Below are 230,686 nucleotides of genomic sequence, written 5' to 3'. Positions count from 1 at the left end.
GATGTGATACAGTGTGTAGAGTATGCTGCCTATGCCTCCGGTCCGTCTTGCCTGTAGCTCTTCCTCGCTCACCGTATCGCACCAGTCAAACCAATCTTTGCGAACTTGCCAGTTATATTCGAATAGTTTCAACATGTCGCCGCCTCCTGATATAAAGACTTTATTACTCCTAACCATAGTTCGCGATCTAATCGAAATATCCTCCGTCTATGAAGACTTGCTTAGATGCATCCACGCTTTAGGAAACTTACTTCAACTATAGGCTTGAAACATTGACAGCATAATGTCAGTGTTTCAAATGTTCAATGCATTACGTTAACATCAACTATTCGTATTAGAGTCGATTGCGAATAATCCCGGATCCTTTTCGAATTGCAATCCAAGATTTTGATACGCATAATATCGAGCTGATTCTTTCGCGCATAACGGGATGCAAAAAAAGGTCAACCCTCAAGGGCTGACCTTTTTTTTTACTTTTGATCTTGAATTTATTTACGGATAGGCTGACCAGAAAAAGCTTGAACATCTAACGGAGCTGCCAGATATTTCGGTGCTTGGGCAACGAACGCCTGAAAGTGGCTGCTTGCATTGTGAGCCCCCACTGCTTCTTGATCTTTCCACTGTTCAACCATCACGTAGGTGTCATCCTCTTCTGTATCCTTCAAGAGCTTATAGGACACATTCCCTGCTTCCGCGCGGGATGACTTTATAAGATCTTGTACGGACTCCAGAAATTCTGCTTCCAGTTCACGGTTTACTTTCATTTTTGCATGAATAATAATCATGTCCATAACCTTACTTCCACTCCGCAACGCGGTCAATTGGAAGACGAGTTGTTCGACGTGCCTCTTTAGCGGCTTTACCTACAGAAATCAGCATAACCGGCACATAACGTTCTTTCTCCATACCAAATGCTTCCGCAATTCTGGATTTGTCATAGCCGCCAATCGGGTTCGTATCATAGCCACGCGCACGAGCAGAAAGCATCAGCTGCATGGATACCAAGCCGCAATCAATAAGAATCATTTCGCGGAATGCTTGTGCTGGTATACGTGCAAAAAGATCCGTATAGTTTGCCATCATTTGATCTTTGATCTCTTGCGGCATATACCCTTTTTCCACAGCGGTCCCCATAATTTCGTCGGCATTGTCAAATGCGTTCATATCCCCGAAAACGGCAATGACGGCAGAGGAAGTTGTAACTTGCGTTTTGTTGCCTGGCGCAAGCTCTTCAAGCGTAGCTTTACCTTCCGGGCTATCGACAACCAGAAATCTCCAAGGCTGAAGATTGACGGATGACGGCGCCAAAGTCGCTTCTTCCAAAATTTCAGTCATTTCCTCGCGGCTGATTTTGACCGCTGGATCGTACACACGCACGGAGCGACGGGAAGTAATAATTTCTTTATAATCATTGTTTAGGGTAGTTACAGTCATGATATTCTCTCCTTTTATCTCTATTATGAGTTAGTCTTGCTTATTTCTTTCATTTGTTGAATCTTGCAGTTCAGCTTCTGTAGAGCTTGAATCATGCCAAGTCGTTCCGATTCCGTAAGATCTGCCTGCAGCTCCTCCATAAATCGGTCTTTCTCCGCTTTAAACATCGCTACCTTTCTCTTACCTTCTTCGGTTAGCTGAACCAGCGTAATCCGATTATCGCTCTCACATCTTGTTCGCAGAAGTATTCCTTCCGCTTCCAGCTGCTGAACATGACGGGTCACCGCAGCCGGATCAATAGACACTGCCTTCTGCAGATCCGATTGGCTAATCTGGCCGCCCGTCAGTTTGCACAGGAGTTCGAGCCGATTGGGACTTACTCCGGCACATCGTTCAAACCGGGTTGCAATATGCTTGTTTAAATGCATTAACAAGTACAGCAGGTCCTCTGTATGACATGTAGAGATGATAAATACCTCCTTCAATTCATTGACTCCTCAATGATTGATGGGTCAATCATAAATCTTGATTTATAAAAAATCAAGTCCTTTGGAGAAAAAAATATCGACAACGGTTCTATTCAGGGGCCAGCTTACGGAACTATTCTGCTCCTGATCGTATCAAATTACGTTCCAAAGCGAACCAGCAACAACAGTTTTATAAGTTTGCGCCCGCCGTAAGATTTGTTCATCATGTTTGTTGCGTAGCTTATCCAGAAGCGCCCGAATCGTCTGCGGCGGGCGAGTGACCTGAATGTGCCTCACGCCGCTCCAGGCGCAGGCTCACTGCGAACAAGACGAGTGACATCGCCGTCATAGCGCCAGCGAAATAGCCGATTTCCCCGGCGGTGGCGAAACGCACGACGACTCCACCAGCCGACGCACCCAAAGCGCTTCCGGAAGACTGCAGCGACAGGACGATGCCTGACGAAGGTCCTGACAGCCCGATCAGCCGATGCTGCTGCGCAGGATTGAACATGTAGCCGCTGAACCCGTACAGTGCCATTGCACTCACCGCCAGTACGAGAATGCCGGGACGGCCGGCAAAGCCGTTCAACGCAGACAGAAGGAATAGCGAGGCCGTGAGCAGGATCAGCGCCAGCAGGACCGTCCGATTCGGGCCGATCCGGTCCGCGGCGATGCCCCCCGTCCGCACCCCGATGAAGCTGGCGATACCGGTCAGGCACAGCACGACGCTGATCATCCGGCCACCGGCACCGTAGCCGGCGAAAAGTTCTGAAACGTACGTAAAGAGCGAAAAAATTCCGGTAGCCCAAGCGAGCGTTGTCAGCAAGGCGGATAGCAGCTCCGGCTGCTTCAAATACGACAGTCTCTCACGCATGCCGACCGCCCCAGCCGGTGCCACCCGAGGGAACTGCAGCTGGATAGCTAGTGCAGCGAGCAGCGTTACCCCGCCGACGATCCAGAACGTCATGCGCCAGTCGAACGTCAGGGCGACCCACGTCCCGAATGGGACGCCCAGGATCAGGGAGACGGTCTGCCCAGCTACGACGATCGACACCGCACGCCCTCGCTTTTCAGGAGCGGCCAGCGTAGAGGCGGCGGCGACTGCACCCGGCGAGAAAAGGCCCGCTCCCAGCGCAGCGACGATCCGCCCTGTCAGCATCCAGCCGTACGAGGAAGCGAACCCGCACACCACGTTTCCGACGGCGAGCAGCAGCAGCGAGCCGAACAACAGTGTCCGGCGCTCCATCCTCCCTGTTAGTGTCGTCAGCAGCGGCGACGTCACGGCATAAACGAGCGAGAACGCCGTCACCAGCTGTCCGGCAAGCGCCGTCGACACGTGCAGCGCCGCCGCCAGTGTCGGCAGCAGACCGCCGATCATGAACCCTTCCGTGCCGATCGCGAACGATCCGAGCGCTAACCAAAAAATTCGTTTGTCCATGAAATCCCTCTCCTTAATCTAAAATCGACTCTTCAATGGAACTGAATAAGTTACAATGTGCAATATAAACACGCTTGGTTTGCGGCGACAGCCTGAACTATTCATGCCATCAACACAACTGAACCAGTTACATTGAATGCCTAGATGCGCCGCTTCCGTTCTAAACTGAACTTGAAATCTTCCTCCCCCTTCTCATTGCAACTGAAATAGTTACATTGATTAGCGTAGAAAAAGACGCGGATCGGTCTTAATCAAACGGCAAGCCGGATTCCTTGCCGGGGTTCTCGGACCGGCCGGAATCCAAGCCAGCAGTTGTGTCTGATCGGTCCACCATTTCTGACAGCCCACCAGCGAGCGACTCTTCACAGATGTTTGCGGTTGCAGCGGCATCACAGTTTCCCGTGCTCAAGCGCTGAAGCGACCAGATCGCCGATTGACTCCTGTGCCAGCCGGAGCTTCAACGCTTCCTCACTGTCCTCATAAACCCGCTGCAGGGCAGGCTGAATGCCGTGGCCGATAATACAGCTGGGGTTCGGCTGGCTGTGATGCATCTCGAACAGAGGTGTCTGCACAACAGCCTCATACACGTCCAGCAGGCTGATATCTTCCGGACGGCGAGCCAGCTTCCAGCCTGCCCCTGTCCCGCCATGCTGCACGAGTACCAGGCCCGCCTTCGCGAGCTGTCCGAGAATCCGCCTCAGAAAAACCGGGCTCGTTCCCACGCTGTTCGCGATCCGGTCGGAAGGGAAGAATTCGTCCTTTTCCGCCCAATAGGCCAGCCAAGTCAAAATATGAAGCGCGATTGTATAACGGCTAACGATGGCCATGTTCGGCATCCCCTTTCAATAAAACCATTATAGTTTCATTGAATCCCACCAGTCAACGATTTCCTATCCGCATAGGAAATGCACGCGTCATATTGATGAGTATCGAGTATCGATAAATTTTCATAATCATTAGTTACGGTTAGCCGAGATTCTCCATCCAGTATCTTTTCAAGTTCTTTGGCTACAGGCCCAAGCGGATGCCAGGCACCTGCATTATCATCGCCAATCCGCAAAATGTTCTTTTTATCCATTTCAACCAACTCCTCCATAATGTTGTACTACGGTAGGAAGACGGCGGAAATAGCAAATGGACGCAAAATTTCTAAAATAAAAATTCATTTGAAGTGTGGGGTGAAATTGTGTTGGATATTACCGTAATTTCGCGCAAGAAGTTATTGGGGGTTACACGGAAGAAGATGATGTCTCTCTAACAGCTATAAATTTCCTGCCAATCAAAGCATTGGACTAAGGAGCATAGCAGCTTTCTCCGTCCTCCGACGGAGACGAAAACCATTCTACCGCCCGTCACTCCATGGAAGCACATTACGATATCTTTAGAGTAACGTCTGCTGATTTACCGTTAAGCACGCTATTAGAATCATCTCATCAAACGATTAAGCAACCAACGAATTCAAACTCTCATGAGGTTCAGACACGCAGCAGCAAAACCATACGAACAGAAAGGGGCAAGAATCTTGAAGCTGATTTATCAATTGGAGCATGTGAATAAAACGTACAAAAAAGGAAAGGTTGTCGCCAATCAAGACATAAGCTTCGACGTTCAACAAGGAGAGATTCTCGGCTTGCTCGGTCCGAATGGCGCAGGCAAATCCACGCTAATCAAGCAGATGGTAGGTCACCTGGCTCCCACCTCAGGTACGGTTCGTTACAAAGGAACCAGCGTACAGACCCAAACCAAACGAGTTGCCCAGGAGGTGGCATACTATTCGCAAGAGCCTCACGCCCTGACCAGTTTAAAAACCTGGGAAGCTTTGTATTTTACGGGAAGATTGCGGGGGCTGACGAAGGAGTCCGCCGTAGAGCAAACAGAGGAATTGTTGGAACGCTTTGGTATGCAGGATCTCCGACATAAGCTGCTGAAAAACGTTTCCGGCGGACAGAAGCGGTTAATCGGGATTGGAACTTGCTTGATCGGCTTTTCCCCCGTCATGATTCTGGATGAGCCGACCAATGAACTGGACCCGAAAAAGAGAAGGCTCGTATGGGATCTGATACAAGAACGTAATTGCCAAGGTGTCACCGTCATCTTGGTAACACACAACGTGCTCGAGGCCGAGCAGGTCGTGGACAGAGTAGCTGTTGTAAATCATGGCAAGCTGCTCGCCATCGATCATGTCAGTGTGTTGAAACAAAGGGTCGATCAGCGGATGAAGCTGGAAATCACGACCTCCTTAGGCGAAAGCGATTATGTTTGCCAAAGCTTAAGTGCACTGGGTCACTGGACCAAAATGGGAGAAAACCGAATCCGGACACTGATTGAGAAGCAAGACGCCAGCCGCGCGATTGACGCCCTGACTGAGAAGCAATTACCGATTGAAGAATACTCGTTGGTTCCGCCGAATCTTGAAGACGTCTATTTTCATATCGATGACGAACAAGCTAAGCCTGCCGATGCGGAGGTGGTCTAAACATGGAAAAAATTCAACCATCCATGCAAAGCCGAGACTTTCAACTGCAAGAAGCGGTCTTTCTCCAAGGGCAAGAGCATCAGGGCTCCGTTCGCCGCCGCATCATGGAATGGCTGATCCTGGCACGCATTCAGTTCACGATCATTCGCGAGGCGTGGGTTTGGATCTTCATTATGGCATGCATGTTTCCATTAACGACGCTGCTGTTTCTCAAATTCTTTACGCTCGACCCAACCCCGGCTGTCATGACCCGCATCATTACGGGGAATATGCTATTCGGCTTAATCGTCATGGGACTCAATTCCATGGCTCAGGAGATATCTTGGCAGAAGCATCAAGGCCACTTCACGTATTATTCGTCACTGCCGATTGCCAAGGTAAACTTCATCTTCGCCAATCTGCTGCGCGGCTTGATCATGAGCGTACCGTCTTTTATCATCCTGGCGATGATTGGCCAACTTGCTTACGGCATACAATTCCACTACAGCTGGGGACTACTCCCTGTTTTGCTGCTCACTGTCTTTAGCGTGGTTGGCGCCGGTGTTCTGATCGGCTTCTGGTCGCCTAGCCATCAATTGACGAATATGCTGGTTCAGGCGTTGATGATGTTCATTTCATTTCTGACGCCAGTCATGGTGGATATGGATCAATTGCCTTCGATCCTGCAGTGGCTCTCTTATATCTTCCCAACCACTTACGCCGCTGAGGCCATGCGGGAGGTGCTGATTTCGGGCTGGTCCGGGTCTGTCGCCTGGAATACGCTTGTACTCTTGCTGTTCTCGCTGATTTCCATCGCATTGATCTTGAAAAAGGTAGATTGGCGTGTTGAGAAGTAGGAAGAGGTAAAGCCCATTGCTATGATATGTCAACGAAATCGCCCTTTCCCTCCTTGTCTGCTTAAGGCATCGTTCCATACTTCCGAAAGCATTTACAAGCAGCTAAGACGCTGCAAGAGGCAGCTGATCGTTTGATCAGCTGCCTCTATACATGGTTTATCATTGCATCTGAACTCCCTCATGACTCTTCTTAAAAAAAGCTTAGTTTATCAACAAAGTCAAAAACGATGGCCGCAACAAAAATCGCAGTAACGATAGTGGTGATCCACGAGAAAATCAGTGTGCCCCGTCGCAAAGCAGAGAGTGAAACGCCTCTTGTTTGCACATAATAGGCTGCTGATAAGCTTGACAATATCCCCATGATGAAAAACCATGGTTGGTATACAAACAGATCCCACAGCGCATCGACACGCATATCCACGTCTCCGCTAAATGCCGGCGGCATTTTCAAACTTATGAGGCCTGTCAAAAAGAGGACTCTTGTAATGATTCCTGCAGCTCCATGGGCGATTAAAAAGACAGAGCAAATCAGCGTTGGGAATAACAATAATCCTCGGTAAACACTCACTCCACCGATCCATGGAATCCATGAAGGGACAACCCTCCCCCATGGTTTTACGAGTCCCAACAGAATAAACCCGCACAGCATAATAATTACACCAACTACGTAACTTGCTTTATAAATGCCTCCAGTGGGATCAATAATTGGAGCTGAAAGGCCAATGGTTCCTCCTGCGGCCTGATAGAATCGGACGAAAACCGCATACAGGAGAGCCCAGAAGCAGCCAACATAAGCCGCCCATTCTGACGTTTTTGTAAAGCGTGCATACTTTTTCCAACCAATAGCGAAAGATGAATCAACATTACGTTCCATTAGTCAGCACCCCCTCATTGGTAACAATTGAAAGTCGATTCGCGTAAGCGAAAAGCCCGTCATTGATAACTCCTACTACACCTCGTACTACCTACACATCTTTTATAGATGCCTGAATATTGAAAGCCTTCTGTACTTCCCTGTAAAGTTTCACTAGATCTTGCTCCTTAACAGGGGGCAGGAGCTGTTGACTTCCTACATGGAGACTGTAAAATATTAGCGCCATAGTACGAGCACGTTCACGATCTCTGTAGAGAAGGAACATCATCTCCTCAAGGTAATCGATTCGCCTTTGATCAATTCGTTGCTGGTAAGAATGCACAAAGGGTTCCATTAACGCCCAAGCACGCACAGCCACCTCCAGGTTTTGATTCCGGCGTATCGATTTCTCCATGACATATTCGAACTTATCAAGGGGTGAAAGTTGTTGTTCCGCGAACTCAATGGTATTCAGTGTTCGTTCTGTTTCATATAGAGAAAGCAGACTTTCTTTATAGTCCTGCCAACTCTTGAAATGATGGTAGAATGCCCCCTTTGTTACCTTTAAACGTCCTATGAGCGTTTCAATGGTCAGGGAGGCAGCCCCTTCTTCGGATAAAATCAGAAATCCTTCCTCTAACCACTGTCGTTTTTTTTCTGTGACCATTCAAAATTACCCTCCATCCAAAAATTTCCTCAACAAAACCATACCATACGGTATGGTATGTTTCAATGTTTTGTTCCAGCATGATTGGTGCTGCAAACAGCAAAGCGCTGTAAAAGCTACAAAGGAGGCTAGTTCTTGAGTTTTACCGTGGCATCGGCTTGAGCAGGATAGGATTTTTTAAAATCTGACATGATTTCAAGGCTTAGGATATATTTCGTTAAAATGCTGGCGAACCCCTTAAAGCAAAAAAAGTCGCTAAATCAGCGACTTTCAATAGGACTAAATCTCGTCTGCTTGTTGTCTTCAAAGCCCGGAGTCAGGCAAGAGGTGTTTATCATTTCATAAATAGCCGCTTATTTCATGTCCTTCCAGCTTTTGAAATCGTGAATGGCGAAGCCTGCATAGCTTGCATAGTGCGCCAATTGATTATGGGCGGACTGTAACTCTCTTTCCATCACTTCACTGCTCATAGAATGGAATGAAACCCGCGGCCCCTCCGTGCTTTCGAGCGTCTCTACAGCTACCACAACCTTCTTCTTTAGCGTTGAGGCTTCTCTCAGTATGGCCTGCGCATTGTCCACAATTCCATTGCTGCCTAACGCATGATTTCGATAATTCATGATGACCAGGGAATCGAACTTCTCCAGCAACCATGCGCTCATACTGTAATCCGTCCCCGGTACATTTATCGTATTCAGCCAAAACGGAACGTCGACTGCGATGTTCAAGCCGCTCCCTTTGGTTTCTTTCTCGATCAGTCTCATATTGTCCATCCAGCTTTCAAGGATGATCTTATTGTCCTTTGACCATTCACTTAGCGCATACGGTTCAATATCAAGATGCAATCCCGAAAACCTTGCTTCCGGGCCAACCGAGGAGTTATAGGCTTTCACCCACGTTATAAATTTTTGAATATCCTCCTGCTTAGATGTATAGGCCCATTCGGGACGACCCTCAAGTGCCTCCACTTGAATTCCTTCGCTCTTCGCTTTTCGAATAAAGCTCTCATATACTGCCGGATCAATATCTCTGTCGATCTGAAGATAAATAGACGTTAACCCTTTTGTTCTTGCGAAGATAATAATTTTGTCTTGATCCTGTTTCAGGATGGAACTGTCCCATATCCACGTGCCTTTCGGAACTCGGGCCACTGAAGTCATGATGCTTACCCGATTGCTTGAGGGCTGCCAATCCACAATTGCATGCAAGGCCTCGCTAATGAAGCGAAGCGGGACCATCGTGCGACCGTTTTTAAGGACCGCAGCCCCTTTAAAATCCACTCTTTTTCCATTCACCTGTGCATGATGATCGCCAATCACCAAAATTATGTTGTCACGTTTAAGTGAGATCGTGATTTGTTTTAATTTTCCGTTCCATTTCGCAGTAGCTCCGAGCTTGTCGGAGACAAAAGCAAGGGGAACCATCGTAAGGTTCGTTTTTGGATCGACGTATGGGTGCTCATCTGGGAATTGTGCTTCACGGCCATCCACGGATACTCGGACTTCAGATGCGTAGATAACGGTGTGAAACGCAGCTAAACTTAGCATGATCGCTACAGTGCACACAAGCAATTTTCTCATGGGTGACTTCCTCATCTATTTAAATTTTGTTCTTACTACAAACGCAAGGTCCATAACGAAATGATAAGGTATGTAATAATTGGCACTTCTTATGTATTTTACCGAACCAAAGGCGATGATCCCATAGGTCGCTGCTCCCAACTCTTGAGTCGTTTGAGGCCTCTCAGGCAAGGTTTGCCCTGCAGCGAAGAGCAGCCTTAGCTTCATAGGCGGACTTACGAGTTTAAATACTCGGCAATGGCAGTTATCAGTCGTGACAGAAACTACTTATAGGTATAGGCCATCCCGCTCAGGATGGCCACAATGTATTGTTTACAACACGAATGAAGTAGGGATACGGCTCCAATTGAAACTCCCCTTCGTTAGGATCGAGAATCGTCATTCGAATTGGGTGAACCTCCGGAATCTTCATCGAAGGATACCACCCGATGGCCAAATCCCCCAAGATGAACATACCATGCTCGTCACCGAGCATTTGAAACATCTTTCCGTCCCCGATATAACGCGTGACGTCGAACCGAGAATCAAGGCGCTGGATGGCATCCGATATGCTGCCGTGAAGGGGAAATCCGATCTCGCTGACATTCAGAATGGATTCGTGACCGAACGGTTCAGTCGAGGCATTGTCCATCCGATGCCGAGCGATGAACTCCACCAGATTCCCCGAAGGATCCTCGAAATAGAAGGCATGTGCATCCGTTCCTTCAAAATATGCAATGTCTTCGTTTGCCTGGATTCCTGCGAACGGAAGGGGCGCAGCGGAAAGCACCTCACAACCTTTGGCTTGAAGCCAGCTTTTCGCTTCGCGGATTTGGTTCTCGGGGATATTCATTGCCAGATGGTAGGACGGCAGCACCCCTTCCTCCTCCTCTTGAATGAAAGTCAACCGCGTTTCCCCGACAACGATCGTGATTGAATGCTTCGTTATATCTGCTAAAGCGAATCCAAGTCTTTCTGTGTAGAATTCCTTCATTTCGGCTAACCGGGCGGTTCTCAGTTCCAATTCGATGATTTTCATCTTACTACCTCCTCTAGATAATTGAGTTAGACAGGATTTGCAGCCACACGCTGTCATTAAACAAGACTGGAAGGAGGCGGAAAATGTGACAAAGTAAAAATGCAATTAAGTAAAAGAGACCCACATTGAGCTAGGACAAGAAAGTCTTTTACTCCAAAGAAAAAAGCCGCATATTATGCGACCTGCGAAGCGATTACATCTCGATTAAAAATTTCCCCATCGTGGTTTCCTACGAACGTTTTGCGATTTGTTGCCCAAATTGGGTTTGGGATTCAGGTGACAGCATCTCTCGAGGCTCTGTCAGCTTCTCTGCTGGCCGCCCGCGAGGGGCAGCATGAGATGATCGTCTCATGCTGTTAAGGAGAGATGATGAGACGTCCAATCTGGTTGCACTCTTCAGCGAACCAAATGTCACCCTTTGTGCCAATCGCTATACCGTGGGGCTCGGCGTGATTAGTCGGGATTGGATACTCTGTAATCTTTCCTTGAACCGTAATTCGACCGATTTGGTTTCCACCCCATTCCGTGAACCAAAGATCCCCATTTTCCCCGGATATGATAGCATGGGGCTTGGCATTCGATGTCGGAATCATATATTCCGTAACCTCGCCAGATGTTGTCATTCTTCCGATTTTATTGCTCATGATTTGCACAAACCATAATGCCCCGTCAGGACCGCTCGTAATGCCTACAGGTCCGGAATTTGGTGTTGGAATCGGAAATTCGGTTACATCACCTTCAGTAGTTATTCTACCGATTGAATTCCCTTGATTCTGCGTAAACCATAATGCCCCGTCTGAGCCGGGAACAATAAATGAAGGGAATGTGTCTGAGTTAGGCAACTCAAACTCGGTCATCTCCCCCGACGCAGTTAACCTTCCGATTCTGCCGCTATTCATTTCTGTAAACCAGATGGCACCCTCACGATCTTCGGTTATGCCGAAAGGGGCTGAATTCACGACAGGAAGTTCATATTCTGTAAAATAGCCATCGAGCGACATTCTACCAATCTTATTGGCTTGATACTCGGTAAACCACAAGTCCCCGGTCCGATCCGATATAATCGACATCACTCCGGCACTCTCTGTCGGCAGGGGGAACGAAGTGATCTCGCCTGCGTCATTAATTCGTCCAATCCGATTGCCCCGTTGTTCCGTAAACCACATGGCTCCATCTTTTCCCCTCGTTATTCCGTATGGCCCGGAATCCTGCGTTTTGACTATATATTCATGTATCATGACCTTCACACAAATTACCTCCCCAAAAAGCGATTTATTCTTATTCCATAATCCGTCGAATCCCTTTTGCGATTTGTTCTCTCTCATGTTCGCGCAGCGAATAGAGCACAGGTGCCCTTGGAATATCGAACTTCAGATGAGAATGAGGGATTTCGGTTAACAGAGTTCCAATGGGCTGTTGACCATCCTTACGGCGTATAACGTTCCAGAATATTCTAGATCGTTTATCTTCGGTCCCCCATTTTTCAAGCGAATTACGAAATATCAGACATTTCCCGATTACGAAATCATGTTCCTTGAGGGGCTCCGCTGCAATGAACCCCGCGTCTTCAAGGCTGTCAAATAGTGCGGGCATCAGCTGGTCCAAATACCGTCCATAGGCAGCATCCTCGATTTCGCGAAAAGCGGTCGTTAACTCATCCAACATCGCATCGTATAATGTTTTCCATTCGGATTCGATGTACTGATTACCTGCCACGCAAATTTCCTCAATGGTCATATCAGAACGCAGTACTGGTTTTACGGTCATATAAACTCCTCCTTGAATTGAATTAACTTCATCATACAACATGTAAGCCAACTGGAAGGTTCAAGGAAATTACATGAAGGAAATGAACAAAATATCCAGAATAACATTGCAAAGGTTTTAATGTTTGCGCATTTTTGCCAAAGGTGGGGATCACATGGGCTTTCGCCCCAAAAAGCTTGCAGAAAAATACGGGCTAAGCAGCAACACGCTGCGAAACTATGAAGCAAAGGGGCTGATGCCTCCTGCAGATCGATCTTCCAACGGATATCGTATGTATACAGAACGGCATGAAGCTTTTCTGGCATGTATTCAAGCCATGACAGCCGCATTTGGGATGGAAGTAACCAGCCAGGTCATGCATTGTCTTAGGCGAAATGAGCTGGATGACGCGTTGTGGATCGTCAGGGATCGAGAGGTCATGCTTCATCGGGAAAAAGCAAATTTAGATCAACTAATAAGGGAGCTGAAATCGTATTCTGAAGGTAGTCGAGCTCACGACATTAATCATCATTTCAGCATCCACGAGGTTTCCAGACGGACGGGGGCTTCGAAATCGGCAATCCGTTACTGGGAGCAATGCGGCCTGTTCACTACGGAGCGAGACCCTGATAACGATTACCGGTTTTATCACGAAGCGCATCTCTTTAAAATTCGATTGATTCAGGTGCTGCAGAGCGCTGTTTATTCCGAGGAAACCGTGAACTTGAAGCAATCCGTTGCACGTTTAGATCTAGAGAACATCGAGGATTCGATGAAGGTTTCTGATCGTATCCAAGTTCACTTGAACAAAACGATCAAACTTCAGATGCGCGCTCTCTATTTTCTATATCGCTTGATTGAAACAATAGACAACTCGGAAACAACCGCGGCTGATCATTAATCGGTTCTCCAGTACTGCCGTCTTTATGATTTTATGAATTAACATCATTAAATTTCTACACTTGTACCAATACCGTAAATAGTATAGAAGCCGCAGCTATCATTTCTGATAACTGCGGCTTCCTGGTTAATCAACGATCTTTGACGACCATCGATTTGCTTAACTTGGGTTTGATCTGGGCTTGTTTTTTTCTATTGCCCCATCGTCTAACAGGTATTTCTCTACGCCAAAGGATTTTCGCTTCTTAAGCTTGAAGCAAGATCTCGATTCGCGTTCCGCGAAGTAGCTCGCTGTCCACATGGATTTCGCCACCATGAGCCTTCACGATATCGTTTGCGATGGCCATCCCGAGACCGGATCCCTTATGCAGCTCTCCTGTATGGGTTCCGCGGTAATACCTCTCAAATATCCGTTCCAGCTCCTCTTTCGGGATCCCTTTGCCTTGATCCTCGACAACGATTCGAGCTCTATCGCCTTTCTTTTCGACGCTGACAAGTATGGAAACATCCTCATCGTTATGAACCACCGCGTTGTAGATCAAATTGGTGACCGCACGGCGTATGAGAATGTCATCAGCCTCCAAGAGGATGACTTCCTCGCTGTACTGGAAATCGATATTCCGGTTACCGTAACGGGCATCGTTCAACGTATCGATGACAGCGCTTCGGACGAGGCTGACGATGTTTACTTTTTTCAGATTCAGCTTCAGCCCCTTGTTTCTCAGACGGGTGGACAGGTTCAGGTCCTCGATCACGTCTTTCAAATAGTGCGACTTCCGTTCAATAATTTCCGCGTAATCCCGCATTTCCTCGACCGTAAACTCATAATCCCTGTCCCGCATCATTTCGGCGTACCCCTGAATCGAAGCAAGCGGGGTTTTGATATCATGCGAAATGTTCGCGATCCACTCCTCTTTCATCCGGTCCAGCCTTTTCCGTTCCAATTCGCTTGCACGCAGCTCCTCGGTCAGCATGTTGACGTTGTAAAACACGTCCTTATAGATGCCCTTCGTTTCGTGATGTAACTGGTAGTTTTTATGTGCCAGCTGTTTAATCCCGTCGATGAGCGCGGAAAGCGGCCGGGTTAACCTCTTGCTGAACAGATAAGCGATGCAGAGTGCAATGAAACCGTCGACGCAAATCACGGTCACGATTCCGATTTGAAGAAAACGTCCGACCTTCCGAATATCATAGGTGAAGATATTCCGCTCCAGATAAGGGTCCTGAAAGCCGATCAAATAGCTGTAGCGCTCCCCGTTCCCCTGCTTCTCCCCGATAAATACGGTCGACATCAGTTCTTTTTCCATGTACTTGTAAGTCTGAACGATATCCATCGGCGTATATTTGGTTTTGGCTTCCCGCGGCACTCGAAAGCCATAGACTTGATTACCGTTTTCGTCCAGGACTTGAATCCAGGCCTGATTGCGCTCAAGCGTCTCCTTTCCCTGTCCGGTGATGTCCATTCCCGATTCGGAAAGGACGATCTCTTGCCCGAACGAGCGGGTGATGGCCTCGGCTGAATGGTCTCCGTGACGAAGCGGATACTTTGGCGATTCACTCTGATATACATAAAGCCCGATGATTACGAAAAGGTTAATGAAAATGACGATAACGACAATGAGAACGACGGATGCCAAATATCTCCCGGTCAGCCGCCATTTCATCGCACGGTTTCCTCCACGGCCAGCTTATATCCGAGCCCCTTTACAGTCACCAAAAATTGCGGGCTTGAGGGATCCTCCTCGATCTTTTCCCTCAGCCGCCGAATATGGACCATGACCGTGTTGTCATAACCGAAGGAATCCTCCCCCCACACCTGATCGTACAGGCTTTCCTTGCTTATAATCCGGTTCGGGTGCTTCAGCAAATAGCTAATCAGGCCAAGCTCTTTCGGTTTGAGCTCAATAATTTCGCCGTTTTTCTTCAGTTCCAATGTATGTTCGTCAAGCTCGAACGGGCCGGCCTTCAGCGTATGTTCTTTCTTTATCTCATCCTGCGCAGTCTCCGTTCTTCTGAAGCGGGCTTTGATCCGGTAAGCGACTTCCTTCGGACTGAACGGTTTGGTGATGTAATCATCACCACCGATGGCAAATCCGAGGATTTTATCGATTTCCTCGTTCTTGGCCGACAAGAAGAATATCGGCACGTTCGAAACGCTCCGGATTTTTTTGCATACATCATACCCTTCGCCATCCGGGAGCATGATATCTAAAATGACGAGGTCGGGCTGCTTGTCCTGAAACCGAATCCATCCTTCTTCGGCGGAAGAGGCGGCATACACATGCTCGAAGCCTTCCTTATGGAGTACGGTTTGCAGAAGCTTGACGATATCCTCCTCATCGTCGACGATGAGGATTGTTTGACTTAGCGGCAATCGGTTCGATCTCCTTTCTGGAAGCAGGGAAAAAGACCGGCAGCTAAAACCTGCCAAGTCTTCATCAATCATTTTCCCCGCCCTTCCAATACTATAACCATATATCGTAATGGGCAATATTGGCCAGAGACTCTGCTATTATTCTTCGTCGAAAAATTTCGCCATCGGGTTAGCGATCTTTTTATCTGTTGCGACCTGGCCTGTTTTGTTCAAAACGTAATACTGATAAAAGTTGCCGCTAAAACCTAGCGATTGCAGGATCTTCTCCGCAAATGGTTCGACCGCGTTGTCGCTCAAGGCGTCACCGTTCCAGAAAAAATGCAGTAGTAGACGGTTATGATTGTAAGGATGCTTAATGACGTATGCACCCGAAGCTGCCTTTTGGTTCATCCTGCTTTTCCAGTCGAAGCCGATGGCCTGCGATTTCTGGATGATTCCGGGCTTAAGCGCCTGGATGAGTCCGTTCGTTTTCGCGCTGCCGATGGCAATGATATTGCTGGTTCCCAGCTCCTTTTTCAGCTTTTTCTTAAGTGTTTGCCGATCGGAAACGACCTCGTATGGAATGCCCATGATTCCAAGGGTCCCTTCAAGCTGTGCCAAGATCGTCTGCTGCTGCTTTTTCGCTTTGCTGCCAGCCTGATCACTCACCACGATTGCCAACGGTTCGCCTTGCAGCGCCTTATCCACGATGCGGCTCATCGTTTCCGCCGGAAGATTCGCAATTTGGGCCAGAGAAGAATGGTACGCGGCTTTAAACTGTTCACGCCAATACGAAGCCTCTTCCGCCTCAGACAATCGGTATTCGGGCTTTAGGGCAAACTGCGGATCATGCAGCGCCTCGTCCATTTCCTTTCGTGCTTCATTTCCGAGCGTATCCTGAATCGTCTGCAAAAGCCCTTGGATCGTCGCGTTTTTGTAATGGTACCGCTTGAAATATTCCTGCATGAACGCATCGAAATTGTCCTCGCCCACCTTGCGGTACAGCTGGTAGATGGCCAGGCGTCCTTTTTTATAAAAGACCGGGTTGGCCTCGCCCCCCGCTTCCGTATTGTTTGAGGCGATCGGCTTGTCTATAAAAGACACATCATCGACTTGGATCGAATTGAAACCGTTCAGCTTATCGCCCTGTTTTTCTGCAAAATACACCATCGAAAAATCGGCAAACCCTTCGTCCAAAAACGACTCTTTCTCCGAATCGTTGCCGATCAAGGAATGGAACCATTGATGGGCGATCTCGTGCACGAATGTGGTATCATGCGCCGGATCGCTATTGGGCCGGATTTGCCCCATTTGGATAACCCGGGCAAACTCGACCGCCACACCCTCTACGTACGACTCCGCGATCCTGAACTCAGGGTAAGGATATTTCCCGTATTTTTCACTAAAAAATTGAATAGCTTTAAAAGCGGTGTCGATGTATTCATCGACGAGTTTTTTCTTCTCCGGCAAATTGTCGAAGTAATAATATTCAATGGTCAGGCCGTCACGCGTTACGCGCTCAACCTTATAATTCGGACTGGCAAAAAAGACATGCTCCCGGGTGTTATTGGCAACGGCGGTAACGACTTTCCGGCCGGGCTCTTTCGGGTCCGCCTGAGTGGTGATCGTCCCCGGCATCAGCACTTGATAGGCTTCCGGCACGTTAATATGAACTTCGAAATCAGATGAATCGTAATAATCGGTTTCGAAGGTTTTGCTGTACGGCTTTTTGTCCCATGCATGCTGGTTCTCGTTATAGACCGACATGACCGGGAACCAATGTGCGCCGTTGATGATGTCTTTGTAGTAGGACAGGCGCTGCATGCCGAACGGAATTTTCACCTCAAAACCGATTTCAACCGTCACCGCTTCCCCCGGCTTTAGCTCCTGCTGTAGTTTAACGGACAAGGCCTGATTGCTGTTCGAAAAGGGCACGGGTTTTCCTTCAGCTGCCACGCTTCGGATATCGATGCCGCCAAGAAAATCTTCCGGCTTCTTCTGCGGATTTTCCTTCCGGATCTCCTCGTTGTTTTGCTCAAACATCGAGGTTTGGGTCGCCTTGGATCGGTTGGCGTCGGCAAACGTGTGGAAGACGATTTCCGATAGCGTATCTTTGGACATGTTCCGGTAGGTAACGGTTTCGCTCCCTTTGATGCGCATGTTTTTCTCGTCAAGCCGGGCGTCGATCCTGTATTGGACCTGAGCATGCTGTGCCTGATCTGCCAGAACGGACCGGGCGGATGAAACAGCCGGCGCGGCCCAGGCTTGGGATACTTGAATCAAGGGACTAACTGCAAGCGCGACAATCAACGAGCCAGTCAGCGCTTTTTGAGATACAGATTTGAAGTTTGTTTGAATCATAAGTTTCTCTCCTCATAGGTATGTTTAGTAAACATCATTCGAGTTCCCCGGATGAAGAATCTATTGCCCGGCATTGGCCAGCTTTTGCTTCGCTAGTTCAGGCAGTTCACTGGCCTTTACTTCCTGGTAGGAACTGACTCCATCCCCCTTCACATAAATCCGCAAATATGCGTCCTTGCGCAGCTCCTTGCCTGCCGTAAAGGTGAGGCTTTTTTCCTTTCCGTTAGAATCAAAGCCTTGCAGTGTGTATTCGTACGATACATACTTCTGTCCACTGTCAGACTTATCTTCCATTTCCTTTCCGTCTTGAGTAATCTGCACGTAATATTGCTGCGCGCCGATGCGGTTCAAATTCACGTTTTGGATGAATACGACGAATCCGACCAGTACGATCAATACGACAGCTGTAGCGATAAACCCCTTTTTCATTCCTGTTCACTCCTATTTTCTATTGGTAACGATTTTGCAGTACGCATGCACAGTCAAGAAATAATAGATCAAGTAGATGCCGACATAGACACCCATGCAGGTCACGACCGGAACGACCAGATTGGTCATCATCATTTTCGATAAGGCCGATAGGGCGACGGCGCAGTGGGCAATTCCGAAAGCGAGCGGCAGAGCAAATATGAACATCACTTGCTTGGCGACGGATTTGCGGATTTCCCGTTTCTTGACGCCGATTTTATGCAAAATCATATAACGGGCTTTGTCGCTTCCGGCTTCCGTCAGCTGCTTGAAGTAAATGATGCTGCCCGTCGCTGCCAAGAACACGAGTCCGAGGAATCCGCCCATAAACATTAAGAGGCAGGAGGATTCCATTCCCCGCGAGTAATCTCCGTAAAAGCTTGAAAGCTCCGCTTTCTCCGGTAAAATCCCATCGAGCAGCTCGGTCAGCTCTTTCGCCTTGTCCTGATGCGTGATGCTATAGGCTTCGACAGCCATGGCCTTGGCATTCGGCTTAAGCTCCGCAAACATGTCATCGCTGACGACAATGGTGGAGTAGACCGTTCCAAGATTTAACACGCTGTATTTTTTTAATGTTTTGAATTGGATGGTTTTATGGAATCCTTCTCCCTTCAGCTTGATCGACGAACCGACATACTCCGGCGAAATGCCTTCCAAATAGACTGGTTCAAGCGCTGCGGCTTCGCTGCCTGTAAGGCTTATGGCATCGTCCCGCCCCTGGAGCTTGGCCAGCCGGTTAAAATCTCGGCTTGATATGACCGTAAACGACTGATCCTCCTCCCCTAAAGCGTTATTCAGGCTGGAGGTGTCGGCATCCACCTCGAGGAGAGGAATGGACTCATGGTAAAGCACTTTATGCCCCGCAGCCTGCTTGATCGCCTTATCGGCTTTTGCTGCGGCCGCACTGTCAACCCCGATAAACATATAGCTGTTTGGATTCGCAAGCTCGGCGTTCGTCCGGGTGTTGTAATACGTGCTGTACGCCGTTCCGACCGCCGTCAGCGTCGTTGCGCTTAGCACGGCAATGATCGTGAGCGTCCGCGCGTTGCCCTTCATCCGGTACAGCAGCTGGGAAGTCCCGATCAGGTTCAGTCCACGCCAGTAGCTTGTTTTATGTTTGCGGGCCAGCTTCAGCAGCGTAACCGTCAACGTGTTAAACAGCAGGTATGTGCCCAGGATGACGGATATCAAAATAACGAGCGGAGTGAGCATGAAGCCCATCGCCGCCCATGCCTTGGACGTAAGCAAATTTTGCAGCGCAAGCCAGTAGCCGAACCCGATGAGCGCTACGGATAGTAACGCAATGACCGCGGATGACTTCGGCTCCTTCTCACCCTCCTGATCCGCCCGGAACAGCTCGATCAGCTTAAATCGATAAATTAAGCGATAGCCTTGGACCGATGTGATCAGCGAGATAATCATGAACACCACGAAAGTATTAAAGATTGCAGCCGGGGAAATGGAGAAATCCGCCATGACGGCGTAACCCATCACCTTCATTAAAATCATGACAAAAAACCGGCTAAGCACCGCTCCAAGCGCGATTCCGACAATCAGGGCCAGAATGCCCATCAGGAAGTTTTCATAAAACAGCATCCGTCCGATCTGTTTTTTACGGACGCCCAGCAGCGAGTACAATCCGACCTCTTTTTTGCGCTTGCGCGTGAAAAACGAGTTGGAATACCAGATGAAGACCGCCACGAATACGATCAGCACGACCGCCGCTCCGCTGAAAGCCGAGCTGATCTTCTGCGATCCGTCAGATGCCGTTTGAATGGTGCTGTCGTATTTCAAGGATACGAATGTAAAATAAATGACGATACTGAAAATCATCGATGCGAAGTAAAGAAAGTAATTCGCGAAGTTTTTACGGATGTTTTTCCCGGCAATCTTAAACAGCGTCATGATGTCCACCTCCGAGCATCGCCAACACCTCAAGAATCTGCCCGAAAAATGCTTTTCTGGTCATGCCGTCTTTATGAAGCTCTTTGAACAGCTGGCCGTCGTTAATGAAAATCACTCGGTTGCAGAAGCTCGCCGCATAAGCGTCGTGCGTCACCATCAGGATGGTCGCTTGGTTGTGCTGGTTCAGCCTGCTCAAGCTTTCCAGCAAGCCGGTTGCCGATTTCGAATCCAGCGCGCCGGTAGGCTCGTCCGCCAAGATCAGGCTCGGATTCGTGACGATTGCCCTCGATGCGGCCGCACGCTGCTTTTGTCCTCCTGAAATGTGGTACGGATATTTATCGAGAATCTCGCGAATGCTGAACATATCCGCGATTTCTTCCACCCGCTTTTCGATTTCGGCTGCCGGGACTTTGGAAAGAGCCAGTGGCAGCAGGATATTCTCCTTGACCGTCAGCGTATCGAGCAGATTATAGTCCTGAAAAATAAAGCCGAGTTTATGACGGCGGAAATCGGACAGCTTTTCCTCGTTCATGGAAACGATGTTTTGCCCGTCGATCGTGATTTCGCCGGAACTCGGCGTATCGATGGTCGAGAAGATATTCAGCAGGGTCGACTTTCCCGCTCCGGATGGGCCCATGATGCCGACATATTCTCCTTCACTAATGCTCAGGTTGATATTTTTCAGCGCCGTATATAGGTTTCCTTTCGTGCCGAAGGTTTTGTTTACGTTGTTTGCTTGCAGTATGGTTTTCATGGGATCTCTCCTTAGGCGTCTCGTGAATGTATATCCAATCTTAAAGCTCGTATCTTACACCGTGTTAATCCCAACCTTACAGCAACCTTAAAAATAAACTAAAACCCCTAGGATACGCTTGTAAGAGCGCCTGGGGGTTTTGAATCCGAAACTATTTAAATATAATGAAGCCTAATGTGTTGAAAGCTAATTTCAACTCTCAACGCCGATTCAAAGCAGAGTTGGCGTTAGTGTGCCATCATTTCATGGGCTATGCTGTGTCCATCCATGTCGGACGGGTAATAAGTAGGCCAATTCGTAACTTCTTCAAGTAAAGCCTTGCGATCGTCTCCCCAATATAAATGGAAATGATCCGACTTGCTGGGGTTGATCCGGTGGTCGCTAAACTGAATGTAACGAGGCAGTCCCTCGACTTCTTCCACCGACTTAAATATGTAACGAACCCCGCGGTTACCGGCCTCGTAGGTCAGTATTTCGTATCCATCGGATTGGTACTTCCCTGAACGTTGCTGGCCCTTCGTGAAGAACGTGACAGTGTCTCCTTCAATCACAATGCGTTCCGTATCGGTCTTGTAGCCGACGTCATAATATTCCTTATACTCCTCCGCCGTCATTTTCCCGGAATCCTCCGCTTTATGCGCAAATACCTCATCCAATGTACCATCCAGCAAATATGGATAAACCGATTGCCAGTCTCCTTCCCAATCTGACAGCGTACGGTTCTGTACTTGGCTGTCCTCAAAGAATCCCTTGTAGATCGCCTCTGCTTCCTCATCATGATCATGATGTTCGTGGTTGTGATCATGGTTATGTTCATGGTTATGTTCATGGTTATGTTCATGGTTATGTTCATGGTTATGTTCATGGTTATGTTCATCCTCCTCGTCATGAACATGATTCGTGTTGCTTTCATTAGTACTGCTGCTTTCTTCAGTACCGCTGCTCTCCTGAGTGCTACTGCTTCCATTCGTACCGCTGACTGCCTCGGTTTGATTCAAAGCGCCACTGTCGTTAGAGCCAGCGCTTTGACACCCGGCAAGCCACAACCCCAATACTGCTAAAATGACTCCAATCCCAAGTTTTAGTTTCATATTCTCCTCCATTTAATTGTAATGTTTACGATTAAAGATTATACGGAGGCTGGATTTCTTTGTCAATGAAAATCGTAATGTTTTTTAATTACATTTCAAAGAATATGCCTACCACGAGGTCATCGACCAGAAAAACCGCACCACGCCGGAGCCCCGATCTTGAGATTGACGAATAACAGTCAATGCGGGGAATGGCCATGGTGCGGTTTAACATCGTTTAAGATTTATTTTTTCCTTGGTACTATATTCGCCACATCGTCAAAGTAAAGGGTTCGTTTCCCTTTCTTGAAGAGGACGACGGTGACATGGATAAATAATATGGCCCACATTATAAACACAAATGCTAATGCAGCCACACTGATCCAAACATGATAAGGATAAAGAATTGAATTCATGTCTAACTTAATGCCATTAAATAGACGCGTAATCCATGTTGCCGCTAAAGGCAAGTAAAGCGCAAAGGATCTTTTTAACAAGGACGGCCACGAAGGTGTTCCCTCACCCACTGTAGTTAGCTTGAATCGCAGTAAATGGGTTCCGATGGTTTTTCCATTCCAAATAAAAGGAACTACAGAGAAAAGAATAATAAACAAAATCGTTGTAAACAGAAATTCTGCAAATTCGCTGGTGATAAAGAAACCAACGGTAAGGCTCCAACTAATCTTGATCAACAGATAATCGACAAGCACAGCCAGTAATTGCGGCAGCGGAGGTACGAGCGGACTTTCCTGCATTTTTTCTGCCTTCGCTATAAGGTTATTTCGAGACGGAAATAGCGCAAGTATGACAGGAGCAATGATGAATCCAAACAAAGCACCCGTGCTGTTTAGTATAAGATCATCGACATCGAAGATACGATATGGACAATTGTAGATTCCGTAGATCCCTGTAATTTGGGTTGTTTCATAGAAAAGGGATAACGCGAACCCCAAACCAAGCGCTTTCTTCCAATTTCGTTTATGCTGAAAAAAATACCTTAGATAAACGCCAAGCGGCAATAATAATAAGAAATTGAATGCCGCCTGCAAAAATACACTGTCCGTAAGTACCCGCGCATAGGTCGATGGCTGTGACCATACGACTGAACGACTATGTATAATTTCCCAAATAAAATGAAATGGGACGAGCGAATAATGAACCGCATCGGGTGATTGCATAGCGCAGGTATTTCGAGTATCCGGAAGAGGCAGGAGAACTAAAAATAATGCCGATAACATATAAAAAACAAAGGAATAAGCCACGATGGATGCCCAAAGACTTAAATGTCCATATTTTCTATAACTATAAACCATCCAAGGAACAATAAGGAAAAAACTCAATATGCAAAAAATAATAAATGCTGTTTTTATGGGAATTAAATATACAGACATACAGGCACCTCTTGAATTGGAAAGATGAATAGATAACCTTATTCTTACGAATTTCTTTCAAAATCCCTTTGCAACTTTGCTTTTCTTGATTAATCTACCCCAAGGGATTATTTTAATTCGGATTCGAAAATAGACTGTAAAAAAGGACTGTACCTCTGCTCTACGTCTGCATTCAAACATAATGAAGGAGACACCCCAGATCGGGGTGCCTTCTTGTTAGAATGCGAATCCTTCAATTATTTATTGAAAGTGACCTTCTCCGAACCGCTCTCAAGAACGATCGACGTGTCCCGCGGCTTCGTTTCCGCGATTTTGCGGCCGCCTCTGAACGAATAAAGCACTGCTGCCTGCTTGCGGATAGCCTCGTATTCGTTCTCCGCTTCAAGAACGATGAAGTTGGCAGGCTTGCCTTCTTCAATACCGTACACATCCTCGATATGCAGTGTTCTTGCACTATTTTTCGTAATAAGATCGATCGAGTTTACGATTTGATCGTAACCAAGCAGCTGCGAAGCATGGATGCCCATATGGAGCACTTGGAGCATATTGCCCGTGCCTAGCGGATACCATGGATCAAAGATGTCATCGTGACCGAAGCACACATTTAGTCCGGCTTCCTGCAGCTCTTTGACGCGGGTCAGCCCTCTTCTCTTCGGATACGTATCGAAGCGTCCCTGCAGGTGGATATTAACCAAAGGATTGGAGACAAAATTCAGGTCAGCCAGCTTCAGCAATCTAAACAATTTGTACGTATAGGCATCATTATATGACCCCATCGCCGTTGTGTGGCTTGCCGTCGTACGAGAGCCCAGTCCGCGTTCGTAGGCTTCTTTGGCGACAACTTCCACGAAACGCGATTGCTCATCATCGATTTCGTCGCAATGGATGTCGATGAGCCGGTCATATTTTTCCGCGAGATCAAAAGCAACCTTCATCGAATCAACGCCATACTCCCTTGTGAATTCAAAGTGGGGAATGCCGCCAACCACGTCAACGCCCATTCTCAGCGACTCTTCCAACAGTTCCGCGCCATTCGGGTAGGAGTGGATGCCTTCCTGCGGAAAAGCGACAAGTTGGATGTCAATATAAGGTGCCATTTCTTCTTTCACTTCAAGCATCGCTTTAACTGCGGTTAAGCTAGGATCGGTCACGTCCACATGCGTCCTTACGTGCTGGATGCCTTGAGCAATCTGCCACTTCAGAGCTGTTGTGGAGCGCGTTTTGACGTCTTCATGCGTCAGGAACGCCTTGCGTTCTGACCAGCGCTGGATGCCTTCGAACAGCGTTCCGCTCAAATTCCATTCCGGCTCACCGGCAGTGAGCGTTGTGTCCAAATGAATGTGAGGTTCAATGAACGGCGGCAGCACAAGCGAGCCGCCCACGTCAATGACTTCCTCGTCCGCTGTTGTTTCCAGCGACTGCGTAATCCGTTCAAACTTCCCGTTCTTCACGACGATATTCCATATGCCCTCTTTACCCCGCAATTTTGCGTTCTGTATAATCATTTGTTTTCCCCTTTTCTGTGGATTCTTTGGCAGGAACGATCAGCATCAATACAATGTAGACCACTGCCGTTCCGATCAGTGCGTTCAATGGCGTTATTCCGGGAGCCAATTGGGCGAAGGCAACGCCGATAGCCCAAGCTGCCATCGCTATCCAGTTTACCTTCTTAAAAGTCATCTCGGCAAACGGTTTATAATTTCTGCGCTTTACAAAGAAGTAGTCCGCGATGATGATGGCACCGATCGACGGAATCGCCGCGCCCAGCACATTTAGGAAACCGACGAAGTTGTTGTACATCCACATGGCCAAGACGGTACCCACGATGCCATTGACAATGACGAAGAACTTTTTCGAAATTTTCGTGATGTTCGCAAAGCCTAGCCCCGAAGCATACAGGGCATTATCGTTGGTCGTCCAGATATTCAGCCCCAGAACGACGATCGCGGGAATGATCAAACCTTGCAGGAACATGACTTCCGAGATATCGGCCTGGTTATAAGCCATTGCGCCGACGGCACCGAACAAGAACATGAGCGAGTTCCCCAGGAAGAACGCGATGACCGTTGCGGTAACCGCCTGCCGGGACGTCTGGGAAAACCGGGCGAAATCGGGCGTCAGCGTTCCTCCGCTGATGAAAGACCCGATACAAATGGTCAATGCCGCTGCCGTGGTGAGCGTCTGGGTCGGCGAGTAATCGAGCAGCCCTTGCAGCCCCCCCAGGGATCCTGCCCCTTCAAACATGGAGTAGCCGCCAAGGATGGTAATGGCCGGAACTGCGATGTAGCCCAAAATGACGAGCGACTTCATGCCGAAGATGGCGGATGCCGTCATGGCGAAACCAAACAAGAAGATCAGCAGGTACACGTTCCAATCCATCGCTTTGGCAACCGGAATCGCGAACATGGCCACGCCGACGCCAAACCATCCGACCTGCGTGAATCCGAGCAGGAACGATGGCAGGTACGACCCTTTTTCACCGAACGCATATTTTGCCAGCAAGTGCGTGGAAAGGCCCGTTTTGGCAGCGATATGTGCCAGTGCTCCCGTATAGATGCCCAGTGCCAAATTACCCGCAAGCACGATGCCTATGAACTCCATGAACGTCAAGCCGACTCCTAACGTCCCCCCTGCCAGCATGCTTGCCGAAAAGAACGTGAACCCTAACATGACGGATAGCGTCTTCCAAAAATGGTTTCTCTGCGTTTTCGGTACCGCTTGCCACGAAAACTCTTGATCTTGTTTGCTCATCAGAATACCTCCAGGTTAAAGTGTCCTGATACCAAAAAAGCAGAAAAAAGAGGCTACTCGTCAAGTCTCAAACTGACAAGTAGCCTCTTCTTTGCATCATAACCCGCGCGAAGACGCAGAGCATCCCCTGATGGGGTATGCACTGAATCACGCGTGATTATAAACATCCGCTGCCCTTGCCAGCCTCTCTGGACTGATTTAAAGGTACCAGTATTCAATTACATTCTATTATTTTGGAAAAACCTACGATTGTCAATGTTATTATTATCCAATGGTCAGGATTCTCTTAAAGGTCATGTTCTTTTTCAGTTGGCAATCTAGAAACGAATAACAAACGTAGCTACCTCCTGATTATCATCGTAAGTGTGAACTTAATTATAGGAATGGACTGCTTAAAAGTAAGCGGAATTCATGATTACAATCGAAGTATCTACGATAACATCCATCACTTCGACCCCCTCTTGGTGCAAAATTTTAATGGCTAACAGCCAGTGAGTCTCTTACATCTAAACGATAGCAGATCGAAAATTCATGATCTATATACAAAACGATGCTGTAATATTTTATATTTGCAAACTTAGAACTAATGCTGCTTAACATGTTAGCGGGTATTGAAAAGTGCAGATTTCTTCTTTTCATTATAAAAATCCCTTCAAGAGTAACACCGCTCGACTAAAGCGCTCTTGAAGGGAAAAGTAGGCATCTATTTCTGATATATTATTTTTCTGATAGCATAGGTTGATAAAAAGAATGATTCTGAGAGTTCCTCGACTGAAGCGCCAGCTAAATATGCTTTCAAAATATCATCATTTCTTTTGTTAATCTCTTTTCGTGCGCCAGACAACTCTCCCCAGACTTTATGTTCATTTTTTCTAGCGGGTATATAGAGGTATTCGCCTTGTATATATTCTTGCAATTTTTCAACCAGTTCCTCCGGCAAGACGACAGCGGCATTAATATATCTCAATTCGACTCACTCCTTGAAATTATAGTTTCAAGCAGCAAAGCCAGTTTCAATTTGGTTGACTACTCCATGCAAATGCTCAAAACCGGCTCTGCATGGAGAATCACATGTGTTATCGTTGTATTTTTAAGGGACATTGGATTCCCCCCCTGATCAGTTGGTCGACTTATTCAATTTTACCGTTTGATCCATGCAGTTGGCCGCATGCTGCGTTAATGTCTGATCCGAATTGGGTCCGCACGGTGACATGGATTCCCTTTGACTTCAAGACTTTAAGGAACATGTTGATACTGTTCTGATCCGACTCTGCAAAACTTTGCGATGTAGCGTCAGTGGAATTGTAAGGAATTAGATTGACATGATATAAATGTTCCCATGACCCTCTGCTACGCAACAAATCAGCAACTGCTTCAGCATGTTTCGTTGAATCGTTAATACCCCTTAGCAGGATATAAGCAATGTAGACCTTTCGTTTCGTTTGTTGGATATGCTCATCCAACACGGTCAGAACTTCCTCCAATGGAAAATGATTGTTAATTGGCATTAACTCGCTTCGCTGATCATTAAACGGTGAATGTAGGGAAAAGGTTAAATTAATCTGCGGAAATTCCTTCGTCAACTTTTTTATTCCCGGTATTAAACCTATGGTAGAAACCGTAATTCTTCGATGTCCTAAACCGAAAAGCTTAGGAACCGTCAGTACATGCAATGCATCAAATACATATGGGTTTGCAAGCGCCTCTCCCATTCCCATAAAGGACACACTGTCTAAGGGATACTTATTCAGAGTAAAGTAAAGGAGTTGATCCGTTATTTCATCCGTTGTAAGATTCCTCTTCAAACCGAGTGTTCCCGTAGCACAAAAGGTACAACCAAATCCGCAACCGCACTGCGAAGAGATGCAATAGGATTCCCATCCCGTCTTATAACTTAACCTTACGGACTCAATGTATTCATTTCCAGAGATGGCAAACAGTATTTTGCTAACTTGATTGGATTTCTGCTCCATTTTTGGTGTGATGCTTAACACATTGTTTCCAAGCTCTTTGATTAATTCATTTCTTAATGGTTTAGGCAAGTTGTTCATTGCTTCAAAAGTTCGAATCTTGTTTTTGAAGATTGCCTCAGTTATTTGCGAATATCTATAATTCGGTTGCTTTAGAGCCGATAAGATCTTACGTATTTTTTCATACTTAGATAGATGCTTCATTTCAATCTCCCTTTAAACGGAGAAAACGCAAAAAAGCACCAGCTTACCGGTGCTTTTTTGCGTACATTAACCTAACTATACCTATACAAAAATAAGAGACTTCCTATAAAATAAGTCACGAATTGTATATATGCATAGAAGGATAAAGTTCCGGTATCTGATTTGTTATTTTGTGAACCTGATCAAACATCGCCTTAAATGACAGGTTCACATATACATCTACAATTTCAGAAACAGTCATTACTTTATCCCTCCCATTCCATTCATTTTTGCAATCACATGAAAAACTTAACACAATATATATCTTACGGTCAAGAAGCTTCATTTACGTTATTTTTGCCTCCTTTGGTTCCGCAACATTACTTCCCAGAAATCGAGTAAAGGGATGGTAAGCCATTCATGGCTGTTTACTCCAACTCCGTGAGATGCTGCCTCCGTCCAGCAATATCGTTAAGTTCCAAAAGCAGTTCTACGTCTATCCGACGGCAGGTTCAGAGCGCTTTTTATGGAATTTTGTATTTAATGAAATGTATTCCTCTATTAACAAGCAGACATTTTATATAGCTGACTTCCGAGCCTATATGATCTTGTTCAGAACTCACCATCCCTGCCTCCTAATCATCGATATTCGCTTGTTTTCTAATTGACTGAACCGTGTGTGTGAATGCTTCTGCAGCTTTATATGCATCTAATGCATGTTGAAGACGTTTTACTTGTTGATTCAGCTCATTGCTGTTATCTCTTGCCTTTATTGTTGCACGCGCAACCTCAATAAGCTCTTCTTTTGCTGCTTTTATCGCACGATGATGAGCTTTTTCAATGAGTTGCACTGCCATATGAGTATAAATCGTTGCAAACTCTTTATCGCCAATCTGCTGCTCACGGGCAGCCAAATCGCTCTCACTGATTACCCAATCTCCGGAGTCATTTTTCGAAGCGGATAAACGCCCGTCATTAATCATGTTAAGAATGGTTTTGTAATGAACCCCAAGTAAAGACGCTGCTTCTTTAGCATTCATTATTACTCAGCTCCTTATCCATAGTTATCCATATATTAAGGGATAATATGATGTAAGTAAACAGAAATAATAAGGTCCTGGTTTCTTTTCACAGATCGGCATAATGAAGAAAGCCGCTCAAGTGAGCGACTTTCTTTGAAGTGCATGTTAATCAGGCTTTAATCAACGTTTTCGCTAGCTCGCTCATATCGCGGCCCTGCAGCGCACCTGCCACCAGCTCTGGCAGCATGCCTGGCGTGCAAGCGAAGCATGGCGTGCCGTCCCGGGATAGCTGTCTCGCCAGCCGTTCGTCATAGAACGGCCGTCCGCTATCCGAGAGCGATAGCAGGCATAGTGTCCGCACACCCGATTCACGCATCTCCCGCATGCGGCGCACCAAGGCTGCTTGATTGCCGCCTTCGTAAAGGTCGGTTACCAAAATAAACAGCGTTTTTTTCGGCTCCTCGATAAACGACTCGCAGTACGCGACCGACTTGTTGATGTCCGTTCCCCCGCCAAGCTGGACGCCGAACAACATATCGACGGGATCATCAGCGCACTGCTCCGTCAGGTCGACTACTTCCGTATCGAACACAACGACGCGGGTATCCAGCGCCGGCATGCTGGCGAAGATTGCGCCCGTTACCGACGCCCAGATGACCGACTCCGCCATGGAGCCGCTCTGGTCAATATCGAGAATGACGGTCCATTCCTTATTGCGCCGGGCCCGGTCGAAATAATAAAATTTTTCGGGAATCAGGATGTTCCGCTCCCGGTCGTAATGCTTCAGGTTGCGCCGAATCGTCCGCTTCCAATCCAGTCCACTGAGCGAAGGCAGCGGCGTATGCTGCCGTTTGTTCAACGCTCCGGTCACGGCCCGCCTCATGTCTTCCTGTAAGCGGGCCATCAGGTCATCAACGACGGCCTTGACGAGGAGGCGCGCGGTCTCCTTTGTCCGCTCAGGAATTTTGCCCTTGAGCGCCATCAACGTTCCAACCATCTGAATGTCCGGCTTTACCGATGCCAGTAGCTCCGGCTCGAACAACAGCTGCTTCCATCCCCTGCGCTCGATCGCGTCGTTCTGGATGATGGAGACGACATCCTCGGCAAACAGGCTGCGTACGTCACCGAGCCAGCGGGACAGGTTAACCGAGCCTCTTCCTCCACCCGCTCCGCGGCCAGAGCTGCTACCCGAGCCCCGTCCCGAACCGCCGCTGGAGTAGCTGGCGTCCGTGTCGTCGTAAATCGCTGCCAGCGCGGCATCCATGATTGCTTCTTCTTCCGTCAACTGCAAGGCCTCGCTTCCCGTCAGCTCTTCCAGCTTACCCTGAGCGGCCTCACCAAGGATCAAGCGCCAGCGGGATACGGAGGGTTCCAGTCTTTCTTTCGTTTGATCGGTCATGTTAAAAGTCCCCAAAATCGAATTCATTCAATTCATCCAGCATCTTGTCTTCTTCCTCCTTCAGATCCCCCGTCAATATTTCAGCCGCCTGCTCTGCATGTACGCCCCATAGTTCCCCCAGCGTCTCGGCGATCATCGTTTTTTCGTGCGGCGAGAAGGAGCTGAACGCCCGGCGCAGGAATACGAGCGCCCGCTTGAATTGCTCATCGTCCAGCGAAAGAATGTAATCGTTCAGCTGCTCCCACAGGCTCATTCGAGACAGCAAGGCGTAACGGTTACGCATGGACAGCCCTTCGAACCAGCCTGCCCCGAGGTCGGACGGAATGCCCGGCGACAGCCGCCGCGACACTTCCGCAGCGCACTGATCCGCATCCATCTCCCCTCGTTCCAGCAGCAAGGCGCAGGCGAAGCCGGAGAGCTTCGGATTACGGTCGTCCCGCTCGGACAGCGCGTTTAGTCCAGCCAACCAGAGCGGCACGTCGACAATTTCATCATGCTCCTGCGCGATCCGGTTCAAGTCACCCATGGCGGCGACCATGTCGTACGCCGCCTCGTCGCTGCAATTAGCCGAATCGGACAGGTACAGACAGGCTCGATAGAACAGCTGTTCCAGCAGCGGCACGAGAGGCGCAGTGTCCGCACGGCGAATATCGCCGTAGGCGATGATTCGCGACAGTTCAGCCGCAGCGGCCGCGATCTGCGCCACGTCGCGGCTGTCTGCAGCCAGCGACTGCAGCACACGGCGGCCGTCCTCCATTTGGGCGGTCATGCCGCATCGTACGGAGACGCCGATCAGCTCGGATGCCTCCGCGATGGAGGTGCAGCCTTCCAGCTTCTCCCTCAGACGATGGGCACAGGCGATTTCGATCGTTTCGCCAAGCAGAGTGGACTCGATTACCCGGATCTCAGCCTCCGGGGTCCATTGAATAATCCAATCCTCGGCCCAGACAGCACGGCCCCCGGCAGCCGGACGGGATTGGACGAACGGAATTTCCAGCAGTTCCAGACGGCGAAACAGAAAAGATCGGTGCAGGTCGAGGAAAGCAGCCTCCTGCGACGAAACCCGGCGATTCTCGCGCAGGTCAAGCGACAAGTCGGTCGCGACGGCGGTCTTGTATTGCGTCAGCTTGAGCCGCTTCAGCTCGCGGTTCAAGTCATCCTGCAGCGGCGTCTGGCTGACGCCTTCGGCTAGGGAGCCAATCTCCGTTCCAACGTCAACGCGGGCCAGCGCCTCGGCCACCACCGACAGCTCGCCGCGTCCGAGCAGCGTTTGCGCCGCGTCACGCAGCTCCATCAGCGTCGGGGCGCTTCCGCCGTGCAGCGAAGCCAGCCCTTCGGCCAACCGCACCGCTTCGATGACCTCGGCGGTGGAGCGGTGCGTGCCGGATGCCCGCAGAAGACGGGCAACACTCGAGAGGTATAGTATCGACGTTTCCTCCTGCCGCCCGTTCTCCATCGCCTCCCACATCATCTGGTAGTAATGCGGAGCGGCGTTGCCAGCCCCGTAGCCTGACAGGCTGGACAGCCGATAATACGAATACGGCATCAGCGTCAGCTTGGTCCGGCGCGAAGGTATCGCTGCCAGCTCTTCGTCGCTCATCGAGCCCGACGAAGGATATTCCAATGCAGCCGCATGGTACGCGCCACAGACGACCACGATCTTCGCTGGATCATGCCCCGATTCGATCGTTTTCATAATCTGCCGCCGCATATAAGCTTCCCGCACTTGGTTGTATGCGAACTCTTCCGGCTGCTCGGCCCGCTCTCGCTCTTCACCGAGACTTCGTATCTCTGCGGAAAAGGTCAGGATGGATTCCCGGTACGCATCCGAATTGGCGTTGTGCTCATAATGCCGTTCCCAATATGATTCGTAATCGTGCTCGCCGGCCAACTCGGCGATTCGTTCGTAAACGGAGCGTTCCGATAACGAGTTCTCGGGTCCGGCTGTCGACGTGCCTGTAGTAGGCACCATTTCCTGCGGTAGCGCTCCCTGGGCCAATGACGACTCGCTGCCCATCCCTTCCGGCACGAGGCTCTTCCGGCGGGCGCGTTCTTCCTCATTGCGCCGCCGCAGATCCTCCAGAGCAATTGCCGCGTCCGACGGCAGATCGATCAACTCGCAGTGTGCTCCGTTCTTGGCAGCCCACCGCATCGCCTGCAGCTCCGGTGAATAGACGGCGAACGGCCACAGCGCCGTCCGGACAGGCATTTCATCCGTAAAGGCCAGCACCGCCACAGGCGGCACGGTCAACGGATGAATCAGGTCGCCAATCCGATCCGTCGCGTCCGATGGTCCTTCGATCAACACCGCCGTTGGGCGGACGCGATCGAGGTACTCCAGGAGATGGCGGGCACCTCCGGGGGAGAGGTGCCGGACGCCGAAGACGGAGACCCGGACGTCTTCCGCAGCGGTCTTCACTCGTTCAACTCCCTGCACGCCTGATACAGTCCGCGCCACTCCGATCCCCGTTTCTTCATGACGTTGTCAAGGTACTCCTTCCAGACCAATTTGTCCTTGTCGTCGTCTTTGACGATCGCGCCCTGCAGACCGGCGGCCAGATCTTCGTCCGTCAGTTCACCGCTACCGAAGCTTGCAGCCAGCGCCATGCTGTTGGTGAGCAGCGAAATGGCTTCGGCGGTAGAGATCACGCCCCCCGGAGATTTCAGTTTCTCCTTGCGGTCAAGCGTCATGCCACTGCGCAGCTCGCGAAAGATGGTGACGACCTTCAGCAGCGCTTCGTCTGCCGGAGGAGCCGCCTGCAGCTGATACGAAGCGGCGATCTCGCCGACGCGCTTTTTGACGATTGAAAGTTCGGTCTCAAGATCGGAAGGCGACGGCAGCACAATGATGTTAAATCGGCGCTTGAGGGCGGCGGACATTTCGTTGACGCCGCGGTCGCGCGTATTCGCCGTGGCGATGATCGAGAAGCCTTTGCGGGCACTTGTCTCGCTGCCGAGCTCGGGAACCGAGACGGTCTTCTCGGACAAAATGGAGATCAGCGCGTCTTGAACCTCCGAGGCGCAGCGCGAAATTTCCTCAAAACGGGCGATGCTGCCATTTTCCATCGCGCGCATGATCGGGCTGCGCACCAGCGCCTCAGGCGTTGGGCCGTTCGCAAGCAGCATCGCATAGTTCCACGAATAACGGACCTGTTCTTCAGTCGTCCCGGCTGTTCCTTGCACAACAAGCCCTGAATTGCCGCACACCGCGGCCGACAGGTTCTCGGACAGCCAGGATTTGGCCGTGCCCGGTTCGCCGATCAGCAGCAGAGCCCGGTCGGTGACGAGCGTCGCGATTGCCATTTCAACCAGCCGCCGATTGCCAATGTACTTGGGTGTGATGTCCAATTTGCCGGCTTTGCCACCGGTAATATACTTCAACACGGCGCGGGGCGACATCTGCCACCCCGGAGGAACCGCTCCCTTATCTTCTTTAATAAGCGCTTCGATTTCATCTCGGTACAGCTGTTCCGCCGGAAGGCGCATGGCATCCTGCGCTTGCTTATTCGCTAACGTCATATCACGTTCTCCTCTCGCTAATGAATCTATTGGTTAAAGGACTTGCACTCCAATGCTGCCTTTTTCAATTCGGCAACGACCTTACGGGCCAGTCCGTAGCAGATCGGTCATGTCTTACATACGCCGGTTATACCGAAGCAGCCCTGCGGCGGAGCGCATGAATAATCTCTTCAAGCTTTTCCTTCAAGCTGTCGTACCGGACGTCCTTAATCAGAGCCTCTAAACGGTCCGCACTCTCCGAAGCGAGATGATCGGGGACGCGAAGCAGCCGCTCGCTCTCCTCCTCATACATGCTGTACGTGCGTTTCCAGTCTTTACGCTCCATCCATTTCATAAGGAGCTCATATTTCGTGTCCTCGTCCGCGTCGCATGCATCAAGCGAAGTGAAAATATAATGAGCGTCATGATGGTTTGCTTTCTCCATTGTACGCTCAATATACGGCAGCAGCCTCGAATTACCGGGAGCGGCCAGCGCGGATACCAGCTGCAGATCGTCGCGCTCGATGAGCCAATCGAGCCAGCGCGGATCCCATTCCGCCTCGATCTGATCCTGCGGCAGCCGGATGCGGACATACCCTTGGTAAGCATATAATTCATCTCTAAGCGTATCCAGCAGCGCTTTTTGGGCCCGCTGGGATTTTTTCGATACCACGGTCTTAAGTCGTCCCCAACCGGAACCAACGTACTGATCATACAGTTCAGCTGGCGTTAGCCTCCGCTTTGACGCATGGAAGGCGTAGGGCAAATAAATCGGGTCCTGTTCCTCCAGACGCTTAAGCACGTCAAGCGCCTCATCTGTATCCGTACTTTCAAGGTAGGTTGCAGCGTGCCTCAGGATGCGAATGCAGTCCCCACCATGGAGCCTTCCCAGCGCAGGGTAAGCCGACTGGTTCCCCGCCAGATCCAGGTACAGACGCTCAAGCTCGGGATGGCGCGCATATTCGAACGCGGTCAGGAACGGCTCCAGCGCGCTCCACTGCTTTTCTTTCGCCTTCTTATCCACCTCGCCTGCGTCTTCCTTCCGAAGCAGCTCCTCGAACAGCGGCAGCAGCATATCGATCATTTCGGCGGAGGGTGCATAGCCGATCGCTTCGGCTGCAAGCAAAGCATCCTTCCCTTTGAACGTATCGTACAGCCGCTCCCTAGCTGCTTCCGAGTTACGGACCGCCAGCGCCCTGTATGCGCCTTCCCGGACTGCCTTTTTCTTGTCATGTGACCACTCCAGCAGCCGAGCTTCATAAGCCGGATGCGGGCCCAGGCAGGCGATGGCCGCAGAACGAACTTTATCAGCCCCTTCTTCGGCCGCATGGACAAGTCGTTCCAGTGACCGGGCATCTTCCGGATCAACGCCAAGCTCCCTTACAACCTGCAAGCGCCGTTCTTCCTCACGCCCGCCCTGAATATCCATCTCAGACAGCAAGTATGGCACGATGGAGCGGCCGTAGCTCGGCAGAATGTTGCGTGCGGCGAAGTCCGCGATTTCCGAATACGAGTCGCTGAGTGCCTTCATGGCAAAAGGGAACAGCCGCAAATCACGAAACAGCCCCTGCTCGTACGCCGACGTCACAATTTCATAGCGGCCTCCCCCTGATTCAGACAATGCGTTTTGTACCTCCGCTAACTGACGGTACGAATGCATTGTCGTCAGCTCAGGCAGCTCGTTATCCTTCTCCCGTTCTGTTACAACCTGTGCTTCTGCTGCCGTGGCTCCCTGCGTCGATAGCACTGAATTCAGCAACAGCGATACGTCTTGAAGGCGGACCGCTCTCGCTTCCGGGTCTGAAGGGCCCGTCAGTGCTGCCACGCCTTCGGCCAGCTTTTTGAATACAGGAGCCCGTTCTCCTAGCTGGGCCAGCTTCGGCTCCAGCCGTTTAAGGCGGAAATCCTCAGCCGCCAGGTCACTGCCTGCTATATATAGGCGGCGCAGCTCGCCTTGAAGTTCCTGCAATAAAGTCGTGCTCATTGGTTTCTCCTCCCGCTTTCCCCGATTTCCTATTGTTTCGAGATTCTGATCGCAGACGATTAGTACAGCAGCCGGGCAACCCGGTCCCCTTGCAGTATCGTCAGCGGCTGGGCGATAAGCCGGCCTGTGTCCATCCGGTGCTCAAACATCGCAAGCACACAGCAATCGACCAGCAGCGACGAATCGACCAGCGACAGAAGCTGCGTCGAGGCCTGAGGCAGCCGGTACACGTCGCCGAGCTGGAGCGTATTACCCGCGGAGTCCACCAGCGTGAATCCGCCGTCTTCCGTAGACGCTATCTGAGATACCTTCATCAGTACGACCGGCGATCGGTCGGCCAGCGGATCCTTGAGTTGGTTTTTAACGGCCTTGACCGCTTCGGGAATCGATGTCCAGGCCGCGGCGCATGCAGCTTCCAGGTCGGCGTTTTCCATCGTGCGAGGCAGAATCCCCTCAAAACGCACCCTTGCGTTCATGCCGCCGGGATAACGATAAAGCTCGGCGATTTTCGCAACGTCGAAGAAGCTGTCTTCCTCCTTCATGAACTTTACCGCTTTGAACGGCCGATACTGCACCGTACGGTGAATGCGATCGCTGCCGAGCTCCAGCCAGAAACCGGTGTCCACGAATTCTCGCCGCGCTTCATCCTTGTAGCTGTAGAAAGCGAGCTGAAGCAGCTCGACGTTTTCGCTCACCCTTCCGGCTTCCTTCAATTCGGCCAACTGCCAGGCGTGTCCCAGCCATTCCTCGATGGTTGACTCCGTATCCGGCTTCAGGTCCGGGTCCTCTTGTTTGGCCAGCAGGTATGCCCTGCCCTTCTTGATAAAAGCGTGCAGCAGCGTTAACTGCTCCGCCGCATATGTATAACTGATTTCGCGGTCGTTCTCTTCCAGCAGCAGGGCGAGCCGGCGCAGCTCATTCTCCGCTCCGGTCAAGTAGCTGCTGCCAAGCCGTTTGGCGTGCTCATTCAGGCTCTTGACCGTCCGGGCGTCCGTAGTTCCTAGACCTCCGCGCACCAGCGAGAGCACAAGCTTCTCCAATTCGCCCAACGCCTCAAGCTGCTTGGCGATCTTCTTCTTTAGCGCACTTTTGTTGACTTTCTTCGGCTTGTCGGTCAGTTCCCCGCTTTCTCGTTTAGCCTTGTTTTCCTCCCGCTTCTCCGCTTTTTCCCGCTTGGACGCAATGTCCTCCGGTACTGCTCCCTTCTCAAAGCTTATACCGTCTGCATAAGCGTACATTAAGCCAAGGGCATGCTTGCACGGAAATTGCCGGCTCGGGCAGCTGCATCGCGCGACTGGATTGTCCGGCGTGATAAAATCAACGGAGCATACGTAATTGGATTTCCCGCTGCCCAAGCACTCCCCGAATAGCAGGTCTTCATCCTCGGATACGTTGAGCTTTATAAACTTGCTCTTTTGTACAAGTCCCCGTCCGTTTTTGGCTGCGGCCGCATTCGGAGCGAGTGAATCGATATAAGATGTTGTCAATTGAAGCAAATGAAACGTCTCCTTCCCTCTGATTCCTCTTCAAAGAATATTGAGCTTTGCATAATTGTATGAACGCAAGAAATTCTCGTTAGCAATTAAAAAAGCTATCCGATTCTCCAATTTCATAGACAACGAAATAATGCAAATTCTGCTCCTGAACACGATTGCGTTATATAAACCAGCACTATGAAAAGAAGCTGTTTTCGCGAATATATGTAGTGCGCCCGTGCATCTTATGTACTTCCGTAGATATTCCTCTATTGAAGCAGTTGCGAGAATATAATCGTCCGCAAATAGCGGAATGGATTGATTAGCTTAAGAAAAATCTTGATCTCATTCATGCAGAACTAGCGCCGAGTTCCCAACCATACTAACGGTCAAATCTACAAAAAAACATGAGTTCGCGCTGGCTCTATCTATGCACATCTGTTTGTTCCGCATTCGATGGCTTGGTTTCTTATTTCAGTAACCCAAAATCCAAACGCTCAAATAAATCAATCATTCATTAATTTGCGGGATAGCCGCATCACGCAGCCAACCTGCTGCAATCACATCCCTTCTGCTTCATTGCCAGTATTAATCCATATTCATCCATTATATCAAATATTGATCTACTGCAGGTAACCGATCATTGAGGATGCCGAGCACTCCCAGATACTCTCTGCCGAACCCGGAATTAACCTCTTCCCTTCCCATCTAAAAGGCAGCTTCTCACGCACATATTTAAGGGAGCATCATAGCTTTTAACCTGACTAGGTGGTGCCCACAAAACACAAAAATGCTTCCGAGAGGAAGCATTTTGTGTAATAACTGAGCTTGGTGTTGTTATTGAAAAATTCCCACTGCCAATATCGAGCTTTCAGATCGCTTCGCAGAAGGGTGGATCGGCGACGATGGCCTTCCTTACCGGGTGCCTCTACCGGCGCGCCGTGTTATGATTACTGCTGCACGATGCTCAGCGTCGACGCTCGCAGGACCAAGCTTACCGTTTAAGGATCAATGGCAAAAAGCTGGTCCCGTATTCGGGAGCTCCGATCCCGACATATTCCGCCATCGTGGCTGCAATATCCGCCATCGTACTCCGTTCACCGATGAATACCGGCTTAATTTGCTGGCCGACGATCAGAATCGGCGTCTGCTCCCGCGTATGGTTGGAGTGACCGATCGTCGGATCATTGCCGTGATCGGCCGTAATGATGAGCATATCATCCTCTCCCATCTCAGGTATGAAGGTATCCAGGAACCGGTCCGATGCTTCCAGCACTTCCTTATACCATTGGCAATCCTCTTTGTGACCGGCAAGATCGGTCTCCTGAACATTAACGAGGAAGATGGCATTTTCCTCGGCCTCCACATACTTCCGGCGATAGGTTGCCAGGACGTCTTTCGTCTCCACAACCGGATCGTTGAAACCGTTGGCCGAAATGACGTCCGCCGTTTTTCCGATGCGATAAACAGGCAGCCCGCTTCTCTCGGCCATATAAGCGAATTGTTTTTCAAACTCTACCCCATAGCCGAGATGCACCACTTGGTAACCTTCGCCGTAAACATTGGCCTTGGGCGCGTCCACCCCCCATTGGCCCGGGTGTTTTTCCCTCACGGCCGATAAAATCGTGTCGATATCTGTCTTTATATTACCAAATACGATCACCCGGCTTGTGTCCACATGGGCACGAACGACTTTTCCGATCTTCACGACCTCATCAAACGGCAGCTTATTCAAATCTCCAACAACATTGATAATGTTGCCGAGCTGGGATTCCAGGTTATCGCCCACAACGACCGCGCCTTCCACGAGCAGAACCGTTGCACCCGCAACGGGGAGCTCCACTCGATACCCGGCTGCCTCAAGAGCAGACCTGATTCTTGGTCCGATCTCTGACATTAGACGTTTGGCCGGCATTCCGGGCTTGCTGCCCATCAGCTCCTGATGCCCCATGAAGGTATCGGCCCCATAATGAGCCAGATTGCTCCGTCCATAGGCCCCGAGCGGCTCGCCGGTATCGTCAACCAGCTTGCCAAGCCCTAAACGGTACAGAACCGGAATCGCAAGCGGCACCGTTTCCCGAATATGGTTGTACGTATGGGCATCCACATCCTCCGGCTTAAGCGTCCGGCAATCCTTCATTGCGCCAATACCGAATCCATCGAGTACGAGTAAGGATATTTTTCCCATGTTACATCCCTCTTTTCTGGAAATGAACCAATTCCGGCTTAAGGCTGTTCACTCCTCTTACAAAAGCGACATGAGCTCTGGTTACGAAAATTTGCGTACGGAACGCATAGATCACGGTATCGCCGACCATCATCGGCTGCTCCCGCTCCAAGCATCCGTAGTAATCGATATTTTCCGCAGAGTACTGACTGACCTTCGCCTTCTGGGAAGTCACGTCGCGCGAGGTCGAACCGTAAAGCGCCTGATGCATATGCGACCGCGGATAAAATCCGCCGGCAATCGTATAGGCGTACTCATCGTCCATATGAGAAATCTCCGATACATATACAATGCTCGGTATTTCGACAAGCCGATCGTTGTATGCATGCAGCGGGGTCGTGCCTGTCAGTGCATGGCCGGGCTCGCCATGCGTGACGCCATGGCGTTTCAACAGCGGGATGGTGTGACAGCTGGTCGCACTTGGAGCATTCACTTGCTGAATCTCTATGCCGTGCATCCGAAGGGTCTCCACAGCGGTCAGCAGCGTCTCCAGATTCGGCGTAATGTCAAAATCCGTGTTCTCGGCGTTGATCTGAAGCACGGGAAAGCTGGTCGCCCCCACGATTCGGATTCCCCGCAGCTTCCTCAGCTCCGGCAGGAGCCGCTCAAGCTCATGGAGCAAAAATCCGCCGAACTGACCGGGGAATATTGCATCGCCGGGACGGATGACTCTCAGAATAACATCTTGTACATGTCCAAGTGCCACAGCGGCTTCCGACAATTGGACCGCCCGTTCCAGAGAAAACAAGGTTACCACTTCGGGCTTGATCTCACGCAGCACATCCGCCCATTGGCTTTTGCTCGGCTGTACGATATGCCCGATATTGCCAATGCAGCACCCGGCTTCGGCCAGGGCATAAGCCTCATCGATGTCCACCGCCACCGCTTGCCTGATTCCGCATTGCTCGATCAGCTTACCGGCATAACCGCTGCGGCCAATTTGTTTGGTCATGTAATAGAGCTTCATGTCATACTGTTCCGCCATTTCAGACAGAGCGCGGGCGTTATGCATGAGTCCATCCGCATCGATCACATACGTATTGGCCGGTATCTCCCCCCTCTGGTGAAGGATCGCCGCCGCACGGATCAACCCCTCATTCCGTTGTAAAGTCATATCTACAAACATGCAGTTACCCCCTAAATTCCTGCAGAACATTTTCTAAGATGCGGATAACCGTATCTGCCGATGCTTTCATCGGGTTGATGCGAAGACCGTATTCTTTGAGCTTGGGCTCACTCTCCAGAAAGCTTCCCGATACCCGGTATATCATCGGCACCAGCTCAAAGCGCGATTCCGCCCCTACCGGATAAGTGGCCGCTCCATAATAGGATGCGCGTTCGATAACCGCCGACGCAATCGGCTGCTCCAGTTCAACAATGACATTCTTGGACTGCGAATTCGTGATATACCCTTCCTTGATGCCTGACACTTCTCCTGAAGCCAAACGTCGGCACAGTTTCTCCACCTGCTCGTTTTGAATTGCCAGCATGACGGGGGCAAACACCATGCTGCGCAGCAGCTCATGCGCTTCGTAACCTTGTACTTGGCCTCCGCCGGAGTAGTTGCGCTCGTGCAGCTTCTCGATCCCTTCCCGCTTGCCGATGATCACGCCGATCCCTTGGGGACCCATCAGCTTAAATCCGGAGAATGTAGAATAGTCAGCCCCATATTCCGAACCGATTCCAAGCATTTTCATCGCGCAGTAGTTATCATCGACCACGATCGGCAAATCGGGACGCTTCCGTTTAACTAGCGCGATCAGGTCTTGGAGAAGATACGTATCCGCAGGCTGCTGCCGCGCATGCTGTACATAAAACACCTTGGAAGTCCGATCGTTCTCGAGCAGCTTCGCCACGGCATCCATGTCATTAAAGTCGGCTTGGGACTGCCGCAGTCCCATTAAACGAAAGGTTTCCTTGGTCGTGGTATACATCGGTGCGGTGTGTACGATAACCGAATCTCCTGGTTCGACCAGCACGCTTAAAATTCCCCGGATCGCTCCGGTACCGCTGCCCCGCACCAGCGCGCAATGCTCGCCTCCAAACGTACGGGCAAGCACCCTCTCGACGCGGGCCGTAACAAGCGGCCTGTGGAACTCCGGATGCAGCCCCACATCGCCGACTTGGAAAAATTCGTTGTTCGCAAACTCTCTCGTAATTTCATCGATCAATGTAAACTGCAGCTGCTGAGCTTGCTCCATCGTGCGGTTTTTCAATACCGATTGTTCATATTTCATGCTGACATGTCACCCGCCTTTCGAATACTGAAAGCCCGCTGCGGATTGCCCACCAGCAATTTGTTGATCACTTCATCCGTGATTCCCCGCCCGCGCAAGGCAGGCACGAAAGACCTTAACACCACGTCATAGCCCTGTCCGCCGAACGCGCGCAGATGCGATTTACGCGTCAGATCCGTGGACAATAGGAGCTGGTCCTCATATCCGTGCTCGATAAACTTCAATAAGGATTCCAAGCGGGCGTTGTCACTCCGGTAGTTTTCCTTGCCGATCGTATCCATTGCAACGTAAACGCCTGCCTTCAGCACCTCGAGCACCACTTCATCCTGCTCGTTCAGATCCTGATGGCCAATAATTACTTGATCCAGCGGCATTTCTTCCGCAGAAAACAGCTCGATCTGCTCCAAAGCACAGGTCCCCAGCGTTGTATGCGTAGATAACGGAAGCCCTGTTTCCTTTGCCGCAGCGACCGCTCCGTGGAACAGCTCCGTCTCGATCGGTTTGAATTCGTTTAGGCTGCTGCCGATCTCGCCGATCACCCCTGGCTTAATTCCCGTATCCGCGATGCCGGATCGAATCTCTCGAATCATCCACTCGGCGAATTGATCCCGGTTCCAGCGCAGCTTATCATCAGGAATGAAAGGGTCTTTATAACAGCCCGTGCTCGCAACAATATGAATATTGGAGGCTTTACTGATCTCGGCAAGCTTTCGCGGATTTCGTCCCATTCCGTCATTGGTAACCTCGATGATGGCCCGGCCGCCATAGGCATAAAAGCTCTTCAGATCATCCAAGACAAGCCCCGTATCTTGCAGGCAGGTATCTTCATTCTTCTTAATACGGCTCAGATCCACGTATAGATGCTCGTGACAGGCGCATACGCCAAGCTTCTCCGGTTGTATGGGCCCAAGTACGGTCTGGATGTACATTTCTCTCTCTCCTTACTGTGGTGGTGTATACAATCCAAGCAGAACCAGTATGTTCCCTAGGATACCGACAGCGATAGCTCCCACAGGACCTACGGCCATCCGAACGATCGGACGTCCCGCCGCCTCATTCAACAGATAGAAGCCGGCAATCCCAAAGTAACCGAGCCCCGGCACGATGGCATTGGCTGCATTCGCTCCCCCGATCAGAAGCGCGACCTCAAGAACGCGGGTCATCGAAGTCCGGATGCTTTCACCCGAGGCGCGGATGCCCGGGTACCGATCCAGAAATTTGGCCATTTTGGACAATAACTGAATTTCCAGGAAGATGACAAGGGCGCCGAGCAGCGCTGCAACGAGCGGATTCGGAGAAAATATCCCCACTCCGAATACGAACGTAAACCCGACTGGGCCGAATACGCCGGTAGCGATCGCCGTACTGGCGATCAGCGGGACAAATCCAATGGCTTTGGCCAGGGAGGCAATGCCGCCTTCCGAGATTTTTCCGTCAGCCAGCAGGCTCAGCGAGATCGGATCGCCGGCAATTAACAGAAGATTGGTGGCTGCCGCGGCTAAACCGCCGCTGATCATGACGATCCACGAAAACTTTTTAATGCGCGTCACGCGATCCGTAAACATGGAGGCAAGTGTTGAAAGGCTCTGATCCTCGGATTTTTCCTTCATCGCAAACGTGATAAGAAACGCCATGCCCACGATCAACGCGATGCCTTCCGGACTCAAAACAACCGGCGTGCCTTCAATTTGAATAAGTCCTTTTGTGTTGCTGAAAACAACGAGCTGTCTGGCCAATGCAGCCACCAGAAAAGCAATGACGCCTTTTTTGATCGAAAATTGAAGCGCGATGGCCAGGGCGGGAAATACCATAAAGGATACAACGACGGGCTCGCCAATTTTGTTGAATCCGTCAATAAAATTAAGCGGAAGCATTTCAAACGCTTTCACAACTGCCTGAAGCCCGAAGTAGATACCCGCGCCATATACGCCCCCTAGCGCTCCGGCAGCAGCTGTGCTCAATTTGCCTCGTTTAAAAGACAACCCGATGATATCGGTCCCGAGTAGAATGCTATGGATAAGCAAAATGCTTCCTGATATCGAAATGGGGATCCCGTAACCGATCACAAGCCCGAAGCTCATGGCAAAAGCGGTGACGCCCAGCTCCTTCCGGCTCATCCGCCCTTCCAGATTCTCAGGGACGATCGGTCTAAGACCGTCATTAAATACGGCGATCCCCAAGTTGGCCATAATTGCAGTCACGATCCCTAGCCCGATTAACAACAAAGCTTCCAGCATAAGATGTCCCCCTAATCATTTGACGTAACGCTTACTTGGTAAGTGCTTTCATAAGAAATTCTACTGCCTTCTCTTTGTGGTCTCCGGTAAAGCCGAATGCCTTAGCGCCTTGCGCGACGGCCTGATCGACTTTCTCTTGTGTCGGCGGCTGTCCCGGCATGGAAATCGTAGCACAATTCGACTTGCCTACCATCGCGATGGCCATGGCCAATGCTCCGCCCCCTCCGGTATAGCAAGCGCCCACGTAGTAATCGGCTTGTCCCATCTTCAGAGCCATTGCAGCTTCCAGATCCGATTTAACGGTTACTTCCACATCGGCTCTGCCATGCTGTTTGACCAAAGCTTCAATTTCTTTCTTTTCCACTTGCCCGCCAATCACGATTTTCATGACAATTCTCCTCTTTTCGTTTGTTTTTAGATTTCTGAAGCGTTAACGAAATGCATGATCAGGTACTGTCTTTCCTCATCCGGAAGCTTGCCGTCCATTTGGGACTCGATCCACTTTACGTTTTCTGCAGCTTGGGCAAAATGAGGAGAGCGTCTGATTTCCTGCATGATCTCCTCAGGCGGAGCGTTTAGCTCCTCGCTGCGCTCGATCCGGGTAACGGCCATCCCCAGATGAGTCACCAGCTTTTTGTATTTCTTCTCATTGTCCGGCTGTACGAATCTTTCAATCGTTGCCTCGCACAGCTTCATGGCGCCAGGTGTAATCGTGTTGGTAGAAAATAAAATATCCAGTCGTTCTCTCAAAGCACTCACGCTTCTCCACACTCCCTGTCAGTATTTAGGAATGAGCACGCCACGCTCCACCTGCTTCTGGATTTGCATGACATGATCGGTTGATATCTGATCGAACATAAACTCCATTTTCTTATTGTTTTTGTTTACGACGCATACAGCCTGACTCATTTCCTTGTCCATTTCCAACGCTTCCTTGGAGGACAGCTCGGACAAATAGAATGAACCGTTGTCGATTTCATCCACATTCCATACCATTGCGTCGATCGACTTGGCTTTTAAATGCTCCAGCAAATGCATATAGTTCAGGTTGATCAGCTCGACATCCTTGCCCTTAACTTCAAGATTCGTTAATACTTGTTGGTCAATAGAGTAACTGTCGATTCCGATTTTCATCCCGTCTTGGATCCCGCTTGTTTCCTCCGCAAAAACTACCGCATGACGCGAAACGTATGAACCGCTTCCGAATTCCTTTACAATCACGAGTTCTTCGGATTTGCGGATCGCCGTCATTGCGGCATATTTGGAAACAAGTGCGAAATCATATCGACCATCAATGACATTGTCCAGACGAACGGTCGCACCGCGCATAAAGGCACAGTGCAGAGGGATGCCGATTTTTTCGAAGCTTGCGTGCATTGCCGTTGCCAATCCCTCGTATTTACGGGAGTAAGGAAGCGGCATAACGCCGATGATACTGCTCACCCCGCAGCATTGAAGCAGCAGGTCCATGTTCTTATTTCGGAGAAAGGTGCCTAGATGCCCTCTGGACTCGAGCGAAATACATTGGCTTTCCTCCATTTTTTTCAAAACATTTTGAATCGTGCCGCGGCCAACGCCGTATTTACCCGACAGCTCCTCAATTCGGGGAATACGGGAATCCAGTTCAATAAAGAGAAGCTCTTCCGCTAGGTTTTTTAAAACCACGCTGCTTTTGGAGTTCAATCCTTGAATCACGTTACCCGGTTCACCTCCTCAATATACAATATTCTGTATTTTGTATTTGATGACATCATATCATCGTGCTACAGGGACTTCAATACTTTTTTCTGAATTTAAGTCAACTTATTTCACATCGTTATCGGTAAGTGTTGGATCAACATCGAATGTAATGCGTTTTCATGCGGGTTTTTGAACGTTCATCCGGGGAACAGGGGCTGTATCGACTCTTTTTTTTGTAATTATTTATGTTTTATTTTCAGAAAGTTTCACTTGTTGTCATTATATATAACATCATCAGATGTAGCTGACATCGCTGACAGTAGACAAACTGGATTCAACAAAAACCGGACAATGTAGATAAAAAAAAGCCGCATATTATGCGACTTTCAAATAAAAACCCCGACCCCTTTCTTCACCACGTAATGGATACCTCAGAACGATCTGCCAGGCAGTTGGATGCCCTGCCATTCGCCTACATCGCATTGGCCATTACTATTTCCACCCGCAGCAACCACCGAGCCGTCCGATTTAAGACCGAGCGTATGAGTGCAGCCCGCCGCAACGGCCACAATATCCCGCCAGCCGCTTACATTGCATTGGCCGTGCTCATTCATACCCACAGCCGTTACCGAGCCGTCCGATTTAAGGCCGAGCGTATGATAGCTTCCCGCCGCGATCGCCACAATACCGCGCCAATCGCTTACATTGCATTGGCCATGCCTATTCAAGCCCACGGCTACAACCGTGCCGTCCGATTTTAGGCCGACGGTATGAAGGTAACCCGCTGTTACCGCGACAATGTCGTGCCATTCATTTACATTACATTGGCCATAACGACTATTACCTACAGCCGTCACCGTGCCGTCCGATTGAAGACCGATGGTATGCCAGTCCCCCGCCGCTACTGCCACAATATCACGCCAGCTGCCAACATCGCATTGCCCCTCATCATTCCGACCCGCTGCCACCACCTTGCCATCCGATTGAAGCCCGACGGTACGACGCCAACCTGCTGCAACCGTCACAATATCACGCCAGCCGCTTACATTACATTGGTCATGCTTATTCCAACCCACTGCTACCACGGTGCCGTCCGATTTAAGCCCCACGGTATGAGCTCTGCCCGTGTTCGTCGCCATATGAACATTACCAACCGCAACCGCCACAATATCGCGCCAGCCGCTTACTTCACATTGACCATCATTATTGTCCCCCACAGCCGTCACCGTGCCGTCCGATTGAAGACCAACGGTATGACGACGCCCAGCGGCTATGGGATGTTTAGGCCACCATTTCACCTTTAGCACCGCTTCTTTCGGTGAAGTGTACTCCATGTTTTGCCTCCTTGAACACAAGAATTATTCTACTGTAATACGTCTCTTTACAGGCAAATGTCGCAATCGGGCTTCAGAGCTGCACATCTTATTTCTTTACGGCATGGATAAAATGAATGGTCTCGAAAGCAGATAAATAATCCGTCCGATCACGGAAGAAAAGCTCTTGGATCTTTGTTGGCGATAGATGTTCATAAATCAATAAACCGGATCTTTCCAGTAATTTTTCAATTTTTTGATAAGAAAAGCTTGATTTCATCGGCTCTCCACTTGCATAAGCCATTTTCACCATATTTTCAACTCTATTAAACTTTCCTTTTTCTATAAAGAAATTCTCATCCGCATAATCAAAAACAATAGAACTTCCAGATGGGACATTGGCAAATAATTGAAGAATCAAGGATGCATTTTCCTCTTCCGTTAGATAATAAGAGACACCCAAAAGGCTAAAGAACGTTTTTTGGTTTTTAAATCCATTGTCTAATAAGGATTCATAGGGAAACTTAGTAGTAAAGTCTATTGAAACAAAATGAAGATTACTCGGAATATGGAGTTCTGCGGCCTCCAGCTTCTTCCTTTTCATTTCCTGTGTAGCTGGGTGATCGATTTCAAATACACTTAAGCTGTGCTCCAGCTCCGGATATCGCAAACAAAATGTGTCTAGGCCAGCTCCAAGTATGACATACTGCTTTACACCAAGCATAATTTCGTTAAGTAATACTTTTTCACAATAGGCGGAGCGTGCTAAGGAAACTGGGGAAAGCTGGATCTGTGTGATCCATTTCAATATTTCCGCTGGACTATCTTTAAATTGTTGCCCAATCTCACTATTGAAAAACTGGATTCCATTAATCATGTTGTTACTGATTGCCGAGAATTCTTCTTCGGATATCAAACGGTTCGCGATAAAATCATCAAAAATTATCGGTGTGTCATATTTGCTATGATATGACCGGCCAAAAGCCGATATCAAGGACGTTATACTGGATTCATTTTGTTTCATGCTTTGTTCTCCCATAAAAAAATAAGATTCCCCTGGCCAGGAGAATCTTATTGTAAATCATATTATTAAGAATGTAAATTATAGCATAAATAAATTATTTTGTCAAGTATTTTACTCACGCCCCCGCTCCACGCCGGGTCTCAACACCCTAAGCTAAATGTATTAGTTCTCCTCCTCTACCGCAATAACCTCCCTTGCTGCCTCGATGAAGGATAATATGATCGGTGAAAGCCACTTGTCTTTATGCCATAGCATCTGTGTATACACGTGCAAGTCCGGAATTTGCCATGGAAGAGCAACAAGCTCACCCCGTTCAACCTCGGCTTCTACGACGATTTCAGGAAGAAAGGCAATGCCGATTCCCGTAATTGCGCATTGTTTAATAGCTTCAGCACTTTGAAACTCTAAATACGTAATACTATCAATGCCCTCTTTCTCAAATGATCGGTCAAACATGGTTCGATAGGGGCAGCCCTTTTCATTCGTCAGGAACACTTCTCCGTGAAAATCCTCCAGCTGCAGCACCGTACGTTGTGCGAGCGGATGGTCCGGAGCGGCGAATAAGCGGAACGTTTCTTCCAGCAACGGCTCCACCGCAAGTCCGCTTGAGCGAATGGGTTCGTCCAGCATAAAGACGACATCCGCGGTTCCCTCAAAGAGCGATTGCTTGAGTTCCTGATTGGGAACGGAGCGGAAGATGAGGCGCACGCCCGGATGGCGCGAACGAAAAAGCTGAAAGACAACCGGAAGGCGATAGGCGCAAAGCACCTCGTTGGCGCTAATCGTTAGGGTGCCGCTTAAGTTTTCATTGTCATGAACAACACTGCGAGCCTCGTCCAATTGGTTTAGCACGCCTTCGACATGAGTCAAAAAGCGTTTACCCGCAGTTGTAAGAACGAGCTGCTTGCCCAAGCGGTCAAAGAGACGAACCCCCAGCTCCTCCTCCAATGCTTTCATTTGCATCGTTACGTTGGAGGGGACGTAGTTCAACACTTCCGCTGCCCGGCTGAAATTTAAGGTGGATGCCACCGTACGGAACGTGTTCAGTTGGCGCAATTCCATCATACGATCCCCCTTTTACCTTCAATATGATTGAATATAGCTTTGAAATTCATTCACTTTTATTGAGAGTATCACGGAACTATACTAACAACAAGAATTACATTCTTAATAAATGGTTTCATTTTGAAGGGAGCAAACAATACGATGGATTATGAAATATTTGATTTGGGTGACGTTACCTTGCAGTCCGGCGTGACGTTACCGAACGCTTTTCTTGCTTATAAGACTTACGGACGATTGAATGGAAAAAAGGATAATGTCATCGTCTATCCAACGGCATTTGGCGACCATCATGTTCAGAATGAATGGTTGATTGGAAACGGCATGGCACTAGATCCGCGAGAATATTTCATTATCGTACCCAATTTGCTCGGCAACGGGTTATCCTCGTCTCCCAGCAACACGCCACCCCCATTCGACCGGGCTAATTTTCCGCAGGTAACCATCTATGATAACGTTCAATTCCAGCATCGGCTGGTGACCGAAAAATTCGGCATTCAAAAAATCGCGCTCGTCGTTGGATGGTCGATGGGAGGCATTCAAGCTTTCCAATGGGGAGCAAGTTATCCCGACATGGTGGAGCGAATTGCTCCCTTCGCCGGTGTTGCAAAGACTTGGCCTCAAACGTATGTCGTCTTGGAAGGAATGAAGGCTGCACTTATGGCCGCAGTTCGCTTCGATTTAAGTAAACTTAACCAGTTGACTGCTGCAGACATGCGTGCCGTTGGCCGTGTATATGCGGGATGGGGCTTATCGCAGGCGTTTTACAGAGAGGAACTTTATCGTGAGCTGGGATTTGATACATTAGCCGATTTTGTGGCTGGCTTTTGGGAAGAGAGCTTTATGCAGATGGATCCGCACAATGTTCTGGCCATGTTATGGACAGGTCAGAATGCAGATATTAGTGCAAATCCATCCTATAACGGAGATTTCGATCAGGCGCTCAGAAGCATTCAAGCACTCGCCTGCGTCATGCCAGGGAGCACGGATCTCTTCTGCACGGCGGACGATAACGAATACGAGGCTAAGCGTATGCCTAATGCAGTTTTTAATCCGATCGAGTCGATCTGGGGACACTTTGCCGGTCGCGGCATCAACCGTGCCGATAATGAATGGATTGATGACAATCTTAAGCGCTTGTTGGCGCTGCGGACGAACGGGTCGTTCGACAATTGATACTACTCTTCAGTCGTTTCCTTTAAGAGATAATGATCTTGCCCGAAGATCATAGGATGAGGTCACCAGATTTTCTGGTCGACCTCTTTTTTTGTATTTCGTACTAGTTGGACAGTTTTGCCGGTTAGCTGAATATGTCGCCAATTTCCATCCGGACATAAACTTGATTCGCCCTTCACATCACTTTCGTAATAATAACCATGCCTGAGGCAAGCCAAGCCAAAAACCCGAAGCCGGCATTACGATGGCGCCGAACAAACAGATAACCAGCAGGATCCAACCGAAAATTGCGGGAGGAGCGATTCCATTCTTTTTAATTAGCCAATCTACCATATAGCCAAGCAACATTAGCAGAAAGCCGAACATCATGTACCAGAACGCGGTTCCACGATCCCACTGATCATCAGCCACCGTACTCCACAAGCCTTCGGTAACGATGGGCTGTAATTGACCTGTGTAAGCAAATAGTCCAAAAATAACATGGAGCAACCCCGTCAACATAAGCATTATTCCAACATGGCGCTTTATCCCACTTATCATAGTGCCCCCTCCTTTCTTCATAACCCACTCGCCTCCCTATTTCGCTCCAAGCAATCCTCAAACATGATTTTATCCTCAAACAGATTTCAAAGCATCAATGGGTGCGATAAGGATTTAAGGTCTTAGGATCCCAAAAAAACAATAGGCTTACAATCGTGATTACCAAAAAAGCTGACGTTATGACCGGGTCATAATGTGAACCATTATCGGGGAATACCGTTATACTGACGTTTACGAAAGCATGGAACAAGATTATCGCAAAAATGCTTTTTCCGGTGTTGTTATAGAGCCATACCATGAGGATTCGAAGCAGGATTGCCGTGAAGCACTGCCATACGATCCACGTTACACTATGGTTTGTTTGAATATATGGAACCAAGTGCCATATCCCCCACAACGTCCCCATGATCATGCTGGTGGTAAGTGCGTTCCAACGGTTTAGCATGGGCTCTACGGCATATCCCATCCAGCCCATTTCCTCGCAGGCAGCTGCAATGAAATACATTAGCACAAGGATCGGTATCGATAGAAAAGGTATGTTCGGTTCGGGGAGCGATCGCCCGATCAAGCTCATGAACCAATATGACAGTAACATGATCATTGGCATCAAAAATAGTATGGGTAAATACCAGCTCTTCTGCTTGATTCGCTTATAATCGAATATTCGTTTCAATAACCTCCGTACGCCACTTTCTCCCTCTTCTCGGTAAGTGAGTATCAATGCGGCTGCCATTGGACAGAAGAACATAAGTGCACTGACAGGAAGATTCATTGGAAGCCATTTAACCGGCATAGAACCAAATAGCCAAAATGGTATCGAAAGGGCGAAAACCAATACATAAAATGTTCGTGGCGACCTATTCAATGAACGTTCTACATTCATGACATGCAACCTCTTTTAATACGAATTCGTAGTATTTACAAATAATGATTAGCCCGCTGGGGGCAGTTACTCCTTAACTCTGATCTTCACCGGATGATTTGACGCGTTGCCGGTCATTGAACGATTTGGCGACTCTATCCTGATTGGCGGCCTTTTTATTACGATTTCGTAGTAAGCCCTGCACACAATTTAATACGTTTTCGTAGCATTGTCAAGATGCAATTAGCGCTGCTATGTTGTATGCAGAAGTTATTTTGTAAATATGCCCTCTTCGCCCGCTTCATTCGTTACCTTGAATAACCCGCTTCACCCCCCCCTTCACATTAATATCAAAGCTCCAGTTTTTGTTCCAGTTCGGCCTTCTGGCGTAAGTGATGGCGGAAATGCATACCGACCAAATCGAACCACTCCCGTGCGTTAAGCCACCCAAACCCTTCATGCCTCACTTTATAATTGGGGTTTATTGCATTTGCCTTCTCCTCCCATTCATACATTCCCTTAAGCACCGTATCGAGTCTTGAATTAGTTCATCCACGGTTTCGGAATTACTTGGGGTATTTTCAGGTCCATCCGGTAATCTGATTTTTATCGGAGGAAATGAACCGGCGCAAAACAATTGTGCGCCAGCCTCTGTCTTTCCTTGGGGTTGCACTTCACTCGAGGATGCGCATTTTTGGACTTGGACAAGGTAATCGAGAGCTGTGAGGATCATATGATCATACATTTGACCGAGAGACCATACTCCTGGTTCAGATATATGTCTTAATTGGTCGATGGAATACTGCTGCAGATTGATTTTGTATAAATCGATTAGTTCCGAATAATTTATTGATTAACCTTTCATCATTGGATAGTATTTGTGTAAGTATGGACTTCGGAATTTTTAACATAGCTTTTTTTATATTCGCAGCACGACGAATCATGAATCACGAACGAACATCCTTGAAAGGCGGTGTCGATATGTCCATTCAACAAAAGCGATGGCCGATCACTTGGGGAATCGTCTGGTCTTTACTGTTCGCCTTGATGAGCTTTTATTGGGCGAGTGGCGGCAAACTTGGGGTCCATACGCTCGGGCCGGAAATTTCGCGTCAAGCCGATTTGCGCGATGGCGGCTTCATTCTCATTGTATGGTTAACGGGGGTGGCCAAGGTTGCAGGGGCTGTTCTATTACTCGCATTAAAAATCAAATGGAACAGCGTTCTTCTCCAAGCAGCCTTCCGAATCGCAGCCATGGTAGGCGGAGTACTTCTTGTCCTCTATGGGCTATTTAACTTCGTAGCAGTGCTGCTCGTGCTGGCCCAAGTTCTGGATTTGCCAGCAATTGACTCTTATTCGGCGTGGTGGCGACTCTTCTTCTGGGAGCCGTTCTGGATGCTGGGCGGGCTGTTATATTTTTTTGCCGGCCGGACGGCGGGAGCTGGTAACACTGCCAGCCGGAATGGGGCAAGTACGTTTCGCAAATGAATTAACGAATACTCCCTTTTTCAAGAGTATAGTCTTCATTGGAATTCCTTATCTCCATCACTGAATTTTTCTCAACAGGCGCTTGAGCCATCCACCGATTTTCCGGATAGCCCGGCGATCGCCGCGACCCAAGTCAGGGCCAGCGCAAACCACAAGAGTATACCGGCTTCGTACGCCAAGTCAGAATCCCCGCAGACGAACAATAATCCCATACATCTGGAAAGTCTTCAATTGAACCTTTCAGACAGGATGTTCATACCCTAATGATAAATGTCTTGAGAGGAGTTTATTTCGTTGAGCGTATTAGAATCCGGTTCAAGAAAAAGCATTCTTCCCTACGGAAAGCTGCCACTTTTATTCACGCAAAACGTCGGTCAATTCGATCCAAACACGCTTTATTTCACGCAGGATTCGGGATTGCGCGGTTCATTCGAGGCGGATCGGATCTTGCTGACGCTCTACAAGTCCGAATCCACGGATGCGGAGCGAACGATGAGCGGCGTCGTATTGGCGTGGCGTTTCGAATCCCCTGGGAAGACATCCTGGCTTGAACCGATGTCAAGGGATGAAGGCAAGTTTCATTATTTTCGGGGCAATGATCCAAAGCGTCATATAACGCATGTCGATACGTATCGGGGAGTGGCATACCGGGAGCTATGGCCAGGTATCGACGCCGTGATCCAAGGAAGTGGCGGTAAGCTCAAATTTGACTGGCTGCTAAGTCCGGGTGCGCGGGTGGAGGATATTCAGCTGGTATGCAGCGGCTCGGACGAGGTTCAACTTGACGAGGAAGGCAATCTGCTCCTGATCACGCCTTATGGTACGCTTATTGATCAGAAACCCATCGCCTACCAGGAAGTAGACGGCGTACGTAAGGAATTGGGGTGCCGATATGTCGTGGAATCCATACAGGAAGGCAGGAGTCGGATCGGGTTCGAAATGACCGAAGCGTATGATCGTGAACTTCCCTTGGTCATTGATCCGGTCATCTTGTATTCGACTTATCTTGGCGGATCGGACATTGACGATGGCATGGACATTGTGGTCGATGAATTCGAGCAGGCTTATGTGACTGGCACCACAGCCTCGGCCGATTTCCCCGTGACACCAGGTGCTTTCCAAGTGTCGTTTCAAGGCACGGAAGACGTCTTTGTCAGCAAGATCGATGCTTCGGGAACATTTTTAATCTATTCTACCTTCATCGGGAGGAAGTGCTTCGGATACGGGCAGAAGCATTGCTATTGACTTCGCCGGGAATGCGTACATTACCGGTACCACTTTTTCCAGCGATTATCCGACAACCCCCGGTGCTTTTCAAACCACGGCCGTATTCACTAGCAGTAATGCGTTTGTAACGAAAATAAGTCCTGATGGCGGTTCGCTCGTATATTCCACCTATTTGGGAGGCTCCGCAGAAGATACAGGATTCGGCATTGCCATCGATACGTCTGACAACGCGTATGTGACTGGTCACACGATGTCAAGCGACTTCCCGGTGACCCCGGGTGCTCTTAGGACAATCAAACCCATTTCACCAACTTCGTTCGTAACGAAATTGAATGCCGATGGAACGGGGTTGATATACTCGACCTACCTGGGAGGAGACCTGGGAACGACTGACACCTTCGGTATTGCCGTGGATGACTTCGGCAATGCTTACCTCGCCGGTCAGACGGTAGCCTCGGATTTCCCGACAACGCCTGGGGCGTTTCAAACAACCACTCAGGGCGATGTCGACGGATTTGTCGTGAAGCTCAACCCAACGGGAACCGCGCTCGTATATGGAACTTTCCTGGGCGGCAGTTTGAGCGATGTTGCGCATGATATTACGATCGATACGGCGGGTAATGCTTATGTTACCGGATTATCGGCCTCTCCCGATTTTCCGACGACGTCCGGATCGTTTGTCACGCCTCTAGGGACTGCCTGGGCTTTCGTTACAAAACTGAACCCCACGGGAACCGGTCTCATCTATTCCGCGCTGATCGGGGGGAACGGCTCCAATACGGGCCTTGCCATCACCATTAATTCGGCGCGCAGTGCTATGATTACAGGACAAACAACGTCTACGGATTATCCATTGACCGGTGACGCGATTCAATTCTCCCTCTTCGGCACCACCGACGCTTTCGTCACGGTTCTCGATCCTACCGGCTCGTTTCTTGAATTTTCCACCTATTTGGGTGGCAGCTCGACCGACATCGGCAACGGAATAGCCGTGGACTTGAATAATCAGATTTATATTACCGGCCAAACGTTCTCCTTCGACTATCCGGTGTCTTCCTTCACCTTACAACCTTTCCTCAACGGGGTGAGTGATGCGTTTATTACAAAGCTCGGGGAGCAAGCTACTATATTTGTTAATAAATTCGCCACCCGATTCGAAGTTCGCCCGGGAGAAGTAGTCGAATTTATTATAGAGGTCATAAATGAAAGCAGCATTCCGCTTACCAATGTATTCATTGAAGATCCGTTCCTTGGTTTTTTTCATATACTTCCTGTTCTCAATCCGTTTGAAGTGTTCGTCATTCCTCTCCCCTTCTTTGTTCCAGATCAGTTTCCTCCGGGCTTTATCATTAACGAAGTGTTCGTTAGAGCAGATCAAGTACGGGACCCGGTCATTGCAAAAGCTGAAATCTTCGTTACGGAAAATCCCATACTCGAAGCAACGAAAACAGTGAATCCATCTTCGGCCGCTCCCGGTGAAACCGTCGTGTGCACCGCGGCTCAGTCTGGTGAAATCCGCGGACCGTATATCGGTATTACCTGGTGAAACGATTCAATTCTCGTTTGAAGTTACCAATACGGGAAATACCGACTTGACGAATATCATCATTACCGATGATACGATCGTTAGCGAGATCCAGGTGCCAAGTCTCGCCATTGGTGAGACCCAAGTGCTTACAGTACCGTTTCTCGTGCCGCTAGAGACACCTTCACAGACCTACACCAATACGGCGATGGCCACCAGTGATCAGGCACCAAGCGTCACATCGAGCTTTGACGTACTGGTCGTTGAAGCGCCGCAGCTCGGCGTACGAAAGATCCCTTCCGTGACTTCCGTCATGCCGGGCCAGACGTTCCAATACTCGATTGTCATCGATAATATCGGCAATGTCCCTCTAACCAGTATTGTCCTTGAGGACCCATCGCTCGGCTTTGCCGAGACGATCGAAAGTTTCGCCATCGGCGAACGACGCGAGTTTATTATTCCTTTTACGGTCCCGCTGGATGCTGAGCCGGGATCAAATATCATGAACGAGCTCACCGTTCAATCCACGCAAACCGGATCGCAGCAAGTCTTGGCAACCGTTACGGTAACGGCAATTGGGCTTGCGCTCACCAAGACGGCAGATCTTGCCGTTGCGGCACCTGGCGATACGGTTGTGTTTACCCTTACGGTGACAAATACGCTTACCGAGCCACAGACCAATGTCGTCCTGAGCGATCCGCTGCTTGGCCTAAGCGAGACGATACCCCTCATTCCTGCTGGCGGAACGATTACCCGGACGGGTTCCTTTACGATACCCGCTGATGCTGCGAACGGAAGCGTAATTACGAACAGCTTTACGGCCGTTTCAGACCAGACACCGCTGCAAACCGCTGAAGCCGAGGTTGTCGTTGTATCCATACCCGGCGCCACGACGACACTGACGGTAACCAAGCTGCCGGACCGCAGTGTAGCCGCAACGGGTGAAACGGTAACCTATACGGTTGAAGTAACGAACACCGGCAGCAATCCTGCAACCAGCGTTACCGTCGTCGATTCCTTGACCGGAACCGTGGTCGTGATCCCAGTCATTGCGCCGGGAGCAACAGAAGTCGTGATGTTTACTTTCCAAATACCGACAAACGCACTCCAGGGGACCGTATTTGCGAACCGCGTCACCGTGAGCTGGCCGGAAAATCCGGTGTCCTCTCCGATATTTAGCGAAACGCGCGTTGTAGTAGCTCTGCCTTCCACGCTAGTTGACATTAACGTCGTAGCCGATCCGCCTACAGCCAGTCCGGGATCAGTAGTTAATAAAACGATCAGAGTTACAAACGTATCGAATGTAACGTTGACGGATGTTCCAAACCGAACGTTGACGGATGTGCGTGTTATTGATTTTCTCCTGGGTTTCAATGTCGTTATCCCATCCTTGGGACCGGGTGAAACGCGGGTCTTTACGCTTCCGTTTACGATTCCTGCGACCTCTGTGGGAGGCGAGATCTTCCAGAACAACGTTGTTCTTTTCTCGAACCAATCTCCGCTGCAGACGGCATCGGTCGATATCGTAACCGAGCTGCTGCCGAATGTCATATTAACCGAAACGGTGGACCGTCCGATAGGAAGACCGGGTGAACTCGTCCATTTCTTCATCTTCTTTCAAAATACGGGAAATGTGGTCCTTCGAAATGTCGTAGTGACCGCACCGCTCTTCAACCTTCAGGTACGACTCGAGCAACTGGACATCGGTGCAGATGAAAATATTCGTATTCCGTTTATTTTGCCGGATGTTGAAGAAGATACTATTATAACAAGCCCGGTAACTTTGACTTCGGACAATGGACCGACAAGGAATGCATCGGCGCTCGTCCGGGTTATTGCTGAGGAAGAGGAATAAGCTCGCCCAAAGCGTCCAAATTCAAGAGACTCAGGAAATGTTAGAGTTCTGTGCCAAGCATAACATTTCTCCTAAGATCGAAGTGATCTCAGCGGACCAAATTGATGAAGCCTACGAACGTGTATTAGCTTCAGACGTAAAGTATCGATTCGTCATTGACATTAGCACGATGTGAGAAATGGATGTGTTAACTTAACTCTCTCATATCCTTATTATTAAAAATGCCCCCAAGCTTCTTGGGGGCATTTTGTTTGAAGACAGGAGGTATTTAGAGACTTCAATGTTGCAACGTTCTTGGTACGCAGCATTTTTCGTACCTTCCATGTTTAAAAACGGCCGGCCCCATTTGGTGACCAGCCATTCATATTCAATATTTCAATAAGCCTATTGCTTCTGAGACATTTACAACAGTTTCAGTCATTTCATTCATATCTTTTAATCGCAGATTACCAGCCAAAGCTTCATTCTCGCCAATTAAAATCACATAAGGAATACCTTTGGATGAGGCACTTGCAAGTGATTTTTTCAATTTTCGTTTGCTTGTGTCTATCCGTGCCCGTATGCCACTTTTTCTTAGTTCAGCTGATACTTTTAGAGTCTCAGCGATGGTATCCCCAATGGGTATGACAACGACAGAAGGAGGCTGTATTTGACTGGTTCGGGTACTCATCATCTCAATGATCGACTCCATCCCGAATGAAAGTCCTACAGTGGGATATTGAATGTCCTGTTTGCCAACTAACTGACCGATGATGGAATCATATCTGCCGCCCCCACCTAAGCTTGAAGTAAATGAATCAGATGCATCAAAAATCTCATAAACCGTGCCTGTATAAAATGATAATCCACGTGAAAGAAATGGATCAAATTTGCATATTTGCTCTAAATCGAGTTTCACAATAAGCTCCTGGAGAGCCATCACCTCTAAGGCGCCTGGATATTTCTGTATACCATATTTGCATGATATTTGTTCAAACGTCGGGTTTTCTGTATCAATTAACCCCAATATTTCATCGATTATTCGGATATCCAAGCCTTTGCTTTCGAGCTCCGTGACAATATCCTCCTTCCCGACTTTCTTTATTTTATCGAGAGTCAACATAACGGTAAGTTTTTTTTCTGAAGGAATGCCAATGGATTCAAGAACTTCGCCCAAATACCTTCTGTTGTTCCATCGGAGAACTATGGGGATTTCCAATCTATTAAACGCCTCAGCGGCTAATTGCATTAATTCTGCTTCTGCCTCGGGGCCCTCTACACCCACAACATCGACATCACACTGTATAAATTCGCGTAAGCGTCCACGTTTGACGGGTCCATCCCTAAAAACTTTTCCGATTTCGTATCTTTTGTACGGAAGCTCAATGCCTGGGTTAAGCGCAATCACTTTAGCAAAGGGAATCGTGAGGTCATAACGGAGCCCGAGGCTGCGCTTTCCTTGGTCAGTTAATTGGTACATTTCTTTTAATATTTCATCTCCACCCGCATATTTCGATCTCAAAAGATCGAGCTCATTCAATACCGAAGTGTCCATTCCTTCAAAATCATACAACTCGAATATTTCCTGGAGCGAAGCTTGAACTTTCTTTCGGATCGCTTGCTCCACTCCAAAGTAATCATAGGTACCTTTTACATTTTGCATAACTTCATTCCCCTTTCTTTTTTTGGAAAACAAAAAACGCGCCGGACCTCATGGTCCTGCGCGCTTGATATGCCGCAGGGAGGCCAACGCGAGAAGCGTTAGCCCACCCTGTTATTTTACAGGTGTGCTAACGCTGTTTGTGATGATGAAGTTGATTCATCATGATGGGATACATGGTCGATCTCCTTCCGATATCCTTGATAATGGAAACTATAACAGACTCTTACGCCTCATGCAAGGACATTCAACGCGCCGATTAACCTTTCCAATCATCTTATCGGCTAACGAATCAAACTCCTCCTGCTTATACCCCAATTACCGCCAAAAAGAAGCACTGTCCATCGCCCTGCTTTCTCAGCATTTATCATTTATAATAAAATCGCATTTGAGGTACAGTTTAATCCAAATCCGATAGGATTTTATACTGAATCAAGATCGTTATACAATTCAATCGGGACGCGGATCAAATTCTTTACACACGGCTCTAACTATTATTGCATCATTCCTGCGAGGAGGACGATTATGGACATTCCCAAGGGTACTTACGGCTTTCGGTTCGCCGAAGATAAGGAGCTCCAGTTGTGCGTATTATTTGCTGCCGGCTATGATTCGATCACAACTTCTTCTTATCGCTGGGACGGACTGGAGCGGGCCGATGGCCCTCTCCTGCTGTTCCAATATACCCTCTCTGGCGAAGGCGTATATGAATCCGGGAACCGGACGCACCGCGTCACCGCCGGACAGGCTTTTCTCGCCGAAATTCCGGGCCCCCATCGATACTACTACCCCGCGGAGTCGAACGAGCCTTGGGAATTCATCTTCTTGCTGTTCCGGCCCAATCTCATTCTCCCCCATTGGCGCAGATTCCTGCGCGAGGCCGGGGAAGTACCTTATCTGCCTGTAGATAGTGCGCCAGTCCGCTTATCTCGCATCATTGTGGCCGATGCGGGAGCAGGCCGAATCTCCGATCCCCTGATCGCGTCGTCTTGCGTCTATCAGTTTATGACAGAACTGACCAGAATGCACGTCACAACGCTGCGGAACCGGGAGAACTGGCCGGAGAACGTAAGGCGCGCAGCTGAATTCATCGAGCTCAACTATTCACGGATGATCAGCATCGACCAGCTTTCTGAGCATGTATCCCTATCCAAATACCATTTGATCCGCCGGTTTTCCGCAAGCACGGGCATGACGCCCGGCGCTTATTTAACTCGTATCCGCACCGAAAAAGCCATGGAGCTGCTTCGGGGAACCGGCCTTAGCCTGGAGACCATCGCCGAGCGGATTGGTTATTCCAGCGGTAGTTATTTCATTAAAGCGTTTCGCAACTTGACGGGGCTCACGCCGGGAGAATTTCGAAGCGGAGTCGACAGCCTTGCTTATCGTAAGCTGTTCTTCGATTAACCGCAATATTCTGCTATCGAGTCTTCAAAATTACTATAGATGTGGCTAGGCTCCTTTATTATGATGAACATGGAAAGAGCAATAATGAATCAGTAAAGGAGCTTGGACATGGATCATAAGCTTGCAGCACCTACACCGCCGCTTGGCTGGAACAGTTGGGACTGCTACGGCGCGGCCGTAACGGAAGACGAGATTCGAGGCAATGCGGAATACATGGCGAAGCATCTAAAGGCATTCGGCTGGAGCTACATCACCGTTGATATCCAGTGGTACGAGCCCTATGCGAATTCTTCGCAGTACCGTCCGTTTGTTCCGCTCGTAATGGATGGATATTCCCGGCTCATGCCTGCCGAGAATCGGTTCCCCTCCGCTGCTGGCGGTCAAGGCTTCAAACCGTTAGCCGATTATGTACACAGTCTTGGACTGCAATTCGGCATTCACATCATGCGCGGCATTCCCCGGCAGGCTGTTCACGCGGCCGCTCCGATTCTGGGGACGACGGCAACGGCACGTGATATTGCGCATACGAATTCGATCTGCCCATGGAATACGGATATGTACGGCGTGGATGCCTCCAAGGAAGGAGCACAGGCCTACTACGATTCGCTCTTTGAATTGTATGCAGAATGGGGCGTAGACCTGGTGAAGGTTGACGATATCGCAGCTTCCAAACTGTACGATACCCATCAGCCGGAGATCGCCATGATCTCTAAAGCGATCGAGCGATGCGGCCGGCCTATGGTGCTTAGTCTATCCCCTGGCCCTGCTCCAGTGGAATATTCGCCGTTCTTCGCAGAGCATGCCAACATGTGGCGAATCACGGACGACTTCTGGGACCGGTGGCCGCTCTTGCTTGATATGTTTGACCGCTGCCGGGCATGGCAAGGCGTTCCTCAAGGTGGCTGCTGGCCGGACTGCGACATGCTACCGCTCGGTCACATCGGCATTCGCTCGGTGGATGGCGGGGGATCAGACCGCTGGACCCGCTTCACGCGCGACGAACAGTTGACCATGATGTCGCTATGGAGCATTTTCCGCTCGCCACTTATATTCGGCGGCGAGTTGCGGGATTGCGACGACTGGACGTTGTCGCTGCTTACTAACCGAGAGGTTCTGCGCATGCACCGGGAGAGCCGCGGCGCGAAGGAAGCATTACGTGAGGGCGATCTCATAGTCTGGACATCCGAAGAGCCGGAGGGCTCCCGCTATGCGGCCGTATTCAACATTGGAGAGAATCCGCTGCCATTGAATCTGATCCTTGAACGGATCGGCCTGACGGGCGCCGCCTCAGGCACCGAGCTGTGGAGCGGAGCGCCAGCCGAGCTTGCGTCAGATGTGCTGCAGGCCACGGTGCCGCCACATGGGGTACGCCTTTATCGGTTCTTTTATTCATAGCATCACGACGTATTCTTCAATGAGCCAGACCGCGTTCACCGATAGCTTCATTGCGGTATCAGGCTGCTGATGTTCCGAAGTTATCCTTTCAATTTTTTAACCAAGAGATCCGTCCGCGATGAGACGGATCTCTTTTTATCCTCTAAGTCTCAACGATATTCAAAGCATAACTCCCGTCCTGTTGCTGATTTTATGGTCATCGTTAAGGTATGCACGAATCACGATGTCTTGATCGTGATTGCCGAATCCGGCTCCGTAGAGCGTCAATCCCCCTACATTAACCGCATGCTCATCCACCGCGAAGCGAAGTGTCCAGAACGGTTCCCACAGCTTGAGATCCCCCAGGGTCACCTCCGACATCCGTTCTTGATCCATGTACGTACCCGATGCATCAATCCGGATCGTCTTCAATAACCCGTATTGATTCACGTTTCGATGCCACCATTCAGGTGTAAATCTCCCCCGGGCCGCTCTTCCGAAATCAGCCGGACTCGTCCATGTGCCAAGGGAGATCCCGTTGAAGGTGAATTCAATATCCGATGGCCAATAATCTCTTAAGCCTGGAGCTTCCGAAGCAATCTCCATGGAGATTTCAATCGCTTCCGCGGTTTGATCAGCCAGCAAAAAGTTAGGCATTTTGTATTCTACAAAGCCCCAGCCAAACCACAGAATGGCGGCGTGTACCCGTTCGGGATCTAGAAAGTAGCGCGGATCGTCCCAAACTCCGATTTCTTTCTCGCGTGTACCTAGCCCGCAAGTCGGATGGACCTCAAAAGCGGTGTAATGACCGACTGAGATCCGCTGCTCTCTGATTCTCGCGGGCTCGCTGGCAAAAGGCAGCTCAATCTCGATGGTTTTTTGTTTGAGAAAACACATTTTGTGCGTCCCCCCGCCCTGCCGGACCCTCCGACTTCCGATGAGTCCGGCTTGTTCGAGTTTTCGGATATGCATGGTGACGATAGATGGACTGAGTTCCAATCGATTGGCAATATCCTTCACATTCATCTCGTGATCGGCAATGAGGCTCATGATGCTCCATCTGACCTCGCTGGCTAAAGCTTCATACAACGGCATAAATTTCGGTTCCCCGTTTGCTTTGATGATCATCATAATCTCCTCACCGCTTCTATTGGATTCACATATATATTAATTTAATGGATTTAACATGCATCTTCAAACCGAATCCATTGCAAGACTTTAATCCATGGTGTTTAATTTCATTAGCTGCTCATCCTGTTAGATTTATATACATGTGAATTTATGAAAGAGGTGCACCAATGAAATACAATAACCCGCTCATCAAAGGCTTCTATCCTGACCCCAGTGTATGCAAAGTTGAAGATACATATTATCTAGTATGCAGTTCCTTTCAATACTTCCCCGGTGTTCCGATTTTCGAGAGCAAGGACCTGATCAACTGGAAGCAAATCGGTCATTGCCTAACCAGAGAGAGTCAAGTTCAGCTCGGCAAGGTAAGCAGTTCCGGCGGCGTCTTCGCCCCTACGATCCGGCATCACAACGGAAGATTCTATATGACCACTACCAACGACACTACACGTCAAAACTTCTATGTATGGACGGACGATATTTACGGTGAATGGTCCGAACCGATTCATGTAGATCAAGGGGGGATCGATCCCGATTTGTATTTTGAAGACGGAAAAGTGTTCTTTATGAGCAACGGGAAGGACGATAACGGGATTGGCGGAATCGTACAGTGTGAAATTGACATTGAAACAGGCGACAAGCTGTCGCAGAGTCGTTCCATATGGCAAGGGACAGGCGGACGCTATTTGGAAAGCCCTCATATGTATAAAATAAACGGCCGGTATTACCTCATGGCGGCTGAAGGCGGCACAGAATACGGACATATGGTGACTTATGCACGGGCGGATTCGATCTCTGGCCCGTTCGAAGCCTATCCGAACAATCCCGTATTGACCAATCGCAATCTGGGTGGTTATGAGCTGCAGGGAGTTGGCCATGGCGATCTGATTCAAGATAACGACGGAAATTGGTGGATGCTCCACCTGGGTTTCCGTCAAATCGGCCAATGGCTTACCTATCATCATCTAGGCCGCGAAGTTTTCCTTACGCCGGTAACGTTTGGCGAGGATGGCTGGTTTACGGCAGGACATAACGGCACCGTCCTTACGAGTTTTGAAACCGATCGGATCCCCAGTCATGTCATCCAGCGGGAGAAAAAAACCTTTACGTTCGAGAACACGGATTGGAATCTGGACTGGTGCTTCCTGCGCCATCCCGCTCTTGAGAACTATCGGTTAGAAATCGATAAAGCACAGCTAAAAGGGACCGCAGTGAGTTTGGATGTGCCGGAGTCCCCGACGTTTATCGGCATTCGTCAAAGAGACTTCAACGCCGAAATCTCATGCGATGTGCAGCTTACAAGCGGAGAAGCCGGCATCACGCTCTATATGGATGAACATCATCATTACGATTTAGCCTTAAGTAAAGAGGATAACGGTTATAAAGTGATCGAGCGGCTGAATATCGGTGATATTAAATCCATTGAAGCTCAAGTAGAGCTGGGTAATGTCAACCATGCAACTTTGAAAATACGGGCAAGTCATGAGCGCTACAGCTTCTTCATTCACGCTAACGGCAAGGAGATACAATTAGGAACGGCGCAAACCAGATACCTTTCCTCTGAGGTTGCGGGAGGATTTACAGGCGTACTCATCGGTTTATATGCCTTTGGAGAAGGCTCCATGGCCGAGTTTTCACGGTTTACTTGCGATTATTTTTAAAAGTTCCACTTGATCGGTTTGTCTAGACAAATAGAGAGCCGGTTACTCAGGATTAACCTGGGTACCGGCTTTCATTGTGACTATGTTCTGTACCGTTTATGAAAGTCGCTATCTGAGAGGATGATGTAAAAGCCGGAGATACCTCTCAGTGCTTTTCATCATCATGCATCAGTACCCTAGTCGCTTTCTTGACAAGGGTCAAGAGGCAAAACCTTTGTTCTTCACCCGTCGCACCAAAAGCCATCCGATCCCGTTGACCAATATGAGCCCGAAAATCGTATTTCCCAAAGGCGCCCAACCGTCCTTCCCGGTCAACGTAACGCTCAGGACGACTTTTCCGATTAACGCTAGATTCAGAATGACCAAACCCATTTTCAAAGAATGCTTCCAAAATGCAGTACCAATCGCAACGACGAATGCCATCATTAACGTTAAAGTGATCACGGCCGTAACTGGATCGCTTAACAGCATCTTTTCATATTCCAAGACGGTTTGCATTTGCGGATTGATCGTATCCGGAGCCGGGAACCAAACCATGCTGCTCATCATCAGAATAAAAGTAATCAGGATCCCTTTCCAACTGCGTTTGTAAGCGTAAAAAGCCAGAATTACAAGGAAAATAGGGCGGATATACCAGCTTAGAGGGTTTAAGTGGCGCTGAAACGCCCAATCTAGCCATTCCTGGATCATCATGTTCTTATTCACCTTTCCACTTTTGTGTGTTTTGAATTAAAACCATTCAATACATTCAATTTATCCACAAAATTACATGACGTCAATATATTTTGAATGATTTTACTTGTTTTCATTCAAAACATTGCGTATGCTAAGCATGGAGGTGCACTAAGAATGAACGGATATCAAGCCCGTACAGAGATGAAAAAGGAACGTATTCGTAAAGCGGCGCTGGAGTTATTTAATAAATGGGGGGTCGAGAAGGTAAGTCTTGCCCAAATTGCCAAGCATGCGGAAGTGTCCCCTGTAACTATTTATAATTATTTCGGAACCAAGCCTCAGCTTGTGCGGCATGTAATCATAACGATGCTTGAAGAAGCGTGGCAGCAGCGCATCGTCTTGTTGCAAAGCAACCTGCCGTTTCATGAAAAAATTGAAAAGATGTTCTTCTCCACCACGGAGATGGCGGAAAACGTGGCACCTGAATTGCTGGAACCGTTACTTTCGAACGATCCAGAAATTGTAACTGCAGTGGAAAACATCTACCGGAAATATGAACCGGAGCTCATTAGCTTCATCGAATCCGGCCGGGATGAAGGTTACGTAAACCCGGGGGTCTCATCGGAAACGATCCTGTTGTACTTCACGATCCTGAAGGAGGTCAGCGCCAAAATCAAACGTTTCGACGGAAGCGAAGAAGCTGCACGACAGACGCGTGAATTGATGGAGATCGTATTTTATGGTTTCCTGGTCAAGCCCTCCTGCTGATATCCCGCCTGGAAATGGCCGGTCTTTTCATCTCGTCCTAAACGAAAAAATGACCGGCGGCTCGACCGGTCATTTCCCTTTAAACTCCGATGACAACATAAATCTCTGCATTCGTGCAAGAACCCGATTCTCGCCCATGACTTTCATCATTTCAAACAAATCAGGTGTATGGGTTCTATTGGTTAAAACGACCCTAATGACCATCGCGACATCACCAACATGCCCCTTGTACCGGTTAGGATCGCCTCTATATTGCTTCATGTCCTTTGCATATCCGAGTTCAGCAGCAAGCTCTTTCAAGGTTTCGAACCCATCCTTGTCATGATTAAACCTATGCGATTTGCTGAAACCTCGTACAATTTCTTTCGCAGCATCTATACTTATACTGGCAGGTAACTTATAGCCGCTCAAGACATCCTTTTCAAACCATTCGTCATAAAAGAAAGCAATTTTTATCTTTACATCTGACCACTTGGCATAATCTTTTCTTGGCTTCTCGATGGTTCGACCCATGTTTAGAATTTGAACGGTGTATTCCTGGTTCTTCTCGATTAATGTGTATAGCTCGGGATCAAATTCCTTAGACCAAGTGGACAAATGGTCAAACATTTGTTTACCCGTAAGCTTTGAGATCACATCCTTGCTGATATCGCTAAGTTTATTCATGTCTAACAAGGCACCGCTGGCATTCATTTTGTCCGTATCGATTGAAAAGTCTCTAAATGAGGGATGCGGGTTCCCCTTCCTCCATTCTTCAAAGTCAGAATTAATGAGAGTCATAAAGTATTCGCTTATTGCAAATCCGGGGTATCCTTGTTCTTGGTAATACGCAGCGGTACCATCAAGATCCTTACGTTTACTGAACTTCCGTTTAGAAGCTCCGACTTGCTTCATGATTGGAGCAATATGTCCATATTCCGGTGCTCTAAATCCCAGGGTTTCAAACAGCTGAATGTGGACAGGGACTGAGGAAAGCCATTCATCGCCCCGAATGACATGGGTTGTACCCATCAGATAATCATCGATGGCATGAGCAAAGTGATAGGTTGGTAAACCATCCGTTTTCATGATCACAATATCTTGCTCATTTTCGGGTAACTCTATCGGGCCTTTCACCAAATCATTGTACATGATCCTCCTGTCTAGTGAACCTGAAGATCGAAGCCGGAGCACAAACGATTTGCCCTTTACAATCTCCTCTTTGGCTTGCTCACAGGTGAGATCCCGATGTTTAGCCCAGCTGCCATAATATCCTGTTGTTACTTTTAACTTTTGCTGGGTTATTCTTATCTTTTGTAAATCACCCGGATCACAGAAGCAAGGATAAGCCAATCCATGCCGCACCAAGTGCTTCATAAAAACCTTATAAATTTGGATACGCTCGCTCTGTTTATAAGGTCCGTATGCCCCTTGATCGACACCTGAAAGATCAGGTCCCTCATCAAAATGAATCCCGAAGGATAACAATGAATGGATCATGTCTTCCACGCTGCCCTGTACTTCTCGTTTCTTATCGGTGTCTTCGATCCGCAGGATAAAAACTCCATTGCTTTGGTGAGCTAATCGTTCCGATATGAGAGCTGCGTAAAGCCCGCCAATATTCAATGAACCCGTTGGGCTCGGTGCAAAACGCGTCACCATAGCCGATGCAGGCAGATTTCTCGGCGGATATAGGGAGTCCATATCTGTTGGTAACTGCTTGACATCCGGAAACAACAGTTCTGCCATATTCTCATTTGACATCTTTTATCCCCCTCATGGTTCAATAAAAAAAAAGCCCCTCATCCTGTTAAAGGACGAAAGGCTTTGCTTCCGCGTTACCACCTAAATTGGTTATACACCCGCTCATTATGCAGCAATCCATGATGTTGCCGCATATTTCGTTAACGGGAAATCCCCGATAGACCTACTCCCGTTATTTTCGGTCTACTGCTCCAAGGCTTCCTTCATTAAGCTCGAATACCCATTCTCACCGGCATGGGCTCTCTAAGATTCGAGGGATTAACTACTCTTCCTCTTCCCTGCATTTTACAATATGTGGATGTCATTGCTAATACAATAATTTATGATGACCACGTTGTCAAGAATCGATTCGAATCTGTGACCGTTAACTATGCACCTGCGAAAGAACTGAAGTATTTATTCGCTGACGGCCGATACATAAAGATTAATGCAGCAATTACAGAGGCCAAATGAACGATTCGACTTATTCCAAACAAAGTGGAGGATACCGTCATCCCCGTTAAGGCCGTATCCAGCGAATTTCCTTCCATTAACCATTGGATTGGGTCCATTAATAAGCTAACCGTTCCAATCCCCCCTAGAAGAATGGTTAAGACGATCCGGGCCCACTGTTTTCCTCGTTGCATTTTAACAATAACATATACGAGTGCGGCAAAAATAAGGCTTCTGATTCCCACTTGAATCATAATGCCCATCCCGGCTTCTGATCCGCTTGATAGCATTTGAGTGACAGCTATAGCCATCTCGAATACCCCCGCTCCAACTGCAACAAGCCACAACAAATAAGACTTTTTAATATCAGATGGAATCCTCTTATTCATCAATACACATTCCTTCCATTTGGTTGTTATCGTTATGTTACTTGAATGAGGGTTTACTGCAAAACCGCCTCAAGACGGATTGAGAGCTCAATCTACAGCATCATATTACGATCATGAATGAAATTAGCGGAGGAAAGGAAGTCGAATGTGTATCGTTTCCCATAAAAACGAACGCCTGACTCTATTAAAGATGTATAATAGAACATCATATGGTAAAAGGATGTCTACTTCTATGCTACAGGTTCTGAATCAACACTTGAATCGGATTATGCCCCTGATTACACCCTCGAGCATTCTGCTTGGCGTGCTCTGCGGTAGCTGGCTCTCTCCTTATACCTTTCTGTCCCCGTGGCTGTTTGCTTTTATGACGTTTTCAGGCAGTATCAGCCTCAGCTTCCGGGATTTAGTCGGAGTTCTTCGCAAGCCGCTTCCTCTCTTTGTATGTCTGTTCATCTTGCATCTTGCCATGCCTCTTGTTGCTCTGGGACTCGGCCATATCGTTTATCCGACAGATGCATATACCATTACAGGAATGGTGCTGGCTGCCGCGATCCCCACGGGGATATCGAGCTTCGTCTGGGTGTCGATCTATCGCGGCAACATCGCGCTTACGCTGAGCATCATTCTGATTGATACACTGCTTGCGCCCTTTATCGTTCCGGGAATCATGTCACTTCTGCTCGGTACGAGCATTCATCTGGATTCGGCAGCCATGATGGGCAGCTTGTTCTGGATGATCGTGGTTCCCTCCCTCCTCGGCATGCTATTGAATGAATGGACCAAAGGTGCCATCGCACCGGTTTGGGGACCCAGGCTGAATCCCTTCTCAAAGCTGTTCATGGCTATTGTGGTAGCCATAAACGGCTCCGTTGTTGCCCCTTATTTAAAGAATATTGACTGGCCGCTTGTCTTAATGGCCCTAGTCATTATTCTGCTAGCCGCCACAGGGTATCTGTTATGTTATCTGAGCTCCCGCTTGCTGAGATGGAATAAAGCTGATCAGGTAGCTCTCATGTTCAACGGAGGGATGCGAAATATAAGCGCAGGAGCCGTACTGGCTGTTACCTATTTCCCTCCCCCAGTTGCAGTTCCGGTCATCCTTGGGATGATTTTTCAGCAAATGATGGCTTCGATGATTGGCTATCTGATTGGTCGCCGCTTGGAGCCGCGGCAAGGTTCCAATAAAGCGAATGCAGCTTAGGCGAACGGGTCGGACTCAGACCTAAGACATGAATCAAACCCTGTTCACATAAAATGACTCGAATTCAGCAACCGAGTCGAACTGATTCAAAGCCACACCTTCTATTCTAAGGTGATTCTCTAATTGTTCGATCATCTGCAGGACAGCTATTCGCAATGGTTCGAAATCTTTGGGATCCAGAAGCGCTGTGAGATCCGGATAGCCGAAGCGATGGTAAATTTCCCGATATTCGCCCAAATCGAACATACCCGGCCAGCGTCCCGTTTCGGCTGCGTACAACATGCGTGCCAAGCTATCCTGTATACCTGCAGCAACGAAAAATGCGGTTTCATAGTGGCCTTTTTCGCAAGCGGTGAGGAGTTTGTTAAGCATTCCTTTCTCCTCTTCGTAGTATCCCTTCATCCAAGCTTGGTATGAACGCAATCCTGCCAGCTTATTTTTTCGTTCTGAAATGAGATAAAGCGTGTCTAAAGTCAGTTTCTCGCAAGCAGACTTGATTTCCTCTATAGATTGGCTGAACATCATTGTATCAAGGCAGAGATCCAGTTCGTCTGGCTTAATTAGGAGGTCTCTGAATTGCTCGCGATAATGGCCCCACATGCGTGTATAGTAAGTTTGGTTTAACAATGCAAGAGCTCTAAAAATGTTAGCGGCAATTTCATGTGCCAATATCCGACTAAAGGATAAATCCATGGCTTCTCCGGCAAACTGGAACTTCACAAGGCCAGTAAAACAATCACGCACGACTCCCTCAGCTCTGTTGATCATTGTTAACGTGTTGGACGGCTCCCGTATAGAGGATATCGTCTCTCGGAGTTTCATGAACCTCGCCAGGTCTTCTTCTGAACGCACATACAATAGTTCACAATCCGCGATAATGGTCGTGCTCCAGTCTTCAGAGGTTGACATTCTTTCAGCACGATCCCATCCGATCGGCCAGAAATCAAAACTAATCCCGTCGATAATAAACTGTAATTCCACTTGTTTTCCTCTAGGCGTGGCCGGAATGAAGAAAAAGTCTAAATCCGACCGCTCTGTCGCCCTTCCCTGCAAATAGGATCCGTAATATCCGACAATCGCCACATCCTGCGTGTAATGGGTCTTAATATGCTTGACGATGATATCGGCTACGGCAAAAACATCAACCATCCTGTAACCTCCTTGTGGATCGTGTTCCTCCATTCCAATCATGAAGCCTACTGTCTCATTTTTCTGAGCACTTCCATATCACCGCTTACAATCGCGCCTATATATTCATTGATGACTTCGATGTCGCAATCCCACCATTTGATTTCCAATAATTCTTGAATGACTTCGTTGGAATAGCGCTTGCGGATTTCCCGTGCAGGATTTCCTCCAACAATCGTATAGGGCTCCACATCCTTTACAACGACAGCTTCTGCAGCAATGATTGCCCCGTCGCCGATCCGTACACCCGGCATGATTGTTGCCCGCCTTCCGATCCATACGTCATTTCCAATGACCGTATCTCCCTTGATCGGCAATTGATCTAAGGATGGAGTGAATATCTCCCAACCGTTTCCAAAGATATTAAATGGAAAGGTCGAACCGTCCATCCGATGGTTCCCACCATCCATCATAAAACGAGCTTCAGAAGCGATTGAGCAAAACTTGCCGATCAATAATTTCGTTCCAATGAACTCATAATGGTACAAAACTTGATCCTCGAAGGATTCTCCGTTTAACGCATAGTAATAGGAATAATCCCCTGCGATAATATTAGGTTTGGTAATCGTGTTCTTAATAAACTGGAGATTCTTATCCCCGGGTATTGGATATCTCTCATTTGGATTCGGTCCTGTCATGGTTACATCATCCTTTCTCTTCGCAAATTGATCCGGCTGGAACGCTAATATCTTTCACACCATAATCGGCCGCACAACAAAAAGCCCCCTTTCCGGTCATCGGATAGGAGGCACATATACAAACAAAAGACGTACTGCAAGCCAAAACAAGCAGTCGCTCTTTATGATTATATAAAAAAAGCCCGCACGAATCCTATCCCGAAAACCTGAAAACATAGATTTCCTTTGGTGGATAGGATTAGTAAATCATCGGCTTGTGGTCACCCTTTCTTTACTGAATAAGATAAATTTACCATACCCCTAAAGGTGGAATCAACTCCTTTTTACCAATTGCGTTCCCCAGTCGTTAAACAATCGAGAAACTCTGGTACCTTCGACTTACCTTACACAAGTTCGCTGTACCGTTTATCGGGCAAACACGTTCAGCACATTGCCGCTCTCATCTTCGATCATACGGATATTGTGATCATCAATGAGTTGAATGGTACCGTCCGGCTTTAAGGTTTCATGCCTCTCCATTAATCCATGGGCAATGGATTTACGAATCAATCCTTGATTTTTAAATATTAGCGTATACAGATCATATTCTTTGGTCTCTCGATTCGTGTATTCAATCGTTACAATAAGCAGACCCTTAGGAGTCCAATTGAAGTTTTGGGTAAGATTATGCGTATTCGCATTAATGTCTTTCATGCCTAGCGGAATTGTAGTTTTTTGATTCGTGTACGCATTCGTAATTTCCAGATCTCCTTTTGCTGCCCGAATCGTATAGCTGTATCCCATCTTGCCGCCGCCATAGAAGATATCCGTGTAATTATTGAGGCCCGTCACGGTTACTTTTCCCGTCTTGGCGTCCCGATTGGTCACTTCCCCATCCAAAGCTGCCGCGAGGAACCGAATCGGTACATAAAGGTGACTCATATACCGTACAGGTTCTCTGCCCATATCCACTTTACGACCATCGACTTCAGCAATGCTGCTTCCCATACGTATAGCAATGCGTTTCTGATCCGACTTGAGCACCACCGTATTGTCTTGTTCCATCCCCGAATGCAGACGTGCCATGTTACCCAACGAGTAAAAGCTTCCGTAAGTCACTCCGTCCTTCTTAAGCGTCTTTATACGCGAGGTACGACCATCTTCCCATTGCAGCTCCAGCACAACGTACTTGGAGGCTGCATGAGATTCTTGAGCTCCCATAGGCAAAAGCACGGAGATAAGAAATATAGCGGCAGCTGCAAGTTTCCAGTGCTTCATCTTCACAGTGATCTCTCCCACTAATTGTATTTTTTATGGCTATAATAGAAACGCTTTTAGGTTCATAAAAGTTACTTGCATATCAAAAGCCATCATACAGAAGAATGACTTTTGGACGAAAATATAACGGGACAAAAAACACCATCGAAGCCATTGGGTTGTTGTTCGGGTTATGCGCTTGCGTTTTCGCTTATGTAAGTCCGGGAACCTCAGATGCCTATTTGGCCTTTCGATCCTCAGGTCTGAAATACCAGGAGACACCGGTTAGGATGAAAAGCAATAACGACTGATAGATCTCGCCAAATGAATCGCCTAATCCAATATGTGAAATGATGGCTCCTGACATTGTAAAGAAAAAACCGGCGTAAGCCCATTCTTTAAGCAGAGGAAATTTAGGGATTAAAATTGCAATCACGCCCAAAATTTTAGAAACGCCAAGGATAATGAGAAAATAGGAAGGGTAGCCTAAATGCTTCATCATCTCCACTTCGGCATCCATTTTCATGAGTTGAACAATCCCCGCTGAAAGCATTCCTAGTGCAAGCCAAGCGGTAGCAATCCAATAGATCATTTTATTTCTTTTGGTCATGCTCCTTGCGTTTGTTTTCTTACCAATCACCGTGTTCATCTGTTTCCTCCTCCATATCATGTGGTTCAACTTAACATACTCAAGAATCCAGTCAGCTCAAATGGATTGCTCTTATTAAGACACCATTTGGTGTCTGTTTGATTATAGGTCACCTTTTGGTGTCGTGTCAACGCCCTTTTTAAGCACCGAATGGGACGGGAAGGTCGGTCCGGGAGATAAGGCTAGTCAAGTCCTTGTAGGTAACCCAAAAAAGAATGAGCGCAGGATTTTATCCTGCGCTCAACGTGGTACTAGGGCTATATGTACTAGTCAAATGAAGCTACGGTTGCAGTTGCTAAACTGGCCATCGGCTCCTCAATGCATTGCCATCCTAATGCTCATTCTAATGCGCTTAAAACTTCAATTATCAAATGTATCATCGATAACCTTACCTCTAGGAATAGGAAAGCTGCGAGACATATCTTATATCAGGCATATTCAGCCCTCTGCAGCTGCTCCTACGGCAATCTCATTCTCCTCATAACTAATCCAGTCGCTCCAACTGCCTGCATACAATTTTACCTTATGGTATCCGGCTTCCTGCAAAGCCAGGACATTGGGACAAGCCGAAAGTCCCGAGCCGCAATACACGATCACTTCATGCTCGGGAGGTATCGCGGCAAAACGCTCCTTTTGCAGCTCTGCCCCCTTCATGGTCCCATCCTCGTCGACCCCGTCCTTCCAGAAAGCGTGCACCGCCCCCGGGATATGGCCGGCCACCGGGTCCAGCGGCGCCGTTTCTCCCGTGTACTGTTTCCAGTCCCTTGAATCGAGCAGGGTTATACCGCCTGCACCAATCTTTGCTCTCACCTCGTCCACGTCAGCCAGCCAATCCTTCCGTACATTTGCGCGGAAAACACGCGGGGCTGAATGGCTAATCGCCGGTGTAAGCGGATATCCGGCCGACTTCCAGCCTGCGAACCCTCCATCCAAAATATATGCCGATTCGTGGCCCAGGTATTTCAAAACCCACCATAGCCTCGCAGCTTCAGGCCGAAGGTCATCGTCATAGACAACGATAGGCGTATCCGCATCGATCCCAAGCTTCCCGAGTCGCCGGGCCAGTTCCTCCGGGGGCGGAAGCGGACTCCGGCCGCCGTGCTCCCTTGGAGGATCCATTAAATCCTTTTTCAAATCAACGAATACGGCACCGGGCAGATGCTCGCGCTGATAGGCTTCGAAACCGTAACCCGCAGCATCCGGACGAAAGCGGACATCCGCAACGATCACTCCACGCGGATCGGATCGCAGCTGCTCGAGCACCCATTCTTTACTCACGACATTTGACACAAGCTCCTCATCCCTTCTAAATTCAAGCTAATGTTGCCGTTTAAATCGTAAATTCCAAATCTGCTTCCGTCTTCACGTCATAAATCGCGGAATAGATGTCGTTCTGAATCTTTAGAAGGCGGGCATCCTCCCGCTTCCGCGGACGCTCTTGGGAAACGTCAAAAATATGATGAATGCGACCTGGACGCGGGGACAACAAGACAACCCTGTCCGCAAGAAAGACGGCTTCGGATACGTCATGCGTAACAAATACAACCGTCTTCCTCTCCTCTTGCCATATGCGGAGCAGGTCATTCTGAAGCTGTAGGCGGGTAAGATGATCCACTGCCCCGAAAGGCTCGTCCATCAAGAGGATGTTCGGACTGCTCACGAGCGCCCTTGCGATCCCTGCACGCTGCCGCATGCCTCCGGATAGATGATGAGGGTATTTCGAACCAAATCCCTGCAGGCCGACCATGCTCAGGTATTTGTCTACAAGCGCCTGCCGCTCCGCCTTTCTCATGCCGCCCAGCTCCAGGCCGAGACCCACGTTCTGCGATATCGTCCGCCATGGGTACAGGGATGCATCCTGGAATACAACGCCTGAGCTCCGCGAGGGGCCCTGTACCTTCGCGCCATCCAGTCGAATTTCGCCTTCCGTCGGAAGCTGCAAACCCGCCAGCAGCTCCAGCAGCGTGCTCTTCCCGCAGCCGCTCGGACCAAGGATGCACAGGAATTCGCCGTCCCTAACCTCCAGGTTGATATGTTGTAGCGATACCGTAGGAAGATCGCCGTCATACACCTTCGAGACATTCTCCACCGTAAAGCCGGCCATATGTAAGCCTCCTGCCATAACTTTATTTTTTCGGAATAAACCTCAAATCAAGAATGTCCTCCAGCTCGTAAATCTCGTCCTGGAAGCCCAAATCCTTCTGAATTTGCTGGGTGTCGTTCAGCGCGTTGATGTCAACGTCCGGATTGTTCTCCCACAGCACCTCTTCACGCGTTAGCGCCAGATCCAGCACCTCGGGATCGATCTCGATATTTTTCAGATAGTAAGCCTTATACTCGTCCGGATGGCTTTTAGCATATTCCTGCGATTTGAAGTAGGCCCGCAGCAGTTTCTCAACCAACTCCGGCTTTTCTTCCAAAATGCCGTCGCGTGCTGCCAGCACCCCGGTGTGAAAGGTCGGCAGATAGTCCCAGCCTGTTGCGATGATATGACCTTTTCCCTGCTTCTCCGCCAGGGACGCGAACGGCTCATGGATGATGGTTGCGTCGACCTGTCCGGTCTCCAAACTCGCGTAAGCGGCCTGATGCGTGCTGTTGGCAATGAAGGTCACATCGTTTGGCGTCAATCCGTGTTCCTTCAGGATAAACTGCGTATACACCTCCAGCCCGCTGCCAAACACGGCAATCCCCACCTTCTTGCCCTTCAGGTCTTCCACGTTCTGGATCTCCGGCGAGGCGATTAGGTAGAACGGTCCTTTGGTCCGAAACATGGAGGAGACGATTTTGACAGGTGCGCCTTTGCCTGCAGCTACAATCGCCGTCGTTGTAGCAACGTCCACCACGTCAATGTCCTTGCTGGTCAAGCCTGCAATCGGATCCTTGGTAGAGATAAACTCGACATCGAGTCCTTCCTCTTCAAAGAAACCCTTTTCGGCCCCGAAGGACACCGCTAATCCGCTGACGCCGCTAAGCGGTGCGTATCGGATCTTCTCGAGCTTGCTGCCTGCCGCGCTTTCTCCATCCCCACCGGACGCAGCCGCTCCATTTCCGCTGTTTGGACCGCTTGCACAGCCTGCCGTCAAGGCGATCAGCCATATCGCCGCAAACGCAATTATGTATGAACGTAATCCTCTTCTGAACATATGGACCTCTCCCCCTGTAAGTAAGGACATTTTTGATGATCTATGACGATTTCCATTTCAAAAACACGCTGCGTTCCAACCAATCGATCAATGCAATGATGAGTACGGACACGACGGTAACGAGCGCTACGATAGCAAAAGCCTGGGCCGTATTGTACAGCGACGTGGCCTTCACAAGTATGTTGCCAAGGCCATCCTTCGAGGCGAGCATCTCCCCAAACAGAGCTCCGACTAATCCGGTTGCCGCCGATAATCGAAGACCGGCAAAAATCGTGGGTGCGGCAGATGGCAAAATCACCTTCATGATCGTTTGGTAACGCGTAGCCTCAAATACTTTGGCGACCTTCAGATGATTATCCGCCGTCTGCTTGATCCCGGTCATCGTATTGACCGTAATCGTAAAGAAACAGAACAGGAACACAATGGAAATTTTATGCGTGATCCCGATCCCGAGCCAAAGCGCAAGCAAAGGCACGATCGTGACCTTCGGAATTGCCATCAATGCCGAGAGATACGGTCGGAAGAATTGCTCTGCCCAAGGGATCAGCACCAGAGCCATGCCGACGGCCAAACCGCCAAATGCGGCTAAGCCGTAGCCTACAGCGAACTCGGCCAATGTAACGTACAGATGCCTCCAGATTTCCCCGTCGCCGAACAGCTTGAACAGCTCTCGAAATACCTGGGAAGGTGCGGGCAAATACAAGCTGCTGATGGTCTCCGTACGAACCAGATGCTCGCAGATCCCCAATATGACCAGCAGCAAGCCGGCTTGTCCCGCCCAGATCATCTTCTTATTCTTGGCTTTCCTTGCTTTCATCAGGCTCACCCCTTGGCAATCCGTTCAAAACGGTTCCGCGGGCGGCTTAATCCCAGGTGCTCTCGGAAGGTGCTGCCTTCATACTCGGTACGGAACAAGCCCCGGCGCTGAAGCTCGGGTACAACCAGCTCCAGGAACAGGTCCAGACCGCCCGGCATATAAGGAGGACATACATTGAACCCGTCGGCGGCTTCATCCCTGAACCATTCCTCGATAATATCCGCAACCTGCTGCGCGCTTCCGACCACGAGCAGATGCCCGCGTACCGTTACGGTGAAGAAATAGAACAGATCCCGGACCGTAATATCCTCTCGCCCGTTAGCCGCTCTGGCCAAGTCAGCCCACTGCAGCGCGGTTTCCGAAGCGGATACATCCGGCAGCGGATCGTCCAGCGAGTATCCCCTGAGGTCGATTCCAATCTTATCGGACAGCGGCCCCAAATCGTAATCCGTAACGACCAGTTCATTCAATTCCGCATATTTAGCACGGGCCTCTTCTTCCGTTCGGCCGACGATCGGAACTAAGCCGGGAAGGACCTTCAAATCCGAATCCTTCCTCCCATACTCCCGCAAACGCCCCTTCACTTCCTTGTAAAATGTCACGGCGACTTCCTTCACATTCGTTCCTGTAAAGACCATGTCGGAATATTTGGCGGCCAGCAATTGACTGCGTAATGAGGTTCCAGCCGTGATCAGCGGCAGCTGTCCCTGTATCGGACGCTGAATGTTCAGCGGCCCCGCAACGGAAAAGTGTTCTCCGACATGGTTCAGCTCGTGCACCTTGCTGCCGTCGGCGAATACGCCGCTAGCCTTGTCCCGCGGGAGTGCATCGTCCTCCCAGGTGTCCCATAGCCCGCTGACGATTTCGATAAACTCCTCGGCATAATCGTAGCGCTTGGCGTTATCCCAATGCTTCTCTCGGCTGAAATTCAGCGCAGCCCGGGTATCGGAGCCTGTCACGACATTCCATGAAGCTCTGCCCCGACTTAAATGATCCAGCGAGGCGGTAAACCGCGCGATGTTATAAGGCTCGGCATAGGTGGTGTTCACCGTGCCGATCAAACCGATTTTATCCGTTGCCGCCGCCAGATATGACAGCATGGTGAATGGCTCGAGCCGGGTCATTTGCGAAGGAAACAAGTACTGCATATCAGCGCTCGTGGCCAGTCTGTCCCCCAGGAAAAAGAAATCGAACTTGGCCTTCTCGAGCTTTTGGGCAACCTCCTTCAGGAATTGGGGATCGTAAGCGCCGTCGGTTTTCCCTTCGGGCAGCCTCCAGCCCGCGGGATGATAGCCTGTCCCGAATAGAAACAATCCAAGATGCAATTGACGTTGATTAGAACTCATAATGATGTCACCTTTCTGATCTGTAATGGTTGATATCCTTTTTGACGTATTCCTTTTTAGCCCCGAAGCTCCTCTGTCAACCGGTCGACCTCCTTTAACTCTTCCTCTGTCAGCCGTTCATCGGAATGCTTCAACGTTTCTGAGATATGCTCGGGTTTCGATGCACCCACAATGGCCGACGTGATGCCCGGGCGGCTGAGCACCCAGTTCAGAGCGAACTGGGGAAGCGACCATCCCCGCTGTTCGGCTAACGGCCGGATCCCTTCCACGATGGCGAGCGAGTGCCGCTGGTTCAGCAGCAATTTCAATCTCTGCTCACCCGCCGCAAGGCGCGAGTCCGTCGGAGGAGCTTGGCCCGTCCGATACTTCCCGGACAATATGCCGCGTCCGAGCGGGCTGTATACGATAACCCCGACTTGCTCGGATTGGGCGTAAGGAATCAGCTCGCGTTCAATCTCCCTCGTAATAAGGCTGTATTCCGGCTGCACGCTCTCGAATCTGCGAAGTCCATGGAGCGCACTGATGCCATGGGCCTTGGCAAGCTGCCAAGCCGCATAATTCGAGCAGCCGATGTAGCGGATTTTGCCTTCTCGAACAAGATCCGTAAGCGCCTCAAGCGTCTCGTCCAGCGGGGTGATCTCATCAAATCGATGGACCTGATACAAGTCGATATAATCTGTTTGAAGCCGGGTAAGGCTGTTCTCCAAGGCGCGAAAAATATGGTAGCGGCTTTGGCCTTGGTCATTGATGCCGGGTCCGACCGGGTTATGCAGCTTGGTAGCAAGGAGAATATCCCGTCTTCGCTCCTTCAGCAGCCTGCCCAAAATTTCTTCCGATTCTCCAAGCTGGTTGACATTCCCGGTATCCATCCCCGTGCCGTACACATCAGCCGTATCAATCAGATTGATGCCAGACTCAAGCGCCTGGTCCAAGACGGCGGCTGAAGCCCGCTCATCGATCCAGCGGCCGAACGCCATGGTCCCGAGGCTCACCTCGGAGACCCGAATCCCCGTTCTGCCGAGTGTTCTGTACTGCATACTTGCTGCCCCCTCATATTGAATCGAATAAAAAAACAACCGGAAGACACACCTCAGATCACACGCATGATCCAAGGATGCATCTCCGGTTGTCCGGTAGAATACGCATCCATCCTATTGATATAAAAATCATCCACCCTTACAGGCTAACCTTTCACTTCCAATGGTTTGGTAGGTGAAACAAGTCTATAATTATAGATATATCCGATAAGTTAAGTAGGATTATAGCACCGTCTAATTTCTTCGTCAATTGATTTCTTATTGGAGCACTTTCTTGAAAACCTAGTCCAACGGAAGTCCGATTTATGCAGGGACCATTTGCCGTGTAACTGGCATACCAAAACTCGCCTACCTCGCTTATCGGTTAGCTTGCCACCGGTTGCACGTTGTCTTGACTAACCAACTCGAGAATCTAATAAAAGCAGTTATGAAACCGGCCTTCCAAAACCGTTCTCCCATAAGAGCAGTTCTCATGGCTGATTATCATGCACCCTCATTATCGGAACAGCAGATACAAACGAACTCTCTAACCTCCACAAAACCATTGCAAACTGCCCCGACTGGTGGTGGTTGGACCGACGATTCACATCTAATCGATACACTAGCGTAATTATCTAACTCCAAGAAGATCACTTCTTGAAAAAAACTAGGAGGGCGCCTTGGAGGCAATTCCCTTTCGATAATCGTCCCATCCTGCAAATTTACAGCCAGTATAGCTTGACAAGGAGCGGTAACCAATTGGCTCGAACTTGCAATGATGAATACTCTCTCTGGTGGAGTAGAAGCACGCTGCTGAATGATCGTACTGCTTGTTCCGCAAGGTATTGAGAAGCCTTGAGATTGATTAAATTGTTGAACTGTGCAATTCGATTGGCTTCGATTGTTCATATTACTAATCACAGTGTTCGTCGAAGTTGTAACTCGATTGCTTAGGCTCGCGTTTAATGAGCTGATTGCATTCACCACATTAGCGTTCAAGTTGCTGTTGTCGTTGCTGATTACACTGCTGAGGTTATTCAGATCATTGTTCATCGTCGTATTAATGCCGATCAGTTGACCATTAATCGTGTTGAGCAAACGAACAACTTGATTGATGTCGTTCTTTCGACGTGCTTTCAAGTTAACCTTCCTGCATTTAGTTAGTGTTCTCACCGCGAATCATCGCTCCCTTCGCTGGTGACTCAGTGCTTCCGCAACCGCAATCCCAGTCTTCTCCTACCACTTTTAACATGAAATAAACCATTCGAAACTGGTGATCTTTGTGGATCCCCTCTTGAATAAATCTGTCCTTCATGATGCTTAATATTTGCTGTGAAAGGAACTGTGTCGTATTTTGCTGCAAGAACCGTTGGTACTCCTCGCTTCTCTCGAGAATGAATGATTCGAATGCATCCAGAATCACGATTGGTTCCGCACCGTTTCTCAGCAGCTCCTCGACATACGGCATCTTCAGTCTCGATAGACGGTCCAACAGAAATTCTCGTTGTATATCGTTCAACGAATATCCTCCTCTCAATTATCGATACTGAATACCACTTTCTTGATCCTTAGCAACAGACACAGAAAAACTCATTTATACCAACAAAACCGTTACAAGCTGCACCGGCGGGAGGAGGTACGCTGGATTCGCAGCGAACCGATATGCTAGAGAAGTTATCAACTCGTATGCTACTAAACGTTTGCGATATGGGTTCTTCAAGCACGCTGCCCTCACTTGTTACGACTACTAACACAGGCTGGCAGGGATTGGTGTTTGGCTGGAAGCTTTGGAAAAAGATAATGACGGTTTCCGGTGCGGACGCCGATAGATTTTCAAAATAGGTTGTACTTGTGCCGCAAGGAACGTCAAAGTTTGTTGAGTTGTTGAATTGTTGAACCGTACATGTAACGTTATCCCCGTTATTCATATTGCTAATTATAGTGTTTGTGTTCGTCTCGATGGTATTGTTCAAACTGGCGTTTAATGTGTTCAAAGAATTAATCAGGCTAGCATTCAAGTTGTTGTCCGTGTTGCTGATTACCGATGTTAGGCTGTTAATATTATTGTTCAAGTTCGAGTTGATGCCGGTGAGCTGCGTATTAATGGTGTTAAGGACGTCGACGACCCTGGTAAGCTGCGCTTTACTTCGTTTCCTTTTTATGCGAATACCTGATCGTTCGCAGCTCTTACTGTCCTCCTTCTTTGTTGTACCCAACCCTGATCACACCTTTCGTTCACTTTTAAGCATGTGGACGTTTGAGATGACCCTCCATCTGTCTAGAACCAGCATACACAGGTGCCACTGCCCTGGTCTGTGCGAATGCAGGATGGCAGTCCGCGGATATTTCGGTACAAGCGCCGCAGAAGTGAGAATCCCTCTTAATTGAAGAATAATGCTGCTTAAACTGTCTAAGGCGCAGGGAAGTAACCCTGCGCCCAAATAATACATGGATGTATTCATTGTATCTTGCATGGCTCCGGGCTGAATCTCCCGGAAACAGTAGATTCAATTAACCTCGCCTGCATCAGCCTACAGATTTTTCGCAGCCTCCATCAACTGCTCTTTCGTCATAGCAGGCGAGTCGCTGCCTAAGCGATAGATGATCGACTCGCCGTCTTGTTCAATCATCCAGCTGATTTCTTGGTAGAAATGACTATCGGTATATACATAGGCATCGTTTTTAAAATAATGAGCCCCGTGTCCATTTAGGTCCAGCTCTTCATATTCAGCTGAAGGCGGGGCTAACGACTGTATTTTCACTTTGGAATCGGGTGCATTTTCCATGATCAAATATAGCGTCTCTTGATCTGCATTGCGATACACGGTGGTGTACGTTAACAACGGAAATGAGGCTGGTACGGAAGTTTTTCTCCATATAAGGTCCTTTCCTGTCTCCTCACTTTCGGCCTTTAACTCTTCCAGTAAAGCTGCACTATCCGTTTCGGAGCCCACATAAGCGCCGAAGGGAGAAAGCTCCATTCCTCCCGCGAACCTGTACGTTCCAAGCAAGGATTCCGGAGGCATCCTATCAAAATGACGGTCCATTAATGCCTTCCGCCAGACATCCAGGTCCTCGTTCACATCCGGTTGCGAGACCGGAATGAACGGCAAGCTCCTGACGTTGCCCAAATCGGTTAAATAGATAACGGCCGATTCTCCCGGGTTCAACTGGGTCTTCACCTCATTTCGGGCCTTGCTGATCCGCTCGAGTTGAGCCTTGCTTAACTTTAACTCCTCCAGCGTTTCGGCAGACATCGTCATATTGCCTTTCGTCTCCTCAAAGAGCAGCGTTCGACCCGCATAAGCAAAGCCGCTGACGACCGCAATCAGTAACATGACCATTACTGCCTTTGGCCATCTCCGTCTTCTTCCCATCGATTGCACTCCAATCTCCTCCCGCATTCGCTCCCCGTATGCGTTCATTACTCGGATATCTATGGAAGGAGGACACACGACGTTTTTATCATTTTGTTGAAAATCATCTTTCAATTGCTGCTCAATAGACATAGCCGTCCCGCTCCTTTCTGTGGTCGCGCTGACCATACATATGGCGCAGGCGCTTCAGGGCATGATGGTGCCTTGATTTTACCGTCCCTATCGGAACCTTCACCAAGTCGGCGATTTCTTCAAGCGTCAAATCCTGATAATACCTGAGGACGACAACCTCTTTAAGCTTCAAAGGCAGCGCTTCGAGCATTGGAATCAGCTCCAACCGATCACTCAGGTGGGATACTCGATCTTCCAACGCCAAAGGAGGCGGTTCGGAAAATACTCCCTTCACCCTTTCCAGCATACGACTCCTTCGCCAACCAACTTTTTCGCTTCCAGTTACGAACTTGCCTGATAATCAAGCCGTTGAACCAAGAACTGAATTTCTGCCCCTGCTCATAATTGTCCAGACTCTTGATCAGCTCGATATATACCTCGCTCATAATGTCCGGAACCTCTTGTTTGTTGGGAGCCAAGTAGTAGATTAATCCGTATGCCTGATCGCGCGTTAAATCATAAACTGCCCGGAACGCTTCTTCATCTCCCTGGCTCATCCGGATGAGCCAAGGTTTAATATCCATTTCATTCATAGGGCCGGCCTCCATTGTAAGACTTACACTTGATATTGGCTCCATCGCCCAATAAGGTTCAAATTTGATGTTACAAAAATTTTTGATAGAGGGCATGCCACCCCTTTTGTTCGAAATTGCAGCATCGGGTAAGCCTGCTCTTACCCTACGAAAAAACGCAGCACTCCTGCTGCGTTTCATCGAAAATATGAAGTTAGGGTCATCATTGGTTTATCGCTATATATCTGACTAGCGTCAAAGCCCCAGTTCCGCTTCGCCCGCAAGAAGTGCCGCCTGCAAGCGATCAATGGGCACATCCGCAGTGCGGCAATCGATACGAGCCGCCAGAGCCGCCGCCGCGCCCGCCGCTTCGCCTATGGCCATGCAGCTAGGGGTCAGACGCGTCGTTGCTTGCGCTTCATGCGTAGTCGAAATACAACGCCCGGCAAGCAGCAGATTATCCACATCTCGTGGAACGATGCTGCGGTAAGGAATGTCATACGCACCGCCTTCACGGATGAAGTTAGCCGTAACGCCCGTCCCTTCCGGGTTGTGGATATCGATCGGATATCCGCTTCTCGCAATGACATCAGGGAACCGCCGCCCATCCAACACATCCATGCCGTTCAGCACATATTCGCCAAGGATTCGTCTTGTCTCCCTGATGCCGATCTGAGTGCCGACTGCGCTGATAACGGCGTTCTCAAACCCCGCGATATGTTCCCGGAAAAACCGTTCGAGCAGGAGCACCTGTTTCCTGCCTTCAATCTCTGCAGAAGTAAGATGTTCCGCATCCGTCGGATCCAATCCCGAGACGCGCGATACGTTAATCAACACTTCATCCGGACCCGGTCCGGTAAAGAATAGCACGCCATCCCTAGGAATCGGCAATCCCGCCTCTTCCCATTCTTTGTAGAATCCCATCACACCTGTCAGCGGGAGCTGATCAAGTTCGGCGATTAATGACTTTTCATAAAATTGTTCCGGATTGCGCTGCATGTATGCCTTCACGGCATCGAGATTAACGCCGCGCATGCGAAATTTCATTGTCATCGGCTGCACTTTCCGGTTCTGATTCCCCTGCTCCCAAGCCGCACCGGCGGCAAAGGCAACATCTCCATCGCCCGTCGCGTCAACGAATACTTTGGCTGCGATTCGCCTGCGACCGCTTTTATTCTGAACGGTTACCTCCGTAATGCGCTGGTCTTGTACTTCAACATCCGTAACAAATGAATGCAGCAGCAAGTGCGCTCCGGCTTCTTGCAGCATGTCAAAGGCCAGTACTTTATACACTTCCGGATGATATGGGGTTAACGAATATACAAAACCGACCGTATCCCGCAAATGTCCCGGAGATGCGCCGAGCAGCATCAATCGGTCCACTATTTCTTGTGCGACGCCCTTAATGACCTGTTCTCCGACAGCCGTGTGAAACGTCATCCAAGGGTAAACCAATGCCACGGTAGACATTCCCCCAAGAAAGCCGTAACGTTCGATAAGAATCGTTCGCGCTCCGTTCCGGGCCGCGCTGATTGCTGCAGCGATGCCGGCCGGTCCTCCTCCGAGAACTGCGACGTCAAAGCGTTCACTCTGTTGCAACCTGATCCCAACCTCTCTTGTACAACTTGTGACGAGCCTGATGGGCTAACGATTCTTTTCTCTTCCTACTGTTAGTCCATCGATGAATTGATCCCTTGATGTTGCTTATTCTTCTTATTCGATACATTGGTCTTCAATCCTATCTGTAACCGGATATTTTAAATAAAAAAAGAAAGAGCGGAACAATCCCGCTCAAAGTATGATGATAAAATAGAAGAGCGCTGCCAAGACGAAACGGTATAGAGCAAACCATTCCAAACGAAGCCGTTTAATCAATTTGATAAATGTCACGACTGCAATCATTGCCACAAGAAAGGATGTCACAAAGCCAATCAACATCAGGACCAAATCGTCTGAGCTTAGCAAATCCCGACTATCGTATAAATCCAGTAAGGTTGCGCCAAACATAACCGGCACGGAAATGAGGAACGTAAAATCTGCGGCGGCTTTCTGGCTGGTGCCAAGCAAAAGACCGCCTGAAATCGTCGAGCCCGATCTCGAGAATCCCGGCCACAATGCCAAACACTGAAACAGGCCGATCCCGAAGGCTTGTTTATAATTTATCCGATCCATCGTATCGGCGGTTTCGGTTCTCCTGCTCCGTGCAGCAATGATCATCAACACGGCTCCGGCCACTAAACCGATCAAGACAGGGGTTGGGCCGAACAAATGGCTTTTTATCGTGTCCTTGAGCAGGAGATATACGATTAGTGCAGGTAACATTGCCAAAATCATATGTATGACATTTAGTCCTCGACTACGAGAAAAATCCATTCGAATCAGATTAGTCCCAATCGCCAAATATCTCTTCCAATATAGGATGAGAACGGCCATGACCGCACCCAGCTGTATAACGATTTTAAAAGTTGTGGCAGCGTCTCCCTCAAAGTTTAGCAAGCTGCCAGCTAAAATCAGATGTCCAGTAGACGATACCGGTAAAAATTCGGTTAAGCCCTCTATAATGCCGAGTATGATTGCTTTAACTACATCACTCATTAATGGATATCCCCCTTCGGAAATCTAACATTTCCAGTATAAGGGGGACATCCAACGTTTCCCATCGATTCATATAACAAAATTCCATTTCGAGTGACAACATTGTCACATAGCTCATTTACGCTTGCTGTCCACCCTGATAGATCGTTTCATCCTGACGCACGTTCCGTCCTGTTGCCTTGGCCAGCTCAAGCAGCTTTGTCGCATCATCCTCAGGTTTGTATCCGATCAGTTCCTCCAGATAATCGATGTTGTAGTAGTTATCACTGTTGGCTGAGGTACCGTACAGATTCAAATATTTCAGCCCGTCATCTGCTTCAATACAACAAACGATCAATTGAAGCATATCACGCTCGGATATCCAGATATGACCCGCACGCTCAGAATGAGGACGATCATCCCCAGGAAAGTTGCCAATACGAATATTGAACGAGGAGATCTTGCCTTGATCCGAGTAAAGCCTGCCCAGCAATTCAATATAACATTTGCTGAGACCATAAAAGCTATCCGGACGGTATGGATCATGGGGACCAACCTTCTCGTCAGTCCTGTAATATCCGGTTGCGTGATTGGAGCTGGCAAATATCATACGACGCACGCCGTTTTGTACCGCCGCCTCGAATAATTTGTAGGCACCGCTCACATTCCCCGCCAGGACCTTGCCGAGAAAATCCCCGTCGTCCTTGATCCAGGCAAAATGAATCACCGTGTCAATCCCCTGCGTTAGCTCTGCCAGCCGGGCTTCGTCACCGATGTCCATTTGTACAATGCCCAGCTTCTCGTCCGCATGTATATCAGCTCCGACAACGTCATACCGATTGTCTTGCTGCAGTCCCTTGAATACGACGCTTCCGATAGTACCTGCCGCACCCGTGATTAACAGTTTGCGTTTCATCTCCTCTAACCCCTCTCTCGCTTCATCCTCACCTGATTGCTGTCCTGTTAGTTATTACCCGCTTGGAAAAGGATGTATACGGAAATTTCGGGAGCTGTTGATTCCGTACCATTTCGCTAGACGAAAAGCCGTCCGGGATGATGAGAGTGGACTAAGCAGAACCATTACCGAACCATCGCTATCACTTTTTCTCGCGGATCTCGTTCAAAATTTGATCCATGAAATCCTCCACTTGCTTAACGCCAAGGTCTCCTTCGCCGCGTTTCCTCACAGCGACGGCTCCGGAGGCAACTTCGTTTTCTCCAAGTACGAGCGTGAAAGGAACCTTCTGCAGCTGTGCTTCCCTGATTTTATAGCCTAATTTTTCGTTGCGCCCATCCACTTCTGCCCGAATCCCCGCATCCCTCAGCGCTTCCTTTACTTGAAGGGCATAATTGAGTTGGTGATCCGATACCGGCAAGAGTTTGACCTGAACCGGGGCGAGCCAGAGCGGAAACGCGCCGCTATAATGCTCTGTCAAAATGCCGACAAACCGGTCGACCGAGCCGTAGATCGCGCGATGAATCACTACCGGCCGATATTTCCGGTTATCTTCCCCGATGTACGAAAGATCAAATTTCTCCGGCATTTGAAAATCAAGCTGGATCGTTCCGCACTGCCAGCTTCGTTTTAAGGCATCAAGAATGTGAAAATCAATTTTGGGCCCGTAAAATGCGCCATCCCCTTCATTCAATCGGTAAACGATCCCCATGCGATCCAAGACGTTTCGAAGCGCCGATTCTGCCTGGTTCCACAATTCCTCGGAGCCCATTGATTGTTCAGGCCGGGTCGACAGCTCGATTGTGTATTCAAAACCAAACACCTGATAAATCCGGTCGATCAACCCGATAACTCGGCCGATTTCATCCTCGATCTGATCGGGTCTGACGAAGATGTGCGCATCATCCTGACAGAATGTGCGAACTCGCATCATCCCGTTCAAGGCACCCGAAAACTCGTGACGGTGTACTTGGCCGAATTCGGATATTCGAATCGGAAGCTCTCGATAGGAATGCAGGCTGTTTTTAAAAATCAGCATATGTCCAGGACAATTCATGGGCTTCAGCGCAAATTTTGTTTCGTCGACCTCGGTAAAGTACATGTTTTCATGGTAATGATCCCAGTGGCCGGATTGCTCCCACAGCTTCTGGTTCATCATGAACGGAGTGCGGACTTCTTCGTAATCCTGCTTCCTCTGTTCTTCACGCGAGAAATGTTCAAGTTCATTACGGATAATCATTCCCTTAGGCAAATAAAAAGGCATGCCGGGCGCTTCTTCGGAAAACATAAACAATCCGAGCTCTTTGCCCAGCTTCCGGTGATCGCGCTTCCTGGCTTCTTCGAGCATTTGCAAATGTTCATCCAGCTGAGCCTTTTTGGGAAACGCCGTTCCGTAAATCCGCTGAAGCATTGGATTGTTTGAATCCCCACGCCAATATGCTCCGGCAACGCTCATTAATTTAAATCCTTTGATTCGTCCTGTAGACGGCAAATGCGGTCCGCGGCAAAGGTCGAAAAACTCGCCCTGATCATAAATCGAAATAACCGCATCCTTGGGCAGACCATGAATCAGCTCCAGCTTTAACGGATCCTCGCTGAAAATCTGTACCGCTTCTTCACGACTGACAACTCGACGAACAATGGGAAGATTCTCTTGCACGATCCGCTCCATTTCCTTCTCGATGGAAGAAAGGTCGTCGGTTGTTAATGCTTTTCCGAGGTCGATGTCGTAGTAAAAGCCATCGTCGATGACAGGTCCTATTCCCAGGTTGACTGCTTGATTTCCGTATATGCGTTTGATGGCCTGCGCCATTACGTGTGCCGTGCTGTGTCTGAGGATTTCGAGTCCATCCTTACTGTCAAGCGTAATGATTTCGACCTGACAGTCCTCCTCCAACGTCCGGTTTAAATCGACCGGTGCGCCATTGATTTTTCCCGCTACCGCATGTTTCATCAAGCTTGCACCAATGGACTTTGCGACTTGTTCAATTGTCGTGCCCCGATCATATTCCCGTATATCCCCATCGGGCAGCATTACTTTCAATTTCATGAGAAATCCTCCACTCCATATCGATATTTTTGAACGCAAAAAGGCGCACTTGTCCGCAAGGGACGAGCGCGCTCGTGGTTCCACCCTAAATTTGACCCGCCGTAATCGCGAATCCTCATTGGATCCTGTAACGGGAATACCCGGCGAAGTATACTCTCAAGGATAAACCTTGATTTCCATATCGCAGCTGCAAGGTGGTAAATCCTTAGGGGTGCCGAAGAGGATTTCAGCCCATGTCCTCTTTCTCTGAACGGCCCTTGGTTAAGGATTCATGTCCTTGGTCATCGCTATTCTTTCTTTCGTTTTCAATCTCACGCAAAAAAGCGCACTGATCCCGCAAAGGGACGAGTGCGCTCGTGGTTCCACCCTAATTCGACCCGCTTATAAAGCGAATCCTCATTGGATTCTGTAACGGGAACACCCGGCGAAGTTTACACTCAAGGATCATCCTTGATTTCAACATCGCAGCTACAAGGTGGTAAATCCTTAGGGGTGCCGAAGAGGATTTCAGCCCATGTCCTCTTTCTCTGAACGGCCCTTGGTTAAGGATTCATGTCCTTGATTACAGCTTTTATGTTTTTACATGGTACTTGAAATATTTGCCGGCGTCAAGCTGGAAGTTACTCCAATCGAACAAGCCCGCCATCCTTCACTTCATACACCTGATCGGCGACGCCTTCGAGCAGGCGAACATCGTGGGATATAAATAGGATGGTGCCTGTGTAATTTCGCATCATCGTCTCAAGCGCTTCCACGGCTGGAACGTCCAGAAAATTGCTTGGTTCATCCATAAGCAGGATGTTATAGCGCCCAAGCAGCAATTTGGCCAGCTGGAGCTTGATGATTTCGCCCCCGCTTAATACTGACAGCTCTTTGCGAACATCCTGCTGCGTGAACCCCATGGACGCGAGTACCGCTCGAATGTCCGAAACCGGGTATTCACAGTTTTCCTGCATGAATGCCATGACGTTCTGATTCCGATCGAACTTGTAACCGGTTTGGACAAAGCAGCCGATTTCCGCCTTGGGCGATAATGCAATACCGCTCTCCCGATTGCGGATCATGTTGAACAACGTCGTTTTTCCTGCTCCATTTGCGCCCGTGATTGCAATTTTTCCTCCAAGCGGGAATTGGAAGGACATATTGTCGAAGATCACCTTATCTCCGAATCGTTTGCAGATATCCTGCCCTGCAATCGGAAATGGATTGTGGAGCTCCAGCGCTTTGCTCTGTCGGAACTGGACATTTCGCATGGCCTCGGGGGCGGTAACTTCGCCAAGCGCTTTGATTCTCCGTTCCGTATTTTTGACTGCGTTATGGAGCTTTTTTTGTTTGCTCCCTTGGGACTTTTGATGGCCGAGGCGTCCGCCGCTTTCCGATCTGATTTTGCTGTTCGTTCCCTTTGAATCAAGCTTCCGAGCCTGATTTTTCTTCTCGATGATAACCTGCTCCAGTCGCTCCCGCTCTGCCACGTATTGTTTATATCGGGTTACTTGGCTTTGTCGTTCCTCTTCCTTCTGAACCAAGTAATCGGTATATCCTCCCCAATATTCGGTGATCTTTCCGTCTCTCAGCTCCCAGACCTTATCGACAACCTGGTCCAGGAAATAACGATCGTGACTGATGATGAGCAGAGCTCCGGAATAATGTTTAAGCTGGTTAACGAGGAAGTCGATGCCGCCGCGATCCAGATGAGATGTCGGCTCGTCGGCAAATATGCCGTGCGCTTCGCCCGACAGTGCCTGTGCAATTTTTAGTCGTGTTTCTTCCCCGCCGCTCATGGTCTCGGCTTGCACTTGGTTGATGCCTAATCTGCCAACGATGGCGTAATCCTGCACATCTTGGACGACTACCTCATCCAATTGGGGGAGATAGGTAAACGTTCCTTCCCTTGCAATCTTGCCGTGCTGTACAGGCATTTTGCCTAGCAACGCTTTGAGCAGTGTACTTTTTCCAGCTCCGTTGGCACCAACCAGACCGATTCGATCAAACTCATATAACTCCAAATGGTCGATATCGAGCACAGTGCGTCCCAGATATTCCACATAAAGATCCGTTGCTTTTATCAACAACATTTAAATACCTCCTTCGAAAATCGCAGTTTCCGTCGTTTCGTTCGCAGGTTGGACCTGCGATTTGCAAAGAGAGGATTATATAAAGAAGAACCAGTGTATCCTATGCATCCTCATGCCTCCTTTTCATATCAATGACTTTGACGTTACATTGCCAGCAGGAGAGCAATAAAAAATGCAGATTCAAGTCCACGTGTGGGCTTGAATCTGCATGGGTTACGTGCCAGAACAGAGCGAAATAAGGCACAGCAAATATGCCGTCCAGGTCGCAATCAATGTCCTCATACGTAAAAATAAGCAGCTCAAAAAAAGCCCACACGAGTGGAAATCCGCTTCTTTATCGCATACTTACCATAAACGCATGGAGTGAACCATTGATCGCAATCCTCCTCTTCTTTAATAGCCGTATCTTAACATCATCGGCTTCAACCGTCAATTGATACGCTTCCTGATATACAGTTAGTTTACATGTCCGCATGATCTAACCCTAACGGTTTAACTGCAAGAACGCATTCTCTTCCCCGCTGGAATCACCTTCAAATCGCCTCCGCCCTAATCAATTCCAGCCAATGTTCAAGCGTTTCTTTAATCTCAAAGCGATTTCTAGACCGCATTTCCTTTAATGTATCCCAGTTATCATTTACGACCACCAACAGATATTCTCCGCTGGCACTCGAATCCGGTGACCAACCTAAGTCGATAATCAATCTCTCCTGCCCGCTTTTGGGCACGATCCATTCACCTTTCTCCAGCCTCATCTGAATGATTTGCAGCAGATCCTCGGTGAAATAGTGCCAGTTCTTGATAAATCCATCTGCATCGGGCTCAGGTTCAACATCATAGAACTTATTGTAGCAAACGGCAAAACCTGCCGGAATTCGAAGCTCCATCATTTCCAATGTTCATGTACTCCTTATCAATGTCCGCCAAGCTTCTCAAACTCTTTTTTATACAATTCATATTTAACCGCCCACGCATCTTTGCGGGATTCCATCGTTCTTTCATCAAGCAGCGCCTCGATGACATCCAGGCATACATCCCATCCGGCAATGTCCTTAGGCGTATGGTCCGTGATGCTCGTGATTCGCTCTGTCAGCACCAACCGGCAGCCGCCTCTTTCCGGATGCAATTCGAAGCGGACCCGGTCCTCACCCCACGTATATTCCAGAACGGACAGCTCTTTGTAATCGGTAATCTCAAATACCTCGAATGTTCCGTCCTGCATATCAAAAGTAATGGTTCCGCCCAAACGCAAGTCTTCCACCTTGAGTTCAGAAAACCACCTTGTCAATTTTTCGTTATCCGTCAGGTAAGACCAAACGTTCTCCACGGAATGCTTCAATGTGCGTTCGAATCGGACCCTTGTTCCAAACTCGTCTTGCTCTACCACAGCCAACATTATATAACCTCCTTCCCGTTATCGACGATCTCAAACTTTTAGAATGACTCCATTGACATTAAGGATAAACTGCGCTTTCCTTAATTTAATAGAATTATAGCTCCATATGCAGCTATTTCATACCTGCCATGGTCCTTCATATAATTTTCGATTAGGAAAGGAGAACACTTCATTGTCCGGAATTACCTTTGTTCGTAACCCCGATTTGCCGTTCCTGGAGCTTAAGCACTGCGATTCCCTAGATCATTTGTCGTACAAAAAACATTTTCATGAGGAGCTCTCCATCGGTTTGGTTGAGGAGGGAACCACACGCGTCTGGTCAGAAGGACAGCAGTTCCAGGCTTCAGCGGGACAGGTCGTCTGTTTTCCCCCGCTGGTCCCTCATGCCTGTCATCCGGAGAATCCCTCCATTTGGAAATATACGATGATATTTATTCATCCCGAATGGTTTGCCGATGTTCCTTGCGATCTTCCGATCCGCCGTCCCCATTTCCCGGTTCTTCTCCAAGGGGCTCGGGGGAGCCAATGCCGCCAATTGATCCTTGCTTGCAGATCGCTGCTTCACGAGGATGCCTCGCCCTTAGAGATTGAGTCGATGCTTCTGGAATTAATGCATTTAACGAAGGTCATATTGCAGCCCTCAACCCCCGTCTCGGACATGGAACGTGCAGCCCCCGCCGTTCTGCAGGTCAAGTCATATCTCGATCTTCATTTCAAAGAGCGCATTACGCTGGATACACTCCAAGAGATCTCGGGTATCAGCAAATTTCATCTGATTCGTCTGTTTAATGCGACATTTCACCTTGCTCCCCATGCCTATCAAAATTTACTGCGCATCAATTATGCCAAGCGGGAGCTGTTAAGCGGCCGGCCGATTGCCGACGTCGCTTTTGATGCCGGATTCTACGATCAAAGCCATTTTACGAGAACTTTTTCAGGCTGTGTCGGCACGACTCCGCTTCAATATATAAGGGCAGCTACAACCTGACCGCAATTTTTTACAAGACCGCCTTGCGCACGAATTGTACAATCGAAAAAAATCGAGGGTGCCTTGACGAGAATGATCAAGGGCAATCAGGGAAGAAAACCCGTCAATACGGGTTTCTTCCCGAGAGTGTCCTCAGCTTTGCATCGGTGCCTGTTTCCATGTAATGCCGTCAATGAGGCCAAAGCCCTTTTCCTTGACGTAATCGGTCTTTACAGTAATTCAATATACCCTTCCGTTCCATGCACCCGGATTCGCTGCCCATCCTTTATCCGTTTGGTGGCATTCTCCACGCCGACAACGGCCGGCAATCCATACTCACGTGCAATTACGGCGCCATGGGTCATCAGTCCGCCAACTTCGGTGACCAGTCCTTTGATGGATACAAACAATGGCGTCCAGCTGGGGTCTGTAAAGGAGGTGACTAAAATATCTCCCTCATCCAGATCGGCGTCTTCCATGTTTAAGATGACGCGTGCGCGTCCCTCGATAACGCCGGAGGAGACGGCAAGACCTGCAATTGCTCCGTCAGGAAGATCTTCTCGTTTGTAGGCCCCTGTGATGATTTCACCCTCCGATGTGATGAGACGCGGCGGCGTTAATTTTTCATACAATTTATACTCGTCTTTTCGCTGGCTGATCATCTTTCTTGGCGCAAGCCTCGCTTGCTGCTCGACCATGCAACCCGGGTCATCCAATGTATTGGTGCGCACGACTTCGTGAAGTTCCTCAAAAGTAAGATAATAAATATCTTCCTTTTCATGAATAACGCCCGCTTGCACGAGCCGTTCGGCTTCTTTCAGCAAAGCCTGCTTATAAACGAAGTACCGACTCACCATGCCGTATTTGGGATATTCCCGGTAACCGATGAAATTCCGGATGAGGTCGATCTTTCGTTTGGTTTCTTTGGCTTTTTGTTCACCATCCGGCAATTGCATCAATCGCTCTAATAGTTCTTTTTCTTTTTTCAAAGCTTCCTGGCGCCCCTGCTCAAACTTCCGAACACTTTCATTTGGTTCAAAGTTTTTGATGTTGCCCAGGATCAAAGGGATAAGCGTGCTTGGTTTTTCACTCCACCGGGTTCTTGTGATATCGATTTCTCCGGCACATCGCATGCCATACTTGTCGAGAAAACTTTGAATTGCGTCAAGGGCTTCCTGCCCGCCATCCAGCTTAACCAGTTCATCCAAGAAGGCGTCGTCTTTGACATGCTGTAAATAATCGATGACTTCCGGATAAGGACGGATTGCATCAGCGACATCGAGCAGGGCCAAGCCCATTTCCGAAGTAATATTGTGGGGTACAGATTGTGAAAGCGTGTCTGCTGCGTTTTTTTCACCTAACCATTGGTTCATTCGCTCATTAACCCATGCTGAAGCATTCATGGCAGCCATAAACACAGCCGAACTTTGCGGGTCAAACAAGATCTTCTTTAATTGCTGAATATCTTCCAGGATAAAATCAAACAAATCCGATCCAGACTTCGTTTGGATGTGTTGTTTTAACTCTTCGATCGATGTCTGACTACGTTTAATCAAATCAGAAACGATCGTCGGATCGTTATCGAATTGCGGTTGGGCACCGGCAGGCGGCATACCTTTATTGCTTTTACCCGGGCTTGATTCGTTTTTATCGTTTGGTAATAGTTTTATGAAATCTCGATCGATTATGGTCATAAGCGCGTCTTTTAGAAGCGGATCGTGTTGTCCCATGCCATTCACTAAAAATTCTCTGCTGTCAGGTGATGCCAGATTCCGTGTGACATCAACAAACAATCTTCCGCCAGCTTTATGCATGGGGGCTGAAGTCGTCATCAGAAAAAATGACAATCCAAGCGGCTTTATGGGATCCGTCATCATTTGTTGATGACCCACAGAGATATAGACGTGATTTTCTTCATCATTCGCTTCAGGGATCGGAAATAAAGTCGTGATAGGCCGGCTTTGGACCATATAAAATATGTCATCGACTAGGCACCATTCGATATCTTGCGGCTGACCGAAATAAGCTTCAATCTGTCTCCCGATGCTTGCCAGCTGTAATATTTGCTCATCCGTCAGGGTTTGAGCCTTTTGCCGATCCGGATCCAGCTGCTTTGTTTCTGTTCCTCCTTCGTTCCGTGCATAGATTGCCAAAGTTTTAGTGGCGATCCGCTTCTCGGCGATTTTTCCTTCCCGTACTTTGTAACCATCGGCAGAAACCAAGCCAGAGACTAGCGCTTCTCCAAGTCCATAACTGGCATCAATGGAGAGGAGCTTTCGGTTTCCGGTCATCGGATCAGCGGTAAACATGATCCCAGAAGCAAGCGGGAAAACCATCCTTTGAACGATAACGGATAAATAAACTTGACGGTGGTCAAATCCATTTTGCATACGGTAGATGACCGCGCGGTCCGTAAATAGCGAAGCCCAGCATTTGCGGATATGCTGCAGGATGGCATCTTTGCCGATGATGTTTAAGTAGGTGTCTTGTTGCCCCGCGAAAGAGGCATGCGGCAAATCTTCGGCGGTCGCGCTGGAACGTACGGCATAAGCATGCTCTTCGCCAAACCGGGAGAGAGACTCGGTTACTGCAGTCACCACGTCGGAAGGGATCTCAACGTTCATAAGGGTTTCCCGAATCTTCCTGCTGATTTCACCAATTTGATCTCGATCCTCTACGGATAGCATGGTTAGTCGATGGAGCAAAGCATGATACGTTTCGTTGTGTTCGACGGCTCTTTGATATCCCTCGGTTGTCACGCAAAATCCTTCAGGAACTTGGATTCCTTCGATTTTTGATAATTCCCCTAAATTCAATCCTTTTCCGCCAACAAGCCAAAGCTGGGATGTTGCCATTTCCTTAAAATCGATAACCAACGAACTCATTCAACATCTCTCCTAACCATGGATTTGAAAAAAAACATTTGACAAGAGATTTTTCGGCATGCTACAATGAAAATGTAAGATAAGATATTTATGACCTTTTACACAATCTCAGTCGTGGTCTGATTATATCACCGCGTCTGTTTATATGCAATACAAAAGAACCTGGTCCATCGACTCAGGTTCTTTTTTTTATGACCATCCGCTTCTTTGCTTCGTCGTTCCTGCTTCGGGCTTGGACAGTGCCTGTTCAATTTCCGATACGGATCGCATTTACCCAGGCAGGAGCAGAAGCCGCTCGCCGGGCATCGTCTCAAGCTGAATCCGTTCTCCTGCAATCGCTTGCCCTTCCGCCCCGTCCCGGTAAACGATGACGCCCCGATCCGGCCATGGATTGAGCAGCTTGAGCTCTCTTCCACGCTCGCTTGTAATCAGAACGTATCGCACCTTGCCGTTCTCAATCTCGCTGCTTACGACAAAGGCGCCTACGGCTCTTAGCTTCTTGAATCTCGCTGTTCTGTCTGCTGGCCAGGTCGGAAAAAGGCGCAGGATGCCTTGATGGCTCTGCAGCAGCATTTCGTGCAGGCATGCCGGTACGCCGGCCGCATCCTCAATTCCTCCGCCTCCGTGATGGATCGACAGATTGGGCAGCGCGTACCGCTCGCATTCCGCTCTCAAACGTTCCAGAAGCTCGGCCGGGTCATGGCCGACCCGCGCGGCTGCAGCGTAATAGGTTGGAAAAGCGTTGAAGTCGGACCAGCGCTGCATCTCTGCCACCGTATCCTGCGCGATCTTCAGCTCTTCGGGCGAACTGTCGAGTCCAAGGTTCCCGGCCGGGAAAATATGCTGCACCGCCAATGAATTGCGGTCGTTCCAGCTCATTCCCTCCTCGGTCAATCTATAGACCGTTTTGCCGCTTCGTTCCATCAGCGGATAAGCGCTCAAGTTCGCTAAAATGTGCCGCCACTTCGGCTGTCTATGCGTATCCCGATCCAGCTCTACACTCAAATGGAGCATGGCTCGCATGATCATTCGCACGAAGCCGAGCGAAAGAATCGGGTTTTTCCGGTCTTGGGAGCGCTCGTGGATGTCATCATCGTAGATGACGTAACGTCCATTCTCAAAGACCAGGTAGTCTTCCCAAAAATCGGCGACCGCAAGCAGATAAGGATAGACCTTTCGCGCGTAGTCCAGATCGTATGTATAGTAAATATGCATAAGCAAGTTGACCGCCGCAAACGAGGCGTTTGATTTTTGGCCGTGAAACAGCGCGGAACAAACCATGCCGTCCGGACCGAGTTCGACCGGCATGTAGATGCCCCGGCAGTTCAACTTCTCGCGGGCCAATACTTTTCCAAGGGGAAGGAAGGCCAGCAAGGGATCGCAGTAGCCTGAAGACAAGGCGATCCGATTTCCGGTATACAAGCCGAAGTAAGGCGCTTCAAAGTTGTAATTCATCGTGTAGGACCCGGTCCATTTCGGCCGGTCCGTCGTCACCCAGTTGCCGAACAGGCCCGGCTGGACCTTGTCTGGACGCATACAGGATCCAATGATGTAGTAAGAGGCGTAATAGTACTTCTCTAATACGGGATCGCCGATTTCGATCGAGGACGCGCGCCAGTACTCGCTCCACCAGCCCCGATGGTTTTGCTTGCGTTTGGCCAGATCGTCCAAGCCTCCGGTTGCGTAATCATTCAGCAGGCCTAGTGCCCCTTGCAGGCAATCCGGCTCGTCTCGGTTGCTGACGATCGCCGTCACAACAGCCAATCGTTCTCCTGCCCGGATCTGAAAGGAAGCTTCCACATTCTGAAACAGCCACTTGTTTTGCGCGTTCGTACCGATGACACGACATGCGGCAGCCACTCGTCGAACTTGCGGCAGGCTGCCTGGATTGGCGGCGTAGCGGAACCAGATTGCTTCCGGGTCGGCCCCGTTATCGTAATGGTAGACCTCATCGGTGGCACTATCGCCGGCATGGAGTCTGGCGGTTACATCCAGCTTCCCTGCCATGCATTCCAGTTCGGTCACCAGCACGTTGGAATCTGCGGAAACCCAGGAACATAGCCGCAGCTTCACCTGCTCATTTCGGAATGATCCCCTCGTTTCGGCATTCAATATGTCCTGCTCCAGGTCATACGACGCATCCGCGAGCCGAGGCATCAGCAGCGATATCTGCCCGACCGTTATGATGCGCGCGCCCGTTCTCCGGCCGTTGTCCCGGAGCAAGCGTCCAATCCGCTGTTCTTCACTTTCGCCAAGATGAGGCTGAACCCAAAAATCGTTTTTGCCAATGTAAAAGGTCTGATGATGGGCCTCGCCGCCGATCGAAACCCCTACGTCGCCGTTGCCGAGCAGCGGCGCGTCCGTCCACGTATCCGTTGGGATCCGGGTTGGCGGACGTCGGAATACGCCTATATGGTCTTTCCATTGCTCTTCCCGAATGCTTATTTCATCCTGGTTCATCCATACACTCGATTCCATTGCTCTCCTCCTTGGTTAAAATCCTTGACAGATGCTATGACAAAGGCTTCAGCTCCAGCCGCAAGCGACGAGGCCTTTCATCCAGCTTGACATTCACCGGTTGTCCTGGCCGAAATTCGAACTCCTGGATTCGCGCCACCATGTCCGGCAATATGAGCCGGACAGCCTGCCTTCCGCTGCATGTTCGAAGCGTCACGTCTACCATCTGTTCTTCCCGATCCCAGCTTAACTCGCACTGCACCCCGCCTCTTGCCAGCAAAGGCCCGACAGATCCCCGAATCCACCGTGTCGGCAAGGCCGGAAGCAAATGCAGCTCGCCTGGCACAGAGAACAACAGCATCTCCTGCACTGCGGCCGTCCATCCCATATTCGCATCCAATTGAACGGGCGCCCAGTCCATATCCACGCCGATCCCCATGCCCCGCCAGTCGTTATGAAGCGTCATCAAATTATTCATGACGCAGGAGCGGCCGAGGATATCCAAACATTCTAGAGCCAGGTCCCCTTCTCCCATGCGCGCATAATTATTCGCCATATGGGCGAGTGACCAGCCGGACTGCTCCTTCAGACCGATGACGAGCCGCTTCCGGATAGCCTGGACGAAAGCATCGAACAGCGCCGGATCGTTCTGCCTGGTCACTTCAATCCCCGGAAAGACGGGGTACGCATGCGACTGATGGCGATGATGGTAATTGTCATCATAATCGGGATGCATCCATTCGCGGACGGCACCGTCCTCGTTGATCTGATATGGAGGTATGCGCTCCAGCATAGCCCTCCACTGATTCTCTTCCTCCTCACTTTCCCCGATCGCACGCAAACCGTCAGCCAAGTTTCTCATTAATTCCTTGGCGATCGCGAAATCCATCGTGGCGTTAACCGTCGTGCCCATCGAATGACCGGGTCCTTTCCAATAATTCCCCGGCGTATTCTCCGGCGAATTGGAAGGCGAACTTACAAAGAATCCATTCTCGCCAAGGATGAAGAAATCCCTGTAAAACCATGCCGCCTCGCGCATGAACGGAATCGCGCGTTCGCGCAGGAAGGCTATATCGCCCGTATGCAGATAATAGTCGTAATACAGCTGGCTGACCCAGCCCGCGCCCCCGGTCCAATGTACGATGTGGGGCTGGAGATGTTTGAGCAGCCCCGAGTCCGGCGCCGTCGGAGCGGGAATGTAAATCCCGCGGCAGCCGTATAAGAGGCGCGCATTCGTCCGGAAGTCGTCCATCAGCGAATCCATGTAGTCGAACACGGCCAGCATTAGGCCCGACATATTGCCGGAGAGCGCCTGCCAATACATCATTTGCAAATTTTCGTTCACCATGTGAAACGCCCATACCGCATCGTAATCGCCAGCCCACAATCCGTAGAGATGGCAGGGCTGCCCCTTCTCGCGCGAGGCGGATATAAGCAGGTAGCGTCCGTACGCCCACATCTTCTCCATCAGTGCGTCCGGAACCTCGCCCCTGTATGCTTCCATCAGCAGCTCCTCATTGGAGCGCTCCCTTCCTTGCGCCCTCAAGTCGAAGGACGATGCGTGGAACAATCTGCCGTGCTCCGAAGCATGCCGTGCGAGCAGCATCTCGTAGTCGGCTGCCAGATCCCGAAGCTCGAATGTCAAGCGCTCCCACTGCTCTTCCCTCTTCCCCGACGGAAACAACCGGATGATCACGAGCAGCGACTCGGCGTCTTTAATTGAGTACTCCCGTTCATTGGCACCCAATGTCCCGGACCGATTGACGATCCTGGCGACTGCTCCGAAGTCCGAGCCGTCATTGTTGCGAGCGGCGTAGTATAAATAATGGCTGTCCCGCTTCGATTCGGGAGCCTCCGGGATATAAGCCGTTCCCGGCCGGCGTGTATCCTCGGGATTATGCGGCTGAAAGGTCATCGTGGCTTCCAGCGCAAGCGGACCCTGCTTACGGATGGCCAAGACGACGGAATCGTCCGTGCGGGAGACGAATAACGATCTTTCGTACGCGGTCTCCCCAACCGTCCAACGAACCGTAACTTCCCCTGTGGCCATGTTCAGTCTTCGCTCATAACTGCGGAAGGCGCTGTGCTGCGGCATATAAATCTTCAGGTCCCCCAGCGGAAGAGGCGACGCAATCTTCGGCTCGTATCCGCTCGTGCGCAGGCATTTGACTAGAACGCCATCAGCTTCCTCTGCTTCTCCTTCGGCGAGAAGGCGCCGAACCTCGGGAAGTATTGCGCTCACATCCGGCAACTCCGGTGTCGAGCCCTTACGCCACAGAAGCTCATGATTGAGCAGTATGGTTTCTTCGTACACTCCTCCGTATACCGAAGCACCGATGCAGCCATTGCCAGACGGCATCGCTTCCCTCCACTGGGACCGCCACCATGCTGCGGGATAGCGCATCGTCAAGATATGTTTCTGATCGGTATTGCGATGATCTGAATGCATGCCATATATCCTCCTCTCCAAGTCAAATCATATCCGGCACTCCATAGCTTGGGCCCGAATCGACGGTATCGAGATCAAGGTTCTTAAAAAATGGGGACAGCAAAAACTCAATCTCGTTCATGTCCTGGTCCTCGATGTCGGTAACGATAAGGCCATCCCCCGGGGATGGCCTGGTATCGGCGACTGGATTTGCAAGCCTTGCATTCCATGCATTCGCGGGGTTATCGAAGGCGCGACTCCTGGATAACAACGCCGTCCTTGTTGTTAAATCGTTCGGTTGCTTCCTTAATAATCTCGTTGCCGCCTTTCTGGCGATATTCCTCGATGACCTTGGGCCAATCGGCGATATCCTCGTTGCCGTAAATCATTTTGACCATATGGTCGACGATGATCTTAGGCGCCTGATCCGGCCGCTTGGAAGCGAGGTCCGGATACCGCTGGAACGATTCCAAATCAGGGATAAAGATAATGCCGCCCACCCCTTCTCTTGCCAGTGTGTTATCCAGCGCATCCAGCACGTCTTGGCCGCCTTCGAGCTGCTCCATCCGCATCCGATTGATTGTCGCATCGCCCACGAATCCCAGCATGCCCCTGAAGCCTTGCTCGGCTTCTTCTTCCGCGGTTGTAGGCGCTTTGTAATTCACTTTGCCATTATCGATCGTGTAATTCTCCCCTTCGATGCCGAAGGTGAAGAACATTTTGGCTTCATCGGTCAGCATCCAATCCAGCATCTTGATAATGCGGATCGCTTTTTCCTCCGGCACATTCTTGTTGATGTACAAAGACGTAATAACCGAGCTGTACAATCCGTAACCGCTCAGTCCGTCAGGCCCGACCGGTGACGGAATGATTTCAACCTCGGCCTTCGGATCAACCGCTTTGATCTTCGAGCGGAAATCGAGCAGCCCCGCAGCGTTGGACGTCCACATGCCGGCTTTGCCGCCATTGATATTTTCTGCGTATGTAGTTACATTCAATGTGGCAAAGTCTTTTGGTACCAAGCCTTCATCATACATGGTTTTGTACATGGTCAGCGCCTTGGTCATATTGTCTACGTCGAAAAACTTGGGAACGATCTCGTCGCCCTGCTGCATGAACTGATAGCCTAACGCGTCGTAAGGGCCGAAGAAGAGGTCGGCGTACTTAAAGTCCATGCGAAGCTGGTACGGATTTTCGACACCCAGCTTCTTGAATGCGCGAATGACATCAAGGAATTCCTCCGGCGTCTTCGGCACGGGCAATCCGGTTTGCTTCAGCAGATCGGTCCGAATGAACGTGGCCCGTCTGGACGGATTGCTTAGCCAGTTCGGGATGCCGTAAATCTTGCCCTTATAACTGACTTCGTCCCAGGCTGCTTCCGTGACGTGCTTCATGATGTTCGGCGCGTGTTGCTTCAGCAGATCGTCGAGCGGCATGAAGACACCGGCTTGGACGGACCCTGCCATCGATTTGTCCGTCGCACCTCCTACGTTTTGCACGACGTCGGGGATATTATTGCTTGCGAACATAATCGACATTTTGGAATCGAAATCTTTAAGCGGAATCGTAGTCAACTGAACGTCGGTATTCGTACGCTTCTCCAGTTCCAGCACCCATTTATCTTTGTTGATATCCGGAGACTGCTCCACATGGGGATTGCCGCTTGTCGTGATCGACATGCTGAACTTCAGAGGCTCCTCCGCTCCCGAATGGCCGGTCTCGCCGGTTTGGGCCGGTTGTTGATTGGTCTGCCCCTCACTCGAGTTGCCTGGAGTGCTGCCGCCACCAGCGCAAGCGCTTACACTTCCGACTGCAAGAATGATGGCTAGCATCAGGCTTAGTCGTCTCTTCATCGTACCTTCATCTCCTTTTCATTGAATAAACCACAACAATAAGTTACTAAATATAAAAATTAATGGTTATGGCATATTTATTATGGATGTGTGTTTTTTTATCATGGGCTACGATTTGATCGAACCGATGAGCATGCCTTTCACAAAATATTTTTGCAGAAAAGGATACACCAGCATGATCGGCAGCACCGATACGATTATGACGGACATTTGGACGCCGCTTGGCGACACGTTCGACAACTCCTCCATCAAACCTCCCGCCTCGGCCATGGAGTTATTCATCACGATTTCCTGAAGCCTGAGCTGCAGCGGATACAGCGTGCGCGAGTTGATGTAATATAACGCTTGCGAGTATGAATTCCAATGCGTGACTGCATAGAACAACCCCATCGTCGCCATGATCGGTTTGGACAGCGGGAGCACGACGCTCCATATGATCCTAAGCTCTGAAGCTCCGTCTGTTCTGGCGCAGTCGATCAACTCATTAGGCAGGCTCATATAGAAAGACCTCATGATGAATAAATTATAGGCGCTGATTGCGCCTGGGATCATAAGTGCCCACAGCGTATCGAGCAAATGCAGATTTTTGATAAGCAGAAAGTTCGGGATAAGCGGCGCCGAGAAAATGAAAGTAACGAGAATGAGCATCAGAATGGGCTTGCGTCCCTGATACTCCTGCCTGGACAGGGGGTAAGCGAGCGATGCGGTCGAGACGAGATTGATCAAGGTGCCGACGACCGTAATGAACACGCTGACGCCGAACGCGCGCAGGATCGACGGATCATTGAGAATAACTTGATAATTATCGAAGGTCAGATCGACCGGAATCAGCGAAACGCGCCCGCTATTGATAGCCGCTTCACTGCTCAGAGACTTAGCCAGTACGTGTAAAATCGGAAAAATCATCATTATCCCGAGCAGCGTCATAAAGATATAGTTCATGCAGTCAAATAAATGGAAACGACGAAGCTTCGATGATGGCTGCATGCCGCAACCCTCCTTTTGATTCGTAAAATTAATACAGTCCGCTGCCCGTCGCTTTCTTGCTCAGCGTGTTGCCGATCATGATCAGGCCAAGGCCGACCACGGATTTGAACAAACCGATGGCGGTCGTGTAGCTGTATTGCTGCTGGATCAAACCGACGCGATAGATATACGTATCCAGAATATCGCCGCTATTTTCATTTAACGGGTTCAGGAACACGAATACCCGTTCGAAACCGAAATCAAGAAAGTTGCCAATATGCAGCAAAAACATGATGACGACCGTTGGCAAAATGGCCGGTATAGTAATCTTCGAGATTTGCTTCCAGCGGTTGGCACCATCGATGCGGGCAGCCTCGTACAGTTCAGGATTGATGCCGGCGAGCGCCGCAAGGTATACGATCGTGCCCCAACCGCTGTCCTTCCAAATGCCCGATCCTACGAGAATGCTTCGGATATAGGACTCTTCCCCGAGAAAATAAATGGAGTCCAAACCTAGCGATTCGAGCATGCTGTTTACGAGCCCTGTGGACGGGGACAAAATACCGATGGCGATGCCCCCAATGATGACCCATGATAAAAAATGCGGCATGTACACGACGGTTTGCAGCACTCGCTTAAACAAAACCACCCTCATCTCATTCAGCAGGATCGCCAAAATGATCGGCACGGGAAAAGCAAAGATGAGGTCATAACCACCGATTAAAATCGTGTTCTTCAAAATCCGCAAAAATTCGCTGTATTCAAACATGCGTCGGAAATGCTCCAGCCCGACCCACGGACTTGCAGAAAATCCATTGAATATGTTGTAATCCTGGAACGCCATGGCCGAGCCTAGCAACGGAATGTATTTGAATACGATGAAATACAACAATCCTGGCAGCGAGATGATGTAAAGAACCTTGTATTTGCGGAACTGGCTCAACCTCGATCGGGACATGGAAGTGCGTTTGGGCGGCTTCGATGCGGCAATGGGCGTGTTTCCCGGCATATTCTTCACTCCTTCTGTAAATCATGTGCTACTTCTCTTCGAATTTAAGCGCAGCATCAATGGCATCGAGCGTAGCCGCGTCAAGCCGGATACCGGAAGCGTGGACGTTATGGTCCACCTGCTCTGGTCTCGAGGCTCCGACGATGCAGCTGGCCACGGATGGCTGACGCAGAATCCAGGCTAGCGCCATTTGTGCAAGCGAGATGCCGGCCTGATCCGCGATCGGTTTCAGTCGCTGCACCCGCTTCAGGTGATCCTCGTCAATCCAGCGGGAGATGGCTCCGTTCTGCTTCGGGTCCGCCGCCCTCGAGCTTGGCGGGATCATGCCGCCAGGCTCGTATTTGCCAGTAAGCGCGCCTTGGGCAAGCGGAGAGAATACGATTTGGCCGAGCCCCTCCCTCTCGCAAACCGGGATCAGCTCCAGTTCCGGTTCGCGAAGGAGCATATGGTATTGCGGTTGACTGGAGATGATGCGGTTCAGGTTCAATTCGGCGCCCGTCCGAACCGCATCCACGATCTGCGCCGGTCTCCACATGCTCACACCTGTGTACAACACTTTGCCCGCTTTCACCAGATCATCGAGAGCCCGGAGCGTTTCGTCGAGCGGCGTATCGGGATCGTACCGGTGACACTGATACAAGTCGATATAGTCGACGCCAAGCCGCTTCAAGCTCAAGTCGCACTGCTCGCGAATATGCTTGCGGGACAAGCCGCGGTCATTGGGGCCGTCTCCTACCGGCACGCAAACCTTTGTGGCCAGAACATATGAGCTTCGTTCGTATTTGGCCAATGCATGCCCAACGATCCTTTCTGCTTCACCATGATGATAGACGTTCGCCGTATCAAATAGATTTATGCCATGCCCATAAGCGCGGTCGATGATCCTCTCCGGAAGCCTGGGATCTGAAGCCGCTCCGACGGTAAGCCAGCTGCCGAGTGCGATTTCGCTCACCTTCAATCCACTGTTACCCAGTCTTCTGTACTGCATAGATGTCAACTCCATTCCATCTTCAAAATTCAGGCTGTGCCCGCACTGTTTGGTACAGGTTCTGATATCCTGCAAATCGATCATAAAACGACAGACTATGTAAGCTCCATGTCGCGTCTCCATACTGCCCTGTGTTTTTCTACGACGTTGTTTCATCATTCCGCCTGACTTTTATGGCGAACGTGCCCCGCGTGACACCACAATGTTACGAGCGGATCGTCTTCGCTGGAACGAAGGTGATGGTCTTCGCCAGCTTCAATAATCAGGATATCCCCTGTGGTTACAACGTGCTCCACTCCATCCACCTCCATGATGCCGTACCCTTGGATTATGATGAACGCCTCTCGATCCGGATGCGTATGTATATCCAAGCCTCCGGGTCCGTCGTTCGTATGGCTTCTTTCGCCGGGCTTCGTGAAAGCGAGACCACCGGCGCATAAATAATCGCCGGGCAGAAGGTCTCCGAGTATATGGCCAGACCTCGTATCCTTCAATTCATGAAGCCGAAATCGTAGCATTTCGGGTTCCACCTTAATAGAATTTGATCAGCTTGGCTTTCTTGAACATCATACCTTCCGATCGCTTCTTGCAACATGTCGTTTCTTAAGCCGCAGCTGTGTTTTCTTCGAAGGGCGCTTACAATCGGAAAATCATAAATCTATATATAGAGAGAGAGGATTTTTGGATAAATAAAAACCGCCCTCATAAGAAGGCGGTAATTGCTATTATGGAAATCGCGCTCCGTTGCTTCTACACTCTGACCGGCTGTTCTCCTGTTTGATCATCCAGTTCTTGCACCGATCCCAAAAAGGCTGAAATGTTTTCGGTATGTAGAATGGCACAGATTAGATACAGGTCTACTTATTTCCTAACGACAGGAATCCACATTTCACCAAATACGAGGCCGTTTCGCTGCCCCATTTCCACCGTTGCGTTGGGCCCGCCGACATAGGCAACCTCCTGTGTTTCCGGCAGCGCTTGTCCAAAGGCGATACCTGTAAGCATCTGACTCAACTCATCAGCGCTCTGCGCTTCTCCTTTTACAACGAGGTATTCCCCTTTAGGAAATTGGATCGCTCTGGTCGCTTCCGGTATCGATGCCTCGGTCATCACGCCAGCGTAATACATCATCTTGTTATTCACGGCTTCGTTTACGGCAAAGATGTAGTCATTTGCGGCCACGGCCTTTAATGTGTCAAGCTTTCCATCTTGTTTTACGGCCTCCCAAAAGTCGGCCTTCTCCTTGTTGATGCCGGCATAGTCGGTGTAATCGCTTTGAAGCTCCGTTCCGATCCCTAATACGATAAAGCTGTCTTTTTCCTCAATACTGTAATTGGTCATATTCCAAACCTTCCTCTTCTTAAATTTATCAAATGATTTGTTTTTTCACTTGATGGGTTTATAATAACTTTAAACCATGTCAAAAAGTGATACTGTTTAGGAGGGCCCGATGAAAAAAGTTGAACGGATCAACACCATCATGCGGTATATCAACAACCGCGCCCACTTTACCATTTCTGAAATCATGAGGGAATTTAACATCTCTCGTTCGACCGCGATTCGCGATATCAGAGAAATTGAAGCGATGGGAATGCCGCTTGTCGCTGAGGTCGGGAGGGATGGGGGATATTTTGTCATGAACAACTCCGTCCTCCCTACGGTCCGCTTTACCGATAATGAGATTAGAGCCCTGTTTATCGCCTTTATGGCCACAAGAAATCAACAACTGCCATATTTAAAGAGCCGTCACTCTTTAGCCGAAAAATTGCTGGGTCTCATCTCGGAAAACCAGCAAGATGACCTGGTGCTTCTAAATCAAATATTGCTGTTCGAAGGAACTAACCCCAATAATCCGGACCTGCTTGACCTGACTGATCTCCCCCATCCGATGTTGGAACATCTCATTCAAATTCTTCTTGGGGACAGGTATTTAATGCTCTTCGTCAAAGAAGAGAAGGTAACCAAGTCATATCCGATTTATCTCTTGCATCTATATCGGGAAAAAAGCCAATGGCAAATTGATGGCTTGGACCTAGAGGCTGAAAAAAGGCGGATCATCCCTGTCGACAATCTCACTGATGTACAACCATACCCTGTGAAAAAAAGAATGAACAAGAAAAAGATATCCGAGCTCAGTAAGCTGGAGGAGGCAGCCAACCTTGTCCTTGATCTCGGTCCAAAGGCGATTGCCCAGTTCAAAAAATACCACCCTTTGAGGTTTTCGCTTGCTTATACGAATCCGTATCAAACCACAGCGACCTTAAAGACTTTTATCAATGTGCATCATTCAGAAGAAGTAACCGAAATAACCAATTGGCTGCTTTTCCTCGGGGATGATATCAAGGTAAAGGAAATGCCAAGAGAAATTGCAGAAGGCTTAAAAGGGAGATTAAGCGTATACGTACCATAAGAAGCACTCTATCGATTGAGAGATGAAGGGAACATCCGGCGTCCGGTCAGGAACGTTTATTCATCCTTGAAAACCGGCAAGGTAAAATAAAATTCGGCTCCGCTACCATCTGTACTCCTGACCCAAATCCGGCCGCCATGATCTTCCACGATTTGTTTGCAAATGGCCAGTCCCAGACCTGCGCCTCCGAACGCTCTGGAACGGGACTTCTCTCCACGGTAAAACCGTTCAAACAAATACGGCACATCCGCTTCAGCGATGCCTTTCCCATTGTCTTTGACCGCAATAAGCAGACAATCTCCTTCATCTTTCATAGAAACGGTAATTTCCGTTAAATCTCCGGCATATCTTTTGGCGTTTTCGATCAAATTTTCAAACACTTGGGCAATACGATCGGCGTCCGCCCTTACAAGTCTGGAAGGGAATGGCCGTTCGACGGATAATCCAACCGGAGCATCCTGAAACTCGATCTCGTAAGGGGCTATGATTGCTTCAAGCAAGACTTGGCTGTCGATGACCCGGGCGTCCATGATTAGGTGCCCCGCCTCCAATTGAGCGAATTGAAACAGGTCTTCAATCATGCGATCCAGCTGCTCTGTTTTGTTTTTGATCACGGCCAGGTATTTGCTCACCTTTTGTTCATCGCGTGCTATGCCATCCTGCAAACCTTCGACATAGCCGCGAATCGAGGTTATCGGCGTTCGCAAATCATGGGAAATGTTGGCAATCAGTTCATTGCGCGAACGTTCGTAAGAAGTTTGCTGATCCAGGGATTCCTTCAACCTTGCACGCATTAATTCGAATACATCGCTGAAGCGTCCTACCTCGTCATGGTAGCGGTTGCGGATTTGAAAATCCAAGTTGCCGTTTATAATTTGCTCCGCTGCATTGTTCAGTTCCTTTAGGGGCAGAAGGACACGTCTTGTAATCACATAAGCCAATATATAGGCGCATAGAAGATACGCCACCACTAGCGTGCCGATCACGAAAATGAATATCCCCATAGTTCCGCCGCTTGGGCCCTGCTCTTTCACGCGAACCCCGGATATCGTCATCAAGATTACAGGAACAAATATAATCCCGGTTAGTGAAGCGATCAGTTTAAAGCGGATTCCGGTCTTCATCGCAAACCACCATCAAGCTTATAGCCTACGCCCCATACCGTTTTGATCAAGGTCGGGTTGGCGGGATCCCGCTCAATTTTCTCCCGGATTTTCTTAATATGGACGGTTACCGTATTCAAGTCTCCGCGTTCTTCGAAACCCCAGACATTTTGAAAGATTTGTTCGCGAGTTAACACCTGATTCGGATGAAGGGCCATAAAGCGGAGTACTTCAAACTCCTTCGCCGAGCATTGAACAGGTTGATTTCGAACGCTCACTTCGTAGGCTTTGAGATCGAGTTCCAGATCTTTATGTCGGATGATATCCGATGGCGGCATTGGTGACGACAGCTGATTCACTCTGCGGAGCTGCGCCCTGACCCTTGCAATCACCTCGCCTGGACTGAAAGGCTTGACTACATAATCGTCCGCGCCGATTCCTAATCCGAGAATTTTATCGACATCGCTCTTCTTGGCGCTAAGCATGATAATGGGTATGGACGATTCGGAGCGAATCGTTCGGCATACTTCAATCCCGTTTAAATGGGGCAGCATGATATCCAAAATCATCAATTGCGGCCGGGTTTCCCTGAACAATCGAACGGCCTCTAGCCCGTCGCTAGCGACGATGACTTCGAAGTGCTCTTCTACAAGGTAATCCTTTAACAAATCCGCAATTTCTTTCTCATCTTCCACGATCATAATCCGGTCGAGCTGCACGGGTTCACCTCATTCATATCCATATATATCCTTCTCCTGTATCATAACACTCGCTTCGTAGTAGATACCAATATAAGTGAAAGTGAACATGGCCTTCCTTGAAAAAATCGCCTAGTAGCACTTATCGGAAAACCTTGAGCAGGAAGGGCCCCCTCCTATTGGATTAGATCTTTTTTCTTGATGATCAACGCACTGGCGGCATAGAACAATACGATGTATGCTGCGATAATCGCGGTGTTCTGAAGCACGGCTTCCCAAGTAGCCTTATGGACGATTTCATGAAAATAGTACATGTGGTTCACAACGGAATAGGGTTTGATCATCTCGAACGCATTCAAGGATTGTGCGGCAGTCAAAATTCCGATGGAGAGCCCAATCGTAGTACTAATGTTCGTGGCCATGACAGCCAATAAAACGACAATCATTCCGCAAGCCATGTACGGCAGCAGCATTGAGAACGTCAGCCGAATCGTTAACCATACCCCTTCCTCTCCTGTGTACTCCTCTCCAGCATAGAATGTATACTCGCCCCAACCGAAGGCAAGCGTTCCAATCGCGTACTCTGCTGCGAGGGATAAAACAACCAGGACTAAGATGAATACGAATAATGAGGCGATTTTGGCATTGAGCCATTCGATCCGTCCGACGGGTCGCAGCAGCGTCAGCTTGAACGTGCCTGCTTTTATATCGCCAGTAATCAAGTCTGCCACGTAAACGGGAATGAAGATGGTCATGAATTGGGCCAAGCTGTTTATGAGCGCTAAAGGAAGGGATTGCCCGTTCGGCGTAACAATGACCGACTTCCATTCCCCGCCAGACTGATAAAAATAGACGGTCATGCAAGCATGGATGATCAGAATGGCTATAAATATATACATTTTCTTTAATCTGAAGGTTTTGTAAAGCTCGTTTTGGATCAATCGAATCACGACCTACCATCTCCTTCCGTTATGTCCAAAAAGTATTGCTCGAGCGTTCTGGGTCCTCCAGATGAGAGCAGCTGCTGGACATCGCCTTCCGCCACCAGCTTACCGTGTCGGATAATGCCGATCTTGCTGCACATTTGTTCGACTTCATGCAGCAGATGGCTAGAAATGAGGAAAGTAATGCCTTGCTCCGCAGCAAGCTGCGCGATCATTTCTCTAATTCCCTTCATTCCTTGCGGGTCAAGTCCGTTCGTAGGTTCGTCAAGAATGATCAGCTTCGGCTCGTTTAGAAGCGAGCTCGCAATACCAAGACGCTGCCTCATCCCGAGCGAATAGGAACCAACCTTGTCTTTTGCCCGATCGGACAGTCCAACGATCTCAAGGACTTCTAGCACGCGTCTTCTTGTCACGCCCGTCAGGAGGTTCGCTGTCAGCATGAGATTGTCATAGGCGGAAAGATAGGTATAGAAGGCTGGCTGCTCTACAATAGCGCCGACAAGTGCTATTGCATCTTTAAAATGTGACTTCAATTGATATCCTCCAATCCTCACTTCGCCTGCATCGGGATGGATAAGTCCCGTTAGCATTCGGATCGTTGTTGTTTTACCGGATCCGTTGGTGCCAAGGAAACCGTAAATATCGCCTTCCTTAATCCGAAGATTAAGACCATTGACAGCGGTCCTGGAACCGAAGGTTTTCGTCAATCCCTTTGCATCAAGTAGGATCTTGTTTTCCATAAGCGTTCTCCCCTCATGTCTTAGCGACCTTGTTTTCCTAATCGTAAAGGCTGAACATGAAAAGTTGATTTTTGAGAAATAAAAGATTGGTAGGAAAAATATTAACATTCGATTAAGCATAGTCATGTGATCCGGCGCTTATTGAAGGGGCGCATCATGTTCCTTCTTAGGAGACTCTCTCAAGCTAGAAAAGAACACACTAATGACTCCGATGCTTAAGAAGGAATCAGCTGCTATTTGGCCGCCTGATCGGCAATTAATACAAAAGCGGCTATTATGTAGTAAAGGACCATTTTGTCAACTCCTCTCTATATTTTCTAAATCCTTCTCATTAGAATAAATGCATGATCTTAAGAGCTGGCCAGAAAGAAATTAACAGTTCATATCGAAATGATTAACATTCGATAAACTCGCAAAAAAACACCCCCCAAATTATGATTGGGGGGTGTGCTCCAAAATTTCACTAAAATCATATATCTTCCGTCTTCATATTTTATTTTGAGTTCGCTACAATATCGACTTATATCTTACGTTCCTCATATTCAAAGGGTTCTTCACACGAATAGATCTCATGGAACAATCCTTCATACGGGATATCGTCTTCCATGCATTTTATAAAATACGAAAGCCGCTCATCACAGTCCGGTTCCTCGCCGGTGTTTTTCATCACTTCGAATGCATCCACAATATTTTCCATGACACACGCCTGTATAAATAATCGGAGCTGATCCAGCATCGAATCTTCCAGCTTGGTCTCGGATCTGTATCCCTCAAGGACCGTTTTAAAGTAATCATCCATAAAGGCTTTACGTTTACCGGCGTCTGGTTCGAACTGGATCCAGCCTACTCCGTTTCCCCAGACACTTGCCAAGTCATACATGTACCAGCCGAAGCATGAATTATCGAAATCGTATACCGTGATTTGCCCGGTATCAAAATCGATCGAATAATTCCCATCGTTGTAATCAAAATGGATCATACCGTAAGTCTCATGGCCTCTGTCCAATCCTTCTAAAGCATGAAGGAGCTCAACCAGCTTCTTCTTCAGCAGAAATAGGGAGTCAGGAATCAGTTTATCGATATATTCGGCATTGAATTTGTCGGAAAAATGATGCCTGCGGTGGACAGGTGTGTACTCTTTTGATAATTGGTGCAGCTTCCCTAAGACTTTACCGCAGTTGTAATAGTATTCGGATATAGGAGCTCCTTCCCGGTAACGATAATGATTTTCCGCAAGCATTTTTCCTCTAGCCTTTTCAAACAGGCAGATAAAAAAGGGATGCTGATTATGGGTAATCTCCTCAAGCAGATTCCCATTCCGGGAGCTGATTACATTGGAGACGCTGCCTCCGTGCTCAAATAAATAGCGGATATATTCAACCTCGGCCAGAAAATCATCCCGGCTTCTGTCAGGTAAGAAAGCGATTCGCAGTATTTTTGCGTCGGCTCCTTCTTTCTCAAAGGCATAAACGACATTCCGCCCTCCTTCATGGGGTGGAATCAGCTGGATTTCATAGCCCTCCAACCCGTACAATTCCAATACGGATGGAAGTAAGTGTGCATCCATGATTTGCAAAACCTCGTTATAATTCATAGCATCTCTCCTTTTTAACTGATAATCTATTTAGTATTTAACTGCAGTGTGTGTATTCATATTTCCTTGTTACATGAAGTTTGAATATCAAATTCGGATTATTACTCATCATGCATAGCACTATTCATCTGCTCAGCTACTTACAGGGTAAACGCTAAATACGGAAGATCACAAGGGGGAAAATGGTTTTAGTTATTCTTCGAAGGCGATCAGCAAGTAAGCTCATAATCAAATAATCGTCTTCTAAAACAAGCAGAAACCGCGATATTCGCGGTTTCTTATGTGAGTTATGCTCTTACCCTCGTAAATGGATCCTCGCTTAAGCATCGTTAAATGTTTGCTCCGCTACTGCGGCAAATCTCTCTACCAGATCGCTGATCTTGAATGTCTCCTTCCCGATCATATACGTCTTTACTGTATCATGGAATGGCGCGTACCAATGGGCAGGCACCCCCTCCTTGCCGACGATCGCACCGACAATGCTGCCCGCGGTCGCGGCCGTGCAATCATTGTCCAGCCCCATCGCCACTGTCTCCGATATGACCTTGGACACGTCCGTCCCTCCGATCATTAATCCGAATACGGTCAAGCAAGCATTGTTGTTCGTATGAACGCTGTGCATACCTTTAAAACGATTGTTCACAGCCTCCCTGGCTTCTGCATAATTCCGGATATCCTTTCCGATGGAGAGCGCCCATTCAATATCCTTATATAGGTTGCACCCTCTAGGAATTTCAGTTAACCCGATGCGCAGAGCATCTACCGGATGATCAACCTCGAAGGCGGCAGCTTGCGCGGCGCTGAAAAACATTTCGCCATAGATGCCGTTCCTTCGATGGCTCAAGTAGGCGTCGCGGTACGCATACTCCGCGGCTTTCGAGGGGATTCCGGGAGCGATATAGGCCCACGGGTCGGATCGAATGTCTCCGCCGATCCATTGACAGTACGGATTGTTCACATCCGCCGCTTCCATCGCCGTCCTGCCTGCCTTCAAGTTAAGAAGGGCGACTTCCTCAGCTGTGCAGGCATACGGCAAATATTTCAACCAGCTCTTCCCCACATCCTCCGTGGTAAAATGTGTCCCATGCTCCTCGGCAATGAGCAGTCCCAGGATCGTGTACGTAACGTCATCGTCAACCGGAACGCAATTCAGACCTTCAAGGGTATATTCATAGAAAGTGCTCTTCCCATATCGCAGATGGTTTGGAGTCTTCGCTTTGGACCAATAGTTCTGCGGCGGGAAATGATCGCCAATATACTCGGCCCAGCTCTTCATTTCATCGACTCCCCATAGTTCCACCGGAGCTCCGAGCGTACATCCGGCGAATCGAGCCAGCATAGCACCTTCCAGCTTATTTTTATAAACAGTCTTATCGAACGATTTCCACATTCTTCGGGGTCCGTCAGACCGTAACGCTTGAATCCCCTTCAGATCATTCGGCACTTGCGAAGCAAGCGCCTCGTCGACAGGCAGATCTTGCATTTTTTGAAGAGAAGCCTTCATCGCCCGTTCCACTTCCAACAAGACGTCGGAAACGTCAGTTGCACCGTATTCATGAGCCAAACGCCCGTATTCAATGATTCTCGTGGCCAGCTCGTTCAATTTCGGTTCCGCCGGATACGCCATATCAAATCTCCTTCCGCTTTTGCTTTCCTAGTGTATTCGTTTTCAAATCCAGATTATAATAAAACAGATGACAATTCTGCTGAAAAGGAACCAAAAACTATGCAGAAACGACCAACCTCATATGAAGTAATTTCTCAGCCGTATCTACTTCCACCAAGGTTTCCTGTAGATTGGATCGAGAATTTTATCCAGAGAGATGCTGATATCACCTATTTGCACTATCATAATTGCTTGGAGATCGGATATTGCTGCGAAGGCTCGGGCGTGTTTATCGTAGAAGAAAAAATACTGCCCTATTCAAAAGGCGATGTGTGTATTATTTTTCCGGGCCAGCTCCATCTTGCCCAAAGCGTAAAAGGTCAGGTAAGCCGCTGGCATTTTTGCTTCTTGGATCCAAAAACGCTTCTCGGCACTGTATGTCCTCAAGCATGGAATGAGTCAGCTCCACCTGGATACTCACGGTTTACGAATATCGTCAATCCCAGCGACGCTCCCGAGATTTCGTTAATGGCGGAATTCCTTATGAAAGAATTGGGCCAGCAGATGACGGGGTATGAATCCGCCGTTAGAAGCTCTGTTTGGAGCCTGATAACCCTCATTGACAGAATCATCAACCCTTTGTCTGACCAAGCGTTTGAAGCTGAAGCGATTGATCGGGCTTCCATGAACAAAATTTCTAAATCACTGGAGTACATCTCACAGCATTATATGGAGCCGATAGGAATCGATGCGTTGGCGGCAGCTTGCAATCTCAGCGTCACCCATTTCCGCCGTACGTTCCGCTCCTGTATGGGAATGGCTCCGCTCGATTACCTGATTCATGTTCGAATGCAGATGGCTTCCGCATTGCTGTGCCATACTGACAACAGCATTCTGAATATTTCGGAACAGGTAGGCTGCGCTACCCTATCCAGCTTTAACCGGCATTTCAAGCAAAGGATGGGGGTCTCTCCATCCAAGTGGCGAGCGATGAAACGTCAATGACCTTCGCACGATCAGAAACAATCGAACCTCTATACAGAACCCTGCCCACAATCAGCAATCTTTATCTTCGATGCGATGCTGGACTTTAGTCGAGGTCCGCTACCTCCTGCGGACGGTTTCGAATCATGGATATATTCGTTATAATTTTGCCAAGTATGTTGGAGGAGCGATGGAGCATGAGCTACGAACATAAAGTACAGAGGGAAATTGCCGACTGGGAACACAAAATGTTCAGACCGCCGGGATGGCTGGAAAAAACATCGAAAACAATCGGCAATCGAATTAATCATTGGATTCCCCCGAAGGTGCACAATATCATAACGACCACCATTCGATCGATCGTGCGCACGGCATTGTTCGGCGCGGAATATACGCCGAGTCGGCAGGTGGAGCGTACTTTGGAACTCGAGGCTGCGGATCAAGAAGCGCAGGAATTATTTGCCCTGTACCAAAAAATTGCGGTTGCCGAAGGGGCTGGAACGGGAGCTGGCGGCATTATGCTTAGCATGGTGGACTTTCCCGCTTTAATTGCGATCAAGATGAAATTTCTGTTCGAGCTGGCTCATGTTTACGGCTATGACACCAAGCATTTCTCTGAGCGGGTATTCATTCTCAAGGTGTTCCAAATGACGTTCTCGGGACCGGGGAACCGTGCGCGGCTGCTCGAATCCGTCAAGCATTGGCATATCGAAAAGGAACAATGGATGTCCGACACCGAGTACGCCCGCAATATGGACTGGGAGACATTTCAGATCGAGTATCGGGACGCCATGGACTTCCGGAAAATGCTGCAGATGGTGCCTGGGATCGGCGCTGTCGCAGGCGCCTGGGCAAATTACACCATTCTTGAGGAGCTGCGTGAATCCGCCATGAATGCTTACCGCCTTCGTAGATTGCACGATGATTTCGTAATTGTGTGTTAAATCCCCTTTCATTTGCCAGATGTCATGACAATAGAGGCAGCTAATCTGTATGATTAGCTGCCTTAAAAATTGCCTGCTATTGTAACGCTCAAACTCCATCCGAAATTGTGAACCCCATCCCGAAATTCCAAGACTCCTATATTTTGGTAAACGGAATTATAATCATTTTTGTAACCGCATTCACAGCAATCAACAGCCGAATACCTCGGTAAAACAAAGGAGTGATGCCGTTTCAAGCCCAATTGCAAAGTTGACTTTATCCCCAAATTAAAGGAGGAACTTTTAATGATTCGAAAGGGATTGTCTTATTTGCTGATTCTGTCGTTGCTGCTGACGTGCAGTACCTTCTTCGGTACGAAGGCGGAAGCCGCAGACTACACGCAGGGCGTCGAACGATCCGGAAGCACAGCTACCATATGGTTCAAATCGTCCGTCAACACGAGTTGGGTGGATGTTCATTACAAAGTGAATGACGGCGTGCAGCAAAATTTGAGAATGGCGTACAACGCTGGCAAATCCCGATACGAACAAGCGATCACAGGCATAGCCGCTGGCAACGTCATTGCGTATTGGTTTACTTATAATAACGGAACCCCAGCCTACGACACCAATATCTTTACGTACACCGCTGGTTCCACGCCAGATCCCCCTTCATCCGGTTCCATATATGACATTCTCCCATCCTCGATTCCCATGCCGCCAAACGGTGCCGTCTCCGTAAAGATCATGAACGGGACCCATGGCGCTTACACCGACCAGCAAATATACTGGGGCGTCCTCGGCATCAATCCCGTGAACGGTCGTTGGAGCTACCTGGACCTGAGTGGCAATCTGATCCCCATCTCGAGCGCCTTGAATGATGCGCCAGGCCACTTAACCAAGAACGGCATCCATTACGCCAACATTTACCACAAGGTCAGCGATGCTTCCTGGATCACCTTGCCTCAGATTACTTCAGGCCGAATGTTTCTTAGCGTCGGTTCCCCAATGTACTTGAAAACCTTCGATCACGGATTTGCCGGTCCCGATCTGAACAATCCAACGGATCCAAACCGCGATATCATTTTCGATTTCGTTGAATTCACGGTTGACCAGGCAGGCTATCACGGCAATACGACACGCGTGGATGGGTTCGGTTTTCCGATCCAGCATCGGCTAGTCAACAAATCAGGTTCTTTTGACCAAACCGTAGGTGAGCTTGAATCCGAGACTCGAAGCGGAATTTTCGCCAAATTCCAGGCCGAGGTTCCTGCCGAATTCAAATCGCTGGCAACCGTTCAAGCTCCATATCGCATTGTAGCGCCAATTCACGGCTCTTTCGCCCAGGGAGGCGCGAATGCCAACTATTTCGCCGGGTACGCACCGTACAGTACGCAGGATATTTTCCGGTGCGACGGCGCTTTGACGGATGCTGCAACGTGCGCAGCCATCAATCGCCATGTATATACGACGAGCGACTGGAATAACGTGTCAAATTACTTTCAAGCCGCTCCGGCTAATTATTACGCAAAATTCTGGCACGACCACAGCATTAACCGCTTGGCCTATGGATTTGCATATGATGATGTCAACGGCCAAGCTGCTTATCTCGAAGTGGGCGATCCGAAGGGCCTGATTATTCGTGTAGGATGGTAAATGATCAATCAAATCTGTTAGATCTAAAGCAAAAACGATGACATAGGTCATCGTCAGGCTGTCGAGAAAGTCTCGACAGCTATTTTCTTGTGAATTTAATTCAACACGACACCGCGTTAATGTTGTATAATGGTATTAAATAAACCGTTCGGAAGGGTGTTACATATGTTGCGTTCGAATCGAGAAAAACAGCAGGCTTACGAATTTGTTTCGATTGAAGAATTGGTTCCTCAAGATCATCTGCTCCGTAAAGTGGACAAGTATATCGATTTCTCTTTCATCGACGAAAAGGTTCGTCCGCTTTACTGTGCTGATAATGGGCGGCCAGCTATCGACCCTGTCGTGTTATTTAAAATGATTTTCCTCGGTTATTTTTATGGCATCCGTTCCGAACGCCAACTCGAACGTGAGATTCAAACCAATCTTGCTTACCGCTGGTTTTTGGGGTTAGGTCTAACCGACAAAGTGCCTGACCATTCTACGATTAGCTGGAATCGTCGCACTCGCTTTAAAGACACCGAGATTTTTCAGGAGATCTTCGATGAGATTGTGCTTCAAGCTATCCAGCACCGTATGGTGGGCGGACGTGTCTTAGTTACCGATTCAACCCACGTCAAAGCGAGTGCGAACAAGCATAAATACACAAAGGAGCAGGTTTTACAAAACACCCGTGACTATGTGAGTGAACTTAATGCTGCCGTGGAGGCTGACCGGAATGCACATGGAAAAAAGCGCTAAAGCCTAGAGAGGACGTGATCGAGGAAAAGGAAGTCAAAGTGAGCACGACAGATCCCGACAGCGGTTATATGATCCGTGATGGGAAACCGGAAGGATTTTTCTACTTAGATCACCGTACTGTGGACCTGAAATACAATATGATTACGGATGTACATGTCACCGCTGGAAATGTCCATGATTCTGTACCGTATTTATCCCGTTTGGATCGTCAACAACAACGATTTGGTTTTAAAGTCGAAGCCGTTGCTCTGGACTCCGGGTATTTGACTTCACCCATTTGCAAAGGGCTGCAAAGCCGAAATATTTTTGCCGTTATTGCTCACCGAAGATTTCACTCAACCCAAGGTTTATTCCCAAAATGGAAGTTCACTTATGACGCACAGCGTAATGTTTATGTCTGTCCAGCGAAGCACGAATTACCGTACACGACGACCAACCGCGAGGGATACCGGCAGTACGCTTCGGATCCACAGCATTGCAAGAACTGCCCGTTATTAAACGAATGCACACGGTCTCGCAACCACCGAAAGGTGGTAACCCGTCATGTCTGGGAGGACAGCAAAGAGTGGGTGCGAGGCAACCGGTTGAGTCGATCCGGGAAATATCTCTACCGAAAACGAAAAGAAACGATTGAGCGAAGCTTCGCGGATGCCAAAGAGCTCCATGGGTTTCGCTATTGCCGTTTGCGCGGTTTGCAGAACGTCAGGGAACAGGCCTTGATGACGGCAGCCGTGCAGAACATGAAGAAGATGGCGATCCACCTGGATCGCCTGGAAAAACGGGGGTAGCCCCCTCATATTTTTCTTAACTTAGTTACTTTGGAAATACAGAGAAACCCTGATCCTTTAAAAGGACAGGGTTTCTCGACAATCTGACGATGACATAGGTCATCGTTTTTGTTGTTATACCATTAAAACGTTGCCTAAGCCGTACAGACAAGCCGCACCCATCTTGGCGCCCTTTTGCTAGTTATAGCTCAGCTTCAGTGCTATAATCTCGTTTGAAGCGTTCCATGCTTGTTTTGGTCATAATGTAATCCCTCTGTTCTTCGTCCCCCATATAAAAGGAATGGGAACCTGTTTGAACAAACCCCATTTTCTTATAAAAAGCAATAGCATTTTCATTTCGTTCCCAAACGCCTAACCAAACCTTCCGTTTATGGCGTTCCGCCGCGACTTCCATGGCTTTATTGAGCAGAAGCTTGCCAAGCCCATGTTTTTGATAGCGGCTCTTGATATAAATCCTCTCGATTTCAAGCGAGTCATTGCCCATCAATTCCGTTTGCGCTTCTTCGGTGTTTACCTTTAGATACCCGGCGATTTCCCCATTATAAGAAATAAAATAGAACTCCGAATAGCTATTGCTTATCTCTTGTTCTAATTGGTTTAAGTTAAATGCTTTGTCTAAATATGCCTTCATATTTTCAGGTGAATTCTGATCCTTAAATGTTTCATTAAATGTTTCAACACTAACATCTTGAAGTATTTCCAGGTCTTCTAAGGTGCATTTTCTTATATGGATCGTCAATCGATCTCTCCTCCCTTTGATAAATCAATACAATCTCTTGTTGCCCTTTTTAACAAACTCCCAGTCTTTCTCTACATTTTTTCTGACCCTCTGCAAGAGATTGAACAGAGTTTCTGCTTCGTTTTCGGATAACCCATCTAATGCAACCCCATTGGAGTAATCATGTTCTCTCTTTATAAAAGGATACACATGTTTCCCTTTCTCCGTTGGAAAGAGCCGTTTGATTTTTCTATTATGATGATCTTCCTTCTTTTCAATGAAGCCGTGAAGCTCAAGCTTCTTGATGGCACGGGCTGCCGTTGTGCGGTCTACTTTTATCATCTCAGCGAGCTTCTCTTGAATGATTCCTGGGTTTTCGCATACCCTCACAAGGTACAAATATTGTCCTTTGGTCAGGTCATATTCTTTAAATTCCATATTGCTAATCGAATCCAATGCTCTTGCAATCATTCCAATCTCTCGAAGAATTTCCATCCAATTGACTCCCTCGTTCTCAATATGTTGCAATTGCAACAAAAGTATTTATTTAGTTTAATCGAATAATGCTGCATTTGCAACAATTAACGACAAAATAATGACCACTTCGATGAGATGCTCTGATTCATCGAAATGGTCATTAGATTGATAGAAGCTGATTTGTGACATCGTAATAGAGGCGAATTATAATCAATGTAGGCGCTTTGTTCTTAACCGCTTATCCTTCCAGGCTGTTTGCCTGCTTTAAAGACCGAATACGAACGGCAGTGGTCTTGAAGCCGGGCATTTTGCAGAACGGGTCCAGCTCCGGCCGGGTAGCATGATTGACGTTCTGTACCCCGCCCCAATGCATAGGGACAAACAGGGTATCTTGCCGAATAGAGTCTCCAACTCTGCAGCGGACCGTAAATGAGCCATGCTCCGACACAACTTCGACCCACTCGCCGTCACGGACCCGATAACGCTGTGCGGTAGTCGGGTGAATCTCTGCGAAATTCTCCAGCTCGCGCGCAAGCAAAGAGGGGCTTCTCCGGGTCTGCACCCCGGTCAGATAATGGGACAATACGCGTCCATTGGTCAGGATTAGCGGGTATTCCTCGGACACTCCTCCCCAGCGCTCTCCTTCTGTTATGGTGAAAACAGCCTTCCCGTCCGGGTGGGCAAACGATTGCTGGAACAGTAAGCCGACCCCAGCCTCTTCGGTAGAGGGGCAAGGCCAGTACACCCCTTCCTCCCTGCGCAATCGGTCATACGTGATGCCGTAATAATCAGCAACCCCGCCTTTGCTCGCCAGTCTCAGCTCATTAAATATCTCTTCAGGCCCGTTGAAGCGAAAGTACAGTCCTTTTCCCAGTTGGTCTGCTATGGAGCAGAGGATCATCCAGTCATGGCGCGCCTCACCGGGAGGCTCACGGCCGGCTTCCCGCAGAAGGACCCGCCCCTCCAGATTGGTCAGTGTCCCTTCATTCTCCAAATAGGAGGTCACCGGCAGCACGATGTCAGCCAATTGGGCCGTTTCGGACATGAACATATCGGCAACCACCAGCAGATCAAGGCTCTTCAAGCCTTCCACCACATGCCCGGCGTTCGGATTCGAAACCACGGGATTGGAGCCCATCACGAAGAGAGATTTGATCTCGCCCTGATGAACAAGCTCCATCATCTCATAGGCCGAGATGCCTTTTCCAGGTAAGCTTGAAGCTTCAACACCCCATACGGAGGCAACGTACTTACGGTCCTCCTCATTCTCGATCGATCTGTAGCCCGGCAGCTGATCAGCCTTTTGCCCATGCTCTCTTCCGCCCTGTCCATTCCCCTGCCCGGTGACGGCTCCATATCCGCAGCCTTCCCTGCCGATTTTGCCTGTGGCTAAGACCAGGTTCAGAAAATGCCGAACCGCAAGATGGCCATCCATCTGCTGCTCTACCCCTCGGGCGGTCAAAATCATTCCTGTGCCTGCCATGCCATAGGATCTGGCTGCCTCCCGGATTTGCTCTAACTCCAGTCCGCATAGATCGGCAGCCCGATTCAAATTGAACCCGTTCATATAGGCTCTCAGCTCATCATAACCATTTGTCCTGGCTCGGATAAATGCCTCATCCACGAAGCCCTCATCCATGATGATCTTCAGCATGGCATCAGCCAGCAACGCATCCGTACCCGGTCTGATCGGCAGGTGGATATCCGCAATGGCGGCTGTTGCCGTTTTCCGCGGGTCGATGACCACGATCTTCGCTCCGTTCTCTTTCGCCTGGTTAAAATAAGGCAGCAGCGTTGGCTGGCACTCCGCGATATTGGTACCGGCGAGGACAATGCAGCGCGCCAGAGGAATGTCGGCCAGCCTGAACGTCAGCCCCCTGTCAATCCCAAAGGTTTTACTCCCAGCAGAGGCCGCTGCCGACATGCAGAAACGACCGTTATAATCGATATATTTCGTGCCGAGCGCCACTCTGGCAAATTTGCCGAGCAAATAGGCCGTTTCGTTGGTCAGCGATCCACCGCCGTATACGGCATTCGCATCAGGACCGTACTGGTCTGTAATCGTCTTTAGCCGATGGCTTATCACGTGAATCGCCTCGTCCCAGGAACAAGAAACGAGCTCGCCGTTGACACGGATCAGTGGTTCCAGCAACCGCTGCGAGTGGACAGCATGCTGATGCGCATTCATGCCTTTGACGCAGACCCTGCCCTCGGAGGCAGCGTTTGGCACGCCTTCAATCTGGTAGGCAGTCCGTCGCTGACCCGGAACACCTTCCTCCACTTCAGTAACCGTCATCTTACACTGTACACTGCAAAAAGGACATTGAGTCTCTACCTTGGCAGAAGCTCTCTCTATATCCAAATCCGTATAAACCATCTTAGACCACCTCTCCCTCGATTTCTCCTCCGTCTAACCGGCATAAGCTTTCAACGAACGTCGCGACAGCTTTTCTGCAAGCTCACGCTGCATATCATCGTCAAGCACAATCTCCCGGATCGCAAGGACATCCGTACGTTCCACCCACGCCCACAGCGGTTCATTGTAGAAGCTGTTCTGCCGATACCACTGCAGGCAAGCGGATACGAGACGAACGATGTCTTCCTCTTGCTCTGCAACACCGATCAGCTGTCCTTCGCGGACAGGATGCTCCGCATGTCCGCCGAGATACACCTCCCAACCTGCGGGGGAAGCTGAGATCCCGACCCCCTGGACCAGAATTCCAATGGGCGACCCTGTCCCATATGACACGCCGGCACTTACCGGATAAGGAAGCGTTACATCTTGCCAGCTGATGCGGAGCCTTTCCCCAATGCGCTGGATGCCAGCCGCGACCGGTTCGGAAGCTTCCCCATCGTCAATACGTATCCGCACGCCCTGATAATACGATTGATCTGCATAAAAAACATGGCTTTGTGCCTTCCTAGCCGCTATCCTCTCTTCATCGTTAACAACGCCCGCCATTTCCAGATAGAATCGTATGACCGGGAGGCATATAGTACATCCGCCCGCCTTCTTCCAGCCCAGTTGCGACATGATGTCCGGGATGGTACGGCAGCCTTGATTCACCGCGTCAGTAATGGTTTGCTTTATTGAAGAATGACCATGAACCGTACAATCACATATAGGAGCTTCCGCCGGCGTTCCGACTGCCTTCTGTTTCTGCGGCTTATCCGTCGTTTTACTGCTTTGCATATATTGGACAATTCCAACCACCATTGGCCGGCATCCGCCGCAAGAAGCGGATGCTTTGGTATGCACCTTTACTTCTTCGGCACTTGTTAAATCGTGGTCGGTTATGGCATGAATGATCGCCGCTTTGCTGACACGGTTGCAAGCGCACACCGTTTCATGGTCCGGCAGCGCTTCAGCCGCCGCTTCCGCCGGGCTGGCAGCACGCTCACGCGGGAGTAGCTCTGCTACGGCCGCGCCCCGTTCCACAAATCCCAGCAATGCAGCTCCTTCCGCCGTATCCCCGAACAGAATTGCCCCGGCAATCTTGCCGTTGTGCACGGTTACTTTTTTGTATGTGCCGCAAACGGCATCATAGTTCTGAACAGCGGTTTCTACGCCTTCACCCGAGATTACGCCGGCGGAAAAAACATCTACACCCGATATTTTAAGCTGGGAGGACGGGATCGACCCGTTATAGGGCTCAGTCTCATGTCCGCAGATGACGCGGGCAAGCACCCTCCCCTGCTCATATAAGGGGGCCACCAGGCCGTAACTTACTCCCCGGTGTTCCGCGCATTCCCCCAGGGCAAAAATGTTCGGATCGCTTGTTCTCATGAAGTCATCTACGACAATCGCCCTCCGCGTTAGAATGCCGCTTCTTTGGGCCAGCTCTATGTTCGGCCTGATCCCCACGGCGAGGACGACCACATCCGCATCAAGCCGCGTTCCGTCCATAAACCGAAGCCCCTGCGCCCTTGTTCGGCCGGTAATTCGCGTGGTGTTTTTCGCCAAATAAAATTGCATCCCTTGGCTCTCGAGTTCTCGCTGAAGCATATCCGCAGCGACGCGATCCAGCTGTCGATTCATGATATAAGGTGCGTTATGAACCACTTGGGTCTCCATACCAAGATGAAGCAGCCCGCGAGCTGCTTCCAAGCCTAACAACCCTCCGCCAATGACAGCCGCTTTTCTATAGGATTTGGACATTTCGGACATTCTCTCGCAATCGTCGATCGTTCGAAAGGATATAACCCCTTCCTTATCCGTCCCTGGGATAGGCGGTATGAATGGAGATGAGCCGGTTGCCAGGATTAATGCATCATACGTTGCGCGTAGGCCGGAGGCTGTCTCGACGAAACGTCGTTTGGCATCGATATGACGAACGGGCTGACCGGCCAACAAGCGGATCCCATGCCGCTCATACCAGGACCAGTCGTTCAGAATAATATCCTGCAGCGCATGTTCACCTTGCAGGACTTTGGATAAGAGGATCCGATTATAGTTTGGAAAGGCCTCGGCTCCGAAGATCGTAATATCAAAGTGCTCCGGAGCAATCTTTAGGATTTCTTCAACACACTTTATCCCCGCCATGCCATTCCCGACGACTATAAGTTTCTTTCGCTGCATGTTATTCCTCCATTCAAACCATGTCATCTTCATGTGAGAATAATACAAAAATGCCCTCCCCCTGCACGCAGGGAAAGGGCGTCATTGCCTCAAAACCGGCACAGCATTGTGCCGATCTTCGATTATTATGTTAAATACAGATTAGTTCATGTCGATTATAATGTCAATATATATTACATTTAGAGAGTAGTAAATTTATAAATTTAAATTTTTTTAAATTTTTGTGTTATGTATATTGACACCATTTCCCCCTCCTGTCTATAATGTGAACATCAAATCAGCTGAATATTAAGACGAAAGACACAATGACGTGTTTTTTGTCATGGGCAATGTGGCCGCGAATCGTTCTGGAAAAGAGCGACTTGCGGCCTTTTTTGCCTGCGGCTGGGGATTTGGCGATTTGGCTTCATGAAGCAAAGAGAACAGAGAAAGAACACATTTGGATGAGGAGTGAAAGTCATGGAGAGGAAAGGTTTTTGGCAAAGCGGGCATAAGCCCTCCCTGTTCGGTGCTTTTCTGTATTTTGATATCAGTTTTATGATTTGGGGCATGCTCGGGCCGCTTGCGGTTGTCATTGCTGCAGATTATCCGATGGATCCGGTTCAGAAGGCAAATTTGGTGGCGCTGCCCGTTCTGGGCGGCTCGATCCTCAGACTTGTATTAGGCTTCCTGGCTGATCGTATCGGTCCCAAACTTACCGCTCAGATTGGAATGATGGTCACCCTGATCCCTCTGTTGCTCGGCTGGTTATGGGTAGATTCACTCGATCAATTGTACGTCGTTGCTGTTCTGCTCGGGGTCGCGGGAGCATCGTTCGCCGCTGCGCTTCCTCTTGCTGGTCAGTGGTATCCCAAGGAACATCAAGGTCTGGCAATGGGGATCGCGGGTGCCGGGAACAGCGGTACCGTTCTCGCGACCTTGTTCGCCAATCGTCTTGCCCAGCATTTCGGAAGCTGGGAAGTTGTGTTCGGTCTAGCAATCATACCTATTGTACTGGTCTTCATTTACTTCTCGCTGTTTGCCCGCAACAGCCCGAATCGCCCTGCCCCCAAACGGCTGTACGAATACGGCCATGTCCTTAAACAACGTGATGCTTGGGTATTCTGTGCCCTGTACTGCGTAACCTTTGGCGGCTTTGTCGGGCTCGCTAACTATCTGACGATCTTCTTCAACACCCAGTATGGTCTCTCCGCGGTTCAGGCCGCAGACATTACAACGATCTGCGTCATCGCAGGGAGCTTCTTCCGCCCAGTTGGAGGCTTTCTCGCCGATCGAATCGGCGGCTCTCGAATGCTGATGATTCTCTATGCCGGTGCCGCGATCATGCTGATCGGTGTTTCCTTCCTGCCTCCTCTTTGGGTCGTTGTCATCCTGCTGTTTATCGGCATGATGTGTCTGGGAGCGGGTAACGGTTCCGTATTTCAGCTCGTCCCTCAACGGTTTGCCGGCGAGATCGGCCTGGTTACCGGGATCGTCGGCGCTGCCGGTGGACTTGGAGGCTATGCGCTGCCGCTGATTCTGGGGCGATTGTACCAAGCGACAGGCTCATACGCCACAGGCTTCATCATTTTAAGCTTTATCGCGGCGGCTTCGTTGACTCTTACGATCGTAATGCAGCTGAAATGGCGCCGCAGCTGGCTCCGCAGTGTGCCATCCGGCCCGCAAACCGGATCGGCTAAGGTTTAATCTCGGAATTAGCCATACGTACAGCACATTGAGCAGAACAACTACGTGGAATCGTGTTGTTTTGCTCATTTTTTTATATGGCGGAACGTAGTCATGTTTGGTCTTCCTAAAGATTACCTTCAATTTATTGCTGATTATTATGAGAACAATCGGACGTATTCAAAGTACAAGCCCAAAATATCAAGGCGATCATGCTTACTAGAGCCCCCAGCATGCACACGCCGGACCACCCTGCCCAAGAATAAATCCAGGTTGACGCGATTGCACCCGTTGCACTTCCAAAGGAATAAAAGACCATGTACCCGGCAGTTAACCTGCTCCTTGCTTCCGGACGAACACTTAAAATCATGCTTTGATTGGTAACGTGAATCGCTTGCACTGCGAAATCCAACATAAGGATCCCTATGATGAAAAGCCACATGGAATGCAGTAGTAACCCGATTGGGAGCCATGCGAACAATAACAGCAACAACGCGATTCCTGTTGTCCGTTGTCCTAATCCCCGATCTGCCAGTCGCCCGGCGCTGCTCGCGGCCAACGCCCCCGCTGCACCTGCGAGTCCAAACAATCCAATTACGCTGTGGCTGAACGAAAGTGGAGGGGAGCTCATCGGCAAAACCATTGAGGACCATAGAATACTAAAGTCCGAAAAAATGAAGAAGGCAAGGAGGCCGCGAATTCTCAATAGGGGGATTTGTACGAATAGATCTTTTATGGAGCGGAGTACTTCCCTGTACGAGTTCTTACTTGGCGGACGTCTTGTATCGGGTGTAACGGTTAGGAACACAAAAGCCAATGAGATCATGATCACTGCCGAGACGATATAAACGGAACGCCATCCGTTCATATCCGCTAAGGTGCCCGAAAAGGTACGGGCCAGTAGTATCCCTATTACAATTCCACTAGTAACAACTCCAATCGTGCGGCCACGTCTGTATTGCGGTGCTCGATCAGCGGCAAGAGCAACAAGCACTTGTGCAACTACAGCCTGGAATCCAACCGTCCCCAAGCCGAGGAATAGAAACCAAGGTTTTGAAGCTAATGCGACGATACTTAATGCGATCGATAATAACACGATCATCCCCGTTACAAGCCGACGCGGATTAAACATATCCCCTAACGGCACCAAGAACAATAACCCAAACGCATAACAAATCTGGGTCACGGTTACTACCGTACCGATGATAGAGCTATTCATACCAAACTCAATAGCCATCATATCGAGCAAAGGTTGGGAGAAATAAACCGTTGCTACTGCCGATCCGCAGATAACCGCATAAAGAAAAACCGACGCGCTCGATAGTTGAGCTTGTGATTCCGTGTTATTCGGACGAAGCTTAGGTGAACTCGACATTGAATCAGCCTCCTTAAATGTACCGATCGGTATGTTATTTCGAGACCAATTAACTCACATAAATGGATGAATGTCAACAATTGGTTGATTTAATCAATATTCTTCGATAAAATATTATGTACTTAAAGGTATTTAATCAGGAGGGGTTATGGCTAGAATTCGTGAATTTGATGAACAACAGGCTTTAACGGAGGCAATGCATGTGTTTTGGGAAAAAGGATACGAGGCGACTTCACTTAGTGACTTAACTTCACGAATGAAGATTCAGAAACCTAGTTTATATGCTGCATTTGGAGACAAATTATCTTTGTTTGAATCAGCCCTTCGAAAGTATAACGAAATACACGCTAAATCCATTCGCTTGAAGCTTAACGAAAGTACGAGTGTCAAGACTGCCTTCAGGCGCTTGTTTCTGGAAGGGGCGTTCCCTGACGGAACCCTTGAGCAGAATGGCTGCTTCTGCATTAATACGATGGTGGAGCTCGCTCCGCACGATGCGAAGTTTGAAATTTTGACGCGAGAGCATCAACAATATTTAGCGGCGATGTTTGAAGATGCCCTTAAACGAGGGATACGCTCCGGAGAGATCGACGAATCGATCAACGATCGGGCGATAGCCCAGTCCCTTGTGGTAGCTTTCATCGGAATAACGGTATTAAAGAAATCCAATCCTAATCGGGAATGGATCGATAGCTGCATCGACTCAGCGTTATCATTACTCACAGCACCCCCACGTAGTGATAGTCTGATTAAATGAAAGGAACCAAGTGTCGATCCGTGTTCCTTTCAGCTTCAGCTTGTCCCCCGACAACCATATTTGTTATGTTAATAGTAGTTCTGCACTTGATGTTGATTAGGAGTGCATACAAAAATGCCGTACAAGCCACGGCATTTTTGTAGGTTATAGGTTGGGGGAGTTATGAATGCGAAGTAGACAGGAAGCCATTGATTACTGTTTGAGTTTGAGCCATGCGTATGAGGATCAACCATTTCGTGATAAAAATTGGACAGTGATTCGGCATCAAGATAACAATAAAGTTTTTGCTTGGATTTTTGAAAAAGACCATCTTATTTGGATCAATGTAAAATGCGAACCCGGCATGCTCGAGTTCTTACGCCAGGCATACACTGCAGTAGTTCCGGCCTTTCACCTTAATAAAAACCATTGGAATTCTATTATTCTTGACGGCACCGTACCAGAAGAAGAAATTCACGACATGATCAAACAGAGCTATCATTTAACTAAAACATCTTCCCGAGGTTAACCCGGTTCACTTTTCTCTTCCATCCAAATGATAGATGAGCTGCACGACTCCTGAGGAGAACGTTCTTGTATTCACCAGCTTTAAATTCAACCTTTCCTTGATATCCACGAACAACGGTTTTCCTTCTCCCAAAACGACAGGGTGAACCGATAATCTGAATACATCAACCAGCCCTAACTGGATAAAGGTTGTAATGAGGCTTGCTCCTCCATATAACCAGATGTCTTTACCCGGCTTATTCTTTATTGCATGTACTTCTTCAAGAATATGATCGTTGATGTAGATTGCTTTATGATCGTTTCCTGATTGCGTCCGGGAAAACACATATTTTTCTTTACTGTGAACGATTGACCAAAGCTCATGATCAGCGTCCGATTGATCCGGATCCGGCGTGAATTGGCCCCACAAATCATAACTTTTTCTTCCATACAATATCGTATCGATTTGATTCAAGAAATCCAAAAACCCCATCTCCGGGTCCATAATGCACCAATCTACTTCCCCATTCTTTCCTTCAATATAACCATCCAAAGTTACGGCTAAATCTAAAATGATTTTACGTTCCATGCTTTGTTTCTCCTTTCGGGATTTACCACTTATTCTAGCCCATAATGATGTCATCTAATGTCATATAACGTATCCATCGATAATAAAAAAAGCCGCCGATAAGCGACTTTGCATGAAAAAAGTTTCCTCCGGCGTAAGGCGTGGCTATCCCCAAGTCTGCCACACTTGAGTTTCGAGTAAATGTTTGGCTCTGGCGATCACAGATTCGGGAATCTGACTCACCTCTCCCATTTCATAAAGCACAGACATATGCCATCATGCCCCATCCCATTTCTGGCGGGTGTGTTCACCGTGGGCTGTCACCCATTGCGAAGTGGGTTCAAGGAATTGTATAGATTCTTCGATTGCCAAACGAACCGTTTGATTGGTTGCCATCCTGCTATCTCCTTTTGGTATACCGCCGTAAACCTTAACCTTGCGCGGATCTCTTCACTGGGTGGGTGGAGCGGCAATCCGTATATCGAACCCGGGTAACTATCAACTCCTAATTGATATCTCTTATAACGCGGCAAAGCTGCCGAGTCGACCATGGATCCGGCAGCTTTGATTTTTTAATCAGTCAACCACTGAGGAGAACTCACCAGAAGCCTCCATCGGAATGAATAATCTGTCCCGTAATCCATTCAGATTCTTCGCTTGCTAGAAAAACGATTAATTTGGCAGCATCTTTAGGTTCACCGATCCGCCCCATAGGGAATCTCGGTAGCAAGTATTCTTTCAATTCACCGTTCATCCATCCAGTGTCTGTTGGTCCAGGGTCTACTGCATTAACGGTGATATGAAGCGGCGCTAATTCGAGAGCAACGGATTTCGTAAAAGTGGAAATCGCCCCCTTGGTCGAAACATAAGCCAAATTTCCAGGTTGAGGTGATTTGTCCTGACCCGATACCAGGTTAATAATTCGGCCACCGTGTGTGCCTTCAATTCGACGAGCGAACTCAACCGTCAAAAGACACGTTCCTCGAATGTTCACGTTATAATGAGCATCAAGGATATCCGCATTAAGCGAGCGAAAATCAACATCTACGGAATGGGTTGCATTATTTACAAGAATGAACGGCAAGCCCAGCCTCTCCTGAACCTCATTAAGAAGCATTTCCGGTGCTTCAATCTGAGATAAATCCAACTCCATGGATTCGCACCTTACGCCCAAGCTGCGGATTTCCTCCATAAGATGTTCTGCCCAGTCCAAATCCTCATTAACAAAATAGTCCATGCCTTGATCATAGGCTGACCAATGAGTGAAAAAGATGTCAGCGCCTTCTCTTGCTAATTCCAGGCATATTGCAGTACCTATGCCCATCTCCCGACTGGCGCCCGTAACAATGGCAATCTTATTCATTAATCTTTTCATACCCTTCATCTCCTCACGGAAACGCCGATTGACGTGCTAATGGAGACGTAAGCTCACCCATAAAAAAAGCGAATACCTAAAAAGGAATTCGCCCGGTGTATTTATAGCACATGAACCCAGCGATCCAATAATGGTTAAACAAAAAATGGGAAATTGACCCTTTAATAAAAAAGGGATCAACATATCCTTTCCATTCCTTCACCATTACAGGATATCTGCCATTTTTAGTCCATGCTCCTTTCGTACATCTCCATGCTCATACGGTATCATAATTACGAATGATAGTAAATTCGTTATTAATAAAAACGGGACGGATTTTTAGATGTCAGATTGATCTTCCGGTCGGTGAGAAAGGGCCTCGAAATTTTACTTCAACGAAAAAAAAGAGCGGGAGGTTCCTCCCGCTCGAACACATAAATCCATCTCATATGCATATGATACCAGCTCGACCCTTACTCCGTTTCTTACGAAGCCTCCCGGCTTCTGAGCAGGTAGTTGTACATCAGCTGCGCTGCCATGGCCCGATTGGTAACAGACTTCGGTGACAGCTTGCCTCCAATGGTGCCTTGAAGCATTCCGGCATCCAGCATGTAGTCCATCGCGTCCTTCGCATAACCGGATACGTCCTTCGCATCGGTATAGCTTTCGATCCTCTTTCCTCCGCCCGGCAGCTCGCTGCCAACCGATTTCATCATCGCATGGAGCATGACGACCATATCCTGACGCGTGATCGAGTCCTCTGGTCTGAACCGGTTATCTCCCGTTCCATGGACAAATCCCAGCTTCTTCGCTGTAGATAGATACGGCGTATAGTAGCGGCTGCCCGCATCGGCAAAATTACCGTCTTCATCCGTATTCTCCGGATTTATGCCGAAGGCGTTCATCGCCATGACCAGGAAATCGGCCCGGCTGATCTCCTTCTGCGGCAGATACCGTCCTCCTCCCGCCCCCTTAATAATGTCACGGGCAGAAAGGAAATGGACGGCGTCTGCATACCAGCTTCCTGGTTCCACATCCCGATAGGATACCGGCTTATATGCAATCGCATATGTGCCAAGCTTGCCTGTCTCGAACGTCAGAGCACGAAGCTCTTCATTGTAAAATGCGTTCAGGACAGTGGTTATCGCTCCCATCGCATCGACTTCCCACGCGACCAGCTGATCCGTTCGTTCGTCGGTCTTGGCTGCATAGTGGAGCGAGACGGATACTGGGGTAGTACTTCCCGGCCATTCCACCGTCTTGCCATCGATTTGCAGCAGCAACTCAACGACCGGTCTATTAGCGATCCCGGCAAGCTGGTCCGTGGACAACAGGCTTCGATCACCCGCCCGTACCACGATACCCGTGAACTGCCCTGCATCCGGCAGACGGTTCAGCATATCGGAAGCCAGCTTCACGGTTGCCTGCGGCGTAACGATCTCGATCCGTTCCCGCGCGTGATTGCGGTTCAAGTAAGCTGACGGAACCTGGATGACGATTTCGCCGTTGAACGAGCGGGCGCTTTCGTCCAGCTGGATCGTCACGGTCTTGATTCCGCGCGCGTTCGCAGAGACGCTCTCGAAGGCACTGCTAAGCTCCGATTCGCTGACGGCTGCTTGAGCCCTCTGGCCGTTTATGGCGATTTGCGCCGTAATCGTTCCTGGTCTGGAAGGTCCAGTGGCCGGTGGTTTTCCACCTGGCTTGCTTTGGCCTGGTTGATTACTGCCGTCGTTATTTCCGTTGTTGCCGTTGTTGCCGTTATTACCGTTATTGCCGCCACCATTGTTGCCCCCGCCGTCATTTCCGCCTCCAGGCGGAGACGTTTTCTTCGAGGTCGTAAAACGATAGATTGAGCTCAGCTGCTTGGCGCCGAATTCATCGGTAATATCCATATACCAGTAATACGTTTTGCCGGCTTTAAGCCCCTTCCATGCGGCTGAGGCAATTTCTCCGGATTTCACGTCTTTTTTCTCGCCAATCAGCTTATTTTTGTACACGTTGACTGCAAAATAATCGGTTGCCACCCGTTTTTGAATGTCCCTGAACGCAAACGGCTCGATAAAATCCTCGATGGCGTCGTCAAAGAAATTGTAATCGTCCAAGTAAGGCGAGTAAGTATCCACGTCCAGCGTACCTGAGACCGGATCGAATTGAAGCAGGCGCAGATAGCCGTTTCCGCCATTCGGCCCACCCTGATAATCTGCCAGCATTTCGATCACCTGTCTCGTCGATCCGTCCGGATGCGTCACAGTCTTCACGACCCTATTCGCGGCATGATAATGCCCGCTTAGTACGAGCTGCACGTTTTTGTTCGGCGCAATGACCTTGTCAAACACGCGCTGTGCCATATTTGACAAGGTGCCGTTGCTCTCCAGATAGGCATGCATGCCCACGATCGCGATGCGGTCCGCATGCTTCTTCAGCGCCTCGTTGGCCCAAGCAATGGTTTCCGGTGTGTCTTCAAGTCCGAAGCCGATGTACAGGAAAATAAAGTCATGGCCTCCAAACGATACGAGGTCGTAATGATTGCGGTTGTTATCCATTTCGCCGCCATACCACGGATTGTTCTTGTATCGGCCGGCCCCGACATACTTTCCGTAGTAGGAGTAATCCACGCCGTCAATGATGACATCGTGATTACCCGCGAGGACGCCATACGGTACGCCCGCTTCGTCCAGCTTCTTCAGGTTGCGGTCGGCTACCGCCCACTGCTTCTCGTCGTCAGCCACGTTCACGATGTCACCTGTATGAATGACATAACTGAACAAGCCCTTTTTATATTCTTCCGCGATCCAATCGCCCAGTTTATCGAAAATATCCGGGTACGATTCCGCGTAATACTGCGTGTCCGTAAACCATAAAATGTTGAACGGCGCGTTCGCGCTCTTCACTTCATCCTGCACCATGGCCTGGATTTTGCCATTTCTCACATAACGCTTAGGATCCACTTCCGCCGTCAGGGCGATGTCGGATTCGGCATCGTCGCCGGTGGCCGACTTCAGCGCTGTCCACTTGCCAGTCTCATAATCCCATGCATACAGCGTCACGATGCGTCCCGGAAGCGTGCGTCCCTCCCAGTGCAGCTCTACCTTATCCTGTTCGGTCCATGCTTCGTCCAGCTGGACTTCGAATCGATGATAAGGGAATCCGGAATCAGTATCCGTGGTTAGGTAATCTCCGTCAGGGTAAGCCATTTTGTCGGCCTCTTCCTTGCCGATCCCCTTCTCGCCGTCTGGCTCCAGAACAAGCGGCGGCTCCCGGTCTGCAACGTTGATATGACCCTCGATTCCGTCAGCGCGGGCAAAGTCGTATTTATCCCCTTCCAAAAAGCGCACATCCATCGAGTCTCCGCTTGGATCGCTGAGCCGTGCTCTCAGGCTCGGATTCAAACCAACGTTCTCCCCGAAATCGGCTGGGGAAACTTCGCCCGGAAGAAGAGGCTTCTCCTCTTCAATCATGAAGGTGCGTGAGATCTCCGCCGAATTGCCGGCCCCGTCGAGTACGGTCACCCTCAAGATATGCTCGCCCGGTGCAAGCAGCGTGGAAGACGTCTCGTAAGGAAGCGTGATCGTCTCACCATCAAGCTCCGCCGTAATTTCGGCAACTCCGCTTAACTGGTCCGAAGCGACCACATCCAGCGTAAACGTCCCTTTGAGCTGCATGGCGTCGGTCAATAATTGCCCTTCCCCATACAATATCCCTTCAATCTCGGGTGCGGTGTTGTCCACGGTCACGTCGATGGACTGGAAGACTTGACCATTCATCGACATGCTTAGAGGATAAATCCCGTCCTTTATCGCGGCGGTGTCAAGCTCGGCATATCTAGCCGTAAACTTGTCCAGCGGAATCGGGAAATGGAAGTCGCTGATCATCGGCTTGTTCGGATTGCTGCCGTAATCCGCATCACCGAATCCGTAGTAGGTATCCTCCCGGTAATCCACGGTTGTTTGCCCCAGATTGCCCAGGTAGTTCAGCACCTTATCCGGTTTGACGACCGAACCGTCCGGAAGCACGAGATGAAGATTCATCACTTCGAAATCATCATGGTTGTTCTTGCCGAATACCTTGTCGTGATCTTTGACTTGATAAGGAGCGTTCTCATTTCCTGTATGCACGGAAACGGTCGTACTGGTTACGAAAAGATCCGGTGTCATATCGAACATCGACCATGCGCCGTCGATATATTTGGGCAAGATTCGCGCGAAAAAGACCGTCTCTCCGCTTGCGTTCAGCGCGCTTGCCGACGCTTGGTAGATCTGATCGATGCCACGGGTCTGCATGCCGAGCTGTACCTTGCCTGGTAGCGCTTTGCGAAGTGGCATCGGATTTCCGTCGAAGCGAACCTCGATATCGTCCTCGGCACGGGAGCCGTAAGCGTAGAAGGATGCATTCCCGCTAAGCATGCTTCCGTTTGCAATGGATAACCCCGGGTTCGGCAGCTCCGTCCCCGTTCTTTCTTCATTAACGGTCAGAAGGCCGCCTCTGGAGTTATATGGAATCCGTGTACGATTGCCGCTGCTGTCGACCGCGTCGATGATATAACGATAGACGCCGGTTTCATTCAGTGTGATCGAGCCTTGGTAGACGTAACGTCCGTTTTCCTGGGACGCGAGCTGCAGCGCATGCTTGTCCGTAAAAGTCGTCGGCTCCTCGGAGGCTGCTCCGATCAATACCTCAGCTGAAGCAAGCGGCTCGTCGCTGGTCACGGTCACAGCATATGCCTGCCCCTTGCCCAAATTATAGGCGGTCTGTTCATGCTGAAGCGTAGGTGCAATCATGTCCACGCCCGTTATAGGCGGCACCTGACCCGGATCAATGCTGCCAGGATTGGCATACATCCGGTTATCCAGTCTTTTCATGGTCGTTCCTGCATCCGGGTAGGCATATCGAACGACTGCGTTACGAACGTCGTTCACCAGCCTGTCCGGGCTGCCCGGCGTGCTCGGGTCGTACCAGGCCTGCACGATGTACGAATTTGCCTGACCCGGCGCTGAAATGGCCAGCCCGCGATGCAGCGAATTCGGAAGATTGAAATCGGAAGCTTTTGAATTATCGTAGAAAATAATGTCGCTATCGTTCAGCGTGCTGTTAAAGTGCAGATTGAAGTCGGCCGTCGTTGTATATCCCTTGCCGTTGGCGATGGCTTCCTTCGCGAACCAGATGACGGCTGAGCTGTAAGGCTCGATTGCGGTATGATCCGGAATCGTCCAACTTTTCGGTGCCGTCTGACTCGGATACAGATACCACAGGGTGTAATCCTTGAGGTCCAGTACCTGATCCGAATGATTGTAGATTTCTACATATTCGTACTGGTTGCCGCTTCCCCATCGGTAATCCCCGGCCGGGTTCGGGAGAATCTCGGTAATGAGGATGCGCGGAACGTCTCCGCCGGTGACGGCTCCGGCTAACACCGTTTCATAATCGCCGGATCTTGAACGTTGAAGCCCATCCGCTGCCTCTATGTAATAATACAGCTTATCGCCGATCAACTGGTCGGCCGGAATGACCGCATCGAATTGATTCCCCCCGCGATCCATCATATCGATCATGCTGTATGGGTTATTGACAGCCGTTTTGTAATAAAGCTTAACGTCTAACGCATCGCCGTCTTCGTCATAGACGCTTGCACTTACGGTCAGAGGCTGCGTCCGGTCGGCCGAGGCGACCGGCGTGTGACTGATATCCGGCATGCGATTGTCAGGCGGCAACAACTGATCCGGATCGAAGATACCGGCGGAAGGCGCTGCTTCCCGTGCGTAAGGAATCATTCCTGAACCGCCGGAGGGCGGCTGAAGGTGCACGCTCTTGCCGTCGCCGACATCCTCGGCGGTATAGTAGAAGCTGCTGATTACGGCGGCGTCATCGCCTTTACGGGTTATGTATAAACCGCGGTCCGTGTTGTTTAGGCCATCCTGTCCCCGAAGCTTGAATACCGGTACATGGTCGGGAACCGAATGATACTGCCGGAAATCGGATTCCGTCAGGGCGGCGGCAGCCCCGGTTATGGACGAGCTGGTTCGTTCCACCCATAGCACGGCTGGGCTGTCCGCCGGGATGACCACTCCATCCGGATTGCCGTAAACCGTGTCCGTTACCGTCAGCGTCTTCACGCCCGTATTGTAGTCGTAACGAATGTTGAACTCATCGTTGAACGAGAGCGGTGCCCCCGAATGATTGTAAAGCTCAACATATTCGAACAGATCGGCTCCGCCTGCGCCCTCGATCGTTTGCTGATTCGACCGGTCATCGGGATAAATTTCCGAGATGAACACGGGCATCGCTCCCGAAGGGGCTGCATAAGCGGGGGTGTTTGCAAGCGCAAACTCAAAAAAGCTGCTGCCGATCAGTATGCCGGATAATAATCCGGCGATCCATTTTCGCTTCATGTGCTCCTCCTTCATGCTTTTTATCTCTAAAAGCCTAAAGCATGAAGGTTAAGTGAATATCAAACGAAATCGAGTATTTCGTAAACGTAAGACAAGTCGTTCGTCTGTGTGTTGGAACGTCTGAATGTTCTTATGCCGGCAGGGCACACTACAGAAGGAGGTGCATATGATGAGGAAGTTATTGATACTGCTCTTGGTATTTCCTTTGGTTTTTGGATGTTCCACGGCCGAAGTTTTCGGCGAACCCAATGTAAATCATAGCCAAGAGGAACAGGATGATACGATACATTCCTATAGACGCGGCGGATTTCGCTCGCCCAGACGAACCTATAATCCGGGAATCGGTACCCCTGGGCGTACGACGCGGAGACCGGACCAAAACGTTCGCAATCCGGGCCAACCGAGAACAACGCCAACGCCGCGAACGGGGTTCGGCGGTTTTTTCGGCGGTTTATTCGGGGGATTGGCACTGGGGACAATATTGGGATCACTGTTCAATCCGTTTGCCGGTTTTTCGCTAGGGTTTCCATTGCTGTCACTACTTAGCATTGGGCTATGGATCATCATTATTTATGCGATCATTAGATTGTTTCGCAGGCGGAAGCAATATTAATCGGAACCCACTGTATGATTTAACAGTGGGTTTTACATTTCAATGGGACCACGCGTTTCGGTGGGAGCTTTCGCGCTCGTATGCGCGCCCGCATTGAAGTATGGTTAATCCGGTTCTGCGGAACACGCGCTTAACGCCGAGCAGAATCTTCATCTGTTCCGGCGACCGAATCGAAAACACCGTCCTCCGGCACGTTCGTGAGCTTTAGCTGCCGCTTGATCTGATTATTCATACTCTCATACCAGGACTCAAAGGAGTCATCCAGCTGCTCCTCTCGATTACGATCCTCATTCACATCCGAATCGACTTCGATGTCATTACCCAATACCCCGTAGTCATCTTTGGGATGACTCATCATTCTCCTTCAGCTCCTTCTTCTACGGATTGAAATATTCTCTCCTGTACAACCCAATGTTATGCTACGGCTTTTACCAAGAATGATTAAGGTATTTGTCTATGAGCTGCTGTTCGGTCCATAACGAATGCTGCAATTTCAAAAATCGATAGTTGTGAAAAGTATCACTCTACCAGAACATTACATCTAAATAAATAGAGTCCGCTCATCAAACATCAGCCTGCAGATTAGATGGAATAATCAGAAATCACTCTTTGTTAACTAGGTCCTTCACCCCGGTTCAATCACAGACCATTTTCCTAAAAATTTGATTGCAAGATGTGAACCTCGGCATATATGATAAGATCACGAATCTCATACCGATTCCATTATTCGGCATTGATTTTATCATTTCAAGAGGGGGATTTTATCTGAAACGTAAACTCATCGTCAAAGTAATGACCACGGCTGCGCTGCTGAGCGCATGCACGTATCCCGTCCACGGGGCTTCCATTTCGCTGAACGATATTAATCAATCCTATGCCAAGGATGCGATTCTGGGATTAGTGGAACAAGGTATTATCAATGGAAAGGGCAACGGCAAGTTCGATCCGACCGGCAAAATCGAGCGCCAGGACTTTGCCATCATCCTGGCGAAGGCATTAAAGCTTGATATTCACTCCAACCCTGAGAAACCGACATTCAAAGACGTTCCGGAGGATCACTACGCTTACGCATTCGTTGAGGCTGCCGTCAAAGCCGGCTTGATTAAAGGCGTAGGCAACGAGATGCTTGGCGTGGGACAGAACCTATCCCGGCAAGATATGGCGGTGTTTTTGGTAAGAGCCTTAAGCGTCGTTGGTATTGGAAAGGATGAAATTGGAGACATTGATAGTAGATTGAAATTCTCCGATGCGGCAAGCATTGCCGACTATGCCAAGTATCACGTTGCAGCGGCCGTGGAGCTTGGGCTCATGAAAGGCATTAACGACAAGATGTTTAATCCAACAGGTCAGGCGGACAGGCAATCGGTCGCATTAGCAGCCAACCGATTCCTGAAAGTGAAAGAAGAGCTCGAGACTCCATCTGAAACGCCAGTTCCAACGCCTAAGCCTGGTGAGGAAACGCCTACTCCTGCCGAGAAGCCGACACAGAATCCAACGCCACCCACCGGGGGCAGCGGCGGTGGATCAACCGCGCCAAGCGACCCGAATCCGGGCGGCAACCCAAGCACGCCGGACACTACGGCTCCAATGGTAAGACTATTGTCTGCCGAATCCGTCGTCGTAGGGGATAACGTAGCGGTTACTAGCAGCGAAACCGGTATCGTTTACTTCGTTCCATATTCATTGAACGCCTCCACGAAAGCCCAGCTTGAATCCTTTGTCGCCGACAAGCTTGCCAACAAAACCATCGTGGCCGCTGCTCAAACCGAAACACAGATTGCAACCTTAAATCTGTCACCGGGCGATTACAAAGTGTATGCGGTCGATGCTGCCGGCAATGTGTCTGCGCCTTCCAATAAGATTATCCTTTCCGCACCACTGATGAAGCAGCCAACTCTGCATTTTTTCGATGGTCGCTCACTCGCGATCGCTTACGAAGAGACACTTAACCCCCTCTTCGTACCAAATGTCAATGAAATATCCGTATACACCAAGGATGGAGAGCTGCGATTGCCGCAGGAAATTAAACGGGTTGAGATTACGGGGCAATATATTCTCGTTACTTTTGCCGAGCCGCAGCCTATGGCCAGACCGTTGGAAGTCGTGTATGCTCCGTTATCAGCCTCCACCGCCGTCCGCAGCGCCGATGGAAAGCTCTCACCAGCCTTCGGGCCGACCGCGGTTCAGTATTTGCCGGACAACGTAAGGAGTCTTCTTGAGCAGCTGATTTCATCAGCCGAGACGCTCCGTGATAACTCAACCCCGGGGAATACGGCTGGTACTTACCCGCCGTTCGCGTTCGATCAATTGAATCAGGCGATCCTAAATGCTTACTCCGCTGCGGACAACCCAAATTCAACCGTGGAAAGTTTGACCAGCGCATATAACCACCTGTACCAACAAATCGAAGCGTTTAAGAGAAGTCGTTTAAAGCCCCTCAAAATCTCCCTGACTGAGGAAAATGCATCGTTCGTGTTAAACAGCAACAGGTTGAGCGTGAACGGCATGTCAGCACGAATTAAAGATTCCTCACTAGAGGAAGACCGATACGATATAAGGAATATTGGAAACCTAATTAAGGTAACGAGAGACGATGCTTTCACAGAACTGGAAATCCATTTTAATCCTGTCGCTTACGGGTTCGAGATTCAGTCAGAAGGCGAAACGATTGGACATATCGAGATCGAGACTTCGGATCCATCGCTCATCCAGTTGACTGGCGGTGACCAGGGTATCCAGGTAGCGCCAGTTCCGAATGTGAATCAAGACCGCCCGGTCTCCCTCATCTTTAAGGTATTCGAGAAGGATGCCGAAGCGGGTAAGATCGAATTGCCTATCCGATTTGATTCCGAGCCCCCGACAGTTACGGGGGTAACCTACGACAGCGCTCAAGGACTCTTCTTATTCCAATCCGCTGAACCGGTATATTCCTATCCTCAGACCATTCCACTGAGGGCTCAGGTCGATTACTCCAGTAACGGCGATTTCGGCCAAAATTCCATCGATATCTTCCCGTTAGTGGACAGAGAAGACTTCGAGGCAGGAATCACGCAGGATAAACGCGCCGTCATGATTCAGCTTACCCCCAAAGGGCTTTCCAAGCTGGCCGGTGAGCTTCCTGGCGGAAAGTTCAGAATCACGATATACGGCATGAGTGATTTCGCAATGAATTGGCAGCAGGAGCTTCATATTATTGACGCACCGAAAACGCAATGAGGAATAAGTCGACAACGTCAATAGAACCACCCGATTAACGGGTGGTTCTATTTGCGCAAGCCTGCTTGCTTTTTGTATTGAATAATAAAATGCCGCATGCAGCCTCTTGCTCCATAGCACGCATAAAGCGCTCCCTCATTTGGTCCAGACGACCTGTTCGCCGTAATCTCTTCCCCAATCGTACATCAATTTCAGGATAGGCATTAAGCTCTCCCCGTAAGGCGTAAGCGAATATTCGACTCGGGGCGGAACCTCGGGGTAAACGACACGTTGGACCAGCCGGTCCTCCTCCAATTCACGGAGCTGATTGGTCAGCATTTTCTCCGTGATGTGGGGTATCATACGGTTCAGCTCACCGAAGCGTTTAACGCCCTCCAAGCCAAGATGCCAAAGGATGATCAGCTTCCATTTGCCTCCGATGACCGCCAGGGTTAACTCCTTATGGCAGTTAATTTCTTTGAGATTTATTCGCTTCTTGACTTCATTTGCCATAATTATCACCCCTTCTTTCCTACTAGTATACAACGGTCACGGAGATCCCATCAAAGTGGAGTACATAGCGCAGGGACGTGTCCTACTCCAGATTGGCATGCAGGCTGAACATCTGGTCGGATTGGAGCTCGCTTACCTCCATCAATCTTAAGATGATGGAATCCAGCACAATCAACATTGTCTGCTCAAATAGAGAGGCCATCGGCTGGACGGTCACGAGCGCATCTTGGTGCTGTTCCTTGGTGCTTCCCGGCAGCTGAACGATCGTATCGGAAAGCTGCCCGATGCGAGATTCGGGTTGGATCGTTAGGGCGGCTACGTCAGAGCCGATATGCTTGGCCTTCTGGGCCATCGCAACTAGACTCTGCGTTTCTCCTGAACCTGAACCGATAACAAGCAAGTCGCCTGACCCGATCGCTGGTGTTACTGTGTCGCCCACAACGTGAACGTTATATCCCATCTGCATTAGCCGCATGGCAAAGGTTCGCATCACCAGGCCGGATCTGCCCCCACCCGCTACAAAGATGGCATCGGCATGCAGGATTCGTTCAATTAGTGCTTCAACCTGAACGGCTTCGACCTTCTGTACAGCTTCGGATAGCTCTTTGACGATTAGAACGGCCTGCCTAAAGATTGGCTTGCCCATCTGGTTAGGCATGTTTTACCAGTTGATTCATTTTAGCGGCCACGCTCTTCTTATCGGATTGACCCGTGATTCCACCGCCAACGATGACAAGATCCGGCTTCGCTTGAATGGCTTCAGGAAGAGTCTCCAGCTTGATTCCTCCCGCAACGGCGGTTTTGGCATGTTTAACGACACGCTTGATCGCAGCCAATTCCTCGAAGGAATTCTTGCCTTCCGCCTGGTGGTCATAACCCGAATGGACGCAAATATAATCCACGCCTAAGGCATCAAGCTCCTGTGCCCTGCCCTCAATGTCTTTTACATTAATCATATCGACCATGACTTGCTTGCCTTGCTTCCGGGCTTCGGCCACAGCGCCTTTGATCGTGGAATCGTCGGATACCCCCAGCACCGTTATAATATCCGCACCGGCTTCGGATGCTTTCATCACTTCATACCCGCCGGCATCCATAATTTTAAGGTCGGCAAGCACTCGCAAATGCGGGAAAGCCTCCTTGATCGCTTTCACGGCATGCAGCCCTTCGTTAATGACGACCGGCGTGCCGATTTCCACGATATCAATATGCTCGGCTACCTCGGCCACCACTTGTTTCGCTTCCGGAATGTTCACTAAATCCAATGCCAATTGAAGCTCCATATCGTTAATCTCTCCTTATGAACGTATTGGTTATTGCCTTCACGAGCATTGTAGAGTAAACACGATACAATCCGGAAGTACGTACTTATAAGTGAGATACTAACTTGCAAGTAAGTAATAAAGCGGGACAAGGGTTTCAGGGCTTCATTTATTCTGCCTTGCCTTAACCACTCTCGGTATCTTTTTCTCATAAACGGATAAGACATGGGAAACCAATTGTTCGCTTGGCAGCGTGTTATCTCTCAAAAGCGCATAAATAAGGTTCAAGAATGTCTTTGCATCGTTCTCGGATAAATTTCGGATTGATTCCATAATATGATCATGTGAATAATGCTCTTCCTTCGACTCCATCTTTCTCCTCCCTAACCCAATATGACTTTAGTGCGCCTGCAAAATATGTAAAATACGTTGTCTCCATGACTCTATTACGAGATGGTTACACCCAAATTTTCGACCTCACTATCACAGACTCCTGCCGTTAGCTTAATGAAAAGGCAGCCAGATCATCAGACCTGCTGCCTCCACGTATTCATTCAACGATAGTTTTCTTAGCGCAATCTTATTAATGCAGCAAGATTACGTCTCTTGCGCAGTAAGCACGTGCTCAGGCGCTTTTTGCTTCATGATCGGCACCATGACCAGTGCACCAAGAAGGAATAATAATCCTGCTCCGCCATAGATCGTGCTCAGCGGAAAGGCGTCCTTTAACGCGCCGGCGAAAGACATGGATATGACCATCATGCCGACGAACATTGGATTTAGAACCCCGTTGACGCGACCGACAATGGAAGCATGTGACCATTTGAGGATCATGGTGCTAATCCCGATATGAATGCAAGGGAACACAAGGCCATTCACGAATTGTACGGCCAGCGTGACCGGTACGCTCGTCGAATACCCGACAATGGCTGTGCAGACCGCTCCTGACAGCATGCCCACAGCAAGAAGAAGCTGAGGCGGAACCTTCTTGGCAAAAACAGCGACGACTCCGCCGCCGATCAGCATGGCTCCGCCATTCACCATCAGCAGGTATTGCAGGAACTCCTCGCTGCGTCCCAGACGCTCCGTTACGATAAACAGATTGAGCGCTTGGGCTACGCCAACAGCGAGTCCAGCGAGAATAAATGCGAGTCCGAGCATGCGCAGGACTTGGCTTTGCCAAACATAACGGAAGCCTTCGGCGAAATCTTTACGAAATTGCCCTTTTACAGCGGCCGTTTGCGGCTTCATATTATCCTCAGGCAGGCGGACAAGAACGAGTGCGGACAGCAGAAATACGACGCCCATTACAGCGATCGATGTTTCCAGGCCAAACGTGCTGTATACGAAGGTGCCAAGCATCGGGCCAAGCACCATAAAGATGGCCATCAGCGATTGGAATAGAGCCATCCCTTGCTGCAGCTGTTCCTCAGGCACATGATACTTAAACAACCGCATGCTTGAAGGCTGCGAGAACTGCGAAAGAATCGCCGAGATGAATGCGACCAGGTAGACGGATTGCCATGAACCGAAATGTATGGTCAGAAGCACTACGAATACGGATACCGCGGATAATAAATCGCACCAGATCATCGTTCGTTTGGGCCGCCAACGGTCGGCAAATGTACCGCCAATGAACGAAAACACAAAAATAGGCGCGAATTCCGCCACGCTAATTAAAGAAATGGCGTATGGATCATTATTCGTTCGATCCGCAATATACAAAAGAATGGCAAAATTACGTACCCAGATCCCGATCTGCAGGAGCACGCTTGATAATAAAATCGTCTGCAGGAACCGATTGTGAAGCAGGCTTGGTGCATGGGTGCTTCTTTCTTGCTTCAACCTTTTCAACCTCCAATTTGTCTATAAAGATGTGCATCTTGCGTCGTGCTACGGCTCTCCTTTCCATTCTTTAATTATAAGAACCTCAACATGGTTGACCTCCTACTAAAGACTGATATTTCGGAGTGCGTGAAAAAATTTTTCCCTGTAGATGGTCAGGGCGATGCTTCAAATCAGCCCTGGAGGAGTTACCGGGAATCGCTGCAATAATGAGTATTTGTTACCCGCTGGCTGATAAAATTGCAGCCATAAACAAAAAATGAACCAGACCCTCGGTCGGTTCATTTTTCATATTATTGTAAAAGAGTTTGCTTTTACTGCTCATGGCATTATCTTTATGGGTTTTCATAGTTTTTTAACGGCATTCCTACATACTCCCGGAAGCAGCGGGTCCGCTCTCCCTCGAATTCGAAGACGATAGCAAGCTCATTGCTAAAATGCCGCCCATTTAACGAACCTTCCGAGCGAAACACCACCATCCCGTTGTCATCATCCTCCAGCACGATGAGGGGAGTCAGCTGCATCTGAAATACGGAGCGCTCGAACCGGACTAATTCCTCGAACCGCCCTTTGCCCTCCTGCTTGTGATTCCATCCCTCTAACGGAAGTGGAACGAAGAAATGAAAATCCTCCGTAACCTGTTTAAGAAAATCGGCTGTATCCCCTGTTTCCAAAGCATGCCTAAAAGCATCAAACACTTCACTAGTGCGGGATTGGACAGAATCAAGAGATTTCTCCATGAACATATCCTCCTCATCAAGATTTATTAGCTGCTTACCTTTTATTCATCGCCTTTGTTTGATATAAAGAATAAGCAATAGGATACCTGCACTGCATGGCTTAACTCAACGCTAGAACCTTTAACTGGCTCGAGATCACGCCAAGGTGAAACGACTCGTGAATCAGAATGAAGTTTAACAACTCACCAGAGGTGTTGAATTGGAACGGTCCCATGGCAAACGGAGTTGAAAGTTTCTCGCCCAGCATTTCAGGTGTCAGCTCAGATAAGCGGGAAAGCTGAGCTGTTAACATCTCGACCATCGCTTCCTTTGACGGAGGATCGAACGTCCAATCCGAGGGCTTTGTTCCAGAGTTAAACAGCGTTTCATAAGAGTCCGGTATGACCGGCGGACTGTTAAAGATCAGGGCAGAATACTTATCCATCCAATACATCATATGGCCGACATTCCAACGAACCGTATTGTTGAAACCTGCGGGTTGAATATCGAAGAGTTCCTCCGGAATCGCCTGCACCTGCTGCACCAGCACTTGACGTGCAGTTGTGGCTGTGTTGATAATCATTTCAGACATGTTATTTTCCTCCTTTGTCATGAGAACCGCTTGATATGTCCCCATTGTATGACTCATGGAACTTACCATCAATGCAGTGGGCGTTACCGTAACGTTAAGTATCAGTTAACGATAACTCGTTGACACAAGAAGAAGTCGGAGCAACAATAGGCATTAAGCATGATACACATGCTATAGAAAGCAGGTGTGAAGGTGGAGTTAAAACAGCTTCAGTATTTCATGGCCATTTGTGAAGAGCTTCATTTCTCGAGAGCAGCCGAAAAAATGGGAGTCAGCGCACCCAATATCAGCCAGCAGATCAGGCGACTAGAAGAAGAATTAGGCGTTCTATTGTTCGACCGTGTGGGTAAAACAATTGTCCTTACAGATGCCGGTGCGATTCTTCGTGAGCATGGTGCCGCCGTGTTCAGACATTTGCAGCAAGCGGGCGATGCCATCGCAGATCTGAAGCAAATGCAAGGAGGCTCTCTATCCATCGGGGTATTGCCCGGTGACGCGGATCTGATGTTCAATGCCATGCTGCTCAACTTCCATCAGACCTATCCCACCATTTCGCTGTCCCTATTGGAAACCACAAAGGTAACGGAACAAGTGCTGGACCGAAGCATCGATGTGGGCGTAACCATTGGACCTGTTATCGATGAGCGGCTCACAACGATTCCTTTGTTCCATGAGGAGTTTTCATTGGCAGTAAGTATGCACGATCCCATTGCAACGGAAAGCTTTATCCCTTTGAGTAAGCTGCAAACCTTAAAAATGGTCATGTTCCCGCCAGATCATCAGTGCCGGAAGCTGATCGACCACTTTTGTATGGACAGCGGCTTTGCACTGCAGCCGCATATGGTGACGACAACATTATCTTCACTCCTTCAGATGGTACAGAGCGGAGTTGGCGCTTGTGTTCTGCCGAGACTTCTATTGGATAATCTTGACAATCCAGATATCAAGGTGGTGCACCTAAGGAACCCTACGCCTTCTCAGGACATTTGTCTGATCTACCGCAGCGACAGGTACGTCGGATACGCCATGCGCACGTTCATCAAGACTTTGAGAGCCTACATTGAGACAGCGATCCATCATGCGAAGTCTTCATAGTCAGGGTAATCCGTGAAAGAATCATCGGGATATGCAAGAACTTATGTCAGCACAACAAAAAAGTCGCGGGAATCCGCGACTTTGCGTTGGTGTGAGTTCTTGTCCACCCATCACTCGGACATACTTTGTTAACCCGTTCATTTTAAAAGAAATTCAATAAACATGTTAGCAGCATCACAACTAGAGGGCCGATCACGAAGAACCCTAGTAATAATGCAATGATCTTAAATGGCGCTGACATGCCATGGTTCATTTTTTAGCTCTCCTTCGTTAAACGCCTTATCATTTTCAGCCATAGGTTTATTTTACAATATGTGGGGCGTTAATGCTATAATTATACATTTGTAAACTAAGGTTACGTGTGATATAGGAAAGGCGCGCCCATCGAGGCAGCGCCTGATCATCCTTCCAATAACGCAAGCAACTGAAACGGTCTATCGATATGCGAGCTTTCGAACCAGCTATCAAGTCACCATTTCATACAAACTAGAGTCCATGCTCTCCACGAATGGCGACCAGTCCCCTGTCGTATAAAGCAAGAGCTGATGCATGGCCCGGGTACATGCCGTATACAAAAGCTTGCGATCGTTGTCCCGGCCGTAAGCATGCGGTGACGCCTCATATATCAGAACCGCATCGAACTCAACCCCCTTGGCGAGATACACGGGAATAACCATCGCACCTTTCTCAAAGGTTTCCGTTTCCTTCGTAATGAGCTGCAATGCTTCGCCTCCATGCTTCCGCAATGATTCGAAGGCTGAGCGGCTTTCGGCAGCCGTCTTCGTAATGACAGCAATAGATTCGAAGCCTTCGGCTTTAAGCGCTGCAATATCCTTTAATACACGTATGTCACGCATCTCTCCGTCTTCCACCTTCACAAGAAGCGGCTTCGGTCCGCTCCTTTCAAACGGGACGATTTCCGACGCGTCGGAGAGCAGCACCTTCGTAAATTCCACAATCTCCCGAGTTGAACGATAACTGCGCACTAGGCGGATCAAGCATGTTTCGGTTTCTCCATAGAGCCGGAACAGCGGTGACTCGGCATCCTGCAGATTCGTTGATTGCGTAAAAATCGCCTGCCCGAAATCACCAAGTACCGTCATGCGGGCACGCGGAAACAGTTTTTTGAGATACTCATATTGAAACGGTGAATAATCCTGCCCCTCATCAATGAAGACATGCCGAATCTCCGTGTTCGTGCGAACGCCTTCGATCAATTCTTTTAAATACAAATACGGAGTGGCATCCTCATAGAAAATTTCAAACTTCTCCAGCTTATCCTTGGTTTGCTTACAGATTTCAGACCATAGCACCGGGATATCGACCTCATTCGTCTTGTCCCGATAAGCAGCTTCATCGATAAATAGCTGGGTATACAGGCCGTGAACATCGATGAACGAAAATCTTTTGACATTTTTCCGGATCGGTTTGAAGCTTGCCTTTACGATCTTTTGGCGGAGTAAGTCCTCCTCCCGCTCGGCGAAGTCAAAGTCGCCTTCGTCTTCTCGGCGTTTGTTGCTTATTTTCTCGCGAACAACGGCGTAGTGCTCAGCAATGTCAAGCACTTCCCTTTCCTTATGCAGCTCACTGAATACTTCCGCATAGTGCTCGTTGTCGAGATAATGGAGCTCCTCCTCAACCCAGGAGGCCCCGAGCTCCTTGCGTTCCAGCAGTGAAAGCTCCTTCAGAATCCACTTCTGCAGGAGATCGACACGATTGGCCAAGCTCAAGGAAGTGTCGTATCCGTAAAATTGCGATCTCATTTGCTCGGCGGTGATCAGAACGCGATCCCGAAACCGAATGCCGTTGAACAGCATGCCCTCCCGCCCCAGCCACTGTGCATAATTCTGCAGGGCTTTCATGAAAGCCTCGGACGCCTTATACTTCATCCCCTGAAGGCGGGCCTCATCGTTTGGCGTTGATTGTGCGGTCAGCACATATTCGATCTGGCTGAAGGGATCCTCCACTTGGAAGGATGAACCGAGCCAATATTCGAGATATTCCTGGAAAGTCGTCTGCTGCATATTCTCCTCGCCAAGCTCGGGAAGGACGGAGGATACATAGCTGTTAAACATCTGGTTTGGTGAGAATAGAACGATCTGATCCGCCTTAAGCGAATCGCGGTTTTTGTACAGCAAGTACGCCACACGCTGTAAAGCCGCGGAGGTCTTCCCGCTTCCAGCTGCACCCTGCACAATAAGCAGCCGGCTGTGATCGTTCCGGATGATGGCATTTTGCTCCTTCTGGATGGTGGATACGATACTTTTCATTTGCGAGTCCGCGCCTTTGGCTAGCATCTGCTGAAGAAGCTCGTCGCCGATCGTCACGCTCGCGTCAAACATACGACGAAGCTGTCCATCCTGGATCTGGTATTGCCGTTTCAGCTCCATCGTACCCGTGATCCGCCCGACCGGAGTGTCGTAAGAGGCAGCGCCAGGGGAATGATCGTAGTAGAGACTTGCGATGGGGCTGCGCCAATCATATACCAGGAAGGTCAATCCATCTTCATCGACGAAGGAGGATACGCCGATATAAATCTGCTCGCTCCCGTTCAAGCCGTCCTCCAGAAAATCGACGCGTCCGAAATATGGAGAAGGCAGCATTCGATTGAAGCTCCTCCACTGCTGCAGCAGAAGCCGATGACGGCGCTCCCTCTCGGATAGTACCGCGGCCTGTTGTTTAATCGTATAAAAGGTTTCTTCAAATTCCTCGTCCGTACTCGTATTGACCGTAACCTCTTCCCAGAATCTCCTGCGAATCTCGGCTGCCTGATCGCTCAGACCGCTAACTTCCGGTTCCAACGCGTCGATCCTAGCCTTCAGCTTTTCCCTAACTTGATCCAGCCGTTCTTGTTCTAACCGCCATCCCTTAGCTTCCATCTCGCTTGAACACACTCCTTTTCATTCTGGTCTGAAAAAAGTGCATTGACAAATCAGAGGTCACTGATGTACAATTAAATTAGGAAAAGTAATTATAATATCAGATTAAACTTGATTTTCAATTGCGCTACTGATTATAACATAGCGCTTTTTCGCGTTCAATTATTATTTTGTCTTTTGCCCCCTTGGTGTTTTAGCCTAGCTTTTTTATTTTTCGTAAAATCGAACGTACTCGCTATAAACCGGGAATGAGCATACAGCGACTAAATTAACCAGAACCACCCGTCAAACGGGTGGTTTGCTCTTGGGGTATAACCCCTTGTTGCCAAACTGCGCCTAAAGACGCTAGCCTGACAATAAAATTGTTCAGGCTCAGTGTAATTTGTCACTTTCACTTACCAGTTAAACTGGTTTACTTCTTCTTGCTACTGTTTTTGCTGAATGGGTCTTCATACTCTTTCACACTCAGTTTATCAATTGCCTGGTCGTGTGCTTCTTGCTCACGGATATATTTGGCCACGGTGGCTTCATTCAAGCCCACTGTGCTGACGTAGTATCCCTCCGCCCAAAATTTTCGATTACCATATTTATACTTCAAGGTAGCGTGCTTCTCGAATATCATGAGTGAGCTTTTCCCCTTCAGGTATCCCATAAATGATGATACTGAGATTTTTGGGGGAATTGCTACCAACATATGTACATGATCGGGCATCATGTGGCCTTCGATTATCTCCACTCCCTTGTATTTGCATAATCGTTTGAAAATTTCGATTAAGTCTTTCCTCACTTGATTATAAATCTCTTTCCGTCTATACTTCGGGGTGAACACAATGTGGTACTTGCACATCCACTTCGTGTGAGCTAAACTATAGCTCTTGTTTGCCATCTAAGACCATTCCTTTCATTATTGAGCCTGAACATCTCAATTTTATCGGAATGGTCTTGTTGGTCAAACCCTCGATCCCTCCACCCGCATAGCGGGTGGTTTTTTGTTTCGCACGCTTCGCGAGCTCAACTGGCTAAAGCCATAATAAAAATAGGAGTGCGGCTAAGCGATTGCCGGCACTCCTATTTTCACGTTCCAGGGCAGGCCTCTTAAGTCCAGTACCCTGTTAATGACAAACCGTTCAAGGCATAATCCCACACTGCTATATCATTGGGCCGTTCGAGGGGAACCTGCAGCGTGCTGATGCCGCCTAGTTCCCAATCGATCTCCTGAATCGACTCCAAACCGGATACAGGCTGCATGAATAAAATGCTGCAGCTGGCCGGCGTCAACGAGGACAGGACGGCATGAAGCGCGACGGCCTCTTGTACCCCGATCTCTCCCCACCGGACGAACAAAACGGAGCGGCTGTGTTGGAGCACATACCAAAACCGTTGAATGCGTCGGGCAAGCTTTTCCTGATATGCATTATAGGCCGCCACCCAATCCTGGTTCGGAACGATCGGGAAATCATGGACCGATATGATATTATAGCGCGAATCGAGAATAAAATGGGCGCTAAGGTGCGTCCCTCCTTCCGGCACAGTGATCCCTTCCTCCAGATAGGCTGAAGTCCCCTCTATCTTCCGGAGCTGTCCAAGCTCCATAAAGCCTTCAAACCGACTCTTAATCAAATGCGTCACATCCGTTACTGCACTTGAGACCATCCAATCCAGCGGGAAGGAAAAACGCCGCAGCTGTTTGCGCTGCAAATAGATGGATGGCCCGCACCAACTGCCCAAGCTGATTATGACATCATATGCGCCTTTCAAGTCTCCCAGCTTCACATTCGTCACCACTTTCTTGTTAAGAACATCTGCTCTATTCTATGCATTGTGACAAGCAGCCGTATAGATGTTCGGGCAACGAGAAGCGATTACTGCCCTTGTTTTTCGATAGGGCAATCGTTTTCTGGTCCCATCGGTACCCTTTAGCGAATCCCCGCGCTTGTTGGATCGCTTCATATTCGGACTTGGCAAAGGACAAAAGGCTCGCTCTCCTTTGATTTATGTATGGTAACCTCCCTCCAAGTCATGTTCGTTTATATCAAAATTCACCTTCAGATGCTTTTCTTCCCCTGCTCCTTCGATGTCTAATCGACCTGGTCGCTTCGTCTGCTCAGCTCGCGGTTTCTCTGGGCCTCGACTACTTCAATGACTGCCGCCAGGAACGCCAGCGCCAATCCTTGTCCCCAGCCCTGTGCCCATTTCCGGTCAATGCCGAGATATCCTTCGATATCGTTCATGACCGCCGTACCACCGGACACGTTCAGGACCCGCCCGTTATCCGCAATATTGGCGAGCACGCCGTCCAAGGCTCTTCTCACATATTTCGCGTGCAGCGGATTGCCCTGCATTACCATGGCTGCTGCAATTCCTGCTGTAGCCGATACTTCGCCGTAAGCATCCGGGTAATCGAGTACGGTGCCCCATAGCCCGTCCTCATGCTGCAGCCGTTTAACGGCTGCCAATTGGTCGCGCAAGGAGCTCCATATATGCATCATCGGAGGATAAAGATACCCTTCCGGCAGCCCCCTTGCCGCACGGGACATCGTATAGGCTGCCCAGGCGTTGGCGCGCGCCCAATGGATGGCGGACATATGGTCCTTTTTGACGTGGTTGTATCCATGGTACCACAGCCCGGAATCCTCATCTTGCAGGTAATGAATATGCCGTTCGAATTGATGCAGCGCGTCGTCTATAAGCGTCTTCTTCTCAAGCATCACGCCGACCCGAAGCTCCAAATATGCTGCCATGAACAGGGTATCCGCCCAGCACTGCTCCGGAAAGTCATTGTTGGCCGACACCGTATGCTGAAGGACCCGGTCACCGAAGCGCAAAGCTTGATGCTCCAAATAATCAATTTTACTTAAAATGAGATCCAGATATTTTTGATCCTTTGTCTGATCATACAGGGTCAACAGCATATGCCCCATCGCGCAAGTGTTCACGGTCCATTCTTCCGGAATGCCCGCTTCGAGGTACTCCTCCACCCAATCGATCATCCGATCCAGGTAAGCGTGCTCGCCCGTGACCTCGAACAGCCGGCTAATCCCGTAGAATGCGACGCCGCCCGGCCAGTCCCACGTCAAATCCATCCCGAACGTATAGTCCGCAATGCGCTTCGCGGTTTCCTTCAAATCTTCTAAAGCAATATCTAGTTTCAGATTCATATTACCCTCCATATCATTCAGAGCCCCCGCTTGCGGCAGGAGCTCTGTGTATTGGTTGTACGATTGATTGTACCGTTCGAGGCAGCCGTACGAAATGTTCATACGGTCGCCGCTGCTAGCAGATTCACTAATTTAATTATAATCGGATCATTTCTTTCCTCCAACTTCGTATATCGCTAGATTTTCACGATTACCGGAATTGACCTGCATCAATCGCTTTTTGCTTCTCGTCCAAAATCTCCTGGTAGCCTGCGTCGAGGAATTTCTGCTTGGCCGCTTCGTATCTCGCATCGAACTGGTCGGCCGGCGCAAGGATAATATCAAGATACAGCTCCTGGAAGAGGTTGTTCAAATCCGCCTTATACTCGGTAACCTTTTCTAGAACTACGGTGAACAGCGGATCCGGCGTCTGGTATGTTTTGGTCTCATTACGGTATTTAATCATGTCCTCGACAATCTGCTCGTAACCTGCAGGCGTCCAGTTATTTTTGTTAGCCTTAAGGGTAAGTTCTGGCGTCGCGAAGGATGGTGCTTCCGTAACAAGTGCCCAATAGTCCTTGTTATTGTTCTGAGATAGTACGGATTCTCCCTTGAAATCCGGATTTTTCACCGGAAGGCCATCGGAGTCGAGCGTATAATTCTCGCCTTCCACCCCGTTCTGGAGGAACATCAGGTTCTCCGGTTGGCTCATCCACTCGAGATACATCCATACCGCCGTGCGCTCCTCAGCCGTCGATTCATGATTAATTCCCATGATCAGGCCGAACGGCCAGTCGGCGCGTCCTTGCGGCACATTCCCCTCCGGTACGCCCGAGCCTGGAGGAAGCACGGCAAATTCAGCATCCGGATTATTTTTCAGCGTAGCTTCAAACACATCGGTGTTGTTGGTAAGGTATAGACCATAGGTGCCTGTATTCCCCGCTACAAATTCGGCCTTGAGCTTGTTATCATCGTCGCGAAGATAGAACTCTTTGTCAATAAGTCCGTTATGGTATTGATAGCTAAGGTTACGCAGCCAGGCTTCGGAAGCCGGCGTCGTAAAGTCCGCAACAGACAAATCGGAGTAAAGCGCGTGCGTCTTCGGATCGATCGGCCAATCACGGAATGCGTAGCTATAGTTGAATACATTCCGCGTCAATCCGGCCCCCGCAACGCCGATCCCTGCTTCCTTCCATTTGACAAGCATTTCATTGTACTTCTCAAGCGAGGTCAAGTCCTCGACTTTCATGCCCACCTTCTCCACCCAGTCTTTACGAATGATGCTGACAAAGTTATTGAAATCAGGACGCGCAGCGAATACGAACGTATTTTTCCCATCAACTATCCCGTATTGCAGAATCGTCTCGCTCAAATTGCTCCAATACGTTGGAGCATAGTGTTCAATCTCTTTCCAGTCCAGCTCCTGCATAACACCTTCCCCGTAATATGCAAGCGCTTGCGGCATGTCGTAGTGGAAAATAATATCCGGCGCTTTGCCTGCAGCGAGCAGCTGCTGATAAGTTGTCACTTCGTTCGTACGGGCGATCGGCGTAAACTTGACCTCGATATTGTATTTGTCGCCGAATTCCTTCTGAATCCAGCGGGTGTAATAGTTGTCCGTGACGTTCCAGCCCTCGAACGCACGCTCATATACCGGGATTTCGAGCGTAACTCTCTCCGGAAAGCCTTGCGAGTAATCGGGATAGCTGCCTTCGGCGTTTTCGCTTGGAGTGGCACCTTCATTCGTTGGAGCTGGCTCCTTCTTACTATTGATGCTGCTCCCCGTGCAGCCAGCTAGAAGCGCGGTAATCAAGATGAAAGCCATGAACAATGACATGATTTTCGGTTTGCTCATCGTATATCCCCTTTTCACCCTCAAATTATCGAAGCAACGGAATCGCAGACGTTATTCCTTGATAGCACCAAGCATGACTCCCTTTACAAAATACTTTTGAATGAACGGATAGACACAAATGATCGGCAAAGTCGCGAAAACGACACACGCTGCCTTGAGCACTTCAGGATTGCTGAGCGAGACCTGCGTCATCTCTAGCTGAAAGCTCTCGCTGGCCTGAACCACCAGGTAATATAGTTTCAGCTGCAGCGGCCGCAGATCGACATTATGCTTAATATAGAACAGCGCGTCCTGATAAGCGTTCCAGCGTCCGACCGCGTAGAATAGGGACAATGTCGCCAGAATCGGCTTGGAGAGCGGCAGCACGATGCTGAACAGAATCCGGAAATGCCCCGCCCCATCCATCCGGGCCGATTCTTCCAAGCTCGCCGGAATATTGCTGGAAATCGAAGTTCTTAAGATCAGCAGGTTGAACGCGCTAAAGGAAAGCGGCAATATGAGAGACCAGATCGAATCAAGCATCCCCAAGCTGTTGATCAGCATATATTCAGGAATGATGCCGCCTCCAAAGAACATCGTAAACATGAAGATGAAGGTGAAGAACGAACGGCCCTTCAGCTGTTTTCGGGATAGCGGGTAGGCTGCGCAAATGGTGACGATCATGCCGATCACGGTGAACAGCACCGTAATGATCACGGATATGTAAAGCGACCTCAGGATGCTCTGATCGGCAAACACTTTGCCGTAAGCATCCAGCGTGAAGCCCGCCGGCCAGAGAAACACCTTGTTAGCAATAACGTAAGCGTCCTCGCTTAAAGATTTGGCGACGACATGAACGAATGGCAGCAAGCAAGCCAGTGAGGCTGCAATGAGAAAGAGACGGATCAGAATATCCCATAGGTCCAGTTTCCTGATGCGGCGCACGGCATGGCTGCTGGCGTTTGTTTTCATCGCTTCCCTCCTTTCTATATCACGCCGTCTTCGCCCAATTTCTTGGCAACCCGATCCGCCAACAAAATGAGGATGAGCCCTACGACTGCCTGGAACAATCCGAGGGCGGTTGCTCGGCTGAAGTTGCCGCCCTCGATCCCCCAGCGGTATACGAGAACGGGTATGGTCGTGGTGAACTCCGTGGTTGCTTTATTCGATAAGGCAAAGACCCGCTCGAAGGAACCAGCCATCACATGGCCCAGGTTCAAAATAAGCAAGGTCACGATCGTCACCCGGATCGAGGGCAGCGTGATGTTCCACATTTTCCGCCATCGGCCCGCACCATCCACGACCGCCGCTTCATATAGCTCGGGATTAATGCCGCTTATCGCAGCCAGGTAGATGATGGTTCCCCAGCCCATGCTCTGCCATACGCCAATGAAGATATAGCTGATTAGCCAATTGACGTTTTCTTGAAGGAACGGAATTCGTGTCCCCCCCAAATTGGCGATCAGATTATTGATCATGCCGGTTCCTTCGCCCAGCAATTGATAGGCGATTGCCCCGATAATGACCCAGGACAGAAAGTGCGGTAAATAGAGCAGCGTCTGATTCACGCGCTTGAATAAAGCGTTCTTTACCTCGTTGAGCAATAATGCCAGGATGATTGGCATGGTAAAACTAAATATCAGATCCGACACGTTCAGCAACAGCGTGTTGCGAATGGCGCGACCGAAATCAGATTTGGCGAAAGTGTCCTTGAAGACTTCCAGCCCGACCCATTCACTGCCCCAAAATCCGTGGGCAATCTTATAATCCTTAAACGCAAGGATAAGACCGCTCATCGGCGCGTACTTAAAGACCAAGACAAACGCTAACGGGATGAGAAGCAGAAAATAGAGCTGCCAATCCCGACGAAGATAATAAAGGATTCCCTGTTTCTTTTCTAGGAAGGGATTTGAAGCGGTTTCAAATCCTGATGCAGTGTCTGGGACTTTCAAAATTTCACCTCCTCCATGGCTTGATCTCCTCCGTGCATTCCCCTTAATGGATGACCTCGAGGTTGGACATATCATATCGTCCCGATCATTCAAAGGTAAACGCCGAATATTGATACACTGCAGCCACTTTTGATTCAAATTCCATCTGATCCGCAATTCCTGAGAAACTAAGAATCATTTATGGCTGCTTGAATCAAATAGGGTGTGTTGTCCGTTCCGGCAGCTACATTAGTTAGCCTGTGGACCAAGCTTAAGGACCGTTTCTGCAGGTCACGAGGTTTTGGATCTGTGCAGCTTGTAGCTGCTCGGCGGCATCCCTTCGAATTTTCGGAACAGGCGATTGAAGCTTCGTACATTCATGTAACCTACCTCGGACGCAATTTGGGCAATCGACAGGTTACTGTCAAGAAGCAGCTCTTTGGCCTTCTCGATCCGCAGCAGGTTGAGATAGTCGGACAGGCTTTTGCCCGTTTGTTCGTAGACGATCTTTCGCATGTAAGAGTAGCTGATACCGATTTCCTTAGCCATCTCTTCAAACACCACTTCCTCACGATAGTGCTCATTCAAATAATGGATGATTCGCTCGGCATATTTGTGGGTCCCGCCCGGTGAGCGCGTAAGGTAGTGAACAATTTCGCTGTAAAATCCAATCAGATATTCTTCAAGCTCATCGAGTGTATCAAATGAAGCCAATGCAGCATAAATATTCCCCCTCCTGGAGAAAATCCGCGCGGTGCTGACGTTATTCTCTCTAAGGTGCTTAATGGTCACGCCAACCAATTGATGATAGATGAATAGGATATTATCGTAGGACACGTAATCGGCAGAACGGATTTCGACGCGTATGATTCTCAGCTCTTCAATGATGCTGTCCAGATTGCCTTGGTCAAGGAAGTTTAGAATTCGTCTTTCGCTGTTAGACGGATAGATATATTTTTTGTCCCGACCTTCCTCCTCCTTCCAATATGTGATTCCGCCGCTGCCGGCGATCATCCGCTGCTTGATCGCTTCCAGCGCCTCCGCCAGCCGATCCGAGACCAGCCGGATTGAATCTGCCGGACGGCTCACACCAATTGTGACTGAATGCTCCAGCAATTCAGCTGTATCGTCCTTCATCTTTTCTAAAGCGGCATGAATGCCGATTCTATGGTTGTCATCTTCGTCCTGTCCATAGTTGATCAGGATGGCGAAGTGCCCGTCGCCGTGATAGACGCAGCGCGCTTGAACGCCTTTGTGGAACAAGTGAGCACATTTCGAGATGAGCAAGTAGCGATGGTAGCTGCGCGTTTCCGGATTGTTCCGGCTTATATAATTCCGGTAACCGTCGATGGAAACGACGGCTACAAGAAAGTGCAAGTCCGGGAAAATTTCTTCCGCCTGAGACGTTACTTCCCCCCGCAGCAAACGATGGATGGCGTGGCTTTGGGCATCCTGCTCGCGGATACTCAGCAGCTGATACAACCCTTCCTCCTCTTCCTGCATCCGCCTGAATGCAGCCTCCAGAAAGACGAACTCATTCTTATTGCGGACCCCCGGATTGACGCGACCGCGAACGGTACGAACCAGTTCCCTGACCGGCTTGGACAACCAAGTGGCAATGAAAACGGTCAGGATGGATCCCGCGAAAATAATGACGATCGTAAGGAATATGATGCTTCGCTGCAAATTGTGGGGCTTGTTCATCAAATCATCGACTGAGTAGATGCTTACGTTTGTCCAACCGAATTCTTTCGTACGGGACCACGCATACAGTAATCGCTCGCCGTTAAGCTCACGGAACATGTACCCTTCAGGCAATGCCTCCTGGGCGATATCGTGGATGAATGGTTCCTCATACGCGTTCTTGAGCAGCAAATTCTTGTCATGATGGGAGATGATTGCCCCGCTTGACTTCATGAGAAAATAACCTTGTTTCCCCGATTTCGTTGATTGCAGGTACTGCTGGATTTGACTCTCCTTCAAATTGACAACAATCGTTCCGCGAGTAGCGGTTGAAAGCCGATTTAAAGGCAATGCGAACGATAAGACATTCACGCCCGAATCAAGCTTGCGCGGATACCATACGCCGCGGATTCCTTTTTGCTCCATAAGCGCTTCGTTCAGCCAGCCGATCGGCTCGTATTTGTCCAAGCTTGTAATGCCTTTGTCCGTCGATATTACGTAATTCGCATCGTCAAGATAAAAAAAAGACGAATATACCCCGTCGACGCTCTGATTCAGATTCAACAATTCCTTGAGTACCGCCATTGCCTTGCTTACATTCATGTAATTCGTTTTGAGTTCAGCTAGAGACTTGAACGGACGGATTCGATCGAAGATGTCGGTGCCGCCAAGGCGTACCGTATTCTGGGATAGATTGCTCAGAGCATTCTCATTCAGCTCGCGATTGGCATTTAGTTCTGCAAGCGAGGTTTCGGCGAAGGCATGCTCCGAATTTTGCAGGATCTGGGAGCTGCTGTACCAGGTTAAGATGGCCATCGGTACGGCCATGATGCAGAATAGGATAAATGCCAATTGCATCATCATTGGAATTCGCTTCATTGGACCCCTCCATACCCTAAATTGATTGCATAAGAAAAAAACACTTATGTATGTATTAAGATAACTAAAGCGCTTTCATTTGTCTTCGCTTTTAGGTGTCTGTTTTGTTCAGATTTCGCATTATATGTTAAGTCAATGGGGACCAGCTCGTAAATCGCCATAACTGATCTTCATGATCAAAATCTGATCCTTTTGCGAAAATGGGATCAAATTTTGCCAAGATGATCAGTAATGTCGTGCGTCAATTATGTTCCCGTTGGATCATCACCTGACCAGATATAAATAAAATTTGTCATCCTTGTGCATGGTTAGCAGCGCAAGTCAGTTTGATACGGTTACGTTGATTACCGTCGATTGACTATGTAAGACACAGCACCAAACAACCGCCGTGCAGTGACGGCGGTTGTTTGGTGTTATGACGGACTACGATACGGCCTAACGTTGCGTTCGACAACTGTCGATCACGAACAAAAAAATACATCATCTGCTCCTCTAAACGTTTGGATTTTTAGGCACGCTGTTTTTTATTTTTGTTAGATAAAACCGATCTTATGCAGCATATTTCATGATTTACCAAGCAGCAGCACGCACTTGCCGAATCATGTGAACTATGATATTTTAGTTTCCAAGTAAACAAAATGGAGTGTGGACCGAAGCATGGATTATCCTGACCGTATCAAGACGTTAATTTATGAACAGCTGCTTCATTTTTCCCATTTGCATGAACAGAGAATGGAGCTGGAGCTTAAAGAAATCAAAAAGATGGTACAGCTTCAGCAGCTGAAAGACGTGCCTGGAAACTTATCGACCATTCATGTTCTGGATTGTATCGGCGATCATGAACCGATCAATCATTCCGCGATTGCCGAGAAATTAAAATTGTCAAAGGCCAGCATTACCAAGATTAGCAAAAAGCTGCTTGAGCTTGAGCTTATTCATCGGACCCAGCTCAATGATAATCGCAAAGAGGTGTACTTTCGTCTTACCCCCCAAGGGAAACAGCTGTTTGAAATGCATCGGTCTATGCACGAAGCGGAAGAGCAGCGATTTATGCGTTTTTTGGACCATTACTCCGACGATGAGCTGCATACGATTTTGAAGTTCTTTCAGGGAATGGCCCGGTACATAGACGAGAGATAAACAAATTTTTTTAATATTTTTGTTTACTAGTAAACAATTTTCCGAGGAGGAATTACATTGAATTATTCCCAAACGATAAGAGAACGCAGAACCATCCGGAGATTCAACCCAACCCCGGTTGACCCTGATATAATCGTATCCTTGCTGACTGATGCAGCCAAACTGTACGAGACCGAAGGTACACCGCGCTGGCGCTGCCTATACGCCGGCACGGCAGAGTCGCGTCAAAGGCTGGTTGAGAGCATGATCGCCAAAATGAAGGAAAGCAAATTCGGCAAGCTTATCCCTGCTAAAATGATCAATTATTTCATAAAACAGATAACGGATATTCCCTCGCACCTGATCTTCATCGCGGAATCCGCCTCCGATCAGCGACAGCGCGATGAAAATTACGCTGGCGTGTGCAGTATCATGGAAAATTTTCTCCTGCTTGGTTGGGAGCGCGGGTTGGGCGCGCTGTGGGACACGGATCCGATGCTTCAAAGCGAATCGTTTCTTGCGGAAATCGGTTTGCAAGAGGGGGAACGTTTTGCTGGAATTTTACACGTGGGATATTTCGATAAAGTGCCGAGAGCCCGAAGAAGAACGCCGGCGGAACAAAAATGGACCTTGATCGTCGGAGACGGACAGCCGAGTGAAGTGCAATCGAATAACGCCCGGATTTCAGAGCAAAGCATTCTGGAGGTTCTGAATGACGCCGTCTGGGCGCCTAATGACGGATTAAGGGAACCGTGGCGTTTTATCTATGTAACGGGCAGCGGAGCAGCCGGAAAGCTGCCTGTCTTGCAAGGGAATCCTTCGTCTGCCCTCCTCCTAGTCGTAGCCAAGGAAGAAGCAGATTCACATAAGCAGGAGGAGGATTATGCAGCGGTATGCTGTTTGATCCAGAACTTTCAATTGCTGGCCAAATCCAAACCGTGGTACGCACGCCGAACGGTCCCGGAATGGATATATAACCAGGATCATTGCAAGCTATTCGGCATCCGTCCACTGGAGCGGATAGTAGCGGTGCTGGAGCTCGGGGAAGATGATCCATTCTCACAATCGGCACCGTCTGCTCCCCCATTGCTGAACCTCACGCATTTATGATGATATAGGAAAAAAAGGACATTCGTTCCTTCAAACGAATGTCCTTACGACCCTTTTTAGAAAATACGGTGGATCCTGCTTGCAATATCAAACGAACAGCTCAACACCAAAGAAGAGCAGCAAGCTGCTGACACTTGTGTAGGCGCTTAGGAGGTGCTGTTTGGATTCCTTATTGAAGCGTCTTTCAACAACGGATCGGAATGCATGCAGAAAGACTAGCACAAGAATAAAGTCCTGATAAGCCTCCCATCTCCATTCCAGAACAAGCCTCGTGTAGAAGAGGGCGATTAAAGAAACCGCAACAATGATGAGCTCCCCCATGAGATGAAATCGGTTGATATGCTTATACAGCGGCCCATTTGAATTGTAGGTGACTTTCATTTTTTTTCTCATCCATAAGTAACCGATAACGACTACGATTGCATACAAAATGATACTAATCTGAAACATTCAACTGCCCCCTTTCTAAGATAACGGACAGTATCACTTTTGACTTAACGCTCAAGTTTTGTGTACAGCTGCTCGAATTTGGTAATAAAGGTGATCCCTTCCTATTAAAATACACTACTTTCTTGTTTGGATCAATGGATTTAAGGAAACGCCTTCTTAATTGATTAACACACCATGCTTGCAGGTTAACATAAGGAATCATCGGAGTGGCTGATATCTAATACTCGAGACCGCTCTGCTGCTCTTTATCTAACGGGTACTTCTTGGTAAACAAGGACTTGAGCTTCATGGGAAACAAAAAAAGCCGCGGATTCCGCGACTCCTCACTACGAAATTTTCAATGCATATAGCTGCGAGCTGATCTCATCAAGCTTCTCCTTAATCAAAATCGCCTCGGCATATCGGGCCGGAATGCCCGCATAACCGTAGTAGATGCCTGCCAACCCACCGGCGATCGCGCCGATCGTATCGGAATCACCGCCTAGATTTGCCGCCTTCTGCACGACTTCTGCATAATCCGACGTTTGGAGCAGGATGTGGAGCACCCACCGGAAGGTATGTACCACATACCCGCTTGTCGGACAATCCGGCCGTTCTTCAATGATGTCCTCGTATTCGCTTCCCGCCACTTCGGCCATGATCGCCGTTCTTAAGTGTTCTCCCTGCAGAAGGCGCTGAGCCATTCGGTTATACATGATGCAGGCTTCAGTACACCTTGGATCATAATGCGTCATGCGTGACTGCATAGCCGTCATTCGATCAATATCTGCCGGGTCCTTATACGCTAACGCCGCAGGCAGGCATCGCATGAGGGATCCGTTCCCGCCGCTTTGCCCCATATCCATGTGCGCCACAAACGCGGCTTCGAGCCAATCGCCCTCGTATTTTTGAAACACGTGTCGGATGATATTCCCTATGTCTTTAGGTCTCGATTGATACCATTCCATAAAGAAACGCCCGATTGCTTCCATTGGTTCAACAGGATTTTCGAGGATTCCTGCTGCCACGCACAGGGTCATCATCGTATCATCGGTCACTTCCCCAGGCTCCAGGTGCCATACCCCACCGCCAATGATCTCCGTCAAATAACCATGCTTCTCCTCGATCTCCCGTTCAGTCATAAACTCCGTCGTTCCGCCAAGCGCGTCGCCCACAGCCACCCCGTACAGCCCGCCCTTGATTCGGTCAAATATTATGTTATCCATTCAAGCACCTCACATTTACTGAAGTTCTTCGTCGAGAGCGTTCTTTGGGGATGTATAGGATTATAGCATATGAAGAAGCCTCTTAGAGCCTCAATAAATCATCATAAGAAATTTTCGAGGTCGAGGTCATAAGCTCGAGGCTGCCCCTATCCAACATGTCCCGGCCGATGGACTGCAATAAGGATACCGCAGCTCGGAATGGCCCGGAGCCGGTACTGATTCGCTGGATGCCGAGCGCTTCTAGATCATGCGCTGGGGGTAATTCGGGTACAGCCAATACATTAATCGGGCCGTTTATTTCTTGCCTGAGTGTCCGGATGTCTGAGACTGTCTTGATTCCGGGGACAAAAATACAATCTGCGCCTGCTTCCTGATAAGCATGAGCACGTTTAATTGTTTCCTCGAGCTTAGTGAAAGGAGTCTCTAACTTGATCCAGTAGGGATCCGTTCGGGCATTGATAAAGACGGGAATGCCAATGCGTTTCCCAAGCTCACGGATGGCGGCGATTTTCTTTTGCTGATCAGGAATATCATACAGCGGCATTTGCGGATCCATGGTGCTGTCTTCCAGATTGATCCCTACCGCGCCGGCGTTGATTATCTGTTTGACCGTTTCAACAATTTCCTCTGGGTTCTCTCCATAGCCGTCTTCGATATCCACGGTTACGGGAATGTCGACGGCTTGAACAATGCTGCGGACGGCATCCAGCATCGTGTCAAAGGGCATGCTGCGGTCCGCATAACCACGAGATGCCGCAATGCCAGCACTGGACGTGCCCAGAGCTTGGAAGCCGCATTGCGCGAAAATTTTCGCGCTTACAGCATCCCATGCGTTAGGCAAAATAAAGAAGCTCGAGTGAAGCTTTCTGAAATTCATCGCCTTTTGAACTAGTTGTGTGCCTTCCATCTTACGCCCTCCCAACTCAATTTTTTCATATATGCAGCCCCGTTACATATTACACCAGGTATGATTCGATAATTATCGAATCATGGAATGCACATGCCCGCTCCGCTCCTGCACTCGTCTTAGAAATGAACAGAGCCGTTTCTCGGCAACAGCCGTTCCCAGACCATACAAAATCCCTGTCTCCTATTCGAGTGATTTGCCAAGCGCGTCAAGCATTTCGTTCGTGCCATGCTCGCGTATCTCTGGCGTATCATGCCCGTCGAAAAACGCCCCTTGCTCGGTGAATACCAGCTTCGTGCCGCTCTCGGTTGGGAAGAGCTCGACAGTCGTGATTGAAACGGACATCCGAATATCGTCCGAATCCAGGGAGTAGCTATAAACGATCCGCTCCTCCGGCACAATTTCTTGATAGCAAGCGTCAAAGGTAAAGACGGGTCCCTCTGGCGGACCTCCGCTGCTGTATTCCCGCCCTCCGACACGAAATTCAAAAATTTCGGGCTTGGAGAACCACTTTGCCTTGGAATTCACATCGGACCAGGCTTGAAAGACCCTCGCAGGCGATGCGGCATAAGTTCGTTCCACTACAAAAGTGGCGTGTTTGACAAAACGTTCAGTCACGGTTATTCCTCCTTAGATTTTGATTCTTCTTCTCCCACGGCAAGAAAATCGCCAAGCATATCGAGACGCTGCTCCCACCTTGTCCGCCGCTCGATAACCAATGCCTCATGGCTTTTTTTCATCACTTGCAAGAGTTCGGTGAAATCTTCCACAGCTAATGGTGCATTTCCCTGTATCGACTTGGATACATGCTGAAGCTGTTCAAGGAGCATTTGCTGAAGCTTCATTTGCTCCTTAATTCGAGCCATCTGCAGGTTGATGATCTCCAGCGGGCTGATCTGCCCGTCGTTAAGGACGGACTTGATTTCCTCCAAAGATAAACCCAACTCCTTCAGCGATACAATCTGCTGCAAGCGGGAAAGGTCAGATTCGTTGTACAGCCTGTGACCTGACTCAGTCTGCGCGGATGGCGAGAACAAGCCGATTTGATCGTAAAATCGCAAAGTTCGCACGGTGAGCCCTGCGAGTTTGGCAAGGTCCCCTACTTTCCAATGTCGTCTCATCAGAAACTCCTTTGTTAGCGCTAACGGTTTACCGGTAGCTCTAGTATAAAAGATGACGTTACGTAAGGTGCAAGCCATAAATTGATTTTAGAGCAGGATTTGCTTGGAATGCATCCATATATCTGATAGAAATATTTAGGCAAGACATTTACCAAATATTCCTTTACAGGAATATTCCAAACGTGGTATATTCAGTTCAGTAAATAATTTCCTGGAAAAGGAGCTGAGCTGGATTGAATCAAGAAGTAACCTCTTTTATAGAAAATCTCGGTAAGCCGTGGCAAGTTGAGATTTCAAATCGACTACGCGAGTTGGTTCATGAAACCATTCCCTCGGTCGAAGAGCGTATCCAGTACAAAAAACCGCATTTTCTTAAGAATGGACATTACGCCGCGGTGATTTCCCCCTCGAAAGACGCAATTGCGTTCATGATTATGAATACGGCCGAGCTGGAAGTGCCGAAAGAATTTGAAGGTCCGCCTGAGCGAAAATGGTTGAAAATTCGTGAAGTCGATTCGCCGGACTATGGACTCTTAAGTCAATTGCTCGAAAAGGCATCCAGTTCGCTTTAATGTAATCGAGAAGGCGATTTGAGCATATTTATTTTTCATCGATTGGAACATGATGTGCAGGGAATGCTAATGGATTATCCTAATTTATCGATTACCTGTCCAGCCAGCAATAATCCATTTTCATATCTGAAGGCACCCGGAAAATACGGTACTAACCGTTCATTTCCAGGTGCTTTTTATGCTGGAGGTCGTGTTAAAAAAAGAAATCCGAACGGCAGGCAATCACCATTATAATCCGGATTCTGGCGACCGTCTCTCAATCTTGCATGCAGGCTCCTTAGCTTTTTTGAAGCTTGCGCCTTTGATTATTTTGGTAGGCAGAGGGTAGATTGTTATGAGCTTCTCATAAATAACCTTCACCTCTTCTCGGTTATCACTTTTTATATGGCGAGCCAGAGCTTCGAAGTCCGAAACATCCTTTTTCCGATACCAGTCATACCCAAGCGCTATGGATTCGGCGAGTTTATCTCGCGATTCTTGAGGAACTTCCGGCTTTTCGAGATACATTTTTATGGCATACATCACGTTCGACCCATACAGTTCGCCAGTACGGTTTAATTCTACCCCTTCAGACTCCGTTTGCGTTGTGAGATCTGCTGACTCCCCGATATTCGGTGTTGGAGCTTCTTCCGATACGGATGGATGGTTTCGTTGATTTGCCTCTCCGGTACTAATGCTGCAACCGGCACTTAAGGCGAAGGATAAAATCATTGCGATTTTACCCCCATAATGAACAAGATGCTTCAAGTTTGAATTCCCCCTCATGCTTCAACAAGCAGATTGACCTCTGTGGGATTATTCTACTATACAACCATTATTTTCTTCCAATTATTTTTCGACTGCCCTTTGGCAAAAGGTGTCAGCGAAATAGTGCCCGTGAACCGAGCTAAACAAATGGGCTCGCTCCGCTCCAATCGGACCACCATCTTGATTCCCACGGATTGGCGAATTTTGGCCCTTGGGACAAAACAACGCATGAAAAAAAGCCGCCTTTGGCGACTTTTGAGAGTAACTTTTCGGTCTTGTACAAACGGTGATTCATGCATTTAACACTCCGGTTCATCGCTTCGCTTAAAAATCACATAAGTTCGAGTGACCCTTCAACAAGTTAAGCGGAACCCGGCAACGTCAAGCTTTTCGTCCCAAGGAGGTATAACAACGCTGCCGCTTCCTTGCGTGTCATGACCTGCTTGGATCGGTAATCGACGGAGCCGTCTGGGGACGGTGTCACTTCCGGACCATAGAACTTGTATCCGACGATATTGCTTACAGCGTCAACGGCCCATGAATCGGTCTTCCCCGTTAGCTTTGCTTTCTCTAGCGGATGACCTAGCAGGATCGCAAGCCGTGAAGCCATCGCTGCCGCCTCCTGACGGGTGATCGGACGGTCCGGTTCGAACGAGCCTTTGTCGGTGCCTGTCACAAACCCCATATCAAACGCTGTCGTGATTTTACCCGCATCCGACCGGTTCGCCGTGTCCCTGAATGCAGGTTGGCTCTTTGAAGGGACAGCTCCCAGCCAATTGACGAGCCAAATGGCGAATTCGGCGCGAGTCATCGGCGCATCCGGAAGAAACCTTCCGTCCTGTCCGGCTTGAACCACGTTAAGCTGATGCAAGCCGTCAATGTAGGACGCATAAGGATGATCTTCGCCGACATCCTTAAATCTTTCGGGAATAGGCAGCTTCTCCGACCACGCCGCCGGATTGGTTTTGGTGAATAAGAACCTGATGGTCCCGTCCTTGTTTTCTTGAAACGCCACAGGACTTCCTTGCTCATCCTCGAACAGCAGCGGCTCGACTTGTTGGAGTGTGTGCTTACCCATTAAATCTTCTAGCAAGAGTACGCCATCTTGTGCCTTAATTCGAGTTGTCAAATAGGCGACCCGCAAATCCCGATAGATGCCTTCGTACCTTTCCAATTGATCCTTGGCAGGTGTAGCGTAGATTGGTTGACGTTCAGCCGGAAAATACCTGTCCATGAATGCTTCGAATAATCGGTCTCGAAGATCGGAGTTATTGTTGTACACGATAAAGGCGCCAACTTTCTGCTCGGGAAGAAGCCACATCCATGAAGCGAAACCGGGGATGCTCCCTCCTTTTCCGATCACGTATTGATCGTTGAATTTGTGATGCATAGCGAACTCAAACCCGTACGTCATCGTCGGCACCTTCGGATGAATCGCCTTCTGCACGCTTTGCATCTCTTTTAATGTTTCTTTCCGAAGAATGCGTGTCTCTCCGAGCGTTCCTTCGTTTAAATGGGCGAGCATAAACTTGGCCATATCGCTCCCCGTCGTTAGCATGCTGCCCTGAGGCATATCGGTTGGAATCGTATTGTAAGGCGGCAGCGGCTCTTGCCGTTCGTTGTAACCGGTAGCAAGGCTTGACTCCATGCCTGGAGTCAATACGAACTGGCTGTTCTTCATTCCAAGCGGCTTGAAAATGTTGTCATTCACGTATTGATGGAACGGCTTACCGGACACTTGCTCGACAATATAACCCTGCAGCATTGAGGCGAAATTATCATATTTATATACTTCGCCCGGTTTGTGAATGACCGTTGGCATCGTCTTGATGATGTAATCTTTGAGCTGCGCAACGGCGGACAAATCGCCCGTAATCATGTCGCCCGGCGGCGGGTCTACGATATCAAAGCCGGTTGTATGTGTAAGCAGATGCTCCATCGTTAGCGGCGAGCCCGTATTATTTTTTAGTAGCACGTCGCCCATGTACTGCTGAACGTCCTGTTCCAGGTCGATCTTGCCTTGTTCCACTAGCTGCATAACGGCTGTAGCCGTAATTACTTTGGAAACGGAGGCAATACGAAACCTGGACTGTTCCGGATCCACGGGTTTTCCTGCCTCGAGGTCTGCATAGCCGTAGCCTTTCTGCAGCAGTACTTTGCCATCCTTAATGACAACAAATAACGCACCGGGTACTCCCAAAGCCTGAATATCGGGGCGGTTGAAAAACGTGTCGGCAAACGCTTCGATGTCCTTCTCGTTCAGTATGGCCGCCCTTTGGGCTGGCGCCAATTTCTCTTGAGGCTCTCCGGCTGCGGGTACCGCAGGCACGGTGGCACAAGCGACCATAACGACTGCCAAAGCCGAAAGCATGTTTTTTTTCCAAACAGGGATGGTTGCCATTTAAGCTGCTCCTTTCTCACTCCAATCTACTATTGCAGCGGAATCGCCATTACAAGTATTGAGGTCTTGTCTTCGATGCCGGATCCGACTTTTTTATTGTATTTGCGAATTCTTTCTGTTTACTTTCTCGTTTCATTCAATTACCTTACAAAAAGGCACAGACGTCTCGCGAACCATGTTCAGGTACTAAAAAAACCGCCATTGGCGGCTTTTTAAAGGACCTTTTGTCTTGCCCTCCGTCTAATGTTAATTAAATCCGCCATTAATGCGGATCGTCTGTCCTGTTATCCACCGGGCTTTGTCGCTGACAAGCAGCTCGATCGCATTGGCAATGTCTCCGGGTTCGCCCAGTCGTCCGAATGCGTTCATTCGGCGGTATGAATCAATTAGCTCTGGTGACTTGCCGCTTAAGAAAAGTTCAGTTGATACCTGGCCCGGCGCTATGCAATTGATGACGATATCTCTTGGGCCGAATTCCTTGGCCAATTGGCGGGTCAACTGCTCGACTGCTCCTTTCGTAGCAGCGTACACGCTGTACGTCGGAAGCATCCCACCTGAGATGGAGGTCGAGAAGTTAATGATCGTTCCCCCCTGCTCCATATGCTTCATCGCTTGTTGACAAGCGAAATACGTTCCCTTCACGTTGATCGCGAAATGCCGGTCAAAGCTCTCCTCCGTCACGTCCTCAATCGCCGTACACTCCATGATGCCGGCATTATTAACCAGAATGTCCAGGCGTCCAAACCGCTCAAGCGTTTCCGCGAACAACGTTTCAACTTCTCCTACCTTGCTGACATCGGCACGAATCGCTGCAGCTTCCCCGCCGGATGCCTCAATGGTCTGAACAGCCTCCTCCGCTTTCCCTGAATTCGAGGAATAATTGACGACCACCTTCACTCCGGACGCAGCCAGTTGGATCGCGATCTGCCGTCCGATTCCCCGTGAAGCCCCGGTAACGATTGCCACTTTTCCATGTAAACTCATATTTGTTCACACCTTTACCTTCATTTTATTGCCGGTAACCCGACTGGATTGACCCTGTGAACTCATTATATGGAATCAATGGCTTATGCCGTTAGAACATATCTATTCAATCCTTGCCTAATTCTCTTCATTCTCGATATGATAAAAGCAATACACTCCGACTGATCTGGAAAGGAATACGTGACTATGGACGAATTACTCCGCAAGGAGCAAGTCTTGCAGCAATTGGCGAGTTTGATATGCCGCCACGCTCCGTCAACCGGGACACATTTGACGCCGATCCCGTCGTTGATGTTGATGCATGCTACAAAACTGTCCCAGCCGATGGAATCCGTATATAAGCCATCGATATGCGTCGTAGCGCAAGGGGCAAAAACAGCGACAACGGCCAATGAAACCTATCGATATGATCCATCGACCTATCTGGTGACTTCCGTCGAATTGCCTATCATCGGAAGAATCATTGAGGCTACGCCCGAAACTCCGTATTTAAGCCTAAAACTTAGCTTCGATGCGGACGTCATCTTGGATATTGTCAAAGAGACGAGCCCCTCCGTTGTTTCGCTGAGGGAAGCCTCCCGCGGCATAACCGTAAATCGCACGTCTCCACCATTGCTCGAAGCCATGGTTCGTCTCATGCAGCTGCTGGACGAGCCAGATCATATTCCTTTCCTGGCACCGCTAATCATCCGCGAAATTCTGTATCGCATCCTCCAAGGTGAACACGGCTCGCTTATCTATCAATTTGCTATGATCGGCAGCCATGCACACAATATCGCGCAGGCGATCCAGATGATTAACCGGCAATACGACCGTCCGCTTGTCATTGAGCAGCTTGCCAAATCCGTCAACATGAGCACGTCTGCATTCCATAAACACTTCAAACGCGTCACGGCAATGAGCCCGTTGCAGTATCAGAAAAGCTTGCGCTTGCAAGAAGCCCGCCGACTAATGGTGACCGAGGCCGTGCAAATTTCCGAAGCCGCCTTCCGCGTAGGCTATGAGAGCCCATCGCAGTTTAGCCGCGAATATGCCCGTATGTACGGACGGCCGCCCATGCTGGATATTCAGGAGCTACGGGATTCGATATGAGTGATAGTCATAAGCACTGCGCGAAACATAAGCCATTTTAAGCCAATTTTCATGACATTCATTTGACCTTAAAACAAAAGAAAAGGCAATCTACTCCAATCGAATAGATTGCCTTTTCGGGCCGCTGTTACTTGCCACGATGTCTCGTGATAAACGGAAATCTTCCTTGGTATTTTCCCTCTGTTGTACTAAGGAGCGGAGGAGATCATCGCCGGCAGCATATGCCGATTCCCCGCGACTTCACGAGGCATCTTCATTCATTTTACTGACTCGTCGGCGGATGGACCGTAAAAGCCCGGAACCGGAATATCAAGGAGCCGCAAATATACCCCAAGCTGCGCCCGGTGGTGAACCATATGGCTGATACCGAAGGTGCGAAGCGCGATAGCCCGAGGCTGGCGCAGGATGATATGGTCGCCGTTTCGCAAGGTCCATTCCTCGCCGAGCGTCGTCTCACCGCATTCGGCTAACAGCTGATCAAGCTTGACGACGTTTGCGTCGAATTCTTCCAACACGTCATCGCGTTTTTCTAAAGCCTCCCGCCGAAGCGGCACGGTTGCAAGATCGAATTCAGGGTACTGAAAAATGGCAATTTGCCAGTTGAGGATGTTGATCAGATGCGTGGCCAATCCGCCAAGCGTCATGGACTTCTCGTGCGGCTTCCACGACATATGCTCTTCGGGCAAGCGCTCCAGAATGCGGCGTGTAGCACTCAACTCTTGCTTCGCGTCTCCCACAATCAATTGTTTTACCATTGTTTTCCTCTCCTCCTTATATAGCAAGCATACTATAAACCCGCTCGGGTGAACATCATGGATTGGGTCGGATCTTTTCCAGTTCTCAATGAGAGTCCGCGAGAATCGGAAAGATGAACTAATCGTATATCCTAATCGTTTAATCCCTTTCCATCAAGGATTTGCGGTACATATTTTTCGACCCGGGACGCACGGGTTTTAGACTGCTTGGGTTGGGAGAAATAATGAAGATACGCTCTTTGACGTCCGGGCGTCAAGCCTTCAAATGCTGCTTTCAAGCCAGGGATTTCCTCGAGCTTAAGTTGAAACTCTTCAGGAACTATGTATTCATCCGTCTTTTTAAAATTGACTTCCAAACCGGCCTTTTCAATCTCAATCGCTTCATATATATAAGATTTCAAGATGGGTTCTAACTCATCGATTTCTTGTGCATTGGTGAACCGAATTTGACGCGCCGCCTGCACATTTTCCGTTTGTTGGATGAGAATTCCGTGGGCATCCTGTAATAAGGCGCCTTTGTGAAACAGCAGTGCACAATATTCCTTAAATCCGTGGATTAAAACGACGTTCTTATTCTTAAAGCTGTAACAAGGATGCATCCACTTAAAATCTTCGGTCAGCTCACAGTCAAGAACGATGGCTCTCAACTTTTCATATTCTTCTTTCCACTTTCTGGATTTACTTACGAATTCATCGACCTTTGGATTCAGATTTCGAGTTGTCACGATGGAGCCCCCCCCCTTCAAATTCGTCGATCCGCCGATCGACAAGAATGATCATTCATCGTTTGCGTAAAATGGCCACCCTTTACTGGATGGCCATCTGTCATTTCATATAGTGAAGCTCAGAGTTAACCTAGAGTGGATCGGCTTGTGATTGTTTTTTGTTCGCAGGCGCAAACCAACCGAGAAGGGCTATCGCCACCAATACACCATAGAAGATCAACGTCCAGGCTGTGCTATGTGGAAAATGATGATCCAGCACAGCGATATCCTCATGAGCTAATGTAATCACGACGAGCTTGACCCCAACCCATGCTACGATGGCATATGCCGTGGTCTCCAGTGCCGGCCGTTGAGCAAGCAGCTTAACAAACCATGTCGCCGCGAATTTGATCAGGATGAGCCCGGCGATGCCGCCAAGCAGGACAACGATAAATTTTCCGCCGTCCATTCCACCGAAATTTCCAAGCGGCGAATCCGGAAGGCCCAGCGCTAAAGCCACTGCAGCAAGAATGGAGTCAATCGCAAAGGCGAGGTCAGCAAGAGCAATTTTACCTACGGTAGGCCAGAAGCCTTTGCCCGCAGCATCTTTCTTTATATCCTCGCGGATGTTCTTGTTTTCCTTGCCAAAACGCGCTTTGATTATATGTTTTAAGCCAAGGTACAGCAGATAAGCAGCCCCGATCGCTTGAATTTGCCAAACGTTCGCAATAAATGATATGGCAAACAGGGCGGCGAAACGAAAAACAAAAGCCATGATAATTCCGTAATTGATGGCTTTCTTCTTCTGGTCATCCGGTAAGTGCTTCGCGATTACCGCCAGAACGAGGGCATTATCCGCAGATAGTAAGCCTTCCAATCCAATAAGAATTAGTAATGCCCATGCATACTCCAACCAAAGTGACTCCAACAGTTACTTCCCCTCTCTGATGTTTAGAATGTCATGACAAGCTTCTTGCTTTTAACCTCCAAGCATTGAAGCAAAGGGGATTTTCCGACTTACATGGTTTCCCGTATCCCCTTTCGCTATTTACGTTGTCATTTAACGTCTCGTTTCATTCATTTTTCGTTTGTTTTATCATTCATGCTCCGTAGAAATCTCATCACCTTTCATAAAAATTGCCACCCGCTACACTATCCGTTGATGAATCTATTGTTAGTGTCCATTTCGGCTAAAGATAGTATACCAACAGCCTGCCGCTATTCATAGTGACTGTTGATATAAAAGAACCAGAACGGATTTGGATACAAAGTCGCAGAAATCGTGAGCTCATGTGTAAACATTCCAACTCTCTCTTTCCATCCGAGCATCGCGGCATGCATCGAAGAAGATCCATGTCATTACCGCTTTTTTGGATACGAAAAAAACCGCTAAACGCAAGAAACCTTGTGTTTAGCGGCTGCTGCATGAAGAAGCTAACCTGAAATGAGTCTGGCTCGTCAGCTATTGGTGTTGAGGGATATGTTACTGAGCAACAGGTTTCTTCACACCGCTGATCTGCCCGCCATGCTGAACGACAAGCACGTCTTGTCCGATGAGCGTCGGCAATGGTGTGCCTTTGTATTGAGCGGAGGCCAGCGTACGTCCACTGTTCGTATCGAGCATTAGCAGCTTGCCGTTCTCAAGTCTTACATAGGCGATGCCCGAATCGCCGAGGGACCATTCGGTCACTTTCGCTTCATACGAATAAGTTTTTTCCGGCTCGGATTTGGAAGGACTGACTGTTTTGAAGCGGGAGACCACAGCTTTCTTTTGAGTCTCATCATACTTTTCAATGACATAGAAATACTCTCCATCGGATACGACATCCGATGCACTTTGATCTTCCACGAAATCCACCGGTATGTAGGATCGGGTAGCCATAATTTTTCCGTTGGTCAAACTAATTTCATTGATGTTAGCTGCATATCCGGCATCGATGCCCTCGGTTACGTCTCGCGAATAGAACGATTTGTCATTCGAGAAGAGAATGTCCTGATGGTCACCGTCGTTTTGTGTCCATTTTACTTTGCCGTTCTGAGGATCGATTCCCTGTAACCCGCTCGTGGTCAAAGCACCGTCGATAGTCGTGGTTGCAACAAGGATTTTGCCTGTTTGCAGCAGTTTGTACCCATGGGCGCCGCCCTTCAATTTCCACTTCACCTTTCCGTTTGATGCGTTGTAGGCCGTCAGTCCGAACGCATCCCCGACATAGATCACACCATCGGCTGCATGCAAGCTGTGATTCACATAGCTTTCTTTCTTAGCTGGCTGGGATTGGGTTTTAACCTTCCATTGCAGCTTCCCTGTTGCAGCATTGAGCTTGATCAATCGGCCAGTCGCATCCGTAAACCATACCGATTTACCGTCTGTGACGGTCTGCGAGACCGCGGTCGCAGGATACGTCCAGCGGGTTTTGCCTGCCGACGCGTCAAAAGCAATATATTTCTTCCCGACGGAATAGTAAAGGCTGTTCTTAATTAATGTGGTTTGGGGGCTGATCTTGCTCGGATCTCCCAGCGTCTTCGTCCACATCGGTTTCAGATTATAGGAAGACTTGTCCTCAGCTGACGCAGCAGAAGCTACATGTCCCTGCCCCGGCAAAATGGAAGAAATCGGCGATGCGAGAAGAGCCACTGCCATACTTGTTACGACGAGACGAGAAACGGTTTTCTTACGATTCATATTCATTGATGTATTCCTCCTATGATTAGATATACATATACCAGACGCTAGATAAGACAAAAGGTTGCATAATAATCCTATAAAATCCAAAATATCGAAAATTATTTAAAACCTTCCATATTCAGCATTCAACGAAACTAGGAAGTAACTGGATCGGTCTCACAACAGGGATAACGGGCTGGAGAAACCTTAACAAGCTGAGCCGCCCTGTGAGACGAAACGACCATCCGCTTTATGGATACATGTTATTGTATTATGACTAATTAGTTTTTTCAAGAACCATTTGGTTTTTACACAGGCGTACGAAATGACGCATTTGCTGATGCTATGGCCCATCAAATGCATCATCGTATGTTTAGTCGAATATAAACAGCTCCTCAATGGGCGCTCCAACTGCACGGGAAATATCAATCGCCAGCTTTAAGGAGGGATTGTATTTTGCCGCCTCCAGACGGATGATGGTTTCTCGGCGAACCCCTACCTTGCCCGCCAGCTCATCTTGGGTCATTCCCGCTAACTGCCTGTACTTTTTCAAATTGCATTTGAATGGTTCCATGGGCATCCACCTAACAATATTTATCCAGATAATAAAAAGTTATGGAATACGTCAGAAACGTAGCTGCCCAACCCGCTGCGCTCACGATAATCATGAATTCTCTCGTTACGAAGGCGAACATGCTGCCCATTCCAATGATAAACAAACATGCGGCCGGCACCCACATGGTGATGGACCTCGCCTTCTGAGCATTCATGTAATACCGTTCATCCGGCATCTCCTCTGCCAGCTTCCCATTGAAATAGAAACTGAAAAAGCTAAAAAAACTAAAGTAAAACAACATGGCTGGATCATGGGTCTTAAAATACTGCAGTCCGTTAAACCCCAATAAACCGAGCAGCCAACCGTGCTTTCCAATCCGTACGTAACGCTTCCTCTGTCCCTTATACATTCCTGATTCCTCTCCTGCGGTTAAAAATCAACGCCACCTCGATCCCTACCAGCAGAGCGATAAGGTATACGGCTGCATCCATGCTCATCACCGCGGCTGCCAGCAGGCACATCATCAGCGGAACGGCATATTTGCGGGGATGGTGCCATAAGTCACTCTCCACCCGCCATTTGTGCACGGGATATTTCCACTCGAGCCAAACGGCTGCAATGGCGGACTGGGCGGCAAATACGATGCTAATTACATAATACACGATTTCTACGGACCCATGAAATAGAAGCCAGGAGACTAAGAAGATCATGTAGATGAACAGGTTTACGGTCAATATAAACAGACCATACGGAACAACGGTACGTTGAAGCTGGCCTGGCAGCATTTGGATCTTCCGGTGCAGCCCGCGATTGCTCGATAGCAGGATGCCGATCGGCGTGTTAAAGGACAGAACCGCAAATGCGAGCGGCAGGCACGAGTCCAGATGCATCTGCTCGAGCATAAACGCCATGAAACCCGCAAATATACATAACGCCAGCGTATTGTATAAATAGCTTTTATGCGAGATTAGATACCGTACAATGTACCGCAGGAACGAAGAGCTTCGAAGCGGTGCCGCTTGGTTATCCTTCATCCTCGAGACCTTGTAGAATCGGTAAGAATCCGTCCGATGCAGCACGAGCCCTTGGAGGATGGTGCTGATCAGCAGTCCCGTCAACCGATAGGACGGCTCGGGGAGAAGACAGAGGGCTGCTTGGATGAGCAGCAAGAGACTGGCAGTTATCCTTTTACCGCTGTTCATCTGGGCGAATATTACGAAAGCAGTCAGGCCCGCATTCAAAAAGCTAAGCAGAAATGCCGGTATATAAATAGCCGTAAAGGACGAAAATGCCATGTAAAATACGAGAATGTACGAAGTCTTGGTAACCAGGGTGTATAGAGCAACCGCATAAAAATAGGCTGCATTGAACATGCCTGGCGCAAATGGAAGCATGAACGCTCCTTTCAGCTTCCTCCGGTTATCGTCCGATGCCAAGGTCTTCAGTACGATACCAAACGTAAATACGGTTATGGCCGTCATAAATACGAGCAAGGACACCTCATAATGGCGATCCAGGCTGCTCAGCGCCGCAAAGATCGCGGCTAAGGCTATGGCATGCTTCCACAATCGGTCGTAACGCGCCCCGAGGAGCTTTTTGGCGAATCCATGAAATGTCGAGATCACTTGTTCAGTACACCTCTAATGTGCTCGGGATCCATCTCTCCTTGCAGGAAAGTGTGACGGATTGATCCGGCTTCCAAAATGATGATGCTGTCCGAGGTTAAGCACAGGCTCTCAAGTACGTGGGAAGAAAACAAAATCGTCCCATAGCTCCTGTATTCATTCATCAACCGGTACAAAAACTCCGTGCTCTCAAAATCCAGCCCGTTGACCGGCTCATCCAGCAGCAGCAGCTCCGGACGCAGTGCAAATCCCGTGATCAGATAGGCCTTCCTCCGGCTGCCCATCGATAATTGGCCCAAGAACGCGTTCCGGTATTTCTGAAAGTTGAATCCTTCAACAAGTTCATCCAAGGTATCGTGACGAACTTCTCGTCCGTAGGACCGGAACACATGTCTCACATATTCCTCGAACGTGAAATACTCAAACGATTCGTCCTCCGAAAACACGGTATACCGGTTTCGCTTAAACGCAAGGCTGGTCAGCGATGCATCCTCGTTCCTCCACTTCAGCCGCTCAAGCGAATAATGCCGGTGAATGCCGCTCAGAACATGGATCAACGTGCTCTTGCCGGCTCCGTTCAATCCTACCAAACCGATGATTTGATTAGGGCCGATTTCCAAATGAAGGTTCGAAATGACGGCGTCCGTTTCCGTCCGGTACCAGGCGCAAAGTCCGGTCATGCTTAACAAATGCTGCTGCTGCTTCCCGTCATTGATTGCGGAATTTCCAACTTCTCCAGCCTGCATAAACAAATAGAACGCCTCCTGCTAGAAATAATAGAGCCAGCGGATACGATTGTTGGATAATACGTTGAATGCCAATCCCGATCCAGAGCAGGCCCATCCCGATACGAAGAACCATTTTCATCCCGATCATTCCTCTCAGATGTGATTTATTTGTCTCTTTATGTGATAAATATATCACCTTTTATGCAGATGGTCAAATGGCTTCCAGGTTTGACACGGTGCAGGAAAGGTTTTACAATACGGGGCATGTGTCCTAAAATACGATGTTTTATACTGGAGTGAATACGATATGCAGATTCGATTGATGACGGATAACGATATGGACAGCGTTATCGACATTTGGCTGGCTGCCTCGAAAGAGGCCCACCACTTCATTCCCCAGGAATACTGGGAGTCCAAAGAAAAGGACATGCGGTCCGTGTATTTACCAATGGCCGAAACGTATGTGCTGGAAGAAGCAGCCGGAATAGTCGGCTTTATATCGACCGTTCAACATGCCTTGGCTGCTTTGTTCGTTCATCCTCGCGAGCAAGGCAAGGGGTATGGGTTGGCCCTGCTTCAATCCGTCAAGGAACGCGGCCCTAAGCTCGAGCTTAAAGTGTATAAAGAGAATGAGAACGCCTTTCGTTTTTATTCCCGCCACGGCTTTTCTGTTGTTGAAGAAACGGTTGATGAGGATACCGGTCATGCGGAATACGTCATGTCCTGGGAAGAGCGTTAATCGGGTATATTCCCCTTCAAATGCTTCTTCGCTTCATTCGCTGATCTGCGTGAATGGAACCCATCAAATAAACCCACTGATCCTGAGTGATCAGTGGGTTTAAACAATTGGGATTTATTCAGGCCGATGGAGCGGGCTTCTTGAATACTTCGATCAGACTGGTGAAGCTATTCCCCGCTTGACCATTAGCCACACCTCGCTTGAACACCTCTAAGACAGCTGCGGGAAGGGATGCGTCGATGCCGGCATCCTTGCTCGTATGTACAATGTGATCGACACTCGCCACGCCCATGCCGAGCCGGTCTACATCCCCTGGATGCTCGCCAGCATCGATCCGAGGCGTATAGAACTCGATGAACATCGGCAGTGATTTCATCGTCTCAATGGCATAGGGGCGGATCTGCTCAGCCGTGAGGCCATTCGCGCCTGCAAGAGAAAGGGCATGCAAATAACTGAGCATGGAGGTCCAGAACATATCCATCTGAATCTGATAGTACAGCGCTGCAAGCCCCGGATCCTCGCCCCGATAGTCGGCCCCCGTCAGGACCTCAAGCGTCTTTTTATGGGCATCAAAAACCTCTCTTGTACCGCTGTAGTATGTTGAGGATTCCGCTTTGCCGATACCCGATGGCGGGACCTGTACGCCGCCCGTTAGGTGGCGTGCTCCGCGCGCTTCGAGCCACTTCGCCGCCTCTCTGGCTTTTTCCGGAGTGTCTGAGCTCAGGTTGACGAAGACTTTACCGCTCAAGTCCCTTGCAGCCTGTTCTAGGATCGCGTACATCGCGTCATAATCCGTGAGACTGAGGATAATTAAATCATTCGCAGCTATCGCCTCGTCAACACTAGACGCTTTAATGGCACCCTTAGCTGCTAAAGCGTCCGATTTGCCGGCAGTCCGGTTCCACACGGTTACCTCATAGCCCCGATCCAGGAATACGGCTGCCATCGCTTGGCCCATCGGGCCCAGACCGATTATGGTTACAGATGGACGGTTACGTTCCCTTGCTGACGTCGCTTCATGTTTTGATCGTTGATCATTTTGATTCATACAACATAGCCTCCTTAAATATACTAATCAAACAAAACGGTTTTGTTTCCACTTAGGCGAGTGTTCCCCTATTTTTGATCTCAACCCAGAGTGCTTCCATGCAAGTACAAACATTTCATTTCACTTAACGCAGCACTTTGACAAGCGCGCCTAGCTCTTCGTTCCCATAACCTGAATCCACAGCTTTTTGGAAGAGGCCCAGGGCGAATGTTGGAAACTCAGCGTTGATTCCCGCCTCCCGCGCTTGCTCCACGAACATTTTTACGGTTACCAAACAGGTGTTAAGTGAACTTTGCGGCTGATCAAACGTATTGGATTGAATCATATCCCCTTCGTATTTGATCATTTCTCCCATTGCTGGAGAGATCGCAGAGATCATGGACCCGAATTCATCTACGCGCAGGCCATCGGATTCAATGATGCGCGCCGCATGAAAGAATCCCATCATGGAACCGAATAGCGTAGACAGAAATGCCAGATCCGTTGTGGATGCTGCGCTGACCTTTTCTCCCAGGTAGGGAACGTTTCCAGCCAGACTCTTGAGCAGGGCCTCACTTTTCTCGTAAGCCGATTTCGAGCCTGATGTAAAAATTGTCGTGTCCGGTCTTCCAATTTGCGGTGGTGTGGCGGGGATGGCCCCATCCAGATAATCGGCTCCATGCTCCCGTGCCCATGCTGCATTATCTCTAGCCTCTTGGGGAGTCCCCGTGCTTAGCTGCACGAACACTCGGCCGGCGAGGGCTGCCGTAACCTCAGGTGTGTCCAACACGCTGTAAGAGATCTTGTAATTGGCTACACAGACGATCGTTACCGGACTGGAAGCTACAGCAGAAGCTGCATTGGGAGCTAGAATTGCCCCGTCCCTGACGAGAGTTTCTGCTCTTTCAACCGTCCGATTCCATACGGTAACGCGATGACCATTTCGGAGCAGCGCCTGTGCGAGGGCGGTACCCATTGGTCCTAAACCGATCACTGTTACATCACTCATATAAATTCCTCCAATTTTCCATTAGTGAAACGAAACTGTTTTGTTTCGTTTGAGAAAACAATACAACACGGTTCATAATCGTGTCAAGATATTTCTTCCATGTCTATGGGAAAGTCTATGGGAAAGGGAAGATTCCATCCCAATGATGCAAGGCTTGATTGCTTATCCGTGCGATATCCTTTATCCCCTTCAGCCCCGTTCGTTCATGTCCCTGTCAATTTAAGGCGCAAAAAAAACCTAAAGCCGTTAACTCGCTTTAGGTTCGTGGTTAAATCTATTCGTTCGTTTGACCAAGATATAATTCAATCAAATGTGTAGATAACGCCTTAAGCTGTGCCGCAGGTCCCGAGAATCCATAAACCGAAACGGAGGACAACGCGCCGTTAATGACAAGCATCAGTTGATCTGTCAATGTATCGTCATTCACACCGGCCAACTGTGTCAAACGGGATAAACGCTGACGTATGGCACGATTGTACTCTACGGCGAGTAAATGGACAGGGTGATCTTCTTCGGAAAATTCAGCAAGAGCATTTAGAAAATGACAGCCTCGATGATAACCCGGCTCGAGCATCTCGATCGTCGCATCGATCAAAGCCAGTAACTGCTCTTTAGGTTTTCCCTCTTTTTCGGCGATCACTTCGTCAAAGTGCTCCCAATTGATATGATCCTGTTCTTGGAGGTATGCCATAACTAAATCGTCCTTGGTCGGGAAATGACGATAAAGCGTGGCTTTGCTCACACCGGCTCGTTCAACAATGGTATCGATCCCAACGGAACGAATGCCTTCGCGGTAGAACGACTCTGATGCCACGTTAAGAATATGCTGGCGTGCTGAAGCGCGTACCATTTCCTTCACCTTGCCTTCTTTGTGCATACTAAACAAAACATTTCTGTTTCGATTCGAATTGTAGCATGTTTTCTATCATCGAGGCAAGGAATCTCTTACAACTCGGAAACCGCAATTGCCCGTCGAGCTGTCGGGCGTATTCCCGCTGCGGGCTGCCACGCGGTACCGGTTGCAATAGGATCTGTGACACAGGTACGAGCCCCCGCGCATAGACCTTCTGCCGGTTGGCTCTGCGTAGAACGGGTTACTGGCGGATGTTTGTTGATGATAGGACGGGCTGAACCAATCGCCGCACCATTCCCACACATTGCCGGACACGTTATACAATCCGTAACCATTCGGTTTGTAGGCATCAACGGGCGCCGTCCCGATATACCCGTCGCTGGCGTTGTTTTTGATCGGAAATTTGCCCTGCCAAATATTGCACTCGTGTTCTCCATCCTGCTTCAGCAGATCGCCCCATGGATAGGTCCTGTCCTCTAACCCCCCGCGCGCGGCATATTCCCATTCCGCTTCCGTCGGGAGCCGCACGCCGGCCCACTCGCAATACGCCATGGCGTCATTCCACGAGACATGTACCACCGGATGGTCCATCCGGCCTTCGAGAGTCGAGGCTGCTCCCTCGGGTGCAGCCCAGTAAGCGCCTTCCACCACCAGCCACCAAGGCGCTTCTTGCGGAACCTGCGTCACTTTAGCTTTGGTCTCATCTGAGGCCAGCAGTTCAAATACGAACGACCATCCGAATTTCTCAGCTTCCGTTACATAACCGGTGTCCTCTACAAAGCGTTGATATTCCCTATTCGTTACGGCATACGGCGAAATTTCGAATCCGGAAACCGTAACGCTCCGCGCCGGCCCTTCACCGTCACTTGGGAAGCCTTCTTTCGAATTCGTGCCCATCATAAACGTCCCCTCAGGGATTGCTATCATGTCCGTATGAACATCCGCTTGAGACGGTTTATGGTCAAGGCTTTCACGCACCATGACAGGTTGTTCATTCCGATCGGCTTCCGCAAGCTGAACGTTCGCTCTGGATCCCGTACAGCAAGAATGATGTTCTCCCACGCTCGATTCCTCCTAATCCTTGATACAGAGAACAGGACAACCATATTAGAGCGGTTATCCTGCATCCATTCACTGCAACATCGTTTTCTATTATACAAACTCCCGAGGATGACGTCGCATCAGCTCCGGTACCGCTTCTCCCCGGCCTGTATTCTTTAAGCGCTCAATATATCGCGGCAGATGACCTTTGGCATGGTAAGGTCCCCCCTCTTTCATGACCGTCCACAACGGATCCACGTCAAACGGCATCGTGGACATCATCTGATCATGCCACTCATTCAGCAGATAGACCGCTTCCCTGCAAAGCTCCGGTCTTTGAGACGCTTGGTTATGCTGTTCATGGACATCTTCGGAAATATGGAACAGCATCTCTTTGTCGAACAGATGAAAGCCGTCATGATAGGTCCGAATGTAGAGCCATTCTCCGAAACGAACGCTTCGTTGACAAACATGGGCGCATTGCGATACGACCAGATACTCTCTGCCGCTCCCTTGCCCTGTCCGCAGGCTATCGGCGTAACTGATGCCGTCCCAGCTTGCAGCCGGAGCGACGTTCAGATAGTCCGCCATCGTAGGCAGTAGATCCAGATGATAATGAAGCGCGGGGTCCGTAATTCCCTTCTTGATCCCAGGTCCCCGGATAATCATCGGAATGCGGCACGTTCCCTGATCCGCCGTACCATGTTCTCCATAAATCCCAAGCTCCCCCATGTTCTCGCCATGATCCGCAGTAATGATAATGACCAGATCATCCATGACTCCCTTATTCTCCAGCAATTCGAAGATCGCACCGATATGCTCGTCCATATGGCGAATGCCGCAATCGTAGCCGTCCACCATCATCCGCAAATCCTCCATCGACTTGATCTCCCCTGGATGTCGCGGATATTTGGGGGATACTTCACTATTATACATGTTAATTTCGTTTGCTCCATGCGGGCCAACCTTCTTCCGATGCTCCTGAAGCACCTCTTCCGTAATCCAAGCAGGCAGAGGATCATGCTCGAAGGGATTTCCCAGCGACTGGGGAGCACGATACGGTGTATGCGGATCCCAAAAATTCACGTATAGCATCCATTGGTCCTCATCCGCATGGCGCTCCAGCCAATCCAGAACGACTGGCGATACCTCTTCGGCAGACTCCATGCCGCTCTTACCGGTATTGTAGATTTCATTGAAGCCCGCATAAAAGGTCCATGCCGAATGGCGTTCTCCGAACGGACTGATCAAGGCCGTCTTCATGCCGGCCCGGCGGAATATTGCGGGAAAGCTCTCCGTTACGAGCTTGTCGTGAAAGTCGCGGGCAATGCCTTCATGCCGCACGTCGGCAGCCGTGCCCCCATGACCGACGACGCCGTTATGTATGCCGAACTTGCCGGTCATTAATGCCGTTCTTGAAGGAAAACATGGCGCGTCCGAGGTATAGTAATTGTCAAAACGTACGCCTTCCGCAGCAATCCGGTCAATATTGGGCGATGTATTGCGATGATAACCGTAGCAGCCGAGATGATCCGGTCTGGTTGAATCCAAATCCAGCAGCAATACTCTCATATCCACATCGTTCCCTTCCTCTTCGTTATCCACTTCCGACTTGTTGAAGCTACAAATAAAATGGTCAATGTGTCGTTGCTTGAAATTATAGGCCGCGATGCATGCGGAGTCGATGTACATTTCGCTGGTTTGGTGTACGATTCCATTCCAATTTTCATACAAGAAGATCATAGAAGCGAACGAAATTCTACTCAAAGCAAGTATAAATATGCTAGGCTATAGGTATAAAATCACTGCGAGGTGCTCGAATGTGTTCCAATTGATGAGCGTGAATTTTGATGATTACATCCCAAATTGGCGGACACAGCTGGAGACGATTGCATACAACGTCCTTGTTGTAGTAAGAGCAGGCAAGGTAAGATACGAGATCAACGGAGAAGAAGTGATTGCGGAAAAAGAAGACGTGCTCTTTATCCCTCAGTCTACCAGAAGAAGCGGCGGCAATTGGAACGATACCCCGCATCAGAAGCATACGATTCTATTTACGCTGGATCGCCAAGAGCCAACTGGAATTCCATTTCTGGACGCAGGGCAATTCATGAAATTCAACCTTACGCATATTCAATATGCCTATCGCCGCTGCGAGCGATTATACGAGGAAATGCGGGGCGGCAAAAGCTACCGCACGATGATCTGTCAAGGCATCATGCAGGAGCTGATCGGGATGCTGGCCCGTGAGCTCGAAAAGACTGAGCTTGCGCCCAGCAAACGAAACTACGCGGATACCATCAAATCCTATCTGCTGGAGCATTATCGCGAATCGATAGAAATCGATGCATTGGCGAGATTAATCCATCGCTCTCCGAGCTATGCCGCAGCCCTTTTCAAAGAGGTGCACGGTCAATCTCCGATTCGATATATGCACCAGCTGCGGGTGCAGGAAGCCTGCAGCCTGCTGATTCACTCGGACATGAGCATCACACATATCGCAGACTATCTGGGTTATTACGACACTTCCTATTTTTATCGGATGTTTAAAAAACACACCGGTTTCTCGCCCTCAGACTATGTACAACAACACAACTTGCTTTAAACCCAATCAAACATATCAACCTAAACATAGTATTAAGTATTCGGAGATGAGTGGAGGTTTCCTTGTGGGTGAAGTAAACGGATATGGCGGAGGCTACTCCATAGGAGCAATCCTGGTTCTCTTTATTCTTCTGGTTATCATTGCTAGCTCCTTTGGTTTTGGCATTGTTTAATAGGGAAACCTAAACTCACAGCATAGGCTCGGCAAGCACCAAGAACCCGCCGATCATTATCGCGCGGGTTCTTGGCATATACAAAGTTTAAGATGTGGAAATATTGCCTGACTAATACATAGGATCGCACGTGCTGAAAGAGATTTCCTTCATCCTCTCTAATCGGGGAGCCCGCTTCGCGGCGCAACAGCCGTTGTTCCTCGCTCAACCAGCTTGACCGGCACCAGGATTTTGCCCGAGGCTTGCTTGCCCATTTCCAGCCAGTTCACGATAATCTCGGCGGCCTGGCGTCCGATTTCATAAAAGTTTTGTTCAACCGTCGTCAGTGGTATGATGACATGCTCTGTGACCGGATTGTTGTCGAACCCAATAATCGAAATATCCTCCGGAATACGGATTCCTCTGTCCAGACACAGATTCAGCAGGTTGGCGGCGATAAGATCATTCTCGGTCTGAACGGCCGTGATGCCCTCCGCACGGTAGGAATCAAGCAGCTCGTTATAGAATCGCTCCGCGCCGACTTGTTCCCGGTATCCCTTCATATTCAGCCAAATATATCGGCTGTCAAGAGGAATCCCGTGATCCTTAAGCGCCTGGCAATAGCCGAAATACCTGTCCCGGACCGAGGAAGTAGATTCAATGCTTACAGCCGTCAGGAATGCGATTTTGCGGTGGCCGAGCTCGATGAGTCGGGATACCGCCTGGTACGAGCCGCTGTAGTTGTCTGATACGACCGCTCCGAGCGGAAGGCTGTCGAAATATTTATCAATGGTAATGATCGGATAGTCCTCCAGCGTAAGCCGGTGAAGGATATCATAATTCGTCTGATCGTTCCTGGGATACAGGATGATTGCCGCTATTCCTTTTCGCGTCAGCATTTCCAGCAGATCCCGCTCTTTCTGGGAGTCGTAATCGCTTTGATGAATGCTCAAGTAGTAGCCATTCGCATTCAGCCAGTCCGATGCGCCGCGAATGTACCCCATCGTGCCCCGGTCATCCTCCGAGGGCAGGATCAGGGAGATCATTTTTCCGGTGCCTTCCTCTCTTCCATCTTGCCCGCGGCTCCTGGGTTTGACGAAGCTCCCGCTTCCTTTAATCCGGTAGATCAAGCCTTCCCGCTCGAGCTCTTCGAGCGCTCTTCTTGTCGTAATGCGGCTCACGCCAAAGGCCGAGCTCAGCTCGGCCTCCGTGGGCAGCTGGGATTCGGGAGGGTAGCGGCCCGAAACAATTTGTGATTTCAGCTCGTCCATCATAACGCTGTACAGCGGTTTATTGTCTTTGGTCAACTTCGCTCTCATCCCATCTTTAACGTACTTGCACGTATCTCGCTTGTTACGCTAAATTATAGCGTTTCTAACATCGGCATGTAAACTCGCTGCACGGAAATCGCCCGCTGCCGTACGCCCATACCGGGCAAGCGATCGTTTACACAGCAGTCTCGGCAATCGCTCGTGAACAATGCCATAGGATCATTTGACGTTCAAATATCGTTCGTATTGCGCACGCTTGATTTCCAGGTACTCCTTGGCCCCCATCTTGTCGAGCGTCTTGACGTATCCGTCCCAATCGGTATCTAAGCTGGCCTTCCCCGTCACGAACTTGACCCTCATTTCCTGGATATATTTATTGATATCGGTCAAGATTGCGCTCGTCGTGTTCGCTTCCTCATCTGTCGGCACGAAATCCGGCCACAGCTCCTTCGGGGCGAATTCATCCAGCTCAGCCGGGTCCGCCTTAATCTCGTCGGCTACCGTTGTCCCTCTTGCAGCCATCCGCAGCTCATCGTCCGGCTCCACATAAGGGTAATACGCACCGTACACATTGTCGACGTATTGGAACGCCCCGAGCTGCACGCCTCCCTTATAATTCAAGATGTCTTCCTTGTACCTCGGCTTGCCGTCTACAAGATCGTATGTTTCGCCCTCTAACCCGAAGGTGCCGAAGTTGATGCCCTCCTCGCCGTAGAAGTAATCGATCCATTTGATCGTTTCGACCGGATGCTTGTTTTTGTTCGTTATGATGAATCCGAATATGCCTTTGGCAGGCGGTCCGAGCGTGCCGGCAACCTTGTCCCCGTTCGGTCCTTCCAGCGCGTTAATGCCAACGTACTGCTCGGCAGCCTCCTTGCCGATATATCCAGGGCCTTCCCATACGAAGGAGCCGATCTTTCCGCTCGCGCCGTCCGCCGACCATTTGGCGTAGTCGTAGCCGGTCGTGAAATTTTGCTGCGCAAGCGAGCCGTCTTTATACAAATCGCTCATATACCGCAGAAGCTCCCGGTACTTCGGATCGTTGAACGTCGTTTTCACCTGTCCATCGGCGTCCTTGTACAAATATTGGCCGAACGCCTTGGCGCCGCCTTCTCCCATGCCGAAGCTGCCTGCGAGGAAGCTTTCCAGGAAGGTCCAATACTGCGTCTCAAGGACCCAGCCCAGGCGGGTATCATCCTTCTCTCTTACCTTCTTCAGCGCCTCGCGGAGCTCTGCGGTCGTCTTCGGAACGTCTTCATCCAGCCAGGATTTATTGATATATAACCGGACGGAATTAAATGCCTTCGAGAAGTCGACATAGGGCAGCGCGTAGATGTGTCCGTCGGACATCGTGATCGCTCCCTTGATGTCCGGATTCTCGTTCAGCAGCTTTCGCAAATTAGGTGCATGCTCCTCGATCAATTCCTCAAGGGGTATGAACAATCCCTGTTTGCCGTATTTCATCAGCTCGTCCGTTCCGAAGGCGATGCGATAAAATGCATCGGGAAGATCGTTGGAGCCGAGCATGACGTTTTTCCGCTCCGTTACGGCTGCGCCGGCAAGTTCCTCGAACTCGACCTTAATGCCGGAGATCTCCTCGTATTTTTGCCACATCCACAGCTGATCGGCCGGAGGATGAACATCCGTATAACCGCGCTTCACGATATGCAGTGTAATGCTTCCCGGATCCCCTTCGGTATCGGAAGGCTCCGGAGAAGCCTCGCTCCCGGACCCGCCGCAGGCGGACAGGAGCAAAGAGAATGTCAGGGTCAAGGCAAGCAGAAATTGAAGTCTTTTTCTCATATCAACAATCCCCTCTTTCCATCTTTATGAGGTCCAAGCCAAGAAATCGGGCTGTTCCTGCTTGAATCCCCGTGTTATCCCTTGATCGCTCCCACCATGATGCCTTTCTCGAAAAAACGCGACAGCAGCGGATACAACAGAAGCAGCGGCAGCGCGGACAGGACGACAATCGCATACTTCAGCCCTTCCTTCACCATCATCTGGTCCGCATACTCAGCCCCGACCGATATGCCGGCCATCTCCTTGAAATCGTTCTGCACGAGAATTTCCCGCAAAATAAGCTGCAGCGGAAACTTCTCCCGATCCGTTAAGTAGATCATCGCATCGAAGTAAGAGTTCCAATGGCCGACGCCGTAGAACAGAAGCATGACGGCAATGATGGGCATGGACAGCGGGAGCACGATTTTGTACAGCATCTGAAAATCGCCGCAGCCGTCCACATAGGCGCTTTCTTCAAGCTCGATCGGAATCCGCGTCTGGAAATAGGTGCGCATGATGATCATGTTGTAGGCGCTGATCGCCCCCGGCAGCACAAGCGCCCATACCGTGTTCAGCAGCCCAAGCTGCTTATTGACCAAATACAGAGGAATCAGACCACCGCCAAAAAACATCGTAAACGCAAACAGCATCGTAAACAGACCTTTACCGTAGAACCGTTTGCGGGACAGCGGATAGGCGGCGAGCACCGTCATGATCAGGTTGATGGCAGTTCCCAGGAAGGCATACAGGATGGTGTTCAGGTACCCGCGCCATATTTCGCCGTTCTCAAACACCTTGGCATACGAATCGAGATTGAAGCCGGCCGGATATAACAGCAGCGGCTTGTCCCAGATTTGACGCGGATCGGAGAATGAAGCAAACAGCACGAACACGAGCGGATACAGAATGATGACGGTGACCAAGACGGCGAGCACCAGAATGACGATATCCGCGATTTTCTCGCCAGGCGTTCGTTTGATGTTCAGCAGCACGACATAGGTTCCCTCCTTAACATACAGTCGGCATTCTTCCCTACCATAAGCTGGTTTCCCCGGCCTTGCGGGCTGCCGCATTGACGATAATCAGGATCATGAAGTTTATGACGTTGTTGAACAGGCCGACTGCCGCGGAGAAGCTGTACTGGGTGTTAATCAGCCCGCTTTTGTACATATAAGTCGAAATAACCTCAGAGGTTTCCAGGTTCATCGGGTTTTGCATCAGCAGGACTTTCTCGAAGCCGACGCTCATAATGCTTCCGGCGCTCAAAATCGATAAGATGACAATGGTCGGCAGGATTCCGGGAATCGTAATATGCCAGATGCGGCGGAACTTGCTGGCACCGTCCATGTAAGCCGCCTCGTATAAATCCGGGGATATGCCGGATATCGCAGCGCTGTAGATGAGTGACGACCAGCCGATTCCCTGCCACACGCCGGACCAAACATACAAATGCCAAAAGTTAGATGGTTCGGCTAAAAAATCGACGGGTTCTTTCCCGAGAGAAACCAGAATGGAATTGAAAACGCCGTTCGTCGGCGAGATGAAAAAGAACAGGATACCGACTGCGACCACGACGGAGATGAAGTGAGGAGCGTAGGAGATGGTCTGGGCGAATGAGCGGAATTTGCGGCTCCGCAGTTCATTGAAGAGCAGCGCCAAGAGAACAGGTGCCGGGATGCCGACGAGCAGTCCATACAGGCTGATGCCGATCGTATTTTTCAGAATTGTCCAAAAGTAATACGCATCAAACAGCCGCTCGAAGTGCTCCAAGCCGACCCATGGGCTGTTCCAAATGCCTAGTCCGGGCATAAAATCCTTAAACGCGATTTGAACGCCGTACATCGGCCAGTAGTGCCAGATCAAGAAGTAAAGTACCGCCGGAGAAATAATGAGATACAGTCCGACATTTCGCTTCAGCTGCTTTTTGACATGCTTCCATTTGCTCGGCCTCTGTACGGGCTGTGCGGATGCCGAGGATAGGCGAGCGTCCATTTGTGGCCATGACCTCCTTCTTGAAAAAGGTAAACGCGGCGGAGATTTTTGTCAGCGTAAGAAACACAGATGTTCATCTCCTGAATTCAGCAATTCATCATCCCCTTCCTGTATTTGTTATGATATGTTGTTATGTAATTTCATAGTTGTTATAACACATTCTAGGTTCGATTCCCTGGATCGTCAAGATCTAATCATTTAAAAGATTGGGAGAAATGAAAAAAAGACCGCGTTGTTAAGCGGTCTTTCTGTTATCGTATTACCTCGCGAGCCTTGAATTAATGGGCATTGACGAGAATCTTTACCTGGTTCTTTTCCTTGAGCAGCGCCTCAAATCCATGCTCCACCACTTCATTTAGCTTAATCTTCTGCGTAACGAGCTTCTCTGCCGGGAAGAAGCCTTTCTCCATCAGGCTGATCACGGCCGGGAACACGTCACGATAGCCGATAATGCCGGTGATGCTCCGTTCTTTCATAACAATATCGTTCGGAATGATCGGCGCAGAGGTTTCGAAAATGCTGACGATCATAATCTGCCCGCCGATCTTCGTGGAATGGATTGCCTGAGTGAGAACGGGAGGAACGCCGGTCACTTCGAAAGCGACCTCGACACCCCCGCCGGTGCGCTGCTTCAGCTCCTCGACGACATCGCAGGCTTTCGGATCAATCACGATCGCCCCTAACTCCGTCGCCTTCTGTTTCCGTTCCTCGGACAGCTCTACGGCGTAGATATCCGAAGCGCCTGCAGCCTTCAGCGCCTCGATGACAAGCAGTCCGATCGGCCCGGCACCAAACACGACGGCGCGATCGCCGGCTTTCAGCTGGCTCTGGCGTACTGCGTACAAGGCAACGGCCGACGGCTCAACCAATGCCCCCTGCTCATACGAAACACTGTCGGGAATTTTGTGCACCATATGCTCATCCGCTGCGACGAACTCGGAGAATCCGCCTCCGCCGCCGGCCAGGCCCAGGAAGCCCATTTTTTCGCACAAATTGTATTTACCTTGACGGCATGCCTCGCAAGTCCCGCAGGAAAAAACAGGTTCTACGACGACGCGGTCGCCGGCTTTAAAGCGAGTTACTCCCTCCCCGACTTCAACCACTTGGCCCGAAAATTCATGGCCCATAACGACCGGTGCCTGTTCTCCGGTAAGCGCATGCGGGGTTGATTCAGGTATAAAAATCGGTCCGGCTACGTATTCGTGGAGGTCGCTTCCGCAAATACCGCACCATTCCACCTTGATTTTCACTTTACCTTTCGTTGCTTGAGGCTCCTCAATGTTCTCGAGCCGCAGATCCTTCACACCATGCCAGCGCAGTGCTTGCATCGTCTTCATCTCCTTATGAGTTCGAAAATAAAAGAATGAAATAGGAAACGTTTCCGAAATCAAATATGTCATAGTTTCGCTATTCTGTCAAATCTTCTTCCTTGAATTGTGAAAGGTGATATAGCATGTCAAGGCTCTTTGTCTGTAGCATGCCATAAATCGCAGTTTCCCGGTATTCCAATGGATCTCAATTACCGCCGACAATCGCCGTGAAGTTATATTGTCATCTTCAAAACACCTTCTTATCCCCCAACTCCCCATCCTCCCCCGTCTTTAGGAAATAAGGAAGCATGCATGCTATAATAGAGGTGATTGCCTCAATCATCCAATATTTTCGTACTCATACAGGAAACGTTTCCGATAGAGAAAGGGTTAAAGGATTATGACGAATTCAAAAAAAGTAACCATTGAGGATGTTGCCAAAAAAGCAGGCGTCGGTATTGCCACCGTCTCCAGAGCCATCAACAACAGCAAAGGAATCAGTCCGAAAACAAAGGCCATGATCATGCAGGTAATCGAAGAAATCGGCTTCAGTCCGGATACGTCAGCTCAAAGCTTAAAGGTCCGTCAGACGTATCAAATCGCCTTGGCCGTCCCGGACATCCGGAACGCCATCATCCCGGAAATCGCCTGGTCGGTCGAACAGACTGCCAAACAGCACGGGTATCGGGTTGTTCAGATTAATACGGCCGGCAACGCCCGGAACGAGCTCGAAATCGTGCGGGATATCAAGAAGCTGCACGTGGACGGGCTGATCATCATGCCGCTCGCTTACCCTAAAACGCTCGGAGATCTGATTAGCAAATCCAGCCTTCCGGTATCCATCATCAATTATGGCAAGCAGCTCGGCGATGAGTACAAGGCCGATATCGTCGGCCTCGCAAGGCAGGAAGGCAGACTTGTCATGGAGCATCTCATCAAGATCGGGAGAACGCGGATCGCTTATGCCGGCGCGCCAAAGGATAAAATCGAAGAACGTTACTGGGCATATGAGCAGTCGTTGAATAAGGTCGACCCCTCCCTCGTTTATTTCGGAGAAGATTTCTCTTTCGAGACAGGCGTCCGCGCGGCGGATTACTTCTACGGGCTTAAACATATGCCGGACGCGATCTATGCCGTCAACGACATGGTCGCCATCGGCATTGTTAACCGATTTAAAGAATTGAAGATCAAGGTTCCGGAAGACGTCGCTGTCGTGGGCATCGACAACAACGCGTGGACCACGGTTACTACGCCGCAGATCAGCTCTGTTTCCATTATGGGTGACGAGGTGGCGCGGCTTGCCACGGAGCTGCTCTTGAAGCGTTTGCGGGAACGGAAAAGCGGCGGCTACGAACGCGTTCAGTTCGAACCCCGACTGATCGTGCGGGAGTCTAGCGTATCCATCACCCGAACCACCGCCGAGGAATAAAGATATGACGAACTTGCGTGTGAACAATAAGAAAGACCGTGCAGCAGCTGCTGCACGGTCTGTTCTATGATTGCTTGAGTAAGGTTCGAGAAATGATCTCTGTTCCCTTTCCAAGCGATTTGGCGAGACCAAATGTGCTTTTTCTCACTATGCTGTGTCAGAGAAGCTTGCTAATAAGTAGCCGTAGATCATCGATGAGTGTGTCTGGATTTGACATGGCAATCATATGACTCTCACTGCTCCGATCTCGGGGATTTTCATCCGTATTCTTCGGCCATCCGTCATATTCTGTAAACCTCTCAATAAGGTAACCCAGCCTGCGCATTATCTCGGTCCAGACGCGGGCGACGCGTTTGCTGCTCCACGGAGCCTCATCTGCCGGCTCTGGATAAGCGGAACAGGCGAACCCGGGAAGTGAGGGTGCCACGATGTGTAACGCAATCCTTGGAGCTTCCCTTTTTGCTCAACTCTTTTTGTACGGGTTCCTTGATTCTTCGATGATCGTGATCTTTCATTTATACGGACCGAGGTCCGAATACCGGCGCTAACTTCGATGCAGAAAGCTGCTCGCTTAGCCCGAAATATTCGCAAAAATTCATGATCATCGGATTCCATTTCGAAGGATCGATATAGTTGGACTCTCCATCCATAAGAAGCCCTTCTTCGATATGCACTTTTTCAATGTAAACTTCCATGGCAACAAGCGAACTTGGTTCTTCAAAAGGGTGGACCTTCACAAGCCTGGCTTCCAGGTGGATGGGACATTCCTTGACGCGCGGTGCGTGAACGAGTTCGGACGGAAGTGGAGTTAGCCCGGCGATCCCAAACTTATCCGCCTCATGCTGATATCCCCTCTCGGCTTTAGATTCCGGCACAGGATTGCGACCGGTCAATAGCGTCAATTGATCGATTGCGGGAATCAAGTCAACCGACGGAAGATTCAGCACGCACTCGCGCTCACGGATCAGATTTTGAACGGTCTGGGATTTGCTGCTCATCCCAAGCATGCATGATTGATTGAGCCACCAGGCGGAAGACATTGGAGCCAGGTTGGGCGTGCCGTCTTCGTTGACCGTGCTGATCAATACGACCGAAGTGCCGAAGTATAGGATTTTGGGCTGGATTACTTTATGCATGACAGACACCCTCTCTCCACTATGATTTTTAAGTAATGTATCACGAGACCATTTATGGAAGATAGGGTTTTGGAATAAGACCGCAAGATCTCGAAATTGGACCGGGGATTCGCCACATCAACTAGAGAACAGCGGAACTTCCCCGCCCGGATACAAGGTCGAGCTGGACAGCCGTTTCGTCTGCGGCAAAGGAATACCCGAAGCAGGCTCGCTTAAATCTGCACTTTTGCTCGAATAGATAGACGCTGTTTCATCGCTGTAAATAATGACTTGCTCCATACCGCTTCCCCATAAGTCGGCATGGACGGCATATCCCTCGTCAGGAAACTCCGCGATTGCATTCATGTGACCGTCATACAAGGTGGGAAGGACCCCTCCACCGCGCCGATAAGCCAATATATAGTCCAGGGCTCCTTCCGCCCATCCGCGCAAAGGCTCGATAATCGTTAGCCAGCCTGGTGTTTTGCGGTCTTCTTTCCAAACCTCCCGGCCGCTGCCGTCGAGCAGGAATAAGGCGTCCTTGCCGACCAAACCCTTCCCGTCGTCCTCTCTCACAAGCCGGTCCAGCCCCGCAATTTGCAATCCAGGCAGGTCGCTTCGGAAGCGACCGAGCGCGATGTGCTGCGACTCGATGGAGCCTTCGTATCGCCATAGCTCCCTCCCGTTTCGGTCATACATGACCGTGACGCTGCCTCCGATCACGATCTCCGGGTCTCCGTCGCCGTTCACGTCGCCGATCCAAATGCAATCGGCATGGTCATCCAAATCGCGGCAGCTCCATAACGGCGTGCCGTCATGGTCCAACAAGGTATAACCGGCCATCACTTCATCATACCCGTCCCCGTCCAAATCGTAGACCCAAGGGAAGTGGCCCGGATTGCCCTCATGCGTCCATAGGATGTTGAAATGATGGTCCATTGCCCACATGCGGCGATAACGATCCTTTAGGATGATATCCCGCGTATGCGGGCTTCCCGTCAAATTCGCAACGATAATGCAGTCATGCGCCTCCGGATCCGGCAGCTCATGCGATGATCTGACGCTTCCGTCGTACCCGTTAATGACCAAGAGACGGTTCTCCATAACGCATAACACCTCTAAATGACCGTCTCCGTCGATATCGACAATTTGAGCGGGATAATCCGAGCCTTGACTGCCGGCGCCAGGATCCGGTTTGCCTGTTTGCCACAGCAGATTCCCCTCCAAATCGTACGCAGTGAGGCACTGCACCTGATGGGGAATGTAACGCACGTCCTGGCGGTTGTCGGGTTGAACGAGCAGCATCTCCATCCGGCCGTCTCCGTTTAAGTCGCCAAGCAGCATTTTACACCGCGGACCTGCTGCCCGAATATCCAGCCTCCCGATGAGCAAAGGATCAATTGCCTTCCCTTGGTTCATCCGATATCCCTCCTTTTGATGAATGATCATGAAAAATCCTCAAAAGCTCCCTCCAACTGCCATTTCGGCACTCCCGCTAAAGCTTGATCTGCTCTCCGCCTTTCACTTCGACAATCTGTCCATCCACGTCCAACCAAACGCTTAATGCTGACGGGTTATAGACGAAATCCAACGCGGCTGCAAACTTCAGTCCTTCGAATGCTTTCGTATAATCGACTAACTCGATGTTCGTGCAATACCAGATTTCCGGTTTACCTCCTACATAAGCGCAGAACTGTTCCATAAGTTCCCAATTTTGATCGTGATCGAATTCGTAGCTATGCCCCCATACGTTCATCAGATACAAGTACTGCTTTTTATGCAGGCTCATGAAGGTCTCGGCGTGCTTCATCAAATCACGATTATGATGACAGGTCGGCTGCCATTCCAGGAAATCGTCCGGCATTCCGAAATGCCCTGAACTCGCAACGACTCTCGCATATTCTATCCCGAGGCCCGGCAGCATCTCTTTAATTCTGCGGCTGTAAGAGCCGTTCGGATACGACATCCCTCGAACCGTATACCCTACGATACCCTCCAAAATGCGCCGGTCTTCCATGACTTCATGCACGATTTGCTCATTCGGACAGCGAGCGATCGTCGGATGGGTCAACGTATGCGCCGATACCTCGTGACCTTCATAAAGCGTTCTGACCTCTTCTGCCCCCACCCTGTCCGGCGTTCCGAGCAGCCCGGAATTGATATGAAAAGTTCCTTTGAGCCCATGCCGGTTCAAGATGTCCACCAGCCGCCGATCGGCAAATCGTCCGTCGTCATAACTCAATGTCAGGGCTTTGTGCCTCCCTCCAGGAAAGCACATCATAATTTTGGTCATCCTGTTTCCTCCTCATCGGATATGCTCCTCGTGAAGGATTATGCTTCCATTACGAGATATACTCCTCGTGAACGAAATATCCCCCTCGTAACGGGGGCCGATTACCTTCGCCTTGCGCGGGGAAGATACAATTGCGGAACAGGCACCATTCCCCAATCGATATCGGATGCAAAATAAAAGCTTGTATAACTTGGCTGGTTATATACGACATTCTGCCATGCAATTCCTGTCCGATATTGCGTATCATGCATCAACGTATACAATTTTCGGTCCGTTACTTCGGTGCTCAAGTAGATACGGATCGCCGAGCTATCCTTTGTTCGAACCAACAGCTCCTCTCTCCAATCTCCGAACACGTCCGCAACAAGGCATGGATTTCCCTTCGTACCGTTGTTGGAAACCGCGCCTTCTGCGGTAAGCAGCCTGCCTCGTTTCCAGTCGTCGATCGTAACCGGCTCGTCGAATCTGCCGTTGATGATCTGTGTGGTCATATCAGCCGACCATTTGATGCTCATGTTCGTGCCCGGTACCTGTGCCGCAATCCGTTCTCCCGTACATGTCATCAAGCCGAACGCTTCATCGCTTTCATAACCTTCGCTGCACCATGTTTGAAGGCCGCGATGATTCGGTTCAACCTGCCCGATCATTCCGCGCCCAACGTCATCGATTGCGAAGCCGCCGTATAACACCTCGCCGGTTGCCGCATCACGCAGCGTATATCCGTAGGGTCCCGATGCGCCGCTTTCATGGACCATAAATATCTCCAACCCTTGCCGATCCGGATCTATATTCGCTACATGAAGTGCATCGCCGTGACCCAGCTTGGAGATTGCGCCAGGCTCCTTGCTTTCCGGGGGCATTTCAGCCCGAGAGCTGTATAAAATCGTTCCGTCATGGTCGATGGTTGCCGCCCCGTATATAATTTCGTGGCAGCCATCTCCGTCCACATCTGCAACGCTTAATGAATGCGCGCCTTGTTTAGCGAGGCTGCCGAACTTCTCACTGCGGCCGTCCTCTAGACCAAGCGTATCATGAAAAGGGTTATTCATCGAAACCCAGCCGCTGTCGACGAACCACTTCTCCTTAAGGCGCTTTCCATCCCAGGAATAGGCTGCGACGGCGGCCCTGGTATAGTAGCCGCGGGCAAAGATCGCAAACGGTTGTTTGCCGTCCAAATAGGCTACGCCTGCCAGAAATCGGTCCACGCGATTACCGGGCTCGATGCGGTTCCAAGCATAATCCCCCCACATCAGACCGTCATCATGCCGCCCCGGCTTATAGGGGATCGTCTCCAATTCCTCGCCCGTATGCCCATAAAATACGGTTAAATATTCAGGCCCATCAAGAACGAATCCCTCGAATGACCGCAAATTGTTGCGGCCACTCCGACTGGGAGCATACACATCGAGGAAGTAATCGGCGAGCCGTTCCGCATCCCCCCTGGACAAAGGGTAATCGTAACGTTGCTCGATCCCAAAGCATTCTTCCAGCGTGGAGGGCCATCGTCCGGCCACCACCTCCTCATGGGAGTGCCAGCGCATGAACACTGAGACGATATGCTTATAGTAATCCTCGCTGCTCATTCGATAGTCGTCCGAATGGCTGTATCCGGCAGCGATATCCTCAGGCGGCATCGTTACATAAGTTTCGGTGGTGCTCTGACCTGCCTGATTGTACCGGATGACCTTCGTGCCGGGTGCGGTCTTAAACATGAGCTCGGCTCTCCCGTCTCCGTCAAAATCGTAGACCAGAAACTGCGTATAGTGGGCACCTGCCCGAATGTTCACGCCTAGGTCAATCCGGTATAGCAGCGTTCCGTCCAGCTTATAACAGTCGATATACACCTGTCCGGTGTAGCCGGAGTGCGATACATCTTTCGCGTTTGAAGGGTCCCATTTGACAAAAAACTCATACTCGCCGTCGCCATCTACATCCCCTACGCTCATGTCATTCGCCGAGTATGTAAAGGTTTGACCGGTCGGCGTTATGCCGTCAGCCGGTTTTTGCAAGGGTATTTCGTAGTACGGACCTTCCCACGGATTGACATCGGCACTTCGGTCGACCTCTTGACCGTCGACAACGGCACAAACATAGTAAACCGAGTCTGGCGTCCCGCCGGGATCCAAATAATTGGTGCTGTCGCAGACAACTGCGATCAAGCTGCCATCTCGATACAGGTTAAAATCAGTTCCGGTCAGTCCGTTACTGCTAAAGCCGCTCACTTCATTCCCGAGCAATCGCCAGCTGAGAAATACTCCTTCGGATGTGACAGCTGCAACCAGCCCGCGACCCAGGTATTCCAGCTGAACCTCGGACTGATTCCTTGTTTCATTTTTGTACTGATCATGGTCGGTTTTCATAATTAGGCCCCCTCTCAATTGATGATTTGCCTGCGGCATACACGGTTAGATTTGCATATTCACCAATCAACGGGGCCATCTGGCGGAAACCAACCTTGCCGCCGGCGAGTTGCGGTCCGTACGTCTGACCGTCGTCCTCCCATGAGAACACCGGCAGGTCGTTAACGGCAAACGTAATGCGGTTCTTATCCTTGACGATGAGCATCCGGTAAGGGCCAACCGCGTCCATGACGCCAGGGATGGGATCCGCCCCTTGAGCGACCAGATGGAAGCCGTAGCTTTTTCGCAAATTGCATGTGTGAAACATCCGTTCTTCCGTCCACTTCCTCCGAAAGTAAGAGATATGGAAGGCATTCATTTCGCCGTGATGGTACTGGTCGTATTCCCCCGTCCGGGGCTTGATCGAAGGATCGAATAAATCACGCCCCTCCGTTCCGGTTGCGCAAAAAAACATCATGGCCAAGCCCGGCTCGCGCACCGGCCAAAAATCCCAAGAAATTGCGGCGTCTGCCGGAAAATCCTCAAGACACCACAGCACGAAATTGGCGCGCTGTCCCTCCTTCTCATCCAAGATGCTCTCGAGTCGCATTCGCCCCATAGGAAACGTGACAGAGGCATTCCCTTCCAATCGAAAATCGGCGACATGCTCGGGATCGGCTAGCGGGTTCACGTATATCTCCCTCCAGCCTTCAGGAATAAGCGAGCTATCGGCCGGTGCCGGAACTCCTGATTCGGTTGATTGATGAGGTTTCATCTTAAGTAATGCTCCTTTCTTCCAGCCACGGGCGGATTGCCAACTATTTTGCAGGGCGGACGTGCCGATTACCAGGCTTCTTTATATCTTGGCTTGTTGCCGTTCCGATACCGTATGGCCCGGGAGTGCGTCCGGGATCAGTTCCAGGCTGATGATCGTGTTCAAAGACCACTGCGACGCCTCGTTCGTGTTCATCCAGTCAATCTCCTTCAGCTCGCCGGCGTAAGTAACGTCAGCCGAGTCTTTCTCCAGATCTGTTGTAGCAAAAGGATGTGACAGCAGCGTCGACCAGGCAAAATCGGCTGTACGTCTGTCCTTTCGGTACCAAGCGCCGTAAGCGACGAGGGCCAGTGTCAGGACAGGGTGCTCAAACCGCTTCGTGCTGATTGCACCGCCGGTAATTTGATCCTTTTCTTCTTGCGTGAGATTATAGAACACACCAAAATCAGCCATCATCTCATCCCACTGCTTATCCTTCAGCATGCCGGACAGCTCGAACCACACTTGCGGTGCGCCCATGCATAACGCCAGATGCCGTCCCCAGTTGTCGTCGCCCATCGACGTAAGCACGCCGGTTATCGGGTCGTAACCGTAAGTCGGACCGGAGATCAGACCGAAATTCGCCTGTTTGATACATTGAATGCCGGTCAGCAGTTTGTCACGGTAAAATGGATCCTCTTTACGCTCCCAGCGGGTCATCCAGTTGGAGCTGAAGGCCGCCCAATCGGGACCGACCCGGATATGCGTCTTATGCTCGTCCTTCGGAAAATAGGCGCGCATCGGGTCGATATGAACGGTTGTATAATCGGCGTCCTTGGCCACATCCATCATATCCCCGATTCGTTCGTCCCCCGTCAAATAATAATAATAGCGATGCAAGCCGGCCATGCTGATCCGGGCTTCCTTGCAGCCGCAGCCCCAATGGACGACGTTATGCCGGGAGCCGAGGCCTGCGTATTCACCGAAGTGGTAGACGTCAACCTCGCTTGTATGGCGCGTCATCGCCTCCGCCATCCGGAATATATCTTCGCGTCCCGAACGCAAAAACATCAGCCACAGCCACATGTTCGGGACCAGTTCGGTATTTTGCCACGCACAGCCGCCGAGATCATAATTCCAGACATGGCGGGCAGGGTCATAGCTGTGCATGAAATCGCCGTAATCCCAGAAGCCGTACCAGCGCCTCTGCTCTACCTCCCTTTGGTAAAAGGCGATGATCCCGTCCAGCTTCTCTTCGAGACGGGCCTTAATGGGCGTTCCCCGGTCCGGCAAGCTCCAGATGCCAAAAGCGCCCCGGCTCCGCAAATAAGCCGGCTCGCATACAAGCAGCGGCGGCGAATCGTTATAGCTCGCGTAGGCTTCCAGCTCAATCGGCGACGGCGTCGCCCCCCGGCACCAGATCGTCAGCTCGCTCGTATTGCCGACGCCGTAAGACGTTGCGCGCAGCTCTTCCGCGCCTTCGTAGGAAGACTCAACATGCGTGCTCGTATCGTAATGGCGCATGTCCATGGCGGGAGCTTCCGGCGACCAGAACCAGGCGGTCAGCTGGGCCTCGTCCGCCGTGAGACCGTGTGCCTCCATGCCGGAAGGATGCTTCTGCCAGAAATTGCGCATCGCAAGAGCCAGGCCGCCGCCTGGCCCGCCGACATACGCGACCCCGCGCCCTCTCCGGCCTTCGGCGGATTTGAGCCAGCTGCACCCTGCCTTGGTCCGCTTGGCCATCAGGTAATGGTCAGCTGAGAGCTGCGCCATTTTATAGCCGTCCCAGCACGCGGAATCGTCCAGCAGATTCATGAAGTATTCATCGGCCATGTCTTCATCGGGCAGCAATTCCCCATTGAGCTGACGCTTGAACAGCTCCAAATATTTGCCATGTGTACGCCGCGTATGGAGCGTCTTCGGCGATTCGCTTACAAAACCGCTGTCGCCCGCGAACCGGACGTGGCGGTTATAGAGCGGCCCGCGCATTGGCAGCCCGAAACGGATGCCGAGTCCCTTCACGAAATCCTGATTCGGATTGCCGTCATAAAAAAACGTATGCACGACCCGAAGCGACTCCAGTCCCGCGTAGGCGTACAGGCGAAGCGAAAATGGCAGCCATTCTCCGGTTCCATTGACGGCACGGTGACGCCCCGTCAGCTTAATGACCGCTCGGACCGGGCCTACTTGCTCCACCTTCGCCTCGTAAATCCGGGATTGATATCGCTCTTGCCGGATCGTTCGGCTGCCGGTCAGCTCGCTTACGCTCTCCTTGATGGCAATTAACTCGCCATAGGAGCTTATGCTGATACCGTTGTGTTGAACATCGGCGATCATACGGCTGCCTGTTTTCGGTACCCGAAAGGAAATGACGCCTGTGTCGATCGTAAAGTCGTTCTCCGTCTCATGCACCGACAGCGAAGCTGATGTTGGCAATAGCCCGGGTTCTGCCTTCACTACCGCGCACCCATCAGGAGCGCCAGCCGGAAAAGCGGCCGCATGCGCCGTCCATTTCACGCTGCCGTCCGGCCAATATGCAGTCGGCCAGCTCTGCAGCGCAGGTGCGGTGCCGCCTTCCATATGCAGCGACAGCCGCTCGTCCCGCGAAAGCTCCCCTTCCTTCCACGGCATCCCCCACGTCAACCCTGCCGGAATAGGCGTGGCTGCCTTTAACCAACGCAGTTGTACCCGCGTGTCGTTCATGGAATCATCTCCTAACGTTTTTGCTCACTTCCGACTTCTTCAACGCCCTTATTGTAGTGAGCTGAGGTTTTCCCGGCAATGACACTTTCTTGATGACCTCTTCCGGCCGAAATTGCACGATTTCTAAAAGATTGCACTTTATTGCACGCGAAGGCTAAACGAGCTTCTCACAGGCCCTTCGCTTCGCAACAAAGCCGGCAGCGTTCGCATGATGAACCACTGCCGGCTTCTTCCCCGATGTGTCTTTTACGCAGCTTGCTTCCTACTCCGCCCGGCTTAGCTCGCGGTAACGGGTGGGGGTCATGCCCTCAAGCTTTTTAAAGATCCGGTTAAAATAGCTGTGCCGATATCCGACCTGTTCAGCGACCGTGTTGATTTTCATCTCCGAATCCCGAAGAAGCTCCTTCGCTTTTTCCATGCGCAGCTCGGTCAAATAATCGATAAAGTTCTTGCCGGTCACCTGCTTGAAGGATTTGCTCAGGAAAAACGGGTTCGTGCCGATGTGATCGGCGCAATTGTCGAGCGAAATGTCGCGCATATAGTTTTGCTGCATATAGATCATGGCTTGCTCGATCAGCCGTTTGACCTGGCCATCCGTCCTGCTTGTTAGCTCCTTCATGAAAGGTGCGATCACCTTCATCTGGAACCATTCGCGGGCGCCTGCAGGCTCTTTGATCTGAGATAGCTGCTCATACAGGTTGGCGCCCTTAAACAGACGATTTGGCTGAATGCCGGATACAAGAATTGCATGCTGGACGGAACCCAGCAAATGAAGCATCCCCTGCTGGACGTCGATCGCTTTGGCCTCTTTCACGGACAACGCTTTCTGGAACTCGACGAGCAAGGCGTTGGCGTCCGCTTCCTGCCCGGTCCGTAGCGCCTGAAGAAACTCCCGTTCCAGCGTGAACGGGTACTGCGGTTCGGACGAATCCTCAAAGTCCAGCTGCTCCATCTCGATGATTTGGTTGTCGTTATCGAATTTGCGGAAGCTGGCCGCGTGCTTCACGCCCTCGAATGCGAGCGGTATGTCGCTAGCCCGGGTGACAGCCCGGCTGATCGCTACGGTCACCACCATGTTGAGCAGCCGGTTAATCGTCCGCGCAAGCTCTTCGCTGAATGCTTTGATCGTTTCCGCACAGGGCTCTCCTTCCGGCAAGATCAGCAGCACGCCCGATCCGAGATCGTGGAAATTGATCGTGCTGCTTTGCTCGAAATAGGAATCCGCCAGCTCTTCGATCATGTTGACGGACGCAAAGGTGACCAGTCCCTCGTCCCCAAACTTGAATTTTCCTTCCATGCTGGCGATTCCGGTAAGCTGTACGTACAGCACGACAAACTGCTTGCCCCGCACCTGCCATTTATACCGCTCCATCCGTGACCGAAGGTCCTCCTCGGTATATGCGTACAAATAGCCCTGAAGCAGCTGATGGAGAAAACTCTCCTTCACGTGCGGCAGCTGCTCGACCAGCTTGGCGTTCAGCTCCCGGCTTTCCCGGTTTAAATGCTGCCATTGCCGCTCGATCAGCGTGAACTCGTCCTCCCGGCTTCCGCCTATCAAGGAGGCACTAGGCAGCAAATCCATCATCAGCCGTTTGACGGGCGAATACATACGGTTCGATGCAAGCCAAGCAAGGAGCACCGCCAGGAAGAGAGCGCTCAGGCTGACCGTCAAAATGACTTTGGATATAAAGACAACCGGCGCCGTGATATTGGTGATCGGCGAGGCTGACACGTACAGCCAGCTGTCCATGATTCGTGCGAAATAACCGTATGTAACCGCGTAGGTTTTATCGTTCCATTCGTACAGGAACGAGCCTTCCGTGCTCCCGTTCAATTCGATCTCGCTCCTGACTGCCATAACAAACGTCGAGTCGATCGTACTCCCGTTGGCGGATACGTAGAGCTGCCCGGCCGGCTCCATCAGAAAGTTCTCGCCGTCGGTATAAGGCGTAATGGTCCGCAGCGCCTCCGCGACCTGATCGTTGTCCAAGCGGACGATCAGGGCACCGATCGGTTTGGGGCTGCCCCCGGGAACGAGATGCACAAACGTCAGTTCCCGTTTTCCCGGCTGATCAGGGTCAAGCGCCAGCTGTGTCCAATACGTCGTTTTTCCCGCGTCAAGGAGACGATCGTAAAGCGATATGACACTTCCGTCATGCAAAGCAGAGTATTCCGGATAAAACAATACCGGCTGACTTCCGCGCAAATAGAGGCTGACGTTGCGAATCATCGTATTGGAGCCCTGCATCACCAGCAGCGTATTCGTAATATCGCGGGTCTTCTCGAAATCGCGCACGAAGTCGCGATCGCTGAGCGAATAATCGAAGCTCGTATCGAACGCCCAATGCGCCAGCATCATTTCGAGATTGGACAGCTGTTTATTGAGATTCTGCGACCGCTGCTCAATCTGGTTATTATGGAGGTTCAACAGCTCCTTTTCCAGCTTTCCCCCCGCCATGGAGTACACGAGAACCCCTGTTATGATGCCGGGAATGCCGGCAACGAACAGGAACATGATCAAGGTTTTCCTGTAGAAGCTGCCGGATCTGCCGGATAAGCGGGCCAATAACGTCTTCCATCCATTCATCGTCAGCTCACCAACCATATCTAAAATTAGTTTTGCCTTCCCACGTCAGGCGGACCTTTGATCTTTCAGATATGTAAGCGTATTCAATAACCGCGAAATAAAACCGTTTCCTTTCATTAGCATAACGCGGACCTCCCCATAAAGCCTGCATGTTTTCAGGGTAATTTGTTCAAAAAACCGAGGAATCTCAAATAACTCCACATCGTGGAGTTCTGGATGCAAAGCGGTTACTCTCAAGTTTCGGGTAAGTTGAACGGTTACATTCTATTGCGAAAAAGAGGCCACGAGGCCTCTTTTTCGCTGGAGCGACACGACTATGGACTGCTTAGGATTTGGATGCCGCATACAGCTCGTTGATTTCCTTAACGTAATCGTCGCCGCCGGATTTTTTCCACAGTTCGATTGCGTCGCGCCAGCCCTGCTCGTCAATTTGGCCGACGATGAATTTAATGCGGGCGTCGTTAATAATATTTCCGAGCTGCTGCCCTTTTTGCGAGTATACTTCAGAAATGAACGGTTCCGCCGGATTGGCGACGATCGTTTCCCGGTTTTTCAGCTGAACCTCCGTTTGCTTCAAGCGAAGCGGGGTCTGGGCCACTTGCAGCCCCTTGCCTTCCGGAATGTAAGGCACCATCTGGTTAAGCCCTTCGACTTCCGATTCGAGCAGCACAGCGTCCGTGCTTCTTTCCAGCGTCTGATCATCGATCTTAGTATAATGCACGCCTTCAAGCCCGAAGCTGGTCAGCGTCTGTAATTCAGGCTCGTTCAGCTGGTCAAGGAATTTCAATATGCGGTCGACCTCCTCTTCAGTCTTCACGCTCGACTTCGGAATAGCCAAAAGACCGGCGAATCCGGAGGTAGGCAGGGTACGAATTTGTCCATCCGGACCGGCTACCGCTCCGAACACGTCCATGTAATGCTCTCTTGAGTCTTTGCCCGCAGCTGCATTCGCTGCTTTGATTTTGTCGTCGACTCGAGCCGCGCCGTCCACGACGTCGATAATGACGCCGGCCTGACCGTTAACGAGCGGATCGGTCCATTTCGCGGAGTCCATGACGGCAAAATCTTGGTTGACGAGCTTTTCGTCATACAGCTTTTTCATGAACTTCAGCGCTTCGAAGTATTCGTCGTATTCGAACTCCGGCACGAGCTGGCCGTCCTTTTCCCCCCAAACGTTAGGCGCACCGAACCACAGCTTGATCTGGTCGAAGCCCGCACCCCAACCGGCCGTCCATTTGACCATGACCAGACCATACGTGTCGTCCTTGCCGTTTCCATCCGGATCCTTCTCTTTGAACGCTTTCAGCATATCGTAAAATTCATCGATCGTTTTCGGCTCCTCCAGGCCGACGTTCTCCAGCCAATCCTTACGGTAATAAACGCCGTTACGGCCAAGCTCGCGCCCGCGATATACGCCGTACGTTCTGCCGTTGATCGAAGAGTTGTTCAGAATGATTTCGCTGGCCTGGCTAAGGTTCGGATAATTTTTGAGCTTGTCGGTCAAGTCCCAGAACGCCCCCGATTTCACCGCGCTAACGAAGCTTGGCCCCTTCGAGTCCGGCACGTAAATAATTTTCGGCAAATTGCCCGACGCGAGGGTAATGTTGAATTTATCAGCATACGAAGCGTTAGGCACCCATTCGAAATGAATGTCCGTGCCCGTCAGCTTCTCGAGCTCGGCCGCTACGGGACTATCATCCTTTGGATAGTTCGTTTTAAAAATCGGGAGCATAATGTTCAGATTATACGCTTCTTGCGAACCTGATGAAGCGCTTGCAGGCGGAGCTGCAGTCGAGCTGTTGGTTGAGTCCGTGCCCCCGCTGCTTTTGGTGGACGAGCAGCTGGCCAGCAATACGATGCACATCGTGCCTAGAATAAGAAATGTGGAAGCACGCTTCGCTTTCATTGTCTTTTTCTTCATTAAATAGCCTCCCTTTATCGTTAGAATCCTATTGCAAACCGCGCGAGCTCCAAGCAACCCCATCTTGCTGGTATAACTAACAGAGCCACGCGGATTCACACATTTGGAAAATAAAGCTCTACCCTTTCACGGAGCCAAGCAGGACGCCTTTGGCGAAATGCTTTTGCAGGAATGGGTACACGCACAGGATCGGGATCGTGCCGACAACGATCACAGCCATCTTGATCGATTGATCCGGCGGCTTCACAAAGTTAGGGTCCATCGAGTTCAGATCCCCTGCAGCCGCTTGCGATAGCAGAACGATCTGGCGCAGCATGACCTGCAGCGGCCATTTGTCCGGATCGTTGATATACAGCAGTGCCGAGAAGAAATCGTTCCAATGTCCGACGGCATAAAACAACGTAAATGTGGCGAGAACAGGCATCGACAGCGGCAGCACGATCCGCCACAAGAGGCCAAGCTCGGAGCAGCCGTCGATGCGGCCGGCCTCCTCGATCTCCTTCGGAATTTCCTGAAAAAAGTTTTTGACGATGATCAGGTTAAACGCGCTGATCGCCCCCGGCAGCATGAGTGCCCAGAGTGAATCCAGCAGCTGCAGCTCCTTGACGACGAGGTAAGTCGGGATCATGCCCCCGCCGAACAGCATGGAGAAGATGACGAGATTCAGCACCAGATTGCGGCCGTACAATCCTCTCTTTGCCAAGGAATAGGCCATCGTTACCGTAAAAAACAAATTGACGAGCGTGCCGATCACGGTCACGTACACGGAAACGCCAATGCTTTTCACAATCGTGCCTGTGGAAAAAATAAACTCGTAGGCATTTAACGTAAATGTTTTGGGTATGAAAAATACCGCCCTGGACGTCAGCTCCGCATCCGAGGCGAAGGAGCCCGCGATCACGTAAACGAAAGGGAGCACGGCAGCCAGCCCGAACATTGTGAGCACGATATAATTGACGGTGTCGAACGTGACGCCTGCCGCTGTTCTGTATTGCTTGGCCATGGATCATTTCCCCTTTCTTCTTAATAAAGCCCGGATTCGCCGAATTTTTTCGCCAGCCAGTTCGTGCCAAGCACAAGCGTTACGCCAACGACCGATTTAAACAGCCCGACGGCCGTGCTGTAGCTGAAGGCGCCTTGCGTGATTCCCATCGCGTAAACGTATGTGTCGAACACCTCGCCTACCGAGCGATTGAGCGGATTTAACATCAAATAAATTTGTTCGAAGCCGTTGTCCAGCACGCTGCCCATACGCAGAATCAGAAGAATTACGATGGTGCTGCGAATGGCTGGCAGTGTGATATGCCAGAGCTGCCTCCAGCGATTCGCCCCGTCGATCGTCGCGGCCTCGTATTGCTCCACGTCGACGGCCGACAGCGCCGCCAGGAAAATGATCGTTCCCCAGCCGCATTCCTTCCAGATCGTCTGCAAAATGATGACGGGACGGAACCATGACGGATCGGACAGAAACTGGATTTTCTCCCCCGTATATTGGTATAGCAGCTCGTTGACCGTGCCGCCCTCCGTGGTCAGGAACACGTACGTCAAACTCGCTACGATTACCATCGATATAAAATGCGGAACGTAAATCATCGTTTGAATCGTGCGCTTAAAGAACGAAAGCCTTACCTCATTTAACAAGAGCGCCAATATAATCGGAGCGGGAAAAAAGAAAATGAGATTATAAAACGATAACAGCAGCGTATTGCGCAGCAGCATAAAAAACTCGGGGTTATTAAAAAACAGGCGGAAATGCTCGAAGCCCACCCATTCGCTCTTCAAAAAGCCGGTAAACGGCTGATAGTTTTGAAATGCCAGCAATACCCCCCACATCGGCACATATTTAAATACCAAAAAATAAAGCAAGCCTGGGAGCAGCAACAGGTAGAGCCATTTGTCCCTGCGCAGCCTTGCCGCGAAGCTCGTGCGGTAATCCGCCTGCTTGGACGTTTGCGGGAAGTCCCTTTGAGCCGTAGCTTGCTTCATCATCATCCACCTCCATATGTCGTTCATCGCCTCGCGAGCGGTGTGGCCTTATTATGCAGCAGCGCTTTCTTTTCCGGCAATGAGACATTTTTGAAGGCTGAAAGAGCCGTGGCGATCGGCATTCTTAAAGAAAGTGCAAAGTGTGCAAAAGAGTCAAAAGACGTCCGAACATAAAAAAGCTGGTAACCTTGACGAGGCCACCAGCTTCTCTAGCGCACGAAAGTGTTAGATCGCTTCATTTTCACTCGATAGACCCTGATGCTGTTCACTCATGGCTTGCCGCCGATCATGCAGCACCAATACAAGCATCATTCCCATCACGATGCCGAAGATGATCCCGGCCTGCGTGGTCAGCATCCGAAGCACCGGGTGCTCAGGTGAGAGCTGGGAATCCGTGCGAATCGCAGAGAAGAGATTATACGAAAATAACATGCCTGAAGATACCCATACGGCTGCCATCCGGGGGACAAACCGCCGTGATCTGCTGCGGGAAGTAAGGACAATTAATCCCCATGCTCCGGCGAAGGACCATGCGCCCGTGCTTAACGTCAGCAGATGCCACCACATGTCGCGCTCTTCCAATCTGGCCGGATCAATGCCGATCGTCCCTCCCGCCGCCCAGAATACCTTGATCATGCCAAGCAGGATACATCCTATGCCAACAAGTCTCCCCATGATTTGCTGCAGCCTCAAGGTATTCCCGGGCAATTGGCTATAATCCATCGAATTGCCGAAAGCCTCCGGCCAGCGTGTCCTTGCGTATCCTGCCATGGCGAGCGGAAGGCAAATGCTGACGCCAACCAGCGATAGCATAACGAATAATTGTTCCAAGGCCCATACGCCGGCGGCACCGGCCTCCTGATCCCGAAGCATGGCAGCCGGGCCCAGTACCGGAGCCAAGAGCAGCATAGGAACGAGCAGACCGGTACCTATCCATACAGGGATGGCAACCAGCCATGCAGGCAGACGCGCCCCCCAGGGCATGCTGAATGCTAATGCAAGCAGGATTCCGATCGCTGCTATTATGGCGGTAGCTGCGTTGATTGCTCGCCAACTGGTGTCGCCCATTTGTTCAGTCGGAATGAATAGCCCTAGCGTCCAAGCGATTTTAATCAGAAAATACGGCATCACCGATATGGCAGCTCCATAGCCATATCTGCGCCGCATGGTTGACCATCGTGAAGCCTGCCTCTCTTCCAAAGCTGTTGTGCGATCATACCTCATGCTGGATCACTTACCTCCTTACACACGCTAATTGTGTATCCCATTCTATCTCCCGAATCGAAAAGTAAAGCGACCACAAGGTTAAGATTAGGTTAATAATTGCATCATATGGTTCACAGCGCTCTCGCATCATCGAGATGCATAAAAAAAGCTGCTTGTAAGTCATCTCAAACGACTTGTAAGCAGCTTCAATGTCAAAAAAGTCGGCATTCTTAAGGCTCTCTTAAGCAGGCCTTGTCTTCCGTACCCAATCTGTTAGCTATTTCGTTTCTTTCCAAATGGAAAACGTACACCCCGTGGAGCTGGATTCCATTTCCCACTGCATTCCCATCTCCTTGGTCATCAGCGAAACGATGGATAAACCAATACCGGCGCCTTTCTCAAGAGTCTTATTGCTTATACCGGGACCTCTGTCTCTAATAATGAGAGTCTGCTTCTGACTTTTCTGACCATCCGTCATATGAACCGCGATGTACCGGCCCGCTCCGGCGTGACGCACCACGTTTTGAAACACATTGTCGAGAATCCGATGCAGCCACATGGGATCCGCAGCCCAGATCACCGGCTCGTCAGGGAGCTCGACCTGAACCTCGAAATCCTTTGCTTCAAATACAGGATACCATTCGGCCACTCGATTCCGGACCTCCTCCGTTATATCGACGGGCTGCATGCTTATGGGATACTTCCCTGCCGACAGCAGCGAATAGGACAGGAGATTATCCATCAGCTTATCGACTTCATTCAGCTTCCTTTCAATGATGGAAAGCGACGTTTGCCCATGGGAGGATTCCGGGTTATTGCGAACCGTATGGATATGCTGGCGGATGACGGTCAATGGGGTGCGAAGATCATGGGACACGTTTGAAATGAATTGCTTGCGCAAATCTTCCTCTTCCCGCTCCCGCTGTTGACTTTCCCTGAGTTCCCGCACCATGCGGTTAAAGGCTCCTTCGAGCTCTCCGATTTCGTCTTTTTTGCTAATCGTGACCTCATTCGGAATTTCATTCTTCCCGCTAACGCTCATCGCTGACTGCAGCTTGATCAGTCTTTTGCGAAGCTTAACGAAGAATAGCCAAGACAGCCCCACGAAGCAGAGACAAATTATGAAAAACAAAAGGATCAGCGGCAAATTTCCCGCGAGCGACATCTCTGCTGATAGGATATGGGATTCAGGGAGCCGCATGACCATAAACCCTTGCTTGGGATCGCCACCGATCAGCGAGGCTAAGGTAAACGATCCTGGTTTATGTCCTTGCATCTGAAGTGAGAGCACATCCTCATAATCCCACTGCGCTGGTGTATCATCCGAAAGGTCTTGGACCGCCTGCGTTTTGCCCGACGGATCAACCCAGAATATTTCGGCATCCGGAAACTCCTCATTCAACTCGGCCAAGCGGTTAAGGATCGTATCCCGATCCGTCCCGTTCAGCTTCATGGCCTCTTGCTGCCATATACGGGTGATTTCTTCCGGACGGTAAATCGGATGATTGCTAAGGAGATAGCCCGGAAAATAAAACATCGCGGGAATGACCGGCCAAAGCAGCATAGCGGTCATAATGAGGATCAGGTACTTTGTCATTAACGAGCCTCGGATTTTCATGCCCGCACCCGGTATCCGACGCCGCGGATGGTCTCGATAATTTGGGGAGAAGCCGGATCCTGTTCGATTTTCTCCCGCAAATGGCGAATATGGACCGTTAATGTTTTATCCCCCGCCAAATGCGGTTCGCCCCATATCGCTTCATAAATCTGCTTCTGCGTTAAAATGTGATTCAAATGGTCAAGGAAATACATAAAAATATGAAATTGCTTACCTGTCAGCACAATCTCATCCTTCGATTCCGTGTGCCATATCCGGTTACGATTCCGGTCGATCGTTAAATGACGGATCTGAAGAAGTTCCGGTTCCGAAACGCCCGTGCGTCTAAGAAGCACTTGAATGCGGGCCAGCAGCTCATCCGGATGGTATGGCTTCGTCATATAATCATCGGCAAAAGACAAGCCCGTAAGCTTATCCTCAATGGCCGTTCTCGCCGTTAGCATCATTATGGGCAGCTCTGGCCTCTGCCGCTTGATCCGTTGACCGACCGTAAAGCCATCCAAGCCCGGCAGCATTATGTCGACGATAACCAAATCACAGCGTTCTAATGCTTCCTCTACGTCATAACCGGATGTCTTCCATATGACCTCATAGCCGTGCCCGCTTAAAAAGTCTCTGGACCAGGCACCGATCTCCTGATCGTCTTCAATATACAAAATCGTGAATGTCTTCATTCATCTCGGACTCCTAAATAGTGGTATATGAGTAGTCTAGCATATCATGGCTGTAAGGGAATGAAGATTCGCTAGAATTTCCAGAAAACATAAAACCACTGATCCAGGATCAGCGGCTTATGTATATCATTTATCATTTCAATTGTTCATGAGCTCTTCCATGTCCTTATAGGACATAGCCTTAATCAAATCAGCTCGTTCAGACTGCTAGTATTCCTTACTTGCGCAAAGGTATCTTGTAAGGATGCCATAAATGTTTGATGAACGGTTTGGGCTGGGATCACGGTTCCGTCCCATTCTATATCCCTGGTCGCACATGCATCGCTCAGCAACAATACTTCATAGCCCAAGCGACTTGCGCTTCTCACGGTAGAATCAATACAGATGTGGCTCATCATGCCGCATACGACTAACCGCTTGGCCTGAATGGATTCAAGATGCTGCTGCAGTTCCGTTTGATAGAAGCTGTCAGGGGTATGTTTTACAATCACTTTTTCGTCTGACCGGGGAGCTACTGCTGCATGAATGTTAATCCCTTCCGTACCGGGAAGAAAGAATGTTGCGTGTTCATCTAGCAGGATGCACTGAATATGGACAATGGGTAAATTCTTTTCCCGGAACAGCGTCAATGCCTCTTGAGCGCGGGCAGCTGCTTCATCGGAATTGTACAGCTCATTTCTCCCTCCCTTGAAATAATCGTTCTGAATGTCGACAATTACTAAAGCTGTATTCATCGTTCATGTCTCCTTTACTCGTAGTAAAGGTATTATAATATCGGGAATTACCACCCGTGAATTACCCACTTTTTTGTGGGTATGGGATGCCTTTTCGATCGAGAAGCTCGGTTTGCCCAAGCTCCACCATATATTCAATTCCGATCTCTTGCATGATCAAGACCGCATCTAACAATCTTCTTCCGCGTGCAGTGAGATAGTACTCTACGTGCAGCGGATAACCTTCCGTTTTGATTTTATCCACGATTCCGCAAGATTGGAGCTCCCTTAAATGCTGCAGCAGCATTTTTTGGGTGATCTGGTCAATTTCACGCTCTAGCTGCGCTAAGGATGTGTTCCCGTTCTTCAGCTGATAAATGATCATGGTCTTCCATTTGCCTTTAATAATGTCATGGACAATCTCCAGCGGGCAGTTACATACTTCTCGAATGATCATAAACTCACCTCTATGCATCATAGCCGGGTTTTCCGGTATTGTTCCGGCGTCATGCCGGTTGTTTTGGCAAAGGCTCGAAAGAGCTGGCTTGGGCTCGCAAATCCGAGGTTGAAACTAATTTCCGTAACCGTTGCGTCAGACTGCTGCAGCTGCCGGATCGCTTCCCTTACCCGTAGCTGAAGTACATATTGATAGGGGGTTACGCCCATCAGGGATTTGAACGTACGAATAAAATGATAACGACTTTGCATAGCTAAGCCTGCCAGGGTGCTAATGTTGAGCTGTTCCGTGTAATTTGCGTGTATGTATTCCAGCACACGGGCGTGATGCTGGTTATGTTCTTCATGGGAGATCTGCATCGCAGGGCTGACAGGTAATCCCCCACTCCAGATCAGCTCCTGCAGATCGGATATCATGCGAGTCTCCAGCTCTTCCTCTTCCAACGGGTCGTCCAGATCGCGGTTCATCATGCCTGAGGTCCATTGCCCGAAATACCTTGAAATCCGCTCCACGTCAAACTGCTGCCGGTATTGCGGTTCTCGCTGGCTTGGAAGTCCTTGAGGATACATGCTTTCCTGCCTGACTCGAATGATGACCAGACTCGCACCATCGCCGATATGCAGCGAATGCTGGTCCCGGGGCATAAGCACGATCCCTTCCCCTGGAGGGAGGGACAAATATTTATGTTCGTGCTGGAAATGACAGGTCCCCTTTATTGGAATCGTAATCTGGAATTGATCCTCGTGTGTATGCGGCGTATTTTCGAACGAGCTGTAAAATCGATGGATTTCCACTCGTGGTAATATGATCTGCATTCTCAAGTACCTCACCCCACTAAAGTATAGCATAAAGTGCTCCGTCCAAAAGGCAATTTTCGCTGCGACTTTTAAAGTGGCGATCCGCTATCATGAAAAAAACAAATGAGGATGTGGGGGATATGTCAAAAACGGTAATGGCGGGGAATACGACGGAAAAAACGGCATTAGTCGTACTGCTGGGAGTCAGCTTCGCCCACCTGCTAAACGATGCGATGCAGTCGGTGGTGCCCGCAGTGTTTCCTATTTTTCAGCAGCAGATGCAGCTGAGCTATGCCGAGATCGGATGGGTTGCTTTTACGCTCAATATCACGGCTTCCATTCTGCAGCCGATCATCGGGTTTTATACCGATCGTAAGCCGCTGCCCTTGCTTCTTCCGTTAGGAATGGGCTTTTCCCTTTTGGGAATGGCAGGGTTGGCATGGTCTCCATCGTTTTGGTGCTTGCTCATCTCTGCGGCCTTGATCGGAATCGGTTCCTCGGTGCTGCACCCGGAATCCTCCCGTGTGGCCCATTTGGCGATGAATCACCGTCGGGGACTAGCACAATCCGTGTTCCAAGTTGGCGGCAACACAGGTCAAGCTTTCGCCCCGCTTATGGCTGCTTTCATCATTGTTCCGCAGGGGCAGGCAGGCTTCCTGTGGTTTACCATCATTGCCGGCTTCGGAATCGCGCTGCAGCTTGGCGTCAGTCGTTGGTACAGCCAGCAATCCCGCCCTCTGCAAGCAGCGGCTCAAGCTGTCGATCGAGTGAAAAGCAGCTTCAGGAAGAGCTTTATCGTTTATGTGCTCGGCATTCTGATCCTTATGCTGTTCTCCAAGTTCGTGTATCTGGCCAGCATGACCGGTTATTATGCCTTCTACTTCATGGATAAATATCATTTGCCGTTAAGCACCGCTCAGATCAGCATCTTTGCTCTCCAGTTCGCAGGTATGGTCGGAACGTTCCTCGGCGGCCCGTTAGCCGACCGGTTCGGTCGCCAGAAAGTGATTTGGTTCTCGATTCTGGGCACATCGCCTTTTTCGCTCCTCCTTCCCTATGTCGGGCCGGCAGGCTCGGTCGTTGTATGCGCGGTAATTGGCTTAATCCTAATGTCCGGGTTCTCGGTCATTATCGTCTATGCACAGGAATTGCTTCCCGGTCATGTAGGAACGGTTGCGGGTTTGTTCTTTGGACTGGCTTTTGGGATGGGCGGTTTAGGGTCGGTTATGATGGGGTGGCTGATGGATACCCACGGAGTGGAACGGATGATACAGGCGTGTGCTTTTCTGCCGTTATTGGGATTATTTGCGCTGCTTCTGCCCTCTGATCGTGTGATTATGGGAAAACCTAAGTCATTTGTCGCTTAACTGAAGGGATAAAGGGAGGGTGCTCGTTCAATTACTCAATATGGCAGCTTAGACACTCCGAAAAAAAAGTTAACTTTCAAACGGGCTCTGACGATTATACCTCAGAGCCCGGCTTTTTAATGAGCCTGAGCGATACGTTATGATTGATCCCGATTTTCTTTGCTCGATGGCCGGGGATCTCCCTGCGTTTGTATTCATTAAAGCCCAATTTATTATAGAGCTTTATTGCTGCCATATTGGTATCGGCGACTTCTTCAATCAAGTAAACCTCGTAAGGTGTATGCTCAAGGATATGTCGAATCAATTGCGTCGCTACGCCCTGTCCCCTGAATGCTGAAGCTGTCCCTACAAATTCAATAGAGCCTGTACGGGGTAACGGTTGAGCAAAAGGGGTTTCAAATTCCTTTTTAAGGAAAATGCCAGCCAATGTGCCTTTATACCAGCCTAGATGTTTGCGAAGCTCCCGTTTATCCAGTTTGACAGAAAGTGATGTTCCATTCGTGCAGGCAGCCATTCCGATCACTTGCCCCTTGTGTAATGCAACATAAAATTGATCCAGCACGAACATGTGGGCGAACGCTGCAGCAAGCTTTTTCGGATCCTTGGAGAAAAAACCTAGCCACTCCTTGAAGCCATCCGCAAATAGCTCCGATAATCCTGGTCTCACATCCAGCTCCGCTTGATCAGCCTTCACTACGGTTATCATGGGTTCACTCCCCTACCTTAAATAGAAATGCTGTCATGACCGACGGCGAGGGCATCTGAAAGTTGCTCTTGAGCAGGATTTTCATCTCGGCCAAACCCTGAATGGAGGCGTAAAAATAGACGGCCATCTCTTTCGCATCTCCCAAGCGGAACTCTCCAAGCTGCTGCCCCTTACGAATGAGCTGAGCCGTTGCATCAAGCAATCTGGCATTGATCTGGAGAATCTCCTCATGCAATTGGGAGTCCGTGCCTGCACTTGCGAACAGCGCTTGATTGATTAAGATCAGCAAATTGGCAAGCTCCTCCCCGTTCGACAGGTCGGTGTAAACTTCATCGATAAACTGGGCAATTAACTGCTTAGGGGATTGATCCGACTCGAATGAACGAATATTGCGTTTCAACCCTTCGACTGCATAGCCGACCAATTCGTTAAGCAACTGATCCTTTGTCCTGTAATGCCGATACAGTAACCCGATGCTAATGCCAGCCGTATCCGCGATGTCTTGAACACTCGTCGAGCCGTATCCTTGATGAACAAACAGCTGCATCGCCGCTGAACGGATCTTGTCTCTGGTGGCATTCCGCATTTCTTCATATTGCTCTTTGGTACGTGGCAAAATCATAACTCCTTTTTTGAGTGAGTTTTTACTCATTATAAAAAAGTTGAGCTGGAATTTCAACCCAATGAGTAAAAATAATCGTACTGCGAGGCCCCCCTTCGCAATTCCGCTATCATATAACTTGATAATGACATAGCAAAAGACCCAAGTTCTTGTCGATATGTCAACTGTACATGAACTTGGGTTTTCATCTAAATATAGAACTATATTAGAACAAACGCGGCTATGAACATAACGTCTGGTTATCGTTTTACAGATATTCAATCAAGCGAACGCTGATGTTTTCGCCGGCTCAATTCCGCCTCCCGTTGGTATCAACGATACAAGCTTGCTCATGCCCCTCCCTGCTTGCGGAGTTTGAGCGCATGCACCCCGACGATCAAGAGCCATGCGATGTCGGCAATAATCAAGAATCGCCCGAACAGACCTGCCAGAATATCAGGACCAAACCGGCCGTCTTGAGGGATTTGCAGGACGAATGCGAGCATGGCGACGAGCGCAATCCCGGTGCTAACGAGCAGCCGTTTATGAACGGGTCTCCATGGTTTGCTACGAGTTAACGCCAGGCTTAGCAGCAGAGCCGCGACCGGCGTATAATCGAGCATGGCGCCAATGGAATGCATCTTTCCGCTGAACGTTGCAGCCTCCGGGCTCACGGATATCGGATCGGTGACGAATACGGCCGCGATCAAGACGCCCGCCGCGCTTATAGCAAGGATAGCGAGCCCAATGTATCCCGTTATGGAGCGAATTTGCGGGAAAATTGCAATTGCAACGCCAATCTGTGCAGCAGCCAACAATCCAAATGCGAGTTGCATGAGCCATCCAACGCTGCCAAGCGCATATTCGCTAATAAAACGCCATGTAGGATCGAACTCCGGCTCCAGCACATGCAGACTGGCAAGAATAAGGACGAACAGCGTTCCACATAATACCGATCCGAAGGCGAATTTGGAAGCATTCGCAGATACCGGTTTTGCTGTAACTAGCAGTTTAGCCATTTGTCATCCCCCCAACAGCCGCAATTCTCCTCATCGACGATTCATATCCGCCGCCACCTGGATAGGTCCATGCACCCGTATTCGTATTCCCGTCTGAACTGAATGCTCCCTTGAAGTAAGTATTCGAGCCTTTCTCGCCGGCCCAAATGATTAGCGTGTCCCCTTCCATTTCGTAAACATAATCGAATGTGTTGCCCATCGTATCATAATACCGTGATTTGATGTCATGGCTAGGTTCTTCGCCAAATGGCTTTAAATGCCCGATAATCTCAATGCCTTTCACTTCTTGTCCATGCTGCATAAGCTGAACGCGTTGTATCAAGAAATATCCGCCTTCCATCCATTCATAGGTTACGGTGCCTTCTGCCCCTCCGCTGATTTGCCATGTACCGACTAAACGATCCAGCGATTGAAGATCAGTCACTTTTCATTCTCCTTTCATTGTTTAATTGGTTATTTCTTATGATTGATCTTTCTTCTTATCGGCGATCATCCTTTTTAGGTAATTGTCCAGTTGGTCAAGCCGCTCGTTCCAGATGGTTCGATGGTTCTGCAGGTAGCTTGCGGCAAAACTGTTGATAGCCGTCATAAGTCATCCTCCTTTTAGATACTCGAGCAATATCCCTCGGAAAAGGCGAGACCCTCTTCCCGCAGATATGGGTAGAATCCAGCCAATCTCCTAAGATCTGGAGAGGTCTGGCATCGTGTCTGCAGGTTCGCTGTCTGCTCATGCACCCAATATACACTTATACGTATATACATGTCAATGTATATAATTGATTTTCCAAAAATAATTGTTTCTAGTTCAAACTGCATGTAGGAACTCTTCCTTGAAAAAAAACGGAACTTCTTAACTGGAGCTGGAATTCGTTTGATTTGTCCAAGCTTTGTTTATGAACGACGGTAATTTGGCTGGATCACAACAAAAAAATAAACCACAGATGTAATCATCCGTGGTTTACTTCCAGATAAAAGCTTTCGGCGTTAGGATCTGCGAATCTGAATCTTCAAGAGAGATTGCTCCCGGAGATTGGGTCGCAAGGCTTCAATGCTTCAAGTTGCTCATGCCAGGTTTATGCTTCGAATCGAGTCCATATTCACTTTCGGCTTGCGCTCGATTGTCAGTAAGCCGTTCACTTCCTGCTGCACGTCCGTAATTTGCGTATAGCAGAATCCGCACACGTAAGGCAAGCTTTTTATCGCCAGCGTTATGCCTTCGTAACGCTTCAAAAATTCCTCATCGCTGCGAACCTGATTTCCGTAGCCCCAGCCCTCTTCGCTTGTAAAGGCGATGCCGCCGTATTCGCTGATAATGACAGGCTGACCGCGATAGCCATAGCCCTGCGCAAATGGGTATCGATGCTTGTTATGCGCGAACGCATTGCCTAAGAGTGCGTCTTTGTCCCGATAACGCTCTTCCAGCATGGCGCCCAGCTCTTCATAGTCGTGGAGCGTAATAATATCCGATACCGTATGCTCCCATCCGTCGTTCACAATCACCGGCCGCATTTGATCGAATGCCTTGGTCAGATGATAAATCGACTCCGTAAACTGCTGCTGCATGCGATCGGTAAAGATCTCGGATATTCCCCATGACTCGTTAAACGGTACCCAGGTAATAATGGAAGGATGGTTATAATACTGCCGAACGATTGCCATCCATTCATTCGTGAAGCGTTCTACGGCATCGTCGCCGAATTCGTAGGTTGACGGCATTTCCGACCAGACCAGAAGACCTTTGCGGTCGCACCAGTATAAATAACGGGGATCCTCCAGCTTCTGATGCTTGCGCACACCGTTAAAACCGAGCGCAAGCGTTTTGTCGATGTCTTCCAGCAGCGCTTCCTCCGATGGAGGCGTCAGATGCGTCTCGCTCCAATACCCTTGGTCCAGCAGCAGCCGCTGATAAAGCGGCGTATGATTCAGCAAGATTTGATCTCCTACGATCCGGATGCTTCGCATGCCGAAATAGGAATAGACGGTGTCGATCGGTTGCCCGTCTTGCTTAAGAATCATCTCGACGTCGTATAAGTTCGGATGATCCGGGTGCCAAGGCTTGATCTTCCATTCACCCGCCGCTTCGTTCACGACACTGACGTCGACCGTTACCGTACTGCGTTCGACGCTCGTTTCCGAAGATCGGATCAGCTTTCCGTCAAACCGGACGATCGTCTGAAGGGTTACTCCGTCGTAACGAAGCCCTGTATTCCCCAATTCATAACAGAAGTTCGCCGCCCCCCGTTCCAGGTCCGGCGTAATTTTCACCCTGCGGATATGGACCGGGTTCACGTATTCCATCCACACGGTCTGCCAAATGCCGGTGGTTTGCACGTACCAGCAGCCAAAGCTGTCCTTCATCCAGCGCTGCTTGCCGCGCGGCTGCATGCAGCTGTTGCTGTCCATAGCTCGAACGGTAATTCTGTTCTCCCGGCCAAGCTCGACCGCTTCGGTAATATCGAACGAAAATGCGGCATATCCTCCCTCATGCGTGCCGATCCTCCTGCCATTGACCCATAGAGTCGCCGCGTAATCGACGGCTTGAAAATGCAGCAGGATCCGCTTTCCCGCTGCCTCATTAGGAACGGTAACCGACCGCTCATACCACACGCAAGGATGGAATGTTTCGTCTCCTATGCCGCTGGCCTTCGTTTCAAATGTGAAGGGGACCGTAATTTTGCGGTCAGCATCTAATCGTTCGAACCACTTGCCGCTTTCCCCCTCCAATGCATCGTCGAACCGAAAATCCCATTCCCCGTTCAGATTTTCCCATTCTTCACGTACCAATTGCGGTCTGGGATAGTCCTTAATATACTTGTGCGAGCTTGACATTCTGTTCCACTCTCCATCTTCTGTTAGTTTATGTTTCTATTTCACAGCTATGGACTCTACCGTGATGTCCCCGAGCTCGATCTGCTCCGCATGAACCGACCGAATGCCCACTCTCCCCTGCATGAAAGCCCGCGGATCCTCGTACGTCAGAACCGGGTCTTTCCCGTCCTGCGCATAAACTCGGATTTCGCCGCGAACCGCCTCAATGCTTAAGCTTGCTAGCTCATTAGGCTCCAGCGAAATTTTCACGCTTTGCAGAAGCTCGGAATCGTAATTATGTTTGTACAGCTCAAGCTTCGTGGCGCTGACGGCAAGGAAATATCCCATCAACGAATCGCTCACTTGATCCCGGAAATCCGACTCGTTCGTCACCCGGAAGAGCACCCCCGCCTGACCGGACGGGTCAACGCCAAGCTTTACGGTCGTACGGATGCGATAGTCGGTCCACTGAGGACTTCCTCCATACATCTTGGCATCGGAATCGGCTGTGCCGGCATACCTTCCATCCGTTTCAACCCACTGGCCATGAATATCCTCGGCGCTTGCTTGTTCCAGAACACCCTCGACTTTGAACTTTTCTTCATTGACCCGTTCAAGATCCATCGTTGTCCACTCCAGCGTTTGGCCGCTGTTCAATTGAATGGTAAGGCTACGAAACCCCTTTTCGAGCTTCAGCGACCCGACCCGGATTTTCACCCAAGGCTCGCTGCCGGAGTGATCGCTGCCATCGACTTTATAGCTTCCGGCTACCTTATCGTCCACAAGAACCTTGATGGCCGATGGATGCGCGCCGGACTTGACCGTCAGGTCCAGCCCATACGTGCCGGATTCGGAGACGTTCACCGCGTAGCGCAGCCAGTCGCCTTTTTCCGTCAGTGCGGCCGCATAGCTCCCATCCTCTGCGAGCTTGATTGCCGTTCCGTCCGAACGGCGCCATTCACTGGAAGCTGAGGGGTGCCGGACCGAAAAGCCCCTGCCTTCGCCGCTTAAATAATGAACGGCCTCGATGCTGCCAGGAAGCGGCTTAGCCGTATCAAAGTCGCTGGTGCCGGAAGCGTGATTCGAGAACGCCGTATACGAAAGGCCCGGTTCGCCTTCCTCGTACAGATATCCGATTTTGCCTGGGCCGAACGAGTCCGCCGATTCATCCAGCCTCAGCATGCCGTCCAGATAAACCCGGAGCCGATCTTCTCCACGCTCGACACGAATGGTGTGCAGCTTAGACCAATCCATGTCTTGAGGGATCTTCGTCTCGGCAAGCACCTGACGCCTTCCGTCCACCACTGTCCCCAAGGAAATCGCGTTGTCCTTCGGCTCAATTTCGGCGAATCCGTATTGATTCGCATCCTCATAGGCAAACAATGCGGCAGCGCGCGCCTGAGACGGTACCAAATTATATTCAGCCGTAAAGATTGGACCCGTGCTCTCCTTGCTGATGATTCGACCGCTCCCTGCTGTTTCTTTAGCCTCCCACAATGCTTCGTCGATGTCAGCTCCATCCAGTCTGTCGGCAAAGACCGGCCCTCTCGGAACAGGCTGTTCGTAGTTCGTCGGTCCGAGAAGCTCCATCCTGTCTCCATTGAAGACCAGCCTATCGATGTTCATACGGCGGACAGGCGGGCCTTCCTGGGATCTTCCCGTAAGGTTATGGTATACGAGATAATATGAATCCAGGTCGGGACCAAGGACGGTTGAGCTGTGGCCGAGTCCGTAGAAGTCCGGCTTGGTGCTGATGACGAGCGGGTTGTTGACCGGAACGGTATACGGACCAAGCGGCGAATCATGGGACACGGCATAGTTAATGCGATAACCTTTACTGAATACGTGATTGCCGGTATAGGTCATATAATAGGTTCCGTTACGTTTAATGATCATGGACCCTTCGGTCCAGTGGCCTAAGTATGGGCCCGGAATCGTTTGGCCTACCCCGAAATCGGCAGGACCGTTCATGGGAACGCCAACAATGCCCGAGGAGCCTGCATGCGTAAACAGCCAGGTTCCGTCATCGTCGATGAACACCGAGCCGTCGATGCTCATGCCGACATTCTCGGAGATTCGTTCGAACGGGCCTGTCGGCGATTCGCTCCGGAACACGAAGTGACCTCTGCCTGCCGGAGAAGTATAAAGATAGAACCAGCCGTTCCAGTAAATGACTTCCGGCGCATAGGCGCCGGTCGAGACAGGATCTTCGGTCACCAGCCCCGCATACCGCCAATCGACCAGATTATCCGACATCCACGCCTTGATTCCCGTCCGGTGATCCTTCGTGCTGACATACAGATAATAGCGCCCGTCATGCCGCAGCACGTATGGATCTCCGTTGCCGTAATCCTCCCATTCTTCCTCTAAGGATGGAAAAGGATTGGCATACGTTTGGTTCTTGTAAATTTCCATATCGACCGCCTCCGGTTTCGTGATTGTACTGCAACCCGACATTGCCAATCCGGCCGCTAATCCTAATGCTCCAAGGGATCTGGCGATCTTCCGCAGGTGCGGTATGCTTATCGGCATACGCCTCACCCCTTGATTCCGCTGATCGCCATCGATTCGATAAAGTATCGCTGGCAGAAAAAGAATACGATGATCACCGGCACCATCGCGATGATGGCGGCGGCCATGATCATCGGATAGTCCGACTGACCGATGTACATGGCCTGCATGGAAGCGATCAGCACCTGGATCGTTTGCTTCTCGGGCGTATGCAAGTAAATCAGCGGGCCGAGGAAATCGTTCCAAATGCCCATAAAGCTCAGGGCTGCTTGAGCCGCCAGCGCTGGCTTCATGATCGGCAGCGCGATCTTGAAGAAGATTCCAGGAAAGCTGGAGCCGTCGATCTTCGCCGCTTCGATCAACTCCGTCGGCATCGCGCTCTGCAGATACTGCCGTATGAAGAAGATGACGACGATGTTTCCGAACAGGCCGGGTATGATGAGCGGCAGCAGCGTATCTACCCAATCCAGCCTGGAAAAACCGATATATTGCGGAATCATGACAACGGAATAAGGAATCATCATCGTTCCGAGCAAACCGAGGAACAGCACCCCTTTATATGGAAACTCAAATTTCCCGAATGCATACGCCGACATGGCGGATACCAGCATGCCGACCGTCAGGACGATTACGACGATGATCAAGCTGTTCATAAACCCGTTAAGCAAAGGCGACTCCTGCCACACCTTCGCGTAGTTGCCAAACGTAAACGGATCGGGGATCCACTGCGGAGGAATTTCAAATACGTTTCGTCGATCCTTAAGTGAAGTCGATATGGTCCAAAGGAACGGCGCGACCATAAACACCGAGCCGAACAGTAACAGCAGCAGCGACCAGAGGTCGGTCCATCTTTCCCGTCTCACGATAATCCCCCCTAGTCCTGATAAACCCATCGATTGGAAAGCTTGAATTGAATCAGCGTGACGATGAAAATCAAAATACCCAGCACCCATGCAACCGCACTCGCATATCCCATGTTGAAATACTCGAACGCATGCTGGAATATGTAATAGACGACCGTAGCGCCGCTATATTCCGGTCCGCCGTCGACCGCCAGCACATAGATTTGGCTGAACGACTGGAACGCCCCGATGATACCCATAACGATGACGAAAAAATGAATCGGCGTAAGCAGCGGGATCGTAATTCGCGTCAGCTTATGCCATGCTCCGGCGCCGTCGATTTCCGCAGCTTCGTAATACGTTGATGAGATCGACTGCAGTCCCGCTAAGTACAGCACCATGTTCCCCCCGATGCCGCTCCACAGACCGATCAGGATCAGCGAAGGCTTCACCCACTCGGGTTTGCCCAGCCAGTTAGGCCCGGTTATCCCGAACACCTCCCACAGGAAGTTGTTGAGCAGCCCGTAATCCTGGTTCAAAATCCACTGCCACAGCAGCGATACCGCTATAATCGGCGAGATGACCGGCAGATAATAGATCGTGCGCATGAACGAGATGCCCGCGATTTTGCGGTTCATCAAGATCGCCAGCAGCAGCGACAGCACCATGCCGATCGGTATGCCGATCATCAAATACACGGTGTTATACAGAGATTTGAACACCTTTTCGTCGGCCAGAAGATCCTTATAATTAGCGAATCCCATCCACTGCGGATCGGACAGCATATCCCATTTATGAAAGCTAATATAGATCGAGAACAAGATCGGCACGAGGCCGAACAAAAGAAATCCGAGGACCGGCGGAGCGACGAACAGATACAGCCAAGCCAGTTCCTTTCTGCGATAGCCGCTGAGCAGCTTCGTTCCCATATTCATTCCACCTTCGCCTGTATTCCTTATGACAGGGCGTTGTTCATATAGCGGGGAGCGCCGGCAACAGCAGCCGGCCGCCCCCTTGCGCCATTATTTATTTCCCTTGTCGTACAGCTCCTGCATCTTCGGCTGGATTTCAGCCGTGAAGTCCTTGGCCGACATATCGCCGTTCCATACCTTGCTCGCGTTCTGATTAAATGCATCCATCCATTGCGTATCCTTCGAGAAGGCTATCACGTCCGGACGACCGTAATCTTGGATAATATCCAGAAATACTTGACGTGTTTGCGGCCCTTTATCCATTTCCATAAACTCGCCTTCGGCCATGTCGATCAGGTTGGGAACCGCTTGCCCGAGCTGGTAGTTTTCGCGCTGTCCTTGCTCATCCAACGACAGGAACGCCGCCAAATCGAACGCTTCCTGAGGGTGCTTGGATTTCGCCGATACGGCAAATCCCATCGAACCGAGCCAGGTCGCCGTTTGTCCCGTGTTCGGGCTTGCCGGCCATGCCGCAATATCCCAATTGAACGGCAGCTCCCAGAATGCCGGCTGATCCCAAGGACCCATCGCAAACATGGCCAGCTGTCCGTTAATAAAGCGGGTGTAAGCATTCATTGCTTGCTCAGCTTCCTGATTCGGGCTGACCTTATGCTTCAGATTCAGGTCGGCTACGAATTGCATCGCCTCATAAAACGCAGGCTCATTTACTTTCACGGTACCGGTGTCGTAATCGATGTACTCGCCGCCGTTGGCCCAAACCGCGGACTCCAGGCTGTATGCGCCAACCCCGTACTGCTCCGGCTTTCCGTCGCCGTTGTTGTCAACCGTCAGCTTCTTGGCTGCTTCGAGCATGTCGTCCCATGTCCACTCTCCGGCTGTTGCGGATGGATACGCCACGCCCGCTTGATCGAACAAATCCTTATTGTAGACAAATGCCCACGGGCCAACATCCTTCGGCAGTCCGTACAAGTCTCCGGTACCGACCTTGCTTCCGTCGAAGCGGTAACGGTCCATCGCCTGCTTCCATACGTTGTCTGGTTTAAACAACGTCGTCTGGTCCAGATAGGATTGAATATTGAGGAGCGTTCCGGCTTCTGCAAACCGATAGAATTCGGGCCCGCCGACGTAGAATACATCAGGCACCTTGCCGGAGCTGATCAGCGTTGTCATCTTCTGCGAGTACTCGCCCGGAGGCACCGATGTATATTTGACGGTGACATGCGGGTACTTCTCCTCGAAGGAAGCGATCAGCTTTTCGAAAATTTTCTTTTCGTTCGGATTGCCATGGCCCATAAACTCGATCGTCACGGGCTCCTTTTTGTCCGTCCCGGCGGCAGCCTCATTGCTTGGCGCCGAGCTGTCCGGGTTGTTGGAGGAAGCTCCGCCGTTTGGACCGCTTCCGCCTCCGCTGCAAGCGGATAACGCAAACATCAGTAACAGCATGATCATACCTGCAAATTTGCTCTTCGATTTCATGCGATTCCCCTCTTCTTCAAGGTATATTGTAAGCGCTTTACGAAGTCATAATAACTTATAACAATATACTTTTATATACTCAATTTATTATAAAATTGAAGAGATTGAATACTTCGCATAAGAATCGCTTTATTCCTTTACAAGCTGGACCGGCACAACGATTCTTCTAGCCTCAAAGGCCCCTTCAATCTGCTCGGTCAGCAGCTCGATGGTCAGCCTGCACATCTCCTCCTCGTTTTGCCGAATATACGGAACGTTCGGCAGATCCGGCGGATCGAACGTAATCAGCTCCAGATCGTCAGGCACCCGTCGACGTGAGGCGACAGCGGCTCTATAAACATTTCTGCACAGCTCCGTATTGGCTGTGATGACCCCGGTGATAGCGGGACTGCCGTCCAAAAAATCCTGAATGTGTTCGACGGATTGACCCGAAGCTATCTCATCCAACGGAAGGAGACACCATAAGCTTTTGTCGATCGACAATCCGCGCTCAAGGAAAGCCTGCTCAAACCCTTGCGCTCTCTCGTCCGTTACGGTATTCGTAATTTCCGGCGAGATGAAAGCGATGGACGAATGGCCTTTGTTCAGCAGATACGCGACGGCTTCCCTCGTGCCGTTAATGTTATCCGAGCTTACGCTGTACGTCTTGATCTCCTTCAAGAACCGGTCAATCAGGACAAACGGGAATCGATCCAGCGAAAGCCTCAGTATCGAATCGTTATATGTCTCGTTTTCAACCGGAAAAATGATCATGCCGTCCACTCCCTGCTTCAGAAAGGACGAAATGACTTTGGACTCCTCAAGCTGCGACTCGCGCGTAATTCTCAGCATCACTTCATACCCTGCGGCAGTGGCGTATTTTTCAATGTTATCCAGAAAGCGCTGGTCCACTTTGGTTTTCATCGTCGGCAGCACCAGCCCGATCCGGCCGCTTCTGCCTGCTCCCGCCGTCCACTCGCCCAACTGATCGAGCGCGGCAGCGTTCTCCGGCCTGCTCATGACAAAGGTCCCTTTCCCTTG

The 230,686-nt window shown here is 49.6% G+C and carries 195 protein-coding genes, 2 pseudogenes and 1 other annotated feature (2 of these 198 cut by a window edge); of the genes and pseudogenes, 35 read left to right on the top strand and 162 right to left on the bottom strand.

The annotated features are described in order from the left end of the window. From NST44_RS20475 to NST44_RS20445, 7 genes are all read right to left on the bottom strand, one after another. Positions 1-135 carry the 5' end (the start) of a DinB family protein gene (locus NST44_RS20475; protein ID WP_213615629.1) on the bottom strand. Its footprint begins 351 nt before the window's first position, so 135 of the gene's 486 nt are visible here — the first part of the coding sequence; it begins with the start codon at positions 133-135; its stop codon lies off the left edge, out of view. 353 nt (positions 136-488) lie between these two features. Then, a complete protein-coding gene (locus tag NST44_RS20470; protein ID WP_007128069.1) occupies positions 489-785 on the bottom strand; it encodes a putative quinol monooxygenase in 297 nt (98 codons plus the stop codon). Positions 786-795: 10 nt separating this feature from the next. Then, positions 796-1,434: a nitroreductase family protein gene (locus tag NST44_RS20465; RefSeq protein WP_213615631.1), complete on the bottom strand. Its 639-nt coding sequence runs from the start codon at positions 1,432-1,434 to the stop codon at positions 796-798. Positions 1,435-1,457: 23 nt separating this feature from the next. After that, positions 1,458-1,919 carry a MarR family winged helix-turn-helix transcriptional regulator gene (locus NST44_RS20460; protein ID WP_007128071.1) on the bottom strand — a complete coding sequence of 154 codons (462 nt, stop codon included), beginning with the start codon at positions 1,917-1,919 and terminating at the stop codon, positions 1,458-1,460. A 223-nt stretch (positions 1,920-2,142) separates the two neighbouring features. Beyond that, the gene (locus tag NST44_RS20455) at positions 2,143-3,339 is read right to left on the bottom strand and encodes an MFS transporter (RefSeq protein WP_213615633.1); all 1,197 of its coding nucleotides are present in this window, start codon (positions 3,337-3,339) and stop codon (positions 2,143-2,145) included. Between the two features lie 389 nt (positions 3,340-3,728). Beyond that, positions 3,729-4,166: an Rrf2 family transcriptional regulator gene (locus NST44_RS20450; RefSeq protein WP_007128073.1), complete on the bottom strand. Its 438-nt coding sequence runs from the start codon at positions 4,164-4,166 to the stop codon at positions 3,729-3,731. A 35-nt stretch (positions 4,167-4,201) separates the two neighbouring features. Beyond that, positions 4,202-4,417, bottom strand: a complete 216-nt coding sequence (locus NST44_RS20445) for a hypothetical protein (protein ID WP_213615635.1) — start codon at positions 4,415-4,417, stop codon at positions 4,202-4,204. Positions 4,418-4,858: 441 nt separating this feature from the next. Between NST44_RS20445 and NST44_RS20440 the strand changes: the two genes are divergently transcribed. After that, positions 4,859-5,815, top strand: coding sequence for an ABC transporter ATP-binding protein (locus NST44_RS20440; protein ID WP_213615774.1), 957 nt, complete (start codon positions 4,859-4,861; stop codon positions 5,813-5,815). Between the two features lie 2 nt (positions 5,816-5,817). After that, the gene (locus NST44_RS20435) at positions 5,818-6,651 is read left to right on the top strand and encodes an ABC transporter permease (RefSeq protein WP_007128076.1); all 834 of its coding nucleotides are present in this window, start codon (positions 5,818-5,820) and stop codon (positions 6,649-6,651) included. A 190-nt stretch (positions 6,652-6,841) separates the two neighbouring features. Here NST44_RS20435 and NST44_RS20430 read toward each other — a convergent pair whose 3' ends face one another. The 6 genes from NST44_RS20430 to NST44_RS20405 form a co-directional block, all read right to left on the bottom strand. Continuing rightward, positions 6,842-7,525 carry a DUF3995 domain-containing protein gene (locus tag NST44_RS20430; RefSeq protein WP_213615637.1) on the bottom strand — a complete coding sequence of 228 codons (684 nt, stop codon included), beginning with the start codon at positions 7,523-7,525 and terminating at the stop codon, positions 6,842-6,844. A gap of 91 nt (positions 7,526-7,616) precedes the next feature. Then, positions 7,617-8,171, bottom strand: coding sequence for a TetR/AcrR family transcriptional regulator (locus NST44_RS20425; RefSeq protein WP_144869870.1), 555 nt, complete (start codon positions 8,169-8,171; stop codon positions 7,617-7,619). Positions 8,172-8,524: 353 nt separating this feature from the next. Next, positions 8,525-9,751 carry a copper amine oxidase N-terminal domain-containing protein gene (locus tag NST44_RS20420; RefSeq protein ID WP_340900494.1) on the bottom strand — a complete coding sequence of 409 codons (1,227 nt, stop codon included), beginning with the start codon at positions 9,749-9,751 and terminating at the stop codon, positions 8,525-8,527. 289 nt (positions 9,752-10,040) lie between these two features. Beyond that, positions 10,041-10,769 (bottom strand): VOC family protein, encoded by a 729-nt coding sequence (locus NST44_RS20415; RefSeq protein WP_007128080.1) that lies wholly within the window; start codon positions 10,767-10,769, stop codon positions 10,041-10,043. Positions 10,770-11,125: 356 nt separating this feature from the next. Further along, entirely contained in the window at positions 11,126-12,007 is an 882-nt protein-coding gene (locus NST44_RS20410; protein WP_208604284.1) for a Vgb family protein, read from the bottom strand. 40 nt (positions 12,008-12,047) lie between these two features. Continuing rightward, the gene (locus NST44_RS20405; RefSeq protein ID WP_007128082.1) at positions 12,048-12,536 is read right to left on the bottom strand and encodes a DUF6022 family protein; all 489 of its coding nucleotides are present in this window, start codon (positions 12,534-12,536) and stop codon (positions 12,048-12,050) included. Positions 12,537-12,660: 124 nt separating this feature from the next. Here NST44_RS20405 and NST44_RS20400 point away from each other — a divergent pair, with 124 nt between their 5' ends. Next, entirely contained in the window at positions 12,661-13,416 is a 756-nt protein-coding gene (locus tag NST44_RS20400) for a MerR family transcriptional regulator (protein ID WP_244152642.1), read from the top strand. A 244-nt stretch (positions 13,417-13,660) separates the two neighbouring features. On the opposite strand, the gene NST44_RS20395 is transcribed toward NST44_RS20400, so the two are convergent. The 12 genes from NST44_RS20395 to NST44_RS20340 form a co-directional block, all read right to left on the bottom strand. Continuing rightward, on the bottom strand, positions 13,661-15,079 hold the full coding sequence (locus NST44_RS20395; protein WP_340900491.1) for a sensor histidine kinase: 1,419 nt from the start codon (positions 15,077-15,079) through the stop codon (positions 13,661-13,663). Beyond that, entirely contained in the window at positions 15,076-15,789 is a 714-nt protein-coding gene (locus tag NST44_RS20390) for a response regulator transcription factor (RefSeq protein WP_251534813.1), read from the bottom strand. The genes NST44_RS20395 and NST44_RS20390 overlap by 4 nt, the downstream gene beginning before the upstream one ends. A 138-nt stretch (positions 15,790-15,927) precedes the next feature. Continuing rightward, positions 15,928-18,129 (bottom strand): M1 family metallopeptidase, encoded by a 2,202-nt coding sequence (locus tag NST44_RS20385; protein ID WP_340900489.1) that lies wholly within the window; start codon positions 18,127-18,129, stop codon positions 15,928-15,930. 60 nt (positions 18,130-18,189) lie between these two features. After that, a complete protein-coding gene (locus NST44_RS20380) occupies positions 18,190-18,558 on the bottom strand; it encodes a YxeA family protein (RefSeq protein WP_007128087.1) in 369 nt (122 codons plus the stop codon). A 12-nt stretch (positions 18,559-18,570) separates the two neighbouring features. Next, complete coding sequence (locus NST44_RS20375) at positions 18,571-20,502, bottom strand: ABC transporter permease (RefSeq protein ID WP_340900488.1); 1,932 nt, start codon at positions 20,500-20,502, stop codon at positions 18,571-18,573. Next, a complete protein-coding gene (locus NST44_RS20370) occupies positions 20,489-21,256 on the bottom strand; it encodes an ABC transporter ATP-binding protein (protein ID WP_007128089.1) in 768 nt (255 codons plus the stop codon). Before NST44_RS20370 ends, NST44_RS20375 begins: the two co-directional genes overlap by 14 nt. A gap of 227 nt (positions 21,257-21,483) precedes the next feature. Further along, the gene (locus NST44_RS20365; protein ID WP_007128090.1) at positions 21,484-22,347 is read right to left on the bottom strand and encodes a metal-binding protein ZinT; all 864 of its coding nucleotides are present in this window, start codon (positions 22,345-22,347) and stop codon (positions 21,484-21,486) included. Positions 22,348-22,571: 224 nt separating this feature from the next. Further along, positions 22,572-23,717, bottom strand: a complete 1,146-nt coding sequence (locus tag NST44_RS20360; RefSeq protein WP_007128091.1) for a VanZ family protein — start codon at positions 23,715-23,717, stop codon at positions 22,572-22,574. A 236-nt stretch (positions 23,718-23,953) separates the two neighbouring features. Then, on the bottom strand, positions 23,954-25,222 hold the full coding sequence (locus NST44_RS20355; RefSeq protein ID WP_007128092.1) for a cytosine deaminase: 1,269 nt from the start codon (positions 25,220-25,222) through the stop codon (positions 23,954-23,956). Further along, positions 25,191-26,468, bottom strand: coding sequence for a cytosine permease (gene codB / locus NST44_RS20350; protein ID WP_007128093.1), 1,278 nt, complete (start codon positions 26,466-26,468; stop codon positions 25,191-25,193). The genes NST44_RS20355 and codB overlap by 32 nt, the downstream gene beginning before the upstream one ends. A gap of 703 nt (positions 26,469-27,171) precedes the next feature. After that, positions 27,172-27,435, bottom strand: a complete 264-nt coding sequence (locus NST44_RS20345) for a CD3324 family protein (protein WP_007128094.1) — start codon at positions 27,433-27,435, stop codon at positions 27,172-27,174. A 163-nt stretch (positions 27,436-27,598) separates the two neighbouring features. Further along, positions 27,599-28,642: a Cfr family 23S rRNA (adenine(2503)-C(8))-methyltransferase gene (locus tag NST44_RS20340; protein ID WP_007128095.1), complete on the bottom strand. Its 1,044-nt coding sequence runs from the start codon at positions 28,640-28,642 to the stop codon at positions 27,599-27,601. A gap of 425 nt (positions 28,643-29,067) precedes the next feature. Between NST44_RS20340 and NST44_RS31095 the strand changes: the two genes are divergently transcribed. Beyond that, positions 29,068-29,289: a hypothetical protein gene (locus NST44_RS31095; protein ID WP_167324079.1), complete on the top strand. Its 222-nt coding sequence runs from the start codon at positions 29,068-29,070 to the stop codon at positions 29,287-29,289. Here the strand turns inward: NST44_RS31095 and NST44_RS20335 are convergent. The 17 genes from NST44_RS20335 to NST44_RS20255 all read right to left on the bottom strand — a co-directional run bounded on the left by NST44_RS20335 (position 29,257) and on the right by NST44_RS20255 (position 49,779). Continuing rightward, complete coding sequence (locus tag NST44_RS20335) at positions 29,257-29,661, bottom strand: helix-turn-helix domain-containing protein (protein WP_007128098.1); 405 nt, start codon at positions 29,659-29,661, stop codon at positions 29,257-29,259. The genes NST44_RS31095 and NST44_RS20335 overlap by 33 nt on opposite strands. Positions 29,662-29,812: 151 nt before the next feature. Then, positions 29,813-31,042 (bottom strand): VWA domain-containing protein, encoded by a 1,230-nt coding sequence (locus NST44_RS20330; protein WP_040738101.1) that lies wholly within the window; start codon positions 31,040-31,042, stop codon positions 29,813-29,815. 1 nt (position 31,043) lies between these two features. Beyond that, positions 31,044-33,461, bottom strand: coding sequence for a DUF5682 family protein (locus tag NST44_RS20325; RefSeq protein ID WP_213615659.1), 2,418 nt, complete (start codon positions 33,459-33,461; stop codon positions 31,044-31,046). Further along, the gene (locus tag NST44_RS20320; RefSeq protein ID WP_007128101.1) at positions 33,458-34,561 is read right to left on the bottom strand and encodes an AAA family ATPase; all 1,104 of its coding nucleotides are present in this window, start codon (positions 34,559-34,561) and stop codon (positions 33,458-33,460) included. Before NST44_RS20320 ends, NST44_RS20325 begins: the two co-directional genes overlap by 4 nt. Positions 34,562-34,688: 127 nt before the next feature. Further along, on the bottom strand, positions 34,689-36,524 hold the full coding sequence (locus tag NST44_RS20315) for a HEAT repeat domain-containing protein (protein ID WP_213615661.1): 1,836 nt from the start codon (positions 36,522-36,524) through the stop codon (positions 34,689-34,691). A 59-nt stretch (positions 36,525-36,583) separates the two neighbouring features. Beyond that, positions 36,584-38,020 (bottom strand): SWIM zinc finger family protein, encoded by a 1,437-nt coding sequence (locus tag NST44_RS20310; protein ID WP_007128103.1) that lies wholly within the window; start codon positions 38,018-38,020, stop codon positions 36,584-36,586. A 973-nt stretch (positions 38,021-38,993) separates the two neighbouring features. Further along, the gene (locus NST44_RS20305; RefSeq protein WP_007128104.1) at positions 38,994-40,187 is read right to left on the bottom strand and encodes a phosphopentomutase; all 1,194 of its coding nucleotides are present in this window, start codon (positions 40,185-40,187) and stop codon (positions 38,994-38,996) included. Position 40,188: 1 nt separating this feature from the next. Then, positions 40,189-41,352 (bottom strand): alanine racemase, encoded by a 1,164-nt coding sequence (locus NST44_RS20300; protein WP_007128105.1) that lies wholly within the window; start codon positions 41,350-41,352, stop codon positions 40,189-40,191. A gap of 4 nt (positions 41,353-41,356) precedes the next feature. After that, entirely contained in the window at positions 41,357-42,463 is a 1,107-nt protein-coding gene (locus tag NST44_RS20295) for an aminotransferase class V-fold PLP-dependent enzyme (RefSeq protein ID WP_213615663.1), read from the bottom strand. Further along, complete coding sequence (locus NST44_RS20290) at positions 42,460-43,392, bottom strand: phosphotriesterase family protein (RefSeq protein ID WP_007128107.1); 933 nt, start codon at positions 43,390-43,392, stop codon at positions 42,460-42,462. The genes NST44_RS20295 and NST44_RS20290 overlap by 4 nt, the downstream gene beginning before the upstream one ends. Positions 43,393-43,404: 12 nt before the next feature. Continuing rightward, entirely contained in the window at positions 43,405-44,700 is a 1,296-nt protein-coding gene (locus NST44_RS20285) for a YhfT family protein (RefSeq protein WP_213615665.1), read from the bottom strand. Between the two features lie 31 nt (positions 44,701-44,731). Continuing rightward, complete coding sequence (locus NST44_RS20280; protein WP_213615667.1) at positions 44,732-45,088, bottom strand: DUF2620 domain-containing protein; 357 nt, start codon at positions 45,086-45,088, stop codon at positions 44,732-44,734. Between the two features lie 26 nt (positions 45,089-45,114). Beyond that, complete coding sequence (locus tag NST44_RS20275; protein ID WP_210094846.1) at positions 45,115-45,459, bottom strand: PRD domain-containing protein; 345 nt, start codon at positions 45,457-45,459, stop codon at positions 45,115-45,117. Between the two features lie 18 nt (positions 45,460-45,477). Next, positions 45,478-46,395, bottom strand: a complete 918-nt coding sequence (gene yhfZ / locus NST44_RS20270; RefSeq protein ID WP_007128111.1) for a GntR family transcriptional regulator YhfZ — start codon at positions 46,393-46,395, stop codon at positions 45,478-45,480. A 416-nt stretch (positions 46,396-46,811) separates the two neighbouring features. Beyond that, a complete protein-coding gene (locus NST44_RS20265) occupies positions 46,812-47,714 on the bottom strand; it encodes an RCC1 domain-containing protein (protein WP_210094845.1) in 903 nt (300 codons plus the stop codon). Positions 47,715-47,802: 88 nt separating this feature from the next. Further along, on the bottom strand, positions 47,803-48,717 hold the full coding sequence (locus NST44_RS20260; RefSeq protein ID WP_210094844.1) for a class I SAM-dependent methyltransferase: 915 nt from the start codon (positions 48,715-48,717) through the stop codon (positions 47,803-47,805). A gap of 162 nt (positions 48,718-48,879) precedes the next feature. After that, positions 48,880-49,779 carry a LysR family transcriptional regulator gene (locus NST44_RS20255; protein ID WP_210094866.1) on the bottom strand — a complete coding sequence of 300 codons (900 nt, stop codon included), beginning with the start codon at positions 49,777-49,779 and terminating at the stop codon, positions 48,880-48,882. 144 nt (positions 49,780-49,923) lie between these two features. Between NST44_RS20255 and NST44_RS20250 the strand changes: the two genes are divergently transcribed. After that, entirely contained in the window at positions 49,924-50,955 is a 1,032-nt protein-coding gene (locus NST44_RS20250; protein ID WP_340900484.1) for an alpha/beta fold hydrolase, read from the top strand. A 180-nt stretch (positions 50,956-51,135) separates the two neighbouring features. Here the strand turns inward: NST44_RS20250 and NST44_RS20245 are convergent, their stop codons facing one another. Further along, on the bottom strand, positions 51,136-51,516 hold the full coding sequence (locus NST44_RS20245) for a DUF6463 family protein (RefSeq protein ID WP_340900483.1): 381 nt from the start codon (positions 51,514-51,516) through the stop codon (positions 51,136-51,138). 73 nt (positions 51,517-51,589) lie between these two features. After that, positions 51,590-52,378 carry a CPBP family intramembrane glutamic endopeptidase gene (locus NST44_RS20240; RefSeq protein ID WP_251534765.1) on the bottom strand — a complete coding sequence of 263 codons (789 nt, stop codon included), beginning with the start codon at positions 52,376-52,378 and terminating at the stop codon, positions 51,590-51,592. A 960-nt stretch (positions 52,379-53,338) separates the two neighbouring features. On the opposite strand from NST44_RS20240, the gene NST44_RS20235 reads away from it, so the two are divergent. The 5 genes and pseudogenes from NST44_RS20235 to NST44_RS20210 all read left to right on the top strand — a co-directional run. Next, complete coding sequence (locus NST44_RS20235) at positions 53,339-53,845, top strand: DUF3995 domain-containing protein (RefSeq protein WP_340900482.1); 507 nt, start codon at positions 53,339-53,341, stop codon at positions 53,843-53,845. 294 nt (positions 53,846-54,139) lie between these two features. Further along, the gene (locus tag NST44_RS20225; RefSeq protein ID WP_340900481.1) at positions 54,140-55,090 is read left to right on the top strand and encodes a DUF7948 domain-containing protein; all 951 of its coding nucleotides are present in this window, start codon (positions 54,140-54,142) and stop codon (positions 55,088-55,090) included. Beyond that, positions 55,035-56,618, top strand: coding sequence for an SBBP repeat-containing protein (locus NST44_RS20220; protein WP_340901457.1), 1,584 nt, complete (start codon positions 55,035-55,037; stop codon positions 56,616-56,618). Before NST44_RS20225 ends, NST44_RS20220 begins: the two co-directional genes overlap by 56 nt. Continuing rightward, the gene (locus tag NST44_RS20215; protein WP_340900480.1) at positions 56,548-58,452 is read left to right on the top strand and encodes a DUF7507 domain-containing protein; all 1,905 of its coding nucleotides are present in this window, start codon (positions 56,548-56,550) and stop codon (positions 58,450-58,452) included. The genes NST44_RS20220 and NST44_RS20215 overlap by 71 nt, the downstream gene beginning before the upstream one ends. Before the next feature lie 19 nt (positions 58,453-58,471). Continuing rightward, positions 58,472-58,627: pseudogene (locus NST44_RS20210) on the top strand (alcohol dehydrogenase); the annotation flags it as partial. Between the two features lie 192 nt (positions 58,628-58,819). Here the strand turns inward: NST44_RS20210 and NST44_RS20205 are convergent. Beyond that, positions 58,820-60,094, bottom strand: coding sequence for a histidine--tRNA ligase (locus NST44_RS20205; protein ID WP_210094837.1), 1,275 nt, complete (start codon positions 60,092-60,094; stop codon positions 58,820-58,822). A gap of 522 nt (positions 60,095-60,616) precedes the next feature. Between NST44_RS20205 and NST44_RS20200 the strand changes: the two genes are divergently transcribed. Together NST44_RS20200 and NST44_RS20195 are read left to right on the top strand one after the other, a co-directional pair. Beyond that, positions 60,617-61,498 (top strand): AraC family transcriptional regulator, encoded by an 882-nt coding sequence (locus NST44_RS20200; protein ID WP_028406865.1) that lies wholly within the window; start codon positions 60,617-60,619, stop codon positions 61,496-61,498. 108 nt (positions 61,499-61,606) lie between these two features. Next, the gene (locus NST44_RS20195) at positions 61,607-62,893 is read left to right on the top strand and encodes a glycoside hydrolase family 27 protein (protein WP_210094836.1); all 1,287 of its coding nucleotides are present in this window, start codon (positions 61,607-61,609) and stop codon (positions 62,891-62,893) included. Between the two features lie 159 nt (positions 62,894-63,052). Here NST44_RS20195 and NST44_RS20190 read toward each other — a convergent pair whose 3' ends face one another. Next, positions 63,053-64,000 carry an ArsR/SmtB family transcription factor gene (locus tag NST44_RS20190; protein ID WP_144872945.1) on the bottom strand — a complete coding sequence of 316 codons (948 nt, stop codon included), beginning with the start codon at positions 63,998-64,000 and terminating at the stop codon, positions 63,053-63,055. Between the two features lie 170 nt (positions 64,001-64,170). Between NST44_RS20190 and NST44_RS20185 the strand changes: the two genes are divergently transcribed. After that, positions 64,171-65,661: a glycoside hydrolase family 43 protein gene (locus tag NST44_RS20185; protein WP_210094835.1), complete on the top strand. Its 1,491-nt coding sequence runs from the start codon at positions 64,171-64,173 to the stop codon at positions 65,659-65,661. Between the two features lie 198 nt (positions 65,662-65,859). Here the strand turns inward: NST44_RS20185 and NST44_RS20180 are convergent, their stop codons facing one another. Continuing rightward, a complete protein-coding gene (locus tag NST44_RS20180) occupies positions 65,860-66,354 on the bottom strand; it encodes a hypothetical protein (protein WP_210094834.1) in 495 nt (164 codons plus the stop codon). Positions 66,355-66,510: 156 nt separating this feature from the next. Here NST44_RS20180 and NST44_RS20175 point away from each other — a divergent pair, with 156 nt between their 5' ends. Next, a complete protein-coding gene (locus tag NST44_RS20175) occupies positions 66,511-67,104 on the top strand; it encodes a TetR/AcrR family transcriptional regulator (protein ID WP_210094833.1) in 594 nt (197 codons plus the stop codon). A 69-nt stretch (positions 67,105-67,173) separates the two neighbouring features. On the opposite strand, the gene gltX is transcribed toward NST44_RS20175, so the two are convergent. Then, positions 67,174-68,847 (bottom strand): glutamate--tRNA ligase, encoded by a 1,674-nt coding sequence (gene gltX, locus NST44_RS20170; protein WP_210094832.1) that lies wholly within the window; start codon positions 68,845-68,847, stop codon positions 67,174-67,176. A 46-nt stretch (positions 68,848-68,893) separates the two neighbouring features. Next, positions 68,894-69,135, bottom strand: a binding site (T-box leader). A gap of 80 nt (positions 69,136-69,215) precedes the next feature. After that, positions 69,216-69,668, bottom strand: a complete 453-nt coding sequence (locus NST44_RS20165; RefSeq protein ID WP_007128130.1) for a hypothetical protein — start codon at positions 69,666-69,668, stop codon at positions 69,216-69,218. 232 nt (positions 69,669-69,900) lie between these two features. Between NST44_RS20165 and NST44_RS20160 the strand changes: the two genes are divergently transcribed. Beyond that, on the top strand, positions 69,901-70,869 hold the full coding sequence (locus NST44_RS20160) for a bile acid:sodium symporter family protein (RefSeq protein WP_040738107.1): 969 nt from the start codon (positions 69,901-69,903) through the stop codon (positions 70,867-70,869). 33 nt (positions 70,870-70,902) lie between these two features. Here the strand turns inward: NST44_RS20160 and NST44_RS20155 are convergent, their stop codons facing one another. The 22 genes from NST44_RS20155 to NST44_RS20050 form a co-directional block, all read right to left on the bottom strand. Then, positions 70,903-72,018 carry a hypothetical protein gene (locus tag NST44_RS20155; protein WP_007128132.1) on the bottom strand — a complete coding sequence of 372 codons (1,116 nt, stop codon included), beginning with the start codon at positions 72,016-72,018 and terminating at the stop codon, positions 70,903-70,905. Positions 72,019-72,065: 47 nt separating this feature from the next. After that, complete coding sequence (gene vat(I) / locus NST44_RS20150; RefSeq protein WP_007128133.1) at positions 72,066-72,695, bottom strand: streptogramin A O-acetyltransferase Vat(I); 630 nt, start codon at positions 72,693-72,695, stop codon at positions 72,066-72,068. A 405-nt stretch (positions 72,696-73,100) separates the two neighbouring features. Then, positions 73,101-73,952 (bottom strand): copper amine oxidase N-terminal domain-containing protein, encoded by an 852-nt coding sequence (locus tag NST44_RS20145; RefSeq protein WP_245255991.1) that lies wholly within the window; start codon positions 73,950-73,952, stop codon positions 73,101-73,103. A gap of 217 nt (positions 73,953-74,169) precedes the next feature. Then, entirely contained in the window at positions 74,170-74,580 is a 411-nt protein-coding gene (locus NST44_RS20140; RefSeq protein WP_007128135.1) for a DoxX family protein, read from the bottom strand. 438 nt (positions 74,581-75,018) lie between these two features. Beyond that, positions 75,019-75,870 carry a sulfurtransferase gene (locus NST44_RS20135; protein ID WP_213615701.1) on the bottom strand — a complete coding sequence of 284 codons (852 nt, stop codon included), beginning with the start codon at positions 75,868-75,870 and terminating at the stop codon, positions 75,019-75,021. Between the two features lie 40 nt (positions 75,871-75,910). Continuing rightward, entirely contained in the window at positions 75,911-76,684 is a 774-nt protein-coding gene (locus NST44_RS20130; RefSeq protein ID WP_007128137.1) for an ABC transporter ATP-binding protein, read from the bottom strand. A gap of 22 nt (positions 76,685-76,706) precedes the next feature. After that, a complete protein-coding gene (locus NST44_RS20125) occupies positions 76,707-77,723 on the bottom strand; it encodes an ABC transporter substrate-binding protein (RefSeq protein ID WP_213615703.1) in 1,017 nt (338 codons plus the stop codon). A gap of 40 nt (positions 77,724-77,763) precedes the next feature. Further along, positions 77,764-78,540, bottom strand: a complete 777-nt coding sequence (locus NST44_RS20120; protein ID WP_213615705.1) for an ABC transporter permease — start codon at positions 78,538-78,540, stop codon at positions 77,764-77,766. Between the two features lie 5 nt (positions 78,541-78,545). After that, a complete protein-coding gene (locus NST44_RS20115; RefSeq protein WP_213615707.1) occupies positions 78,546-79,886 on the bottom strand; it encodes an LLM class flavin-dependent oxidoreductase in 1,341 nt (446 codons plus the stop codon). 56 nt (positions 79,887-79,942) lie between these two features. Further along, positions 79,943-80,923, bottom strand: coding sequence for an aldo/keto reductase (locus tag NST44_RS20110; protein WP_340900478.1), 981 nt, complete (start codon positions 80,921-80,923; stop codon positions 79,943-79,945). A 483-nt stretch (positions 80,924-81,406) separates the two neighbouring features. Continuing rightward, the gene (locus NST44_RS20105; protein ID WP_340900477.1) at positions 81,407-82,042 is read right to left on the bottom strand and encodes a hypothetical protein; all 636 of its coding nucleotides are present in this window, start codon (positions 82,040-82,042) and stop codon (positions 81,407-81,409) included. A 16-nt stretch (positions 82,043-82,058) separates the two neighbouring features. Next, entirely contained in the window at positions 82,059-82,421 is a 363-nt protein-coding gene (locus NST44_RS20100; protein WP_007128143.1) for a hypothetical protein, read from the bottom strand. A 1,012-nt stretch (positions 82,422-83,433) separates the two neighbouring features. Next, on the bottom strand, positions 83,434-84,411 hold the full coding sequence (locus tag NST44_RS20095; protein ID WP_210094828.1) for a hypothetical protein: 978 nt from the start codon (positions 84,409-84,411) through the stop codon (positions 83,434-83,436). After that, entirely contained in the window at positions 84,401-84,601 is a 201-nt protein-coding gene (locus NST44_RS20090; protein WP_340900476.1) for a sigma factor-like helix-turn-helix DNA-binding protein, read from the bottom strand. Before NST44_RS20090 ends, NST44_RS20095 begins: the two co-directional genes overlap by 11 nt. A 19-nt stretch (positions 84,602-84,620) precedes the next feature. Beyond that, positions 84,621-84,983 carry a sigma factor gene (locus NST44_RS20085; protein WP_340900475.1) on the bottom strand — a complete coding sequence of 121 codons (363 nt, stop codon included), beginning with the start codon at positions 84,981-84,983 and terminating at the stop codon, positions 84,621-84,623. Positions 84,984-85,217: 234 nt separating this feature from the next. Next, on the bottom strand, positions 85,218-86,561 hold the full coding sequence (locus tag NST44_RS20080; protein WP_007128147.1) for an FAD-dependent oxidoreductase: 1,344 nt from the start codon (positions 86,559-86,561) through the stop codon (positions 85,218-85,220). Between the two features lie 192 nt (positions 86,562-86,753). Further along, positions 86,754-87,557, bottom strand: coding sequence for an undecaprenyl-diphosphate phosphatase (locus NST44_RS20075; RefSeq protein ID WP_007128148.1), 804 nt, complete (start codon positions 87,555-87,557; stop codon positions 86,754-86,756). A gap of 118 nt (positions 87,558-87,675) precedes the next feature. Then, positions 87,676-88,452, bottom strand: coding sequence for an NAD-dependent epimerase/dehydratase family protein (locus NST44_RS20070; RefSeq protein ID WP_007128149.1), 777 nt, complete (start codon positions 88,450-88,452; stop codon positions 87,676-87,678). A 181-nt stretch (positions 88,453-88,633) separates the two neighbouring features. Next, entirely contained in the window at positions 88,634-90,541 is a 1,908-nt protein-coding gene (gene thrS / locus NST44_RS20065) for a threonine--tRNA ligase (protein ID WP_340900474.1), read from the bottom strand. A gap of 620 nt (positions 90,542-91,161) precedes the next feature. Further along, complete coding sequence (locus NST44_RS20060; protein ID WP_007128151.1) at positions 91,162-92,616, bottom strand: Msr family ABC-F type ribosomal protection protein; 1,455 nt, start codon at positions 92,614-92,616, stop codon at positions 91,162-91,164. Positions 92,617-93,149: 533 nt separating this feature from the next. Continuing rightward, the gene (locus tag NST44_RS20055; protein ID WP_232239373.1) at positions 93,150-93,506 is read right to left on the bottom strand and encodes a hypothetical protein; all 357 of its coding nucleotides are present in this window, start codon (positions 93,504-93,506) and stop codon (positions 93,150-93,152) included. Between the two features lie 23 nt (positions 93,507-93,529). Further along, complete coding sequence (locus tag NST44_RS20050; protein WP_007128154.1) at positions 93,530-94,012, bottom strand: SRPBCC family protein; 483 nt, start codon at positions 94,010-94,012, stop codon at positions 93,530-93,532. A 172-nt stretch (positions 94,013-94,184) separates the two neighbouring features. Between NST44_RS20050 and NST44_RS20045 the strand changes: the two genes are divergently transcribed. Then, complete coding sequence (locus NST44_RS20045; protein ID WP_007128155.1) at positions 94,185-95,000, top strand: AraC family transcriptional regulator; 816 nt, start codon at positions 94,185-94,187, stop codon at positions 94,998-95,000. Between the two features lie 209 nt (positions 95,001-95,209). On the opposite strand, the gene ppsA is transcribed toward NST44_RS20045, so the two are convergent. The 9 genes from ppsA to NST44_RS20000 all read right to left on the bottom strand — a co-directional run bounded on the left by ppsA (position 95,210) and on the right by NST44_RS20000 (position 108,906). Further along, positions 95,210-97,864 carry a phosphoenolpyruvate synthase gene (ppsA, locus tag NST44_RS20040; protein WP_007128156.1) on the bottom strand — a complete coding sequence of 885 codons (2,655 nt, stop codon included), beginning with the start codon at positions 97,862-97,864 and terminating at the stop codon, positions 95,210-95,212. Between the two features lie 270 nt (positions 97,865-98,134). Next, a complete protein-coding gene (locus NST44_RS20035) occupies positions 98,135-100,342 on the bottom strand; it encodes a glycosyl hydrolase family 95 catalytic domain-containing protein (RefSeq protein ID WP_007128157.1) in 2,208 nt (735 codons plus the stop codon). A 34-nt stretch (positions 100,343-100,376) separates the two neighbouring features. Continuing rightward, positions 100,377-102,770, bottom strand: a complete 2,394-nt coding sequence (locus NST44_RS20030) for a glycosyl hydrolase family 95 catalytic domain-containing protein (RefSeq protein WP_340900473.1) — start codon at positions 102,768-102,770, stop codon at positions 100,377-100,379. A 221-nt stretch (positions 102,771-102,991) separates the two neighbouring features. Further along, positions 102,992-104,602: an extracellular solute-binding protein gene (locus tag NST44_RS20025; protein ID WP_007128160.1), complete on the bottom strand. Its 1,611-nt coding sequence runs from the start codon at positions 104,600-104,602 to the stop codon at positions 102,992-102,994. Positions 104,603-104,710: 108 nt separating this feature from the next. After that, positions 104,711-105,589: a carbohydrate ABC transporter permease gene (locus tag NST44_RS20020; protein ID WP_210094826.1), complete on the bottom strand. Its 879-nt coding sequence runs from the start codon at positions 105,587-105,589 to the stop codon at positions 104,711-104,713. 28 nt (positions 105,590-105,617) lie between these two features. Beyond that, positions 105,618-106,526 carry an ABC transporter permease gene (locus NST44_RS20015; RefSeq protein WP_100085189.1) on the bottom strand — a complete coding sequence of 303 codons (909 nt, stop codon included), beginning with the start codon at positions 106,524-106,526 and terminating at the stop codon, positions 105,618-105,620. A 79-nt stretch (positions 106,527-106,605) separates the two neighbouring features. Beyond that, the gene (locus tag NST44_RS20010) at positions 106,606-107,565 is read right to left on the bottom strand and encodes an aldo/keto reductase family protein (protein WP_040738210.1); all 960 of its coding nucleotides are present in this window, start codon (positions 107,563-107,565) and stop codon (positions 106,606-106,608) included. A gap of 155 nt (positions 107,566-107,720) precedes the next feature. Further along, the gene (locus tag NST44_RS20005; RefSeq protein WP_007128164.1) at positions 107,721-108,083 is read right to left on the bottom strand and encodes a cupin domain-containing protein; all 363 of its coding nucleotides are present in this window, start codon (positions 108,081-108,083) and stop codon (positions 107,721-107,723) included. Positions 108,084-108,426: 343 nt separating this feature from the next. Continuing rightward, positions 108,427-108,906, bottom strand: a complete 480-nt coding sequence (locus NST44_RS20000; protein WP_007128165.1) for a GyrI-like domain-containing protein — start codon at positions 108,904-108,906, stop codon at positions 108,427-108,429. A gap of 109 nt (positions 108,907-109,015) precedes the next feature. Between NST44_RS20000 and NST44_RS19995 the strand changes: the two genes are divergently transcribed. Then, positions 109,016-109,975 carry a helix-turn-helix transcriptional regulator gene (locus NST44_RS19995; RefSeq protein ID WP_007128166.1) on the top strand — a complete coding sequence of 320 codons (960 nt, stop codon included), beginning with the start codon at positions 109,016-109,018 and terminating at the stop codon, positions 109,973-109,975. A 56-nt stretch (positions 109,976-110,031) separates the two neighbouring features. Here the strand turns inward: NST44_RS19995 and NST44_RS19990 are convergent, their stop codons facing one another. The 6 genes from NST44_RS19990 to NST44_RS19965 form a co-directional block, all read right to left on the bottom strand. Continuing rightward, positions 110,032-111,099 (bottom strand): sensor histidine kinase, encoded by a 1,068-nt coding sequence (locus NST44_RS19990; protein ID WP_007128167.1) that lies wholly within the window; start codon positions 111,097-111,099, stop codon positions 110,032-110,034. After that, a complete protein-coding gene (locus NST44_RS19985) occupies positions 111,096-111,797 on the bottom strand; it encodes a response regulator transcription factor (RefSeq protein WP_007128168.1) in 702 nt (233 codons plus the stop codon). The genes NST44_RS19990 and NST44_RS19985 overlap by 4 nt, the downstream gene beginning before the upstream one ends. Positions 111,798-111,952: 155 nt before the next feature. Further along, complete coding sequence (locus NST44_RS19980; protein ID WP_007128169.1) at positions 111,953-112,726, bottom strand: ABC transporter permease; 774 nt, start codon at positions 112,724-112,726, stop codon at positions 111,953-111,955. Then, positions 112,723-113,460, bottom strand: a complete 738-nt coding sequence (locus NST44_RS19975; protein WP_007128170.1) for an ABC transporter ATP-binding protein — start codon at positions 113,458-113,460, stop codon at positions 112,723-112,725. The genes NST44_RS19980 and NST44_RS19975 overlap by 4 nt, the downstream gene beginning before the upstream one ends. A gap of 520 nt (positions 113,461-113,980) precedes the next feature. Then, on the bottom strand, positions 113,981-115,054 hold the full coding sequence (locus NST44_RS19970) for a phosphotransferase enzyme family protein (RefSeq protein WP_007128171.1): 1,074 nt from the start codon (positions 115,052-115,054) through the stop codon (positions 113,981-113,983). Between the two features lie 319 nt (positions 115,055-115,373). Further along, positions 115,374-116,681 (bottom strand): ADP-ribosylglycohydrolase family protein, encoded by a 1,308-nt coding sequence (locus tag NST44_RS19965; protein WP_340900471.1) that lies wholly within the window; start codon positions 116,679-116,681, stop codon positions 115,374-115,376. Positions 116,682-116,780: 99 nt separating this feature from the next. Here NST44_RS19965 and NST44_RS19960 point away from each other — a divergent pair, with 99 nt between their 5' ends. The 4 genes from NST44_RS19960 (at position 116,781) to NST44_RS19945 (ending at position 121,749) form a co-directional block, all read left to right on the top strand. After that, the gene (locus NST44_RS19960) at positions 116,781-117,665 is read left to right on the top strand and encodes an AraC family transcriptional regulator (RefSeq protein WP_007128173.1); all 885 of its coding nucleotides are present in this window, start codon (positions 116,781-116,783) and stop codon (positions 117,663-117,665) included. Between the two features lie 176 nt (positions 117,666-117,841). Beyond that, on the top strand, positions 117,842-118,588 hold the full coding sequence (locus NST44_RS19955) for an EcsC family protein (protein WP_340900470.1): 747 nt from the start codon (positions 117,842-117,844) through the stop codon (positions 118,586-118,588). Positions 118,589-118,873: 285 nt separating this feature from the next. Further along, a complete protein-coding gene (locus NST44_RS19950; RefSeq protein WP_007128175.1) occupies positions 118,874-120,223 on the top strand; it encodes a glycoside hydrolase family 64 protein in 1,350 nt (449 codons plus the stop codon). Positions 120,224-120,388: 165 nt separating this feature from the next. Then, positions 120,389-121,749, top strand: a protein-coding gene (locus NST44_RS19945) for an IS1182 family transposase (protein WP_213617301.1) whose coding sequence is annotated in 2 segments (ribosomal slippage) — positions 120,389-120,956 and positions 120,956-121,749 — 1,362 coding nt in all. Because the reading frame shifts where the segments join, the coding sequence is not laid out codon by codon here. Positions 121,750-121,930: 181 nt separating this feature from the next. Here NST44_RS19945 and NST44_RS19940 read toward each other — a convergent pair. The 4 genes from NST44_RS19940 to nirB form a co-directional block, all read right to left on the bottom strand. Next, positions 121,931-122,488, bottom strand: a complete 558-nt coding sequence (locus tag NST44_RS19940; RefSeq protein WP_007128176.1) for a GNAT family N-acetyltransferase — start codon at positions 122,486-122,488, stop codon at positions 121,931-121,933. Between the two features lie 24 nt (positions 122,489-122,512). Further along, positions 122,513-122,962 (bottom strand): MarR family winged helix-turn-helix transcriptional regulator, encoded by a 450-nt coding sequence (locus NST44_RS19935; RefSeq protein ID WP_007128177.1) that lies wholly within the window; start codon positions 122,960-122,962, stop codon positions 122,513-122,515. A 220-nt stretch (positions 122,963-123,182) separates the two neighbouring features. Then, positions 123,183-125,321: an assimilatory nitrate reductase catalytic subunit NasC gene (gene nasC / locus NST44_RS19930; protein WP_034273684.1), complete on the bottom strand. Its 2,139-nt coding sequence runs from the start codon at positions 125,319-125,321 to the stop codon at positions 123,183-123,185. A gap of 33 nt (positions 125,322-125,354) precedes the next feature. Further along, positions 125,355-127,523, bottom strand: a complete 2,169-nt coding sequence (gene nirB, locus NST44_RS19925; RefSeq protein ID WP_340900469.1) for a nitrite reductase large subunit NirB — start codon at positions 127,521-127,523, stop codon at positions 125,355-125,357. A gap of 459 nt (positions 127,524-127,982) precedes the next feature. On the opposite strand from nirB, the gene NST44_RS19920 reads away from it, so the two are divergent. Further along, on the top strand, positions 127,983-129,209 hold the full coding sequence (locus NST44_RS19920; protein ID WP_028405965.1) for a nitrate/nitrite transporter: 1,227 nt from the start codon (positions 127,983-127,985) through the stop codon (positions 129,207-129,209). 124 nt (positions 129,210-129,333) lie between these two features. On the opposite strand, the gene NST44_RS19915 is transcribed toward NST44_RS19920, so the two are convergent. After that, positions 129,334-130,563: an MFS transporter gene (locus NST44_RS19915; protein WP_340900468.1), complete on the bottom strand. Its 1,230-nt coding sequence runs from the start codon at positions 130,561-130,563 to the stop codon at positions 129,334-129,336. A 148-nt stretch (positions 130,564-130,711) separates the two neighbouring features. Between NST44_RS19915 and NST44_RS19910 the strand changes: the two genes are divergently transcribed. Together NST44_RS19910 and NST44_RS19905 are read left to right on the top strand one after the other, a co-directional pair. Then, the gene (locus NST44_RS19910) at positions 130,712-131,320 is read left to right on the top strand and encodes a TetR/AcrR family transcriptional regulator (RefSeq protein WP_028405963.1); all 609 of its coding nucleotides are present in this window, start codon (positions 130,712-130,714) and stop codon (positions 131,318-131,320) included. A gap of 166 nt (positions 131,321-131,486) precedes the next feature. Then, the gene (locus NST44_RS19905) at positions 131,487-131,828 is read left to right on the top strand and encodes an MmcQ/YjbR family DNA-binding protein (protein ID WP_007128183.1); all 342 of its coding nucleotides are present in this window, start codon (positions 131,487-131,489) and stop codon (positions 131,826-131,828) included. Positions 131,829-131,834: 6 nt separating this feature from the next. On the opposite strand, the gene NST44_RS19900 is transcribed toward NST44_RS19905, so the two are convergent. The 4 genes from NST44_RS19900 to NST44_RS19885 all read right to left on the bottom strand — a co-directional run bounded on the left by NST44_RS19900 (position 131,835) and on the right by NST44_RS19885 (position 141,085). After that, positions 131,835-132,395, bottom strand: a complete 561-nt coding sequence (locus NST44_RS19900) for a dihydrofolate reductase family protein (protein ID WP_213615754.1) — start codon at positions 132,393-132,395, stop codon at positions 131,835-131,837. Between the two features lie 577 nt (positions 132,396-132,972). Next, entirely contained in the window at positions 132,973-133,749 is a 777-nt protein-coding gene (locus NST44_RS19895) for an SDR family oxidoreductase (RefSeq protein WP_213615756.1), read from the bottom strand. Between the two features lie 464 nt (positions 133,750-134,213). Next, positions 134,214-140,114: an S-layer homology domain-containing protein gene (locus NST44_RS19890; RefSeq protein ID WP_340900467.1), complete on the bottom strand. Its 5,901-nt coding sequence runs from the start codon at positions 140,112-140,114 to the stop codon at positions 134,214-134,216. Between the two features lie 743 nt (positions 140,115-140,857). Then, the gene (locus NST44_RS19885) at positions 140,858-141,085 is read right to left on the bottom strand and encodes a hypothetical protein (RefSeq protein ID WP_007128189.1); all 228 of its coding nucleotides are present in this window, start codon (positions 141,083-141,085) and stop codon (positions 140,858-140,860) included. A 317-nt stretch (positions 141,086-141,402) separates the two neighbouring features. On the opposite strand from NST44_RS19885, the gene NST44_RS19880 reads away from it, so the two are divergent. Continuing rightward, on the top strand, positions 141,403-143,943 hold the full coding sequence (locus NST44_RS19880; RefSeq protein WP_007128190.1) for an S-layer homology domain-containing protein: 2,541 nt from the start codon (positions 141,403-141,405) through the stop codon (positions 143,941-143,943). Positions 143,944-144,078: 135 nt separating this feature from the next. On the opposite strand, the gene NST44_RS19875 is transcribed toward NST44_RS19880, so the two are convergent. The 6 genes from NST44_RS19875 to NST44_RS19850 all read right to left on the bottom strand — a co-directional run bounded on the left by NST44_RS19875 (position 144,079) and on the right by NST44_RS19850 (position 148,853). Then, positions 144,079-144,435: a winged helix-turn-helix transcriptional regulator gene (locus NST44_RS19875; RefSeq protein WP_144878342.1), complete on the bottom strand. Its 357-nt coding sequence runs from the start codon at positions 144,433-144,435 to the stop codon at positions 144,079-144,081. A gap of 82 nt (positions 144,436-144,517) precedes the next feature. Next, the gene (hxlB, locus tag NST44_RS19870) at positions 144,518-145,093 is read right to left on the bottom strand and encodes a 6-phospho-3-hexuloisomerase (protein WP_007128192.1); all 576 of its coding nucleotides are present in this window, start codon (positions 145,091-145,093) and stop codon (positions 144,518-144,520) included. After that, the gene (gene hxlA / locus NST44_RS19865; protein ID WP_007128193.1) at positions 145,086-145,718 is read right to left on the bottom strand and encodes a 3-hexulose-6-phosphate synthase; all 633 of its coding nucleotides are present in this window, start codon (positions 145,716-145,718) and stop codon (positions 145,086-145,088) included. Before hxlA ends, hxlB begins: the two co-directional genes overlap by 8 nt. Before the next feature lie 576 nt (positions 145,719-146,294). Then, positions 146,295-147,542, bottom strand: a complete 1,248-nt coding sequence (locus tag NST44_RS19860; protein ID WP_007128195.1) for an MFS transporter — start codon at positions 147,540-147,542, stop codon at positions 146,295-146,297. Positions 147,543-147,877: 335 nt separating this feature from the next. Next, positions 147,878-148,282 (bottom strand): nuclear transport factor 2 family protein, encoded by a 405-nt coding sequence (locus NST44_RS19855; RefSeq protein WP_007128196.1) that lies wholly within the window; start codon positions 148,280-148,282, stop codon positions 147,878-147,880. A 100-nt stretch (positions 148,283-148,382) separates the two neighbouring features. Further along, complete coding sequence (locus NST44_RS19850; RefSeq protein ID WP_007128197.1) at positions 148,383-148,853, bottom strand: DinB family protein; 471 nt, start codon at positions 148,851-148,853, stop codon at positions 148,383-148,385. 192 nt (positions 148,854-149,045) lie between these two features. Here NST44_RS19850 and NST44_RS19845 point away from each other — a divergent pair, with 192 nt between their 5' ends. Then, a complete protein-coding gene (locus tag NST44_RS19845) occupies positions 149,046-149,948 on the top strand; it encodes a LysR family transcriptional regulator (protein ID WP_007128198.1) in 903 nt (300 codons plus the stop codon). Positions 149,949-150,412: 464 nt separating this feature from the next. Here the strand turns inward: NST44_RS19845 and helD are convergent, their stop codons facing one another. From helD to NST44_RS19805, 8 genes are all read right to left on the bottom strand, one after another. Continuing rightward, a complete protein-coding gene (helD, locus tag NST44_RS19840; RefSeq protein ID WP_007128200.1) occupies positions 150,413-152,827 on the bottom strand; it encodes an RNA polymerase recycling motor HelD in 2,415 nt (804 codons plus the stop codon). A gap of 412 nt (positions 152,828-153,239) precedes the next feature. Beyond that, positions 153,240-153,713 carry an IS200/IS605 family transposase gene (gene tnpA / locus NST44_RS19835; protein WP_213613863.1) on the bottom strand — a complete coding sequence of 158 codons (474 nt, stop codon included), beginning with the start codon at positions 153,711-153,713 and terminating at the stop codon, positions 153,240-153,242. A gap of 209 nt (positions 153,714-153,922) precedes the next feature. Next, entirely contained in the window at positions 153,923-154,600 is a 678-nt protein-coding gene (locus NST44_RS19830) for a DUF1796 family putative cysteine peptidase (RefSeq protein WP_034273142.1), read from the bottom strand. 305 nt (positions 154,601-154,905) lie between these two features. Next, the gene (locus tag NST44_RS19825) at positions 154,906-155,985 is read right to left on the bottom strand and encodes a glycoside hydrolase family 88/105 protein (protein WP_050954003.1); all 1,080 of its coding nucleotides are present in this window, start codon (positions 155,983-155,985) and stop codon (positions 154,906-154,908) included. Positions 155,986-156,175: 190 nt separating this feature from the next. Further along, positions 156,176-157,819: an extracellular solute-binding protein gene (locus NST44_RS19820; RefSeq protein WP_340900464.1), complete on the bottom strand. Its 1,644-nt coding sequence runs from the start codon at positions 157,817-157,819 to the stop codon at positions 156,176-156,178. Between the two features lie 51 nt (positions 157,820-157,870). Then, positions 157,871-158,770, bottom strand: coding sequence for a carbohydrate ABC transporter permease (locus NST44_RS19815; protein WP_340900463.1), 900 nt, complete (start codon positions 158,768-158,770; stop codon positions 157,871-157,873). 14 nt (positions 158,771-158,784) lie between these two features. Then, positions 158,785-159,750: an ABC transporter permease gene (locus tag NST44_RS19810; protein WP_340900462.1), complete on the bottom strand. Its 966-nt coding sequence runs from the start codon at positions 159,748-159,750 to the stop codon at positions 158,785-158,787. Positions 159,751-160,020: 270 nt separating this feature from the next. Continuing rightward, entirely contained in the window at positions 160,021-162,291 is a 2,271-nt protein-coding gene (locus NST44_RS19805) for a helix-turn-helix domain-containing protein (RefSeq protein WP_340900461.1), read from the bottom strand. Positions 162,292-162,948: 657 nt separating this feature from the next. Between NST44_RS19805 and NST44_RS19800 the strand changes: the two genes are divergently transcribed. Both NST44_RS19800 and NST44_RS19795 read left to right on the top strand, forming a co-directional pair. Beyond that, the gene (locus tag NST44_RS19800; RefSeq protein WP_007128208.1) at positions 162,949-163,431 is read left to right on the top strand and encodes a MarR family transcriptional regulator; all 483 of its coding nucleotides are present in this window, start codon (positions 162,949-162,951) and stop codon (positions 163,429-163,431) included. A gap of 57 nt (positions 163,432-163,488) precedes the next feature. Continuing rightward, positions 163,489-164,520, top strand: a complete 1,032-nt coding sequence (locus tag NST44_RS19795; protein ID WP_340900460.1) for a nitroreductase family protein — start codon at positions 163,489-163,491, stop codon at positions 164,518-164,520. Between the two features lie 87 nt (positions 164,521-164,607). Here the strand turns inward: NST44_RS19795 and NST44_RS19790 are convergent, their stop codons facing one another. The 5 genes from NST44_RS19790 to NST44_RS19770 all read right to left on the bottom strand — a co-directional run bounded on the left by NST44_RS19790 (position 164,608) and on the right by NST44_RS19770 (position 168,203). Next, complete coding sequence (locus NST44_RS19790; RefSeq protein WP_340900459.1) at positions 164,608-164,970, bottom strand: DUF4181 domain-containing protein; 363 nt, start codon at positions 164,968-164,970, stop codon at positions 164,608-164,610. Positions 164,971-165,296: 326 nt separating this feature from the next. Further along, entirely contained in the window at positions 165,297-166,175 is an 879-nt protein-coding gene (locus NST44_RS19785; protein WP_028405105.1) for an ADP-ribosylglycohydrolase family protein, read from the bottom strand. 82 nt (positions 166,176-166,257) lie between these two features. Continuing rightward, positions 166,258-167,082, bottom strand: a complete 825-nt coding sequence (locus NST44_RS19780; RefSeq protein ID WP_340900458.1) for an isocitrate lyase/PEP mutase family protein — start codon at positions 167,080-167,082, stop codon at positions 166,258-166,260. Positions 167,083-167,265: 183 nt separating this feature from the next. Further along, positions 167,266-167,700, bottom strand: coding sequence for an SRPBCC family protein (locus tag NST44_RS19775; RefSeq protein ID WP_007128213.1), 435 nt, complete (start codon positions 167,698-167,700; stop codon positions 167,266-167,268). 2 nt (positions 167,701-167,702) lie between these two features. After that, positions 167,703-168,203: a MerR family transcriptional regulator gene (locus NST44_RS19770; RefSeq protein ID WP_007128214.1), complete on the bottom strand. Its 501-nt coding sequence runs from the start codon at positions 168,201-168,203 to the stop codon at positions 167,703-167,705. Between the two features lie 233 nt (positions 168,204-168,436). Between NST44_RS19770 and NST44_RS19765 the strand changes: the two genes are divergently transcribed. Further along, on the top strand, positions 168,437-168,775 hold the full coding sequence (locus tag NST44_RS19765) for a DUF1801 domain-containing protein (RefSeq protein WP_007128215.1): 339 nt from the start codon (positions 168,437-168,439) through the stop codon (positions 168,773-168,775). Positions 168,776-169,003: 228 nt separating this feature from the next. Here NST44_RS19765 and NST44_RS19760 read toward each other — a convergent pair whose 3' ends face one another. From NST44_RS19760 to NST44_RS19750, 3 genes are all read right to left on the bottom strand, one after another. After that, entirely contained in the window at positions 169,004-169,522 is a 519-nt protein-coding gene (locus NST44_RS19760) for a hypothetical protein (protein WP_007128216.1), read from the bottom strand. A gap of 361 nt (positions 169,523-169,883) precedes the next feature. Then, positions 169,884-171,923: a serine hydrolase gene (locus NST44_RS19755; protein WP_210094823.1), complete on the bottom strand. Its 2,040-nt coding sequence runs from the start codon at positions 171,921-171,923 to the stop codon at positions 169,884-169,886. A gap of 246 nt (positions 171,924-172,169) precedes the next feature. Continuing rightward, positions 172,170-172,907, bottom strand: a complete 738-nt coding sequence (locus NST44_RS19750) for an SDR family oxidoreductase (RefSeq protein WP_007128219.1) — start codon at positions 172,905-172,907, stop codon at positions 172,170-172,172. 186 nt (positions 172,908-173,093) lie between these two features. Here NST44_RS19750 and NST44_RS19745 point away from each other — a divergent pair, with 186 nt between their 5' ends. Further along, positions 173,094-173,999, top strand: a complete 906-nt coding sequence (locus NST44_RS19745; protein WP_028405112.1) for an AraC family transcriptional regulator — start codon at positions 173,094-173,096, stop codon at positions 173,997-173,999. 257 nt (positions 174,000-174,256) lie between these two features. Here NST44_RS19745 and NST44_RS19740 read toward each other — a convergent pair whose 3' ends face one another. The 8 genes from NST44_RS19740 to NST44_RS19705 all read right to left on the bottom strand — a co-directional run bounded on the left by NST44_RS19740 (position 174,257) and on the right by NST44_RS19705 (position 181,050). After that, positions 174,257-174,754, bottom strand: coding sequence for a DinB family protein (locus NST44_RS19740; protein ID WP_007128221.1), 498 nt, complete (start codon positions 174,752-174,754; stop codon positions 174,257-174,259). Positions 174,755-174,885: 131 nt separating this feature from the next. Beyond that, positions 174,886-175,479 (bottom strand): YdeI/OmpD-associated family protein, encoded by a 594-nt coding sequence (locus NST44_RS19735; protein ID WP_040738121.1) that lies wholly within the window; start codon positions 175,477-175,479, stop codon positions 174,886-174,888. A gap of 130 nt (positions 175,480-175,609) precedes the next feature. Continuing rightward, positions 175,610-176,386, bottom strand: coding sequence for a TerC family protein (locus tag NST44_RS19730; RefSeq protein WP_040738123.1), 777 nt, complete (start codon positions 176,384-176,386; stop codon positions 175,610-175,612). A gap of 555 nt (positions 176,387-176,941) precedes the next feature. Continuing rightward, the gene (locus tag NST44_RS19725) at positions 176,942-178,147 is read right to left on the bottom strand and encodes an outer membrane protein assembly factor BamB family protein (protein WP_340900456.1); all 1,206 of its coding nucleotides are present in this window, start codon (positions 178,145-178,147) and stop codon (positions 176,942-176,944) included. 349 nt (positions 178,148-178,496) lie between these two features. Then, positions 178,497-178,697, bottom strand: a complete 201-nt coding sequence (locus NST44_RS19720; RefSeq protein ID WP_007128225.1) for a helix-turn-helix transcriptional regulator — start codon at positions 178,695-178,697, stop codon at positions 178,497-178,499. 10 nt (positions 178,698-178,707) lie between these two features. After that, positions 178,708-179,088, bottom strand: coding sequence for a DUF3796 domain-containing protein (locus tag NST44_RS19715; RefSeq protein ID WP_007128226.1), 381 nt, complete (start codon positions 179,086-179,088; stop codon positions 178,708-178,710). Continuing rightward, entirely contained in the window at positions 179,081-180,304 is a 1,224-nt protein-coding gene (locus NST44_RS19710; RefSeq protein WP_007128227.1) for a hypothetical protein, read from the bottom strand. Before NST44_RS19710 ends, NST44_RS19715 begins: the two co-directional genes overlap by 8 nt. Continuing rightward, positions 180,301-181,050: an ATP-binding cassette domain-containing protein gene (locus NST44_RS19705; RefSeq protein WP_034273169.1), complete on the bottom strand. Its 750-nt coding sequence runs from the start codon at positions 181,048-181,050 to the stop codon at positions 180,301-180,303. Before NST44_RS19705 ends, NST44_RS19710 begins: the two co-directional genes overlap by 4 nt. A 289-nt stretch (positions 181,051-181,339) precedes the next feature. Between NST44_RS19705 and NST44_RS19700 the strand changes: the two genes are divergently transcribed. Further along, positions 181,340-181,771, top strand: coding sequence for an N-acetyltransferase (locus tag NST44_RS19700; protein WP_007128230.1), 432 nt, complete (start codon positions 181,340-181,342; stop codon positions 181,769-181,771). 118 nt (positions 181,772-181,889) lie between these two features. Here NST44_RS19700 and NST44_RS19695 read toward each other — a convergent pair. The 5 genes and pseudogenes from NST44_RS19695 to NST44_RS19675 all read right to left on the bottom strand — a co-directional run. Then, positions 181,890-182,822: pseudogene (locus NST44_RS19695) on the bottom strand (NAD(P)-dependent oxidoreductase); the annotation flags it as partial. A 121-nt stretch (positions 182,823-182,943) separates the two neighbouring features. Further along, the gene (locus NST44_RS19690) at positions 182,944-183,807 is read right to left on the bottom strand and encodes an NAD(P)-dependent oxidoreductase (RefSeq protein ID WP_007128232.1); all 864 of its coding nucleotides are present in this window, start codon (positions 183,805-183,807) and stop codon (positions 182,944-182,946) included. A gap of 274 nt (positions 183,808-184,081) precedes the next feature. Then, positions 184,082-184,657, bottom strand: coding sequence for a TetR/AcrR family transcriptional regulator (locus NST44_RS19685; RefSeq protein WP_040738221.1), 576 nt, complete (start codon positions 184,655-184,657; stop codon positions 184,082-184,084). Positions 184,658-184,732: 75 nt separating this feature from the next. After that, entirely contained in the window at positions 184,733-185,722 is a 990-nt protein-coding gene (locus NST44_RS19680; RefSeq protein WP_007128234.1) for a formylglycine-generating enzyme family protein, read from the bottom strand. A gap of 90 nt (positions 185,723-185,812) precedes the next feature. Beyond that, positions 185,813-187,273 carry a sulfatase family protein gene (locus NST44_RS19675; RefSeq protein WP_040738222.1) on the bottom strand — a complete coding sequence of 487 codons (1,461 nt, stop codon included), beginning with the start codon at positions 187,271-187,273 and terminating at the stop codon, positions 185,813-185,815. A gap of 250 nt (positions 187,274-187,523) precedes the next feature. On the opposite strand from NST44_RS19675, the gene NST44_RS19670 reads away from it, so the two are divergent. Together NST44_RS19670 and NST44_RS19665 are read left to right on the top strand one after the other, a co-directional pair. Then, positions 187,524-188,306: a helix-turn-helix domain-containing protein gene (locus NST44_RS19670; protein WP_007128236.1), complete on the top strand. Its 783-nt coding sequence runs from the start codon at positions 187,524-187,526 to the stop codon at positions 188,304-188,306. 46 nt (positions 188,307-188,352) lie between these two features. After that, entirely contained in the window at positions 188,353-188,478 is a 126-nt protein-coding gene (locus NST44_RS19665) for a YjcZ family sporulation protein (RefSeq protein ID WP_340900455.1), read from the top strand. A gap of 158 nt (positions 188,479-188,636) precedes the next feature. Here the strand turns inward: NST44_RS19665 and NST44_RS19660 are convergent, their stop codons facing one another. The 5 genes from NST44_RS19660 to NST44_RS19640 all read right to left on the bottom strand — a co-directional run bounded on the left by NST44_RS19660 (position 188,637) and on the right by NST44_RS19640 (position 194,830). Then, positions 188,637-189,764: a GntR family transcriptional regulator gene (locus NST44_RS19660; RefSeq protein ID WP_007128237.1), complete on the bottom strand. Its 1,128-nt coding sequence runs from the start codon at positions 189,762-189,764 to the stop codon at positions 188,637-188,639. A 183-nt stretch (positions 189,765-189,947) separates the two neighbouring features. Beyond that, a complete protein-coding gene (locus NST44_RS19655) occupies positions 189,948-191,531 on the bottom strand; it encodes an extracellular solute-binding protein (RefSeq protein WP_007128238.1) in 1,584 nt (527 codons plus the stop codon). A 74-nt stretch (positions 191,532-191,605) separates the two neighbouring features. Further along, positions 191,606-192,502, bottom strand: a complete 897-nt coding sequence (locus NST44_RS19650; protein WP_007128239.1) for a carbohydrate ABC transporter permease — start codon at positions 192,500-192,502, stop codon at positions 191,606-191,608. A gap of 40 nt (positions 192,503-192,542) precedes the next feature. Beyond that, entirely contained in the window at positions 192,543-193,502 is a 960-nt protein-coding gene (locus NST44_RS19645; RefSeq protein WP_007128240.1) for an ABC transporter permease, read from the bottom strand. Between the two features lie 278 nt (positions 193,503-193,780). Beyond that, positions 193,781-194,830: a 2,3-butanediol dehydrogenase gene (locus tag NST44_RS19640; RefSeq protein WP_007128241.1), complete on the bottom strand. Its 1,050-nt coding sequence runs from the start codon at positions 194,828-194,830 to the stop codon at positions 193,781-193,783. A 382-nt stretch (positions 194,831-195,212) separates the two neighbouring features. Here NST44_RS19640 and NST44_RS19635 point away from each other — a divergent pair, with 382 nt between their 5' ends. Beyond that, positions 195,213-196,241 (top strand): LacI family DNA-binding transcriptional regulator, encoded by a 1,029-nt coding sequence (locus tag NST44_RS19635; RefSeq protein WP_007128242.1) that lies wholly within the window; start codon positions 195,213-195,215, stop codon positions 196,239-196,241. A gap of 515 nt (positions 196,242-196,756) precedes the next feature. Here the strand turns inward: NST44_RS19635 and NST44_RS19630 are convergent. From NST44_RS19630 to NST44_RS19555, 16 genes are all read right to left on the bottom strand, one after another. Further along, positions 196,757-197,377 carry a flavin reductase family protein gene (locus NST44_RS19630; RefSeq protein WP_007128243.1) on the bottom strand — a complete coding sequence of 207 codons (621 nt, stop codon included), beginning with the start codon at positions 197,375-197,377 and terminating at the stop codon, positions 196,757-196,759. 117 nt (positions 197,378-197,494) lie between these two features. Next, positions 197,495-198,775, bottom strand: coding sequence for an FG-GAP-like repeat-containing protein (locus NST44_RS19625; protein ID WP_007128244.1), 1,281 nt, complete (start codon positions 198,773-198,775; stop codon positions 197,495-197,497). 76 nt (positions 198,776-198,851) lie between these two features. Continuing rightward, positions 198,852-199,649: a polysaccharide deacetylase family protein gene (locus NST44_RS19620; protein ID WP_007128245.1), complete on the bottom strand. Its 798-nt coding sequence runs from the start codon at positions 199,647-199,649 to the stop codon at positions 198,852-198,854. Between the two features lie 101 nt (positions 199,650-199,750). Then, positions 199,751-202,009 (bottom strand): rhamnogalacturonan lyase, encoded by a 2,259-nt coding sequence (locus tag NST44_RS19615; protein ID WP_007128246.1) that lies wholly within the window; start codon positions 202,007-202,009, stop codon positions 199,751-199,753. Further along, positions 201,993-202,763, bottom strand: coding sequence for a DUF1961 family protein (locus NST44_RS19610; protein ID WP_007128247.1), 771 nt, complete (start codon positions 202,761-202,763; stop codon positions 201,993-201,995). The genes NST44_RS19615 and NST44_RS19610 overlap by 17 nt, the downstream gene beginning before the upstream one ends. Positions 202,764-202,844: 81 nt before the next feature. Next, the gene (locus NST44_RS19605) at positions 202,845-205,445 is read right to left on the bottom strand and encodes an exo-rhamnogalacturonan lyase family protein (RefSeq protein ID WP_007128248.1); all 2,601 of its coding nucleotides are present in this window, start codon (positions 205,443-205,445) and stop codon (positions 202,845-202,847) included. Positions 205,446-205,707: 262 nt separating this feature from the next. Next, complete coding sequence (locus tag NST44_RS19600; protein ID WP_007128249.1) at positions 205,708-208,032, bottom strand: helix-turn-helix domain-containing protein; 2,325 nt, start codon at positions 208,030-208,032, stop codon at positions 205,708-205,710. Positions 208,033-208,357: 325 nt separating this feature from the next. Beyond that, on the bottom strand, positions 208,358-209,953 hold the full coding sequence (locus tag NST44_RS19595) for an extracellular solute-binding protein (protein WP_007128250.1): 1,596 nt from the start codon (positions 209,951-209,953) through the stop codon (positions 208,358-208,360). A gap of 118 nt (positions 209,954-210,071) precedes the next feature. Then, positions 210,072-210,956 (bottom strand): carbohydrate ABC transporter permease, encoded by an 885-nt coding sequence (locus NST44_RS19590; protein WP_007128251.1) that lies wholly within the window; start codon positions 210,954-210,956, stop codon positions 210,072-210,074. Between the two features lie 20 nt (positions 210,957-210,976). Beyond that, entirely contained in the window at positions 210,977-211,939 is a 963-nt protein-coding gene (locus NST44_RS19585) for an ABC transporter permease (protein WP_028405132.1), read from the bottom strand. A gap of 225 nt (positions 211,940-212,164) precedes the next feature. Further along, positions 212,165-213,163 (bottom strand): hypothetical protein, encoded by a 999-nt coding sequence (locus tag NST44_RS19580; RefSeq protein WP_340900452.1) that lies wholly within the window; start codon positions 213,161-213,163, stop codon positions 212,165-212,167. A 259-nt stretch (positions 213,164-213,422) separates the two neighbouring features. Next, positions 213,423-214,742, bottom strand: a complete 1,320-nt coding sequence (locus NST44_RS19575; RefSeq protein WP_007128254.1) for a HAMP domain-containing sensor histidine kinase — start codon at positions 214,740-214,742, stop codon at positions 213,423-213,425. Between the two features lie 17 nt (positions 214,743-214,759). Beyond that, positions 214,760-215,437: a response regulator transcription factor gene (locus NST44_RS19570; protein WP_007128255.1), complete on the bottom strand. Its 678-nt coding sequence runs from the start codon at positions 215,435-215,437 to the stop codon at positions 214,760-214,762. A gap of 185 nt (positions 215,438-215,622) precedes the next feature. Next, on the bottom strand, positions 215,623-216,171 hold the full coding sequence (locus tag NST44_RS19565; RefSeq protein ID WP_007128256.1) for a cysteine hydrolase family protein: 549 nt from the start codon (positions 216,169-216,171) through the stop codon (positions 215,623-215,625). Between the two features lie 61 nt (positions 216,172-216,232). After that, a complete protein-coding gene (locus NST44_RS19560; RefSeq protein WP_007128257.1) occupies positions 216,233-216,607 on the bottom strand; it encodes a winged helix-turn-helix transcriptional regulator in 375 nt (124 codons plus the stop codon). Positions 216,608-216,624: 17 nt separating this feature from the next. After that, positions 216,625-217,422 carry an AraC family transcriptional regulator gene (locus tag NST44_RS19555; RefSeq protein WP_340900450.1) on the bottom strand — a complete coding sequence of 266 codons (798 nt, stop codon included), beginning with the start codon at positions 217,420-217,422 and terminating at the stop codon, positions 216,625-216,627. Between the two features lie 122 nt (positions 217,423-217,544). Between NST44_RS19555 and NST44_RS19550 the strand changes: the two genes are divergently transcribed. Next, positions 217,545-218,771, top strand: coding sequence for an MFS transporter (locus tag NST44_RS19550; protein WP_340900449.1), 1,227 nt, complete (start codon positions 217,545-217,547; stop codon positions 218,769-218,771). 94 nt (positions 218,772-218,865) lie between these two features. On the opposite strand, the gene NST44_RS19545 is transcribed toward NST44_RS19550, so the two are convergent. The 11 genes from NST44_RS19545 to NST44_RS19495 all read right to left on the bottom strand — a co-directional run. Then, entirely contained in the window at positions 218,866-219,477 is a 612-nt protein-coding gene (locus NST44_RS19545) for an N-acetyltransferase (protein WP_340900448.1), read from the bottom strand. A gap of 4 nt (positions 219,478-219,481) precedes the next feature. Next, positions 219,482-220,093: a TetR/AcrR family transcriptional regulator gene (locus NST44_RS19540; RefSeq protein ID WP_340900447.1), complete on the bottom strand. Its 612-nt coding sequence runs from the start codon at positions 220,091-220,093 to the stop codon at positions 219,482-219,484. Between the two features lie 335 nt (positions 220,094-220,428). Beyond that, a complete protein-coding gene (locus NST44_RS19535; RefSeq protein WP_340900446.1) occupies positions 220,429-221,097 on the bottom strand; it encodes a DUF998 domain-containing protein in 669 nt (222 codons plus the stop codon). Continuing rightward, the gene (locus NST44_RS19530) at positions 221,090-221,521 is read right to left on the bottom strand and encodes a hypothetical protein (protein WP_007128261.1); all 432 of its coding nucleotides are present in this window, start codon (positions 221,519-221,521) and stop codon (positions 221,090-221,092) included. The genes NST44_RS19535 and NST44_RS19530 overlap by 8 nt, the downstream gene beginning before the upstream one ends. Before the next feature lie 36 nt (positions 221,522-221,557). Then, positions 221,558-221,686 carry a hypothetical protein gene (locus tag NST44_RS19525; RefSeq protein ID WP_007128262.1) on the bottom strand — a complete coding sequence of 43 codons (129 nt, stop codon included), beginning with the start codon at positions 221,684-221,686 and terminating at the stop codon, positions 221,558-221,560. Positions 221,687-222,159: 473 nt separating this feature from the next. Then, positions 222,160-223,926 carry a glycoside hydrolase family 2 protein gene (locus tag NST44_RS19520; protein WP_340900445.1) on the bottom strand — a complete coding sequence of 589 codons (1,767 nt, stop codon included), beginning with the start codon at positions 223,924-223,926 and terminating at the stop codon, positions 222,160-222,162. 36 nt (positions 223,927-223,962) lie between these two features. Then, the gene (locus NST44_RS19515; RefSeq protein WP_232239310.1) at positions 223,963-226,437 is read right to left on the bottom strand and encodes a family 43 glycosylhydrolase; all 2,475 of its coding nucleotides are present in this window, start codon (positions 226,435-226,437) and stop codon (positions 223,963-223,965) included. A gap of 5 nt (positions 226,438-226,442) precedes the next feature. Further along, entirely contained in the window at positions 226,443-227,309 is an 867-nt protein-coding gene (locus NST44_RS19510) for a carbohydrate ABC transporter permease (protein WP_034273159.1), read from the bottom strand. Then, positions 227,291-228,187, bottom strand: coding sequence for a carbohydrate ABC transporter permease (locus tag NST44_RS19505; protein WP_028405137.1), 897 nt, complete (start codon positions 228,185-228,187; stop codon positions 227,291-227,293). The genes NST44_RS19510 and NST44_RS19505 overlap by 19 nt, the downstream gene beginning before the upstream one ends. A gap of 93 nt (positions 228,188-228,280) precedes the next feature. Continuing rightward, entirely contained in the window at positions 228,281-229,666 is a 1,386-nt protein-coding gene (locus NST44_RS19500) for an ABC transporter substrate-binding protein (RefSeq protein ID WP_007128267.1), read from the bottom strand. A 129-nt stretch (positions 229,667-229,795) separates the two neighbouring features. Next, positions 229,796-230,686, bottom strand: partial view of a GntR family transcriptional regulator gene (locus NST44_RS19495; protein ID WP_007128268.1) — the 3' portion only. 186 nt of this gene lie beyond the right edge of the window; the window shows 891 of its 1,077 coding nt (coding positions 187-1,077); the start codon falls outside the window, past its right edge; its stop codon occupies positions 229,796-229,798.

The organism is Paenibacillus sp. FSL W8-0919, from assembly GCF_038003785.1.
In the GTDB taxonomy this organism is placed as follows: Bacteria; Bacillota; Bacilli; order Paenibacillales; family Paenibacillaceae; genus Paenibacillus_AQ; species Paenibacillus_AQ lactis.
The sequence above is the reverse complement of the archived record's forward strand: the minus strand, read 5'-3'. Positions and strand labels throughout refer to the sequence as shown.

Coding starts and splice junctions, on each gene's coding strand:
- NST44_RS20395 (WP_340900491.1), bottom strand. CDS start 15,079: ATGAAATGGCGGCTGACCGGGAGATATTTGGCATCCGTCGTTCTCATT.
- NST44_RS19970 (WP_007128171.1), bottom strand. CDS start 115,054: ATGAATTATAACGAGGTTTTGCAAATCATGGATGCACACTTACTTCCA.
- NST44_RS20435 (WP_007128076.1), top strand. CDS start 5,818: ATGGAAAAAATTCAACCATCCATGCAAAGCCGAGACTTTCAACTGCAA.
- NST44_RS19950 (WP_007128175.1), top strand. CDS start 118,874: ATGATTCGAAAGGGATTGTCTTATTTGCTGATTCTGTCGTTGCTGCTG.
- NST44_RS19585 (WP_028405132.1), bottom strand. CDS start 211,939: ATGAAGCAAGCTACGGCTCAAAGGGACTTCCCGCAAACGTCCAAGCAG.
- NST44_RS19875 (WP_144878342.1), bottom strand. CDS start 144,435: ATGGCAAATGAAGTCAAGAAGCGAATAAATCTCAAAGAAATTAACTGC.
- NST44_RS19520 (WP_340900445.1), bottom strand. CDS start 223,926: ATGTCAAGCTCGCACAAGTATATTAAGGACTATCCCAGACCGCAATTG.
- NST44_RS20110 (WP_340900478.1), bottom strand. CDS start 80,923: ATGCAGTACAGAACACTCGGCAGAACGGGGATTCGGGTCTCCGAGGTG.
- gltX (WP_210094832.1), bottom strand. CDS start 68,847: ATGTCAAATGAGAATATGGCAGAACTGTTGTTTCCGGATGTCAAGCAG.
- NST44_RS19725 (WP_340900456.1), bottom strand. CDS start 178,147: ATGAATATGAATCGTAAGAAAACCGTTTCTCGTCTCGTCGTAACAAGT.
- NST44_RS19655 (WP_007128238.1), bottom strand. CDS start 191,531: ATGAGAAAAAGACTTCAATTTCTGCTTGCCTTGACCCTGACATTCTCT.
- codB (WP_007128093.1), bottom strand. CDS start 26,468: ATGAGCAAACAAGATCAAGAGTTTTCGTGGCAAGCGGTACCGAAAACG.
- NST44_RS19800 (WP_007128208.1), top strand. CDS start 162,949: ATGGATTATCCTGACCGTATCAAGACGTTAATTTATGAACAGCTGCTT.
- NST44_RS19755 (WP_210094823.1), bottom strand. CDS start 171,923: ATGGCAACCATCCCTGTTTGGAAAAAAAACATGCTTTCGGCTTTGGCA.
- NST44_RS20020 (WP_210094826.1), bottom strand. CDS start 105,589: ATGCAGCCATCATCGAAGCTTCGTCGTTTCCATTTATTTGACTGCATG.
- NST44_RS20035 (WP_007128157.1), bottom strand. CDS start 100,342: ATGGAATCGAGTGTATGGATGAACCAGGATGAAATAAGCATTCGGGAA.
- NST44_RS20290 (WP_007128107.1), bottom strand. CDS start 43,392: ATGTACATCCAGACCGTACTTGGGCCCATACAACCGGAGAAGCTTGGC.
- NST44_RS19825 (WP_050954003.1), bottom strand. CDS start 155,985: ATGAATCTGAAACTAGATATTGCTTTAGAAGATTTGAAGGAAACCGCG.
- NST44_RS20265 (WP_210094845.1), bottom strand. CDS start 47,714: ATGGAGTACACTTCACCGAAAGAAGCGGTGCTAAAGGTGAAATGGTGG.
- NST44_RS19900 (WP_213615754.1), bottom strand. CDS start 132,395: ATGGAACGTAAAATCATTTTAGATTTAGCCGTAACTTTGGATGGTTAT.
- NST44_RS19780 (WP_340900458.1), bottom strand. CDS start 167,082: ATGGAAGGCACACAACTAGTTCAAAAGGCGATGAATTTCAGAAAGCTT.
- thrS (WP_340900474.1), bottom strand. CDS start 90,541: ATGAAATTGAAAGTAATGCTGCCCGATGGGGATATACGGGAATATGAT.
- NST44_RS20070 (WP_007128149.1), bottom strand. CDS start 88,452: ATGAAACGCAAACTGTTAATCACGGGTGCGGCAGGTACTATCGGAAGC.
- NST44_RS19685 (WP_040738221.1), bottom strand. CDS start 184,657: ATGGTACGCGCTTCAGCACGCCAGCATATTCTTAACGTGGCATCAGAG.
- NST44_RS31095 (WP_167324079.1), top strand. CDS start 29,068: ATGCTGCCTCCGTCCAGCAATATCGTTAAGTTCCAAAAGCAGTTCTAC.
- NST44_RS20075 (WP_007128148.1), bottom strand. CDS start 87,557: ATGAGTGATGTAGTTAAAGCAATCATACTCGGCATTATAGAGGGCTTA.
- NST44_RS19750 (WP_007128219.1), bottom strand. CDS start 172,907: ATGAGTTTACATGGAAAAGTGGCAATCGTTACCGGGGCTTCACGGGGA.
- NST44_RS20340 (WP_007128095.1), bottom strand. CDS start 28,642: ATGAAGCATCTATCTAAGTATGAAAAAATACGTAAGATCTTATCGGCT.
- NST44_RS19590 (WP_007128251.1), bottom strand. CDS start 210,956: ATGGCCAAGCAATACAGAACAGCGGCAGGCGTCACGTTCGACACCGTC.
- NST44_RS19535 (WP_340900446.1), bottom strand. CDS start 221,097: ATGGCTAAACTGCTAGTTACAGCAAAACCGGTATCTGCGAATGCTTCC.
- NST44_RS20180 (WP_210094834.1), bottom strand. CDS start 66,354: ATGATGATCCAGGAATGGCTAGATTGGGCGTTTCAGCGCCACTTAAAC.
- NST44_RS20160 (WP_040738107.1), top strand. CDS start 69,901: ATGCTACAGGTTCTGAATCAACACTTGAATCGGATTATGCCCCTGATT.
- NST44_RS20050 (WP_007128154.1), bottom strand. CDS start 94,012: ATGTTGGCTGTGGTAGAGCAAGACGAGTTTGGAACAAGGGTCCGATTC.
- NST44_RS19790 (WP_340900459.1), bottom strand. CDS start 164,970: ATGTTTCAGATTAGTATCATTTTGTATGCAATCGTAGTCGTTATCGGT.
- NST44_RS20085 (WP_340900475.1), bottom strand. CDS start 84,983: ATGAATGAAATGGATATTAAACCTTGGCTCATCCGGATGAGCCAGGGA.
- NST44_RS20285 (WP_213615665.1), bottom strand. CDS start 44,700: ATGCTGGAAGCTTTGTTGTTAATCGGGCTAGGGATCGTGACTGCAATT.
- NST44_RS19740 (WP_007128221.1), bottom strand. CDS start 174,754: ATGGTAAAACAATTGATTGTGGGAGACGCGAAGCAAGAGTTGAGTGCT.
- NST44_RS20195 (WP_210094836.1), top strand. CDS start 61,607: ATGGATCATAAGCTTGCAGCACCTACACCGCCGCTTGGCTGGAACAGT.
- NST44_RS19850 (WP_007128197.1), bottom strand. CDS start 148,853: ATGTCTGAAATGATTATCAACACAGCCACAACTGCACGTCAAGTGCTG.
- NST44_RS19600 (WP_007128249.1), bottom strand. CDS start 208,032: ATGAATGGATGGAAGACGTTATTGGCCCGCTTATCCGGCAGATCCGGC.
- NST44_RS19915 (WP_340900468.1), bottom strand. CDS start 130,563: ATGTCGAGTTCACCTAAGCTTCGTCCGAATAACACGGAATCACAAGCT.
- NST44_RS20365 (WP_007128090.1), bottom strand. CDS start 22,347: ATGAAACTAAAACTTGGGATTGGAGTCATTTTAGCAGTATTGGGGTTG.
- NST44_RS20420 (WP_340900494.1), bottom strand. CDS start 9,751: ATGAGAAAATTGCTTGTGTGCACTGTAGCGATCATGCTAAGTTTAGCT.
- NST44_RS19855 (WP_007128196.1), bottom strand. CDS start 148,282: ATGGAGAAATCTCTTGATTCTGTCCAATCCCGCACTAGTGAAGTGTTT.
- NST44_RS20235 (WP_340900482.1), top strand. CDS start 53,339: ATGTCCATTCAACAAAAGCGATGGCCGATCACTTGGGGAATCGTCTGG.
- NST44_RS20200 (WP_028406865.1), top strand. CDS start 60,617: ATGGACATTCCCAAGGGTACTTACGGCTTTCGGTTCGCCGAAGATAAG.
- NST44_RS20360 (WP_007128091.1), bottom strand. CDS start 23,717: ATGTCTGTATATTTAATTCCCATAAAAACAGCATTTATTATTTTTTGC.
- NST44_RS19905 (WP_007128183.1), top strand. CDS start 131,487: ATGCGAAGTAGACAGGAAGCCATTGATTACTGTTTGAGTTTGAGCCAT.
- NST44_RS19575 (WP_007128254.1), bottom strand. CDS start 214,742: ATGACAAAGTACCTGATCCTCATTATGACCGCTATGCTGCTTTGGCCG.
- NST44_RS19885 (WP_007128189.1), bottom strand. CDS start 141,085: ATGATGAGTCATCCCAAAGATGACTACGGGGTATTGGGTAATGACATC.
- NST44_RS20405 (WP_007128082.1), bottom strand. CDS start 12,536: ATGACCGTAAAACCAGTACTGCGTTCTGATATGACCATTGAGGAAATT.
- NST44_RS20205 (WP_210094837.1), bottom strand. CDS start 60,094: ATGCAAAATGTAAAAGGTACCTATGATTACTTTGGAGTGGAGCAAGCG.
- NST44_RS20445 (WP_213615635.1), bottom strand. CDS start 4,417: ATGGATAAAAAGAACATTTTGCGGATTGGCGATGATAATGCAGGTGCC.
- NST44_RS20330 (WP_040738101.1), bottom strand. CDS start 31,042: ATGACCGATCAAACGAAAGAAAGACTGGAACCCTCCGTATCCCGCTGG.
- NST44_RS20015 (WP_100085189.1), bottom strand. CDS start 106,526: ATGTCCCGATCGAGGTTGAGCCAGTTCCGCAAATACAAGGTTCTTTAC.
- NST44_RS19700 (WP_007128230.1), top strand. CDS start 181,340: ATGCAGATTCGATTGATGACGGATAACGATATGGACAGCGTTATCGAC.
- NST44_RS20155 (WP_007128132.1), bottom strand. CDS start 72,018: ATGGTTGATGTTTTTGCCGTAGCCGATATCATCGTCAAGCATATTAAG.
- NST44_RS20095 (WP_210094828.1), bottom strand. CDS start 84,411: ATGTCTATTGAGCAGCAATTGAAAGATGATTTTCAACAAAATGATAAA.
- hxlB (WP_007128192.1), bottom strand. CDS start 145,093: ATGCCTAACCAGATGGGCAAGCCAATCTTTAGGCAGGCCGTTCTAATC.
- NST44_RS20010 (WP_040738210.1), bottom strand. CDS start 107,565: ATGCAGTACAGAAGACTGGGTAACAGTGGATTGAAGGTGAGCGAAATC.
- NST44_RS20125 (WP_213615703.1), bottom strand. CDS start 77,723: ATGTTCAGAAGAGGATTACGTTCATACATAATTGCGTTTGCGGCGATA.
- NST44_RS19820 (WP_340900464.1), bottom strand. CDS start 157,819: ATGAGCAAACCGAAAATCATGTCATTGTTCATGGCTTTCATCTTGATT.
- NST44_RS20175 (WP_210094833.1), top strand. CDS start 66,511: ATGAACGGATATCAAGCCCGTACAGAGATGAAAAAGGAACGTATTCGT.
- NST44_RS19890 (WP_340900467.1), bottom strand. CDS start 140,114: ATGAAGCGAAAATGGATCGCCGGATTATTATCCGGCATACTGATCGGC.
- NST44_RS19805 (WP_340900461.1), bottom strand. CDS start 162,291: ATGAAGCGAATTCCAATGATGATGCAATTGGCATTTATCCTATTCTGC.
- NST44_RS19785 (WP_028405105.1), bottom strand. CDS start 166,175: ATGGATAACATAATATTTGACCGAATCAAGGGCGGGCTGTACGGGGTG.
- NST44_RS20320 (WP_007128101.1), bottom strand. CDS start 34,561: ATGACGTTAGCGAATAAGCAAGCGCAGGATGCCATGCGCCTTCCGGCG.
- NST44_RS20090 (WP_340900476.1), bottom strand. CDS start 84,601: ATGCTCGAAGCGCTGCCTTTGAAGCTTAAAGAGGTTGTCGTCCTCAGG.
- NST44_RS19705 (WP_034273169.1), bottom strand. CDS start 181,050: ATGCAGGCTGGAGAAGTTGGAAATTCCGCAATCAATGACGGGAAGCAG.
- NST44_RS20165 (WP_007128130.1), bottom strand. CDS start 69,668: ATGAATAAGAGGATTCCATCTGATATTAAAAAGTCTTATTTGTTGTGG.
- NST44_RS20415 (WP_007128080.1), bottom strand. CDS start 10,769: ATGAAAATCATCGAATTGGAACTGAGAACCGCCCGGTTAGCCGAAATG.
- NST44_RS20250 (WP_340900484.1), top strand. CDS start 49,924: ATGGATTATGAAATATTTGATTTGGGTGACGTTACCTTGCAGTCCGGC.
- NST44_RS19955 (WP_340900470.1), top strand. CDS start 117,842: ATGAGCTACGAACATAAAGTACAGAGGGAAATTGCCGACTGGGAACAC.
- NST44_RS19515 (WP_232239310.1), bottom strand. CDS start 226,437: ATGCCGATAAGCATACCGCACCTGCGGAAGATCGCCAGATCCCTTGGA.
- NST44_RS19595 (WP_007128250.1), bottom strand. CDS start 209,953: ATGAAGAAAAAGACAATGAAAGCGAAGCGTGCTTCCACATTTCTTATT.
- NST44_RS19580 (WP_340900452.1), bottom strand. CDS start 213,163: ATGAGGTATGATCGCACAACAGCTTTGGAAGAGAGGCAGGCTTCACGA.
- NST44_RS20030 (WP_340900473.1), bottom strand. CDS start 102,770: ATGCATTCAGATCATCGCAATACCGATCAGAAACATATCTTGACGATG.
- NST44_RS19610 (WP_007128247.1), bottom strand. CDS start 202,763: ATGAAACCTCATCAATCAACCGAATCAGGAGTTCCGGCACCGGCCGAT.
- NST44_RS20130 (WP_007128137.1), bottom strand. CDS start 76,684: ATGGCCGGCTTTACGGTGGAGAATGTCTCGAAGGTGTATGACGGCGAT.
- NST44_RS20315 (WP_213615661.1), bottom strand. CDS start 36,524: ATGAGCACGACTTTATTGCAGGAACTTCAAGGCGAGCTGCGCCGCCTA.
- NST44_RS20145 (WP_245255991.1), bottom strand. CDS start 73,952: ATGAAGCACTGGAAACTTGCAGCTGCCGCTATATTTCTTATCTCCGTG.
- NST44_RS20300 (WP_007128105.1), bottom strand. CDS start 41,352: ATGTTTGTAGATATGACTTTACAACGGAATGAGGGGTTGATCCGTGCG.
- NST44_RS20140 (WP_007128135.1), bottom strand. CDS start 74,580: ATGAACACGGTGATTGGTAAGAAAACAAACGCAAGGAGCATGACCAAA.
- nasC (WP_034273684.1), bottom strand. CDS start 125,321: ATGGTTTATACGGATTTGGATATAGAGAGAGCTTCTGCCAAGGTAGAG.
- NST44_RS20000 (WP_007128165.1), bottom strand. CDS start 108,906: ATGACCAATTACAGTATTGAGGAAAAAGACAGCTTTATCGTATTAGGG.
- NST44_RS19505 (WP_028405137.1), bottom strand. CDS start 228,187: ATGGGAACGAAGCTGCTCAGCGGCTATCGCAGAAAGGAACTGGCTTGG.
- NST44_RS19975 (WP_007128170.1), bottom strand. CDS start 113,460: ATGGAAAACAAGATCCTACTTGATGCAAAGGGATTGACGAAAACCTTC.
- NST44_RS20295 (WP_213615663.1), bottom strand. CDS start 42,463: ATGAAATATGAACAATCGGTATTGAAAAACCGCACGATGGAGCAAGCT.
- NST44_RS20055 (WP_232239373.1), bottom strand. CDS start 93,506: ATGATGGAGCTTCGAATTCCGGCAGGTTTTGCCGTTTGCTACAATAAG.
- NST44_RS20380 (WP_007128087.1), bottom strand. CDS start 18,558: ATGAAAAAGGGGTTTATCGCTACAGCTGTCGTATTGATCGTACTGGTC.
- NST44_RS19690 (WP_007128232.1), bottom strand. CDS start 183,807: ATGAGTGATGTAACAGTGATCGGTTTAGGACCAATGGGTACCGCCCTC.
- NST44_RS19500 (WP_007128267.1), bottom strand. CDS start 229,666: ATGAAATCGAAGAGCAAATTTGCAGGTATGATCATGCTGTTACTGATG.
- nirB (WP_340900469.1), bottom strand. CDS start 127,523: ATGCAGCGAAAGAAACTTATAGTCGTCGGGAATGGCATGGCGGGGATA.
- NST44_RS20465 (WP_213615631.1), bottom strand. CDS start 1,434: ATGACTGTAACTACCCTAAACAATGATTATAAAGAAATTATTACTTCC.
- NST44_RS19645 (WP_007128240.1), bottom strand. CDS start 193,502: ATGGACGCTCGCCTATCCTCGGCATCCGCACAGCCCGTACAGAGGCCG.
- NST44_RS20115 (WP_213615707.1), bottom strand. CDS start 79,886: ATGAGTTCTAATCAACGTCAATTGCATCTTGGATTGTTTCTATTCGGG.
- NST44_RS20450 (WP_007128073.1), bottom strand. CDS start 4,166: ATGGCCATCGTTAGCCGTTATACAATCGCGCTTCATATTTTGACTTGG.
- NST44_RS20425 (WP_144869870.1), bottom strand. CDS start 8,171: ATGGTCACAGAAAAAAAACGACAGTGGTTAGAGGAAGGATTTCTGATT.
- NST44_RS19550 (WP_340900449.1), top strand. CDS start 217,545: ATGTCAAAAACGGTAATGGCGGGGAATACGACGGAAAAAACGGCATTA.
- NST44_RS20410 (WP_208604284.1), bottom strand. CDS start 12,007: ATGATACATGAATATATAGTCAAAACGCAGGATTCCGGGCCATACGGA.
- NST44_RS19720 (WP_007128225.1), bottom strand. CDS start 178,697: ATGGAACCATTCAAATGCAATTTGAAAAAGTACAGGCAGTTAGCGGGA.
- NST44_RS20280 (WP_213615667.1), bottom strand. CDS start 45,088: ATGAAAATCGTGATTGGCGGGCAAGTGGAAAAGAAAGAAATTGAAGCT.
- NST44_RS19815 (WP_340900463.1), bottom strand. CDS start 158,770: ATGAAAACAAACGCCAGCAGCCATGCCGTGCGCCGCATCAGGAAACTG.
- NST44_RS19745 (WP_028405112.1), top strand. CDS start 173,094: ATGGACGAATTACTCCGCAAGGAGCAAGTCTTGCAGCAATTGGCGAGT.
- tnpA (WP_213613863.1), bottom strand. CDS start 153,713: ATGGCAAACAAGAGCTATAGTTTAGCTCACACGAAGTGGATGTGCAAG.
- NST44_RS20240 (WP_251534765.1), bottom strand. CDS start 52,378: ATGAATGTAGAACGTTCATTGAATAGGTCGCCACGAACATTTTATGTA.
- NST44_RS19640 (WP_007128241.1), bottom strand. CDS start 194,830: ATGCAAGCACTGCGCTGGCATGGTGTGAAGGATCTGCGGCTCGAGAAC.
- NST44_RS20370 (WP_007128089.1), bottom strand. CDS start 21,256: ATGAAAACCATACTGCAAGCAAACAACGTAAACAAAACCTTCGGCACG.
- NST44_RS19565 (WP_007128256.1), bottom strand. CDS start 216,171: ATGAATACAGCTTTAGTAATTGTCGACATTCAGAACGATTATTTCAAG.
- NST44_RS20355 (WP_007128092.1), bottom strand. CDS start 25,222: ATGATTATACAGAACGCAAAATTGCGGGGTAAAGAGGGCATATGGAAT.
- NST44_RS19895 (WP_213615756.1), bottom strand. CDS start 133,749: ATGAAAAGATTAATGAATAAGATTGCCATTGTTACGGGCGCCAGTCGG.
- NST44_RS19960 (WP_007128173.1), top strand. CDS start 116,781: ATGCAGAAACGACCAACCTCATATGAAGTAATTTCTCAGCCGTATCTA.
- NST44_RS19635 (WP_007128242.1), top strand. CDS start 195,213: ATGACGAATTCAAAAAAAGTAACCATTGAGGATGTTGCCAAAAAAGCA.
- NST44_RS19605 (WP_007128248.1), bottom strand. CDS start 205,445: ATGAACGACACGCGGGTACAACTGCGTTGGTTAAAGGCAGCCACGCCT.
- NST44_RS19770 (WP_007128214.1), bottom strand. CDS start 168,203: ATGAGACGACATTGGAAAGTAGGGGACCTTGCCAAACTCGCAGGGCTC.
- NST44_RS19525 (WP_007128262.1), bottom strand. CDS start 221,686: ATGACGGCTATCAACAGTTTTGCCGCAAGCTACCTGCAGAACCATCGA.
- NST44_RS19665 (WP_340900455.1), top strand. CDS start 188,353: ATGAGTGGAGGTTTCCTTGTGGGTGAAGTAAACGGATATGGCGGAGGC.
- NST44_RS19555 (WP_340900450.1), bottom strand. CDS start 217,422: ATGCAGATCATATTACCACGAGTGGAAATCCATCGATTTTACAGCTCG.
- NST44_RS19910 (WP_028405963.1), top strand. CDS start 130,712: ATGGCTAGAATTCGTGAATTTGATGAACAACAGGCTTTAACGGAGGCA.
- NST44_RS20430 (WP_213615637.1), bottom strand. CDS start 7,525: ATGGAACGTAATGTTGATTCATCTTTCGCTATTGGTTGGAAAAAGTAT.
- NST44_RS19560 (WP_007128257.1), bottom strand. CDS start 216,607: ATGATCATTCGAGAAGTATGTAACTGCCCGCTGGAGATTGTCCATGAC.
- helD (WP_007128200.1), bottom strand. CDS start 152,827: ATGGAAGCTAAGGGATGGCGGTTAGAACAAGAACGGCTGGATCAAGTT.
- ppsA (WP_007128156.1), bottom strand. CDS start 97,864: ATGAGTTCGTTGGTTATCGATTTTAAGGAAATGGCAACATCCCAGCTT.
- NST44_RS20255 (WP_210094866.1), bottom strand. CDS start 49,779: ATGGAATTGCGCCAACTGAACACGTTCCGTACGGTGGCATCCACCTTA.
- NST44_RS20025 (WP_007128160.1), bottom strand. CDS start 104,602: ATGAAGAGACGACTAAGCCTGATGCTAGCCATCATTCTTGCAGTCGGA.
- NST44_RS19510 (WP_034273159.1), bottom strand. CDS start 227,309: ATGGGTTTATCAGGACTAGGGGGGATTATCGTGAGACGGGAAAGATGG.
- NST44_RS20260 (WP_210094844.1), bottom strand. CDS start 48,717: ATGAAACAAAATGAATCCAGTATAACGTCCTTGATATCGGCTTTTGGC.
- NST44_RS19625 (WP_007128244.1), bottom strand. CDS start 198,775: ATGAACCAAGGGAAGGCAATTGATCCTTTGCTCATCGGGAGGCTGGAT.
- NST44_RS19990 (WP_007128167.1), bottom strand. CDS start 111,099: ATGAAGACCGGAATCCGCTTTAAACTGATCGCTTCACTAACCGGGATT.
- NST44_RS19630 (WP_007128243.1), bottom strand. CDS start 197,377: ATGCATAAAGTAATCCAGCCCAAAATCCTATACTTCGGCACTTCGGTC.
- NST44_RS19935 (WP_007128177.1), bottom strand. CDS start 122,962: ATGGAAATTCTTCGAGAGATTGGAATGATTGCAAGAGCATTGGATTCG.
- NST44_RS20375 (WP_340900488.1), bottom strand. CDS start 20,502: ATGACGCTGTTTAAGATTGCCGGGAAAAACATCCGTAAAAACTTCGCG.
- hxlA (WP_007128193.1), bottom strand. CDS start 145,718: ATGGAGCTTCAATTGGCATTGGATTTAGTGAACATTCCGGAAGCGAAA.
- NST44_RS19995 (WP_007128166.1), top strand. CDS start 109,016: ATGAAAAAAGTTGAACGGATCAACACCATCATGCGGTATATCAACAAC.
- NST44_RS19620 (WP_007128245.1), bottom strand. CDS start 199,649: ATGACCAAAATTATGATGTGCTTTCCTGGAGGGAGGCACAAAGCCCTG.
- NST44_RS19920 (WP_028405965.1), top strand. CDS start 127,983: ATGGAGAGGAAAGGTTTTTGGCAAAGCGGGCATAAGCCCTCCCTGTTC.
- NST44_RS19615 (WP_007128246.1), bottom strand. CDS start 202,009: ATGAAAACCGACCATGATCAGTACAAAAATGAAACAAGGAATCAGTCC.
- NST44_RS19570 (WP_007128255.1), bottom strand. CDS start 215,437: ATGAAGACATTCACGATTTTGTATATTGAAGACGATCAGGAGATCGGT.
- NST44_RS20245 (WP_340900483.1), bottom strand. CDS start 51,516: ATGAAGAAAGGAGGGGGCACTATGATAAGTGGGATAAAGCGCCATGTT.
- NST44_RS20005 (WP_007128164.1), bottom strand. CDS start 108,083: ATGCTACGATTTCGGCTTCATGAATTGAAGGATACGAGGTCTGGCCAT.
- NST44_RS20305 (WP_007128104.1), bottom strand. CDS start 40,187: ATGGGAAAAATATCCTTACTCGTACTCGATGGATTCGGTATTGGCGCA.
- NST44_RS20470 (WP_007128069.1), bottom strand. CDS start 785: ATGATTATTATTCATGCAAAAATGAAAGTAAACCGTGAACTGGAAGCA.
- NST44_RS20120 (WP_213615705.1), bottom strand. CDS start 78,540: ATGAAAGCAAGGAAAGCCAAGAATAAGAAGATGATCTGGGCGGGACAA.
- NST44_RS20060 (WP_007128151.1), bottom strand. CDS start 92,616: ATGTTGTTGATAAAAGCAACGGATCTTTATGTGGAATATCTGGGACGC.
- NST44_RS20455 (WP_213615633.1), bottom strand. CDS start 3,339: ATGGACAAACGAATTTTTTGGTTAGCGCTCGGATCGTTCGCGATCGGC.
- NST44_RS19545 (WP_340900448.1), bottom strand. CDS start 219,477: ATGATAACCGTAGTGAAGGCTGATCAAGCGGAGCTGGATGTGAGACCA.
- NST44_RS19965 (WP_340900471.1), bottom strand. CDS start 116,681: ATGGCGTATCCGGCGGAACCGAAATTGAACGAGCTGGCCACGAGAATC.
- NST44_RS20335 (WP_007128098.1), bottom strand. CDS start 29,661: ATGAATGCTAAAGAAGCAGCGTCTTTACTTGGGGTTCATTACAAAACC.
- NST44_RS20385 (WP_340900489.1), bottom strand. CDS start 18,129: ATGATTCAAACAAACTTCAAATCTGTATCTCAAAAAGCGCTGACTGGC.
- NST44_RS20190 (WP_144872945.1), bottom strand. CDS start 64,000: ATGATCATCAAAGCAAACGGGGAACCGAAATTTATGCCGTTGTATGAA.
- NST44_RS20185 (WP_210094835.1), top strand. CDS start 64,171: ATGAAATACAATAACCCGCTCATCAAAGGCTTCTATCCTGACCCCAGT.
- NST44_RS19675 (WP_040738222.1), bottom strand. CDS start 187,273: ATGAGAGTATTGCTGCTGGATTTGGATTCAACCAGACCGGATCATCTC.
- NST44_RS19715 (WP_007128226.1), bottom strand. CDS start 179,088: ATGTATAAGGGACAGAGGAAGCGTTACGTACGGATTGGAAAGCACGGT.